We start from the raw sequence: 223717 nt of genomic DNA on the forward strand, positions 1-223717 counted from the left end.
GCAGGGACGTGCTGCCCTATCCCGCCCTTCACGCCAGCCATGCCGGGGTCTGGATCGCGAGTGCCGACGGCGAAACGCGGGCGATCGGGCGGGGGGAGGCGATCCGGCTGGCCGCCGATACGCCGGTGCTGATGCTGAACGCGCCCCTGGTCGGGCAAAGGCTGGGGCATCCCGAACTGAACGGGCTCGACCTGCTGGAGCTGTTCGCGTTTCTGCGGCCTGCGAAATTTCTGGTGCCGACGCCCAAGGGACTGGCGCGCGAAACCGGGCTGGCCGAACCAACTGGAGATGCCGAGGTGGCCGCGTTCCTACGCGAAGTGGGCGCGCGGTTGCTGGCGGTGCCGTCGGGCGACTGGGCCGAGCGCGAGGGGGCGTGGCATGGCCTGCAATCGCTCGCGAGGCTGCGCTGGCCGTGGGCGCCGGTGCTGGGCCGGGTTGTCGACAAGCCCGAGCGGGCCGAGCGCTGGCTGTTTTCCAAACTGCCCGAATGGGACGAGGCAGCGCCACGCGCCGCGCCGCGTCAGGTAACATTGGCGGACGATGTGGTGGCTGAACGTCTTGCAATGCTGACCGGATCGGGGGCCGAGCGGCGGCAGGGCCAGCGCGATTTCGCGCGCGTGGCGGCGGGCGCCTTCGCACCGCGCGCGACCCCCGATGCGCCGCATATGGTGCTGGCGGAGGCCGGAACGGGCATCGGCAAGACGCTCGGTTACCTGACGCCCGCCTCGCTCTGGGCCGAGCGATCGGGCGGGGCGGTGTGGATTTCGACCTATACCAAGGCGCTGCAACGCCAGTTGGCGCGCGAGACCGAGCGGCTGTTTCCCGACGCGCAAGTGCGCCGCCAGCGGGTCGTGACGCGCAAGGGCCGTGAGAATTACGTGTGCCTGCTCAATCTGGAGGATGCACTGCAAGGCGGGTTTGCGGGGCGGGCGGCGGTGCTCGCGCAACTGGTCGCGCGCTGGGCGGCGTTCACGGCGGATGGCGACATGGTCGGCGGCGATTTGCCCGGATGGCTTCCGGTGCTGTTCCGCCGCAACGGCGCAACCGCGCTGACCGACCGACGCGGCGAATGCGTCTATGCCGGCTGCCCGCATTACCGCAAATGCTTCATCGAGCGGGCGGCGCGGGCGTCGGCGGAGGCCGACATCGTCATCGCCAACCATGCGCTGGTGATGGTCAATGCCGCGCGTGGGCGAGAGACGAACGCGCGCCCCAGCCGCTACATTTTCGACGAAGGCCATCATCTGTTCGAAGCGGCGGATTCGATGTTCGGCGTCGCGCTGTCGGGGCAGGAGACGATCGAACTGCGCCGCTGGGTGATCGGCCCGGAAAGCCGCGCGCGAGGGCGCAGGCGGGGGCTGGCGGCGCGATTGTCGGACGTTGCGAGTTACGACGAAGCGGGAGGTCGTGCGATCAACGACGCGGTGGCGGCGGCGATTGCGCTGCCGTCCGAAGGCTGGCTGGGGCGGATCGCGGAAGGCGAACCGTTCGGCGCGATTGAGGCGCTGCTCGCGGCCGTGCGCGGCTTCACTTATGCGCGCGACGAAAGCGGGGGGGCGGACGCGGGCTATGGGCTGGAGACCGAACTGGCCGAACCCGATGCGGCGTTGGTCGAGGCGGCAGGCCCGGCGGCGGTGGCGCTCGACGCGCTCGTCCGCCCGATGATCGCGCTCGGTCGGCGGCTGGAGGCGGTGCTGGCCGAGGGGCCGGACTGGATGGACGGCCCGGCGCGCGCGCGGATCGAGGGCGCGATCGCGTCGGTCGCGTGGCGCGCGGAGACCGTCGGGGCGTGGGCGGCGCTGCTCGCACGCATCGGCGGGCCTGCCGATCCCGATTTCGTCGATTGGCTGGCCGTCGACCGGATCGAGGGGCGCGAGGTCGATATCGGCATCCACCGCCGCTGGCTGGATCCGACGCGACCCTTAGCGGCGACGGTATTGAAGCAGGCGCATGGCGTGCTGGTGACCAGCGCTACCCTGCGCGCGGGCGACGACTGGGACGTAGCGGAAGCGCGATCCGGGAGCCGTCATCTGGAGCGCGCGCCGACCCATTTCGAAGCGCCAAGCCCGTTCGACTATGCTGCCCAAGCCGAGGTGCTGATCGTCACCGACGTAAAGCGCGGCGATCTGGCGGCGCTGGCCAATGCCTATGGTCGGTTGATCGTCGCGAGCGGGGGCGGAACGCTGGGGCTGTTCACCGCGATCCGGCGGTTGCGCGGCGTCCATGCGCGGATCGCCGACCGGCTGGCGCGCGAGGGACTGCCGCTGCTCGCCCAGCATGTCGACCCCGTCGATCCGGGGACGCTGGTCGATATTTTTCGCGACGACCCGCGCGCCTCGCTGATCGGCACCGATGCCCTGCGCGACGGCGTGGATGTTCCCGGCCATTCGCTGCGCCAGGTGGTGATGGAAGCGGTGCCGTGGCCCAAGCCGACCGTGCTCCACGCCGCGCGCCGCATCGCCGAAGGGGGCAAGACGTTCGACGACCGCGTGGTCCGCGCGCGGCTGGCGCAGGGATTCGGGCGGCTGATCCGCCGCGCCGACGATCGGGGGCAATTCGTGCTGCTGTCCGCCGCCATGCCCAGCCGGTTGCTCAGCGCGTTTCCCGCAGGCACGCCCATTCGCCGCGTGACGCTGGACGAAGCGGTCGCGGCTGCAACACGGCTTTCATCCAACGCTGCCATCGGGCATGAGGAGATCAAGGTCGACGGGTAGAGGGTTTGGATGAAGACGCTGACGATATTGCGCCACGCCAAATCCGGCTGGGACGATCCTCTCCTCCGCGACTTCGACCGACCGCTCAATGCCAAGGGCCAGCGTGCGGCGCGGTTGATGGGGCATCATCTCGCGTCGCTGGGTCTGCGCTTCGATCATGTCGTGGCGTCCTCAGCGGTGCGCGTGCGCGAGACGATCGACGATTTCGCGCGCGGTTACGGCGATCTGGCCGAGCCGGAGTGGGACAAGACGCTCTATCTTGCCTCCACCGACACGCTGCTCGACCATATCCACGCGTTGCCCGACAGCGCCAACCGGGTGCTGATGATCGGGCATAATCCGGGGCTGGAAGAACTCGTCCTGCTGCTCACCCCCGACGATGGCGGCCACGCTCGCGACGCGGTGGAAGTGAAATTCCCGACCGCCAGCGTTGCGGAGATCGACTTCGCGGTGAACCGCTGGGCCGATGCGAAGGCAGGCGGCGGCGTGTTGGTGCGGTTCATCCGGCCACGTGATCTGGACGCGACGCTGGGGCCGGACGGGGGATGAAATCCGTGCTCACGTCGCCTCGAAGATCGATGTTGGTAGGCGCATTCATAATGCTGGGAGCGACGCCCGCCGCTGCTAGAATTTGCGACTATCCCACGACAAACAAATGGCTGAAGCAGCCTGCGCGCCATAGTGCCGAAGTCCCGATCGAGGTCCCAGTCGCGCTGCCCGTAAGGGTTGGGCTTAAAGAAGCGATTGCGCGGCTCGAAACGAAGTCGGCGGTCAGAATATCCATTTCGGATGCCATCAGATTTGTCGGAGAGAACAAGGACAGTTTGCAGGCACTGGCACGTCAAAAGCCATATCTCGTGCGATCCGTATTTCCTACCTCTTGGCCCACTCTGTCGATAAGTTGGAGTGGCAATTCACTTCACGTTTTCGCGGGAGGATTGGGTTGTGCTCCTTACAAAAAACAACCCATTGTCGTTTTCCTCGATCGCGAGCCGCAAGACGTCTTTGTCACAGCGATGTCCGCCCTGTAGCTTTCGCCAAGAGCGCGCACTAATGCCGGAAGTGGCGCATTCCGGTGAACACCATTGCCAGCCCGGCTTCGTCCGCCGCGGCGATGACTTCGTCGTCGCGGATCGAGCCGCCGGGTTGGATAACGGCGGTGGCGCCTGCTTCGATCGCGGCGAGCAGGCCATCGGCGAAGGGGAAGAAGGCGTCGGAGGCTACGGCGGAGCCGATCGTGCGGGGTTCGGACCAATCCGCCTTGGTCGCGGCGTCCTTTGCCTTCCATGCGGCGATGCGGGCGGATTCCAGCCGGTTCATCTGGCCCGCGCCGATGCCTGCGGTCGCACCGTCCTTGGCATAGACGATCGCGTTCGATTTGACGTGCTTGGCGACGGTCCAGGCGAAGCGGCAGTCGGCAAGTTCCTGGGGGCTGGGCGCGCGCTTGGTGACGACGTTCAGCGCGTCTTCGGCGAGGACGCCATTGTCGCGGCTCTGGACCAGCAGCCCGCCTGCGATGGTCTTGACCATCAGTCCCGGACGCTTGGCATCGGGCAACTCACCGGTCAGCAGCAGGCGGAGATTCTTCTTTGCCGCGAACACCGCGCGCGCCTCGTCATCGGCATCGGGGGCCGCCACGACTTCAGTAAAGATTTCGGTGATCGCACGCGCGGTTTCGCCATCGAGCGTGCGATTGACCGCGACGATGCCGCCGAATGCCGACACGGTGTCGCAGGCGAACGCCGCTTTATACGCATCGATCAGCGTGTCGGCGCTGGCGACGCCGCAGGGGTTGGCGTGCTTGACGATGACGACCGTGGGTGGACCGCCCGCAAATTCGCTGACCAGTTCGAGGGCAGCGTCGGCGTCGTTGTAGTTGTTGTAGCTGAGCGCCTTGCCCTGCAATTGTTCGGCTTGCGCGATGCCGCGCGCGGCCGGACCGTTCGGCAGATAGAGCGCCGCCGACTGGTGCGGGTTTTCGCCGTAGCGCAGTTCCTCGGCACGCTTGAACGACAAGGGGAGGGTCTGCGGGAAACGCTCGCCCTGATCGGCGAAGGCAAACCACTGGGCGATCGCGGAATCATAGGCGGCGGTCGCCGCGAAGGCCTTGGCCGCGCAACGCTTGCGGAAATCGGGGCTGGTCGCCGCGCGGTTCGCATCCAGCGCTTCGATCAGTTCGGCATAATCCGCGGGATCGGTGACGATCGTGACATGCGCGTGGTTCTTGGCTGCCGATCGCACCATGCTGGGGCCGCCGATGTCGATATTCTCGATCACCTCGTCGCGGCCCGCGCCGCGCGCGACGGTCTGGGCAAAGGGGTAGAGATTGACCACCACCAGATCGATTGCGCCGATCGCGTGGGTCTCCATCGCCGCTGCGTGTTCGGGATTGTCGCGCACCGCGAGCAGCCCCCCGTGGACCATCGGGTGAAGCGTCTTGACCCGACCGTCCATCATCTCCGGAAAGCCGGTCAGGTCGGACACGTCGCGGACCGCCAGCCCGGCGTCGCGGAGCGCGGTCGCGGTGCCGCCGGTCGAGACGAGTTCGATCCCGTGGCGGGCAAGCGCATGGCCGAGGTCGACGATGCCGCTCTTGTCGGAGACGGAGAGAAGCGCGCGGGCGATTGGCTGATCGGTCATGCGCGCCCCTTTCGCGCTACCGGGTGCGGAGTGCAAGCCCATCCGCCCGTTCGTTTCGAGCGAAGTCGAGAAACGTGCGGCTAGCGGGAGGCCGCGTTTCTCGACTTCGCTCGAAACGAATGGGTGGGAAGGGTGTGGGTCATAAGCAGCGTTGGCGTCTGCTGACCGGTGCCCCCCCGGCACGTTGGCCGGGGTGACGGGTGGCTTAGCGGCCCACCCAGTCCGCCACTTCGCTGGCGACCGTATTCGCGGCCTGATTGAGCGCGGGGCCGACCGTGGTCGCGTCGATTGCCGTCACCGGCACGCGCGATTCGAAACGGCGGCGTTCCAGCGCACCGTTTTCGCCCCGTTGCAGGGCCGCATCATAGGTCACGACCGCTTCCAGTCCGGCCTCGTCCATGCCGAAATTGCGCAGGTCGCCTTCCAGTCGCGCGGTCGGCGGGACCGGGGCACCGGCGGGGGCGACGACGACGCGGCCGGTGCGCGCGGTGATCGTGTCGCCCAGCAGGCGCGCGAACAGGCGCGACGGCACCTCGACCCACACCGCGTCCTTGACGTAGGCGATTTGCGTGTCGCTCGACCGCACCGGCACGCGAGTCACGCCGATTTCCTGCGGCGTTGCGGGGGCGGCAATGGCGATGGTCGATGCCGAGGCACTCGACTGACTGGCCCCTGCCTGCACCGCCGAAGCGGCGGTCAGCGTGAGCAGCGAAGGCGGCGGCTTGGCGCCGAAGCTGATGCAACCGGCGAGGAGCAAGGCGGGGGTGAGCGCGAGGAGCTTTTTCATGTGCGGTCTCACTTGGGTTCGTAATCGGGCAGGCGCGGCTGCGAGATGATCGACGATGCGCCCTGCTGATCGACCTTTTCGGCGACATTGGCGAGTGCGGACGACATCTGGCGCAGATCGGCGACCAGTCGGTTGACCTCTGGCACCGTCTGTTTCGAGAAGGTCTGGAGCCCCGGCCGCGCATCGCCGATCGCCGAATCGAGCGTCTCCATCGAATTCTGCGCCGATGCGATCGTTTTGTTCAGATTGGCCATTGCCGGGCGGATGTCCTGAGCGATCATCTGGTTACTGGTGTTCGCCAGATTGCCGATTTCCTCCGCCGCAAGCCCCGCGCGCTGGATCGCGATGCGGGTTTCGGCAAGCGTCGCGGCGATTTCCGGCCCGCGGTCGGCCAGCGCATCGGTCAGGCGATTGGTGTTTTCGAGAATGCCCGCGATCGATACCTGATTGCGGTCGGACAGCAGCTCGGTCAGTCGCTCGGTCAGCGACGTAAGGCGTTCGAGCAATTGCGGCGCGGAGGACAGCAGCGCGCCGAGCCCACCCTGACGCGTCGGGATGACGGGCACGCCTTCGGGACAGGCGGCCTTGGTATTCACCTCGGGGCAAGTCAGCGGGCGGGCGCCCTTGACCGCGCCGTCGAGCTGAATCTGGCTGACGCCGGTGAAGCCGATGCCCTGGATCGAGGCGACCGTGCCCTCAAGGATCGGCACATCCTCATTCACCGAAATGCGGACGCGCACGAATTGCGGGTCGGGCTGGTACAGCGCGATTTCACGGACCTGTCCCGACGGCACGCCCGAAAAGGCGACCGGCGAACCGCGATTGATGCCGTCCACCGCCTGTTTGAAGAAGATGTCGTATTCGCGCTCCTGATTGCTGCCAAGGCGCGCCAGCCATACGGTAAAGAGCGCGAGGACGAGCAGCAGAATCAGCACGACCGCCCCCACCAGCACATGGTTCGAACGAGTTTCCATCAGCTTTTCGCCTTTTCAGCGCGATCTGCGCTGTCGACTGCCGCGCGCCCGCGCGGTCCGTTGAAATATTCCTGGATCCACGGATGGTCCGTCGCCAGCAATTCGTCGATCGTCCCGATCGCGATGACCTTCCTGTCGGCCAGCACCGCCACCCGGTCGCAGATCGCATAGAGCGTGTCGAGATCGTGGGTAATGAGAAAAACGGTCAGCCCGAGCGTCTGCTGGAGCGATTTGGTCAGTTCGTCGAACGCCGCGGCGCCGATCGGATCGAGCCCGGCGGTGGGTTCGTCTAAAAACAGCAGTTCGGGGTCCATCGCCAGCGCACGCGCGAGCCCGGCACGTTTTTTCATGCCGCCCGACAGTTCGGAAGGATATTTGGGTCCGGCTTCGGGGCCGAGACCGGTCATCACCACCTTGTACGCGGCGATCTCGTCGAGCAGCGCTGGGTTCACATGGGGGTAGAATTCGCGCAGGGGAACCTGGATATTCTCCGCCACCGTCAGCGTCGAGAACAGCGCGCCACCCTGGAACAACACGCCCCAGCGCTTGCGCACGTCGATTGATTCGGTCTCGTCCTCATCGACCTCGCTGCCGAACACCGAGATTTCGCCCTCGTCGGGGGTTTGCAGTCCGATGATCGAGCGCATCAGCACCGATTTGCCGGTGCCCGACCCGCCGACCACGCCCAGAATCTCGCCGCGGCGCACGTCGAGGTCGAGTCCTTCGTGGATTACCTGCTCGCCGAAGCTGTTCTTCAGGCCGCGGACGCGGATGATGGTTTCGTCGCGGCTCATATCCAGCCGATCCGTTCGAAGAACACCGCGAAGAACGCGTCGAGGACGATGACGAGGAAGATCGCCTGAACCACCGCCGAAGTGGTGCGCAGGCCCACCTGTTCGGCGTCCGATTCGACCTGCATCCCCTGATAACAGCCCGACATGGCGATGATTGCGCCAAACACGGGCGCCTTGATCAACCCGACATAAAGGTCGGTGATGGGCACGACTTCCTGAATGCGCTGGATGAAGGTGATGGGGGGAATGCCGAGCGCCGCCCAGCAATAGAGCCCGCCGCCGATGATCGAGATCATCGATGCATAGAAACCGAGCAGCGGCAGCAGCAACACCGCGGCAAAGAAGCGCGGCAAGACCAGCGCCTCCATCGGCGACACGCCGATGGTGCGCATCGCGTCGATTTCTTCCGTAAGCTTCATCGTGCCGAGCTGTGCCGCGAACGCGCTGCCCGAACGCCCGGCGACCATGATCGCGGTCATCAACAGGCCGAGTTCGCGCAGCGTCAGCCGCCCGATCAGGTTGATCGTGAACACTTCCGCACCGAACTGGCGGAGCTGCACCGCGCCCTGTTGCGCGATGACGATGCCGATCAGGAAGCTCATCAGCCCGATGATGCCGAGCGCGGAGACGCCGACGACCTCGAACCGGTGCACGGTCGCGTTGAAGCGGAACCGGCTGGGATGGCGGATGACGTTGCCGAGCGCGATGGTGGTCGCGCCCATGAAGCCGATCAGGCCGAGCGTGGAGCGCCCTGCGATCGACACCGCCTCGCCGATCTCACCCAGCACACGGGTAAAGGCCGATCCGTGCTTGACCGGCTTGGCGATCGGCTGGTCCGCACCCTGAACCTTGGCCAACAGACGCTGGCCGTCGTCGCTCAACCCGTCAATCGGGGTATCGTTGCGGCTGGCCAGACGGTGCACGACCCACGCGCCGACGGTATCGACACGGCTGACCCCGGACATGTCGATGCGGTCGATGCGGTCGACGTCGCGATCGATCCGGTCGGGCAGGTCGCCCATCCGAGCGAGCGACAGGTCGCCGCTCAGGCGCAACGTTCTGGCGCCGTCCTGTTCGTCGATCTGATAGTCGGCTGCGGCGCTCATCGGGCGCATCCTTGGTCGATTTTGGCTGAAACGGCAAGGGTTTCAGCGCATAGTCCAATCCCATGCACGCGCCCAAACACCGCATCGCCATTTACGACATGGACAAGACGATCACCCGCGCGCCGACCTGGACGCCGTTTCTGGTCCATGCCGCCCGAAAACGTGCGCCGTGGCGACTGGCGCTGATGCCGATCGCCGGGCTGTATGGCCTCGGCTATGCCGCCAAGCTGATCGACCGGTCGCGGTTGAAGCAATTGACCCAGCGGCTGATGGTCGGACGCTATACCTCGCGCGCCGACATGCGCGCGCTGGCTGACGGTTTCGCCGAACGCACCTGTGCCACCGGCTTGTTCGAGGATGCCCGCGCGCGGATCGCGCAGGACCATGCGCAGGGCTATCGGCTGGTGCTCGCGACGGCGTCGTTCGGCTATTATGTCGAATCGATCGCCGAACGGCTGGGGTTCGACGGGGTGATCGCCACGCGATCGCGGTTGAATGACGACGACCGGATCACGACGCTGATCGACGGCGAGAATTGCTACGGTCCCGGCAAGTTGCGGATGGTGCAGGCGTGGTTCGCCGACCAGGGGATCGACCGCCGCGACGCCGAGGTGCGCTTCTATTCCGATCATGTGTCCGACGCGCCGGCAATGGAATGGGCGGACGAGGCGTTTGCGGCGAACCCGCACGCGCCGCTCAGGCGGCTGGCAAAGGTCAAGGGCTGGACGGTGCTCGACTGGGGCAGGTGAGGGGGAGGGGTTCTCCCATTGCCGTTCGTTTCGAGCGTAGTCGAGAAACGTGTGCCAAGCGGCGACCAGCGTTTCTCAACTTCGCTCGAAACGAACGGAGTTGAGGAATACATCACCCTCAAAGCAGCACGTCGACCGTGTGGATGAACAGGCCGACCAGCCCGCCCACCAATGTCCCGTTGATGCGGATATATTGCAGGTCGCGGCCGACGGCGTTTTCCAGCCGCCCGGTGATGGTGCGCGCATCCCAGCCGCGGATCGTGTCCGAGACGAGTTTCACGATCGAATCGCCATAGTCGGCTGCTGCGCCCACGGCGGCACGACGCGCGAAGCGGTTGATGGTTGCAGCAAGCGCCGAATCCTGTTCCAGCGTGGTGCCGAGCTGGCGCAGCGCCTCGCCGAACTTGCCCGCCATCGCGGCTTCGGGATCGCGCGCCATGCGGAGCATCGACGCACGGCCCTGTTCCCACAGCCCGCCGATCCAGCGCTGGAACGCGGGGTTGTCGAGCAGTTCCGCCTTGATGCGATCGGCCTTGGCCTGGGTCTCGACGTCGAATTGCAGGTCGAAGGCGAGCTTCTGGAGCGCGTCCTCCGCCTTCAGCCGCAGCGGGTGGCCGGGATCGGCAGCCATGTCGGCGACCAGCTTCGACAGCCCGTCGATGATGCCGTTCGCCAGCCGTTCGTCGAGCCCGGTCCAGCGCATCAGCGTGTTCGCGCGCTTTTCCACCATGTCGCGGATCAGATGTTCGTTGGCGTCCAATGTCCGCGCCATCCAGCGGATCGCGGCGTCGAGCAGCGGAAGGTGGCGGTTCTCCGCCAGCGCGGCGGCGATCGACTGCCCCAGGATCGGCCCGATATTGGTGGCGCGCAACCGGCTGGCGATGGCGCCCTTCACCATCCCGCCCAGCCGTTCCTGATCGAGCGATTCGAGCAGGTCGGCGGCCATGCGCGACGCGCCGTGGCGAAGCCGTCCGCCGCCTTCGGGCGGTTGCGACAGCCAGCGTCCGGCGGCGCTTGCCACGTCGAGGCGACGCATCCGCCGCGCGACGACCGCGGGGACCAGGAAATAATCGCGCAGGAAGCGCGCGAGCGAATCGGCGATGCGATCCTTGTTGCGGGGGACGATCGCGGTGTGCGGGATGGGCAGGCCCAGCGGGTGACGGAACAGCGCCGTCACCGCGAACCAGTCGGCGATGCCGCCGATCATCGCGGCCTCCGCAAAGGACTGCACGAACCCCCAGACCGGATCGCGGTCGAGCAGCGCGCGCGAGACGAAGAAGACGACCGCCATCGCGACGAGCAGCAGCGTCGCGATGGCGCGCATCCGGCGCAGTTCGGGCGGTGGCACCTCTCCGGGCGGAGCGATGCGGGCAAACAGGTTCATCGCCGTAACAATCCCCGAAGCCGGGGAAGGTTCACTCGGCCGGTTTCGGATGCGCAGGGCCGTCGTGATCGCCCTGTCCGTACGGCAGCGCGCCGCCCGGTTTGTGGTCGATGGCAGGGCCGATCACTTCGGAGCCGTCGTCGCCGGGCTTGTAGGTCAGCAGACGACGTGCAAGCCGCGGTCCGACCCAGCGTTCGACGCCCACCGCCAGACTGAACGTCGCGGGAACGATCAGCAGCGTCAGCAGGGTCGACAGCAACAGCCCGCCGATCACCACGATCCCCATCGGCGCGCGCCAGGACGAATCGCCGGTCAGCGAAATCGCGGTCGGCACCATGCCGGCGGTCATCGCGATCGTCGTCATCACGATCGGCTGGGCGCGCTTGTGCCCGGCGTCCATGATCGCGGTGAACTTGTCGACGCCCTTGTCCATTTCCTCGAGCGCGAAATCGATCAGCAGGATCGAGTTCTTGGCGACGATGCCGAGCAGCATCAGCAGCCCGATATAGACCGGCATCGACACTTCCTTGCCGGTCACGAGCAGCGCCAGCAGCCCGCCGAGCGGCGCGAGCAGCAGCGACCCCATGTTCACGAAGGGCGGCATGACGCGCTTGTAGAGCAGCACCAGCACCGCGAAGACGAGCATGATGCCGGAAATGACGGCGACGATGAAATTGTTGATCATCTCCGCCTGCCACTTGGCCTGGCCTACCTGAAGCTCGGTCACGCCGATCGGCAGGTTCGACATGGTCGGCAGCGCCTTGATCTGCTTCATCGCCTCGCCCGAGACATAGGGCTTGCCGGTCTTGGGATCGAGGCCGAGATCGGCGCCGATCACCAGACGACGCATCTGGTTGATGCGGTCGATGCGCGTCGGACCCGCCCCGAAATCGATGTCGGCGACGACCGACAGCGGAACCGACCCGCCCGACTGGGTGGGAACGGGCAGGTTCTGGATCGTCGACAGGCGGGTGCGCGAATCTTCCGACAAGGCGACGCGGATCGGAATCTGGCGATCCGACAGCGAGAAGCGCGCGCTGTTCTGGTCGATATCGCCCAGCGTCGCGATGCGGATCGCGCTCGACAGCGCGGCGGTCGTCACCCCCAGATTGGCGGCGAGGTCGAGCCGCGGGCGGATGACGATTTCGGGCCGCTGGAGATCGCCCGAGATGCGCGGCGCGACCACGGTCGACAGCGTCTGCATCTCCTCCATGATCTTTTGCGCGGTTTCGTTGAGCAGCGCGGGGTCTTCGCCGCCCAGCGTGATCGTGATGTCGCGGCCCGACGACCCCCACCCGAACTGCGACCGGAACGACACGCGTGCATCTGGAATCGACGCGAGTTGTTGCGCCAGCCCGCGCTCGAACTCAACGCTGCTGAACGTACGAAAATCTGCCAGAGCCGAATCGTCCACCAGTCCCAGCGAATGGCGCAGGCTCAACCAGGTTCCGGGCTTGTCCGCAAACATCGCCGTGACACGGCCATTGCCGACGAAGCTGCGGGCATAGGTGTCGGTCACGCCCGGTTGCTGGGCGAGGATGCCGTTGACCTGCTGGACCACCCGATCGGTCTGGGCGAGCGTCGTGCCCGGCACCATCTCGATCGTCGCGGTGACGTTGTCGCGGTCCTGCGCGGGCTGGAACGACTGGGGCAGCATCATGAAGACGATGACGGTCAGCAACAGCGATGCCCCGCCCGCCACGATCGCCGACCAGCGATGGCGCAGCGTCCAGCGCAGGATCGCCATATAGAGGTCCATGATCCGGCCTTCGCCGTGGCTGGCATGGCCCTTTGCCTTCAGGAAATAGGCCGCCATCATCGGCGTTATCAATCGCGCGACGGCCAGCGACATCAACACCGCGGCCACCACGGTCAGCCCGAAATTCTTGAAGAACTGGCCCGAAATGCCGGGCATCAGGCCGACGGGCAGGAACACCGCAACGATCGCCATCGTCGTCGCCAGCACGGCGAGCCCGATTTCGTCGGCGGCGTCGATCGACGCCTGATAGGCCGATTTGCCCATGCGCATGTGGCGCACGATGTTCTCGATCTCGACGATCGCGTCGTCGACCAGCACGCCCGCGACGAGGCTCAAGGCGAGCAGCGTCATCTGGTTGAGCGTGAAGCCCATCATGTCCATGAACCAGAAGGCGGGGATCGCCGACAGCGGGATGGCGAGCGCCGAAATCACCGTCGCGCGCCAGTCGCGCAGAAACAGGAAAACCACCAGGATCGCCAGCGCCGCACCTTCGATCAGCGCGGCGATCGCGCTGTTATATTGCTGTTCGGCATATTCGACATTGTTGAACAGCAGTTCGAACTGAACGTCGGGATTGCGTTCGGCCAGCGCGTTCAGTTTTTCCTGCGCGCCATAGAAAACCTCGACGTCGGACGCGCCCTTGGCGCGCTTGATGTCGAAGGCGAGCACCTGACGACCGTTATATTCGGCCGACGAACGCTGTTCGGCATAGAGGTCGCGGACCTGGCCGAGATCGGCCAGCCGCACCGTGCGTCCGCCGCCAATCGAGATCTGCGACTGGCTGAGCGCATAGGCGTCCTCGGCATTGCCCAGCACGCGGACGGATTGTTCGGACCCCGCGATTTCGGCGCGACCGCCCGCCGCATTGACGTTGGTCTGGCGCAACTGCTGGTTCACCTGGCTGGCGGTAATGCCGTAGCTTTGCAGGCGCGCGGGATCGAGGATGACGCGGATTTCGCGGCTGACCCCGCCGATGCGCTCCACCGTCGACATGCCCGATACCGCCAGCAATTCCTTGGCCACGGTATTGTCGACATACCAGCTCAGCTCTTCCATCGTCATGTCGGTGGCGATGGCGGTGAAGCTGGCGAGATCGTTGTCGGTGGTGTTGGCGCGGTAGACCTGCGGCTCCAATATGCCCTCGGGCAGCTGGCTGCGGATCTGGTTGACGGCTTCGCGAACATCGGTGACGGCGCGGTCGATCGGCGTGCCGATGTCGAGCTGGACGACGGTAGTCGACTGGCCTTCGGTGACGTTCGATTCGAGCTGGTCGATGCCTTGCAGCGCGCGCAGGCTGGCCTCGACGCGCTGGGTGACCTGGGTTTCAAGCTCGGTCGGCGCCGCGCCCGGCTGGCTGATGACGACGATCGCGATCGGAAATTCGATATCGGGTTCGTTGTTCACGTCCATCCGCATGAAGCTGACGATCCCGGCGATCGTCAGCGCCAAGAACAGCACGAGCGGCGGCACCGGGTTTCGGATCGACCAGGCCGAGATGTTGCGGAAGTTCATGTTGACGCTTCCTTACTGCTTGGGCTGTGCGGCGGGGGCGGGTTGCGCCGCCCCGGGCTGGGCCTGTCCGCCCTCGCGCCGGGGGATCACCTTCTGCCCCGGATTGAGGAAGGCGCCGGCCGAACGCACCACGCGCTCGCTGCCATCCAGTCCGTCGGCGATCTGCACGCCCGCATCCGACACCTCGCCGATCCGGACCGCGCGGCGCACGGTCTCGTTCTCGGCGTTCAGGATATAGACAAAACTGCCTTCATTGTCGCCGAGAACCGCCGAATCGGGGAGCACCGGCGCGGCGCTCGCACCCGACATGATCCGCGCGCTGGCAAAGCCGCCGGGGCGCAGCGCCGGGTCGTAGGACAAAGCGATGCGGGCGATGCCCTGACGGGTCGAAGGGTCGATGACCGGCGATACCTGCCACACCTGACCGGCGAAGGCCTGGGTGCTGCCGACGGGCGTTACCTCTGCCTGGACGCCAGCCGAGACGCGGGCGAGATCGCCTTCGGACAATTGCGCCCGCATTTCCAGCTGGCCGCCCTGGGCGATACGGAACAGTACGCCCGATCCCGCCGACACGATCTGACCGGGTTCGACCGTGCGGGTCAGCACCAGTCCGGCGGCAGGCGCGCGGATGTCGAGGCGATTGTTGCGCGCGCGGGTTTCGGCAAGCTGCGCCTCCGCCGCGCGAACGCGGGCGACCGCGCCGTCGCGAGTTGCGGTGCGCCGTTCGATGTCGGCGGTCGAGACGAAGCCGCGCGAGACGAGCTGCTTGGCACGGTCGAGTTCGGACTGGGCGAGATCGGCATCGGCGCGCGCGACGCGGACCTGTGCCGCCAGCGTTTCCGCCGTTTGCGTCTGGACCGAGCGATCGACGACCGCGAGCACCTGGCCGGCGCCGACCCAGCTGCCGGGTTCGACCAGCACGCGCGTCACCAGCCCGCCTTCGCCGGCGACGCCGACCGGCATTTCGCGTCGCGCGGCGATCGATCCGGTGCCGGAAATGACGGAGCCGGTGACCTGGCGACCGGGCACGACGACGGTGACGGTCGGCATCGCGCCCGACTTGCCCGCAGGGGCGGCGCCTGCTGCGGGTGCGGCATCGTCGCCGCCGCGCATGAAGAAGAAGGCGGCAAGGACGATCGCGACGACGGCGACGATCCCGCCGACGATCCACGCCTTGCGGTTCGAGCGACGCTCGGTTCCGTCTTCCAGCAACACCGTCGTTCGGCCGTCGGCCATGCTCCGCCCCTCGATATCCATCTGTCTCAAACCTTCGGTTCGGCACCCCTCGCGCCGACCGTATCTGTGACCGTGTGTTATAGGAATAAGGCACCGCCGACAAGCGATCCTTTCATCGGGCGCGCAAATGCCCGTTTTCAGGGAGTTAGGCAAGCGTTTCGGACGCGTTCCGACAAGCGGCTTGCCTCCGGGGCGGCAACGCGCGAGGGTTGCCGCGCGCGGTCATGGGTGTAGCCGCGCAGACGGGGAGATCGATGAATGCCTGAGGGAATTTTGGGCTGGCTTGTGATCGGACTGGTTGCGGGCGTGCTGGGTAAGTTGATCATGCCGGGCAAGGATCCCGGCGGATGCATCGTCACCATCTTGATCGGGATCGCCGGCGCGCTGCTCGCCGGGTTCGTGGCGCAGTCGTCGGGTGTCTCGCTCGACGGATTCTGGCGCAGCTATGGCGCGGCGACCCTGGGGGCGATCGTGCTGCTGGGGCTGTACCGGCTGATCGTCGCGCGGCGCACGCGTTAGCCTTTGATCGCCTCTCGGCGATGAGGCTGCACCGGCCCTCTCCCCCACCGCACCACCCAAGACATTATGCTGATTGGGTGGTGGGGTGGGGGAGAGGGCCGGTGCCGCCCGCGCGCGGGAGCGCGCAAAAAAAAGAATTCGAAGCGCGCCTGGTGTGGTTGGACCGTCAATTACGTTCAGCGGGCGTTGTTTGCGTCTGGCTAATCGCAACCCTGCGGCGCGCCGATGCGTCCGCGGAAACGAAAGAACAGGAGTTTCCATGCGTTCGATAGTTTTGGCGGCGACGGCCGCGATGTTGGTCCCGCTTTCCGCATCCGCCCAGCAACAGGGGGCGCCCGCCGCACCGGTGCTGCTCGATGCGACGTTGCTGGACGTGGTGGCCGAGGGGCGGTCGACTCGCGTTCCCGATCTGGCGACGATCCGGTCGGGCGTGGTCACGCAAGCCGCGACTGCTCAGGCGGCCTTGTCGGAAAATGCCCAGCGCATGGACCGGGTGATCGCTGCGCTTAAGCGCGCGGGCGTCGCCGATCGCGACATCCAGACCGCGACGATCCAGCTCAACCCGCAATATCGCTATGGCGAGAATGTGCCGCCGACGATCACCGGCTATCAGGCGACCAACAGCGTTTCGGTGCGGTTCCGCGATGTCGCCAAGTCGGGCGCGATCCTCGACGCGCTGGTGCGCGAGGGCGCGAACCAGATCGACGGGCCGAACCTGGCGGTTGAGGCGATGGACGCCGCGCTGGACGAGGCACGCACCGACGCCATCCGCCGCGCCCGTGCGCGCGCCGACCTCTATGCCAAGGCTGCAGGCCTGCGGGTCGAGCGCATCCTGGTGATCGCCGAAGGCTCCGCGCCGATGCCGCCGCAGCCGATGCCGGTGATGGCGATGCGCGCCGAAATGGCCCCCAAGGACAGCCAGGTGCTGCCGGGCGAACAGGAAATCAACGCGACGGTGACGGTGCGTTTCCTGCTGCGGTAGGTGCGATAAACTTGAGGTCGTCATTGCGAGCGTTAGCGAAGCAATCGATACGGACGGCGCGCCTCTGGATTGCTTCGCTGCGCTCGCCATGACGACAATGGCCCAATTTCCCGCGATCGGCTGTCGCCGGACGCAAAAAGGGCCGCTCCCTTCGCAGGGGCGGCCCTCTTTTCAGATCGTCTTTATCCGGGCGCTTAGCGCACCGAACCGCGACGGATCAAGTTGACGATTGCCAGCAGGACGATCGCGCCGACCAGCGAGGTCAGGAACGTCGTCACGGTGATCGCATCGTTGATGCCGCCGCCGAAGATCAGGCCCGCGATGAACGCGCCGACGATACCGACGACGATGTTCAGCAGGATGCCCTGTTGCGCATCGGTCCGCATCACCAGGCTGGCGAGCCAACCGACAATACCACCGACGACGAGCCAAACGATAATTCCGATCATGTTTCAGTCCCTCCGTTATCCCCCGGTCACGTCGGGGTACTGGGGGAAAGACTCGCGAGGCGAATTAAGGTTCCGCAGCCGTTTCGATCCTGAACGCGCGTTAACCGCTTAATATTTCTGCTGGCGTTCGTAGAGCGACTTGTAGTGCTGGATGCGGGTGACGCGCAGGCCGGGCATACCCGACCGATCGATAGCGCGCTGCCAGCCGGCGAATTCCTCGACCGTCAGGCCGTATCGTTCGCAGACTTCGTCGACGCTCAGCAACCCGCCATTGACCGCCGCCACCACTTCCGCCTTGCGCCGCACGACCCAGCGGGTGGTGTCGGCGGGAGGCAGCGTGTCCAGCGTCAGGGGCTCGCCGAGCGGGCCAATGACCTTGGCGGGACGGATTTTCTGGTTCTCGATCATTCACAACCTCGGATCGGGCGGGGATGCCCGTTCAAACACGCGAACGGGAAGTAGCGGGATGGTTTGAACATCGGCTGAAACGGCGGGGTAAACGCGGCGTTCATGCGTCTTTCCTGCCGGTTACCAGGTCGGATGCAGCGGCGTTGAACGCGCCGTCGATCGGCGCGAGCAACGCGCGGGCGATCGCGGTGTGCGCCAGCCGGGACTGCGCCCGCGCCGTCGGCGACGCCGCCTGGCGCGCCGCGATGCCGACCATCAGCACCGCCAGATCGGGTTCGATCGCGGTGACGCAGGCATTGCGGTCAAAGGTGAAGCTCAGGTCCACGCAGGGCTACTCTCGACTCTTCGTTTGGTCTCGGACGACCCTTTCTAGGGACGAGTGCTAAAGGGCTGGTAAATGCCGTCGCATTTCGTCGCATCGGCCCCCTGCTGCGCCGCGACTTTGCGTCTTTTCGTCGCACGCACTATCTGGAGCGACATGATTCCCGCCGATTTCCAGCTTTCCGCCCCGCTTCAGGGGAAACGTATCGTCGTCGCCATGTCGGGCGGAGTCGATTCGTCGGTCGTCGCCGCACTTGCCGCCAAATCGGGCGCGGAGACGATCGGGGTGACGCTGCAACTCTACGATCATGGCGAAGCGGTCGGGCGCGCGGGAAGCTGCTGTGCTGGCCGCGACATTCGCGATGCGCGCGCGGTGTGCGACCGGCTGGGCATCGCGCATTACGTCTTCGATCACGAATCGAGCTTTCGCGAACAGGTGATCGACGATTTCGCCGACGAGTATCTCGCCGGACGCACGCCGATTCCGTGCGTGAAGTGCAATATGGGTCCGAAATTCACCGACCTGTTCAAACTCGCGCGGGATCTGGGCGCGGACTGTCTGGCGACCGGCCATTATGTTCAGCGGGTCGAGGGGGCGGAAGGTGCCGAGCTTCACCGCGCGATCGATCCGGCGCGCGACCAGAGCTATTTCCTGTTCGCGACGACGCAGGATCAGCTCGATTATCTGCGCTTTCCGTTGGGTGGCATGGAAAAGCGGTTGGTGCGCGAATTGGCCGCCGAATTGGGGCTGGGGGTCGCGGGCAAACCCGACAGCCAGGACATCTGTTTCGTCCCCGATGGCGATTATGCGCGGCTGGTGACCAAGCTGCGCCCCGATGCGGTGATGGTCGGCGACATCGTGGATACCGAAGGCCGCAAGCTGGGCGAACATGGCGGGATCATCCATTTCACCGTCGGCCAGCGCCGCGGGCTGGAGATCGGCGGCAGCCCCGAGCCGCTCTACGTCGTGCGGCTGGATGCGGAACGGCAGCAGGTGGTGGTGGGGCCGCGCCGTGCTTTGGCAGTGGCGGCCGCACGGCTGACCGACATCAACTGGCTGGGCGGCGATTTCGATGGGCCATTGACGGCCAAGGTGCGGTCGATGGCCAAGCCGGTGCCTGCGCGGCTCGACGGCGATCGGCTGGTGTTCGACGCCCCCGAATATGGCGTCGCGCCGGGACAGGCAGCGGTGCTCTATGCAGGCGAGCGCGTGCTCGGTGGCGGCTGGATCGCGCAGACGGAAAGCGCGGTGCTGGAGGCTGCGGCCTAAGCCCTGAACCGACCTTCGATCACGGTCACGCACTTACCGCGCAGCACCACATGGTCGCCCGCCCATTCGCAGTCGATATGGCCGCCGCGCTTGCTCGCCTGAAACGCGGTGAAGCGGGGTCGGCCAAGGCGTTCGGCCCAGAATGGCGTCAGCACGCTATGCGCCGAACCCGTGACCGGATCTTCGTCGATGCCCGCAGCGGGCGCGAACACGCGGCTGATAATGTCGGTATCTTCGCCCCGCGCCGTGACGATATTGAGCGTGTTGCCGAATGCTGCCAGCGCACCGAAATCGGGCGTAAGCGCGCGAACGGCGTCGGCATTGTCGAGCAGGGTCAGGTCGTATCCGCCCGAATGTGCATAGGTTTCGCCGTTCGTAATCCCCAATGCTTCGCGCAGTCCGGGCACATCGGCGGCCTGGGGCGGATAGGCGGGGAGCGCCATCGCGTAACCATTGTCGTCGCGGCTAACGGACAGCAATCCGGCCTTGCGCGTGGCGAAGGTGACGCGCTCGCGCCCCGGTTCGCGGGACAATATATAATGTCCGCTGGCGAGCGTCGCATGGCCGCACAGCGCAACCTCGGTCGCGGGGGTGAACCAGCGCAGCTCGTAATCCGCCGCGCCGCTATCGTCCGCGACGATGAACGCGGTTTCGCTGAGGTTGTTTTCCTGGGCGATGGCCTGAAGCATGGCGTCGTCGAGCCAGGCGTCGAGCGGCATGACCGCCGCCGGATTGCCGGTAAAGGGGCCAGTGGCGAAGGCATCGATCTGGGCGAAGGGGATTTGGGTCATGGGGGGAAGCCTAGCGCTGCTTATCGGCAAGGCAATGCACCCTTCCCCTTCAGGGGAGGGGCTGGGGGTGGGGCCTCTCCACAAGCAACAGAATCTGGGGCACAGCCTCACCCCAACCCCTCCCCTGAAGGGGAGAGGCTAATGTGACACACGCCCCCGTAACTTCGCGAGTTCATCCGCCTCGACCATCGGATTGTCGGGTTCGTCCACCCGGCCTTCGGGGTCGATATGGATGAAGACCTCGCAATCGGGGAATTCGCGGGCGAAGCTCGCCTCGATCCGTTCGACCACCTCGTGCGCCTGGGCGACGGTCAGGTCGGGGTCCATCCACATGTGGAACTGAACGAAATCGCGGTCGCCGCTGGTGCGGGTGCGCAGGTCGTGGAGGTGGCGGATTTCGGGATGACGGGCGGCGACTTCGACGAAGCGCAGGCGCTTTTCCTCGGGCCATTCCTTGTCCATCAACTGATTGATCGCTTCTTCGGCGGCCCGCCATGCTCCGAACAACAGCCACAGGCCGATGGCGATGCCGAACAGCGGGTCGGCGCCCGCCAGCCCCAGATACTGGTCGAGCACCAGCGCCGCGATGACCGCCGAATTGAGCAGCAGGTCGCTTTGATAATGCACCCGGTCGGCGCCGATCGCGACCGAGCGGGTCTTGGCGATGATGTGCTTTTGATAGGTGGTGAGTGCCAGCGTCACGGCAATTGCGAACACCGACACGCCGATGCCGATCGCGCCTTTGCTCGGCTGCGCGCCGTCGGAAAAGCGCGACACCGCCTGGCCGAAGATGAAGAATGCCGACACCGCGATCAGCGCGACCTGAAACAGCGCGGCCAGCGCCTCCGCCTTGCCATGACCGAACCGGTGGTCGTGGTCGGCGGGCTGGGCGGCGAGGTGCACCGCGAACAGCGTGACGAGCGAGGCGACCAGATCGAGCAGGCTGTCCGCCAGGCTGGCGAGCACCGCGACCGATCCGGTCATCCAGACGGCCCAGGTCTTGGCGAGGCCGAGCGAGATCGCGGCGGTGACGCTGGCGATCGCGGCGCGTTTGGCGAGGGGGATCATGGGTAGAGCAGCGTCTCGCGCCAGTCGTCGCCGTTGCGGACGAACAGGCGGCGTTCGTGGAGGCGGTGGGCGCGATCCTGCCAGAATTCGATTTTCGTCGGAATCACGCGGTAGCCGCCCCAATGCGGCGGGCGGGGGACGTCGCCGCCGTCGAACCGCGCCTTCATCGCCTCGAACCGCGCTTCGAACGTCTCGCGGCGGTCGAGTGGACGCGACTGGTCCGATGCCCATGCGCCAAGCTGCGAATCGCGGCTGCGGCTGGCGAAATAGGCGTCCGATTCGGCGTCGCTGACGGGCTCGACCGCCCCCTCGATGCGGATCTGACGGCGGATCGATTTCCAATGGAACAGCAGCGCCGCGACCGGATTGGCCGCCAGCGCATCCGCCTTTCGGCTTTCGCGGTTGGTGTAGAAAACGAACCCACGCTCGTCATGCCCTTTGAGCAGCACCATGCGCACCGCAGGCTGCCCATCGGCATCGACGGTTGCCAGCGCCACCGCATTAGGATCGTTGGGTTCGCCCGCTTGAGCCTGGGCATACCAATCGTCGAACAGGGGCAGGATCGTTTCGCGCATGGGAAGGGCGATACGCCGCGCACCTTTTGCTGTCGAGCCGATCAAGCGTGTTGCGCCGCCGCATCCTTTGTGGTTGCGTCGGCGCGATGTCCGGCTCCGTGCTCCCCGCCCCGTCCGCCGACCTGTTCGACGCGTGCGTGATCGCCGATCGCTGGATCGACGAATATTGCAGCCAGGCGATCGCGTCCGACATGCTGTGCGGTGCGACCGGCAATGCGCGCGAGGCTTGGCGCGTGGCGTTCGAGGAAGCGGCCAGCGTCGGGGGCGAGGCGATCGGTCAGGTGACCGAACGCGCGCAACGCCAGGCCGAGGATATCGGCACCGGCTTTCGTATCCCCGGCGAAAGCGACGAGCGCCCCTGGCCGCTGTCGCCGATCCCGTTGCTGATCGACGGGCACGAATGGGCAGGGATCGAACGCGGCATCGCCCAGCGTGCCGAGCTGATGGAATGCGTGATCGCCGACATCTACGGCCCCGGCCGACTGGTCGCGGGGGGTCAGCTTCCGGCGGCGTTGGTCGCGGGCAGCCCGTTCTTCATGCGCCCGATGGTGGGGATGGAGCCGCCGGGCGGCAAGCATCTGCATTTCTTCGCCGCCGATCTGTGTCGCGGTCCGGAAGGCGGCTGGCGCGTGCTGGCCGATCATCTGCGCGCGCCGACGGGGGCGGGCTATGCGCTCGAAAACCGGCTGGCGATGGCGCGGACATTGGGCGGATTGCAGGCGCGGCTGAACATCGAACGCCACGCACCGTTCTTCGCGCGGATGCGCGACGGGCTGGCGGCGGCGTGCAGGCGCGCCGAACCGCGCATCGGGCTGCTGACGCCGGGCCGGTTCAACCCCAGCTATGCCGAACAGGCGCATCTCGCGCGCTATCTGGGGTTTCTACTGGTCGAAGGCGCCGACCTCGCCGTGCGCGACGATCAGGTTTATGTGCGGACGATCGCGGGGATGAAGCGGATCGATGCGCTGTGGCGGCGGCTCGACCCTCGCTTGCTTGATCCGCTGGCGTTCGATTCGCATTCCCAGATCGGGGTCGCCGGGCTGGTCGATGCGATGGCCGCCGGCAATGTCGTGGTGTCGAATGCGCCCGGCGTCGGCGTGATGGAATCGCCCGCCTTCGGCGCGTTCCTGCCGTCTCTGGCGCTCAGGCTGACGGGCGAGGCCTTACGCAACCCCAACATCGCGACCTGGTGGTGCGGCCAGCCGCGCGAATGCGATGAAGTCCGCAGCGACCTGACCAACATGTTGATCGCGCCCGCCTTCGGGCAATCGGTGCTGGGGCTGGCGGGTGGTTCGACGCTGGGATCGGAACTGGATGCGAACGCGCGCGCGCGTCTGCTCGCCGATCTCGACCGCCGACCACAGGATTATGTCGGGCAGGAAGTGGTGCGGCTATCGACCATGCCGGTGGCAACCGGAAACGGCATCGAGGCGCGGCCCTTTACGCTCCGCGTGTTCGCAGCGCGCGATGCGGACGGCAAATGGGTCGTGCTGCCCGGCGGTTTCGCGCGCATCGGCGAGCATCCCGATGCGCGCGCGGCGGTGATGGGGGAAGGCACGTTTTCCGCCGATGTCTGCATCCACGGGCCGGAGCCGGTCGATGCCGTGTCGCTGCTGCCGCCAGTCGATTCGGTTCAGTTGCGGCGCAATCCGGGGACGCTGCCAAGTCGGGCGGCGGACAATCTATTCTGGCTGGGGCGTTATCTGGAACGCGGGCAGGCGCTGCTGGGGGCAATCCGCGTGCTGCTCGGCCATTCGATCAGCGCGGATACCGGCGCGGCGCTGCCGCAGGCGACGCTCAAAGGACTGGTCGACTTGATCGCCGCCAAGGGGGCCGCCCCTGCGCCCGCAACGATGCGACGTGCGGAGTTGACCGGCTTTGCCCGCAACGCGCTGGAGTCCGAGGGCTGGCAAAGCGTTCGGTCGATCAACCGCAGCGCGCAGGAAATCGGCAGCGGTTCGCGCGATCGCTTGTCGGCGGACGTCATCCGTTTGCTCGATGCACCGTTTCCGGCAAAGGGCAGCCTGCTGGAACGCGCAGGCACGCTCCAGCGGCGTTATGCGGCGCTCGCCGGGCTGTCGGCGGAACATATGGCGCGCACCGATGCGTGGCGGTTTCAGGACATGGGTCGGCGGATTGAACGCGGGCTGTCGATCGCCCGCGCGGTCAGCGCCTTTGCGGGCACCGATGCCACCGCTGACGACCTGTCCACTTTGCTTGATCTGGGCGACAGCCAGATCAGCTATCGCCAGCGTTACCTGACCGGCATCGCGCGCGTGCCGGTCATCGATCTGGTGCTGCTCGATCCCGGCAATCCGCGCAGCCTGGCCTATCAGGTGGAGCGGATCGTCACGCATCTGACGGCGCTTCCGGTCCTGTCCGATGATGGCCTGGCCGAGCCGCAACAGGCGCAGGCGACGCAACTCGCGGCGCTGGTGACGACGGCGACTGCGGCGAGCGTCGATCCCATGCTGCTGATCGATTTCGAACGGCGACTGGGGCAATTGTCCGAAAGCATCGCGCGACGGTATTTTCTTCAAGGGGCCGAACCCTTACGCGCAGGCGGGCTGACACTGGCATGATGCATTATCAGGTCCGGCATGTGACGCGCTTCGATTATGCCAACCGGGTGGCGTTCGCGCGGTGCAATCTGCGGCTCAAACCCATCGACTGGCCGGGGCAGACACTGCTCGACTATGACCTGATCGTCGAACCCGACAGCCACACCGCGCCCGCGCGGGCAGAGGCGGGGCTGGCGCATGTCGTGCGGCTGGTGGTGGACAAGCCGGTGCGGCAACTGACCATCGAAAGCGTCGCGCGGGTCGATGTCGATCGGCCGGTGCCGATGCCGTCGGCGGCCGATCCGACGCTGGCCGACATTGCGGCGTGGGCGCGCGCGAGCCGCGACATCTCGCCGTCCGGCCCGGCCAGCTATCTGTTTCCGTCGCCGCGCATTCCGCTCGATCCGGAAATCGCAGACTATTGCGCCGCCGATCTGGACCCGGCACGCGGATGTCTGGAAGCGGGAATCGCGCTGGCGCGGCGCATACAGTCGGAGTTCGACTTCGATACGACCGCGACGTTGGTCGACACCCCGCCGATCGAGGCGTTTTCGAAACGTGGCGGGGTGTGCCAGGACTTTGCGCAGATCATGATTTCGGGGCTACGCGCGGCGGGCCTGCCCGCGGCCTATGCCTCGGGCTATATCCGCACGTTGCCGCCCGAAGGCCAGCCGCGGCTGGTGGGGGCGGACGCGACCCATGCGTGGGTATTGCTGTGGTGCGGACCGTATCTGGGGTGGGTCGGGCTCGATCCCACCAACGGCATCTGGATGGCGGGCGACCATATCGTCATGGCGGTCGGCCGCGATTACGGCGACATCGCGCCGATCGACGGCGTGGTGCTGGGATCGGGCGTGCAGGCGATGCATGTTTCGGTCGATGTCGAGCCTCTGGCGACATCTGCGATTTCCAACGCCCCCCTCCCGTTCGTTTCGAGCGAAGTCGAGAAACGTGAACCGCGCGCTCGTGAGCGTTTCTCGACTTCGCTCGAAACGAACGGCGATGGGTAATCGAGGTCACCCCTTGCGTCCCGCGGCTGTTACGCCGATCTAACACACTAGCAAATCGCCAAATCGAACAGGGAATTCATGGCCGATCCGTATTCAACCTTGGGTGTCGCGCGCGGGGCGAGCGAAGCCGAAATCAAGAAAGCGTATCGCAACCTCGCGAAACAGCTTCACCCGGATCGCAACAAGGACAATCCCAAGGCCTCGGAGAAATTCAGCCAGGTCACCAATGCCTATGACCTGCTAACCGACAAGGACAAGCGCGCGCGCTTCGACCGGGGCGAGATCGACGCCGACGGCAATCCCACCAATCCGTTCGCGGGCATGGGCGGCGGCGGGCATGGCGGCCAGTACCGGTCGGGCGGGTCGCAATTCGATTTTTCAAGCGACGGCGCCGATGTCGGCAGCATGTTCGAAGAATTGTTTGGCGGTGCCCAGCGGCGCGGCGGGGGCGGCTTTTCGGGTGGCTTCGGGGGTTTCGGACGGCGTCCCAGCCCCAAGGGCGCAAACGTCGCCTATAAGCTGCAAGTGCCGTTCACGGATGCGGCGGCGCTTGCCCCCCAGCGGATCACGCTAGCCGATGGCAAGACGATCGATCTGAAACTCCCTGCCGGGGTCGAAACCGGCACGCAAATGCGTCTGTCGGGCAAGGGGCAGGAGGGGCCGGGCGGCAATGGCGATGCGATCGTGACGATCGAGGTCCAGCCGCACCGTTTCTTCGTCCGCGATGGCGACGACGTGCGGGTCGATCTGCCGATCACGCTGAAGGAAGCGGTGCTTGGCGCGCAGGTGCGCGTGCCCACGGCCGAAAAGCCGGTGATGCTGACGGTTCCCAGGGGATCGACATCGGGCAAGACGTTCCGGCTGAAGGGCAAGGGGTTTCACAAGAAGGGCGGAGGGCGCGGCGACCAGCTGGTGACATTGGTGGTCGATCTGCCCGCGGGCGATGCGGCGCTTGAGGCGTTCGTTGAAGGCTGGACCCCGAGCGGCGAGGGGAACCCGCGCGCCAAGCTGGGCGTCTGAAGGCTGACGATTACGCTCACAGGGAGCAATTTTATCGCAACCGTCCCCGCCCGTTTGCTTCGAGCGAAGTCGAGAAACGTCCGCCAGCGCGCGGAACACGTTTCTCGACTTCGCTCGAAACGAACGGTTTGAGGGGGGCGCGGCGTATGACCGACGACACCTCCCCCCAATCGCCCGAGGCGCGCGCGAAGAAGCCGTTTCGCAGGCGCCTGGAGCAGATGGGCGTCAGCGAACGCGTGCTGGAGGTGACCAAACGCGTGCTGGTCGGCACCTACACCGATGGATTCACCCATGCGGGCAACCTCGCCTATCTCTCGCTGCTCACCTTGTTTCCGTTCTTCATCGTCGCCGCGGCCTTGGCGCGTTTGTTCGGGCGAACCGGCGACAGTCTCCAGGCGCTCAACGCTTTTCTCCAGACCGTGCCTCCGGAAGTCGCGACCCTCTTGCAGAAGCCGGTGGTCGATGTGCTGGCTGCGCGATCGGGCAATCTGCTGTGGATCGGCGCGCTGGTCGGGCTGTGGACCACCGCCAGCTTCATCGAGACGGTGCGCGACATTTTGCGTCGGGCTTACGGGGTGCCGTTCAGCCGGCCCTTCTGGGAGTATCGGCTGACCTCGGTCGGAATCATCATCGGTTCGGTCATCATGGTGCTGATCGCGTTCAGCTTTCAGATCGTACTGACCGGGGTTGAGCAGTTCATCGTGCGGCTGCTGCCATTTGCCACCGATGCCGCGCAGATCGTTCAGGTGTTGCGGATCGCGCCGGCGCTGGCACTGTTCGGGGCGCTGTATCTGCTGTTCTACACGCTGACGCCGGGACGCTACCGCAAGACCAACTGTCCGAAATGGCCGGGTGCAGCCTTTACGGCGGGGTGGTGGATGCTGACGACGGCGCTGCTGCCCCTCGTGCTCTCGTCGCTTGGCAGCTACGATTTGACCTATGGCAGCCTTGCGGGCGTGATGATCGCCTTGATTTTCTTCTATATCGTGGGATTGGGCGTGGTGATGGGTGCCGAGTTGAATGCGGCGCTGGCGGAAAAGCCGAATGGCGCGGTAGAAGCGCGTTCGAGCAAGCAGGGGAATGAAGCGGCGTGACGGGATTGATGGCAGGAAAGCGCGGGCTGATCATGGGCCTCGCCAATGATCGTTCGCTGGCATGGGGCATTGCCAAGAAGCTGGCCGAGCACGGCGCGGAAATGGCGTTCAGCTATCAGGGCGAGGCGCTGGAGCGGCGGGTGCGGCCGCTGGCGGAGCAGCTTGGCTGCGATTTCCTGATCGAATGCGACGTGTCGGACATGGCCGATCTCGATCGCGCGTTCGATGAATTGAAGGCGCGGTGGGAGACGATCGATTTCGTCGTCCATGCGATCGGCTTTTCGGACAAGAACGAACTGCGCGGGCGTTACTACGACACCAGCCTCGACAATTTCCTGATGACCATGAACATCTCGGTCTATTCGTTCACCGCCGTCTGCAAGCGCGCGCAGGCGATGATGCCGAACGGCGGAAGCCTGCTGACGCTCACCTATTACGGGTCGGAAAAGGTCGTGCCGCATTACAACGTCATGGGCGTGGCGAAATCGGCGCTGGATACCAGCGTCCAGTATCTCGCCGTCGATCTCGGTCGCGACAATATCCGCGTCAACGCGATCTCGGCAGGACCGATCAAGACGCTGGCGGCATCGGGCATCGGCGATTTCCGCTACATCCTCAAATGGAACGAGCTGAACGCGCCGCTGAAGCGCAACGTGACGATCGAGGATGTCGGCGGCTCCGGCCTCTATTTCCTGTCCGACCTGTCGAGCGGCGTGACCGGCGAAATCCACCATGTCGATGCCGGCTATCACGTCGTCGGCATGAAGGCCGAGGACGCGCCCGACATCGCGCTGAGCTGATCGGGAGGCGCGCGTGACGATCGAGGTGAGAGTCGCGCGGCCCGAGGACGTTCCCGCAATCGACGCGCTGCTGCGCACAAGCTTTCCCGCGCCCGACGAAGCCTTGCTGGTGCAACGACTGTGCATGGACGGCGACATGGTGCTGGCGATGGTGGCCGAGGAGGCCGACGCACTGGCGGGCGTTGCGGTGTTCAGCCGGATGGATGTTGAGGTTGGTGGGAAGCCGATCGCCGCGGTAGCGATGGCGCCGGTTGCGACCGCGCCCGGCCACCGGCGGCAGGGCGTAGCGGAGGCGTTGGTCGCAGCGGGCCATGACCGGCTTCGCGATGCCCAAGTCGTGCTGTCTTTCGTGCTTGGCGATCCGGCCTATTACGGACGCTTCGGCTATGCCGCCGATTGGGCCACGGGCTTCGACAGCCCCTATGCCGGGGAGTATTTCATGGCCGTGCCCTTGCAGGACGGCGCGATGCCCTGCGGCGTGCGGGGGCGGTGCGATCATGCCGTGGCGTTCGCCGTGCTGGGGGAAGACGCATGAGCTGGAACAGTTTCGGGCGGGTGTTCCGCTTCACCACCTGGGGGGAAAGTCACGGACCGGCGCTGGGCGTCGTTATCGACGGGTGCCCGCCGGGGATTGCTTTGTCGGAGGCCGACATCCAGCCGTTCCTCGACAAGCGTCGTCCGGGCACGTCGCGGTTCACGACGCAGCGGCGCGAACCCGATCAGGTGCGCATCCTGTCGGGCGTGTTCGACGGGCGCACCACCGGCACGCCGATTTCGCTGATGATCGAGAATGTCGATCAGCGGTCGAAGGATTATTCGGATGTCGCCAAGGCCTATCGCCCCGGCCATGCCGATTACGCCTATGACGCCAAATACGGGTTTCGCGATCATCGCGGCGGCGGGCGGTCTTCGGCACGCGAGACGGCGGCGCGGGTTGCAGCAGGCGCCGTGGCGCGGCTGGTGATTCCCGAAGTGACGATCACCGGCTGGGTCGAGGCGATCGGCGGCGATGCGATCGATCCGGCGCGGTTCGATGCGAACGAGATCGCCAACAACCCGTTTTTCGGTCCCGACCCCCAGGCAGCGATCCGGTGGGAAGCGCTGGTCGATGGTGCGCGCAAGGCAGGGTCTTCGCTGGGGGCAGTCGTGGCGTGCGAGGCGGGCGGCGTTCCCGCGGGCTGGGGTGCGCCGCTCTATGCCAAGCTCGACAGCGAACTGGCGGCGGCGGCGATGTCGATCAATGCGGTCAAGGGCGTCGAGATCGGCGACGGCTTCGGCGCGGCGCTGCTGTCGGGCGAGCAGAATGCCGATGCCATGCGGCCCGGTGCCGCTGGGCCGGAATTCCTCGCCAATCACGCAGGCGGCATCGCGGGCGGCATTTCCACTGGCCAGCCGGTGCGGCTGCGCGTGGCGTTCAAGCCGACCAGTTCGATCCTGACGCCGGTGGAGACGATCACGCCCGAAGGCGACGCGACCGAGATCGCCACCAAGGGTCGTCACGATCCTTGCGTCGGCATCCGGGGGGTTCCGGTGGTCGAGGCGATGATGGCGCTGGTGCTGGCGGATCAGAAATTGTTGCACCGGGCACAATGTGGCTGAAATAAGGCTCGCTTTGCCGGTTGGCGAGTGATTCAAGGGATGAGCCGAGCTTTAAAAACGGCTCAAAAACGCCATTTCCGATGTTGTAAGGGGCGAAACAACATGGAGACTATCCAATGCGTACCAAAGCACTTGCTTCTGCCTTGATCCTGTTCGGTTCGACCGCCGCTCTCGCGCAGGTTGCCGATACGCAGGACACCCCCGTCGAGAATAATGTGCAGGCTGAAGAGGCATGGGATGGCAGCACGACGCCGGAAACCACCGAGCCGGTGCCGACGGACGAAACCACCCCGCCTGCGCCGACCGAAGAACCGATGGGCGAGCCAAGCGAAGACGATCTCACGACTCCGCCGACCGATCCGGTGCCGCCACAGGGCTGAGCGGACGCGCGAATGAAGAGGGCCGGGGAGCGATCCCCGGCCCTTTTTGTGTGCTTACTCATTACACCCGTTCGTTTCGAGCAAAGTCGAGAAACATATTGCTAGCGGTTACCAGCGTTTCTCGACTTCGCTCGAAACGAACGGATGTGGTGACGACGGTTAGTCCGCGAACAGCAGGACCGGGGTTTCCACCAGTTTCTTGAGCGCCTGGACATAGCTGGCCGCGTCCCAGCCATCGACCACGCGGTGGTCGCAGCTGATGGAGAAGTTCATCAGCTTGGCGCGGACGATGTCGTCGCCCTGAAATACCGGGCGCTCGACGATCTTGTTGGGGCCGAGGATCGCGACTTCGGGGCGGTTGATGACCGGGGTGGTCGCGATGCCGCCGAGCGGGCCGAGTGAGGTGATGGTGATCGTCGATCCCGACAGCTCGTCGGACTTGGCCTTGCCGGTGCGCGCCGCGTCGGCGAGGCGGGTGATCTCGCTTGCCAATTGCCACACATTCATGTCCTGCGCGTCGCGGATGACCGGGACCATCAGGCCGGCATCGGTCTGGGTCGCCATGCCGAGATGCACGCGGCCCGAACGCGTCACCACGCCCGCTTCGTCGTCATAGCGCGCATTGAGCATCGGGAATTGCGGCAGGGTGCGGCAGATCGCGACGATCAGGAACGGCAGCATCGTCAGTTTCGGACGATTGCCGCGATTGGCGTTCAGGTCCGCGCGCATCGCCTCCAGCGCGGTGACGTCGAGTTCGTCGACATAGGTGAAGTGCGGAATGTTGCGCTTCGACGCCGCCATGTTCTCGGCAATGCGGCGACGCATGCCGATGACCTTGACGGTCTCGTCCGCGCGCGCGCGGCTGACGTGCGGCGCGTGATAGCCCTCGCCGCTGCCATAGCGGAGAAACGCGTCGAGATCGGCGTGGCGGATGCGGTCGCCATCGGTTTTGACCGACGCGAGATCGATGCCGAGTTCACGCGCGCGCTGGCGCACCGCGGGGGAGGCAAGCGCTTTGTGGTCCGCCTTGCGCGCCGCGCCTTCTCCGTTCGTGTCGAGCGCAGTCGAGACACGTTCCTCTTCGCGCGCGGCAGGTTTCTCGACTTCGCTCGAAACCCACGTAGTGGGGGCGGGTGCCGATGCCGGAGCCGCAGCGGGAGCCGCATCCTCGTCCACACCCGGCGTTTCGGCCTCGATCTGCTCCACGGCCTCGTCCGAAGCGGGCGCGGCGTCGGCCGCGTCGCTTTCGGTTTCGATCACCACCAAAGTCGATCCGATCGCAACCTGATCGCCGACTTCGCCTGCCAACTCCACGACGGTGCCTGCGACCGGCGATTCCATCTCGACCGTGGCCTTGTCGGTCATCATGTCGGCGATCTGCTGGTCTTCCTCGACCCGGTCGCCGACCTTGATGTGCCATGCCACGATTTCGGCTTCGGAAATGCCTTCGCCAATGTCCGGCAGGCGGAATTTGAACTGCGCCATGCTTAGTCCTTCATGATCTTTTTGAGCGCCATGCCGATCCGCACGGGTCCGGGGAAATAAGCCCATTCCAGGCTGTGCGGGTAGGGTGTGTCGAAACCGGTGACGCGTTCGACCGGCGCCTCCAGGTGATAGAAGCAGCGTTCCTGCACCAATGCCGACAGTTCCGCGCCGAACCCTTGGGTGCGCGTCGCTTCGTGGACGATCAGGCAGCGGCCGGTTTTCTTCACCGATTCCTCGATCGTCTCGATGTCGAGCGGGACGAGCGTGCGCAGATCAATGATCTCCGCGTCGATCCCCGCCTCGCGCACGGCTTCCGCCGCGACATGGACCATCGTTCCGTAAGCGAGCACGGTCAGCGCCTCGCCGGGCCGCACGATCGCCGCCTTGCCCAGCGGGATGCGGTAATAGCCGGTCGGCACTTCGCCTGCCGGGTGCTTCGACCAGTTGCTGGCGGGCTTGTCCCAATGGCCGTTGAACGGGCCGTTATAGATGCGCTTGGGCTCGAAGAAGATGACCGGGTCATTGTCCTCGATCGCGGCGATCAAGAGGCCCTTGGCGTCATAGGGATTCGACGGGATCACGGTTTTGAGGCCCGAGACGTGCGCGAAGATCGCCTCGGGCGACTGGCTGTGCGTCTGACCGCCGAAAATACCGCCGCCAAAGGGCGAGCGCACCGTGATCGGCGCGGTGAATTCGCCTGCCGAACGATAGCGAAGCCGCGCGGCCTCCGACACGAGCTGGTCGAGCGCGGGATAGATGTAATCGGCGAACTGGATTTCGGGGACGGGACGCAGGCCATAGCTGCCCATGCCGACCGCGACGCCGATGATGCCGCATTCGGTGATCGGCGTGTCGAACACGCGGGTCTTGCCGTATTTCTTCTGCAGGCCCGCGGTCGCGCGGAACACGCCGCCGAAATAGCCGACATCCTCGCCCATGACGATGACGTTGGGGTCACGGTCCATCAGCACGTCCATCGCCGAATTGATCGCCTGGATCATGTTCATGCGGACGGTGTCGCCTTCGCGGTCGGGCGTGGGCGCGATGCGGGCTTCGGGGGTTTCGAGATCGCTCATATCGCTCATTTCCGGTCCCACGGGCGACCGCTGGTTTCTTCCTCGTCCAGCATCTGCTGGCGCTGTTCCTTGAGATGCCAGGGCATTTCCTCGTACACGCCGTCGAACAGCGTATCGAGCGGCTGGTGCAGGCCGTGGCCCAGAATGCCGTTCTTCTCGGCTTCCTTCTGCGCGGCCTTCACCTGTTCGGCGAGTTCGATGTCCTGCGCGGCATGGCGTTCCTCGTCCCATTCGCCCAGCTTGATCAAATGGTCCTTCAACCGCTTGATCGGATCGCCCAGCGGCCATTCGGTCGCCTCCTCGGCGCTGCGATACTGGGTGGGATCGTCGGAGGTCGAATGGCCTTCGGTGCGATAGGTGAAATGCTCGATCAGCGTCGGCCCCTGATTGGTGCGCGCGCGTTCCGCCGCCCATTCGGTCGCGGCATAGACCGCCAGCGGATCGTTGCCGTCGATGCGCAGGCCCGCGATGCCGTACCCGACCGCGCGCGCGGCAAAGGTCGTGGCCTCTGCCCCGGCGAACCCTGAAAAGCTCGAGATCGCCCACTGATTGTTGACGACGTTCAGGATGACCGGCGCGCGATAGACGGTGGCAAAGGTCAGCGCGGAATGGAAATCGCCCTCCGCGGTCGACCCTTCGCCGCACCAGGTCGCGGCGATGCGGGTATCGCCCTTGGCCGCCGACGCCATCGCCCAGCCTACGGCCTGCGGATATTGCGTGGCGAGATTGCCCGAGATCGAGAAGAACGCGCCTTCCTTCGTCGAATACATGATCGGCAACTGCTTGCCCTGCAGGCGGTCGGCGCTGTTCGAATAGATCTGGTTCATCATGTCGACGAGGCTCCAGTCGCGCGCGATCAGGATGCCCTGCTGACGATAGCTGGGAAAGGTCATGTCATCGCGTTGCAGCGCCATGGTGGCCGCGACTGCGACCGCCTCTTCGCCCGTCGCCTTCATGTAGAAGCTGGTCTTGCCCTGGCGCTGGGCGCGGAACATGCGTTCGTCGAACGCGCGCAGCAACGCCATGTAACGCAGCATCTGCCGCAGTTTTTCGGGCGACAGGCGCGGGTTCCAGGGACCGACCGAATTGCCTTCGTCATCCAGCACGCGGACCAGCGTGAACGCCAGGTCGTGGAATTTGTCGGCGGCCTCGGCCGTGTCGGGCCGACGCTGCTCGCCTGCGGGCGGCACGTCGAAATCGCTGAAATCGACTGCGTCGCCGGGCCGGAATTTGGGCTCGGGCACATGCAGCGAAAGCGGCGGCAAATTGGCGCGCGATGGCTCGCCGGTCATGGTCTCTCCCGAGTATTAGGGGTCGTGTCGTGTTCGTAGGAACGCGCGGAACCCGGTTCTGCTTCCCTGTTATATAATTTCAACGCCGATGGCGAGAGGGGGAAGCGCGAAGCCGCAAAAGTGCCAAAATGCTTGGGTTCCGCAAACAATCTGCGTGAGCCGCTGATGCTGGAGAACCGTCATATCGCCTGGACGGATCGCCTGAGCACGATCGGCACGCGAACGGAAGTTGCACGCACGGCCCACCCAGCGAACGAAAGTCTCTCAATTTGTCGGCGTAAGCGCGATTCGCGACTCAAACCGATTGCAGCTTTTCGAGCATCGCGGTGGCCGCTGCGGTTTCGGCTTCCTGCTTGGACGCCCCCTCGGCTTCGACCTCTGCCAGCTTACCGACGGTGACGCGGATCTTGAATCGCGGCGCATGATGGGGTCCGAAGCGCTCGACGATGGCGTATTCGGGCGGGCGGCGATTGTGCGCGGCGGCCCATTCCTGAAGCGCGGATTTGGGGTGCTTGGGTGCTCGCGTCTGGGTCTCGATGCGGTCGGCCCAGGCGCGGCGGACGAAATCGTGCGCCGCGTCGATGCCGTGATCGAGATAGAGGGCGCCGATCAGTGCCTCCATCACGTCGCCCAGCACATTGTCGCTGTTGCCCGCCCCGTCGTCGCGCGCCTGTTTGCCCAGCTTCATGCGCGCGGCCACGCCGATTTCGCGCGCGACGTCGGCACACGCCGCCCCCGTCACCAGCGCGTTGATCCGGCGCGACAATTTTCCTTCGGGCTCGTCGGGGAAGCGTTCGAACAGCCAATCGGCCATGACGAGGCCAAGCACGCGGTCGCCCAGAAACTCCAGCCGCTCATAATTCTCGACCGCCTGGCTGCCATGCGTCAGCGCGCGAACATAGGGGGCAAGGGTGCCCGGCCTGCGCCCGAGCGTTTCGGTCAGCCAGTCGATCAGGTCGGCGTCGCTCAAAAGCCTTCCCCGATGCGCTCCCACCGCGCGGCGGTGAACCAGGTCCAGGGCATCAGCCACTGGGCATTGCCGTCGGTCGACCAGAAATTCACGACCGCCTTGCCCTGGATGTTTTCCAGCGGCACAAATTCGATGCCGCCGGCCAGATGCTGGAAGCGGCTGTCCTTCGAATCGTCGCGGTTGTCGCCCATCATGAAGGCATGGCCTTCGGGGACGGTGAAGACCTCGGTGTCGTCGGGCAGGAAGCTGCCCTGGTCGAGCACCATATAGCTTTTGCCGTTCGGCAGCGTCTCCCGGAATTGCGGCACGCGGCAGATTGGCGTGCCGTCGGCGTCGGTCGATACGAATTCGCCTCGGCAGCCATTGGTTTCGTTGAAATTCGGGGTCAGCGGCACGACGAAATCGGCGACCCGCTGCTTGGGCACGGGCTGGCCGTTCAGGATGACCTGGCCATTGCTCATCTGGATCGTGTCGCCGGGCACGCCGATCACGCGCTTGATCCAGTCGTCGGCATCCTGCGGCGGCGCCTTGAACACCGCGACATCGCCGCGCTCGGGCGTGGAGGCGAACACGCGGCCGGGAATGAGCGGCAGGCTGAACGGCAACGAATGTCTGGAATAGCCGTAATTCCATTTGGTGATGAAAAGATAGTCGCCGACGAGCAGGCGCGGCAGCATCGATCCCGACGGAATGACGAAGGGCGAGATCAGGAAACTGCGGATGATGAAGACGAAAATCGCGAGCTTCAAAAGGAAGATCGCGGTATCGCGCAGTTCCGATTTGGGCTTTGCGGCAGGCGCGCCGCCCTTGCCGATCGGCTGCGGGGTATCGTCTGCGGGAATGCCCGCGCTGTCGGTATGGTCGGCCATGTGTGTTGCTGTGCTGGGACGGAAGGGTTGCGTCAAGCGCAGATGATCCTCCCTTCGGAGGGGAGGTGGCAGTCGCGTAGCGACTGACGGAGGGGTATTGCGCTATCGAGAGGGGGCTACCCCTCCACCATCCTGCCGATGGTCCCCCTCCCCTTGCAGGGGAGGATTTGGGTGGTGGCGAATGCCGGGTTGGCGCGTTAGGGACGGCTGCAATCCCTCCAAGGAGTCCCCTCCCATGACCCATCCTGACTGGAATGCGCTCGAAGCGCTCGATCGTCCGACGCTGAAGGCGCTGTTCGACGCCGAGGCCGACCGCGTGGCGCGGCTGTCGGTGGATGTCGCGGGTATCCATTTCGACTGGTCGAAGACGCATTTGTCGCCGCAGGTGCTTGCGTGGTTCGAGTCCGCTGCCAAGAGCGCAGGGCTTGCCGAAAAGCGCGACGCACTGTTCGCGGGCGAGGCGGTCAACGTCACCGAGGGCCGCGCCGCCGAACACACCGCCGAACGTGGTGAGGGCGCGCCCGATAGCGTCGAGCGTGCGCGCGGGCTTCATGCGCGGATGCGCGCGCTGATCGACGCGATCGAGATCGAGGCGCTGGGGCCGGTGCGACACGTCCTGCATGTCGGGATCGGTGGATCGGCGCTGGGTCCGGATCTGCTGATGGATGCGCTGGGCCGCGATGCCGGGCGCTATGACGTGGCGATCGTGTCGAACGTCGACGGACTGGCACTGGAAGAGGCGACGCGCGGCTTCGATCCGGCGGCGACCTTGCTGGTCATCGCCTCGAAGACCTTCACCACCAGCGAGACGATGCTGAACGCCGCCAGCGCCATCCAGTGGATGAGCGAAGCCGGGGTCGACGACCCCTATGGCCGGGTCATCGCCCTGACCGCGTCGCCCGATAAGGCGATCGAATGGGGCGTCGACGAAACCCGCGTGCTGCCGTTCAACGAGGCGGTGGGCGGGCGATATTCGCTCTGGTCGTCGATCGGCTTTCCCGCCGCGCTCGGCCTCGGCTGGGCGGCCTTTGAGGAAATGCTGGAAGGCGCGGCGGAGATGGATCGCCATTTCCGGCTGAGCGACTGGGCGAAGAACGCGCCGGTGATGGCGGCATTCGCGGACCTGTATTACACGCAGGCTCGCGGGTGCGAGACGCGCGCGACCTTCGCCTATGACGAACGGCTGCGGCTGCTGCCCAGCTATCTCCAGCAGCTCGAGATGGAATCGAACGGCAAGGGCGTGACGACCGACGGGCAGAAGGTCACGCGCCCGACCGCACCGATCACCTGGGGCGGGGTCGGCACCGACGGTCAGCACGCGGTGTTCCAGTTGCTGCATCAGGGCACCCGGCTGGTGCCGGTCGAATTCGTCGCGGTGATCGAGCAGGAGGATGTGTTCTCCGACGATCACCACCGGCAATTGCTGCTCAACTGTTTTGCGCAGGGTGCGGCGCTGATGGCGGGCAAGGGGCATGACGATGCGGCGCGCGCCTATCCGGGCGACCGGCCTTCGTCGACCTTGCTGCTCGATACGCTCGACCCGCGCACGCTGGGCGCGTTGCTGGCGTTCTACGAACACCGGACCTTCGTCAGCGCGGCGATGCTGGGGATCAACCCGTTCGACCAGTTCGGTGTGGAACTGGGCAAGGAAATGGCGAAGGCGGCGGAAAAGGGCGGGCTTGCGTTCGATGCATCGACCACCGACCTGCTGAAGCGTGCGGGGCTTTCGAACTAAGGGAACCCGTCATCCCCGCGCAGGCGGGGATCCATTGTGTCGGGCCTGAACGTTTCGTCCGCAACGGCATGGAATATGGATCCCCGCCTGCGCGGGTATGACGCTGAAAGGAATGAGGCGACCGATGGCAAAATACGATTATGAGCTGTTCGTCATCGGTGGCGGATCGGGCGGCGTGCGCGCGGCGCGCGTTTCCGCCGCACATGGCGCGAAGGTCGCGCTGGCCGAGGAATACCGGGTCGGCGGCACCTGCGTCATTCGCGGCTGCGTGCCCAAGAAACTGCTCGTCTATGGTGCGCATTTCGCCGAGGATCTGCGCGATGCCAAGGCGTTCGGCTGGGACGTGCCCGACGAATGCGCGTTCAGCTGGGAACGGCTGCGCGACAATGTGCTGGGCGAGGTCGACCGGCTGAACACCGCCTATACCAACACGCTCGACAGCCACGGGGTCGAGGTGATCCTTGACCGCGCGACCGTCACCGGCCCGCATGAGGTGAAGCTGGCGGGTGGGCGCAAGATCACCGCAGAGCGCATCCTGATCGCGGTCGGCGCGCGCCCGCATGTGCCCGATTGTCCCGGCTCGGAACTGGGGATCACATCGAACGAGGTGTTCCACCTCGACAAGCTGCCCGAACGCGTGCTGATCGCAGGCGCAGGCTATATCGCCAACGAATTCGCGGGCATCTTCAACGAGTTCAAATCCAAGGTCACGCTGATGAACCGCAGCGACGTGATCCTGCGGGGTTACGACGAAAGCGTGCGCGACCGGCTGCTCCAGATTTCGACGATGAAGGGGATCGATTTCCGCTTCAATGCCGCGTTTCAGGGTATCGAGAAGGTCAAGGGCGGAGCGCTGAAGGTGTCGATGTCGAACCACGAGCCGATCGAAGTCGACCTCGTCCTGTTCGCGACCGGACGCGTGCCCAATACCGAGAAGCTGGGGCTGGAGAAGGCGGGAATCGAACTCGACGATCACGGCGCGATTCCGGTCGATGAGGACAATCAGTCGGCGTGCAAGTCGATCTATGCGGTCGGGGACGTCACCAACCGCGTGCAGTTGACCCCGGTCGCGATCCGCGAGGGTCAGGCATTCGCCGACACCATCTATGGCGGCAAGCCGACGCGAGTCGATTATGGCTGCATTCCGGCGGCGGTGTTCAGCCATCCGCCGATTGCGGGGGTGGGTCTGACCGAAGGCCAGGCAAAGGAACAGTTCGGATCGGTAAAGGTCTACCTCTCCGATTTCCGCGCGATGAAGAACGTGCTGGCGGGCCGCAACGAACGCGCGCTCTACAAGATGATCTGCGACAGCGAGACGGGCAAGATCCTGGGGCTGCACATGATCGGGCCGGACGCGCCGGAAATCCTGCAGGCGGCGGCGATCGCGGTGAAGGCCGGGCTGACCAAGGCCGATTTCGACGCGACCGTGGCGCTGCATCCGAGCATGGCGGAAGAGCTTGTTTTGATGCGGTGACCCGTCGCGGGATAATGAACCCCGTCACCCCGGCCGAAGTGCCGGGGTCCACCACGCGGCTTTCGCAACGTCCGAACTTCTTGCGATTGGCCTTGAGGCACAGTGGACCCCGGCACTTCGGCCGGGGTGACGATGAATAAGGCGGGTTACCCCCCTCAATCCAGCAGCGCGTCGGCCTCCGTCTCTGCCGTCACGCCTGCCCGGTTCGACACCGTCGTCGTCACTGCCAGGTTCATCGTCACATTGCCGACCGTCCGCATGATGTCGGGCAGCGTTTCCACCGCGACCAGCAGTGCGAGGGGCTCGATCGGCACGCCCATTGCAATGGCGATCGGGGCGATCGAACTGATGAAGCTGATCGAGCCGGGCAGGCTGACCGATCCCATCGTCGTGATCGCAGCAGCCGCGACGCCCGCCGTGATCTGGGCCGGCGTCAGTTCCATGCCGAAGACGTGCGCGACGTAGAGCGCGACGGCGATGTTCATCGCCGGGCCGGTTGCACGAAAGATCGCGACCGCGAGCGGCAGGACCACGCCCGCGCTCGCGACCGGCACATTCAGCATATGCGCGCCCTTCAATGTGGCGGGCAGCGAGGCGAGGCTCGATTGGGTAGAGATCGCGACGGCCTGCGCGGGGAGTGCGGCGCGGGCGAAATTACGCGGAGACACGCGGCCTCCGATGACACCGAGCGGATAGGCGAGCAGCCAGATCACGCTGCCGACGGCCGATACGATCAGCACATAATGCACCAGTGCGCCGAACGCTGCCGTCCCCGCCTGCGCGCCGACCATGAACGCCAGCGCGCCGACACCGACGGGCGCCAGCCACAGCACCCAGCCGATCAGCACCAGCATTGCATCGCCGATCGCCTGGAAGAAGCTGACCAGCAATTTGCGCGGTTCGACCGGCAGGCGCGTGATCGCAAAGGCGAAGGCGGTGGTGAACACGATCAGCGGCAGGAAGGCGTCTTCGGCCGCCGCCGCGATCGGATTGGTCGGGATCATCGCCGACAGGAATTCGCTGAACGGCGGCACCTCGCCTGCGGGGTCTGCGGTCGCGAATGCGCTGCGCAACGCGGCAGCGGGGTCCGCTGCAAGCGGGAACAGGTCGAGGAAGCCGAGCGTCAGGAACGCGCCCAAAGCCGCCGACGTCCACAAGATCGTGATGAAGGTGATGAAGGCGCGCGCCGCCAGCTTGTTCGCGCGTGCGGCCTCCGCCGCGGCGGCGATGCCGGTGACGAGCAACGCGACCACCAGCGGCACGATCGTCATTCTGAGCGCGTTCAGCCAGGCGGTGCCGATCGGTTGCGCGACGGCGGCGGCGTCCTGTGCGCTTTCCGGCGATTGCGACGACCAGAAGATGCCGATGGCGAGACCGCCGATGAGGCTGAGAAAGATACGGAGTGGTTGCGACATGCTCGCCCTTTTTGGTTTCGCGCGCTATCAGCCACGGCAATGGACACCGCAAGGTGAGGACAACGCACGCAATGGCAAGAAAATATTTCGGCACCGACGGAATCAGAGCCGCGACGAACAGTCCGCTGATGACCGCGGCGATGGCGATGAAAGTGGGGATGGCGGCGGGCGCCCATTTCCAGCGCGGCGACCACCGGCACCGCGTCGTCATCGGCAAGGATACCCGATTGTCGGGCTATATGCTCGAGAACGCGCTGGTCGCGGGGTTCACCAGCGTCGGCATGGACGTGGTGCTGGTCGGGCCGATGCCGACGCCCGCGGTCGCGATGCTGACCCATTCGATGCGTGCGGACATGGGCGTGATGATTTCGGCCAGCCATAACCCCTATGCCGACAATGGCATCAAGCTGTTCGGGCCGGACGGGTATAAATTGTCCGACGCCGACGAGGAAGCGATCGAGGCGCTGATCGACGGCGACGTGCCGCTGGCACCGTCCGAGCATATCGGCCGGGCCAAACGGATCGAGGATGCCAGGGGCCGCTACATCCATTTCGCCAAATCGACCTTCCCGGAAAACATGCGGCTCGACGGGATGAAGATCGTCGTCGATTGCGCCAACGGTGCCGCCTATCAGGTTGCACCATCGGCATTATGGGAACTGGGCGCGGACGTCGTCGCAATCGGCGTTTCGCCCAACGGCAAGAATATCAACGACCGAGTCGGATCGACGGCGCCGCAGACCTTGTGCGAAACCGTGGTGGCGAGCGGGGCGGCGATCGGCATCGCGCTCGACGGCGATGCCGACCGACTGATCGTCGTCGATGAAAACGGCAAGGTCGTGGACGGCGATCAGTTGATGGCGACCATTGCCAGCGGTTGGGCGCGCGACGGACGGCTGGCGGGCGGCGGGCTGGTCGCGACCGTCATGTCGAACCTGGGGCTGGAACGCCATCTGTCGGCGCAGGGATTGGGGCTGATCCGCACCAAGGTCGGCGACCGCCATGTCCTCGAAAAGATGCGCACGTCCGGTTACAATGTCGGCGGCGAGCAATCGGGGCACATCATCCTGTCGGACTATGCGACGACCGGCGACGGACTGGTCGCGGGGTTGCAGGTGCTGGCGGAATTGCAGCGTGCGGGCGCACCCGCCAGCGAAGTGCTGCACCGCTTCGATCCCTTGCCGCAATTGCTGAAGAATGTGCGCTTTGCGGGCGGCAAGCCGCTTGAGGCGGAAAGCGTCAAGGCGGTGATCGCCGAGGCCGAAGCCGAACTCGACGGCAAGGGACGGCTGGTGATCCGCCCGTCGGGCACCGAACCCGTCATCCGCGTGATGGCCGAGGGCGACGACGAGGGTCAGGTCGAGCGCGTGGTGGACCGCATCTGCGACGCGGTACGCGCGGCGGCCGCCTGATGCTGGACATGCGCCCCGATTGCGAACGCTGCGGCACCGATCTGCCTGCCGATGCGCCGGGGGCGTTCATCTGTTCGTTCGAATGCACCTTCTGCGCGGAATGTGCCGACGCGGTGGATGAAGTTTGCCCCAATTGCGGCGGCGAGCTGCTCGACCGTCCGATCCGCAGCCGCGAGTTGCTGGCGAAGCATCCGGCAAGCGAAGCGCGGCGCTTCGGACAGTGACCATCCCCCGCATCCTGATCATTGCCGGCTCTGATTCGGGCGGGGGCGCGGGAATTCAGGCCGATATCAAGACGGTCACCATGCTTGGCGGCCATGCGATGACCGCGATCACCGCCATCACTGCCCAGAACACGCTGGGCGTGGACGCCGTGCATCCCGTCCCCACCGACGTGGTGATTGCCCAGATCGACAGCGTGGTGCGCGATATCGGCGTCGATGCGGTCAAGATCGGGATGATCGGATCGGCGGAAACCGCACATGCCGTCGCCGACCGGTTGGCGACCTTCGGCGTGCCGATCGTGTTCGATCCCGTCATGGTTGCGACCAGCGGGTCGGTGCTGGCGGACACGGACACGATCGCCGCGTTCGAGCGGCTGATGGCGCTGGCGTCGGTGGTGACGCCCAACCTGCCCGAACTCGAAGCGCTGGGCGGACGCGAGGCGGTGCTGGCGCATGGCTGCCACCTGGTCGAAAAGGGCGGACATCTGGTCGGCGAGCAGGTTCATGACCAGCTATTCTCGCCGCGCGGCGATCTGGTCGATGAACTGGTCGGCAAGCGTATCAATACGGTCAGCACGCATGGGACGGGTTGCACCTTTGCCAGCGCGCTGGCGTGCGGATTGGGCGACGCGATGCCGATCCATGAGGCGTTTCGTCGCGCGGTGCGGTTCGTGCGGATTGCGCTGATCTCCGCGCCGGGACTGGGTGGCGGTCATGGGCCGATGGGGCACGCGCTGGGCCTGTCACCGTTCGACGAACTCGAAGGCTGAGCTGGCAATGCCGGATTTCAGTTTCGAAAGCGCGCATGCGGGGCCGGTCGCGGGTGTCGACGAAGCGGGGCGCGGGCCGCTGGCCGGGCCGGTGGTCGCCGCCGCGGTGATCCTCGACCCCGACTGCATCCCCGACGGCATCGATGATTCGAAGGCGCTGACCGCGATACGGCGCGCTCGGTTGCACGACGAACTGCTGGGCTGCGCGCGGGTCGGGATCGGCGTGGCGAGCGTTGAGGAGATCGACCGGCTGAACATATTATGGGCGTCAATGCTGGCGATGCAGCGGGCGGTCGACGCCTTGCCGTGCGCGCCCGTCATGGTGCTGGTCGACGGCAATCGCTGCCCGGACTGGGCGCACCGGTCGCAGGCAGTAGTGGGCGGGGACGCGAAATGCCTGTCGATCGCGGCGGCGTCGATCGTCGCCAAGCATATCCGCGACGGCATGATGATCGAGGCGGACGGGCTTCATCCCGGCTATGGCTGGGCGTCGAACAAGGGCTATGGCAGCCGTGCGCATCAAGAGGCGCTCAGGACATTGGGACCGACGCCGATGCACCGGCGCAGCTTCGCGCCGGTCGCGCAGGCGTGGCTGGGGTTTTGAAGGGCATTGGATGACGCCCGGTCGAAGCGGTCAACGGCTTATCACTGCCCTTTTCATTGAGCAGGGCGGGGTGGCGATCATCAATGCGGGCGGTTTCCGACCTTAGCAGTTCAGAAATCGCAGACCAACCATGTGTGAGGTCGACCCTCGCCGAGCGCTTGGCAATCAGATCGACGGGTGGCCACCCCAACTTTCCCCCTGTCCTCCGCCTCCGCCATCTGCCATCGTCGCGCGATGCTGCGCTGCGCCGCGACTCCTGTCCATTTCGCCTCCGCCCACCCGGCGGCAGTCGCCCGCGCGATTCGCTTTATCGTGTCACATTGGTCACCTTTGCGCCCCGAAAGGACTGCATGAGCCGCAAGCCTGTCCCCGCCCGTCCCGGCGAGCGTTCCCGCGCCGAACTCAGCTTCGACAAGCCCCAATTGCTCCCGCGCCTGTTCGGTGAATTCGATTCGAACCTGCTGGCGCTCGAAGAACGGCTGGGCGTGTACATCACCGCACGCGGCGACCGCGTTCAGGTGGAGGGCACGGCGGAGGCCGTCGCCCATGCGCGCGAGGTGCTGAACGACCTTCATTCGCGCGTCATCCGCGGGGAGGAGATCGACACCGGGCTGATCGACGCGGTGATCGCGATGTCGAGCGAACCGACGCTCGACGGCATCGTCCGCCAGGAACGCGACGCCCCGCCGCCGATCATGATCCGCACCCGGCGCAAGACGATCGTCCCGCGCTCGCTCAATCAGGCGCATTATATGCGGCAACTGGTGTCGAACGACATGATCTTTGCGCTGGGACCTGCTGGCACCGGCAAGACCTATCTGGCGGTGGCGCAGGCCGTCGCCCAGCTCATCACCGGCAGCGTCCAGCGGCTGATCCTGTCGCGCCCGGCGGTGGAGGCGGGGGAAAAGCTCGGCTTCCTGCCCGGAGACATGAAGGAAAAGGTCGATCCCTATTTGCGGCCCTTGTACGACGCGCTCTACGACTGCATGCCGCCCGAACAGGTCGAGCGGCGGCTGGCGAGCGGAGAGATCGAGATCGCACCGATCGCCTTCATGCGCGGACGCACGCTCGCCGATGCCTTCGTGATCCTCGACGAAGCGCAGAACACCACGCCGATGCAGATGAAGATGTTCCTGACCCGCTTCGGCCAGAACAGCCGGATGGTGATCTGCGGCGATCCCAACCAGACCGACCTGCCCGGCGGCGTCACCGCATCGGGCCTGAACGACGCGGTTGCGAAACTGGAGGGGATCGAATCGCTGTCGGTCGTCCGGTTTACGACAGCAGACGTGGTCCGCCACCCGATCGTCGGCCGCATCGTCCAGGCCTATGAGGGCGACAATGCCTGACGCCCGATGATCGACGTCGCCGTTCAGACCGAGCCCGGCTGGCCCCAGGCCGATTGGGAAGGGCTCGCCGCCGCTTGCGCATCAGCCGCGATCACTCGCACGCCCTATGCGGCGCTCGTAACCACGGCCGCTTCGATCGAAATCGCGGTGCGGATGACAGATGATGACGAAGTGCGCGTGCTCAACCGCGACTACCGGCAAAAGGACAAGCCGACCAACGTGCTGTCCTTTCCGATGATCCAGAGCGACCTGATCGAAAGCGTCACCGCCAACAGCGACGATGGCGAGGTATTGCTCGGCGATATCGTGCTCGCGCGCGGCGTATGCGAGCGCGAAGCGGCCGAACGCGACATTTCGGTGGAACATCATGCCCAGCACCTGATTGTGCATGGCGTGCTGCACTTGCTAGGCTATGATCACCAGGGGGATGCGGAAGCGGAGGCCATGGAGGGGATCGAGCGCGATGCGCTCGCCAGCCTCGGCATTGCGGATCCCTATCCCGTAACAGAGGACTCAGACGACGATGGCCGACGGCCCGAGTAGCAACGGTAACAACGGCAGCAACGGGCAAGGCGACAGTAGCACGCCGCCGGACGGCGGCGGCATATGGCGGGGCCTTCGCACCCTGATCTTCGGTGACGAAAGCGCGGACACGCTTCGCAACCGGATCGAAGAGGCGATTTCCGAACACGAACATGACGCCCGCGAGGACGGGCACACCGCGATCAAGGGCGATCTGTCGCCGATCGAGCGCAAGATGCTCAAGAACCTGCTCCATTTCGGCGAGCGCGATGCGGGCGATGTCGGGGTGCCGCGCGCCGACATCATCGCGATCGAGGAATCGACGCCGTTCGCCGATCTGGTCGCGCTGCTCGCCGAAGCCGGGCACAGCCGCCTGCCGGTCTATCGCGAAAAGCTCGATACCATCACCGGCATGATCCACATCAAGGACGTGTTCAACATCCTCGCCAAGGGCGAGACGCCGCCCGCCAACCTGTCGGCGCTGGTGCGTCAGCCGATTTTCGTGCCGCAATCGATGGGAACGCTCGACCTGCTCGCGACGATGCAGGCCAAGCGCACGCACCTGGCCGTCGTGTTCGACGAATATTCGGGCACCGAGGGCCTCGTGACGATCGAGGATCTGATCGAGGAAATCGTCGGCGAGATCGACGACGAGCATGACGACGCGCCGACCGCGCTGTTCGTGCCGCTCGACGGCGGCGGCTGGGACGCCGATGCGCGCGCCGAGCTGGAGGATGTGGCCGAGGCGATCGACCCGCGTCTGGCGGAGGTCGAGGAGGATATCGACACGTTGGGTGGCCTCGCCTTCGTGCTGGCGGGCGAAGTTCCGGCTGCCGGCGACATTCTCGACCATCCGTCGGGCTGGCGGCTGGAGGTGCTGGCTGCCGATGCCAAGCGGGTGTCGCGGCTGCGGCTCCACCCGCCCCGCAAGCTGGGAATCGCCGAAGACTGACGTTCCATCGGCTCAGGCGATCACCAAGTGCGGGGTAATGCGTTTGTCGATCGCCGAAGCGCGTGACAGGGTAGATTTCTCGGTTCGACCAACTTGTGGCGTTGCCCACGACGCGAGCGGCGGTCTGGGTCGCCCCCATGCCGAATGCTTGCGCGAATAGACCGGACGCCAGCCCCCTTGCAGCCGGTCCCACGGTTGCCACGTCACTCGCGGCCGTCGACTTATCCCTTTCGTCGACGGCCATTTTTTTCGTCCGCTCCATCGCCCTTGCAACGTCATGACGTCATTACCGCCCGGATCGTCGCACGCGCGGCGTCCATACATCTGGCAGCAAGGTTCGGCGGCGCAGCGATCGGCGATGCGCTGTATCCGTAGTTCCGCCCACCGCACCCCTGCCAATCTGCCGTTCGAGCCGATGCGTCGACCGGGCGGGGGGCAGGCCAACCGGCGCGGACTGGGGATCGCCATTGCCGTTGGCGCCGTCGCGATCGCGGGAATCGCTTTGTTCCCCGACCGCGAGCCATCCGACACCGCGCCCGGCGTCCAGATCGCCCACGCCCAGCCGCCGCGCTGATCGTTCCTTTTCCGGCTTGGCGGGTCGGGATCGGCCCCCTATCGTCGGCGACATGCGCAAACATATCCTGATCTTCGGCGGGATCCTGATCCTCGTCGCCGCCGCCATCCTGTTCTACATGACCCGTCCCGACCGCGCGCGGTACGAGGTCGAAGCGGTGATGGGCGCCGAACCCAAGATCGCCGATCCGCGCATTCAGACCATCCCGACGATCAAGATCGCCAAGGCGATCGGCTGGCCGCAGGGGCGCACGCCGACCGCTGCCCAGGGACTGACGGTGCAGGCGTTCGCATCGGGCCTCGACCATCCGCGCTGGATGTACCGCCTGCCCAATGGCGACGTGCTGGTGGCGGAGAGCAACAGCCCGCCGCGCGAGGGAGGCGGCATCCAGAACTGGGTGATGAAAAGGCTGATGGGCCGCGCGGGCGCAGGCGTCCCGTCGGCCAACCGCATCACATTGTTGCGCGACGCCGATGGCGACGGCGTGGCGGAGGCGCGATCGGCGCTGCTCGAAGGGCTGAACTCGCCGCTCGGCATGGCGCTGGTCGGCGACTATCTCTATGTCGGCAACACCGATGCGCTGGTGCGCTTCCCGTTCCAGGTCGGCCAGACGCGGATCACCGCGCCTGCCGAAAAGATCGTCGACCTGCCGGCGGCGGGCAATCACTGGACCCGCAATATCATCGCCAGCGAAGACGGACGTTTCATCTACGTGGCGGTCGGATCGGATTCAAATATCGGCGAAAAGGGGATGGACCGAGAGACGAATCGCGCGGCGATCCTGGAAGTCGATATCGCCAACCGGACCTTGCGGCCTTACGTCACCGGCATCCGCAATCCCGTCGGCATGGCGATCGAGCCGCAGACCGGCGCGATCTGGACGGTGGTCAACGAACGCGACATGCTGGGGTCGGACGGCCCGCCCGATTATCTGACGCGGGTTCAGTTCGGCAATTACTATGGCTGGCCGCACAGCTATTGGGGCGGTTATGTCGATACGCGGGTGGAGCCGAAGCGGCCCGACCTGCGCGAATATGCCGCGCGTCCCGATTATGCGCTGGGCGCCCATACCGCATCGCTGGGCCTGGCCTTTGCCGGCGACGCGCGACTGGGCGCGACCTTTGCACGGGGCGCGTTCGTCGGTCAGCACGGGTCGTGGAACCGGGTGCCGCCCTCCGGTTACAAGGTCGTGTTCGTGCCGTTCGGCGAGAACGGATTTCCGGTGCGCGGACAATTGCCGGTCGACGTGCTGACCGGCTTTCTGAACGACGAGGGGCAGGCGATGGGCCGCCCGGTCGGCGTCATCACCGATCAGCGCGGCGCGTTGCTGGTCGCGGACGATGTGGGCAATGTCATCTGGCGGGTAAGTGGCCCGGCACAGGCAGGCGCACCCACCGCAGCCGATTGATCCGCAAAAACCGCCGGGTGAATGGGAGATTCCGCGCCAGTCATCTGGTGTAAATTGCCAAGTGCCCCGATGAAAGTCGCCCGAAAGCCCGGAAATCGGCGTTTCCGCAAACTGGCACGCTCCCTGCAGTTCCCTGAGCAACGGCGGACGGATGGTCCGATACCGCCGATACTCAGGGAGTTACCACCATGTTCGCTCAAATCGGAACCGTCTCGCGCAATGCCGTCGCTCTGGTCGGCTCGGTCTTCTTCACCGCGATCCTCGTCGCTGCATCGGCTCCCGGCCTGCCGCTGGCGTAACCCGCATGATGCAGCGCACCCCCGGAGCGAATGCTGCGCTCCGACCCGTCCTGATCGGCATCGGATCCTTTTCCACCACGGTCCTGCTGATCCTCGGCTCACACGCGCAAGGGCTGGGCATCCTCGCCTGAGCCTTGCGCCACCGGCCCGTATGCTAGCGACCGAGCGTGTCGAGATCGCCCGGCCGGTTGATATTCGGAATATCGCCGACTCCGTGCAGCGACCGTGCGCCCACCAAGCGCGCCCATGCCACGATCGACCGATCTTCAGACTGTTCCAAGAGCTTCGCCAACCCGTCCGCCAGTTCCGAGGGCCAGAACCCCAGCACCGGCGCCTGGTCCAGATAGGTCGCGCCGTTCGACGCCGCGAGTTCGGCGACCACCTCCCCCGGCACAACTGGCATGTCGCAGGCGATGCTCAGCACCCCGCGATACCCTGCTGCACCTGCCAGACGCAGCGCACCGCACAGCCCGCCAAGCGGCCCGAGGCCGCCACGCGGCCAATCGGCCACCCCGTCCATCCCACACGCATCGGCATCGCGGCCCGCCACGACGATGCGGGCGACATATGGTCGCAGCGCATCGGCGCTATGGTCGATCAGCGCTCGGCCCCGCCACTGCGCCAACGCCTTGTCGCTGCCGAACCGGCGCGCGGCGCCGCCCGCCAGCACCACGCCGAGCAGGGTCATGCGACGCCGGCCAGCATGGCATCGCCGCGCGCCAGGACGATCAGGTCGATCCCCGCTTCACGCGCGCGGGCCAGCGCCAGATCGGTCGGGGCGGAGATCGTCACCAACCGCGAGCAACCGCCGAGCGCCGCCTTTTCGACCAGCTCATAGGAGCAGCGCGAACTGAGCAGCGCGAACCCGCCGTCCCAGCCCAGCCCGCTGCGCGCCATTGCCCCGATCAGCTTGTCGAACGCATTGTGCCGCCCGACATCCTCGCGCACCAGCCGGATGCCGCCATCGGCGTCGCAAAACGCCGCGGCGTGAACCGCGCCGGTCGCGTGGTTGAGCGGCTGGTGATCGCGCAGCGCAGCCAGCGCGCGAAAGATTGCGTGCGGTGGGAGCGCGTTGGCGCTGGGCACCTGCGGCAAGGGGCGCAGCGCCTGTTCCAGATTTTCGATGCCGCATAATCCGCACGAGGATTCGGACGCCCGGTGCCGGACGCGCTCGTGCAGGGCGGGCACGCAACGCCCATCGAGCGTGATCCGCAGCAGGTCGCCCTTCGGCGCCGCATGAATCTCGAAATCGCGCACCTCGCCCGCGTCGGCGATCAGCCGTTCGCTCAGCGCAAAGCCCGTCGCGAAATCTTGCAGATCGGCGGGCGTCGCCATCATGACCGCATAGCCGATGCCGTTGAACTCGATCGCCACCGGCCGCTCCACCGCGACCTGACGCTCCACGGGGCGGGCATTGCCGTCGGGCGTGATCGACCGGAACGCGGCGTTGCGCGATGCGGCGGCGTCGCGGGGCGGGGCGGGGGACTCCATCGCCCCGTGGCATAGCGCGGCGGCGGGCACCGGGGCAAACGCGGCCAGCGGCTGAACCATTCGGGGATCGACCCGTTGGCCTGTCGGGCGCATGATGCACCGGCGCGGGTTCGGTGAGAGAGGCGAGACGATGGCGAAGCAGCACGACGATCGACCCGAGATAAAGCCCTATCCCGGCCCGGCGGGCGGCTGGGGGTCGGTCCGGTCGCTGGCCGACATCATCCCGCGCGAGAAGATAGGGCCGGAGGGGCTGCGCGAACTCACTCGCCAGAACAAGCCCGACGGTTTCGCTTGTGTCAGTTGCGCCTGGCCCAAGCCTGCCGATCACCATCCGGTCGAGTTCTGCGAGGAAGGCGCAAAGGCCACCGCATGGGAATTGACCGCGCATCGCACGACGCCGGAATTTTTCGCGCGGCACACGCTGACCGAATTGCGCGGCTGGACCGATTACCGGCTGGAGGAACATGGGCGGCTGACCCATCCGATGCGCTACGATCCCGCGACGGACAAATATCAGGCGGTCGAATGGGACGCCGCGTTCGACGAAATCGGCGCGGCGCTGAACGCGATCGAACCACGGGCTGCGGTCTTCTACGCGTCGGGCCGCGCGAGTCTCGAATCCTCGTATATGTGGGCGCTGATGGCGCGGATGTACGGCAACCAGAATCTGCCCGACAGTTCGAACATGTGCCATGAATCGACTTCGGTCGGGCTGAAGGCGGCGATCGGCGTGCCGGTCGGCACCACGCGGCTGTCGGATTTCGACCACACCGACGCGATTTTCTTTTTCGGCCAGAATCCGGGATCGAACGCGCCGCGAATGCTCCACGATTTGCGCAAATGTCGCCAGCGCGGGGTGGAGATCGTCGTGTTCAACCCGCTCAGGGAACGCGGCCTCGAACGCTTCACCAGTCCGCAGGATCCGGTGCAGATGGCGACCGGCGGCGAAACGCGGATCGCCACCCAATATCATCAGGTAAAGGCCGGCGGCGACATCGCGGCGATGATGGGCATCGCCAAATGGCTGGTCGATTGGGACGATGCGGCGCTGGCCGAGGGGGCGTCCGCGGTCCTCGATCACGATTTCCTGGCGCAGCATTGCCACGATGCCGAGGCGTTTCTGGCCGCGGTGCGCGCCGCCGACTGGAACGCGATCGAGCGCGAATCCGGCCTGACGCGCCGCGATCTGGAGGCAGCCGCGCGGGTCTATGCCAAGGCCAATGCCGTCATGGCGATTTACGGCATGGGGCTGACCCAGCATGTGAAGGGCGTCGACAATGTCCGCATGGTCGTCAATCTGCTGCTGCTGCGTGGCAACATCGGCAAGCCCGGCGCAGGGCCGTGCCCGGTGCGCGGGCATTCGAACGTTCAGGGCCAGCGCACGGTCGGCATTACCGAAAAGACCGAACTCGCGCCGGTCGACAAGCTGCGCGAGCTTTACGGCTTCGAGCCGCCGACCGAAAAGGGGCTGGATACGGTGGAGACCTGTCGCGGCGTGATCGACGGGCGGGTGAAGGCGGTCGTCGCATTGGGCGGCAATTTCCTGCGTGCCGTGCCCGAAACGGAAGCGATGGAGGACGCCTGGCCGCGGCTCGACCTGTCGGTGCAGATCGCGACCAAGCTCAACCGCAATCACCTGTTCGCGGGCAAGGTCACTTATCTGCTGCCGTGCCTCGGACGGATCGAGCGCGATGTGCAGGCGACCGGACCGCAGGCCGTGTCGGTCGAGGATTCATCGAGTTGCATTCACGGATCGCGCGGCAAGGCGACGCCCGCGAGCCCGTTGCTCAAATCCGAACCGGCGATCATCGCTGAAATCGCCAAACGCATCACGCCGCCCAATTCGCGCGTGCCGTGGGACGACTGGGTTGCCGATTACGGGCGCGTCCGCAATGCGATCGAAGCGACCTACCCGCATTTCTTCGCGGATTTCAACAAACGGCTGTTTACCCCCGGCGGTTTCTGGAAAGGCAACAAGGCCGCCGAACGCATTTGGCAGACGCCGAGCGGAAAGGCGGAGTTTCTGGTGCCCGATACGCTGTCGGCGACCGGGTTCGACGATTCCGAAGGCCGCTACCGGTTGATGACGCTGCGTTCGAACGACCAGTTCAACACCACCATTTATGGCTATCACGACCGGTTTCGCGGGGTGAAGGGCACGCGCGACGTGCTGTTCATCAACCGCGCGGACATGGCGGCCGAAGGATTGCGCGAAGGCCAGCGCGTCGCGCTCGAAAGCGACGCGGGCGATAACCGCAGACGGCGGCGCGAGGGGTTGATCGTCACCCCCTACAACATCCCGCGCGGCTGCCTGGGCGCCTATTATCCCGAAGCCAACGTGCTGATGCCGGTCGAACATCACGCCGAGGAAAGCCATGTTCCCGCGGGCAAATCGGTGCCGGTCAGGATTGTGGTTTAGGCGCGATCGAAATCCCTCCCCGTTCGCATTGAGCTTGCGCCGCCCTTCGGGGCGACAGGCTCGGCACGAACGGAGTAGGGAATGGGCGTTACCGCAACCGCTGCGCCACTGCCCTCAGGCTTTCCTGAAGCGCCGTCCGCCTTTTGGTCGCGGTTGCGTCCGCCCGCGCGTTGCCCAGCCGCCCCGACAGTGCCTGCAACCGCCCGGCGAGCGCCGCATCCTTGGCATTGGCCTCGATCGGTCCCGCCGCCTGGGTCAGCGCCTGGGTCAGTTCGGTCGCAACCGCGGGGGTCAGCGTGTTCGAGCGCCGCAACTGATCGACATAGGCGCGCGCGACCATCGGATGCGCGGGCCAGGTGACCGGGAATTGCTGCTGCGGATTGAATCGCTGACCCTGATCGGCGAGCCGGGCGGCAGCGAGTTCGGCTTCGCTCAGATGCGTGCTCGGGATCAGCTCGAAAATGTCGAGCCCGCGTGCGATCTCGGTCCCGTAAACCCGACCGCCATAATAATAGACCGACCAGTAACCGCCCATCACCATCGTCCGCCCATCGACCGGCCCGCGATCGAAATAGGCGATTTCGGTGGGATTGGCGCTGTCGGTGAAATCGATCACCGAAATGCCGCCCTGGTACCAGGCCTGGACGAAGATATCGCGGCCCGGCACCGGCACGATCGAACCATTGTGCGCGACGCAGTTCTCCAGCTCGCTTTGCGCCGCGGGCAGCTTGTAATGGCTGCGGAAATTGAGCTTGCCGTCCTCGATGTCATAGATCGCGTTGGCGCCCCAATTGCGCGGATCCTGCGTCCGGCAGCGCGGGCGTCCGCCGCCGCCCCATTCGTCGGTGAAGATCACTTTGGTGCCATCATTGTTGAACGTCGCCGAATGCCAATAGGCAAAGGTCGGATCGACCACCGCGTCGATGCGCGTGGGCTTCCTTGGGTCGGCGATGTCGAAGATCACGCCGTTGCCCGAACAGGCGCCTGCCGCCAGCTTCAGGCTGGGGAAGACGGTGATGTCGTGGCAATGGTCGGTGCGGTTGGTATCCTGCGTCCCGCGACCGTGATTCCCGCCCTGCCACAGCCCGGCGATGTTGCCGGTGCGTTCGTCCGCGAACACCGCCGGGCTGTCGATGATCCGCGATTTCGAAGGGTCGGCAACCGGGATTTCGATCACGTCGATGCGGAACAGCGCCGTGCGATTATCGCCCGCGACCGCACCGACGCAGCCCGCCAGCTCGCGCCCGTCGCGGATGCCGGCGGTGCCCGAATTATAGACGATGACATTGCCCGACCGTCCATCGCCCGACACGATCGAATGGGTGTGCGATCCACGGCAGGTCTGAACCTGGCCGACCTGACGTGGCGTTGCAGGGTCGGCGATGTTGAAGATGCGCAGTCCCCGGAAGCGGTCGGCGCTGACATCCTCGGCAATGCCTTCGCGACCGCAATCGACGCGGGCGCGGGTCTGTTCGACCGACATGATGAGGAGGTCGCCGATGATCGAGACGTCGCCCTGCCCCCCCGGACACACGACCGAGCTGATCAGTTGCGGGCGATCGCCACCCAGGCGGTAGAGGTTGAATCCATGATAATTGCCGACCGCCATAAGGTCGCCCGCGAACGCCATATCGGTCTGCGCGAAGTTCAGCAGCGGCGACCGTTCGGCAAAGCGCGTCGTGCTTTCGTCGTCCTGCGGTCTGGCTGCGGCCCCTTCGTTGGCGGGAAGTTCGAGCGGCAGGCTTGCCGGATTGGCGGGGTCGAAAAAGCCGGTCGGCTTGGGCATCGCCGCGATCAGCCGCATGTTGCTGATCGCCTGGCCCGCATCGCGGAAGCCTGCCTTCAATCCCGATCGCGGATCGCCCTGAAGCGTCGCGAGCAAGCTGCTCATCCGCTTGATTTCGCCCTGCTGCTCGTTCGTCACCTCGCTGGTGAATTCGTAGAGCACGGGGTCATAGGCCGAACCCGGCTGGGCGAGCAGTTCATCGACCATCGTGATCGCACCTTCGTGGTGCGCGATCATCAATTGCAGGAACAGGCGATCGAATGCTTCGCCCTTTGCCGCGGCCAGCGCCTTCATCTGTTCGGGCGTCGCCATTCCGGCCATGCCCATATGGCCGCCATGCCCTGCCGCGCCCGCTCCGTGATCCATGCCTGCATGTCCGGCATGCGGATTAGCGACGGGCTGGCCGCGCTCGGTCAGCCAGCCGCGCATGAACTTGATCTCGTCGGCCTGCGATGCGGTGATCCGCCCGCCGATGTCGCGGATTGCCTTGGTATTGGTGCGCCCGTCGATCAGCGCGACCATTTCCACCGCCTGTTGGTGGTGCACGATCATGTCCTGCATGAAGCGGACATCGGCCTGGGCGAACCGCGTGTCGGCGATCTGACTGGCCTGTTCGGCGGTCAGCGCGCGCGGTGCCTGGCCGGGTGCGCCGGGCTGGACGATCGTCACGTCCTGTGCGGTGGCGGTGCCCGCCATCGCCAGCATGCCGATGACGGCGGAGCAGCAAGTCATGAAACGGGCAGGGGATCGACGGTGAATGCGCAACGGCCACGTCCTTTATCTGATGGGTCGTGTATCAACGTAACATCCTGCGCCGTCGCGTAAAGGCGCTGCGTGCCATCCCGGATCGTCGATGTTCGATGAGGGGATGATCGGACGAATAATTTTCGGGCGATCGCTACGGCAAGCTGGTCGATCCGTTCGGCCATGTCGGTTGAGCGGGAATGACGATGGGAAGGGCATGAAAAAAGGACCGGTGGGGTGTCCCACCGGCCCTGATTTTCTTGGGTAGCTTGATCGGCGCGGAAGCGGCGACGGCAAAGCCGCCGCCGTCGGTCGGATCGGTCGGGGTTCCCGACCGTCCGCCGTCCGAGCCGCTCGCGGTCGCGAGCCCGTCGTAGCGGGCTCGCGCGAGCGGCTTAGAAATCCATACCGCCCATGCCGCCCATGCCGCCGCCGCCCATCGGCATCGCGGGCTTGTCTTCGGGAAGCTCGCTCACCGCCGCTTCGGTGGTGATGAGCAGACCCGCGACCGAGGCTGCATTCTGCAGCGCGGTGCGAACGACCTTGGTCGGATCGATCACGCCGGCCGACACCAGGTTTTCATAGGTGTCGGTCGATGCGTTGAAGCCGAACGACGTGTCGGTCTGGTCGAGCAGCTTGCCCGATACGACCGCGCCGTCATGGCCCGCATTGGTGGCGATCTGGCGAACCAGTGCGGTCAGCGCGCGACGGACGATGTCCACACCGCGGGTCTGGTCTTCGTTCTCGCCGTTGATGCCGTCGAGCGCCTTGGTCGCATAGAGGAGCGCGGTACCGCCACCGGGGACGATGCCTTCTTCGACGGCTGCGCGGGTTGCGTGCAGCGCATCGTCGACGCGGTCCTTGCGTTCCTTGACTTCGACTTCCGAAGCGCCGCCGACCTTGATGACGGCGACGCCGCCTGCGAGCTTCGCCAGGCGTTCCTGGAGCTTCTCGCGGTCGTAATCGCTGGTGGTGACTTCGATCTGCTGACGGATCGCATCGGTGCGGCCCTTGATCGCGTCGGCTTCACCCGCACCATCGACGATGGTGGTGTTGTCCTTGTCGATCGACACGCGCTTGGCGGTGCCCAGCATGCCGAGCGTCACGGTTTCCAGCTTGATGCCTAGATCTTCCGAGATCACTTCGCCCTTGGTCAGGACGGCGATGTCTTCGAGCATCGCCTTGCGACGATCGCCGAAGCCCGGTGCCTTGACTGCTGCGACCTTCAGGCCGCCACGCAGCTTGTTGACCACGAGCGTTGCGAGCGCTTCGCCTTCGATGTCTTCCGCGATGATCAGCAGCGGTCGACCCGACTGAACGACGGCTTCCAGGATCGGGAGCATCGCCTGGAGGTTCGACAGCTTCTTTTCGTGGATCAGGATGTACGGATCGTTGAGTTCGACCGCCATCTTCTCAGGATTGGTGATGAAGTAGGGCGACAGGTAACCACGGTCGAACTGCATGCCTTCGACGACGTCGAGTTCGAACTCGAGTCCCTTGGCTTCCTCGACGGTGATGACGCCTTCCTTGCCGACCTTTTCCATCGCTTCGGCAATTTTTTCGCCGACTTCCTTGTCGCCGTTTGCCGAGATGATGCCGACCTGAGCGATTTCGCTCGAGCCCGAGACGGGCTTCGAACGCGACTGGAGATCAGCGACCACCTTGGTCACCGCCAGATCGACGCCGCGCTTCAGGTCCATCGGGTTCATGCCGGCTGCAACCGACTTCATGCCTTCGCGAACGATGGCCTGGGCCAGCACGGTCGCGGTGGTGGTGCCGTCGCCGGCGATATCGTTGGTCTTCGAAGCGACTTCGCGGACCATCTGCGCGCCCATATTCTCGAACTTGTCCTTCAGTTCGATTTCCTTGGCGACGGTGACGCCGTCCTTGGTGATACGCGGTGCGCCGAACGACTTGTCGATGACGACATTGCGACCCTTGGGGCCAAGCGTGACCTTGACCGCGTCGGCCAAGATGTCGACGCCCTTGAGGATGCGCTCACGCGCGTCGCGGCCGAATTTTACGTCCTTGGATGCCATGTTGAGGCTACCCTTTCGTATGGAAGTTTAGGGGAAAGTTAGTCGAATGAAGGCGGATCTGCCCTCGACCCGATCAGCCCTCGACGATGCCGAGGATGTCCGATTCCTTCATGATCAACAGGTCTTCGCCGTTGACCTTGACCTCAGTGCCCGACCATTTGCCGAACAGGATCTTGTCGCCCGCCTTGACGTCCAGGGGCGACACTTCGCCCTTGTCGTTCTTGGCGCCCGCGCCGGCGGCGACGACTTCGCCTTCCTGCGGCTTTTCCTTGGCGGTGTCGGGGATGATGATCCCGCCAGCCGTCTTTTCTTCGGCTTCCACGCGGCGGACCAGCACGCGGTCGTGCAAGGGACGAAAGTTCATGTTGTTCTCCCAGATGTCGATTGCTCTTGGCACTCACTCGGGGCGAGTGCCAGCAGGGCGCATATGTGCAGGGCTGGAACCACCGTCAAGCGGTGCGCGCGACTCTTTTTCGATGATCGGTTCGCGATGTGCGTCGCATCCCTGTATTGCCCCCATAATACAGATGGGCTAACCCGTTCAGGAAGCGGGTCGAGGGCCAACGACGCGCGGCACGAAGGAGCATGGACGTGAAGCTGGTCAAGGGTGCCTGGAAACTATTGGTCGGGATCAAGGACGGGCTGGTCCTGATCTTCATGCTGCTGTTCTTCGGGCTGATCTTCGCGGCGCTGTCGGCGCGTCCGAACACCACGATCAAGGACGGCGCACTGGTCATCGCGCTGAACGGCACGCTGTCCGAACAACCGGCAGAGGCCGATCCGTTCGCGGCACTGGCAGGCGGGAGCGCGCCGCAGCAATACCGCGTCCGCGATGTCGTCCGCGCGCTGGACAAGGCCGCGACCGATACGCGGGTGAAGGCCGTCGTGCTCGACCTCGACCGGTTCATGGGCGGATATCCGGCCGATGTCGCGGTCGTGGGCGAAGCGATCAAGCGCGTACGCGATGCCGACAAGCCCGTGCTCGCCTATGCCACCGCCTATGCCGACAGCGCCTATACGCTGGCGGCCAATGCCAGCGAAATCTGGACCAATCCGTTCGGCGGCGTGCTGATCGCGGGGCCGGGCGGCAGCCAGCTATACTATAAGGGCCTGATCGACCGGCTGGGCGTCAACGCCCATGTCTACCGGGTCGGCACCTACAAGGCGGCGGTCGAACCCTTTACGCGCGAAGACCAGTCGCCCGAAGCGCGCGAGGCGAACCAGGCGCTCTATGGGTCGATCTTCGAAACCTGGCGCACCAATATCGCCGCCGCGCGGCCCAAGGCGCAGGTCGGCCCCTATCTGACCCAGCCCGCATCGGTGGTCGCATCCACCAACGGCAACATCGCGCAAGCGAATCTCAACGCCGGACTGATCGACCGGATCGGCGACCGCGTCGAATTCGGCAAGCGCGTCGCCGAAATCGCCGGGGTCGAGCGGCGCAAGCCGGTGGGCAGCTTCAGGGAAATCGCGCTGACGCGCTATATCGCCGCCAACCCGCTGCCCAAGACCGGCGACCAGATCGGCGTGCTGACGGTGGCGGGCGAGATCGTCGATGGCAATGCCGGGCCGGGCGTTGCGGCAGGCGACACGATCGCCAACGCGCTGCTGGAAGGGATGACGAAGCATCAGTTGAAGGCGCTGGTCGTCCGGGTCGATTCGCCCGGCGGATCGGTGCTGGCGTCCGAGCGCATCCGTCAGGCGATCTTGGAGGCCAAGCGTCGCGGGCTGCCGGTGGTCGTGTCGATGGGCGGGCTTGCCGCATCGGGCGGTTACTGGGTGTCGGCGCCGGGCGACGTGATCTTTGCCGAGCCCAACACCATCACCGGATCGATCGGAATCTTCGGCCTGATCCCGACCTTTGAGGGCACGCTGGCCAAGATCGGCGTCACCACCGACGGCATTCAGACGACGCCGCTGTCGGGCCAGCCCGACGTGCTTGGCGGCACCAATACGGAGGTGGATGCGATCCTTCAGGCCAATATCGAAAACGGCTATCGCCGCTTCGTCGGGCTGGTCGCGAACAGCCGCGGCATGTCGCGCGAGCGCGTCGATCAGATCGGCCAGGGCCGCGTCTGGGACGGCGGCACCGCGCGTCAATTGGGACTGGTCGATCGGTTGGGCGGCATCGACGACGCGATCGCAGAGGCTGCGCGCCGCGCCAATCTGGACCCGGAAAAAGTGCGTCCGGTCTATCTGGAAAAGGAGCCGAGCGCGTTCGCCAAATTCATCGCGTCGATGGCGTCGAGCGGCGAGGACGATGCGTCCGAACCGGCCGCCGACCTGTTCGCGAAGATGGGGGCCAACCGCCGCGCGACCTTTGCGCAGGCGGTGGGCGACATGCGGCGGCTGACCCAGGGCACGTCGGTTCAGGTTCGCTGCCTGGAGTGCGGCGGCTTCGGCCCGCCGCGGGCGAGCGCGGAGGATTATCGCATCCTGGATGCGCTGATCGCCCGGTTCGCCCTGTGAGGCAGATAGCGTGAGCCAGATAGCGTGAGGCGGGCGTCGTGATCGGCATCCGCGCGGCGACGCTCGACGACGCCGCCCGCATCGCTGCCATCTATGCGCCGTTCGTCATCGGCGGGACGGTCTCGTTCGAGATCGACCCGCCCGATGCGCGGGCAATGCGCGCACGGATGGCGGCGAGCGATGGGCTGTATCCGTGGATGGTCGTCACCAATGGTGGCGAAGAGGGCGGGGTGGTCGGCTATGCCTATGCCACCAAGTTCCGCGACCGTCCGGCGTACAAATATGTCGTCGAAACGTCGATCTATGTCGCGGGCGACCAGCAACGCGGCGGGGTGGGGCGGCTGCTCTACGAAGCGCTGATCGACACGCTGCGCGCGCAGGGCTTCACCCAGGCGATCGGGGCAATCACGCTACCCAACGACGCATCGATTTCCCTGCATGAATCGGTCGGGTTTCGGCGGGCGGGCGTGTACCGCGAGATCGGGTACAAGCAGGGCCGCTGGATCGATGTCGGCTTCTGGCAGTGCGAGTTGAACGAGAGCAAGGTGCCGCCGGTCGAGCCCAAGCCGTTCAGCGCGGTGGGCGTGGTGCGGGGCTGAGCCTTACGCCCGCTCGACCTTCCCCGTTCGTTTCGGACGGAGTCAGGGCGTTGGCTCCTCCTCGTCCCGCCGTCCGCGATAGGCGGGGAGCGCCAGTTTGTAATGGATCGCCACGCCCCTGAGCGCAAAGCCCGCCACCGCCGCGATCGGCGCGGCGTACAGCGCCACCATGCCCAATTCGCGCAGGCCGATATAGCCGAACGCCGCCAGCGCCGCCGCGGTCACATAGAGTTCGGGCCGCATCAGGATCGACGGCTCGCCCGCCATCATGTCGCGGATGATGCCGCCCGCGCAGGCGGTGATGATCCCCATCATCGCGGCGGGGACCGGCGGAATGCCGAAGCTGTACGATTTCGCCGCGCCGAACACCGCATAGGCCGCCAGCCCGAACGCATCGAGCCAGTCGAACACCTTGTCCGACCACCAGCGCTCGGGCGTCACCCAGACGAGCAACGCCGCGCCCAGACAGATGGCGGCGAAATTGCGGTCCTGAACCCAGAACACGGGTGCATCGATCAGGAGATCGCGGATCGTGCCTCCCCCGACCCCGGTGACGAGCGCGAAGAAGGCGGCGGTGACCATCGTCTGCTGCCGCCGAACCGCGACTAGCGCACCGGTGATGGCGAACACAGCGATCCCGAACCAGTCGAGCCAGGGGAGGAAGGGGCCGAATTGCCAGGACGGTTGCATGGCCATTCAGATAGAGCCGCACGCAAGCCCGGTCGAGCGCTGTCGATCGATCGTTGACAGGTGCCCGGTCGGGGCCGACACCCGGGCGATGTCGCAGCGAAGGTTCCGGTTGCCCCGCACGCCGTTCGAGATCGCGATCACCGTGGTCGCCGTCCTGCTGCTGGGCGCGATGCTGTATCTGATCCTGCGAACGCTGTTCGTCGATTTCGGCGACTATCGCCCCGTCGAGGCGACCGGCACGATTGTCACCCAGACTCCCCGCGGGCGCCGCTTGTTGCGCATCACCGATGCGCAGGGCGCGACGACGCTGATCGTATGCGACGCGCGAGGGCGATCGGGGATGTGCCTGATGCCCGGGGTGCACGCCGGGCTGGTCGAGGGCGGCGTTGCAACGGTGACCTATCTGGCCCCTCCCAAAGGGGCGCTGTTTGCTGAGCCGGTGGTGGTGCAGATCGAACAAGTCGGTCGGGCGTTGCTCGATTGCGCACAGCGGCTGCGCGCGCTGGAGGTAGACCGCTCGACGACCTGCTGACCGTTGGAGAGGGGCGGCTTGATTCGATATCGCCGTCGTCATTGCGAGCGTAGCGAAGCAATCCAGCCTTTCCGCTCAAATTGCGGCTGAATTGCTTCGCTACGCTCGCAATGACCGTTTATGTGTTCGTCGTCGCCGGTATAATGAGCAGAGGGCCGACTTTGGCACGGCACGGGCAAAGCCCGTAGCGCCGCCGGCCGGTCTGATCCGGGGTTCGGTCGAATTAGCTTCGCCAATCCCGTCGCCGGATCAGACGTGGATCGGCTTGCCCCGGACCGCCATCGCCGCTTCCTTGATCGCCTCGCTGTGCGTCGGATGCGCGTGGCAGGTATAGGCGATGTCTTCGCTCGTCGCGCCGAATTCCATCGCCTGCGTCGCCTGCGCGATCATCGTGCCTGCGACCGACGCGATCGCCCAGACGCCCAGCACGCGATCGGTCTTCGCGTCGGAGATGATCTTCACGAAGCCGCCATCCTCGTGATTGGTCTTGGCGCGGCTGTTGCCTGCCATCGGGAATTTGCCGACGTTGATTTCGCCGCGCTCCTTCGCCGCTTCCTCGGTCAGTCCGACGCCCGCGATTTCGGGCAGGGTATAGACGACCGACGGGATCAGGTCGTGGTTCACGATGCCGGTTTGCCCGGCGATATTCTCGGCGACCGCGATGCCTTCGTCCTCGGCCTTGTGCGCGAGCATCGGGCCGGGAACGACGTCGCCGATCGCCCAGATGCCGTCGACCGAGGTGGCGAAATCATGGTCGGTTTCGATCTGGCCACGGTCGTTGGTCTTCAGCCCCGCCTTGTCGAGCGACAGGCCGTCTGTGTTCGGACGACGACCGATCGAGACGAGGACATTGTCCGCCTCGATCGTCTGCGCTTCGCCGCCCTTGGCGGGTTCCAGCGTGATCGTCGCCTTGTCACCGCTGACCGCGACGCCGGTGACCTTCATGCCGGTCTTGAATTCGATGCCCTGCTTTTTGAAGATCCTGGCGGCTTCCTTGCGCACGTCGCCGTCGAAGCCGGGGAGGATCTGGTCGAGATATTCGACCACGGTGACCTTCGCGCCCAGCCGACGCCAGATGCTGCCCATTTCCAGCCCGATCACGCCGCCGCCGATGACGACGAGATGACCGGGCACCTTCGCCAGTTCGAGCGCACCGGTCGAATCGACAACAACCTTCTGGTCGATCTCGACGCCCGGCAACGGCGTGACCGACGAGCCGGTGGCGATGACGATATCCTTCGCCGTGACCGTGCGGTCGCCGACCTGAACCGTGGTCGCATCGACGAACGCGGCGCGGCCCTTCAGCCATTCGACCTTGTTCTTCTTGAACAGGAATTCGATGCCGCCGGTCAGGCCCTTCACCGCGTCGAGCCGCTGCGCGTGCATCGCATCCAGATCGAGTTCGGGCGTGACCTTGATCCCCATCTTGGCCATCGCGCCGTTCGCGGCGGCATCGAAATATTCCGAAGCGTGGAGCATGGCCTTCGACGGAATGCACCCAACGTTGAGGCAGGTGCCGCCCAGCGTTTCGCGGCTTTCGGCGCACGCGACGTTCAGACCCAGCTGAGCCGCGCGAATTGCCGCGACATAGCCGCCGGGGCCTGCACCGATTACCAGAACGTCGAAGTCGTAGTCAGCCATTTTACTCTCTCCCAGGCGGGATATTTTACCCGATCCGTTCGTGCTGAGTAGGGGCTGAGCCTGTCGAAGACCCGTATCGAAGCATCCTTCGATACGCCATTTCGGCTTCGCTCAATGGCTACTCAGGACGAACGGTTACTGTCAGCTCAAAGGTCGATCAAAATCCGCGTCGGATCCTCAATCGCATTCTTCAGCGCGACCAGGAAGGTCACCGCCTCGCGACCGTCGATCAGGCGGTGGTCGTAGCTGAGCGCCAGATACATCATCGGACGGATCACGATCTGCCCGTCGCGCACGACCGCGCGGTCCTCGATGCGATGAAGGCCCAGCACCGCCGACTGCGGCGGGTTAATGATCGGGGTCGACATCAGCGATCCGAACACGCCGCCGTTGGAAATGGTGAAGGTGCCGCCCTTCATCTCGTCCATCTTGAGCGTGCCGTCCTTGGCGCGCTTGCCGAAATCACCGATCGTCTTTTCGACTTCGGCCACCGACAATTTGTCGGCATTGCGGATGACGGGGACGACCAGGCCCTGAGGCGCGGACACCGCGACCGAGATGTCGGCATAGTCGTGATAGACGATTTCATCGCCGTCGATCTGCGCGTTGACGGACGGAATGTCCTTCAGCGCCATCGTCGCGGCCTTCACGAAAAAGCCCATGAAGCCGAGGCGCACGCCGTGCTTCTTCTCGAACAAATCCTTGTACTTGGTCCGCGCCTCGATGACGGCGGTCATGTCGACATCGTTGAAGGTGGTGAGCAGGGCGGCGGTGTCCTGCGCTTCCTTCAGGCGCCGCGCGATGGTCTGACGCAGGCGCGTCATGCGGACGCGTTCCTCGCCGCGACCCTCACCGGTCGCAGCGGCGGCGGGTGCGGCGCTTGGGGCCGGAGCGGGCGCAGGCGCGCTCGATTTGGTCGAGGCGGCGGCAACCACGTCGTCGCGCGTGATCCGACCGTCCTTGCCCGAACCCTTGATCGTCGCGGGATCGACGCCGTGTTCGAGGATCGCGCGGCGGACCGAGGGCGAGAGGGCGGCGGGCTCGTTGCTGCTCGCGGGCGCCTGTTGCCCGGCTTCGGCGGGTGCGGGGGCAGGTGACGGTGCAGGCGCAGGAGCTGCCTCAGCCGGAACCGCTTCCGCTTCCTTGGGCGCGTCCGCCTTGGGGGCAGCGGCGCCATCCCCTTCCTCGATCGTCGCGATCATCGCGCCGACCGAGACGGTGTCGCCCGGCTGGACCGCGTGCGCGCCCATCACGCCCGCGACCGGCGCGGGAACCTCGACCGCGACCTTGTCGGTCTCAAGGCTCGCAATCGGCTCGTCGGCGGCGACCGCGTCGCCCGGCTGCTTGAGCCATTCGCCCAGCGTCGCTTCGGTGATCGATTCGCCCAGTACGGGGACTTTGACTTCGGTTGCCATCAATTCTGCTCCTGTCAGGCGCCAGCTTTACCTGAAACGCTTTTGCCTGCGGTCTTCTGGTCTTCGGTCTGGCGCGCGCGGCGGATTTCCTCGCGCACATTATGCCCCAGCGCGTCGGCGATCAGCGCGCCTTGCTCGGCCTGGTGGCGCTTCATCAGGCCGGTGGCGGGCGAAGCGGATGCCGCACGGCCCGCATAGCGCGCGCGCTGGACACGCGTTCCGGCCGCGGCCAGCGCTTCCTCGATCAGCGGCTCGACGAAGAACCACGAACCGTTGTTCTTCGGCTCTTCCTGCGCCCACACGACTTCTTCCAGATTGGTCATGCGCTTGATGCGGACGGCCAGCGGGTCGCCGGGGAAGGGATAGAGCTGTTCGATGCGAACGATCTGGGTGTGTTGGTCGCCCGCCGCGTTGCGCGCCTCGATCAGGTCGTAGGCGACCTTGCCCGAACACAGCACCAGCCGCTTGGTCTCCGCATCCGCCGCGCCGTTGGTGTCGGACAGGATGCGCTTGAAATGGCTGTCGCCGGTGAAGTCCGCTGCCTTCGAAACCGCCAGCTTGTGCCGCAGCAGCGATTTGGGCGTCATCACTACCAGGGGCTTGCGGAAATTGCGGTGCATCTGGCGGCGCAACAGGTGGAAGAAATTGGCAGGCGTGGTGCAGTTGGCGACCTGCATATTGTCCTGCGCGCACAGTTGCAGCATCCGTTCGGGCCGTGCCGAGCTGTGCTCCGGCCCTTGTCCTTCGTAACCGTGCGGCAGCAGCATGACGAGGCCGTTGGCGCGCAGCCACTTGGCTTCGCCGCTCGCGATGAACTGGTCGATCATGATCTGCGCGCCGTTGACGAAATCGCCGAACTGCGCCTCCCACAGCACCAGCGCCTTGGGGTCGGCGAGCGCATAGCCATATTCGAAGCCGAGCACGCCATATTCGCTCAAGGGCGAATCGAGCACCTCGAACCGGCCATGCGGGATCTCGTTCAGCGGCACATATTTGCGCTCGGTTTCCTGATCGACCCAGACGGCGTGGCGCTGGCTGAACGTGCCGCGGCCCGAATCCTGGCCCGACAGGCGGACGCCATAGCCTTCGGACAGTAGCGATCCGAAGGCAAGCGCCTCGCCGGTCGCCCAGTCGATTCCTTCGCCGCTTTCGAACATCGTGCGCTTGGCGTCGATGACGCGGCCCAGCGTCTTGTGGATGCTCAGCTCGTCGGGAACCGTCGTCAGCGTGCGGCCGAGCGAATCGAACAGTTTGCGTTCGATCCCCGTTTCCATGTTGCGGCGCGCGGTTTCGTCCTCGACCGGGATCGACAGCCCCGACCAGCGACCGGCGAACCAGTCGGCCTTGTTCGCCTTGTAGCTTTCGGCCGCCTTGAAATCGGCCTCGAGCGTGTCGTTGATCGCCTTTTCCTGGGTGCCGACGAAACCGTCGTCGATCACGCCCTTTTCGATCAGGGTCTTCGCATAGACCGCGCTGACCGGCGGATGCTTGCGGATCGCCTTGTACATCAGCGGCTGGGTGAAGCTCGGCTCGTCGCCTTCGTTATGGCCGAAGCGGCGGTAGCACCACATGTCGATAACGACATCGCGGTGGAATTTCTGGCGGAATTCGATCGCCATCTTGCAGGCGAACGTCACCGCTTCGGGATCGTCGCCGTTGACGTGGAGAATCGGCGCCTGAACCCCCTTGGCCACGTCCGACGGATAGGGCGAGGAGCGCGCGAACTGGGGCGAGGTCGTGAAACCGACCTGGTTGTTGATGACGAAATGAATGCAGCCGCCGGTATTGTAGCCACGGATGCCCGAGAAGCCGAGGCATTCCCACACGATTCCCTGACCCGCGAACGCCGCGTCGCCGTGGATCAGCACCGGTAGCGCCTGATCGTGATCTTTCAGATCGTCGCGGAACGTCTGAATCGCGCGGACCTTGCCCAGCACCACCGGATTGACCGCTTCGAGGTGCGAGGGGTTGGCGACCAGCGACATATGCACCGAATGCCCGTCGAATTCGCGGTCGGTGGAGGTGCCGAGGTGATATTTGACGTCGCCCGATCCACCGATGTCATCCGGATTGGCGGAGCCGCCCGCGAATTCGTGGAAGATCACCTTGAACGGCTTGGCCATCACATTGGCGAGCATGTTCAGCCGTCCGCGATGCGCCATGCCGTACACGATCTCGCGCACGCCCATCGCGCCGCCATATTTGATGATCGCTTCCATCGCCGGGATCATCGCTTCGCCGCCGTCGAGACCGAAGCGCTTGGTCCCGACATATTTCTTGCTGAGAAATTTCTCCCACTGCTCGGCTTGGATGACCTTGTTCAGGATCGCCTTTTTGCCCTCGGGCGTGAAGTCGATGGCCTTGTCCTGCCCCTCGATCCGGTCCTGCAGGAACCGCCGCTCATCGACATCGGCGATGTGCATATATTCCAGGCCGACATTGCCGCAGTAATTCTTGCGCAAAATGTTGACCAGATCGCGGATCGTCGCGGTTTGGAGGCCCATCGCGCCGCCCAGATAGACCGGGCGGTCGATGTCGCTGTCGGGAAAGCCGTGATATTCGGTCTTCAGATCCTCGGGCATCTCGCGCTTGGAAAGCCCCAGCGGATCGAGATTGGCGGCCAAATGCCCACGCACGCGATAGGTGCGGATCAGCATCATCGCGCGGATCGAATCGCCGGCTGCCTTGGCGATGTCATCGGTGGAGGGGGCAGGGGCGGTCGCCTTGGCAAGAGCGCCGCCCTTTGCGGGCTTGGGCGCGGGCTCCATCTGCGTCGGATCGAGCGCGGCGGTCAGCGCGTCGGTATCGGTCAGCGGCCAGTGCTTGTTCGCCCAGCTAGGACCCGTCACCGCGCCCTCCAGCCCGTCAAACCATTCACGCCAGCCCGCTTCGACCGAAGCCGGATCGGATTTGTAGCGCGCGTACAGCGTCTCGACGAAGGCAGGGCTCACCCCGCCTGCGATCTCGGCAAAATCCTGGCTTTCGTAACCCATCACACACTCACTCCGCAGTGCTCCCGCGAAAGCGGGAGCCCAGAGTCACGGGCGTACCGCCCCGTGCCCTGGGTCCCCGCCTTCGCGGGGACACGGGTTTACGCTCAACCCTTCAACACGCTCACCAGCGTTTCGCCCAGCAGGCTGGGCGATTCCGACACCTTGATGCCGGCTTCTTCCATCGCAGCGATCTTGCTTTCCGCGTCGCCTTTGCCGCCCGACACGATCGCGCCGGCATGGCCCATGCGCCTGCCCGGAGGTGCCGTGCGGCCCGCGATGAACCCGGCCATCGGCTTCTTGCGGCCGCGCTTGGCTTCGTCGATCAGGAACTGTGCGGCCTGCTCCTCGGCGTCACCGCCGATTTCGCCGATCATGATGATCGACTCGGTCGCGTCGTCGGCCAGGAACAGTTCGAGCACGTCGATGAAGTTGGTGCCGTTGACCGGATCGCCGCCGATGCCGACAGCCGTGGTCTGGCCCAGCCCTGCATTGGTCGTCTGGAACACCGCTTCATAGGTCAGCGTGCCCGAGCGCGACACGACGCCGACCGAGCCCTTGGAGAAGATCGAGCCGGGCATGATGCCGATCTTGCACTCGCCCGGCGTCAGCACGCCGGGACAGTTCGGGCCGATCAGCCGCGACTTGGAACCCGATAGCGCGCGCTTCACCTTGACCATGTCGAGCACCGGAATGCCCTCGGTGATCGCGACGATCAGCGGGATTTCCGCGTCGATCGCCTCGAGGATCGAGTCCGCGGCGAAGGGCGGCGGCACATAGATCACCGACGCATCCGCACCGGTCTTCGACTTGGCTTCGGCCACGGTGTTGAACACCGGCAGGCCGAGATGCGTCGTTCCTCCCTTGCCCGGCGTCACGCCGCCAACCATCTGCGTGCCGTAATCGAGCGCCGCCTGGGTGTGGAAGCTGCCGGTTTCCCCGGTCATCCCTTGGGTGATGACCTTGGTGTTCTTGTTGACGAGAATGCTCATTTCTTCTCCTTCGTCGCAACGACTCCAACGCGGACCGCAGGCTTTTCACGCGTTCCGGTAGTCGCTAAATGAATGACTAGTGGCCTTTTCAGCCAGAAACTCTGATCAGTCTCGCGTGATGCCGGCTGCGAACCAGTCGTCGCGCTAATGCCATCTGCCACGGCCTCAACCTCAGCCGCGCGCCGAACTCGAGCCATTGCCGTGCATGCCGGGAAGGGGGATTCCGGTGTGCTGACGATGACGACATTGCTATCTGCTCTGCCGTAAAATGCCAGTTCGGTTTGCACCGGTTTCCCGTCGGCGGTGACCGAGCCCATTGCCCAACCCTGACCTTCCAGCACCGTGCCATCCACACCCGCTACGGAGGTGGCGGCCATGCACGCGTCAACCGCCGACACGATCTGGTCAATCGGCGCGGGCTTTAACTGCTGGGTCTGAGCAAATGCCGGATGGGCGATGACCAAAACGGGCAGGGCAAAGGCGGCGGGGTTAAGCAAGGCTGCCGTCGATGTCCTTGCACGCCTTGACCAGTTCCTTGACCGCATCGACCGAGACGTCGAAATTCGCCTTGGCGCTTTCGTTCAACTCGATCTCGACGATTCGCTCCACCCCTTCGGCACCAATGACGATCGGCACGCCGACATACATGTCGTCCACACCGTATTGGCCGGTCAGATGCGCGGCGCAGGGCAGCAGCCGCTTCTTGTCCTTGAGATAGCTTTCGGCCATCGCGATCGCAGAGGTGGCGGGCGCATAATAGGCGCTGCCGGTCTTGAGCAGCCCGACAATCTCGCCGCCGCCCGAACGGGTGCGCTGAACGATCGCGTCGATGCGCTCCTGCGTCGACCAGCCCATCTTGATGAGGTCGGGGACAGGGATGCCCGCGACGGTCGAATATTCGATCACCGGGACCATCGTGTCGCCGTGCCCGCCAAGCACGAAGGCGGTAACATCCTCCACCGACACCTTGAATTCGTCCGCCAGGAAATGCCGGAAGCGCGCCGAATCGAGCACACCCGCCATGCCGACCACCTTCTGGTGGGGCAGGCCGGAAAATTCGCGCAGCGCCCATACCATCGCGTCGAGCGGGTTGGTGATGCAGATGACGAACGCATCGGGCGCATGTTGGGCGATGCCTTCGCCGACCGCCTTCATCACCTTCAGGTTGATGCCCAGCAGGTCGTCGCGGCTCATGCCGGGCTTGCGTGGCACCCCGGCTGTGACGATGCACACGTCCGCGCCCGCAATGTCTTCGTAGGAGTTCGCGCCCTTCAACTCGACGTCGAAGCCTTCGACCGGGCCCGATTGCGCCAGGTCGAGCGCCTTGCCCTGCGGAATGCCCTCGGCGATGTCGAACAGGACGATGTCGCCCATTTCGCGGATGGCGGCGAGATGGGCGAGCGTGCCGCCGATCATGCCGGAGCCGATAAGGGCAATCTTCTTGCGGGCCATCATGTCTCCTCAACTGCGCAAATCGTGCGCGCACAAGAGCGGCATTGCCGGGCGCGGCCACCGCGTTCGGGCCGCGACTTAAGCGTTTTCGCGTCCGGAGACAACCATAGAAGGGGAGGGGTTAAACTTTATTTTTGCAACTAATTCGCAGGTGCATTTAGGGGTTGATTAGATCGCCCCGTGGCCCTTCGCCAGATAGTCCTCGGAGCGCATTTCGTTCAACCGGCTTACAGTTCGCTGGAATTCGAAGCGCCCGTCGCCTGCTTCGTACAGCGTCTCGGGCGGGGCGTCGGCGGCGGCGAGGAGTTTGACCTTATGCTCGTAGAGCGCGTCGATCAGCGTTACGAACCGCGCGGCTTCGTTGCGGTTTTCGGGGCCTAGTTTGGGGATGCCGACCAGGATGACGGTATGGAACCGCCGCGCGATGGCGAGGTAATCCGGTGCGCCCCTCGCCTCTCCGCACAATTTCTTGAAGCTGAACACCGCCACGCCTTTCAGCGCCTTGGGCACGGTCAGCGCTCGTGCCTTGCCCACTTGCAGTTCCAGTGACGGAACATGTGCGCCATCCTCGGGCGGATAGTCGGTGAGGCGGAAGAAGGCAGCGGACAGCGCGGCGGTCGCCTCCGGCCCGTTGGGTACCAGCCAGGTGTCCATCCGCCCGAGCCGGTCGAGCCGGTAATCGACCGGGCCGTTGAGCGCCAGCACGTCCATCCGCTCGCCCAACAGGTCGATGAACGGCAGAAAGAGTTCGCGGTTGAGGCCGTCCTTGTAGAGATCGACCGGCGGGCGGTTGGAGGTAGCGACGATCGTCACGCCGCGGTCGAACAATTCGGCAAACAGCCGCGACAGGATTGCGGCGTCGGCCATGTTGTTGACGACCAGTTCGTCGAAGGCGAGCAGTCGCGCATCCGCGACCATCGCCTCGGCGACCGGCGGGATGGGGTTGCCGGTCTGCGTTTCGCGCTCGGCGGCGATGCGACTGTGCACTTCGAGCATGAAGGCGTGGAAATGGACGCGGCGCTTTCGGCGGACCTGAAGCTGGTCGTAGAACAGGTCCATCAGCATCGATTTGCCGCGCCCGACATCGCCCCACAGATAGATGCCGCGCGGCGGTTCGGGTGCCTTGCCGAGCATGCGCCACAGGACGGAGCCGCGTTTGGGCGTGGCTTCCAGTTCAGCGGCGAGCTGGTCGAGGCGGGCGGCGGCGGCCTGTTGCTCGGGGTCGGGACGCAGTTCGCCCGCAGCGACCAGCGCGGCGTAGGTGGTGGCGATACGGCTCATCGTATCCGCGCGAGCGGTATCGAAATCATGGTCTCGAAGGTTTCCGCACGGTCGCGGTGAAGCTCGCGATCGCCGTCTCGTCCTGCTTCACCAGTCCGCGCATGAAGAGGAACCGGCCGGTCTCGCGAAGCAACTCGACATGCGCCTCGATCGGCTGGTCATACCGCGCACCGGCGATGAACTGCGTCGACAGATCCAGCGTCTGCGCACCGCCTGCGACCAGCACGCCCAGCCCCCGCGCGGCACCGAACAGCGCGACGTCGATGAACCCCAAAATCGCGCCGCCATGGATGTTATCGGCCAGATTCGAATGGATGCGTTGCGGGACCATCCGCACGCGCGCGATGCCGCCTTCGACCCGGACGTGCAGCGGCCCCAGAAACTCGTTGAACCGCGTCTCGTCCGCCAATTGCCAGCGGTTCCAGCCGGGGAGGTCGGGATCCTCGGCGAAGCGGAACCGCTTGGTGGTGCTGTCGTCGCTCAAAGCATGATCATTCAACGACAGATCGCTCAACCCTGGCGCTCGACCATCATCTTCTTGGTCTCGGCGATCGCCTTGGCCGGGTTCAGGCCCTTGGGGCATGCGTTCGCACAGTTCATGATGGTGTGGCAGCGATACAGGCGGAACGGATCCTCCAGTTCGTCAAGCCGCTCGCCGGTATGTTCGTCGCGGCTGTCGGCCAACCAGCGATACGCCTGAAGCAGGATCGCCGGCCCCAGGAACTTGTCGCTGTTCCACCAATAGCTGGGGCACGAGGTCGAGCAGCAGGCGCACAGGATGCATTCGTAAAGCCCGTCGAGCTTGGCACGATCCTCGGGCGATTGCAGCCGTTCCTTGCCCGAGGGCGTCGGCGTCTCGGTCTTCAGCCAGGGCTGGATCGAGGAATATTGCGCGTAGAAATGGGTGAAGTCGGGGACCAGATCCTTGACCACCGCCATGTGCGGCAGCGGCGTGACCTGAACCTCGCCCTTGATGTCCTCGATCGCGGTGGTGCAGGCCAGGCCGTTCTTGCCGCCCATGTTCATCGAGCATGATCCGCAAATGCCTTCGCGGCATGAGCGGCGGAAGGTGAGCGAGGGATCGACGTCGGATTTGATCTTGATGAGCGCGTCGAGCACCATCGGTCCGCAATCGTCGAGATCGACCTCGAAATTATCGTAGCGCGGGTTTTCACCCGTGTCGGGATCGTAGCGATAAATCTTGAACTTCTTCACCCGTTTGGCGTCGGCGGGGGCGGCATGCGCCTTGCCCTTTTTGATGACGCTGTTCTTCGGCAGGGTGAATTCGGCCATTTCTTGGGTTCCGTCCTTCGTCGCAAAGCCGATTTGGCGCGATTCCGGCGCCAGTCAAGCCTTGCAGAGGCCAGTCGCATGGTTGGGCGAGTGTCGCAAGGCTCGGCTGATGGTCAGATCACGTCGAGCACCAGCCCAAGGTCACGCGCTTCCTCTGCATCGATGTACCAGTTTTCGGGAGCGCGGCGCCGCACTTCGTCCAAATCCATGCGGGTGCCTTCGACGAGCTTTGCAAAACCCTCTTCCTCGATTTTGATCGAATGCTCGATTTCGTGGAGCGTCGCTTTGAGCGTGGCCGTCAACGTTTTGAGCGGCCCGGAAAGATTGATCGTCTTGGTCATCTGGCGTTCGTGGATCATCAGCCGCGTGCCACGGGTCAGGAAACGTTTGTCGGCGGGGAAATTGGCCATGAAGGTCGCCGCCGCCGAATAGACGACGGCTTTTCCCAGGAACAGGATTTCGCGACCGTCATATTCGGTCAGCAGCCGCACTTCGTCGCCCATCAGCCGCGCAACTTCCGGGTCGCCGCCCAGCGAGGAGAGGGTGAGCACCAACGTACCCTCTGGTGGCACGCTGCAGATTTGATCGCGGAAGCTTTTATACATCGCGTAATCCACCGTGCCGGACAGGACGACATGCGGATTGGCGAGCAGCGGATAGGCACGCGGGTCGGTGCTGTCGCTGCCGTTCGGCCCGTCATCGCGGCGCATCGGTTTGGCCGGACCTTCCCGGGACGAGCCACGGGTGGGGTCTGGGATGGGGCGGTTCGGCGGGGCGATCGGCAGGCTGTCGGTCATGAATGGCTAACCCTTGTTAAGCGCGCGGGGTTCCGGTCCAGACTGGCGATTTTGCCGCGCTGCGAACAGGCCCGATCTTTCTTTTTTCGGGCATGGACCCGGCGGCATCCGGCTTCGTTCGGGGGCGATGAAACTCAGCATCCATACCCGGCTCGATTACAAGTTCGAGCAGCCGACCGACGTCCTGCTTCAGGTCGAAGCCGCGATGATCCCCGAACAGCGGGTCGAATCGGCGCATATCAACTTGTCCCTCAACCAGTCGTTCGCGCGGGTCGCGGGCCATGACCAGATCGGTGACCGGATCTGGTTGCGCGTGGAAGACCGTCTGACGGTGGATTACCAGGCAACGGTCGAGGTATGCCGCGTGCTGGCCGACCTGACCGATCTGGCGCGGGTCGAGCCGCATCTGCTGCCCGGCGAGACGATCGAATATCTGATGCCGTCACGCTATTGCCCCAGCGACTTTTTCGAAAGCTTCGTCGAAACCGAGTTTGCGGGGCTTGAAGGCGGACACCGGGTGGAGGCGATCCGGCAATTCGTCGCGGACAATATCGCCTATGTCTCGGGCTCGAGCACGGGTTCCACCACAGCGCTTGAGACCTTTGTCCAGCGCAAGGGCGTGTGCCGCGATTTCGCGCATGTCGTGGTGACGCTGACCCGCGCGTGCGGCATCCCCGCGCGCATCGCCAGCGTCTATGCGCCCGACGTCACGCCGCAGGATTTCCATGCGGTCGCGGAAGTGTTCCTGGGCGGACAGTGGAACCTCGTCGATGCAACCGGCATGGCCAGCCCCGATACGATCGCCAAGATCGGGGTCGGGCGCGACGCGGCGGATGTCGCGTTCATGACCGCATACGGGACGTCCGAATTCGTCAACCAGCAGGTATGGGTTGAGCGGGTCTAAAATTCCGCGCCCATTCCCGTTCGTTTCGAGCGAAGTCGAGAAACGTTACCCAAGCGTTCGCGGAGGTTTCTCGACTTCGCTCGAACGAACGGAGAGAGAGTGCGGATCAACAGGGTTTCGATCCGCAACCGACTTCCTATCTTTAGATCATGACAGCCTATTCCCTGCTCGACCTAGTCCCCGTCCTCGAAGGATCTGACGTCCCCGACGCGATGGCGCGTGCCGCCGATCTGGCGGCTCACGCCGAGACACTGGGCTACACCCGCTACTGGATGGCCGAGCATCACGGGATGGAGGGGATCGCCAGCGCCGCGACCGCGGTCGTGATCGGTCATGTCGCGGGCAAGACTTCGACCATTCGCGTCGGGGCTGGCGGGATCATGCTGCCCAATCATGCACCGCTGACGATCGCCGAACAGTTCGGGACCCTGGATGCGCTTTATCCGGGACGGATCGATTTGGGGCTGGGTCGCGCCCCCGGATCGGATCAACGCGTGGCGCAGGCGATGCGCCGTAATCTCGACACCGATCCCAACGCCTTCCCGCGCGACGTGATGGAGTTGCAGAGCTATTTCGCGGATGACGGCCAGACCGGAATTCGCGCCACACCGGGGGCAGGGGCCAATGTGCCGCTCTACATTCTGGGTTCCAGCACGTTCGGCGCGCAACTGGCGGCGGCGCTCGGCCTGCCTTATGCGTTCGCGTCACATTTTGCGCCGCAGATGCTTGACGATGCGCTGGCCATTTACCGTCGCGATTTCCGTCCCAGCGCGGCGCTCGACAAGCCCTATGCGATGGCCGGGTTCAACGTCTTCGCCGCCGACACCGACGAGGAGGGCGAGTTGCTCGCCACTTCGATGCAGCAAAGTTTCGTCGCGCTGCGCACCGGCCAGCCCGGCAAGATGAAGCCACCCATCCGCGGTTATCTCGATACGCTACCTCCACAGGCGCGGATGATGCTCGACGGTGTGCTGTCCTGTTCCGCGATCGGTGGCCCTGCCAAGGTGAGGGAACGCCTTTCGCGCTTCATCGATCGAACCCAAGCGGACGAACTGATCTTGGTCAGCTCAATCTACGACCACGAAGCGCGCAAGCGCAGCCTGGCGATCGCGGCACAGGTTCTAAATGAAACGGCGCAAGCAGCCTGAGCTACTCGCGCCGTTTCAATCACTGGGTAAAGAGTCGCGGTTAGTACACCCGCTTCTTCGGCTTGATGTAATCCACGTCGTCGGTGAGCGTATATTCGTGGACCGGGCGGTATTCGATCTTGGTTTCGCCACCCTTGCCGCCCCAGCCGTCGAAGGTCGAAATGGTGTGCTTCATCCATTCGTCGTCGTGACGATCGGGGAAGTCCTCGTGCATATGTGCGCCGCGGGATTCCTTGCGGTTGGCGGCCGAGCGGATGGTCACCAGCGCCTGGCCCATCAGATTGTCGAGCTCCAGCGTCTCGACCAGATCGGTGTTCCAGATCAGCGATTTGTCGGTGACGTGAACGTCCTGAAGCCCCGCATAGGTCGCGTCCATCTGCTTGATGCCTTCCTGCATCAGCTCGTCGGTGCGGAACACGGCGGCGTGCTTCTGCATCGTCTTCTGCATCCGGTCGCGAAGCTGCGCGGTGGGCGTGCCGCCGCTCGCGTTGCGGAAATGGTCGAGGCGACCGATCGCCAGTTCTTCCGAGCCCTTGGGCAGCGGGTTGTGGCTGGTGCCGGGTTTCAGCGTCTCCTTGATCCGAAGGCCCGTCGCACGGCCGAACACGACGAGATCGATCAGGCTGTTCGAACCCAGGCGGTTGGCGCCGTGCACCGACACGCAGGCCGCTTCGCCGACAGCGTAGAGGCCGGGGACGACGGTGTCGGGGTTGCCATCCTTCAGATGGACGACCTCGCCGTGATAATTGGTCGGGATGCCGCCCATATTGTAATGGACGGTGGGGACGACGGGGAGCGGCTGGCGCGTCAGGTCGACGCCCGCAAACACCTTGCCGGTCTCGGTGATGCCCGGCAGCCGTTCGTGCAGCACGGCTGGGTCGATATGGTCGAGGTGAAGGTAGATATGATCCTTCTCCTTGCCGACGCCGCGGCCTTCGCGGATTTCCATCGCCATCGACCGTGACACGACGTCGCGGCTGGCGAGATCCTTGGCCGAGGGAGCATAGCGTTCCATGAACCGCTCGCCTTCGGAATTGGTCAGGTAGCCGCCTTCGCCGCGCGCACCTTCGGTGATCAGCACGCCGGCACCGTAGATGCCGGTCGGGTGAAACTGAACGAATTCCATATCCTGCAGCGGCAGGCCTGCGCGCAGCACCATCGCATTGCCGTCACCGGTGCAAGTGTGCGCCGACGTCGCCGATTGATAGACGCGGCCATAGCCGCCCGTCGCCAGCACCACGCTATGCGAACGGAAGCGGTGGATCGAACCGTCTTCCATGCAGAGCGCGATGACGCCGCGGCACTGACCATTTTCCATGATCAGGTCGAGCGCGAAATATTCGATGAAGAAATCGGCGTCGTATTTCAGGCTCTGTTGATAGAGCGCGTGGAGCATCGCATGGCCGGTGCGGTCAGCAGCGGCGCAGGTGCGCTGCGCGGGCGGACCTTCGCCCATATTCTGCATCATGCCGCCGAACGGGCGCTGGTAGATCTTGCCTTCGGCGGTGCGGCTGAACGGCACGCCGGCATGTTCCAGCTCGTACACCGCCTGCGGCGCTTCGCGGCACAGATACTCGATCGCGTCCTGATCGCCCAGCCAGTCCGAACCCTTGACGGTATCGTACATGTGCCAGGTCCAGTGGTCCGGCCCCATATTGCCGAGCGACGCGGCGATGCCGCCCTGTGCCGCGACGGTGTGGCTGCGCGTCGGAAATACCTTGGTGATGCAGGCGGTCTTCAGGCCCGCCTCGGCGATGCCCATCGTGGCGCGCAGGCCCGATCCGCCCGCGCCGACGACGACGGCGTCATACGTATGGTCGATGATCTTGTAGGCGTCGCTCATGCGGCGGCTCCGGTAAAGGCGATGCGCAGGACCGAGAAGATACCGGTCGCAGCGGCGATGAAGACGAAGGCGTTGAGGAGCAGCATCAGCACGATGCGCGTCTCGCCATGCTGGTAATCCTCGATCACCACCTGAAGCCCCAGGCGGATGTGATAGAAGAGATTGGCGATCAGCAGGGCGAGCGGAATGGCGACCCAGGCCGAACCCATCCATGCCGCCATCGTCGCGTGATCATAGGCGGGCAGCATCACCAGCGAGGCGATGAACCAGGGCAGCAGGATCAGGTTGGCGGCGGCGGTCAGCCGCTGGGTCCACCAGTGATGCGCGCCATGCTTTGCCGAGCCGAGCCCGCGGACGCGGCCGAGTTCTGTCGATGCCATGTCAGTTCTTCCCGACCAAAAGATAGGCCCACAGCGCGACGGTTGCAGCGATCGAGAAGACCATCGTCAGCACCGCACCGGTGCGATTGGCCTTCAGTTCATACCCCGCGCCCGCGTCGAGCACGAAATGGCGCACGCCCGACGCCAGATGCTGGAAGAAGGACAATGTCAGGCCGATCAGCAGCACGTAACCGGGGATGTTGAGCCCGCCGCCCTCGACCGTGAAGCATCCGACAAACGACGCATAGGCGGCCGGCCCGCTTGCGAGTGCCGCCAGCCACCAGATCATCAGCACGGTGCCGACCGTCGCCATACCGCTGCCGGTGATCCGGTGCAGGATCGAGACCGTCATGGCCGGTCCCCATTTGTAGATGCCGAGATGCGGCGAAAGCGGGCGTGCGTGTTTGGGTGCGGTCGATGCCAAGGCGGGTTCCTTCCGCTCGCGCTAATGGAACGCGCGGGCGCCCGATGCAAGACCATGAACTCATTCCCGCCTTCGCGGGCATGGCGGACCGGGTGGAACACCGTCCTTGGCTAACGACCCCTTAACCCATGTCGCGATAGACCGGTTCACAGGTCGGCGTGCAGCGTTGCGCGCAGAGGATATTTTGGGGGCGCAACCAGCGTGAACAACAACAAGGCTGCAAAGGATCTTCCCGAAATCGGCCGGATCGCGCGCGATGTCGATCTGTCCAACCGGTTGAAGATTTTCGATTTCGACGGGCGGCTGATCGCGGATTCGCGGGCGGTCTGGACGCTGCTCGAACCAGAGGCGCGGGCGATTTCCGCTGCCTATTGGCAGCAATGGCTGCGCTGTTTCGCCAGTGATCGGAGCGACGCCAAGGACTGGGCCCCGCACGAAACCGAAAAGATGATCGATCTGGGCATCGATTTCCTGCGGTTGCGCTTCACCGACACGTCGGGGCGCGGCTGGGTCGAATCGATCGAGCGCTCGGTCGCCGCCGCCTATGCCGATGACGTGCCGCCGATGGCGCTTCTGTCGATGATCAACGCATCCGATCGCGCCGCGCTCGACGTGCTGATGCGCGCGGTGGACCGCGACGATCCGACGCTGGCGGCAAAAATCGACACGTTGATGCGACTGTCGGCGCTCGAAAGCGACATCACGGTCGCGATCTACAACAGCTATCGCGAGCATAGCGCGCGGGTCGAACGCGACCGGCTGGCGGGCGATTTCCGCGAGAATATCGGCGCCAGCGTCGAACATGCCTCGCAGGAAGGCGAGACACTGCGCGTTCATGCCAGCCAGACCTCGCATTCCGCCCGCGGCATGCTCGGCAAGGCGAGCGAAGTCGCCGCCGCCGCCGAACAGTCGGCAGTCGCGATGCGCGAAGCCGCACAGACCGCCGCCGGTCTGATTCGCGCGATCGAGGATGCGCGCAGCGAAGTCGAAGCCGCCGCCGAAATCGCCACCCGTGCATCGGGGCAGGCGGGCGATGCGGTCGGCATGTCCGAAATGCTGAGCGACCATGCCAAGTCGATCGAATCGATCCTGGGGCTGATCCGCGACATTGCGGGCCAGACCAACCTGCTCGCGCTCAACGCCACGATCGAAGCGGCAAGCGCGGGCGATGCCGGACGCGGATTTGCCGTCGTGGCGCAGGAGGTAAAGAGCCTCGCCAACCAGACCGCGCGCGCCACCGACGACATTGCTGCCAAGATCGCCGCGATCCAGTCGGCCACGCGCGCGACGGTAGAGACCAATGCGTCGATCCGCGATACCGTCGCCGAGGTCCAGGAATCGGCCAACCGCATCCGCCACGCGATGGAGGTTCAGGCACAGACGGTGACCGCGATCACCGCCAGCGTCGATGAAACCGCACTCGCCGCCGATTCGATGTCGGCGACGATCGCGGCGATCCGCGAGGACACTGAAAGCGTCGCGGCGGAAATGGACCGGGTCGGATCGGGCTTTGCCGCGCTCGACGGCGAACTGGTGGCGCTGAAGGCGAGTGCAGGGGATTTTGCGGCCAAGGTTGCCGCCTGAACGACATTCTGGAGGAGGGGCACATGGCACAGAAGCGCAACGCAGCGCTCGGCCAGTGGGGCAGCGACGACCGTTCGATGGCCGAACGGCTTCGCGACTATGACTGGGACGGCACGATCGCGGCGAATTGCGTCGAAATCGTCGAACTGATCGACGGGCGATGCGAAATCATCGCCCGGCGGTTCTGGGATCATTATCTGGCGCTGCCTGCCGTCGCGAAACAGCGCGAATGGTTCACCGGCGAGCGGCTGGAAGCGCAGATCGCGAAAAGCACCGACTATATCCGCACCAAATACCGCGATCCGGGCGGCGATGGCTGGATGGACATGGCCGTGCAGCATGCGCACGACAGCTATCGCGCATCGGTGCCGTTGCGCGTGCTGCTGTCGTCGCTGGCCTATGCCCATAGCGAAACGCTCAAGATGATCGGAGAGCGGCTTGGCGACGATTGCCTTCGAACCCGGCGGCTGGGCGATACCGTCCAGCGACTGGCATTGATCGAGGCGGACGTCATGGCGGCGGCGATGGGCGCGCGCGATGCGGCAAAGGCTGTCGCCTCGCGGCAGGACAATGCCGCACGGTTCCGCGAAGAAATTGCTGCAACCATCGACGGCACGTCGCAACTGGGCAATTCGATCCGGGCTCAAGCCGGGCGCACCTCGCACGCCGCACGCGGGATGCTGGGCAAGGCGAGCGAAGTCGCCGCTGCCGCCGAACAGTCGGCGGTCGCGATGCGCGAAGCCGCGCAGACCGCCGCCGGGCTGATCCGCGCGATCGAGGATGCCCGCGAGGAAGTCGAGGTCGCCGCCGAAATCGCGACCCGCGCATCGGGGCAGGCGGGCGAGGCGGTCGGCATGTCGGAGACGCTTTCCGATCACGCGAAATCGATCGAATCGATCCTGGGGCTGATCCGCGACATTGCGGGCCAGACCAACTTGCTCGCCTTGAACGCGACGATCGAGGCGGCGCGCGCGGGCGATGCCGGACGCGGGTTCGCGGTGGTCGCGCAGGAGGTAAAGAGCCTCGCCAACCAGACTGCCCGCGCCACCGACGACATCGCCGCGCAGATCGCGTCGATACAGGCGGCGACTCGCGCGACCGTCGCCACCAACGCATCGATCCGCGACACGGTGGGCGACGTCCAGACCTCTGCCGAACGCATTCGCCGGACGATGGAAATCCAGGCGCAGACCGTGACCGCGATTACCGCCAGCGTCGACGAAACCGCACTCGCGGCCGATTCGTCGGCGGCGACGGTCGCGTCGATCTGCGAGGATACGCAAGGGATGGTCGGGCAGCTCGACCTGCTCGAGCACGGATCGACCGAGATCGACGAGCAGCTTGCGCGGTTGAAAAGCGCGGCGGACGGGTTTTCGGACAGCGTGGCGGCTTAGGGTACCACGCCCACCACCCGTTCGTTTCGAGCGAAGTCGAGAAACGTGGATCAAGTGCCGGTCAAGCGTTTCTCGACTTCGCTCGAAACGAGCGGTGGGGTTAGGCCGTAAACCATCCTCGACCACACCCACCACCCCGCGCTAAAGGCGGGCGCATGACCAATATCCTCATCACTGGATCGTCGCGCGGGATCGGTGCCGCCATCGCCACCGCGCTCGATACGCCCGACAATCGCATCGTCGGACACGGCACTGCCAGCGGCATTGCCTGCGATTTTTCCAAACCCGGCAGCGCGCGTGATTTGTGGGCGCAGGCGCTCGATGCGCTTGGTGGCAAGATCGACGTGCTGGTCAACAATGCCGGCGTGTTCGACGCCGCGCCGATCGACCTCGACGACGACGCGTGGCTCGCCGCATGGGAGCGGACGATGCGGATCAACCTGACCGCCAGTGCCGAACTCTGTCGGCTCGCAGTGAAGCACTGGCAGGATCGCGCGGTCGGCGGCCGGATCGTCAACATCGCCAGCCGCGCCGCCTATCGCGGCGACAGCCCTGCGCATTGGCATTATGCCGCGTCGAAGGCGGGCATGGTCGCTATGACCAAGACGATCGCGCGGGCTTATGCCAAGGATGGCATATTGGCCTTTGCCATCTGCCCAGGCTTTACGATGACCGGCATGGCCGAGGATTATCTGGAGAGCCGCGGCGGCGACAAATTGCTCGCCGATATTCCCCTGGGCCGCGTCGCGATGCCTGAGGAAATCGCGACGATGTCGAAATTCTGCGCGCTGGAGGCGCCCGCGTCGATGACGGGAGCCGTGCTCGACGCCAACGGCGCGAGCTATGTCCGGTGAGCGACAGCTGGAAACTGACCTTGCCGTGCACGCGCGCGGAGGCCGAGGCGCTTGATTTCGATGACGTTCGGCTGGCGGCGATCGAGCCGACACCGGTGCTGATGACGCGCGAGGAAACCGAGGACGATCCTGACGACTGGCGGCTCGACGCCTATTTCGAGACGAAGCCGGGCAAGGGGACAATCGAGGCGGTGCGCGCGCTGGTCCCCTCCGCGCGCGACGCGAAGCCCATGGTCGAGCGGATCGCCGAGCAGGACTGGGTGACGCTGAGCCAGGCGGGGATCGAGCCGGTCCATGCCGGGCGTTTCTATGTCCATACCGACACCAATCGCGGCGATGTTCCCGCAGGCGCGAAATCGTTTCGCATTGATGCGGGTCGCGCCTTCGGCACCGGCACGCACGAGACGACGGCGGGGTGTCTCCAGACGCTCGACGCCATGCGTCGGCGGGGAGAACGGTTCGGCGATGTGCTGGATGTCGGGACCGGCACCGGGCTGCTTGCCTTCGCCGCGCTTCATCTGTGGCCGCAGGCGCGCGCCGTGGCGAGCGATATCGACCCCGTCGCGGTCGATGTGTCGCGCGAAAATGCCGCGATCAATGGCGTGAAGCTGGGGCGCGGCCCCGGACGGCTGACGCTGGTGGCGGCGTCGGGGGTCGACCATCCGGCGATCGCGTCGGGTGCGCCCTATGATCTGGTGATCGCGAATATCCTGGCCGGGCCGTTGATCGAACTGGCGCCCGGTATCGGCGCGGCAGTGGTCGAGGGCGGGTCGCTGGTGGCCGCAGGGTTGCTCGACAGCCAGGCGGGCGATGTGGCGCGAGCCTATCGCGCACACGGGTTCCGGCTGGCGGGGCGCGTGGACAACGGCCACTGGCCGTCCTTACGCTTCATCAAGCGCTCGCGTTACGCGCCCGATCGAGTGCGGCGGCGCGGTGGCAAGGGCGAGGCGCCGGGCTTCGGAAGCTGGTAAGACGCACCCCTCATCGTCATTCCCGCGAAGGCGGGAATCCATATGTCGGATGGCTGGGAAAGAAGCGCGCTGTTAGCGTCTATGGATTCCCACCTTCGCGGGAATGACGGCACTAGGCGGGCCGCCACCCCTTGGCCCGCGCATAATCCTGGGTGCCGCGGGTGATGAGCACATCCCCCTCGACGATTTCCGCCACCAGAATGTCCGGCTGCCCCAGTATCTCCCCGTAAAGCGGCGCGAAATCCGTCTCCACCGTCACGCGCAGCAATTCGTCGAAGCTGGGGATGACGAAATAATTCTGCTGGAAATCGTCGATCCGGTAATCGGTGCGCATCACCCGCTTCAGGTCGAAGGCAATGCGATTGGGGCTCGGGTCTTCGAGCGAGAATACGCTTTCCGCCGAACTCGACACGATCCCCGAGCCATAGATGCGCAGCCCCTCCGGCTCCGCAATCAGCCCGAATTCGACCGTGTACCAATACAGCCGTGCGAGTTGTTTGAGCGCGCCGAATTCCATCGCGCGCAACCCGCCGCGCCCATAAGCCTCGAGATAATCGGCGAAGCGCGGGTCGGCGAGCATCGGCACATGGCCGAACACATCGTGGAACACGTCTGGTTCCTGCAAATAATCGAGCTGGTCGCGGCGGCGGATGAAATTGCCCGCGACGAAGCGGCGATTGGCCATATGGTCGAAGAACACGTCGTCGGGGACCAGGCCCGGCACCGCCACGACCTGCCACCCGGTCAGCTTCATCAGCCGCTCGGACAATTCCTCGAAATCGGGAATGCCGGGTTTGGAGAGTTTGAGCACGTCCAACCCGCGCAGAAACGCCTCCGACGCGCGGCCGGGCAGCAGCTTTGCCTGACGTTCGAACAGCAGATCCCACACCGCATGTTCGTCTTGCGTATAATGTTCCCAGCCTTGCGGGATCGTCCAGTCGGCGTTCGCGCCCTCCGGCGGGCGGTCCAATACGTGCGTTTCACTTGCCATGCGATTGACCTAGCATGAACTTCGCATGACGAGAAATGAGCGCGCCCGATTGCAGAGATCGATTGCCCCGAAATGGCGCACGGCGTTGGCGCGTGCGGTCGGCATCGTCGGTGCGGTCTGGGTCGCCTATATGGTCGCGGGCCTGATCGGCGGCGCCATTCCCGCCAATCGCGACTGGGTTGAGGCGGAAAGCGGCATTCCGGTCTGGGTCGAGGATAACGGCATCCACACCGGTATCGTCCTGCCACTGGTCGGACCGAGCGATGTGGCGGGTGCGGACTGGCGCGACCTGATCTCCCCCTATGACGCGCGCGATCCGGCTTATGGTCGCCACAGCCATGTAGCGTTCGGCTGGGGCGACCGCGATTTCTATGTGAATACGCCGCGTTGGCGCGATTTGCGGCCGATGACGGTGGTGAACGCCGCGATCGGCAGCGACGATACGGTGATGTATGTCGAACGCATAGCCGAGCCGCGCCCGGCACATCACGTCCGCCGCGTGCTTTTACGGCCCCAGGAATATGCCCGGCTCGTCACTTTCATCCGGGCAAGTTTCGATGTCGGTTCATCGGGCGTCGCGAACGCGCAACCAGGATACGCCAGCCATGACAGCTTCTATACAGCCAAGGGCCGCTACACCGCGTTCAACACCTGCAACACATGGACCGGTCGCGCGTTACGCACAGCCGGGGTCCGGTTGGGAGTTTGGACACCCTTTTCGGTTACGGTGATGACATGGCTATGACAGCGTTTGTTCCCATTCCGCGCGATACCGCGCCGCCGCGCGCCCGCATGTGGGGCGAGTGGCCGCGTGCCGCCTGGGGTGTGGGACGGCTGGCGCTGTCGGGCCGGAAGCTGGCCGATGCGCCCAAGGGCGACGGGCGTGGGGTGCTGGTGCTTCCGGGCATGTTCAACGGTGACCTGTCGAACGTCGCGCTCAGACGCTATCTCGATACGCTGGGCTATCGCTCCTATCGCTGGGAGTTGGGCCGCAATTGCGGCACCCGCGCGATCGGTATGGAGGGCGAGCGGCTGGTCGAGCGGATCGAACAGGTCGCGGCGGAAACCGGCGGACCGATCACCCTGATCGGCATCAGCCTGGGCGGCATCATGGCGCGGTTGATGGCGCATCGTCGCCCCGATCTGGTGCGCTCGGTGGTGACGATCGTGTCACCCTATGCCGGGCCAGCCACCGCGACCAATGTCTGGCGCAGCTTCGAATGGTATACCGGGCAAAAGATCAGCGACCCCGCAGTCATCGCGATGGCGGAAGAGGTCGCGCGTCCGCTGCCTTGCCCCGCGACCGCAATCTGGTCGCCCACCGACGGCTTGGTCAATGGCTGGAATTGCCATTGCGAAGGCGAGGCTGGCTGCCGCGCGATCCCGATCGACACCAGCCATGTCGGCGCGCAACTCAACCCCGACGTGCTGCGCATCGTGGCGGAAGCACTCGCGACCGAGGGGCAGGACTGAGCTTTAGGGTTACTCTTCGCGCGGAGCCTGTCGAGGCGCTGTCCGTATCTTCGAGGGGACAGCGCTTCGACAGGCTGAGCACAGATTGCCTTACAGCTGTAAGCGCAGCGTCGCGCGGATGTCGCGACCGGCGAGCGGCGCGAAGTCCTTGATCTGGCTGGCGTGGCGGCGCGCCTCGACATCGAAGATGTTGTTGGCGCTGACGATCAGTCGCGTCGCATTGTCGCGGCCGAACGGGCTGAACGCCACCGATGCGTTGACCATCGTATAGCTGTCGGTCGGCAGTTCGACGCCGGTCACGCGGTTCTGTTCGAACACATGCTCGGCCTCGACCCGCGCGTTGAACCTGTCGGCCTGCGCCTCAATCCCGCCCAGCAGGCGCAGCGGCGGGATGCGCGGTGCGGGGCCAAAATCGTCGACATCGACGCGGACATAATCGACCAGTCCATCGATGTTGATCGCGGTATTGCCCAGCCGCGCGAGCGTCGCCGACGCCTCGACCTCGAACCCGCGAACGCGCGCGTCCGACTGCGCATATTGGAAGATCGGCAATTCGTCTTCCTCTTCGCCGGTCTGGAACTGATAGATGTAATTGTCGAACCAGTTGTAATAGGCCGATGCGGCGATGCGAAAGCCGGGGCGCACGACGCGGAACGTGCCCTCGATGCCCCAGCTGGCCTCCTTGGACAGCGTCGGATCGCCGATTTCGAACGCCTGGGTCGCGGCATGCGGCCCGCCCGAGAAGAGTTCCTCCGCCGACGGCGCCCGCTCGGTGCGCGACAGGTTCAGGCCCGCGCGCGCGCCGTCGCCCAGCCCGATGCTGCCGCCGACCGAGCCGGAAAAGGCATTGAAGGTGCGGTCGAACGCCGGATTGCCGATATCGTCGTCTGCATTGGCCGAAAGGCGGCTATGTTCGTAGCGCGCGCCCGCTTCGGCGCGGAACGCGCCCAGATCGACCGACTGGAGCGTAAACAGCCCCATCTGTTCAGTGGTCGATTTCGGCATGTATTTTTCTTCGCCGATGATCTCGAAATCGCGGATCATGAACTGGCCGCCGATCGCGCCGCGCCAGCCGTCGCGGTCGGCCTGAACCAGTTCCAGGCGACCTTCATAGCCCTGGTTGAAGAAGCTGGTGCCGACCTCGCCATCATCCTCGAGTTCGTCGTGGCGGTAATCCGCCGCGCCCAGCCGCAAGCGGATGCGGTCGAGGAAGCCGCCATTGGTTTCCACCTCGCCGCGGATATCGAAGCGCGTCTGCTTCACCGCCAGGCGGACGTCCTCGTGGCTGTGCCCCTCGTGGCCATGATCGTCGTCATGGTCATGATCGTGGTCGTCGTGATCGTCATGATCGCCGTGGCCATGCCCGTGGCCGTGCGGGTCGAACCGGTTGGGGACGCCGTAATTGCTCTCATAGCGGCTCACCGAGAAGCCCAGATGCCCGCGATCGGTGACCAGCGACAGGCCGCCCGCGACTTCCCAGGTTTCCAGCGACGTGTTGTCGATGCGACCGCGCGCATTGGCTTCCTCGGCCAATTCCAGGTCGCCATCCTCTTCGGCGTGGTGCAGCGCGTGTTCGCGGATCGAGCGGGAATTGATGAAGCCGCCGGTGCGCAGATCGTCGGCGCGCGTATAGCTGCCATCGACATGCGCGACGAACATGCTGCCGAGCGGCACATCGAGCACGCCTGCGAACGACCGCTCCTTCGCCGCCGTGCCGTAAGTGCCCATCACGTCGAGATGGATCGGCTCGTCGGGAATGGTGCGCGGGATACGATCGTCGAGCACGTTGACGACGCCGCCGATCGCCGACGAACCATAGAGAAGCGCCGAGGGGCCGCGCAGCACCTCGATGCGGTTGGCCGTCAGCGGATTGATGACGACCGCGTGATCGACCGAGCTGGACGAGGCGTCGATCGAACCGATCCCGTCGCTCAGGACGCGGATCCGGTCGCCCTGAAACCCGCGCAGCACCGGGCGCGATGCGCCGGGGCCGAAGCTGGTCGCCGAAACGCCGGGCTGCGAGGCGAGCGTATCGCCGATGGAGGGGCGCATCTGGCGGTCGAGTTCGATGCCCTGCACCACCGACGTCCCGCCCAGCACGTCGAGTTCGTTGCGCTGGAATGGCGCCGCGGTGACGATGATGTCTTCAGGCAGGTCGTGATAATGATCCGCCTGATGGGTCGGCGCGGGTGCGGGGGTCGGTGTCGCCGTCTGGGCTAGCGCAGGCTGCGCGGCTGCAATGGTGACGGCACCGGACAAGAGAAGCGCGCGGCGGGCAACAAAACGTGACGAAGACGTAAAACGCATGAACCAATCCCTGGAAAATGTCGGCCTGAGCCGTTCACGGGACGTTATATAGTTACACGCCGGATATGCAAGGGTGGGGGTGTCGGATTTTGGCAACCTCTCGGTAGGCTTTAGTCCTCGACCCGGTTCGCGACCAGATCGTCCACCACCGCCGGATCGGCCAGCGTCGAGGTGTCGCCCAGCGACGACACATCGCCTTCGGCGATCTTGCGCAGGATTCGCCGCATGATCTTGCCGCTGCGCGTCTTGGGCAGGCCGGGGGCGAATTGCAGCGCGTCGGGTGTTGCGATCGGGCCGATGTCCTTCCGGACCCATTGCCGCAATTCATCCCGCAGCGCCTCGCTCGGCTCGACCCGCGCGTTGAGCGTGACATAGGCATAAATGCCCTGCCCCTTTACATCGTGGGGCATGCCGACGACCGCGGCCTCGGCCACCTTGGGATGCGAAACCAAGGCCGATTCGACCTCCGCCGTGCCCATTCGATGCCCCGACACGTTGATGACATCGTCCACCCGCCCGGTGATCCAGTAATAGCCGTCCTCGTCGCGGCGGCATCCGTCACCGGTGAAATATTTGCCCTTATAGGTGGTGAAATAGGTCTGGAAGAACCGGTCATGGTCGGCCCACACGGTTCGCATCTGCCCCGGCCAGCTGCGCGCGATCACCAGATTGCCGTCGGTGGCACCATGCAGCACCTGTCCGTCGGCATCGACCAGTTGCGGATCGACGCCGGGCATCGGCAGCGTCGCGCTGCCGGGCTTAAGCGGGGTCGCGCCCGGCATCGGCGCGATCATCGCGCCGCCGGTTTCGGTCTGCCACCAGGTGTCGATGATCGGGCAGCGCCCCTCGCCGACGACCTCGTGATACCAGCGCCACGCCTCCGGGTTGATCGGTTCGCCGACCGTGCCCAGCAGTTTGAGCGAGGCGCGATTGGTCGCCTGAACCGGCGCATCGCCGTCCTTCATCAGCGCGCGGAGCGCCGTGGGCGCGGTGAAGACCGTGTGGATCCGGTGCCGGTCCACCACTTGCCAGATGCGGCTGGCGTCGGGCCAGTTGGGCAGCCCTTCGTACATCAACGTCGTGCCGCCATTCGCCAGCGGGCCGTAGAGAATGTAGGTGTGGCCGGTCACCCAGCCGATGTCCGCTGCGCACCACCACACGTCGGCGGAACTTGGACCGGGCCGATAGTCGAAGCACCATTCGTGCGTGCAGGCCGCCCAGAGCAGGTATCCACCCGATGTGTGCAACACGCCTTTGGGCTTGCCGGTCGACCCCGAGGTATAGAGGATGAACAGCGGGTCTTCCGCGCCCATCGCTTCTGCCGGGCAATCGGCGGGCGCATCGGCGGCGGCCTCGTGATACCATAGGTCGCGGCCTTCGGTCATATCGACCGCACCGCCGGTCGCGCGCACGACGATGACTTTTTCGAGCGCGGGCGCGCGCTTCGCGGCTTCATCGACATTGGCTTTGAGTGCGATGCGCTTGCCGCCGCGTCGTCCTTCGTCGGCGGTGACCAGCAACTGGCTGTCGCAATCGGTGATCCTTCCCGCCAATGCTTCGGGCGAGAATCCGCCGAACACCACCGAATGGATCGCGCCGATCCGCGCACAGGCGAGCACCGCGAATGCCGCCTCCGGGATCATCGGCATGTAGATCGTCACGCGGTCGCCCTTATCGACGCCCTGGCTCTTGAGCACATTGGCGAAGCGGCAGACCTCTGCGTGCAATTCGCGATAGGTGAAGCGGCGCGGTTCTTCCGATGGCTCGTCGGGTTCCCAGATGATCGCGATCTGGTCGCCGCGCGTCTTCAGATGCCGGTCGATGCAGTTCGCCGCGACATTGAGCTTGCCGTCGGCGAACCACGAAATGTGGAAATCATCCTCGTCGAACGACCAGTCGCCCGCGATTTCCGGCCGCTTGATCCAGTCGAGCCGCCTGGCCTGTTCGAGCCAGAAGCTGCCCGGATCGGCGAGACTGCGGCCATAGAGTTGTTCGTATTTCCCCGCATCAATCCGCGCCTTTGACTGCCATTCTTCGGGCACGGGGTAGGTTGCGGGATCGCTCATACCGGGTCACTCCTGATTTCCGCGCCCGTGATGGCGGTCGAATCTACGCCGCGCAACCTTCGAAGCCGCGAAATCAGGCCGTTTCAAATAACAGGGTTACAAATTGCGACAAGAAAAACGTGGACGCGTAACGAACGACCCGCCATCCAAAGCGCTATGAATCGCGTCCTCTCCTTTGCGCTGCTTGGCGCCGCGACTGCGCTGTCGGCGTGCACCGTCGGTCCCGATTACCGGCCCGCGACCAGCGAGGCGCTGGGCGTGCCCGCCGCTTGGTCGGTCGGCGACGTGGCGGCGCGAGAGGACCTGACCCAGTGGTGGACGCGGTTCGACGACCCGCTGCTCCAGCAACTGGTGGGCGAGGCGCGCACCACCAATCTCGACGTCGCACAGGCAATCGCCCGGCTGCGCCAGGCGCGCGAGGGGCTGGTCCAGAGCCGCGCCAACCTGCTCCCCAGCGTATCGGGATCGGGCGGCTATTCGCGGCGCGAACCGATCGCCGGCGGCACCAGCACCACGACCCTGCCCGACGGGACGATCATTTCGACCGGCGCCGGATCGAGCGACAGCTTCTCGCTGGGCGCCGATGCCAGCTGGCAAGCCGATCTGTTTGGCGGCAACCGTCGCGGGGTGGAGGCGTCGCGTGCCGCGCTCGAGGCCGCAGGCTACGACTATGCCGCGATCCTGGTCGCGATCCAGGGCGAAATTGCGCGCAACTACATCTTGGCGCGCGCCAACCAGGCGCAGCTCGACAATGCCCGCGCGACGCTCGCCATTCAGGACGACAATCTGGAAATCGCGGGTTTCCGCGTTCAGGCGGGCCTCGTCTCGTCGATCGATGTCGAACAGGCGCGCGTCCAGCGCGCGCAGACCGCGGCTTCCATCCCCAGTATCGAATCGGCCTATGCCAGCGCGGTCGCGCGGCTTGGCGTGCTGACCGGTCGCGCGCCCGGTGCGCTGCGCACTCAGCTTGCGACGGTCCGTCCGATCCCGACCGGCCCGGCGAATGTCGGCGTCGGCATCCCCGCCGACACGCTTCGTCAGCGTCCCGACGTGCGGTCCGCCGAACGCAATCTGGCGGCATCGGTGGCGCAGATCGGCGTGGCGGAGGCGCAACTCTATCCGCAACTGTCGCTCGGCGGATCGATCGATACCAGCGCCAACGCCCTGTCCGCGATCGGCGACATCATTACGGGACGGATCTTTTCGAATATTGGCCAGTTGATCTTCGACGCCGGACGCACGCGCAGCCAGGTGCGATCGCAACAGGCCGCCGCCGATGCATCGCTCGCCAATTACCGCCAGACCGCGCTAACCGCACTCGAGGATGTCGAGAATGCCGTCGTTGCGCTCGATGCCGCCCAGCGCCGCGAGCGAGAGTTCGCCATCGCGCTTGATGCGGCAACCAATTCGGCGCTCCTCTCCCGCCTGCAATATCAGTCGGGGCTGACCGATTTCACCACGTTGTTGCAGGTCGAATCGTCGCTCTTGTCCGCGCGCAACGGCGTGACCCAGGCGCGCGCCGATCAGGCGACCGCGCTGATCCAGCTCTACACCGCCCTGGGCGGCGGCTGGGACGAAACACAGATCACCGATCCGGCGCCCGTCGCCGTGCTCGCAGAAGGTTCGAACTAATGGCCGACGCAACCCAGCCCAATATCGACGAATTTCTGGGCGCGAACGAACGCCCGCGCTGGCAGCGGACGATCCGGAAACCCTGGGTCAAATGGCCGCTGATCGCGGTGGGCGTGGTGCTGCTCATCCTGCTGGCGATGCGGCTGTTCGGCGCGGAGCCGCAGACCGGTTACGCGACCGAGGATGTGACCAACGGCAATCTGACCGTGACCGTGTCGGCGACGGGCAAGCTCGCCCCCACCGAACAGGTGCAGGTCGGCTCCGAACTGTCGGGCCTCGTCACGCAGGTGCTGGTCGATGTAAACGACCGGGTGACGGCGGGGCAGGCGCTGGCGCTGATCGACCCGTCGCAGCTCGACGACCAGATTCGCCAGGGACAGGCGCAGGTCAACGCCAATCAGGCACAGGTCGCCCAGGCCCAGGCGACGCTCGGCGAAGCGCGCGCGCAGCTTGCCCGGTTCGAGGAAGTCAGCCGCCTTTCGGGCGGTCGCGTTCCCGCCGAAACCGAGCTGGAGGCCGCCCGCGCCGCCGTCGCCCGCGCGCAGGCCGCGCTGCGCGTATCGCAAGCCAATGTCGTCGCCGCACAGGCGTCGCTCAATTCGAACCAGACCCAGCGGTCGCGCGCCGTGATCCGCTCGCCGGTCAACGGCGTGGTGCTGGCGCGTCAGATCGACGCCGGCCAGACGGTCGCCGCGTCGTTCAACACGCCGACCCTGTTCGTGATCGCGCAGGACCTGTCACAGATGCAGCTGGAGGTCGCGATCGACGAGGCCGATGTCGGCCAGGTCGCCGATGGCCAGCGCGCGACCTTTACCGTCGACGCGTTTCCGGGCCAGACCTTCCCGGCGCAGATCACCCGCGTCGATGTGGGGTCGAACCTGTCGGCACAGGCGGCGAGTTCGTCGTCCACCGGCACTGCCACGACCGGCACCGCCGGGCAGGTCGTCTCTTATGCCGCGCAATTGTCGGTCGCCAATGCCGACCAGCAATTGCGCCCTGGCATGACCGCGACGGCGGAAATCGTGACGATCGAAAAGCGCGGCGTGCTGCTCATTCCCAATGCCGCGCTGCGTTTCACGCCTCAATCGGCGAGCGAACAGGCTGCAACGGGCGGCGGTGGCATGGCAGGAGCGCTGATTCCGCGCGGAAAGCGTGGCGGTCGCAACCGCCCCGAACGCACCGCTACGGTCGGTCGCGGCGCGCAGCAGACCGTCTACATCCTCGGCGCCGAGGGTCAGCCCGAGCCGGTGCAGATCACGACCGGAGAGACCAACGGCCTTGTCACCGAGGTGACCGGCGGAAACCTGCGCCCCGGTGCCAAGATCATTACCGGTCAATTCACCGGCGACGGCGGCAACACCAAGGCGGGCAGCGGCGGCCGTCAGGGTGGCGGGGGCGGCAAGCGTGGCGGCTGACCCGATCATCCGTCTGCGCGGCGTCACCAAGACGTACGGCGAAGGCGCGACCGCGTTTCAGGCGCTGAAAGGCGTCGATCTCGACATTGCCGAGGGCGATTTCGTCGCGGTGATGGGTCCGTCGGGGTCGGGCAAGTCGACGACGATGAACATGCTCGGTTGCCTCGACGTGCCGACGAACGGCAGCTTCCTGTTCAAAGGCGTCGAGGTCGGGCATCTCGACCGCGATCAGCGGGCCTTGCTCCGCCGCAAATATCTCGGCTTCGTGTTTCAGGGGTTCAACCTGCTCAGCCGCACCACCGCGCTAGAAAATGTCGAACTGCCGCTGGTGTACCGTGGCGAGGACAAGAAAACGCGCCACGAACTCGGCATGGCCGCGCTCGACAAGGTCGGGCTGGCCGACTGGTGGGATCATACGCCGGCCGAATTGTCGGGCGGCCAGCAACAGCGCGTCGCCATCGCCCGCGCGATCGTCACCAGCCCCGCCGTCCTGCTCGCCGACGAACCCACGGGCAATCTCGACAGCGAACGATCGGTCGAGATCATGGAGCTGTTGTCGGGCCTCAACCGCGACAGCAACATCACCGTGCTGATGGTCACCCACGAACCCGACATGGCCGCCTTCGCTCACACGCTCGTCCATTTCAAGGACGGGCTGGTCGAGCGGATCGAGACCAAACAGAACGTGCCGGAACCCGCCTGATGCTCGGCACCACCTTTCTTCTCGCCATCCGGTCGATCCGGAGGCACATGCTGCGGTCGTTCCTGACGATCCTGGGGATCGTCATCGGCGTTGCCGCGGTCGTCTCGATGGTGACGCTCGGCAAGGCGACGACGCAGGCCGCCACCGATCAGGTCGCGTCGCTCGGCACCAACATCCTGCAAGTCCGCCCCGGCCAGGGCTTCGGGCGTGGCGGTGGCGGGCCACGTCCGCCCGATTTCGACGTGAACGACGTACAGGCGATCCGCGATCAAGTCGCGGGCGTGACCGCCGTGGCCCCTCAGGCACAATCGACCGCCACAGCCATCTATAACGGCGCGAACTGGTCGACCACGATCAACGGCACCACCAACGCCTTTTTCGAGGTTCAGCCCTGGGAGCTGACCTCGGGCCGCACTTTCACGCCCGCCGAGGAAGCGGCCGGGCGCGCCGTGTGCATCATCGGCAATACCGTCCAGCAGAACCTGTTTCGAGGCGGCGACGCGGTGGGGCAACGCATCCGGCTGAACGACATATCGTGCGACGTGATCGGCACGCTGGCGACGCGCGGACAGGCGGGGTTCGGCGGCGATCAGGACGATACCGTCATCATGCCGATCAACACCGTCCAGCGCCGCCTGACGGGCAATCGCGACATTCGCCTGATGCTGGTCGGGTTCGATTCGGCTTATGACCCGGCGGTCGTCCAGTCCTCGCTGACCGATCTGCTGCGCGAACGCCGCCGCATCCAGGCGGGGGCAGAGGATAATTTCAACATCTTCGACACCGCTCAGATCACCCAGACGCTGACCGGGGTCACGACTCTGCTCACCAGCATCGTCACCGCCGTCGCGGGGATCAGTCTGGTCGTCGGCGGGATCGGCATCATGAACATCATGCTGGTGTCGGTGACCGAGCGAACGCGCGAAATCGGTATCCGCCTGGCGATCGGCGCGGTCGCGCGCGAAGTGCTGATGCAGTTCCTGGTCGAGGCGATCGTACTGTCGATGCTCGGCGGGCTGGTCGGGCTGCTGCTGGCACAGATCGTCATCGCGGTACTGACGCCGCTGATGCAGGTGCCGTTTATTTTCGACCTTCAGATCAACATCATCGCGTTCCTGATCTCGGCAGTGATCGGGGTGGTGTTCGGATTCTTCCCGGCACGACGGGCGGCGTCATTGAATCCCATCGACGCGCTGCGGCACGAATAAGCTTCCGGTTTGCGGGAAGGGCTGGCCTCACCCCGCGAACTGAAGCAACCCCAACCCCGCCACCAGCGTCGCCGCCGCTGCGATCCGCCGCGCGCCCAGTCCTTCCTTCAGCACATGCGCGCCCATCAGCGCCGCCCACAGCACGGCCGTCTCGCGCAGCGCCGACACCTTCGCCGCCTCGACGAAGCTCATCGCATAGAGGGCCGATCCGAACGACAGGATCGACAGCGCCCCCGCCGCGACCCCGTAACGCCATTTGTCCCGCACCGCCGCCGCCAATGCGCGACGCCGCGTTGCGACCGCGAGCATCGTCACGCAGATCCAGTCGACCAGAAACAGCCACACGATGAAGGTGAACGGATCGGGCGCGATCCGCACCCCGCGTGCATCCGCGACATTGTAGAGCGCGACGCCGACTGCTGTGCCGCCTGCCCAGAACAACGCCCGTCCGCTCGGATGCGCTGCATAGCGCGCACCATCGGGCGGTAGGGTGAAGACGATCACCGACGCGGTCGCGATCAACAGCCCCAGCCAGCCCCACGGGCTCAGCCCCTCACTCAACAACATGAGTGCGCCGATCGCCGTCAGCAGCGGGGCGAGCCCGCGCATCACCGGAAACACCAGCGACAGATCGCCCGCCTGCATCGCCCGGATCAAACAGAATTGGTAAAAGAAATGTGCCGGAACCGCGATGACGAGCGCCGCCCAGGTCGCGGCATCGGGCGGTGCCACGACGAACGCCGCGGGCAGGATCATCACCGCCGCGCTACCCGACAGAATGACGCGCCCGACCAGAATGTCGGACCCCATCTTCACCGCCAGATTGGCGAACGCCAGCGTCACTGCCGAAAACAGGCCCAGCGCAATGGCAAGCGTCATGGACAGTGCTGTGCCCCGCCGACGCGCAAGGAGCAACCTGCTTCGGCAAGTTTCCGTTGTCCCCGAGAAGTCATTTTCGCAACCTAAGGCGGGCGGCACAGGCTGACATTGGACGGGAGGATGGATTTTGGCCATATCGCTGACTCGCGCCGCGATCGGCGGGCTGATCGTGCTGGCCGTCGCATCCTGCGCGGCTTCGGCGCCAGAGGGGACGACGATGGAGCCATCCGCCCGCGACGTGATTGTCATCGCCCATCGCGGGGCAAGCGGGGAGCGGCCCGAACATACGATCGCCGCCTATGATCTGGCGATCGAGCAGGGCGCCGATTTCATCGAGCCCGATCTGGTGCCGACCCGTGACGGCGTGCTGGTCGCGCGGCACGAAAACAACATCACCGATACCACCGACGTCGCCGATCGCCGCGAATTTGCGGATCGCAAGACGACGAAGGTCATCGACGGATCGAAGCAGACCGGTTGGTTTACCGAGGATTTCACGCTGGCCGAGCTGAAGACGCTCCGCGCCAGGGAACGGCTGCCGATGCTGCGCGGCGACAACCGAGCCTATGACGGCCAGTTCGAGGTGCCGACACTGGCTGAGGTCATCGCGCTCGCCAAAAAGCGATCGGCCGAAACGGGCCGAACGATCGGCATCTACCCGGAAACCAAGCATCCGACCTATTTCGCGTCGATCGACTTGCCGCTGGAGCCCGCGTTGCTGAGCGACCTGCGCAAGGCGGGGTGGGACAGCGCCGAGGCGCCGGTGTTCATCCAGTCTTTCGAGGTCGCAAATTTGAAAGCGCTTGCCAAACAGACCCGCGTGCGCCTGATCCAGCTGATGGCAGAGGAAGGCACACCTGCCGATGGTGCGGCGCCGAGCTATGCGGCAATGGCGACGCCCGAGGGCCTGCGCGCGATCGCCACCTATGCGTTCGGCATCGGCCCGAACAAGGCGATGGTGACCGAGGGTAGCGGCAAGCCCACGTCCCTGGTCGCGGATGCGCACGCCGTGGGGCTGAAGGTCCACCCCTGGACGCTGCGCGCCGAGAATTATTTCCTGCCGCTGCGTCACAAATCGGGCATCGATCCCCGTGCGCACGGGCGTCTGTCCGACGAGATCGCCGAACAGATCGCCGCAGGGGTGGATGGATTCTTCACCGATTTCCCTTATGCCGGGGTTCAGGCTCGGGATGCGATGACGCGTCGATTAACCGCCGAGTAGGGGCCTGGTGCCATGCGTAAAGCCGCTATGACCTTCGCGCTGTGCCTGCCGCTGCTGGCCGGCGGATGCATCGCCAGGACCGCGTTCGACGTGGTCACCTTGCCGGTCAAGGCGACCGGCCAGGTGATCGACTGGACCACGACCAGCCAGGAAGAAGCCGACCGCAATTACGGCCGCAAGATGCGCAAGCAGGAAGCCGCCGAAGGTCGCGAAATGCGCCGCCGCGACAAGGCGGCACGCGACGAAGCCAAGCGCGCCGCGCGCGACGCCGAACGCGACGACGATTACTGATCGGGTCTCGCGCGCACCGGCCAACGGCCGGTAACGAGGATCTATCCCCGCTCGGCCAGTTTGCGTTCCCAGGCAAGCGCATCGCGGACGATACCGTCGAGGTCGTCATGCTTCGGACGCCACGGCAGGCTACTGAGGATCGCGGCGTTATCGGCGACCAGCGCGTCGGGATCGCCCGCGCGGCGGCCCTCCATCCGGCGGTCGATGGTCATGTTGGTGACGCGATCGACCGCGTCGAGCACTTCGAGCACCGAAAAACCCTTGCCATAGCCGCAGTTGAGCGTGTGGCTGTCCGCCGGGCGCTCGACCAGCAGCGTCAGCGCATCGACATGCGCCGCCGCCAGGTCGGTAACGTGGATATAGTCGCGCACGCCCGTCCCGTCGGCGGTCGCGAAATCGGTGCCGAACACCGACACGCTGGCGCGTTTGCCGGTTGCGGCCTCCACCGCAACCTTGATGAGGTGGGTGGCACCCGCCGTCGATTGGCCCGACCGGCCCTGCGGGTCCGCACCCGCGACGTTGAAATAGCGCAGCGCGCAGTAATTGATCGGATGCGCGGCGGCGACGTCGGCCAGCATCGCCTCGGTCATCAGCTTCGACATGCCATAGGGATTGATCGGGTGCTTGGGCGAGTCCTCGCGCACCGGAACCGCCTCGGGTATGCCGTAAGTGGCTGCGGTCGACGAGAAGATGAAATGCTTCACGCCTTGGGCGACCGCGCTTTCGATCAGGCTGCGCGAGGCTGCGGTGTTGTTGCGGTAGTATTTGAGCGGGTTCTCGACCGATTCGGGCACCACCACCGATCCGGCGAAGTGCATCACAGCGAACACCGCGTAATCGCGCATCGCCGCGCGCACGGCGGCGTCATCCTCGATATTCGCGACCACCAGCGTGGCGCGTTCGTCCACGGCCCAGTCGAACCCGGTGACCAGATTGTCGATCACCACCACCCGGTATCCTGCGTCGAGCAGCGCCAGTACCGCATGGCTGCCGATATAGCCCGCGCCGCCCGTGACCATCACGCTGCCGTCCATGTCGCACTCCTACCATCCGATTGCTCTTGGCCATGCCGATCCTATTTAGGGCGTCAACCGATTTGAGGAGAATGACCGATGGCAAGCGATGTCGTGACGCTGGCGGGGGGCTGTTTCTGGTGCACGGAAGCAGTGTTCAAGGACGTGATCGGCGTGACCGAGGTGGAGAGCGTCTATATCGGCGGCCATGTCGAAAATCCGACCTACAAGGCGGTGTGCGGCGGCGACACCGGCCATGCCGAGGCGATCCGGGTGACGTTCGATCCCGAACAAATCGCGCTCGCCGACCTGTTCGACATCTTCTTCGCAACCCACGATCCGACGACGCTCAACCGCCAGGGCGGCGATGTCGGAACGCAATATCGTTCGGCGATCTTCCCGGCGTCGAGCGAACAGGAAGCCGAAGCGCGCGCTGCGATCGAGCGCAATGCAGGCGCGTGGCCGGATCCGATCGTCACCACCATCGAACATGCCGACACCTGGTATCCGGCCGAGGACTATCACCAGGATTATTGGGACGGTGAAGGCCAGCGCAATCCCTATTGCCTGTCGGTGATCCCGCCCAAGCTCCAGAAACTGCGCAAGAGTTTCGCCGCGCGGGCGAAGAGCGCGGGGGGAACCGCCTGAACGGAACGGAACCCATCGGGTCGGTGCCGGTTGAGACGCGACCGACCCGCCGATCGTGTGCGGGGCGTCACGAACAGGGAGTTCCCAATGCGCAAATTCATCGCACCCGCTTTGTTGATCCTGGCCGCGGCACCGCTGGCCGCCTGTGGCGGCGATGGCGACGACGCGCTCGCCGAACGCGCCGAAGAACAGGCCGAGGATCAGGCCGACGCGATGCGGGCAAACGGCATGAGCGAAGCCGCGGCCGATGCGGTCGAGGAAGCCGGTGAGGATCGTGCCGACGCCATCGACGACGCGGACGTCGATGCCGACGAACTGACCCAGGGTCAGCGCGATGCGCTGGTCAACGGAACGGCAACGCCGGTTCAATAATCCGTAACACCCGGGGGCGTGACGTGGACCGCCACGCCCCCGGTTTTGCTGACAATTTCAACAGCCCGTTATCGCAACGCGGCGCGTGCCAACCGATCGTTGATGGCGGCCCCGATATCGTCACCCGGGATGGGCGCGATCGCGATTGAGCCGAATTCGCTCGCGTCGGCACGGTGGAGCGCATCGAACAGCCGCGCCGCCGCTTCGATCAAATCGCCCGCCTCGGACAAGCTGTCGTTGCCGACGATCGTTCCAAATCCGATCATCCATTCGCCCGGTTCGCTGTGCGTGGCATTCAGCCGCAGCGGTTTTTTCGGCGCGTAGTGACTGGCCAGTTGGCCCGGTGCGGTGATGCCGTCGCCCGCATCCTCCAGCGCCGACCCCAGGACGGCTTCGATCGCCCGGCTCGGTATCGGCCCGGGCCGCAGCAGCCGAGCAGGGCCGACCAAGCCGATGATCGTCGACTCGATCCCCGCCGTGCTGGGACCGTCATCGAGAATCGCAGCGATCCGGCCATTGAGGGTAGACAGGACATGCGCGGCACAGGTCGGGCTGATCGCGCCGCTCGCATTGGCGGAGGGCGCAGCAAGTGGCTTGCCCGTCGCTGACAGCATTGCCTGCATCGCTCGGTGGGTGGGCACCCTGATGGCGATTGTGTCGAGCCCGGCGCTGACCAGGCTGGCGATACCCGAGTCGCTGCGATGCGGCAGCACCAGCGTCAGCGGTCCCGGCCAGTAGCGCCCGGCCAGCGCACGGGCGCGGTCGTCGAACACCGCCAATGCCTCGGCGGCGGCAAGGTCGGCAACGTGGACGATGAGCGGGTTGAAGCTGGGGCGGCCCTTGGCGGCATAGATGCCCGCGACCGCCTGGGGATTGCGCGCGTCGGCGGCGAGTCCGTACACCGTTTCGGTCGGGACCGCGACGCAGCCCCCGTGGGCGATGACGCGCGCGGCGTCCGCCACCCCGGCCTCGCCGTAGGGTAAGGTGCGCGTGGGGCGTGCGGGGTTTGAAACGGCCACGGAAATGGCGCTAGAGCGCAGCGAACCGAACGACAAGAGAGGACCGAGCGATGCCCTTCACTCCCGTCACCGCCGAGCAGCGTTTCGTGCTGGACAGCATCGTTGGGCTGCCCGAACTGGCGGCGACCGACCGCTTCGCGATGGCGAGCGACGATGTGGTCGATGCCGTGCTTGAGGGTGTCGGGCAATTCGCAGGCGGCGAATGGGCGCCGCTCGACCGCGCGGGCGACACGGTGGGTGCGCGCTGGACCGAAGACGGGGTGGTGATGCCCGACGGTTACGTCGCGGCGTACAAGGCCTATGTCGAGGGCGGATGGGGCACGATCGGTTCGCCCGAAGCGTTCGGCGGCCAAGGGATGCCGTTCGCGCTGTCGACCGCCGTGCTCGATACGCTGGGGACCGCCAATCTGGGCTTTGCGCTCGCGCCGACGCTGACCGTCGGCGCGATCGAGTCGCTGGTCCATCACGGCAGCGAGGAACAACAGCGGCTGTACCTGCCCAAACTCGCGACCGGCGAATGGACGGGGACGATGAACCTGACCGAACCCCAGGCGGGCAGCGATGTCGGCGCGCTCAAGACCAGAGCGGAGCCGGTGGGGGAGGGCAACTGGTCGATCAAAGGCACCAAGATCTTCATCTCGTTCGGCGATCACGACATGGCCGACAACATCGTCCATCTGGTGCTGGCGCGCACGCCGGGCGCGCCTGCGGGCACCAAAGGGTTGAGCCTGTTTCTCGTCCCCAAATACCGGCTGGATGCGGAAGGCAATCCCGGCGCGTTCAACGATGTTCGCGTCGTGTCGATCGAACACAAGATGGGGCTGCACGCCTCGCCCACCTGCGTGCTGTCGTTCGGCGATCATGACGACTGCATCGGCGAGTTGATCGGCGCGGAAGGCGGCGGGATCGCGGCGATGTTCACGATGATGAACAATGCGCGGCTGAACGTGGGCCTACAGGGCGTGCAGGTGGCCGAGGCCGCGACCCAGCGCGCGGTCGCCTACGCCCGCGAACGCGTGCAGTCGGCGCGTGCAGGTTCGTCGAACCGCGAGTCCGTCGCGATCATCGAGCATCCCGATGTGCGCCGGATGCTGTTGCGGATGAAGGCGCAGACGCAGGCGGCCCGCGCGCTGGTCTATTATGCCGCGGGGCAGGTCGATCGCGCGACGCTGGGCGATCAGGAGGCGCGCTGGCGGGTCGATCTGGTGACGCCGCTCGCCAAGGCGCACGGCACCGACATCGGCTGCGAAGTGTCGTCGCTGGGCATCCAGGTGCATGGCGGGATGGGCTATATCGAGGAGACGGGCGCGGCTCAGCATTTCCGCGATGCGCGGATCACGCCGATCTATGAAGGCACCAACGGCATCCAGGCCGCCGATCTGGTCGGGCGCAAGCTTGGGCTGGACAATGGCGGGGTGTTCGAACGCTTCTTTGCGCAGGTCGCGGCGGAGGCGCGGCATCCGGCGTTGGCCGATGTCGTTGGCCGCGTGTTGCGGATCGGGCGCGAGATGATGGGCAAGGACGCCGACGACCGGCTGGCGGCGAGCTATCCGTTTCTGACGATGGCGGCGATCTCGACCTGTGGCTGGCTGATGGAGAAGGAGCTGGCGGCACTCGACGGGTTCGAGGGCGATCCGCAATTCGCCGCGGCGAAGCGGGCGACGGCGCGCTTCTATCTCGACCAGATCGTGCCCGAAGCGCTGGGGCTGGAGGCCGCGGCGACGGCGTCGGCGGCAGTACTTTACGACATTCCGGCGGAGGCGTTCGCGGCTTAAGGCACGCCACGGGGTTGAGGAAACTTGCTTGAAATGGTGGTTGGTGGTGTGGTGTCACCCCTCCGAGGGGCAATCCCCGCTGCGGTCGGTCACGCGTCCGTCGACCAGCCATACGGTCGCGGGCGTCGCATCCTCGTCGTGGTAGCAGAGTTCGGGGTTCGATCCGTCGGCGGCGACCAGCAGCGTCCAGTTATGCGGGCCGCAATTATGCTGCTCGCATCCCCAGGACAGGACGCGCCCGTCGTCGGCGGTGGCGATCGGGGTCGAAGGGCCGGGGCCGGTCAGGATTTGATCCACCGGCGCATTGTCGCCGCCGGCCTGGACCAAAGCGGCACGCACCAGCGGATGATCCCGGAACGCCACGCCGGCCACCGCGTCGAAAGGATATTGGCCGACATAGGCGGAGAGGTCGCCCGCCACGCTGTCATTGGTCATCAGGTCGTTCTGGACGACGGCATCGTTGCCGACCGTCCCGGCATTGTCTTCGGGCGCGCTGGGTCCGCAGGCGGCAAGCGCCGCCGCCCCGCCAAGCACGAGCATCACCGTCGTCGGAAAGCGCATGCGACCCACCGGAATGCGCGTCAGGCGGCGAGCGGTGCGGGCTGTTTGCCCGTCTTGCCGCGAAACAGGCCGCCCCCAAACATCCCGCCTTCGTTCAGCGGCAATGCCGTCGCGCAATAGGCGCATTCGGCGGTCATGCGGCCCAGCAGCCAGTGCGATTTCCCGCAACCGGGGCAGTGATTCACTTCATGCGCGTGATAGGCGATCCGATATCCCGATCGCCCGATTGCAAATGGTGGTCTGATCGACGCCATCTCGTTTCTCCCTTTCGACGCACCTTCAATACCACGACGAGTCGTTCGGTTCCATCGACGAAGCGAAAAATGCGACGAAACGAATCGGAAACGAAGTTAATATCGCGGATCGGGAATGCTGCCGGGACTGCGGGCGCCCGGCATTGCTGAAACGCAAAGCATCGCTTCGCGCGCGTTGCAGGCTGCCCGAACGAAGCTCCTACTGCTCAGGCGGTTTCGCGGTCGAGCAGCGATTGCGCATCGAGGTCGAGCAGGTCGATCTGCGCACGGATGCGCGGCCATTGCTGGCTCAGAAAGCGGTCGCGCTCGGCAACGCGCAGCCGTTCAACGGCGCCTTCCAGCACGAACATGCCGACGCCGCGGCGCACCTCGACATAGCCGTCGTCCTGGAAACTCTGATAGGCCTTGGCCACCGTCAGCGGGTTGGCGCCATGTTCGGCGGCAAGCGCGCGGACCGACGGCAACTGGTCGCCCGCGCGAAATTCGCCGCGCAGGATCGCGGCGGCGATCGTGCCGCGCAGCTTGAGATAGACGGGGCTATCGCCGTGATCCAGACCTGTCATGCTGCTTTAATACACCAACGGGCGTTCGGGTCCATAGCGGATTCGAAACGGGCGCGCGTCCAGCGTCCTGACGCTAGCCGTTCCATTCGCTGAAGATCGCGTCCAGATCGGGGCGCGGACGTTCTTCCAGGTCGCGCGATGGCGTGCCGATGAATACGAAGCCTGCGATCCGGTCGCCCTCGCGACCGCCCAGAGCAGCGCGGATTTGATCGTTATAGGCCGCCCACCCGGTCAGCCATCCGGCGACGAACCCGCAAGCGTGCGCCGCATGTTCGAGATTCATGCAGGCCGCCCCTGCTGACAATTCCTGTTCCCACAGCGGAATGTGGCTGTCGCGCTTGGGCGTCGAGAGCACCGCGACCAGCGTCGGCGCCTGGCGCGCGAACTGTTCCATCGCCTCGATCTCCAGCCGTCCGGCGGCGGGCTTTTCGGCGCGATAGGCATCGACCAGCAACGCGGCGAACGCGTCGCGCGCGTCGAGGGGGATCGACACGAAGCGCCACGGCGCCAGCTTGCCATGATCCGGCGTGCGCGCAGCGATCGCGACGATGTCGCGCAGGGCGGCGGCATCCGGTCCGGGTGCGGCCATGTCGCGCGGTCGGCCCGAACGGCGGGTCTGGAGATAGGCGAGCGGGGTAGAGCGGTCGTTGAAGGACATGGCTCCGCGACTAACCCTGCAACGCGCTTGAAACAATCCGCTTCACAGCGCGCGATTCGCCGCTAGGGTGCCGCGCAATAAACGAGCATGGGCGGGGTCCATATGTCATTCGAGTTGATCATTTTCTGGGGAGCGGTGGTCGTGCTCGCCGGCTTCCTGCTGGGCGGCAGCTATGTCGTCACGCGTCCGCAGCCGGAGTTTGCGGGCCATCCCAAGGGGCTGTTCCTGCTGTTCCTGGCCGAAATGTGGGAGCGATTCTCCTATTACGGCATGCGGGCGCTGCTGATCTTCTACCTCGTCCAGCACTGGATGTTCTCCGACAGCGAGGCATCGGTGATCTACGGCGCCTATACCGCGCTCGTCTATATCACGCCGGTCGTCGGCGGCTATCTGGCCGACCGCTATCTGGGCCAGCGCAAGGCGGTGCTGTTCGGCGCCGTGCTGCTGACCTTCGGCCATTTCTTCATGGCGTTCGAAGGCGACGGCGCGGCGGGCCAGGCCAATCCGATGATCAACGTCTTCTGGCTGGCGCTGGCGCTCATCATCGTCGGATCGGGCTTTCTGAAGGCGAACATCTCGGTCATCGTCGGCCAGCTTTATGCGCGGACCGACGTGCGTCGCGACGGCGCCTATACGATCTTCTACATGGGCATCAACGTGGGCGCGGCGACCGCGTCGCTGATCTGCGGCTATCTCGGCCAGACCTATGGCTGGGCCTACGGCTTCGGCCTGGCGGGCCTCGGCATGCTCATCGGCCTGATATTCTTCGTCCTCGGCAAGCCATTGCTGATGGGCAAGGGCGAGCCGAAAAATCCCGAATATCTTCGCCAGCGCATGGGCGGGATCAAACGCGAATGGCTGTTCTACGGTATCGGTCTCGCGATGGTCGCCTTGTGCTGGTTCATGGTTCAGAACCAGGCGCTGGTTGGCATTCTGCTTGGCGCGTTCGGTGCGGTGCTGCTGACCTATGTCATCTTCACCGCCGTGGTGAAGCTGGATCGCGAGGAGCGTGACCGCATCTTTGCGGCGATGTTCCTGATCCTGACGTCGATCATCTTCTGGGCATTGTTCGAACAGGCGGGCTCGTCGCTCAACCTGTTTACCGATCGCCATGTCGATCGCGCGGGCGTGCCGGCATCGATGTTCCAGTCGGTCAACGCGATCTACATCATCCTGCTCGCGCCGCTGTTCGCCAGCATCTGGACCGGGCTCGGTCGGCGCGGGGCGGAGCCATCGGCACCGTTCAAATTCGGTCTGGGCATCGTTCAGGTCGGTTTGGGCTTCCTGGTGCTCGTCTGGGGTGCGCAGTCGGTCGGCGTGAATGTTGCGACGCCGGTGCTGTTCATCTTCCTGATCTATCTGCTCCACACCACCGGTGAGCTGTGCCTGTCGCCCGTAGGCCTCTCCGCCATGAACCGGCTCGCTCCGTCGCACATGGCCAGCCTGATCATGGGGATGTGGTTCTTCGCCTCTGCCACCGGCAATTTCGCGGCGGGCCTGATCGCGTCGGCGACGGGTGCCGAAGGCGTCGGCGAGGAAGCGGGCAAGGAAGTGGTGCTGGGCGTCTATTCGACGGTCGGCTGGGTCGCGGTAGCGGTCGGGATCGGCGTGCTGGTCATCTCGCCACTCATCAAGCGGATGATGCACCTCGATACGCTGAAGGACGATGTCGATCATGCGATGGCCGGTCAGGAGTCGATCGGCGAGCCGCAGGCCGCGGGCGTGAACACCAGCGGGGAGACTCGCTGAGGTTCGTAGCCACCCGATAAAGGAGAGGGGGAAATGACCGAGTTGATCGTCGCCTGTGCTGCGTTCGTCGGAAGCCATTTTCTCCTTTCCCACCCCTTGCGCTCGCCGGTCGTGTCCCGACTGGGCGAGCGTGGTTTTCTGGGGGTCTATTCGCTCGTCGCCTTTGCCACCCTGGGATGGGTGATCGCGGCCTATCTGGGGCTGCCCGAACAGCCGCCGCTATGGCCGGTCGGCGACACGCTATGGGCGGTCGGCACCGTCATCATGTGGGCGGGGTCGGTGCTGTTCGTCGGATCGCTGTTCGGCAATCCGGCGATGCCAAATCCCGCGACGCCAGCGGCAACTCCTACCGCTGTGCCCAGCCCAGGCGGGGTGTTCGCGATCACCCGGCACCCGATGATGTGGGGGTTCGCACTGTGGGCGCTGACCCATATCCTGGTCTATCCCGAGCCAGCCCAGATCGTGCTCGCCACTGCGATCGGCTTCCTTGCGCTGGTCGGCGCGGCATTGCAGGACCGCAAAAAGGCAACGCTCCAGCCCGATTTCTGGCCCGAATGGGAAGCGCGGACCAGCTATCTGCCGCTCGCGCGCGGGTTCGCCAATCCCGGCACGGTTGCGCTGGTCGGCGGCACGGCGTTGTGGTTGATCGCGAGCTGGGCGCATCTGCCGCTGGCCGGATGGGATGCGGGCGTGTGGCGCTGGATCGGGTAGGATAGGCATGTCGAACCGCATTCTCGTCCTCTACGGCAGCTACCGGTCGGACCGGATGGGCATTCGCCTGGCCGAGTATATTGTCGCGGGGCTGAAGGCGCGCGGCGACGATGCCGAACTGATCGACGCCAAAGCGGTCGGGCTGCCGATGCTCGACCGGATGTACAAGGAATATCCCGCCGGCACCGCGCCGGACGCGATGGAAACGCTGGCGGGGACGCTTCGCGCGGCTGACGGCTTCGTGTTCGTGACCGGCGAGTATAATTGGGGGATGCAGCCGGGCCTGAAGAACCTGACGGACCATTTCTTGGAGGAATGGTTCTGGCGCCCCGCGGCGATCGCCAGTTATTCGGCAGGGCGATTGTCGGGCGCGCGATCCAATTCGATGTGGCATCCGACGCTGAGCGAAATGGGGATGATCGTCATATCGAGCACGTTGACGGTGGGCCCGATCGCCCAGACGCTGGATGCGGAGGCGCATCCGACCGGCGATGCGGGCAAGTCGCTCGACAGGGCCTTTGGCCGTTTCGCCGACGATCTGGCCTGGTGGGCCGATGCGGCAAAGGCACAGCGCGCACAGCGCGATCCGCCCTATTGAAGGCGCTGCCTTGACTCCGCGCACGGCCCCGCCTAACGCGCGCCCTTCGCAATCAGGCTCCGCACTCCCGGTGAAGCGGCAGCCACGGTCCCAATCGGGCCGGGCGATGACCGGGACATGCGATCAGGTCCGCTTCGGCAGGCCGGGTCAACGTCACACGCTATTGCCAAGGAATATCACATGTCGAAGCGTTCCAGCGCCAAGTACAAGCTCGACCGCCGCATGGGCGAAAACATCTGGGGTCGCCCCAAATCGCCCGTCAACAAGCGCGAATATGGTCCCGGCCAGCACGGGCAGCGCCGCAAGGGCAAGATGTCGGATTTCGGCATTCAGCTGCGCGCGAAGCAGAAGCTGAAGGGCTATTACGGCGACATTACCGAAAAGCAGTTCAAGCGCACCTATGAAGAAGCGTCGCGCATGAAGGGCGACACCGGCATGAACCTGGTCGGCCTGCTCGAACAGCGCCTCGACATGATCGTGTACCGCGCGAAGTTCGCACCGACGATCTTCGCCGCCCGCCAGCTCGTGTCGCACGGCCATGTCCGCGTCAACGGCGTGAAGTGCAACATCGCGTCGCGCCGCTGCTATGTCGGCGACGAAATCTCGCTGGGTTCGAAGGCACAGGAAATGGTGCTGGTGATCGAGGCGCAGAGCCTGGCCGAGCGCGACATCCCCGAATATGTCGTCACCGACGGCGCATCAAAGGTGACCTTCAACCGCGTCCCCACGCTGGATGAAATCCCCTATCCGGTGAAGATGGAACCGAATCTGGTGGTCGAATTCTACTCGCGCTGATGCGCCGGGTCTAGCGAAGTCAATCGCAGCACTCCTCAGCGGCTCAGGCGGCGGCGCCGTAGCGCCGACCGACGACGCGGGCTTCGCCCGCAGCGCCCCGAGACAGAAAAAGGGCGGTTTCCGAAAGGAAGCCGCCCTTTTTTCGTGGGTGGCGCGGGGGGAGTGTTTGGGCGATCGGATCGGCGTGCCCTGAGCGCCCTTCGGATGGCTGACGCGGACTTCAACGCGCGATGCTTTGCGTACATATCCCCCGTATCGTCATTGCGAGCGAAGCGAGGCAATCCAGCCTTTCGCTAGGTCGCAGCGCTGGATTGCTTCGCTGGCGATCGCGATGACGGATTGGGGGAGCGCGCGTCACCCCTTTCCCAAATCCCACCGACCCCCTAAATCCTGCCGCCATGAATACCCCACCGCCTCCGCCTGAATGGGCGCCGCACGATGCCGTCTGGATCGGCTTTCCCAGCCACGGCGAATTGTGGCTCGACGATCTCGACCCCGCGCGCGCCGAAGTGGTGGCATTCGCGCGCGCGGTCCATGCCGCGGGGCGCGGCGAGCGGGTGATCCTGGTCGCCGCCGATGACGAGGCTGCGGACGCGGCGCGCGACATGGCGGGCGATTTCGCCGACATTGTGACCGAACCGTTCGGCGACATCTGGCTGCGCGATACCGCGCCGATCGTCGGCGGCGACGGGCGCGCGCATGATTTCGCCTTCAACGGCTGGGGCGGGAAATACGACCTGCCCGGCGACGACAGCATCGGCGCGCGGCTGGCGGCGTCGCGGCGGATGACGCTCGCGTCGCACGACTGGGTGCTGGAGGGCGGCGCGATCGATGGCGACGGCACCGGGCTGGTCGTGACGACCGAGCAATGCCTGCTCAACCGCAATCGCAATCCCGACCTGACACAGGATCAGGTCGAGGCGCGGCTGGCGAGCGATCTGGGCTATACCCGCGTGCTGTGGCTGGGCGACGGGCTCTACAACGACCACACCGACGGCCATGTCGATAACCTCGCGCGGTTCGTCGGGCCGAACCGGCTGGCGATGCCAGAGGCGGCGGAAAACGACCCCAATTGGCGCGTCTATCAGGACGCCGCGCTGCGCGCCGAGGCATTCGGGGTGGAGGTCGTCCGCGTGCCCTCGCCGGGCCGTATCCTCAACGACGAGGAAGAGGTGATCCCGGCGAGCTACATGAATTTCTACATCGGCAATGCCGCCGTCGTCGTGCCGCTCTATGGTGCGGAGAATGACGATGCGGCGGTCGCGGCGATCCAGGCGATCTTTCCCGACCGCCAGGTGGTGGGCCAGCGCGCCGACCATATCCTGACCGGAGGCGGCAGCTTCCACTGCATCAGCCAGCAGATTCCAAGCCTCTAATTGCCTTCCCGCAAGCGGGAGGGGAGAAGAAGGATGACATGACCCAAATTACCGTCGCCGCGCTTCAACTCGGCTTCTCGAACGACATCGATGCGAACATCGCGCATGTCTCGCGGCTGGTGCGTGAAGCCGCCGCGCGCGGCGCGCAGGTGATCCTGCCGCCCGAACTGTTCGAGGGCGAATATTTCTGCCGGGTCGAGGACGAAGGACTGTTCGCCAACGCCATGCCGACGGCCGAGCATAAGGCGGTGCTGGCGATGCAGTCGCTCGCCGCCGAACTGCGCGTTCACATCCCGACCAGCTTTTTCGAAGCCGACGGGCCGCATCACTACAACAGCCTGGCGATGATCGGCCCCGACGGGCGCGTCGCGGGCGTGTATCGCAAGAGCCATATCCCCGACGGGCCGGGTTATGAGGAGAAATTCTATTTCCGCCCCGGCAATACCGGGTTCAAGGTGTGGGATGGGCCCGACCGGGCGACGCTGGGGGTCGGCATCTGCTGGGACCAATGGTATCCCGAAACCGCGCGCGCGATGATGCTGATGGGCGCAGAGTTGCTCTTCTATCCAACGGCGATCGGCAGCGAGCCCCATGACGACAGCCTGGATACCGCGCGGCTGTGGCGCCGCGCGATGGTCGGGCATGCGGTGTCGAACGTGGTGCCGGTGATCGCCGCCAATCGGGTGGGCGTGGAGCATGGCCAGACCTTTTACGGCACGTCGTTCATCACTGACGAGCGCGGCGACATTCTCGCCGAACTCGACCGCGAGGAAGAAGGCGTCATCACCGCGACGCTCGACCTCGACCGGGTAAAGCGCCACCGCGCGGCCTTCGGCTTCTTCCGCGACCGGCGGCCCGAACTCTACGGGCGGCTGGTGCAGGACATCTGACCAAGTCATCCCTCTCCGTTCGTTTCGAGCGAAGTCGAGAAACGTGAACTTGGCGCTTGGTCTGGGTTTCTCGACTTCGCTCGAAACGAACGGTCGGTGAGGCGCGACACGCAACCAACCGCCGCGCGCCCCGTTACACCCACGAAACTAGGGGGTTAGCCGATGGGTCAGGGAAACATCGCCGATTTCACGCGCCGCGTGCTGGTGCTGCTCGCGGTGGTCGCGCTGGCGGCGCTGGTGCTGAAGCTCGGTTATCTGTTGCTGCTGCTGTTCGCATCCGCCGTGGTGGCGGTGGTCATCCGGCTGATTGCGCGTCAGTTCAAGCGGACAGGGCTTAGCGACGGGTTGTCGACGACCTTCGCAGTGCTGGTCATGCTGTTGTCGATGGTCGGTTTCGGCTGGGTCTTTGGCGGTTTGATATCCAGCCAGTTTACGACACTGGCCGAACAATTCCCAGACGCCGTCGCCCGCGTTCAGGACCAACTCGACGGATGGGGGATCGATTACAATCTGCAGTCGGCGGCGAGTTCGATCTCTGACCAGGCGGAGACGATCTTCCAGCGCGGCGCGGGCTTCATGATCTCAGCAGGCAGTATAATCGCCGATACGGTGCTGGTGCTGGCGGGCGCGGTGTTCCTGGCGGCGCAGCCCGGCTTCTATCGCCGCGGGCTGATCCGCCTGCTGCCCAAGACGTCGGAAAAGCTGGCCGATACGACGATCGACGATTGCGGACGAGGACTGAAACTATGGCTGGGCGGGCAGCTGGTCGCCAGCCTGTTCGTCGGCGTCATCGCGTTCATTGGCCTGACCATCATCGGGGTGCCGTCGGCATTCGCGCTTGCGCTGATCGCGGCGATCTTCGAACTGATCCCGTTCGTCGGGCCGATCCTCGCGGCGATCCCGGCGATCGTGCTTGGCCTGTCGGTCAGCCCGACCATGGGGCTGTGGACGCTGCTTCTCTACATCGTGCTCCAACAGATCGAAGGCAATGTGCTGAGCCCGATTATCCAGAAACGTGCGGTTGAACTGCCGCCGCTGGTCCTGCTGTTCGCGATCTTCGCCGCCGGGGTCATCTTTGGCGCGCCCGGGGTCATCCTTGCCGCGCCACTGACCGTTGTGATTTATGTTCTGGTTCAGCATCTTTACATTGGCCATGTGTTGGGTCGTCCGGTCAAGCGGCCCGGACGTCACGATGAGAATGCCGAGATATGAGCGCCGCTTCGCGATCCGTTCAGAGGTCGCGCACCATGTAGCGCGCATCGTCGCCATAGGTGGCGAGTTTCGCGCGCAGATCAGGGCTGTCGACCGCCGCGAACCCCTGCCGCGCCCAGAACGGCGCCGCGTCGTTGACCGCGACCAGCGCGATGCGCGGCCAGCCCGCATCCCGCGCATGATCGACCAGCCATGCGACGAAGCCGCCTGCCGCACCCGATCCCCGGGCGTCCGGCGACAGAGCGAGATCGTGGAGATAGATCAACGCCGGCGCATCCGGCAGCGTCCCGATCCGCGCATTGAGCGGCGGCATCGACCCCGCTACCCAGGGATAGGCGATGCCATAGCCGACCGCGCGATCCCGATCGTCCGCCAGCACCCGGCATCCGGCGGGATAGAGCGCCAGCCGTTCGGCAAAGCAGGCGCGATCCTCGTAATGGTCGGGAAAGGCGATCCGCGCGACCGCGACGACGCGGTCGAGGTCGTGTTCGGTCATCGCGCGCCAATCGTGCGTCATGCCGATGCCGTCAGCGCTGCCGAGTGCCGACATCCTCGCGGACGATGATCGGTTTCAGGCAATCGCCTTCGCGATACATCACCGTCTTTTCCTGATTGCCGAGCGGCTGGCGACCGAGCGGTTCGACGGGCCGCGCGGGTCTGGGGTTCTCCGCACCGCGCACCTCCAGCGAGCGGCATGGCTCCGACATTTGGGGCGGACTGGCCGATGGCAGCCAGCATCGGCAGCATGAGTACCGTCATCAGTATCGACATCGGATATTCTCCTGTTCCGATCGGATGGGCGGACAGGCTAACAGCAACGCGCCCGATTGCCACCCCTCACGCCGGGGGATGTCAGGCGATCAATTCGCGCCGCACTTCCAGCGCGCGTTCGAACACCGCCTCGAACATCGCCGCGGTCAGTCGCCCGGTGTTGGTGTTGTAGCGCGAGCAGTGATAGCTATCGATCAGCGCCTGACCACCCGGCATCCGGTGTTCGGCGAGGTGCCCGAACTTGGCCCTGGGCAGCCGTCCGCCCAGAATCTTTACCGCCGACTGATGCGCGATCTGGCCAAGGGCCACGAACACGCGCGCGTTGAGCAGGTCGTTTGCCTGTGCGTCGAGGAACGGGCGACAGGTGCGGATTTCCTCGGGCGTCGGCTTGTTCTGCGGGGGCAGGCATTTGACGGCGTTGATGATGATCGCGCCCTTCAACTGCAATCCGTCGTCGGGCCGCGCGTCGTAAGTCCCTTCGGTAAAGCCATATTTCCCCAGAGTCGCGAACAGCAGGTCGCCGGCATAGTCGCCGGTAAAGGGGCGTCCGGTACGGTTGGCGCCGTGCTTGCCGGGCGCCAGGCCGACGATCGCCAGCCAGGCGTGCGGATCGCCGAACGCGTTGACCGGCGCGTTCCACCAGTCGGGATGCTCGGCGCGCAGTTCCTCGCGGAACGCGACCAGGCGCGGGCAGCGCGGGCAATCGCGCGGGGGCTCGGTGGCGGGCAGGGGGCTGGGCACGAACATGGTTCGGCGATAGGCGGCTTTGGGTGGAAAGCTCAACCTATCTGATCGCGCTGGGATCGAACCGCAGCGGGCGGCATGGCGACCCGCGCGACGAGGTTCAGGCCGCGATCGCCGCGCTGGGGAAGGTGCAGGCGGCGTCACCGATCGTCGAGACGCCGCCGGTCGGCCCGTCGATCCGCCGCTTCGTCAATGCCGCGTGCGTGATCGAAACCGACGAGACGCCCCCCGAACTGCTCGCGCGCCTGAAGCGGATCGAGCGCGATTTCGGCAGGCGGCGCGGCCGGCGCTGGGGTGTGCGCGTCGTCGATCTCGACATCATCCTGTGGTCGGACGGGTGCTGGGCGTCGCCGGGGCTGATCGTGCCGCACACCGCGTTCCGAACCCGCGATTTCGTTCTCGGCCCCGCCGCGTCGATCGTCCCCGACTGGCGCGACCCCATCACGAATTTGACGCTGCGCCAGCTTCGCAACCGGTTGACCCGACGGGTCCCCACGCCTAGGTGACCGCTCGGTGTGGGCTCGTAGCTCAGTTGGTAGAGCAACGGACTTTTAATCTGTAGGTCTCGGGTTCGAGCCCCGACGAGCCCACCACTGCGGATTGCTGCTACCAGCCGCGTCATAGTCTGCCCCTGGCTGGAACCACCCTAAATTCTCCATCTGCGATATGCAGAACCTCAACCAGCGCAGAGGTTTGGACAGCCAGCCGCGATGGTTGCAATCACCGTGCTGGAACATTTGAAGATGCCGTTGCAGTGGCGAACGTCGCGCGCGTTCCGTTTTTTACGTCGGCCTGACTGCTGGCAGGTCAACGCGTGTTGACATGCGCCAAAACGACGCTAAGTCAACGGCTGTTGACGACGAGTCGCGCAGCACGCTTTTTGCCGGAAGTCATTGCGGAGCAAAAAGCGATTTCGATCAGGACTTACAAATGAGCACTTTAAAGACCCTGTTCGCACATCCACTTTTACTCGGACTGGTCGGATTCGTCGTTGGGGCGGCAATGCTGATCGTCCAGAATGTGTCGTTTTCTTAAAGCGCTGCAGTGGGTGCGAAGCTAATCCGGTAGAAGCGGGGGCGGGCAAGACCCACCCCCGTTGCCGTTACGTCAGAGGCCGTCGAGGCCCTTGCTGACCAGCACGTTTACCGCAACGCGGCGATTCTGCGACTTGCCTTCGTCGGTGTCGTTGCTGGCGATCGGATCGGCCATCGACATGCCGGTCGGGGTCAGCATGCGATAGGGTTTCCAGCCGCAGCTCTGTTGCAGGTAATTGACGACCCGGCCCGCGCGCTTTTCGCTCAGTTCCTGATTGATCTCGTCGCTGCCGGTGGAATCGGTGTGACCGACGACCAGGAGCAGGGCATTGTCCATCCCCTCTGCCTGCGAGGTGGCGGCGCACAGCTCTGCCTTGGCCTGTTCGGACAACACGGCCTTGCCGGTGTCGAAATTCACGTTGGTCGTGCTTTTGACGTTATACTGATCGATGTCGGCCATGCGACCGCGCAGCGCTTCGGTGGCCGCGGTCTGTTCGGCAAAGCCCTGCGCGGTGCCGTTCTGGATCATCGACGCGGTTTTCAGATCGCGGCTTTTGAGATTGATGCGGCTCGCGACCAGTCCTTCGCCCGCTTGCAGCGTCCTGACGTTGACGGGGACTCCGTTGAGCAGCGACGTCGCGGCAAGGCTGTTGCGGTTCAGGCCCAGAAAGCCGCCGCTCGCGCGGATTTCGGTCGCGTCGGTGATGGTGATGATCGAATCGGTGCCGTCGGCCGACGTCACCTTCATCCGGTCGCCGCTGCGCGCGGAAATGATGCCTTCGATCTCCGGTCCTTCGGTCATCTGCGCGGCGTCGGGGGCGGGGGGGCTATCCACGCTGACCGACAGGTCGGCGGCGGGCGGCTCCTGCGATTGCTGGGCAAGGCTGCCCGATGCGGGCACTGCGATCATCGCGAGCGCCAGAAGCAGTTTGGGACTTCGGATAATGGCGGTCATAGCATACTCCTCCAAATTCGATCGTCGGGCCCGCGCGGTCGCGGCGTGTTGTTCGACAGTCGCCCAAGGGGGCCTATCCGGCGGTCGAAACCCTCCTTACGGATCGATGGCTGCACCTTTGGAGCAGAATTCGACGCCGTGGGATTTCCCGGTGTTCGGACCCACCTTTCACGCAGATGAACGAGAGCGGAGACGTGGCCGATCTGCGGCCAATTCGAGCGCATCCTGCGGCAGGCCGACGGCGGCCCATGCCGCGACTCGGGGGGCTCTTGAAGGGATGGGTGGCCAGGGATTGCGGCATGGCGACCGCCTGGATGGGGTGGGAAATCGCTTACCGACGGAGCAATCTTCCCTTTGCATCGGCAGGCCAGCCGCTAAAGAAGCGGGCATGACCCGTGACCGCGTAGCACCCGCCGACTGCACCACCATGACCGAGGTTCGCGCAGGCGTGGATGCCGTGGACCGTGCGCTGGTGGCGCTGCTGGTGACGCGCTTCGGCTATATGGATGCCGCCGCGCGCATCAAGCCGGACCGCGGCGCGGTGCGCGACGAGGCGCGCAAGGCTCAGGTGATCGCCAATGCGCGTGCGGCGGCGGTGGCGGGCGGTATTCCGGCGGACGAGATCGCGGCGATCTGGGACCGGCTGGTCGAGGCGTCGATCGCCTATGAGTTCGACGCCTATGACGCGCGGGTGGCCGCCGAATAACGCTCAGCGGTTGCGCGGGCGCTCCAGCGCCGACAGTACGCCGCGCATCGTGCGGACTTCCTGCGCGTTCCAGGCCGGTTTGGTCAGCACCCCGCGCAGCGTCCGCCGGGTCGCCGGGATGCGGTCGGGCGGAAAGAAATAGCCCGCCTTGTCGAGCATCCCCTCCAGATGGCCGATCAGCCCGTCCAGTTCGTCCTGCGACGCGGGCGGGAGCAGGTCGGTCGCGGGCGGCTGTGCCAGCGCCTGGCCTTTGGACCATTCATAGGCGACCAGGATCACCGCCTGCGCCAGATTGAGGCTGCCGAATTCGGGATTGATCGGCACGGTCACGATCGTGCGTGCGACCGCGACGTCGTCGGTTTCCAGCCCCGAGCGTTCGGGGCCGAACAGGATCGCCGAGCGGGTGGGCGCGCCGTGGATTTCCGACGCGGCTTCCTCCGGCGTGACGACTGGCTTGGTGACGCCGCGCTTGCGAACGGTGGTCGCATAGACGTGCCCGCAATCGGCGACGGCCTCGGCAAGCGTGTCGAAGACCTGCGCGCGTTCGAGCACGAGGTCCGCGCCAGATGCGGCGGGACCGGCGGACGGATTGGGCCAGCCGTCGCGCGGCGCGACGAGCCGCATTTCGGTCAGCCCGAAATTGAGCATCGCGCGCGCGGCCTTGCCGATGTTTTCGCCGAGTTGCGGGCGGACGAGGATGATGACGGGCGGAGGAGCGGAGGCGGAATTTCGGCCAATATCCATCTCCACTTCGTCCAATCCCGTTGGTCCCGAGTGGCCTTCGAGCTTGTCGAGAAGGCGTATCGAGGGAGCGCTGTCACCGTTCACCGTAATCCGAACCGGCTTTCGCGCCGCCTTGGATATTCCATCGCAATCGTTGCGAAACAGCGCCTCTTTTTTCGAGCGCGACCAGTTCTTGACCTTGCGTTCGGCGCTCAACGCCTCGTCACGCGAGGTGAAGGACTCCGACCACATCAGTTCGATGGGACGACGGATGCTGGTGAAGCCGGGCACTTCGCCAGATTGGTGCTGGGCGATCCGGCGTTCGAGGTCGTCGGTGTGTCCCGTGTAGTAAAGGCTGTCCGAGCAGCGGATAATATAGGCCCAGAATGTCATCGTGGTGCCATATCCTGCGATGTCGGTTTTCGACAAGCTACGTTGGCGTTTCGTGGCGGGGTGCTCCCTCGATACGCCTTCTCGACAAGCTCGAAGGCTACTCGGGACGAACGGGTTGGGGGGAGAAAGGGCGCTCGGGACGAATGGGACGTGCGCTAATCCGGAGGGTACAGGACTATCCCCGCCCGACCTCGGTCACCGTCCCTGCAAACTCTTCAAAATCGCGGGCTTCGGTGAAGTCCTTATACACGCTGGCGAAGCGGATATAGGCGACCGAGTCCAATCCCTTCAGCGCTTCCATAACCATTTCGCCGATGCGGTTGGTGGTGACTTCGCCGTCGCCCTGCGTTTCCAGCTGGCGCTGGATGCCGGAGACGAGCTTGTCGATGCGCGCTTGATCGATCGGTCGTTTGCGGCACGCAATGGAGACCGAGCGGAGCAGTTTGTCGCGTTCGAACGGTTCGCGGCGGTCTTCGGATTTCAGGACGGTCAGTTCGCGCAGTTGGATGCGTTCGAACGTAGTGAAGCGCGCGCCGCACGCCTCGCACTGGCGGCGGCGGCGGATGGCCGCCCCGTCTTCGGCGGGGCGGCTGTCCTTTACCTGGCTGTCTTCATGGGTGCAGAACGGACAGCGCATTCAGACGATCGGCTTGTTCTTCTTGCCCTTCCAATAGGCATAGGTAGCGCCCGCAATCGCCCCCAATGGGATGGTGAAGGGCAGGGGAACGGCGACCACGGCACCAAGTGCCGCCCATTTCGCCATCGATTTGCCCAGGCCGGGGGTGTTCTTGATCGTACCGGGGACTTCGTTGATCTTGTCTTCGAGGCTCATCGCTTCATCCTTGATAGATGGGGAAACGCGCGCACAGGGCGCGCACGCGCTGACGAACGCTCGCCTCGACCGCTTGATCCCCCGCTTCGCCTTTTTCGCGCAAACCGTCGAGGACATCGGCGACCATGTTGCCGATCTCGCGGAATTCCGCCGTCCCGAAACCGCGCGTGGTGCCAGCAGGCGAGCCGACGCGGATGCCGCTGGTCTTCATCGGCGGCAGCGGATCGTTGGGGATGCCGTTCTTGTTGCAGGTGATGCCCGCGCGCTCCAGCGCCTCGTCCGCATCCTTGCCGGTGACGCCGAGCGGGGTGAGGTCGACCAGCGCGAGATGCGTGTCGGTCCCGCCCGAAACCAGGTTCGCGCCGCGCTCCTTCAGCGTGGTCGCCAGAACCTTGGCGTTCTCGACCACGGCGGCGATGTAGGTCTTGTATTCCGGCTGGAGCGCCTCGCCGAACGCTACTGCCTTGGCGGCGATGACGTGCATCAGCGGGCCGCCCTGCAAGCCGGGAAACACCGCCGAGTTGATCTTCTTGGCGATGGCCTCGTCATTGGTCATGACCATGCCGCCGCGCGGACCGCGCAAAGTCTTGTGCGTGGTGGTGGTGACGACATGCGCGTGCTCGAACGGCGAGGGGTGCAAGCCCCCTGCGACGATGCCGGCGAAATGCGCCATATCGACCATGAACAGCGCGCCGACCTCGTCCGCGATCGCGCGGAACTTCGCGAAGTCGATGATGCGCGGATAGGCGGAGCCGCCCGCAATGATGAGTTTGGGCTGATGCTCGCGCGCCTTGGCCGCTACCTCGTCGAAATCGATCAGGTGCGTCTCAGCGTCCACGCCATACTGGATCGCATTGAACCATTTGCCCGACTGCGCCGCCTTTGCGCCGTGGGTGAGGTGACCGCCCGCATCCAGGCTCAACCCCATGATCGTGTCGCCGGGCTTGGTCAGCGCGAGCATGACCGCGCCGTTGGCCTGCGCGCCCGAGTGCGGCTGGACGTTGACGAAGCCGCAGCCGAACAATTGCTTGGCGCGGTCGATCGCCAGCGTCTCCACCTCGTCCGACGGGTGGCAGCCCTGATAGTAACGCTTGCCGGGATAGCCTTCGGCATATTTGTTCGTGAAAACCGACCCCTGCGCTTCGAGCACGGCTTTCGACACGATGTTTTCGGACGCGATCAGTTCGATCTGGGTCTGCTCGCGCTCCAGCTCGTGGGCGACGCCCGCGAACACCGCCGGGTCGGCATCGGCAAGCGTGCGCGTGAAAAAGCCATCCGGCTGGACGGAGGACAGGGTCTGCGGATTGGTGCTCATCGCGAAGGGAACCTCTTTGGCCTGAGAGTCGCTGGGGGCGCATCCGCCCACGGTTCGCGGCTTCTCTAGGCTCGGTCGCGGCGGAACGCCACCCGGCTTTTCAGGCGGGCGGAGTCGATAATTTGTCGACCCGGCGCTGATGCCGGTCGCCGCCGAAGCCGGTCGCCAGAAATGCCTCGACGCACGCCTTCGCCATATCGAGCCCGGTCAGCCGCGCACCAAGTGCCAGCACATTCGCGTCATTGTGCTCGCGTGCCAGCTTCGCCGACAGCGGTTCTGATACCAGCGCGCAGCGACAGGCCGGGTTGCGGTTGACCGCGATCGAAATGCCGATGCCCGATCCGCACAGCGCGATGCCGCGCGTCGCGTCCCCGCTCACGATGCTCTGCGCGAGCTTGTAGCCGAAATCGGGATAATCGACCCGCGCGTCGCTGTTCGGTCCCAGATCGATCACTTCGTGCCCGGCGCCCTGCAACCAAGCGACAAGCTGCGCTTTCATGTCGATGGCGGCATGGTCGGACGCGATAGCGATGCGGTGTTGGGGGGTGGTATCCATAGCGCCAAGTCTTTAGGCCAAGGGCAGATTGGACGCCAGCGAGTTGAGAGAGGGCGAAACGCGATGATGGCAAGAGTGATGACGGCAGTGGCGCTGATCGCGGCGCTCGGGGCCTGCGGCAAGGTCGAGCCGACCGAATCGATCCCCGATGCCACGGTCGATACCAGCGCTATCGACGCGATGGCGAACGATACGCCCGCGCCCGCCAATGCGAGCGATGCGATGATCACGCCGGTCACCCCGGTCGATCCGGCGCAGTGGGTCGGACGCTGGACGGGTGTCGAGGGCATGTATCTGGACATCCAGCCCGACCCCGCACGCGGCAATGGCGCCTTCACGTTGGAAATGCAGTATTCGCTCGATGATATGGGCACTTTCCCCGGTGACGCGGTGGGGAGTGGCATTCGCTTCACCCGCCCCGATGGCACGTTCCTGCTGACCGCCACTGACGGCGAGGCGACGGGTCTGCGCTACCTGCTGGACAAGCAGGATTGTCTGACGGTGACCACCGGCGAGGGTTATTGCCGGGATTAAGGGCGATCGATCTTCGGTCCGGGCTGGCCTGCAAAACACGCTTGCTTGCGCTTCCGGTGCTCACGTGCCGGAAGCACGTTGCGCGCCGGTTCTCGGCAAGCCTGTTTTTCGACTCAGCCCGAACCGAATCTCGACCACCCTTGGCGTCACAGGAAGCGGCTGGCGGCCGACTTCCGTTCGTTTCGAGCGAAGTCGAGAAACGTGATCCACGCGCCACGCCCATGTTTCTCGACTTCGCTCGAAACGAACGGAGATGGGTGGCTATCGCCCTTCCAGCGCGTCCAGCCGGGCCTTTAGCGCCTCGATCTCCTCGCCCTGTTTCTGGCGGAGGAATGCGGCTTCCAGCGCGGCGGTGATGGCGGGGACCAAGGCCTTGGCGGCGTCCCGGGAGCGGGCGGAATAAGAGCCGCGCCCGACGCGGATCATGCCCGCCGGGCCGAAGGTCAAAAGGAACGCGATCGGCGATGACGGGTCGCCGACGCCTGCCCAGGGATTGACCTCCGGCATCGGGAAATCCTGGCCGACCCCGCGCGCGGTCATTTTGACCATGCCGCCGGTTTCCCACAGCCAGGCGTCGGTGGGCGGATTGCCGAGCGCCTCGGTCACCGCGTCGAGCGTTTCGGTGAGGATCGCGGCAGGGCTCGCGGTCAGCACCTGATGCGACAGGCGCTGGCGGAATCGGTCGAAGGGATCGATCGCCTTGCGCTGGATCGTCCACAGGACGCCGCCGACGAGCAGCGCCGCACCGAGCAGGACGAGGCCGACTGCCGGGTTCAAGCGGCGGCGCGCAGTTCCAGCCGGTCCCAGATTTCGACCAGCGCGCGCGTCAGCTCCGCCATCATCACCGCGTCATGCGCGGGGCCGGGGGTGAAGCGCAGCCGCTCGGTGCCGCGCGGGACCGTCGGATAATTGATCGGCTGGACGTACACGCCATATTCGGCGAGCAGGATGTCGCTGATCTTCTTGGCCTTTACCGGGTCGCCGACCATCAGGGGCACGATGTGCGTGGTCGATGCCATGACCGGCAGTCCCGCATCGGCGAACATCGTCTTCAGCCGAGCGGACGCTGCCTGCTGGCCGTCGCGCTCGACGCTCGACGCTTTCAGATGGCGGACGCTCGCCAATGCGCCTGCGACCAGCACCGGCGACAGCGAGGTGGTGAAGATGAAGCCCGGCGCGTAAGAGCGGATCACGTCGATGATCGTGCGATCGGCGGCGATGTAACCGCCCATCACGCCGAACGCCTTGCCCAGCGTGCCCTCGATGATCGTCAGGCGCTTGGCCGCGTCGTCGCGCTCCGAAATCCCGCCTCCGCGCGCGCCATACATACCGACGGCATGGACCTCGTCGAGATAGGTGAGCGCGTTATACTTGTCCGCCAGGTCGCAGATCGCGTGAATGGGCGCGACGTCGCCGTCCATCGAATAGACGCTTTCGAACGCGATCAGCTTGGGCGCGGACGGGTCTTCGGCGGCAAGCAATTCTTCGAGATGCGCCAGGTCGTTGTGGCGGAACACCCGCTTTTCGCAGCCCGAATGGCGGATCCCAGCGATCATCGATGCGTGGTTCAGCTCGTCCGAAAAGACGATGCAGCCCGGCAGCAGCTTGGCGAGCGTCGACAGCGTCGCTTCGTTCGAGACATAGCCCGAGGTGAACAGCAACGCCGCTTCCTTGCCGTGCAAATCGGCGAGTTCGCTTTCGAGGTCGATGTGATAATGCGTGTTGCCGCCGATGTTGCGGGTGCCGCCCGACCCGGCGCCGACATTGTGCAGCGCCTCTTCCATCGCGCCGATAACGGCGGCGTGCTGGCCCATCGCCAGATAGTCGTTGGAACACCAGACGGTGATCGGCTTTGGCCCGTTATGTCCGGCAAAGCAGCGCGCGTTGGGGAACGCGCCCTTGTTGCGCAGGATATCGATGAAGACGCGGTAGCGCCCCTCGGCATGCAGGCGGTCGATCGCCTGTGAAAAGACGCGCCCATAGTCGAGCACGGGCGCGGGGGTCGCTTCGCTGGTCATGACGATGGAGGCCTTAGCGGGAGTTTCGCAGCATTTCCAGATCAAAGCCCCGATCGCCTTGTGCAACAAATCCGATGAACCGTGGGGTGTCCTTGCCCTCGATCAAGCGATCGTCCGTCGGGCTGTGGTATAAAGGCGACATCGCCGGACGCGACTCGTGGACCTTCCGTTCAAGCGCGTCGGGCGAGCCCTCGGGAGGGCGAAAATGGAAACCACACAGCTCGATTATTACCGTAGGCGGGAAGCACAGGCGCGCGCCCAGGCGGCAGCGGCAACCGACGAATGCGCGCGTCGCGCGCATCTTGACCTGGCCGCCCGTTATTCGGCCATCACTCACCGTGACGAAGCACGCAAGGCCGGTTGATCCGCGGATCGCAATTGTTGCGCTTCGGCAATCAAATCAATAATATCGGCCCCGACATGCGGGGAGCCTCGATTGCCGACTGAAATCCTCTGGTTCGCGCCAGCGATGGCGCTGGTGATCGGCTATCTGCTCGGGTCGATTCCATTCGGCGTGCTGCTGACGCGGATCGGGGGCGCGGGCGATCTGCGTACGATCGGTTCAGGCAATATCGGCGCGACCAACGTGCTGCGCACCGGGCGCAAGGGGCTGGCGGCGGCGACGTTGCTGCTCGATCTGTTGAAGGGCGCGATCGCGGTCTGGATCACCGCCGCGCTATGGCCGGGTAACGAAGCGGTTGCCGCCGCCGGCGCGTTCATCGGCCATTGCTATCCGGTCTGGCTGAAATTCAGGGGCGGCAAGGGCGTCGCGACGCTGATGGGCATCGTGCTGGCGCTGCACTGGCCGGTCGGGCTGGTCTATGCGCTGGTCTGGCTGGGTCTGCTCGCGACCTTGCGGATTTCGTCGGTCGCGGGGATGCTCGCCGCCGTCAGCGCGCCGGTCGCGGCGGCCTTTTTCGGGCGGTTCGACATCGTCATCCTGCTGATCGGCCTCGCGCTCATCTGCCTGTGGAAGCACCGCGAGAATATCGACCGCCTGTTTGCTGGAAACGAACCGAGGATCGGTCGCGCGCGTGGCTGATGCGGATCGGCGGCCGGACGGGCGGATTGCCAGGCTCCGCCTGTTGCGTTCGCCCCGGATCGGCCCGGTCACCTATGCCCAGCTTGTTGCCCGGTTCGGCAACGCCCCAGCGGCGCTCGAAGCCCTGCCGATGCTGGCCGCGCGCGGCGGGGGCAAGCCGCCCGAAATCGCCGCGCTGGCGCTGGTCGAACGCGAAATCGCGTCGGTCGAGCGGCTGGGTGCGCGCTACCTGTTCATCGACGATGCCGATTATCCACGGCTGTTGGCCGAGACCGACTCGGCGCCCCCAGCGCTGATCGTGCGCGGCAATACGGCGCTGCTCGCCCGGCCCTGCGTCGCGATGGTCGGCGCGCGCAATGCGTCGGCAGCGGCGCGGCGCTTCGCGCGCGACCTGGCTCATGCCTTGTCGAGCGAGGGGGTTACGATCGTCTCCGGGCTGGCGCGCGGGATCGATACGGCGGCGCATGTCGGGTCGATCGACGGCGGCACGGTCGGGGTGATTGCGAGCGGGATCGACATCGCCTTTCCACCCGAGAATGCCGAATTGCAGGAAGCGGTGGCGACGCGCGGCCTGCTGATTGCCGAACAGCCGCCGGGCGCGGAACCGCGTGCCCGTCATTTCCCGTGGCGCAACCGGATCATCGCAGGCGCGTCGCTGGCGACCGTGGTGGTCGAGGCCGCGCCGAAATCGGGTTCGCTCATCACCGCGCGGCTGGCGGGAGAGATGGGGCGAGACGTGCTGGCCGTGCCCGGCAGCCCGCTCGACCCACGAGCGCAGGGATGCAATCTGCTGATCCGCGAAGGCGCAACGCTGGTTCAGAGCGCCGCCGACATATTGGAAGCGGTGCGCCCCATCGACGATCGCGCGCTTCGTTCGCCGGGGAACGACTACACCCCGCCTCCGCCGGTTACCGATGCGAGCGATCGGGAGCGGAATGCGGTGCTCGACCTGTTGTCACCGGTTGCGGTCGCGGTCGACGAACTCATCCGCCAGTCGGCCCTGCCGCCTGCCATCGTCCAGACGGTGCTGCTCGAACTAGAACTGGCAGGGCGACTGGAACGCCACGCAGGCGGGCGCGTGAGTTTGGTTTGAGTTCGGAATTTCGTCATTCCCGCGAAGGCGTATGGTTCAGGCCGCGACCGCGTTCTCGCGCAGCGTGATCTGCGCCGCGCGCAGCGCCATCGGATAGAGCAGGTCGTTCTCGACCTTCACCCGTGCCGCCAGCCGCACGAGGATTTCGACGCTGTCCTCGGCAAAGCCCCGGGCGTCGGCGTCGATCGCGTCACGCGACCAGCGGGCGACATAGGTTGTCCAGTCGGCGGCAAGGGTTTCGAATTTCGCGACTGCGTCGCGCGCGGCGCTGGCGGCGCCTTCGTCGGCGCTCATCATCAGCCGGGGATAGATGTCGGCATCCTCGCGCGCCAGGTGATCGGTCAGGTCGTTCGACAAGGCGATCAGCGCGGCATGCTTCGTATCGGCATCCTCGCCCGCTTCGATCGCGCGAGTCAGCGTGTGGGCAAGGGCGGTGATTTCGGCATGTTCGCCGATCAGGCGTTCGAACGAATACATCGATTGGCTCCCCGTGCGCCTTCATGCCGGATCAGGGGTTAAGGAAAAGCGACTGGCGGATGCTTGACGGTGCGCCTACCTCCCCGCCACGCTCGCGCGTACACGTAAGGGACCATTTTCGCTCATGCAGCTCGTCATCGTCGAATCGCCGGCCAAGGCCAAAACCATCGAGAAATATCTGGGTGGCGACTTCAAGGTACTCGCCTCCTACGGCCATGTCCGCGACCTGCCCGCCAAGGACGGGTCGGTGCAGCCCGACGACGGGTTCGCGATGGAATGGGAAACCTATGGCGACAAGGCCAAGCAGCTGAAGGCGATCACCGACGCCGCCAAGGGTGCCGACCGACTGATCCTCGCGACCGATCCGGATCGCGAGGGCGAGGCGATTTCGTGGCACGTTCAGGAAGTGCTGGCGAAGAAGAAGGCGCTGCCAGCCAAGGTCGACCGGGTGACGTTCAACGCGATCACCAAGGCAGCGGTGACCGAGGCGATGCAGAAACCCCGCGCGCTCGATACCGATCTGATCGATGCATACCGCGCGCGCCGCGCACTCGATTATCTTGTGGGCTTCACCCTGTCGCCGGTGTTGTGGCGCAAGCTGCCGGGGGCCAAGTCGGCAGGCCGCGTCCAGTCGGTCGCGCTGCGCCTGATCGTCGAGCGCGAACGCGAGATTGAGGGGTTCACCCCTCAGGAATATTGGTCGGTCACCGCGCATCTGGAGGCCGACGGCACCGCGTTCGACGCGCGGCTGGTGCGGTTCGACGGCGAGAAGATCGAGCGGCTGACAATCGGCGAGGAAGGCACCGCGATGCGCGCCAAGGCCGCGGTCGAGGCGGGTAATTTCTCGGTCGCCAGTGTCGAAACCAAGCCTGCGACGCGCAACCCGCCGCCGCCGTTCACCACCTCGACGCTGCAACAGGAAGCCGCGCGCAAGCTGGGCTTTTCCGCCAGCCATACGATGCGGATCGCGCAGGGCCTCTACGAGGACGGCGCGATCACGTACATGCGAACCGATGGCGTCCAGATGGACGGGTCGGCGATCGACGATGCCAGGCGCGCGATCACCAATCGCTATGACGGCGGCTACGTCCCCGACAAGCCGAGGGCGTATCAGACCAAGGCGAAGAACGCGCAGGAAGCGCACGAAGCCATCCGTCCCACCGATTTCGGCAAGGACCGGCTGGGGTCGGGCGATCATGCGCGGCTGTACGACCTGATCTGGAAGCGCGCGATGGCCAGCCAGATGGCATCGGCGCGGATGGAGCGCACCTCGATCGAGCTGGAGGACGGCACCGGGCGGCACGCCCTGCGCGCGACGGGTCAGGTCGTGCTCTTTCCCGGCTATCTTGCGCTCTACGAAGAGGGTCAGGACGACAGCGCGGACGAGGATTCAAAGCGCTTGCCGTTGCTGCGTTCGGGCGATTCGCCTGCGAAGCAGGGCGTCGATGCCGAACAGCATTTCACACAACCGCCGCCGCGCTTTTCCGAAGCGTCGCTGGTCAAGCGTCTGGAAGAACTCGGCATCGGGCGCCCGTCGACCTATGCGTCGATCATTCAGGTGCTCAAGGACCGCGGCTATACCCGCGTCGAGAAGAACCGTTTCTTCGCCGAAGAATCGGGGCGGCTGCTGACCGCCTTTCTCGAACGCTTCTTCGAGAAATACGTGTCCTACGACTTCACCGCGGGACTCGAGGACGAGCTGGACGACGTATCGGGCGGGCGCGCCGAATGGCAGGAGGTGCTCGATGCGTTCTGGGCGGATTTCAAACCGCGCACGACTGAGGTGATGGAGTTCAAGCCGTCGGAAGTAACGGCGGAACTCGACACCTTCCTCGAACCCTATCTGTTTCCCGCAAAGGCCGATGGCAGCGATCCGCGGCTATGTCCCAATTGCGGCGAGGGTCGGCTGGCGCTGCGCGGTGGGCGGTTCGGGGCGTTCGTCGCCTGCTCCAACTATCCCGATTGCAAGTTCACCCGGCGCTTCGCGCAGCCGGGCGGCGAGGGCGACAATGGCGATGCGACGCCCGAGACGCTGGGCAATGATCCCGAAACCGGGCTGCCGGTGGAGCGCAAGTCGGGGCGGTTCGGCCCCTATATCCAGCTGGGCGAAGGCAAGGACGCGAAGCGCGCTTCGATCCCGAAGGATCTGCCGGGCGAACTCGATCTCGAATGGGCGCTCAAACTGCTGTCGCTCCCGCGCACCATCGGCACGCACCCGGAGAGCGGCGAGCCGATCGAGGCGGCGATCGGGCGTTATGGGCCGTATCTGAAGCACGCGGGCAAATATGCGCGGCTGACCTCCACCGCTGAGGTGTTCGAGACGGGCATGAATGCCGCCGTCGTCAAGCTGGCGGAGGCCGCCGCAAACGGTGGCCGCCCGGCGCGGGGCGCCGCGCGCGAGCCGTTGAAGGTGCTGGGCAAGCATCCGAGGACCGAGCTTGAGATCAAGTTGATGGAGGGGCGTTACGGCCCCTACGTCACCGATGGCGAGACCAATGCGACGATCCCCAAATCGGTCGAAAAGGACGCGCTGACGCTGGAGGAAGCTGCGCAACTGATCGACGCGCGAGCCGCGGCGGCTCCGGCGAAGAAGGGCGCGAAGAAGAAAGCGGCGCCGAAGAAAGCGGCGGCGAAGAAGCCAGCGGCGAAGAAGAAAGCGCCCGCGAAGAAGGACACTTAGATCCTCCCCTCGGAGGGGAGGTGGCAGTCGCGTAGCGACTGACGGAGGGGTATTGCGCGATCGAGAGGGGGGCTAACCCTCCACCAGCTTCGCTGGTCCCCCTCCCCTTGCAAGGGGAGGAATTGGGTTACGCCGCCCGCGCCGTCGTCATCTGCAACCACGCCCGAGCTTTCTTCTGCGCCTCGGCAATCTCACGCGCGGTCATGTCTTCGGAAATCTCGGCGCGGCATTCCTGCGCGCGTTCGTTGCCGCGCATCGCCGCGATGTTGAACCATTTATGCGCTTCGATCAGGTCGATGTCGGTGCCCTCGGCCCCGCTCGAATAGAAGATGCCCAGATCGTGGCAGGCTTCGGAACAACCGTTCGCAGCCTCCATCATCCGGCTGTCGATCAGATATTGTGCGCTTTTGAGGCTGTTGCCCATCTCACGTCCCCCAATTTGACCCATCGAGCAAAATGGCGGGGCAATCTCTACAAATGGTTAACGGCGTTAACCCTGTTCGGAAAGCATGACGGGCACGTTATCGATCAGCCGCGTCCCCCCCAGTTTGGCTGCCGCCAGCAACCGCATCGCGCGCGCCGGATCGGGCGCGCCGAGCGTCTCTGCATCGACCAGCTCGACATAATCGATCGCAAAGCCTGCGGCTTTCAGTGTAGCGCGAGCCTGATCGAGCGCGGACGCGGCATCGTCGCCCTGTTCGATCCGCCGCGCGGCGACGCCCAGCGCGCGCGGCAGCGCGACTGCGGCAGCACGGTCCTTGTCCGAAAGATAGATGTTGCGCGACGACAGCGCCAATCCGTCATCCTCGCGCTGGGTCGGCACGCCGCGAATGTCGATGGGCCAATTGAGATCGGCGACCATCCGGCGGATGACCGCGAGCTGCTGGAAATCCTTTTCGCCGAACAGCGCGATATCGGCCTGCGTTTGCGCGAACAGCTTGGCGACCACGGTTGCCACCCCGTCGAAATGGCCGGGGCGGTGCGCGCCGTCGAGCACTTCGCTGATGCCCGACACGCTGATGCTGGTCGCGAACCCGTTGGGGTACATCACCTCGACCGGGGGCGCCCACAGCACATCGACGCCCGCCTCGGCCAGCATGCGCGCGTCGGTCTGTTCGCGGCGGGGGTAGCGGGCGAGATCCTCGTTCGGTGCAAATTGCAGCGGGTTGACGAAGATCGACGCAATCACCCTCGGCGCGGCCCGCTTCGCTTCCTCGACCAGCGCCATGTGCCCGGCATGGAGTGCGCCCATCGTCGGGACCAGCGCGATCGCCTCGCCCGCCTCGCGGAACGCGGCGGTCGTGGTTCGCAGGGCTTCAAGGTCACGGATGGTTTGCACAGGCTCGCGCCCTTCGAGTAGGAGAGGTGGAGCCGCGCTTACTATGAGTGGGGGCCGCGGCGATCAACAAAGGAAGTCTTCTCGTGACAAGTGGTGGTTCGGGGCGGCTGCACGTCATCGTATTCGCGAACGAAAAGGGCGGGACCGGCAAATCGACCACCGCGGTCCACACCGCGATCGCGCTGGCGGCGAAGGGCGCGCGTGTCTCAGCGCTCGATCTCGACCATCGCCAGCGGACGCTGGGGCGTTATCTCGACAATCGGCTGGCGACGATCAAGCGCACCGGCCGCGATCTGCCGATGCCGCGCTATGCGACGCATGACGGCGAGAATATGGACGTGTTCAACGGCCATCTCGAGGAACTGGCGAAGGGCGCGGATTATCTGGTGATCGATACGCCGGGGCGCGACGACCAATTCGCGCGGATCGCCGTCACCAATGCCGACACGCTGATTACGCCGATGAACGACAGTTTCGTCGATTTCGACCTGATCGGCCAGGTCGACCCGGATACGTTCAAGGTGACGCGCCCCAGCTTCTATTCCGAACTGATCTGGGAATCGCGCAAGCGGCGGGCCAAAGCGGACGGGGCAACGATCGACTGGATCGTGCTGCGCAACCGGCTCCAGCATATTGAGGCGCGCAACATGCGCCGCGTGCAGGAAGCGATCGAATCGCTGTCCAAGCGCGTCGGTTTCCGCGTGATCCCGGGCCTGTCCGAACGCGTCATCTATCGCGAACTGTTCCCGCAGGGGCTGACGATGCTCGATTCGAAGGAATTCGGCCAGATGGGGCTGAGCCATGTCGCCGCGCGACAGGAACTGCGCGAAATGATGTCGGGGATGGCGTTGCCCGAATCGGCGCCGCTCCAGCCCCAACTGGTCGCCTGATGGGCAAGATACTTCTGATCGTCGTGCTGGCGGCGGCGGTGATCTGGTGGCTGAAGCGCGGGCAGCGGCCAGGCATGAGCGAAGGCGAGGCGCGCGCAGTGCTGGGGGTGTCGGCGGACGCGGATGCCGACGCGATCCGTGCCGCGCACCGGCGGCTGGTGACGGCGGTGCATCCCGACCGGGGTGGCTCGGCGGATCTGACCCAGCGGTTGAATGCGGCGCGCGATGTGCTGTTGAAGCGGTTGGGGTAACGCCATCCAATCCGCTCGACACGAACGGGATAGGTTGGGCCGAAACCGCTACGAATCCGGTTGAACTTTTCGTGGCCGTCACGAATTGAACCTGCGACTGGCCGTCCGGCCTTCAGGGAGGTTTCCATTGACGCACCGTTTCGATCCAACATCGCTTCGCGAATACGACATTCGCGGCATCGTCGGCCGCACGCTGGGCGCGGAGGATGCGCGCGCGATCGGGCGCGGTTTCGCGACATTGCTGCGCCGCGCGGGCGGCACACGGGTCGCAGTCGGCCGCGACGGGCGCAAATCCTCGCCCGAACTGGAAATGGCGCTGGTCGACGGCTTGACCGCGAGCGGCGTCGATGTCGTCCGGGTCGGGCTCGGCCCCACGCCGATGCTCTATTACGCCGAAGCGACCCTAGAGGTGGACGGCGGCATCCAGATAACCGGCAGTCATAATCCCAGCGATTACAACGGCTTCAAGATGGTGTTTCAGCACCGTCCGTTTTTCGGCGCCGACATTCAGGAAATCGGCCGCCTGGCGGAAAATGGTGACTGGGAAGATGCGGAGACGCGCGGGTCGGTCAGCGACGTCGATATCGTCGACGATTATGTCGGGCGGCTGATGGCGGGCTATGCCGGCGGCACCTATCGCATCGGCTGGGACGCCGGGAACGGCGCGTCGGGTCCGGTCATCGAAAAGCTGACCAAGCTGTTGCCGGGTGAGCATCATCTGCTGTTCACCGATGTCGACAGCGATTTTCCCAACCATCATCCCGATCCCACCGAAGAGAAGAATCTGGCCGATCTGAAGCGGCTGGTCGCCGAAAAGCAGCTCGATTTCGGACTGGCGTTCGATGGCGATGGCGACCGGATCGGCGCGATCGACGGCGAAGGCCGCGTGATCTGGGGCGATCAGCTTCTGTCCATTCTGGCCGAACCTGTGCTGCGGCAGGAACCGGGCGCGACGATCATCGCCGACGTGAAGGCGTCGCAGATGCTGTACGACCGCATCGCCGAATTGGGCGGCAAGCCGGTGATGTGGAAGACCGGGCATAGTTTGGTAAAGACCAAGATGAAGGAAACCGGCGCGCCGCTCGCGGGCGAGATGTCCGGCCACATTTTCTTCGCGCAGGACTATTACGGGTTCGACGACGCGCAATATGCCGCGGTCCAGTTGATCCGCGCGCTGCATGTGATCGGCAAATCGATGACTCAGTTGCGCAGCGAAATGCCTGCGCTGGTCAATACGCCGGAAATGCGCTTCACGGTCGATGAAAGCCGGAAGTTCGATATCGTGACCGAGGTGCTCGACCGGTTGGAAAAAGAGGGCGCGAACGTCGATCGCACCGATGGCGCGCGGGTGAATACCGATGACGGCTGGTGGCTGTTGCGCGCGTCGAACACCCAGGACGTGCTGGTCGCGCGCGCGGAGTCGAACGATCAGGCGGGGCTAGATCGACTGGTTGCGCAGATCGACGCGCAACTGGCGGCGAGCGGTGTGGAGCGCGGGCCGCAAGCGGGGCATTGATCGCCGCGCGCTGACGCCGCCAATCCGTCAGCCCGGACTTGTTCCGGGGTGACGGATTGGTTGAGGGGACGCCTCAAGAAACCACAAACACTGGCATCGCGCGGCTCTTTGCCCCACATGGGGTTGATGCGTCCTCCCCAGCAACGCCAGATCATCCGTGTCATCGACCTCGAGACCACCGGCCAGGCGCCGCCCACCCATGCGGTGTGCGAGATCGGCTGGCAGGACGTGGCGCTGGGCGCGGACGGGCGGTGGGAAATCGACGGCGAGGGCGGCGCGACGCTCGTCAATCCGGGGCGCAGCATTCCGCCGCTGACGATGGCGGTGCACCATATCCGCGACGAGGATGTCGCCGACGCGCCGTGGTTCATCGATGTCGCTCGCCCGGTGCTTGATCCCTGGCCGCGCCGGGTTGCACTGGCGGCGCATCGCGCCGATTTCGAGCAGCAATATTGCACCGCGTCGCTCACCAAGGGCGCGGAATGGATTTGCACCTGGAAATGCGCGATGCGCGCGTGGCCCGAAATTCCGGGATTTTCCAACCAGATGCTCCGTTACTGGCGCAAGCCCGAGGGGATGGTCCACGAACGCGGCCTGCCGGTGCACCGCGCCTTTCCCGACGCCTATGTGACGGCGTTCCTGCTGCGCGACCTGCTCAACGAGTTCGGCGTGACGCAACTGATCGAATGGTCGCGGCTCCCCGGCCTGTTGCCGCGTGTGCGTTACGGTCCCGATCGCGGCAAGGAATGGCACGAGATCGGCGAGGATTCGCTGAACGGCTTTCTCGGCGATCGCGATGCCGATGTGCGTTACACCGCCGAACAGGAACTGGCGCGCAGGCGAGGCAATATGCCGCCACCGCGCGAGCCGCGGGAGCGGTTGCTGCTCTGAACCCGCACAGTAGGATAGAACAGCTACTTTAATTCGCTGTTGGAAGCCCCACCGCAATCGCCCCCAGCGGCCCGGCCATGTCGCCCAGCCCCGGCGGCCCGACGCGTCGCTCGATCGCCTCCGCCCAACCGCCGAAAGCGCCATAACCGTTCAGACCCGCGGCCAACCGCATCCGCACCCGGTCGAAGAGCCGGTCCTTGCCGTCCATCACGCCGCCGCCGATCGCGATCCGTTCGGGGCCTAGCGCGATGACCAAATTGTGGAGCAGCAGCGACAGATCGTGCGCGACATGATCCCATATCGGGTGGTCGTGCGCGACCGTCGCCGGATCGCAACCGAATCGCTTCCAGAGGGCAGGCCCGGAAATCAGCCCCTCGACGCAATCGCCGTGATAGGTGCATCCACCAGGAAAATCGTCGCCTGCCGCGCGGGGGATTTTGAGATGCCCCGCCTCGCCGTGCAGCCGCCCGTGAATCGGTCGCCCGTCCGCGACGATCCCCACGCCGACGCCAGTGCCGATGGTGACATAGACGGAAAGTCCGTCGCCCGCGCCTCCCCAGCGTGCCTCGGCCAGCGCCGCGCCGTTCACATCGGTTTCAATTCCGGCGGGGCGCATAAACCCTTCGGACAGGGCGGCAAGCACCGGCGCGAAATCCCAGCCGGGCTTGGTCGTGCCGACGATGCAGCCATGATGCGCGCTCGCGGGATCGAGATCGACCGGCCCGAACGAGGCGATGCCGATGGCGTCGAATCCCGGTCCTGCCGCCCATGCGTCGAGCTTCGCGCGCAACGCGCAGAGCGTTTCGTCGGGCGTGGTGGTCGGCACGCGCAGCATGTCGACCACATCGGCGGGGCCGGAGCCGAGCAGGGCGACGCATTTGGTGCCGCCCAGTTCGACCCCGGCAACCCGGCGCATCAATAATCGACGCGTGTTGCGGTCAGCTTGCGCTGGGCAAGCATCGCCTGGACGCTGTCGTTGCCCGCCAGATGCCCGGCGCCGACGGCGATGAATACCGTGCCGGGTTTGGCCATCCGCGCCTCAATCCATTCGGCCCAGCGGGCGTTGCGATCGGCGAGCAGAACCTTCGACAATTCGGGCGTTTCGCGCAGGCTTTCGTTCATCAACTCGCCCAGCCCCTGCGGATCGCCTGCCGCCCATTTGGCGACCATGTCGTCGGTCAATTTGGTGGCGTTGGGCAATTCGTCGATGGTGCTGGCCAGCAGCGCGATCTGCGATTCGCTCGACAGGCCGGAGAAGAAGCCGAGCTGTTCGTCGACCGTCTCCAGCCCGGAAACCGGCTTGCCCGCTTCGGTCGCGGCCTGGGTGATGACCTTTTCCGCGCCGCTGTTGGCGTCATAGCCAGAGGTGGTGAGCGTCAACACCGACATCTGGGTCGCCGCAAACCACGGCTGATAGGTGTCGAGCGCGGTCGCGGGCATGCCGAATTTGGCGAGCGCCTGGGTATAGGCTTCGCGCTTGTCGGCGGGGACAAGCTGCGACAGCGGCGTGCCGCTGGCATTGACGGCGTGCTTCATCACCGCCGCCTGCATCGCCGATGCTTCGGGCATCACCAGTTCGAGCACGACTTCGTCGCTGTCGTCGAACGCCTTGCGCACCGCATCGTCGAACCACGACAGGCCGGGGCGAAGCACATGAACCGTGCCGAACAGATAGATGGTGGTGTCGTCGTCCTTCACCACCCACAAAGCCGGGCTGGCTTCGGTGGTTGCCGGGGCGGGCGCGGGGGCGGGCGGCTGCTGCGCGACCTGCACGCCCAGCAATCCCGCCAGCCCCAGCGACACGGCACCGACCGCGCCCAAAGCCCATTTGTTCAGAAACATGGATTTCCTTCCGATTGTCACGTCAGATGGCGGCGAGCGCCGCGTCGAAATCGGCGATCAGATCGTCGGCATCCTCGACCCCGATCGAGATGCGGACGAGATTGTCGGTGATGCCCAGTGCCTTCTTGCGGTCGTCGGGCACCGACAGGTGCGTCATCGCCGCGGGCGCCGAGGCCAGCGTCTCGGTCCCGCCCAGGCTGACCGCAAGCTTGGCGATCTTCAATGAATCGAGAAAGGCGAATGCCTCTCGCTCGCCGCCCTTGAGGTAGAGCGAGAAAGTCGAGCCCGCGCCCGAACAATGGCGGCGGTAGATATCGGCCTGGCGATCGTCGCGCAGGAAGCCGAGATAGCCGACCTTCTCGACCTTGGCGTGATCCTTCAGAAATTCGCAGACCTTGACCGCGTTTTCGCCCGCGCGGGTCATGCGGAGTTCGAGCGTTTCGAGACTGCGCAGCAGCATCCACGCGGTGTTCGGATCGCAGATCGTGCCCAGCGTGTTCCGGATCGAGCGCACCATGTCCATATGCTTCTTGGTGCCGACGACGCCGCCCGCGACCAGATCGGAATGGCCGCCCGCATATTTGGTCAGGCTGTAGACCACCATGTCGGCGCCGTGCTTCAGCGGTTGCTGCCACAGCGGGCCGAGAAAGGTGTTGTCGATCGCGATCGGCGGTTTTTCCTCCAGATCGGCGAACACCGCGTCGCGCGCGGCGGCGACGGCCTCGACATCGACCAGCGCGTTGGTCGGGTTGGCCGGGCTTTCGAGGTAGATGAGCGGGACGCGGCCGGTCGATTTGGCCTCTTCCAGCACTTTTTCGATTTCATCCTGCGTCGCGCCTGCCGGGAAATCGAGCCACTTGACGCCGAACTTGCCGAGCAATTTGGCGATCATCGTCTCGGTCGCGGCATAAAGCGGCCCCGAATGGACGATGGTGTCGCCGGGCTGGACGAAGGTCAGGAACAACGTGCCGATCGCCGACATCCCGGACGAAAAGCTGAGCGCGTCCTCGGCCTCTTCCCAGACGCCGAGGCGATCTTCCAGGATTTCCTGATTGGGGCCGTTGAACCGTGAATAGACCAGGCCGTCGGCGCCGCCCGGACGCTTGCCGGTGACGCCTTCGAAATGGCGCTTGCCCGCCGCCGCGTTCGGAAACACGAAGGTCGAGGTGAGGAAGATCGGCGGTTTCAGCGCGCCTTCCGAAAGGACGGGGTCGAAGCCGTGGCCCATCATCAGCGTCGACGGCTTCAGCTTGCGCCCGCCGATTTCCTCGATCGGCGGTTTGGGATTGCGGCGCGGGGTGGTGCCGGTGAGGTCGGCTTCGGTCTGATCGGTCAAGCAAGGCTCCTGAGGATAGTTTGGTGCCCGTCGTGAAGGCGCGGGCGGATGCGCGCGAGCCTAGCGGATGGCGGGGGGAAAGGGGAGGGTGCGCGGGAAATTCCCGATCCCGTCATTGCGAGCGAAGCGAAGCAATCCAGTTGGCCGTGAACACGATCGCTGGATTGCTTCGCTTCGCTCGCAATGACGACATATGCAGGGTCACGCCGATCAGGCGTCAAAGCGCAATCAGGCTGATCTGGCGGCCGTAATCCGGCTCGCCGCGATGGGTGGCCCGGCGATAGCTGTAGAAGCGGTCGGGCTGGCTGTAGCTGTCCTCGCCCAATGTTTCGACGCGACCGATCCCGGCGGTGGCCAGCCGGTGTGCGACATAGGCTTCGACGTCGAACCATGCATGCCCCGCCTTGCCGTCGGCGAAGAAGCGATCGGTTTCGCGGTCCTCGGCGGCGAAGCGCGCGCGGAACGCCTCGTCCACCTCATAGCTGGCGCGCGCGATGCAGGGGCCGACCGCGGCGACGATACGCGCACGGTCTGCGCCCAGCGCCTCCATCGCGGCGATGCTGTTGTCGGTGACGCCGCTCAGTGCGCCTTTCCAGCCCGCATGGGTCGCGCCGATCACGCCCGCTTGGAGGTCGGCAAGCAGCACCGGCGCACAATCGGCGGTGACGATGCCGAGCGCGATGCCGGGGCGATCGGTGACCAGCGCATCGGCGCGCGGGCGCTCGGCGTCGGGATAAGGCGCCGTGACGGTCACCACGTCGGCGGAGTGGATCTGGTAAAGCCCGACCAGCGTCGCGTCGGGCGCGACTGCCTGACCCGCGCGACGCCGGTTCTCCGCGACCGCCGCCGCATCGTCGTGCGATCCGAGCCCGGCATTAAGGCCCCAGCATATGCCATCGGACACGCCGCCGCGCCGACCGAGAAACCCGTGAGGGATGTCCGCCAGCACGCCCGCGCGAACGACCTCAACCCCGCTCACAGCGCCAACCGCATCAGCCGGTCCTCATCCTCATGGCTGCCGACCATGAACGCATAGCGGCCCACATCCTCGAAGCCATAGCGCGTATAGAATCGCTGGGCGCGGACATTGTCGACGAACACCGACAGAAACAGCTCCGCAGCCCCGCGGGCGCGTGCCGTCGCGATCACCCAATCCATCATCGCCTGGGCATGGCCGCCGCCGTGCCAGGGTTTGAGCAGATAGAATTGGCGGAGCTCGAGCGCAGGTCCGACCGGCGTAATCGGCAACGTCGGCGGGCCGATCCGGGCATAACCGACCAGCGCGCGGTCCGCCTCTGCCACCCGCACCGATACGTCCGGATCGACGAGCACGCGCGCCCAATCCTCGGCCGTATGGCTGGTCAGGAACGCCGCGAGATTGTGGGGGGTGTAGAGATGCCCGAACGTCTCGGTGAACGAGGCGCGCGCCAGCTTGGCGATCGCCGCCGCATCGGACGGGGTCGCGTCGCGATAGATCATTGAAACCCCTCGGGCGCGGGCCAGCCGGGGGCGGTGACGGCGATCACCTTGAACAGCGTCCCCATCGCCTCGTCGCTGACCAGCCGGTTGCGGTCGGAAAGCATCGCGTCGGCGCGCTCCGGCGCGGCCCTGGCAAGCGAAGCGGTGCGCGCGTCGATGCCCAATTGCCCCAGGAAATCGCGCTGGGTGACGGGGCCGAACACCTGCGCATCCTCGGCGCGCGCGGCCTCTGCCAGCGTCGCGAAATCGACATGCGCGGTCAGGTCCTGTTCGCCCGGTGCGTCGAACGGATTGGCATATTCGTGACCGCGCACGGCTTGCAGCGTGTCGCCGATCGCCGGGCCTTCATAGCCGTAATCGATGACCAGCGCGCAGCCGCCCTGCGCGACGATCCGCTTGGCGAGCGCGCGCATGGTCGCGACCGCGGCGGGGGCGGTCTCCAGGATGGACCCCGGCGCGGCGTCGCGAAGGTGAGGCGGGACGATCGGGTCGAACCCGGTCTTCCCCGTGATCGGCAGGAACAGGGTGTCCTGACACCCGACCAGCCGCTCGACCCAGCCCTCATCGGTCTTGATCAGTTGGCGGATGGGGAGCGCGTCGAAAAACTCGTTGGCGACGACCATCAGCGCACCGTCTTCGGGCAGGCCGACCAGATCGACATGCCATTCCGCGTCCGCCACGCGCTTCGCCTGTTCGGCGCGCAGCGTCGGGCTGGTTTCGATGAAATGCACCGGCGGGGTGAGGCCCGCGGCGCGCATCGCCCTGAGCGCATCGGCGGCAAGCGTGCCGCGACCGGGACCCAGTTCGACATAGCGGGCGGGCGGCTGGTCGGCGCGGTGCCATTGATCGGCCAGCGCGAGGCCGATCAGCTCGCCGAACATCTGGCTGACCTCGGGCGCGGTGGTGAAATCGCCGCGTGCGCCCAGCGGATCGCGGGTCGCGTAATAATGCGCATTGGCCGCACCCATGAACTGCGCGATCGAGATCGGCCCGGCGAGCGTGATCGCGCGGGCGATGCGTTCGGCCAGCGCGGGTTCTGTGGGGTCGGGGCGTTCGGGTTCGTCGGCCATGCCCGCGCTCCTAACGCGGTCCCCCCGGCCAAGTCGAGCCTCAGTCCTCGCCGCGTGCCTCTTCGGCCTGATCCTCGCGATATTCGTTCATGACTTCGCTCGCATCCTCGCGGTCCTCGGCGGTCACGGCATCGGGGCGGGCATTGCGCGCCTCGCCGTCCTGCGGCGCCAGGCACAGCTCCGAATAGATCGCGCGATGGTCCGACCCGACATCGTCCATGACGCGCATCGTCCGCACGGTGAATTGCGGCGTAACGAACAGATGGTCGAGCGGCCAGGCAAGCCACGGAAGATTTGCCGGGAAAGTCGCAAAGGTGCCGCGCCCGATTCGCGGGTCCAGATACCCGCCGATCCGTTTGAACAGTTGCGACGTGTCCGACCACGCCACGTCGTTGAAATCACCGATGGCGAGCACCGGCAGCGCATCGCGCGCGGCGCGGGCGGCGGCGATGGCGATCTCCGCGTCGCGTTCCTCGGTATCCTGTCCGGGATGCGGCGGGCGGGGGTGCAGGCCGATCAGGCGGAACGGCGCGCCAGCGGTCAGCCGTGCGGTTACCGAAGGGGTGTCAGCCTCGGCAATATCCTCGATCCGCGCGTCGGTCATCGGCAGCCGCGTCGCGAAGATCAGGCCATAGGTATTGTCGAGCGGACGATCGAGCCGGGACGGGTATCGCGACAGCATCGGCTCCAGCGCCGCCTGCCAGCCCGCATCGGTCTCCAGCAGCAACAGGATGTCGGGATCGGTGCGGCCGAGCATCGCCAGGGTGCGGTCATAATCCCGGTTGCTCTGCAGCACATTGAACGAGACGATTGAGAAACACTGATCCTCGGGCAGCGATACCGCGTCGCTGAACGCGACCTCGGTCGAGGCAAGCGGGGTGTAGGGATAGATGCGGTTGAGTTGCCATGCAGCGGCGATGGCCAGCGGTACGAGCAGCCAGATGCGCGCGTGTCGCTCCAGAACGGCCAGCGCGACCATCACCAGCAGAATCGCGACCAGGATCTGCAGCCGGGGAAAGTCCCAGATGCGGATCCACCATTCATTCCCCTCGATCACGCTGAGCAACGTCACCGCGAGCAGCGCCGCCGCGATGATCCGCAGTGCCCAGCGCGTGATGGTAAGCGCCATCCCCTTTGCGTCAGGCGACACTTTCGGTGCCCGCAAAGGGCTCCACTCGCTCGCGGCGGCGTCTAGCGGTCAGGATCAGGTAGAGCCCGCCGAAGATCATCGGCAGCGTCAGCACCTGGCCCATGTGCAGGACGTTCTCGAAAAACGTGCCCGCGAACTGCGAATCGGGCTCGCGAAAGAACTCCACGACGAAGCGCGACAGGCCGTAGCCGAGCAGAAACGTACCGACGAGCTTGCCCGGCTCGTAGCGCGCCTTGGTCCGCCAGAACATATAGGCGAGCACCGCGAGCAGGACGACGCCTTCCAGCGCCGCTTCGTATAGCTGGCTGGGGTGGCGCGCCGGATCGAGTCCGCCTGCCACCGTGCGCGGAAACACGATCGCCCAGGGAACGTCGGTGGGTTTGCCCCACAGCTCGCCGTTGATGAAATTCGCCAGCCGTCCGAACAGCAAGCCGAACGGCACGCAGCAAGCGACATAATCATGGACGCGCAGCCATTTCAGACCGTTCTTCTTCGCCATCCACAAGATGCCCAGCGACACGCCGATGACGCCGCCGTGGAACGACATGCCGCCGTCCCACAGCCGGAAAATCTGGATGGGATCGAGCAGGATGCTCGGCTGGTAGAAAAGAATGTACCCGATCCGCCCGCCCAGAATGATGCCGAGCGTTGCATAGAAGACAAGGTCGTCGGCATGACGCCGTGCCATCGGTGCGCCCGGCTGATCCAGCAGTTTCAGCAGATACCACCAGCCGACGAAGATGCCCGCGATATAGGCCAGGCTGTACCAGCGGAGCTGAAAGAAGCCGAGGTCGAGCGCCACCGGATCAAGGCCGAGATCGGCGAACTGCAGATAGCTGCCGGAGGCGGCGGCCAGGGTGGTCAGGATCACAGGTATGGGGCTCCCCCGCGTCAAAGTCGCGTCTTCAATAGGCAAAGCGCTGCGCAAACCCAAGCCCGTTCGACGGAAGCGCTGGCATGGGCCGCAGCGGCGCGATAGAGCGTCGGTAATGGCGGGCACGGACGCGACTAAAGGGATCAGATTCAATCGCCGGTCGCTGCTCGTTGCGGGCGGGGCGGGGGCGGGTCTGCTGGTCGCCTGGGCGGTGTGGCCCCGTTCGTACGGCGTCAACCTGACAGCGGCGCCCGGCGAGACGATCTTCGGCGCGTGGCTGAAGATCGGCGAGAATGGTCAGGTGACGATCGCCGTGCCCCAGGCGGAGGCCGGGCAGGGGGTCTATACCGCGCTGCCCCAGATCGTCGCCGAGGAACTGGGCGCGGACTGGCGGACGGTCGCGGTGGAAGCCGCGCCGATCAACCCGCTCTATGCCAATATGCTGGCCGCCGATGTACTGTTCGAGGATGCACTGGGCGGCATTCCCGATACGATCCGCCGCAGCCATGCCGAACGCGCCGCGTGGATGCTGACCGCAGGCTCGACCTCGATCCGCATGTTCGAGCCCAAATTGCGCGAAGCCGGTGCCGCGGCGAGGACGCTGTTGTGCAAGGCGGCGGCGGCGCGCTGGGGCGTCGACTGGCAGGCGTGCGCGACGGCCGAAGGCTTCGTCGTCCATGACGACAAACGCTTGCGCTTCGCCGAGCTGGCGGCGGAGGCGGCGCAGGAAAGCCTGCCCAACCTGCTCCCCTTGCGCGATACCGGGGCCGCCGCACCCGAAGGCGCGCCGCTTACCCGGCTCGACGCACCGGCCAAGGTCGATGGCAGCGCCAATTTCGCGGGCGACATACGCCTGCCGAACATGGTCTTCGCCGCAATTCGTCAAGCGCCTCCCGGCGACGCGCGGCTGGTCGGCGTCGACCGCGGTGCTGCCGACCGCGTGCGCGGCGTCATGCACATCGTCGAAAACCCGCGCTGGGTCGCGGCGGTCGCCGACAATTGGTGGGCCGCCGAACAGGCGCTCGATGCGCTGCGCCCTCGCTTTGAAGTGCGCGGCGGGCCGACCAGCGCGACGATCGACGCGGCGCTGACGGCGGCGCTCGACGGCGAAGGTCACCGGATGGCAAGTGCCGGCGAACTGGCCGAACATTTCTCTGGCGCGAAAGTAGTGACCGCGGAATATCGCTCTGGCCTCGCGCTTCACGCCCCGCTGGAGCCGACCACGGCGACGGCGGAATGGCGTGCCGGGCGGCTGTCGATCTGGGCACCGACGCAGGCACCGGGCCTTGCCCGCAGCGCCGCAGCGCGGGCACTGGGCATCGACGAGACGGCGGTGGTCATTCATCCGATGCAGATCGGCGGGTCGTTCGGCGCGCGGCTGGAGACGCGCGTTATCGAACAGGTCGCGGTGCTCGCAAGGAAGCTCGAGCGCCCGGTCCAGTTGACCTGGTCGCGCGCCGAAGATTGTCTGCACGACCGCTATCGCCCGGCGGCGGCGGCACGCATGTCGGCGCGGCTGGCATCGAACGGCACGGTCAGCGGCTGGTTTGCGCGGATCGCGGCGCCGCAAACGGGCCGCGAATTGTCGAGGCGGTTGCTGTCGGGCGATGCGGCGGTGGCGCTTGCCCAGAAGCTGCCGGGTGGGGGCGGCGACCGGACTGCGGTGGCAGGGGCCGAGCCGATCTATGGCATCCCGCATTATGCCGTCGATCACCATCCGGCGGCGCTGGGCGTTCCCACCGGATACTGGCGATCGGGCGCGCACGCCTACACCGTGTTCTTCACCGAATCCTTCCTCGACGAACTGGCGCGCGAAGCCAATGTCGAGCCGCTGTCGTTTCGCATCGCCATGCTCGGCGGCCAGCCGCGACTGGCGCGCTGCCTGTCTGCGGTGGCGTCACTCGGCGGCTGGCAGGGCGGATTGCCGGGCACCGCGCAGGGGATTGCCGCGCACAGTTTTCGCGGGTCGCACATCGCGCTGATGGCGGAAGCGCGCAGAGAAGGGGCGCGCGTCGTCGTCGATCGGCTGGTGGCGGCGGTCGATTGCGGCAGGCTCATCAACCCCGATCTGGTGCAGCAGCAGATCGAGGGAGGCCTGCTGTACGGCATGGCGGCGGCGCTGGGGGCATCGACCGGGTTCACCGACGGGCTGGCGGACGTGCGCAATTTTCGCAGCATGAATCTGGCGCGGTTGGGAAATATGCCGGAAATCAGCGTCGAGCTGATCCGCAGCGATGCCGACCCCGGCGGTGCGAGCGAAGTCGCGGTGCCCGTGGTCGGCCCGGCCATCGCCAACGCACTTTTCGCCGCCACCGGACGCCGATCCCGCCGCTTGCCGCTTCAGGAACCGACATTGTGACCCCAGCCGATCATCCAGCCATTCCGCCGCGCAAGGTGGGTGTCCTACTCGTCAATCTGGGCACGCCCGATGCACCGGACGCGAAATCGGTGAAGCGTTATCTCGCCGAGTTTTTGTCCGACCGCCGCGTGGTGGAGATTCCGCCGATCGCGTGGCAGCCGATCCTTCGCGGGATCATCCTGAATACGCGACCCAAGAAATCGGCGCATGCCTATAGCCAAGTCTGGACCAAGGACGGCTCGCCGCTCGCCGCGATCACACGCGCGCAATCGGACGCGTTGCAGGGCGCGTTCGGCGATGGCGTCATGGTCGACTGGGCGATGCGCTATGGCAATCCGTCGATCGCGTCGCGGCTTCAGGCGATGAAGGATGCCGGGTGCGAGCGGATTCTGATCGCAGCGCTTTACCCGCAATATTGCGCCGCAACGACCGCGACCGCCAACGACAAGGCGTTCGCACATCTGGCGACGATGCGTTGGCAACCGGCGATCCGCACGCTGCCGCCCTATCATGACGACCCGGCCTATATTGCTGCACTGAAGACATCGGTGGAGACGCAGCTTGCGGCGCTCGATTTCGAGCCCGATGCGCTGGTCGCGACCTTTCACGGGATGCCCGAACGCACGCTGCATCTGGGCGATCCCTATCACTGCCATTGCCAGAAAACCGCGCGGCTGCTGGGCGAGGCATTGGGTCGCCCATTGCGGGTCGCGTTCCAGTCGCGCTTCGGCCCTGCCAAATGGCTTGGCCCGGCGACCGACACGACGCTGGAAGGCTTGCCGGGCGAAGGCGTCAAGAAAGTCGCATTGGTCGCGCCCGGCTTTTCCGCCGATTGTCTGGAGACGCTGGAGGAGATTGCGATCCGCGGGCGCGAGAGCTTCATGGCGGCGGGGGGCACGCATTTCGCCTATCTCAATTGCCTGAATGCCGACCCGCCGGGTGTCGCGATGCTGCAATCTTTGCTGCGCAGGGAGCTTGCGGGCTGGCTGTAGGTTACCTAGCCTGAATACGGACCAATAACAGGGAGAGGCATATGGCACGCGTCGCAATCGTTACCGGAGGAACGCGCGGGATCGGCGAGGCGATCAGCCTGGCGCTCCGCGACATGGGCATGACCGTCGCTGCCAATTACGCCGGCAACGAACAGCGCGCCGCCGAATTTACCGATCGCACGGGGATCAAGGCTTACAAGTTCGACGTCGCCGATTACGACGCCTGCCAGGCGGGCGTCGGACAGATCGCGGAGGATCTGGGGCCAGTCGATGTGCTGGTCAACAATGCCGGCATCACCCGCGACGGCACGATCCTGAAAATGACCTATCAGATGTGGAAAGAGGTCATGGACACCAATCTGGGCGGTTGCTTCAACATGGCAAAGGCGGTGTTCCCCGGCATGCGCGAGCGCAAATGGGGCCGCATCGTCAATATCGGGTCGATCAACGGTCAGGCCGGGCAATATGGCCAGGTCAATTACGCCGCAGCGAAGAGTGGCATCCATGGCTTTACCAAGGCGCTGGCGCAGGAAGGCGCGCGGGCAGGCGTGACGGTCAACGCGATCGCGCCGGGCTATATCGACACCGACATGGTCGCGGCGGTTCCTGCGGATGTTCTGGAAAAGATCGTCGCGAAGATTCCGGTCGGGCGACTGGGTCAGGCAAACGAAATCGCGCGCGGGGTTGCGTTTCTGTGCTCGGACGAGGGCGGGTTCGTTACCGGATCGACGCTGAGCATCAATGGCGGGCAGCATATGTACTGACGGGCCGAGGTCGCGCTACGATGCAACCGGTGCGCGAAGCGCACGGCCCGGCACGGCCAGCGGGTTGGCGCAAGCCAATCCCGTTTGACGTCATGGACGGCGGCTTTGCCGTCGGCCTTTGATGGGCTTGCGGCCCGCCGATTCGCGCTCACGCTGAGCCTGTCGAAGCGTGGTGTGTCTCACCCGGCTTCGACAAGCTCAGCCTGAGCGCGGTAGGTATCACATATTTCTCCGTTCGTTTCGAGCGAAGTCGAGAAACGCTATCGGCCTGCGTTGTCAGGCGTTTCTCGACTTCGCTCGAAACGAACGGATTTGAAGTGCAGGTTAGCGCCCCCCAAGGCCGACGGCAAAGCCGCCGTCCATGACGTCAGACGGGACCGGCTTTGCCGACCCGCTGGCCGGTTGGGGCGATGCTTCGCTTTGCTTGCATCGGCGCGGTCTTGCGCCGCGCCTTCGCCCCAACGAAAAAGACCGGCCTCCTTTCGGAGACCGGCCTTCCCGCCTTCGGATACGCTACACGAAGGAAGCTGTGTGCGCCTTAGCGGCTGCGGCGGCAGCCCTGCGGCGGATCGCTGCGGTCGATGGCGCGACCGGCAAGAGCGCCGACGCCTGCCCCGAGGACGGTGCCGACCAGGCGGTCGCCGCGGCCTGCGACCTGATTGCCCAGAAGGCCGCCTGCAACTGCACCGATCACGGTGCCACCGTCGCCGTCCTTGCAGCGCTGGTTGTTGTTGTAATAGCGACGGTCGTTACGGTAATTGCGGTTGTTGTAACGACGATCGCTGCGATAGCGCTGGTCATAGCCATAATAGCTTGCCGCGCTGGAAACTGCGGTAAAGCTCGCGGCCTGAGCCGGAGCAGCCGGAACGGCGAGCGCAGTGGCACCCATCGCGAACGCGGCACCAACGAGCGTGAGCTTGTTCAACATTATATATCTCCTCGTTTTTCACGTTTCGATTTCGTGCCGGCGCCGGGCCCACCCGGTGTCGACAAGAGCGGTTATGGGTGATTCGCATTGAGCCGATGCTGAATGCGTCGGTTATTTGCCGTTCACATTCATTGGGTGCTGGCGGGCGGGGGCAGGGTCGCTAAGGGGGGGGCGATGCGGCGTGCATGGCTTTCCCCCTTTCTGGTGCTGGCGCTGGTTCCCGGCTGGTCGGGGGACGCGCGGCTGCCATTGCTGGGGAAAGAAGCGCGGATCGACGCGCGCTATCTGTCGCAGCTGTCCGCCGATCGCGCGCAAAGCCGAATCGGTGCGCTCGAATATCTGGGCGGGTTGGAACTGAAGAGCCCCGACCCGGCCTTCGGCGGGTTTTCGGCATTGCATGTCCAAGGCGACCGGTTCCTGCTGTTGAGCGATGGCGGCGGCGTCGTTCGTTTCGCGATGGACGACGACTGGCGAATCCGCGATGCGTCGTTCGCCGAATTATCCCAAGGACCGCGCACCGGATGGGAAAAGCGCGACCGCGACAGCGAGGCGCTGGCGGTCGACCCCGAGACGGGGACGCATTGGGTGGCGTTCGAAAATGCCAACGCGATCTGGCGCTATGACGCGACGCTGCACCGCGCGACCGGAGCGGTTCGACCGGCGGCGATGCACCGCTGGCCGCGCAATGGCGGGCCGGAGGCAATGGCACGGCTGCGCGACGGGCGCTTCCTGATCCTGTCGGAAAGCGCACGCCGGGATGCGCCGGAGGGCAGCTATCATGCGCTGATGTTCGATCGCGATCCGGTCGAGCCGGGTGCGGTCGCCTCGCGCTTTTATTATCGCCCGCCCGCCGAGTTCAACGCGACGGCAGCCGATGAACTGCCCGATGGCCGGGTAATCGTCGTCAACCGGCGCGTCGTCTGGCCGAGCGGGTTCGAGGCCGCGGTGACGATCGTCGATCCCGCCGACATCCGTTCGGGTGCCGTGGTGACCGGACGCGAGATCGCACGGCTGGGTGGCGGACTATGGTCGGGTTTCGGGCGCGACAATTTCGAGGCGGTATCGGTGTTGCGCGAGGGCGTGGACACGATCGTCTGGCTCGCGACCGACCATAACATGCAGTGGCCGCAGCGGAGTTTGCTGCTCAAGTTTCGGTTGGCGGAAGAGTGATGGCGACGATTTCGAACCCCTGATCGTCATTCCCACGAAGGCGGGAATCCATAACCCATGTCGGCGCGTATGGATTCCCGCCTTCGCGGGAATGACGGACCTGGACGCTTCGGGGCACTCGCCAAGCCCGTGTTTCTCGACTTCGCTCGAAACGAAGGGAGCTACCCCCAAACGGCAACAACCCCGCCATGCGCGGGGCATGGCAGGGTCGTCAGAACCGAAATTCGGGAAAGGCCGTCGCGTCGCGCGCCAGCCCTATGCCGAATCAGGCAGCCTGTTCGGCGAGCTTCTTGCGGACGTCGCGCTTCAGGCGGCGTGCGCGCAGCGACAGGTCGTCGTCACTGGTCTTGATCAGCCAGTTGTCAAGGCCGCCATTATGTTCGACCGAACGCAGGCCGTGGGTCGACACGCGCAGGCGCACGCTCTTTTCGAGCGATTCCGACATCAGCGTCACATTCTGCAGATTGGGCAGAAAGGTGCGCTTGGTCTTGTTGTTGGCGTGGGAAACATTGTTCCCCACCAGCCGGCCCTTGCCGGTCAGCTCGCAAATGCGCGACATGCGTTTTATCCTGGCTTTTCGCGTGTGCGGGATCGCGAACGACCCCTGGAAAGTGCGGGCGGATAACCGCTGGGGGCCGTGCCGTCAACCGATTCTGCGATGGCGGCCATGCAACCCGGCGCGCCGCACCACGTTATTACGGCAGCGATTCGAGTGGATCAACGCGCGAATCGAGAAAGGGAGTTTTGGTCCATGCGTGGAATCCTCATCTTGCTGGGCATCGTCGCCCTGATCGTCATCGTCCTGCTGTCGCTGGGCATGATCAGTTTCGACCAGGAACGGTCGGCGCAGTTGCCGACGGTCAAGATCGAAGGGGGACAGGCACCCAAATTCGACGTCGATGTCGGCCGGGTCGATGTGACCACCACCAACAAGACCGTCGAAGTGCCGACGCTTCAGGTCGAAAAGGCCGCACCGGCGACACCGCCGGCCCAGTAAACCGAAATCATCAAAGGCGCGGCGGCACGGCTGTTCCCAGCCGTGCCGCGCGTTCCTTCCACAGATCGCGGGCATAGGCTTGCAGGTCGGGGATGCGATCGACCTCGTCGATGATCTCGAACCCGAATACGGTTTCCAGCACGTCCTCAAGCGTGACGATGCCGGTGGGGCTGCCATATTCGTCGACCACCAGCATGATGTGGTGATGTTCGGCGATCATGCGCTGGAATAGTTTGTCGAGCGCGACATGCGCCAGCGTGCTGCCCATCGGGCGCAGCAGATCCTCCACCGGGCCGTCATGCCCGCGGATGCAGCGCGTCAGCACCTCGCTTTTCAGAACGAACCCCTCGATCGCGTCGGGATTGTCGCGATAGAGCGGAATGCGACTGAACGGCGTGTCGTCGATCGCGTCGATGAATTGCGACAGGCTCTGTCCCATCGGCTGCGAAAAGATGACGATGCGCGGCGTCATTACATCGGCGATCGTCACCCGATCGAGTTGCAGCATGTTGTGGAGGAACTGCGTCTCCCGCCCGTGCAACTGCCCCGAATCGCGGCCCATCTGGGCGACCGCCAGCAATTCCTCGCGATGCTGGGGCGCGTCGGCGGGCTTGCCCAGGGTGATGATCCGCGTGATCGCCTGGGAAAACCAGACCAGCGGTTTGAGCGCGACGATCATCACCGGCAGCAGCCGCGAGGTGAAAGGCGCAAGCGCGGTCGCATAGCGTGCGCCCATCGTCTTGGGGATGATTTCGGTGAGGATCAGGACGGCGACGGTCAGGATCGCGGCGAAGATCGCCTCGGTTCCGTTGCCGTAGATGCGAGCATATTGCGCGCCTGCGCCCGCCGCGCCCATCGTATGCGCCACGGTATTTAGGGTCAGAATCGCCGCCAGCGGGCGCTCGACATCCTGTTTCAGCCGATCGAGTTTGGGTGCCCAGGCCTTGCCCTGTGTTTTGGCGGTCTGGATCGCCGACGGGGTGATCGTCAGCAGCGATGCTTCCAGCAGCGAACACAGGAACGACACGGCCAGCGCGACGGCGACATAGGTAATCAGCAGGGTCATGGGGGAAAGGCGGTCTCGATAGCGGATCGTCGGCGCTGTCAATGCACGAAGCGCGTCGATGTTGCACTAAATCATCGGCTGGGCGACAGCATGGACGTGGACGACGCCCCCGCCTCGATACAACCCTTGCCCGCCTGGATGCGAATCGCGCTTGACGATGCACGCGCGGCGGCGGCGCGAGGCGAGGTGCCGGTGGGGGCAGTCGTGGTGAAGGACGGGGTGGTGATCGGGCGCGGCGCCAATGCGCCGCGCGCGACGTATGATCCGACCGCGCATGCAGAGATCGTCGCGATCCGTGCGGCAGCTGCGGCGATCGGCAGCGACCGGCTGGAGGGATGCGACCTGTTCGTCACGCTGGAGCCGTGCGCGATGTGCGCGGGCGCGATCGCCCATGCCCGGATCGCGCGGCTTTATTACGGCGCGAGCGATCCCAAGGGCGGCGCGGTGGAGCATGGCCCGCGGTTTTTCGGGCAACCCACCTGCCACCACCGGCCCGAGGTCTATGGCGGCATCTTGGAGGGCGAAGCGGGGGAATTGTTGCGGGGTTTTTTCGCGGGAAAGCGGTAAGCGATCTCCGGGAGAGAGTTGGGGGTAGGCGCCGCCAGCTCAGGGCGATGCCTTCTTTCGCCCGAATACCCTGCCCAGCGCGCGGCGGATCAGCACCAGCGACAATATCGTCGCCGCCAGGATCAGCACCGCGATCACCACTGCCGCGATCGGGTTGGCGAGCGCCAGCAGCAGCAGCCCGCCGGTCGCGACATCTTCTCCGGTCGAGACAACGACATTGCTGAACGGCTCGGGACTGGTGTTGACCACCGCGCGCGTCCCCGCCTTGGCGCCGTGGGTCATCAGCGACGCGCCGCCGCCCAGCAGTAAGGCAATTACCTGCCATGCGGGATCGCCCGGATCGACGATCGCCAGTGCCAGCAGCGCGCCGCCGATCGGGCGGATGACGGTGTGAACCCCGTCCCAAAGGCTGTCGAGCCAGGCGATCTTGTCGGCGAAGAATTCGGCGAGCGCGCCCAGCGCGGCAATTCCGATCACCCAGGGATTGGCAAGCGCGTCGAGCGCGGCGAGATGGTTCGGCAGATCGACCCAATCGGTGCGCATCGCCAGCCCGACGACGGCGACGGTGAAATAGAGCCGCCACCCCGCAAGCAGGCTGACGCTCGCGGCGAGCCCGATGATCTCGACCGCGCCCACCGCGTTCGCCCGATCAGGACGCCGGTTTGGGTTTCGACGCGGATGCCGTTGCCGCGGACTTCTTCGCGGCGGGTTTGGCTGCCGGTTTCTTCGCGACCGGTTTGGCTGCGGCCTTTTTCGCAGCGGGTTTCTTTGCCGCCGGTTTGCGGGCCACCGGCTTGCGGGCAGGGGTAGGCGTGGGTGCAGGTTCGGGAGCCGCCGGGGCGGGCGCGGCGGCGGCACTTGTCGCGGCGGTCTTGGCGCGAATCTGGCTGGCAAGCGATTCGAGCGCCATCGCGGCAAGCCCGGCGACCAGCGGATGCTTGGTCAGATTGTCGACGGTGACGCCGCTGCCCTTGAGTGCCGCAGGAATGTCGATCCCGGCAAAGGTGAAGCCCGGTTTCTCGTCCTTGCCTTTCGACTTGCCGCCTTTTTTCGCCATGCGCCGTCTCCCTTCAAAGCTCAAATGTGGGTTGGTGTGTTATTCTTGTCAATCACGTGGAGGCTTGGGGGCGGAGTTTGCGCGCCAGCGCCGCCGCGCCCGCGCGGACGTCGCGCCAAGCCCGGTCGAAATCGCGGTCGTCGCCCTGATACGGATCGGCGACGCTTTCGCCCGCACGGCCTGGCACATGATCGAGCAACAGCGAGACGCGCGCTGTCGCGTCGTCGGGCGCCATCGCCATCAGGTCGCGCAGATTGTGGCGGTCGAGCGCGACGATATGGTCATATTGGGTGAAATGAACGGGCTTTACCTGCTGTGCTCGGTGGCCGTTCAGATCGACGGCGTTGCGCGCGGCGCAAGCGATTGCGCGCGGATCGGCACCGTATCCGACATGCCAGTCACCGGTCCCGGCGGATGCGACCGAAACCGACAGGCCCAGCGCCTCCGCCTCGCGCCGGAACGCGGCCTCGGCGAGCGGCGAGCGGCAAATATTGCCAAGGCAGACGAACAGGATCGAACGGTCGGCCATCATCCTCCCATCGGCGCGCGTTTGCATTCGCGAAACCGCTACGCTCTTACCACGCGCGCCGACCGGAGGCGATGCCGACGCTTATCCGGCGGCGAACACGCCGCAGGCGATGCGGCCGCCGCTGTCGCCCGACGGATCGGTGCGCATGTCGTCCGGCCCTTCGTGCACGACGATCGCCGATCCGTCGCCGTCCATCAGCCCGGCAAAGCTGCCCGCCGGAAGCGTGAAGGTCGCGGTCGCGGTGCCGTCCGCGCCGACGTTCAGATTGGGCATGTCGCCCGCGTGCGGGCCGTTCGGATTGTCGGTGCCGTGCTGAGCATTGGTCGGATTCCAGTGGCCGCCCGCGGTCTGGAAATCAGGGCCGTCGCACGCGCCGACCTGATGGATGTGGAAGCCGCGCTCGCCCGGCGGCATGCCGGTGCCGTTGACCGTCACCTGAATCGCGCCATCGGTTTCCGTTGCGGTCGCGGTGCCGACATTGGTGCCGTCGGCGGTAAGAATCTGAGCGGTCAGCGTCGTCGCCATGCCCTCTTCGGGCATTTCGGCCAGCATATTGTCGAGCCTGTTGTCGGCGGTGATCGTGTCGTTCGCCGGCTCTGAGGAACAGGCGGCGAGCAGCGCCATGCTGGCGGCGAGGGCAGTGGCGGAAGCGAATGCGCGCATTTTTCTTCTCCGTGCGGTTGATCGGTTTGAAGGTGCCAATGAACGAGGCGCGCGCGAAGTTCCTTCGGCGGCCAACACAGCCCGGTTGTCAAGCCCGTTGTCAGCGCAATTCGCTTTGCCATTCGGCCATCTGGCGAGTGGTGCCGTCCAGCTGCGTTTCGCGCGCGATCATCCGGCGATAGGCGCCCGGACGCTGACCGAACCGCTTTCGAAACGCGTCGCTGGCGCGGCCTTCGTGATCGAGACCCACGGCTTCGGCGACCGCTGCGATCGGGCGCGGGTCCCCTGCCGACAGCCGCTCGCGCAATCGTTCCAGTCGCTGGTCGCGGATGTAGCGGGCGAGACCGCCCCATGACGCGAAATCGCGATAGAGCGTTGCGCGCGACAGGCCGAACCGCGCGACCAGCATGTCTGGGCCGAGCGCGGGGTCGGACAGCCGCTCTGCGATGAAGGCCCGCACCCGGTCGCGCCGCTCGGCATGCAGGCGATCATGGTCGAGCGTTTCACGCCACGGCGACGGGGTGAGCGCGACGCCCAGCAGATCGACGGTAACCCGACCGATCGCCATCAGCGACGCGGGCGACAGCAATCCGCCATGCCGCGCGAGCGATGCGATATGATCGGCCAGCAGGAATCCGCATATGCTCGGGACGATGTGGCCGTGCCACCCCTGCGCGCTGCCCGTCGCCGCGATCAGGCCGGTCCGCGCGAGGCTGAGGGTCAGCACATGCGCGTCGGGCGCGTGGTTGCGCATCGGGCGCAGCATGTCGATCATCAGGATATCGCCGGGGGCGACCCGGCGATATCCGTCGCCGACATCGCTGTGAAACTCGCCCCGAAGCACCAGGGTCAGCGTGAAATGATCGAACCCGTCGCGATTGGCGCGGCTGCCATCGCGGACATGCGCGACATCGGTGAGCCGTCGGTCGTACAGCAGCGCGCGGTCGAGCCGCCAGCCGCGCATCGCAACGGTGAAATCGGGTCCGGTCGCCATCGCATCGGCACCGCGGGCATAAAGCGCGTGATAGGCGTCGAACCGCTCCGCAACCGGCAAGGCCGCGCTGTCGAATCCCAGAAATGCGCGCGATTCCCGATCCACGGTCACTGCCTATTCGTGGCCGCCCGCGCAAACAAGTGCGCGGCGATCGCCAGCACGAACATCGCCGCGGCGACAATCGTCAGCGCGCGCGGCAATGCGGTTGCCGCATCGGCCCCTGCGTCGCTCAGCACGCCGGTCAGCGCCGGGCCGATGCCGAGTCCGACCAGGGTGATGGTGGCGAAGAAATAACCGTTGATGCGCGGCCGATCGGCGACCGGCGTTTCGCGCTGCAATCCGGCGAGCGCGGATACCGACGCGATGCCCAACGCCAGATTGGCGCTGCCGAGCAAGATCAGCGCCGCCATCGGGCGTGGCATCGCCGTCAGCAGAAGCAACGCCAAACCGGCAGCCGCAATCCCCAGGATCACGATTGCGGTCGGCGCAAGGCCACGCGGCGCAAGCCTGTCCGACAATCGCCCGCCGACCAGTTGCCCGGCTGGCGCGCTGACGAGCGTGACAATCCCGACCAGGATCGCGGCGCGCGCGGGTTCGATCCCGTGAAGCCGCGCGAGCAGTGTCGGAAACCAGATCGCCGTCGACTGGATCACCACTATGGCGGCGCAGGCCGCGACCACCAGCGATCCCTGGGCACGGGTCATGATGTGCAAGCGCGCGATGGGTTGGATGACGGCGCGCCGCTGTTGCCGGACGATCATGACGAGCAACGCCACCAGCAGCAGGGAATTGGGCAGCGCGGTCAGCAGGAACGTCGCCCGCCACGCCTGCGGCAGGCCGACCGGGGCCGCCATCGCGAACGCTCCGATCGCGGCGATGATCGCGCCGGCCGTCAGCGCCGCGCTGCTGCGTCCCATCGATGACGCCATGCTGAACCGGCTGGTCAGCCGACCGATGCGGACGGGATTTCCCGCCGATGAAATTGCCGAAACCGCTGCGGGGATGAATGCCGCCTGGCCGAATCCGACGACGATCTGCGCCGCCGCGAAATGCTCCGCACGGGTGGCATAGCCGATACCGATGATGCCGCCGGTCCACATCGCGACACCAGCGATCAGGAACGACGCCAGCGCCCGCCCCCTTGCCAGATGGCCGAAAAGGACCGCCCCTGCGGCATAGGCGATCGCGAACAGGCTGCCCGCAAACAGCCCGAAACCGGCATCCGAAAGCCCGAGTTCGCGCTTCAGGAAGGTCGCCCCGGCGGACGGCACGAACCGGTCGAAATAGGCGAGATAGACGCCGATCACGAGCAGCCAGGTCGCGCCGGGCGGTGGACGATCCGCGCTTATGGAGGGAGCGGCGCAGGGTGGCGCGGGTCGGTCGGTGGAAAGCGGGCGATCGGTCAGCACGCTTGCCCCCAAGCATCGTGCGTAATCCGACCGATCAAGCGACCGCCTTCCCCCCGACAAAGACACCTGAAACCAGAGATTATCCGTCCCCCGGCGCCAACGGGTTGGGTCGCGTACCCGTTGGCGACCGGAGGACGGATTCGAACGACACGCTGATGCATGACGGCCGATAAGCACGGTAAGCGGAATTGCCGATTATCGAGGCTTTCGGGGCCGCGACGATCCGCCATTCGAATCACCTGAGCCTTTATTACCCGATCGACCGTCCGAAAATTGTGATGGCGGAGTACGCCAATCGCGATTTTTCGAACTCCCAACCCCCCGGTTAAGTGTCGAGCCGATGAATATGCGGTCGAACCCGATCCGAAAATGCCCTTGCGTCTCAAAGTTGAGACAAGTCCTGCGGCCGCTGACTTACTCATTCGAAAAGCCGCTTGATTGAGACGATGGGGAAATTTCACCATCGAGGATTGCCCGATGGCGCGCCGCAAGGGACGACAGCCAGTCGGCAAAGGCCCGGACTTGGGCGAATCCCTGGGTCTCGCGGTGGGTCGTCAGCCAGAAGCTCCGCTGAATCGACAAATCGGGCAGGATCGCCGTCAGACCGGGTTCGGCGTCGCCGATAAAGCAGGGCAGGATGCCGATCCCCGCCCCGGCCGCAATCATCTTGGCCTGAGCATTGATGCTCGACGATCGCAGCGGCGGCGCGCGATCGACGGGCAGTTCGTCCACGTAACGCAGTTCGGGCGCGTACAGAATATCGGGGATATATCCGACCATCCGTCGCCCGTGCAGGTCGCGGGATGAAGATACCGGATGCGCCGCGATCTGCGCGGTCGCGCCGTATAGCCGCAATCGATAATCGGCGAGCTTGCGCACGATCAGCGGCCCGCGCCGTGGTCGCGCCAGCAGCACCGCCAGATCGGTTTCGCGCCTGCCCGGATTGAGGAAGCCCGAACTGGCGACCAGATCGACCTCGACGCCGGGATGCGCGTCGGCGAACTCGCCCAGATGGCGGCTGATGAACCAGGTGCCGAAGCCCTCCGCCACGCTGACCCGCACCGTGCCGCGCAAGGGCTGGCGGCCGCGCGTCGCTTCGCCGATTTCGCCCGCGATCCGCGCCATCGCTTCTGCCTTGTTGAGCAGGGCCTGGCCGGTCGGGGTGAGCAGCTGGCCTTCGGCGGTCTGTTCGAACAGTCGCTCGCCGATGCTGCGTTCCAGGCGGCGGATGCGGCGCCCGACCGTGGTCGCGTCGCTGCCGGTGGCGCTGGCGGCGCGCGCGATCTGGCCGGTGCGCGCGACGGCTAGGAAGAAGGGCAGGTCACTCCAGTCCATCCACCTGCATTATTGCAGGGCGCATCTGCACGTCCAGCGGTTGATTTGCAGTCGGGTTGCGCCGACACTCGACCCAAAGAATTTACAGGAGAGCGATGCGATGCGTGTGATCGACCATGTGATCGTCGGCCATTCCGGTGGCGGCAGCGCCCGGACCAGCGATGTGTTCGACCCCAATTCGGGTGCCGTCCAGGCCAAGGTGTCGTTGGGCGGCCAGGCCGAACTCGAAAAGGCAGTCGCCGCAGCGGAGGCCGCACAGCCCGCATGGGCCGCGACCAATCCGCAGCGGCGTGCGCGCGTGATGTTCAATTTCAAGGCGCTGGTCGAGAAGAACATGGACGAGCTGGCGCGGATGCTCAGCTCGGAACATGGCAAGGTCATCGCCGATGCCAAGGGCGATATCCAGCGCGGGCTGGAAGTCATCGAATTCTGCTGCGGCATCCCGCATGTGCTGAAGGGCGAATATACCCAGGGCGCAGGGCCGGGGATCGACGTATATTCGATGCGTCAGCCGATCGGCATCGGCGCGGGGATCACGCCGTTCAATTTTCCGGCGATGATCCCGTTGTGGATGTCGGGCGTCGCGATCGCCACCGGCAACGCGTTCATCCTGAAGCCCAGCGAGCGCGACCCTTCGGTTCCTGTCCGCCTCGCCGAACTGTTCCGCGAAGCCGGTCTGCCCGAAGGCATTCTTCAGGTCGTCCACGGCGACAAGGAAATGGTCGACGCGATCCTCGACCATCCGGCGATCGGTGCGATCAGCTTCGTCGGATCGTCCGATATCGCGCATTATGTCTATAATCGCGGGGTCGCTGCCGGAAAGCGGGTGCAGGCGATGGGTGGCGCAAAGAACCACGGCATCGTCATGCCTGACGCCGACCTCGACCAGGTGGTGAACGACCTGTCGGGCGCGGCCTTCGGATCGGCAGGCGAGCGCTGCATGGCGCTGCCGGTTGTGGTGCCGGTGGGCGAGGATACCGCCAATCGCTTGCGCGAGAAGCTGATCCCGGCGATCGAAAAGCTGCGCGTCGGTGTCTCCACCGATGACGAGGCACATTATGGCCCCGTCGTAAATGCCGCGCACAAGCAGCGCGTCGAGAACTGGATCCAGACTGGGGTGGACGAAGGCGCCGAGCTGGTCGTCGATGGGCGTGGGTTCAAATTGCAGGGGCATGAAGAGGGCTTCTTCATCGGGCCGTCGCTGTTCGATCACGTCACGCCGGAGATGAGCGCGTACAAGGAGGAAATCTTCGGCCCCGTCCTCCAGATCGTCCGCGCCAGGGATTTCGAGGAAGCCGTCCGCCTGCCCAGCCAGCATCAATATGGCAACGGCGTCGCGATCTTTACGCGAAACGGCCACGCCGCGCGCGAATTTGCCGCGCGCGTCAATGTCGGCATGGTCGGCATCAACGTGCCGATTCCGGTGCCGGTCGCCTATCACACGTTCGGCGGGTGGAAGCGGTCGGCGTTTGGCGACACCAACCAGCACGGCATGGAAGGCGTGAAGTTCTGGACCAAGGTCAAAACGATCACCCAACGCTGGCCCGACGGATCGCCCGATGGCAGCAACGCGTTCGTCATCCCGACGATGGGGTGACCAATTCCTCCCCCATCGGGGGAGCGGGACCATGCGAAGCATGGTGGAGGGGGCTTGCCGCAAGCGCCACGCTTGGGTCGCCCCCTCCGTCAGCCGCTGACGCGACTGCCACCTCCCCCGATGGGGGAGGATCTTGTAAAGGCTCCTTATGACCAACCAGTTCGACCTCACCGACGAGCAGCGCGAGATCCACGAACTTGCGCGCCGCTTCACCGCTGACCGCATCACCCCGCACGCCGCGGAGTGGGACGAAAAGCACATCTTCCCGCGTGACACGATCAAGGCCGCGGCCGAGCTTGGATTCGCCTCGATCTATGTCTCGGAAGAATCGGGCGGCATCAATCTCGGGCGGCTGGAGGCGGCGCTGATCATGGAGGCGATGGCCTATGGCTGTCCGTCGACCAGCGCCTTCATCTCGATCCACAACATGGCGTCGTGGATGATCGACCGCTTTGGCGGGCAGGCGGTGAAGGACAAGTACCTTCCGTCGCTCGTCACGATGGACCGCATCGCCAGCTATTGCCTGACCGAGCCGTCCTCGGGCTCCGACGCCGCCGCGCTCAAGACCCGCGCGGTTCGCGACGGCGACCATTATGTCGTCAACGGCACCAAGCAGTTCATCTCGGGCGGCGGCGAGAACGAAGTCTATGTGACGATGGTCCGCACCGGAGAGGATGGGCCGAAGGGCATTTCGTGCCTGGTGATCGAGAAGGACATGCCCGGCGTCAGTTTCGGCGCGCAGGAAAAGAAGCTCGGCTGGCATTCGCAACCGACTGCAGCGCTGGTGCTGGAGGATGTCCGTGTTCCAGCGGAGAACCTGGTCGGCGGCGAAGGCGAAGGGTTCCGCATCGCGATGATGGGCCTGGACGGCGGTCGGCTGAATATCGGCGCCTGTTCGCTGGGCGGCGCGCAACGCTGTCTGGACGAAGCGGTTGCCTATACCAAGGACCGCCAGCAATTCGGGAAGCCGATCGCGGACTTTCAGAACACCCAGTTCATGCTGGCCGACATGGCGACCGATCTGGAGGCGGCGCGGGCGCTGCTCTATGTTGCGGCGGCGAAAGTGACGGCGAACGCGCCCGACAAGACACGCTTTGCGGCGATGGCCAAAAGGCTGGCGACCGACAGCGGCTCGAAGATCGTCAACGACGCGCTGCAATTGCACGGCGGCTATGGCTATTTGCAGGACTATCCGATCGAACGCTTCTGGCGCGACCTGCGGGTGCATTCGATCCTTGAGGGCACCAACCAGGTGATGCGCATGATCGTGGGGCGTGACCTGACGCGGCAATAGTCCCAACCCCGCTCGTTTCGAGCGAAGTCGAGAAACGTGGGGGTGGGATCAGGTTTCTCGACTTCGCTCGAAACCAACGGAGTTTGGTATTTGACCCAGGACTTACTGATCGAAACCCAAGGCCCGATCGGCCGCATCCGCCTGAACCGCCCCAAGGCGATCCATGCGCTGACGACGGAGATGTGCGCTGCGGTCATCGACGCGCTCGATGGCTGGGCCGAAGACCCCGCGATCGAAGCCATCCTGATCGACCATGCCGACGGACGCGGTTTCTGCGCGGGCGGCGATATCCGCATGCTCGCCGACAGCGGTGCAGGCGACGGCGCGGCGGCGCGCGACTTCTTCCGCACCGAATACCGGATGAACCACCGGCTGTTTACCCACGCCAAGCCGATCGTCGCGTTCATGGACGGCATCACCATGGGGGGCGGCGTCGGCATTTCCCAGCCCGCGCGGTTTCGCGTCGCGACCGAGAACACCAAATTCGCCATGCCGGAGACGGGCATCGGCCTGTTTCCCGATGTCGGCGGCGGCTGGTTTCTGTCGCGACTGCCCGGCCGTGTCGGTCAGTATCTGGCGCTGACCGGCGCACGGATCGACGGGGCGGAGGCGTTGGCGCTCGGCCTTGCCACCCATTATCTGCCGAGCGACGCGCTGGATGAGGCCAAGCGCCGCATCGCCGACGATCCGCAGGCGATCGACGCGATCCTCAGCGCGCTTTCCATCACGCCGCCCGACGCGTGCATCCTCGCGAATCGCGACGCGATCGACCGGCTGTTCGTCTCCGACAAGCTGGAGGAAGTGTTTGCCGCGCTGGAAGCCGACGACAGTGAGTGGGCGCAGGCACAACTCGCGACGCTGAAGACCAAGTCGCCGCAAACGATGAAGGTCAGCTTGAAACTCCTGCTCGACGGCAAGTCGATGCCGACTTTCGAAGACGAGATGCGCCAGGAGTTCGCCGTTGCCTCGAAGGTCGTCCAGCGCCATGACTTCATCGAAGGCGTCCGCGCGGTAATCGTCGACAAGGACAATGCCCCGCGTTGGAACCCCGCCACGCCGGAGGACATCAGCGATCATCTGATCGACCAAATCTTCGCGCCGTTGTCGGCCGACCAGGAATGGTCGCCGAATTGAGGAAATGAACGCCATGACCGACTACGAAACCATTCTCGTCGAGCAGCGCGATCGCGTGACGCTGATCACGCTCAACCGACCGAAGGCGTTGAACGCGCTGAACGCGCAAGTCCTCGCCGACCTGCTCGACGCGCTGGCGGCGTTCGATGCCGATGCGTCGCAGGGGTGCGCTGTCATCACCGGCAGCGAGAAGGCGTTCGCGGCGGGGGCGGACATCAAGGAGATGCAGGAGATGGGCTTTGCCGACATGTTCGGCACCAACCATTTCGCGGGCTGGGAGCAGTTCGGGCGGACTCGGAAGCCGGTGATCGCCGCGGTGGCGGGATACGCGCTGGGCGGCGGGTGTGAGCTGGCGATGATGTGCGACTTCATCCTGGCCGCCGACACCGCCAAATTCGGCCAGCCGGAGATCAAGCTGGCGGTATCGCCCGGCATGGGCGGGTCGCAGCGCCTGGCGCTGGCGGTGGGCAAGGCCAAGGCGATGGAAATGTGCCTGACCGGGCGGATGATCGATGCCGAGGAAGCCGAGCGGGCGGGGCTGGTCGCGCGCATCGTTCCCGCCGCCGAGCTGGTCGAGGAGGCGGTGAAGACCGCCCAGACCATCGCGTCGATGGCGCCGCTGGCGGTGCTGGCGAACAAGGAAATGGTCAATGCGGCGTTCGAATTGCCCCTGGCCCAGGGCGTGCAGTTCGAGCGGCGGCTGTTCAACGGTCTGTTCGGGACCGAGGATCAGAAGGAAGGCATGGCGGCGTTCGTCGAGAAGCGCGCCGGCGACTGGAAGGGGAAATAACATGGCACGCGTCGGATTTATCGGGCTTGGCAATATGGGCGGCGGGATGGCCGCGAACCTGGCCAAGGCGGGGCATGACGTTCGCGCGTTCGACCTGTCGGCAGAGGCGCTGGAGCGGGCCGAGAAGGCCGGGTGCCTGCCGGTCGCCAGTGCGGCGGAGGCGGCGGAAGGGGCCGAGGCGGTGATCACCATGTTGCCCGCCGGGACCCATGTCGAGGCGGTCTATGCCGAGAGCGTGTTCGGGGTGGCCGATACCGCGGCGGTGCTGATCGACTGTTCGACCATCGACGTTGAGACCGCCAAGCGCGTGGCAGAAGCGGCGGCGGCGAAGGGGCTGACGGCGGTCGATGCGCCCGTATCCGGCGGGATCGCGGCGGCCAATGCGGGATCGCTGACCTTCATGGTGGGCGGCTCCAACGCCGGGTTCGAGCGGGCCAAGGCGTTTCTGGACGATATGGGCAAGGCGGTGATCCATGCCGGGGGCAATGGCGCGGGTCAGGCAGCCAAGATCTGCAACAACATGCTGCTGGGCGCGACCATGATCGCGACGTGCGAGGCGTTCGCGCTGGCCGAGAAACTGGGCCTCGACCCGCAGACCTTTTACAATATCTCCTCGGTGTCGTCGGGGCAGAGCTGGTCGATGACGTCGTACTGCCCGGTCGCGGGCGTGGGGCCGGAAAGCCCGGCGGACCGCGACTTCGCGGGCGGATTTGCGGCGGCGCTGATGCTCAAGGATTTGAAGCTAGCGATGGAAGCGGCGCAAGGATCGGGCGTGGACACGCCGATGGGCAAGCGCGCGGCGGAATTGTACGGCGCGTTCGTCGACGGCGGACAGGGCGGCGTGGATTTTTCGGGGATCATTCGGACGCTTTGATCGGGGGCGGCGTGCGCGCCTCGCCAGCCCCCTCAATTGCTCGCGCCGCTTTACAGCGCCCGGAATAGCCCGCTCATCGCTGCCCAGGCGCGTTCGGCCTGCGCCTGGTCGTAAGCCGGGCTGTCGAGCACCGTCCAGCCGTGGTCGGCGGGATAGACTTCCACCGTCGCCGTCCGTCCGGCCGCATCGGCAGCCGTTTTGAACGCCGTCTTGTCGTTCGGCGCCTTTGCGTCGTCGTCCTGCGCCACCGCGATGTGATAGCTGGCGCGCGTGCGGGCCAGCAGCTTGTGGGGGCTCGTCGGCTCTTCGCCGCGCACCAGCCCGCCGCCGTGCAGCGACACCGCCGCGCGCACCCGCGCCGGGACTGCGGCGGCGCTGAACACCGTGAACGGCCCGCCCATGCAATAACCATGCGTGCCGACCCCGCGCCGAACATCGACCGACGCCTGGCGGTCGAGCCACCCGATCGCCGCGGCCGCATCGCGCATCACGGCTTCCGGGGTCAGTTGCTTGCGCCACGGCCCGACCTTCTGGAACCCGCCGTCTGCGGCGAACCCCGCGAAATCCTTGAACTGATCCGATGGCACCGCCCGGTAATAGGGATTGACCACCAGCACCGCATGGCCCTGCCGCGCCAGCCGTCGCGCCATCTCGCGAAACGCCTCGCGTACCCCGGCAATATCGGGCCAGGTCAGGATCGCGGCATAACGACCGCTTGCCGGGCGTACGAAGAACGCATCCATCGTCCCGTCCGGCGTCGCAAAGCTGACCATTTCCTCGGTCAGTCCCTCCGCATCGCCGCCGGTGCCGCCCGCCATCGGCGTGCACGCCGCCACCGCGCCAGCCGCGCCAAGCAACGCGAACTGGCGCCGGTTCATCGTCCAGTCGAAGCCTTGTTCGCCCAGCGCCTTCATCTGCCGATCGTCACACATCGCACCGTCTCCCGTTCGCCCGGCCAGCAGCCGCGACCGGCTCGCAGCTTAGCCGCAAGCCGCGCTGCCGCAAGCATGATGCGGAAAAGGGGCCGTCAACTGCGCTGGCCGCTCGCGAGCCTCGCGCGCCTCACGCGGCGGGTCAGGGCATGCGATTGACCAATGGAGTGTCGGTCAGACTGCCTTGGATCCTGTCCGTCAAAACCGCCGTGTTTCATGCGCGCGCGCCCGGCGCACCGCATGGTCACCGCCTAGCAACGATCGATCGCGAATGACCGCCACGACCATCGCGATCAGTGCCGGAATTGCCCAGAAGCCGGACAGGGTTTCGTAAATCTGGGGAATATCATTCGGAAACAACAAGCGCGCTTTTGACGTTGCGACGCCGACCACATGAAATCCGGCGAACCAGATCGGCCAGAATGATTGCGAACGTGCAACGAAACAGAGAGCGACGGCCAACAGCATGCCGTCGATCAAAAGGACCGCCAGAGCATAATCGTCGATCGCAAGGGTCATGAAAGCCAACAAGGTGGCAAGCGCGGCGAGGAGCACGAAATGAATGAAAATCCGTGCCTCTCGCCCGCCATAAAGCATTACCAGACTATAACTGGCGATCATGAATGACCAGAAAACGAGCGCTACCAACATAGTCCGGCTTTGAACGCGCTAGTCGATCATTTCAAGCGACGCGGAGTTCATCGGGCGCAGTCCGCCGGGGCAACCGAATGATGTGGTTTCAAGATTACTGCTTGCCTGGATACGGGTCAGTTCTCGTACGGCAACCACCATATTACCGCGACTGGCTGCCAGACCATTGATTCCATGCGCCAGATTTTCCAGCAGGCTCTGCGTAGCGGCGATCGGCAACCGCGAGTCCGCAGCGGCTTCAATGATGCTGGCGCACATCCGCGATTGCGCGGCCAGAGCGTTGTCCAAAGCCGCCACCGATGTCTGTGTATCGTTCGCCACAACGTCACCCACCGCATGTTTGATTTCGTACATGTCGTTCCTCTGAACTTGGCTGGATTGCCTGTGTTCAAAATTACGAGGGGCGGTTTATGTGAAAAGATGAACTATACCCGCAATGGTCATAACGATCGCTGCCATGACCATCGTTCCCAGCAACGCAACGAGCATGACTTGCGAATACCGCCTGGCGATCGACCCTCGGTTTAGTTGCCCGCCAATCGGCGGCAACCATCGACGAGAAGCGTCGCTGCGGCCCGCGATATCTCCGCTCAGCAATCGCACGGCGTCCGCGCGCGAACGAACCCCCAGCCGCTCCATCGCAGCCTGGATGTGATTATCGACGGTGGAAGGACTAAGGTTCAGCGCGCGTGCAATTTCTTTGGACGTGTGTTGCCGGGCTACCAGCTCCATGCACTGGCGCTGGCGCTCACTGAGCAGACCAAGGAGGCGCTCTGTCTTGTCCATTCCGGACTGGTATCAAATGATACCGCGCGCGTCATGGTCAAATGACCGATGCTAGGCATTACCCAGGCAACTACCTGATTCGCCATCTCCAGTAGCAAAACGAGCGCTGGCGGTGAGAGATTCGATCTCGCGAACAGGCGGATTAGCCATTGCTCCGGGGGGTTCACGACGGCGGGGGCGTCGTGTGAACTGCTATCCGTCAGGGTAACCTGACCCGCCGAAACCCAATCGCACGTCGCGGGGCGGTCGCCGCCGCCCCGCGACGACCTATCGTCGACGCGCTCCCCTCGAAACTCTCGCTGCGCACCCCTATCTCCCCTCTGGCCCCTCCGTCAGAACAAAGCTAGAACCCCCGCATGAGCCTTACCCACATCTCCGTCCGCGGCGCGCGCGAGCATAATCTCAAAGGCGTGGACATCGACATCCCGCGCGATACGCTGACGGTCATCACCGGCCTGTCGGGCAGCGGCAAATCGAGCCTCGCCTTCGACACCATCTATGCCGAGGGGCAGCGCCGCTACGTCGAATCGCTCTCGGCCTATGCACGCCAGTTCCTGGAGATGATGCAGAAGCCCGATGTCGAGCATATCGAGGGGCTGAGCCCCGCGATCTCGATCGAGCAAAAGACCACCAGCCGCAATCCGCGCTCGACCGTCGCCACCGTCACCGAAATCTACGATTACATGCGGCTGTTATGGGCGCGGATCGGCATCCCCTATTCGCCCGCGACCGGAGAGCCGATCAGCGCCCAGACCGTCAGCCAGATGGTCGACCGCGTCCTCGCGCTCCCCGAAGGCACCCGCCTCTACCTCCTCGCCCCCGTCGTTCGCGGCCGCAAGGGCGAGTATAAGAAGGAACTGGCCGAGTGGCAGAAAGCGGGCTTCACCCGCGTCCGCATTGATGGCGAACTCTATGAAATCGACGAAGCCCCTTCGATCGACAAGAAATACAAGCACGACATCGAGGTCGTCGTCGACCGCCTGGTCGTCCATGCCGACATCGCCACGCGCTTGGCCGAAAGCTTCGAAGCCGCGCTGAAACTCGCCGACGGCCTGGCCTATGCCGACCTCGTCGACGCGGTCGTCCCCGGCCGCGAGGACGAAGCGTCCGATGCAGGTGCGATGAAGGGCGCGGGCATCCCCCCCAACCGCATCGTCTTCTCCGAACGCTTCGCCTGCCCGGTCTCGGGCTTCACCATCGCCGAGATCGAGCCCCGCCTCTTCTCCTTCAACGCCCCCCAGGGCGCCTGCCCCGCGTGCGACGGTCTGGGCGAGCGGATGGAATTCGACGCCGACCTCGTCGTCCCCAACCACGACCTCACCATCAAAAAGGGCGCGGTCGTCCCCTGGGCCAAATCGAACCCGCCCAGCCCCTATTACATGCAGGTATTGGGCTCGCTCGCGCGCGCCTATGACTTCAGCCTCGACACCGCGTGGAAGGATCTCGCCCCCGAACACCAGCAGGTCATCCTCCACGGCACCCGCGGCAAGCCCGTCACCCTCACCTTCGTCGACGGCCGCAAGTCGTATGACGTCAAGAAACCCTTCGAAGGCGTCATCGGCAACCTCAACCGCCGCCTGCTCCAGACCGAGAGCGCCTGGATGCGCGAGGAACTCTCCAAATATCAGGCGTCCCACGCCTGTGAGACCTGCCACGGCGCCCGCCTCAAACCCGAAGCGCTCGCGGTAAAGGTCGCCATGCGCGATATTTCCAGCGTCACGCGCCTGTCGGTGGTCGACGCCCTCGCCTGGTTCGCCGAACTCCCCGCGCAGCTCACCGGCCAGCAGGCGGAGATTGCCCGCGCCATCCTGAAGGAGATCGACGAGCGCCTCGGCTTTCTCAACAATGTCGGGCTCGACTATCTCAACCTCAACCGCACCTCCGGCACCCTGTCGGGCGGCGAGTCCCAGCGCATCCGCCTCGCGTCGCAGATCGGCTCCGGCCTGTCGGGCGTCCTCTATGTCCTAGACGAACCCTCGATCGGCCTGCACCAGCGCGACAACGACATGCTGCTCGCAACGCTGCGCCGACTGCGCGATCTCGGCAACACCGTGCTGGTGGTCGAACATGACGAGGATGCGATCCGCACGGCAGACTACGTCATCGACATGGGTCCGGGCGCGGGCGTCCATGGCGGCGAAATCGTCGCCCACGGCACGCTCAAGACCATCCTAAAATCGAAGAAATCGGTCACCGCCGATTACCTCAACGGCACCCGCGCCGTCCCCATCCCCGCGAAGCGCCGCAAGGGCAATGGCAAGAAGGTCACCGTCCACAACGCCACCGCCAACAACCTGACCGGCGTCACCGCGTCGATCCCGCTCGGCACCTTCACCTGCATCACCGGCGTATCGGGATCGGGCAAGTCGAGCTTCACCATCGACACGCTCTACGCCGCCGCCGCCCGCGCGCTGAACGGCGCGCGCATCCTCGCGGGCAAGCACGACAAGGTCGACGGGCTCCAGCATCTCGACAAGGTCATCGACATCGACCAGTCGCCGATCGGCCGTACCCCCCGATCCAACCCCGCGACCTATACCGGCGCCTTCACCAACATCCGCGACTGGTTCGCGGGGCTCCCCGAAGCACAGGCGCGCGGCTACAAACCCGGCCGTTTCAGCTTCAACGTAAAGGGCGGCCGCTGCGAAGCCTGCACCGGCGACGGCTTGCTAAAGATCGAGATGCACTTCCTCCCCGACGTCTATGTGACGTGCGACGTCTGCCACGGCGCGCGCTACAACCGCGAAACGCTGGAGGTGAAGTTCAAGGGGATGAGCATCGCCGACATACTCGACATGACGGTCGAGGACGCGGTCGAATTCTTCAAGGCCGTCCCCCCCATCCGCGACAAGATGGCGATGCTGGCCGAAGTGGGCCTCGGCTATATCAAGGTCGGGCAACAGGCGACGACGCTCTCCGGCGGCGAAGCCCAGCGCGTCAAACTCGCCAAGGAACTCGCCCGCCGCGCCACCGGCAACACGCTGTATATTTTGGACGAACCCACCACGGGGCTGCATTTCGAGGATGTGAGGAAGCTGCTCGAAGTGCTCCACGCGCTGGTCGAACAGGGCAACTCGGTCGTCGTGATCGAGCACAACCTCGACGTCATCAAGACCGCCGACTGGATTCTCGACCTCGGGCCGGAAGGCGGCGTGAAGGGTGGGGAGATTGTTGCGGAGGGCGTCCCCGAAAAGGTAGCCGCCGAACCAAAGAGCTTCACGGGCCGCTATCTCGCACCGCTGTTGCAGCGCGCGACCGGGGACGAGCCTGTCCTGAGCGAAGCCGACGCGTAAGCGTCGGTGGTGGCGAAGGGCCGGAGGAGGAGGTGAAAAAGCCGCAGAGCTTTACCGGGCGGTATTTGGCGCCGTTGTTGGGGGTGAAGGAGGCTGTGGCGGCGGAGTAGAATTATGGCTTCAAGACTTGAAGCTCTGGGAAGTAGCCTGTCATCCGATTGACGTCTGAGGTTATTAGCGGCGCGCCTTCAACGTCGGCATGAGCACCGATCACAAAATCGGGTAACACATTGTTCTTAGGGCCGGCATTTTGTTCTCTGTAGGTTTTGTATGCCTTGCCAGCACGAAAAAGTCCTGCGGTAGGGCATCGAACCAATGACAAGTCTAGTGATCTGACCACTTGCTCCGCGTCATCAACGGTATCCATGGCGACCGAAAGTTCGGCGAATACCATATCCGTTATCAACACGCGCCCTCGCGCTTTAGCTTCGTTGATGAGATTAGTACAAATTCCTCCGCGATTTGGGTCAGCGTTGAGAATATCTACAATAACATTGGTATCGACGAATGTTGCCATTAGCCCCTCGTGATTTTCATAAGGTCTTCCGCTGACATTTTCGGATTGATGTTCAAAGCCTTAAGGTGCGCCAATGCATCTTGCGTACGATTTCTTACGTAGCTTTCAACATCGAAATCTGAAGGTGGGCCTAACTCTTCAAAACCAGCTACGTATCGGGCGAGCATGGCGCAGGCTTGAGGGACAGCTTTAGAGAGCGTTGCGTCAAGCGGGTCCACCATAACCCACGGCTCATTAGATCCGAGATACTGGTTGATGTGAGGAATTAGGATCTGTTGGCGTTGATGAACGTATTCGACCGACCACCGATTGATGCCGCCGCATGCAGCGTATAATTTGCACAGGGGCTCGATCGCCAAAGTTCGGTCGAGGCTTGCTATTCCACTAAGACGGTCAAACCGAGAGCGATTCAGTCCGTCGATAAGGTCGTCCACTGACAATTCTGCGTTAAGTGCATGGCGTTCTGCAGACACCCTATCCAGCACAAGAAAAGTAGCATCCGCCCAAAGGCGAGTAACTTTTCCGTCTGAGAGACGGCTCAAACCACCGACCTTGAACATATAAGATAAGTTTGTTGCAAGTTTTCGAGATGTTTCACCCGTGTACCGAGGTGAGGATTTTATAAATCTCTCAATGTCATCAGCGTTTACCGAAGCTGTATCCCATTTTAGTTCGGTGGCCACGCGCTCGGTAATATAAAAGAATGCCCACGTCGCAGGGTACTTCTGCCATGCCTCCGCGCCCTTCCAACTACCAACATAGCTGGTGTTAAAAGCCAGCAACGCTAGAGCATCGAAGTCTTTATCGTGATCTCGAGTGAGAGCACTATAAGCCAACTCATCAATTAAGACGACACTTTCGCCATCGACTATGTCGTTGAGTAGGAAAAAATTCAAAGGAATAAAGTCTGGCCGTCCGAGGCTCGAAATACGTCGCCGGAACTCGGTTCGAGACACCGGCTCAATTCGTCCGTCAAACCCAACCCGGATAGCCTCATGAAGGTTGCGCAGGCCCTCATGAGAACGGCCCCACGAGAAATTCTTTGTAAAACTCCCGGGTCGCCATTGTGCATCAAGTTGAAGCATGACTTGTCCTTAGATCACTCTGCGGCTTCTGCTAGATCCAAATCCCCCGCCCGAGAATTATAAGAATATGTGTCCCATTCAATCTCATAGTCATCAGCTTGGTTCCCCCAACTCTCCCAACCAGGCCGCGAACCCCGTGCGAACAATTCGATGCGCTCCGCAGGACTGCACCGCTCAATAATATCATAAAGCTCGTCCGGTTTACGACTATGTTCCCGCTTCCGGGTCGCCAACAAGTTCACCTGACTTCGCGCCGGGGCGAGAGTTCGGGCCTTTTTCCCTCGTACGCCGAAAAGACATAGTTCCGTGACATTTCGAAAGTAAAATCCAACACCCCTCCCGTCAGATCCACCATCTTTACGGGTCTTGTGCCAAACAATATTCGACTTGTAGTTAAATCCCCACGCTTCCATCACCGCCAGCCCGTCTGGAAGGAGTGCATTCGGCACCCAAAGATATAGATGAGAAGGATCTGCTGCCACATCTGCCACGGGCATCTCCTTGATCTCTGACAGAGACATTGTTCCATACCGTGAAAGCCGCCGATGTTCGGGCGCGATTTTCCCAGTCCGATTTTGGAAGCGCCAAGGGGGGTCGGCCAGGATAGTTGAAAATTTGCGACCGGCCAAACCGGATGCAAATTCGTCGGCAACTGACTGAGACACTCAATTCGCTCCAATCCGGCAAGGAATGTGCGTTCTTCGCACACGGCGCTTGCAACGTGGCCTACCGCTAAAGCCATTATGTGCCAAACGCTAGCATCGAACCGTGGCGGGCCGACGCGGGAGTGGATCCCGCGTCGTCAGTCGGGGCTTTGCCCCCGCTGGCCGGCCGAAACCGCGCCTTCGCGCGGCCTCTTGCTTAGCTTCGCTAACCAAATCGGTAGTTTCGGCTTTCCCGGCATATCTACCCGGTCCTTCTTTCGCGAAAAGGACGCATCCCATGCCGAACGCGCTTGCCAGGCAACAGGTCGCACGCGCCGCCGCGCCCATCCGCGGCGTCGCCGATCATGCCGCCACCCACCCCGCCCCGACCATCGCTGACGAGTGGCAGGCGCATGTCGATGCCGGGCGGATCGGCAACCGTCCGCCGATGCCGCCCGCGATTCGCGCCAATCTCGCCCGCACCGAAGCCCTGTTCGCCTCCCTCGCAGCGGAGCGTTGTCGGTGACACGCCGATCTTGAAATGGGTGCGCGGCGATCGTTTCATTGAACGAACCGTTCGACGAACGTTTCGCGATGGATGGCGATGGCGAGCGGACAGTGCGACGCGCGCTCGATTGCACTCGCACAGCCGCGTGCCGGTGGCCCGGACCCGTGATGTCAGCCTTGGAAACCGGCTGACCGCGCGCGTCGGCCTTGCTACACGCGCGGCCAGATGCTCGATGAAGAAGGGGGCAGGGATGAAACCGACAGTTGCAGTTGCGATCGGTGCGGCGACCCTGCTCCTATCCGCTTGCGCCTCCCGCCCCGATTACCACCCCGTCTCCGATACGCCCGTCCGCATCGGCAAGCCCTATACGATCCGCGGCGTGACCCATGTGCCGCGGGCCGAGCCGGGGTATGACGTGCTGGGCTATGCCAGCTGGTACGGAAACGAGAGCGGGAATCAGACCGCCAACGGCGAGCGGTTTCGGCCCGGCTGGGTGACGGCGGCGCACAAGACACTGCCGCTGCCGACCTATGTCGAGGTGACGGCGCTAGATACCGGGCGGACGATCCTGGTGCGGGTCAACGATCGCGGGCCGTTTTCGCGCGGGCGGATCATCGACCTGTCGCGCGGGGCGGCGGAACAGCTGGGCATTCGGGCGGCCGGCCATGCGGCGGTGCGGGTGCGCGCGGTTGAGCCGAGCGAACGCGACCGCAAGCGGCTGCGCGAAGGCAAGGCGGCGGCGGAGCGACCCCGGATCGACGGACGCGTGCTCGACCATCTGCGCGGTCAGTTCGAAAGCGGCTTGCACTCCGGGCAGATCGAGCGGCAATGAGGGGCGCGGAATAACGGTTAATTGGGGTATTTACCGTGCCGATGATATATCTGCATTAACCTGGGGGCGTTATCTTGACCGACATGATCGATCCCGCGACGATTCCCGATACGCGCACCGGCACGCCGGTCGCGGTCGGATTGGGCGAGACCCAGCGGCAGCGGGCGATGATCGACGCGCTGTTCGCCGCCGGTCTCGACGGCGATCCGCTGGCGAGCCTGCATCCCGCGATCGACCGGTCGCTGGCCATGACCGGCATCGGGCTGTGGCAATGCTGCCTGGCCACCGAAAGGCTGCGCTGGAGCCAGGGGGTGTGGGATTTGTTCGCGATGGAGCGCGGCGAGGAACCGTCGCGCGGGCTGACGGTCGCGCACTACCTGCCCGAATCGCGGATCGAACTGGAAAGACTGCGGTCGCAGGCGATCGCGTCGGGGGGCAGTTTTCGCATGGACGCACGCATCATCGACGCGCGCGGCGAACTGCGCTGGATGAGGATATCGGCGCTGGTCGACACGTCCGGGCCGACCGCGCGGCTGCACGGGGTCAAGCAGGACATCACGGCCCAGCGCAGCGCAACCTGAACACCGCCACCCGCGTTGTCCCGGCTGGTACAGCGGGAGAGCGATGTGACGCAGGGCAGTCGGGTTTGGGATGTGGAGCGGTTGAGGCCGCTGCTCGAAGAGATCGTCGCCGATGTGCGGCGATGCGCGCCCGGCCTGTATGACAAAGCCGTCGCAGCGGCCGAGAACAAGGACAAAAAGCCCCCGAACAAGGGCGATTTCGACCAGTTCGGGATTGCGGTGTTAACCCGCGATGGCGAGATGGCGGCGGCGGGCAATGCCGGGGTCGCCTTTCCGATCCAGTCGATCTCCAAATTGTTCGCGCTCGAAGTGGCGCTGGCGGGACTGGGTGAGGCATTGTGGGACCGCGTCGGGCGCGAGCCGTCGGGCGATCCGTTCAATTCGATCATCGACCTGGAGCGGATGAAGGGAATCCCTCGCAATCCGTTCATCAATGCGGGTGCGCTGGTGGTGTGCGACGCGCTGGTGTCGCTGGCGACGCGCCGCCCATCGTTGCAGGTCGTGGATTTCGTGCGCGAAATGCTGGACGGCGACAACATCGAGCTGGACGAGGGCGTCGCGGGCAGCGGCAGGACCGGCGGGCATCTGAACCGATCGCTGATGAGCATGGCCAAGCACCACGGCAATCTCGACAACGACCTGGACGCGGTGATGGACGCCTATGCCACGCAATGCGCGATCCGTCTGGACGCGCGGGGGCTGGCGCGCGCCGGGCGCTTTTTGATGCACGACGATGCGGGCGAGGGGCCGGACGATGATCGCGGCGTCGCGGCGGCGAAACGCGCGCGGCGGATCATGGCGCTGATGATGCTGTGCGGCCAATATGACGGGTCGGGGGACTTTGCCTACCGCGTCGGCTTGCCAGCCAAATCGGGGGTAGGGGGCGGGATTCTCGCCATCGCCCCGCACCGCGCGTCGGTCGCGGTATTCTCCCCCGCGCTCGACCCGATGGGGAATAGCTGGCTGGGGACGTTGGGTCTCGAAATGCTTACCGACCGCACCGACTGGTCGGTGTTCGGAAGCGTGCGGACGCTGGGCTAAGCCGCCGTTAAGCCCGGATGCGATAAGGCGGGCTTTATCGCGCGCGCGTCCGGCGTTAGGCTGGGCGGATCGTCGCCCCTGTGGAGCCTGCCCTGTGATGTCGCCGCGTTTTTGCCTGTTGTTGCTCCCCCTGGCGCTCGCGGCGTGCGGTGGGCTGACCGAGGAGGAGCGGCGCGCCGCGATGGGCGGCGCGGCGGTGCCCGACGCGGGCGCGGCGGAGCGCGCGGCGGCGGCGTCGGAGGATGCCGATGCGCGGCGTCGCGAAGCGGCCGAGCGCGCCGAACTCGCACGCGCCGAAAAGGCCAAGGCCGAGGCGGATCGCCGCGCGGAACTGGTGGCGCTCGCCGCCCAGCAGCGCGCGCGGGCCGAATTTCCCGAAGGCGTCGACGAACTGGTGACGAGGGGTGAGGACGGCCCGGTGCTGGTGCGCGGCAACCCGCGCGACGACGAATGGGAAGAGCGGCGCTGGGCCGAAGCCGAGGATCGCCGTGCGCGCGCGATGCGCGACCGCGCCGATCGCTACGAGCGTCGCTACGAACGCGAAGCGCGCGCACGCGAGCGTCGCGAGGACCGGCTGCGCGAGCGCGGCTATTACGAGGAACGTTATGCCGACGAACGCTCGATGTCCCGGCGCGGGGCCGATGCGCGGCTGCGCGAAATGCAGCGCCGGAACCGCGAAATCCTGCGTGTCGAAAATGTGCCGCATGTCGATGATGCCAATGGATATCGCTGGTAGTTTACCCGGTTAGTTGACGGTATTTTTGCGAGCAGCGTGCCTGCCGCTAAACGCTTTCGAAACCGCGATCGTCATAATCGGCGATGATGGATGCGCTTTTTACTCCGGGTCTAGCGTTCTTATGCGGCGTCAATTGCTGGACGATCCTGCGCTTCTGGCAGGACAAGCGAAGCGCGACCGCAGGGCATCGCCGCATTCCGGAAGCCGACCTGCTGTGGCTGGCGCTGATCGGCGGATCGCCAGGCGCATTCGCAGCTCGCAGCCTGTTCCGACATAAAACGCGCAAAGAGCCGTTTTCGACGCGGCTTCAGATGATCGCGTCGCTTCAAATAGGGGCGCTGATCGGATTGGCCGTCACCTTTTGGTGAGCCGCCGCTGCCGTTACCGAAACGGCAGGATGCTTTCATACTGCTGGCGGTCGGGGGCACCGGGGACGGTCACCCCGTTTCTGAGCAGGAAGGCGTGGCGGACGATTTCGGCCTGTTGCTCCAGACCGTAGCGGCGGAGCGGCCAGCCCGGTTTGACGGTATAGTGATAGCGGCAAAAGGGATGGCGGGCGAGGGGCAGGCAGACGCCCGCCTGATGCTGCCACACATGCGTCATCTCATGAATGAAATGGCCCTGAAGCGACAGGCTGGCACAGCCGAAATCGTCGCAATAGGCGGGGCTTTGCGGGTGGAAATGGATGGTGCCGGTGGGGGCCATCGTCACTCGTTTCGGCTGGAAGAACGCCCATTTGTGGTTGGCGATGCGGGCTGCGGAATAGTCGATCGCGGTGCCGAACACGCTGCGCGCGAGGTCGATTTCGGCTGGGGTCAGAATGCGTTTTGCCATTGGGGTAGATGTGCGGCGGCGCGGGCGGGTGTGCAAGGTGTTGGTGCTGCTGTCCGGTCGTCATTGCAAGCGGAGCGAAGCAATCCAGCGTTGTGCGTGGGACACTGGATTGCTTCGCTGCGCTCGCAATGACGCTTTTGGGCGTAAGGTTTGGGGCGTAATCTAGAGCGCGAACCCGACAACGAAACGGCCGCCCGGCTGGAGAAGCCGGACGGCCGCAGATGCCTCACCCCCTACAGAGGGGCAGTCGGGCGCGTCGTTACGACGCGCTGGGGGCGAGGAAACCGCTCAATTCTTCTTTCGAGACACCCGAGCTGTTGTCGGCATCGGCCTGTGCGAATGCCTGACCGATCCAGCTCTGCGTTTCTGGCGCATCGGGCTGGATATTGGGTTCGCTTGCCGAACGCAGCGCCACCATCCACTCGCCGAACTGTTCTTCGTTCAGCTCGCCGGTCGAATCCTTGTCGTAGGTCGCAAACTGGGTTTCGACGAGCTGTTCGATCTGCTCGGGCGTTGCCGCCTGGCTGGTCGATGCATCGGCGCTGAGCGTCGATTCCGCCTCTGCCTGAACATCGCTTTCGGGCGCAGGGGTCATGGTCTGGTCAGGTGCGGGCACAGTGTCCTGCGTCATCGGTACGTCCTGTCCACCAGTCGCGTCCTGAACCGGCATGTCCTGGGCAAGTGCAGGCGAAGCAATGGCCATTGCACCGGCAAGAAAAGCATATTTCAACATCGGATTTCTCCTGTTATGGGCGGAACACACTGGGAGGAGTGCTCCTTGGAAACTGTGGCGTGATTGTCACGCCGCAAGTAGATTATGGGGTATTAAATGCTCCAAACCATGATTTGTCCCATCCACTAGCCCCTGCTAAGGCGCAGCTCGTCGCGGACTCGATCGATTCCTGCGATGAATCGATATTCAGCTTGTCAGAAAACGAGGTTGCTCGATGGTCCCCCGCTATGCCCGCCCCGACATGGTCGCCATCTGGGAACCGGCCACGCGCTTCCGCATCTGGTTCGAGATCGAAGCCTATGCCGCGCAGGCGATGGGGCAGGTGGGGATGATCCCGCAGACAAGCGCCGACGCGATCATGGCGGTTCTGGAGAATGACACGCTGGGCGAGATCGATGTCGAGCGGATCGACGCGATCGAGGCGGTGACCAAGCATGATGTGATCGCGTTCCTGACCTGGGTATCGGAAAAGGTCGGACCCGATGCGCGCTTCCTGCATCAGGGGATGACCAGTTCGGACGTGCTGGACACCGCGCTGGCGGTGCAATTGGGACGCGCGGCGGACCTCTTGATCGCCGATCTCGACAAATTGCTCGAAGTGCTGAAGCGCCGCGCGATCGAGCACAAGCTAACCCCCACCATCGGCCGCAGCCACGGCATCCATGCCGAGCCGGTGACGTTCGGGCTGAAGATGGCGCAGGCCTATGCCGAGTTCGCGCGCAACCGCGAGCGGCTGGTGGCGGCGCGCAAGGATGTCGCCACCTGTGCGATTTCGGGCGCGGTAGGGACGTTCGCCAATATCGATCCGCGGGTGGAAGCGCATGTCGCGGCCAAGCTGGGGCTGTCGGTCGAGCCGGTATCGACCCAGGTGATTCCGCGCGACCGCCATGCGATGTTCTTCGCGACGCTGGGCGTTATCGCATCGTCGATCGAGCGGCTGGCAACCGAAGTGCGCCATTTGCAACGGACCGAAGTGCTGGAGGCGGAGGAATATTTTTCGCCCGGTCAAAAGGGCTCATCGGCGATGCCGCACAAGCGCAACCCGGTCCTGACCGAGAATCTGACGGGTCTGGCGCGGATGGTGCGTGGCTATGTCACGCCCGCGCTGGAGAATGTCGCGCTATGGCACGAACGCGACATCAGCCATTCGTCGGTCGAACGCTATATCGGGCCGGACGCGACGATCACGCTCGATTTCGCCTTGGCGCGGCTGACGGGGGTGATGGACAAGCTGGTCATCTATCCCGAGCGGATGCAGAAGAATCTCGACCGCATGGGTGGCCTCGTCCATTCGCAGCGCCTGCTGCTGGCGCTGACGCAGGCCGGGGTCAGCCGCGAGGACGCCTATACGCTGGTTCAGCGCAACGCCATGAAGGTATGGGAATCGGACGGCGCGTTGTCGCTGCTCGATCTGCTCAAGGCCGATCCGCAAGTGACCGCCGCGCTGTCCGAGGCGGAGATCGAGGACAAGTTCGATCTCGGCTATCATTTCCGTCAGGTCGATACGATCTTCGCCCGCGTGTTCGGCGAATGAAACAGGCGCATCGACGGCTGCGCGAGGCCACAGCCCGCGCGCACGAGGCGGTCGATGCGGTGTTCGGCGGATATGACCTGACCGATCGCGACGGCTATGTGCGGTTCCTATCGGCCCATGCCGCGGCGATGGTGCCGCTGGAGGCGGCGCTGGATGCCGCGGGGGCGGAGCGCGTGACGGCGGATTGGGAGATGCGCAAGCGCGGGGATCTGATCCTTGCGGACTTGGCGGCATTGGGGAGCAACCGCGCTCAGGCTGGGCCTGACGAAGCCGGGTGGATTTCAACACCCATCGACACGCTCAGGGTGAGCGCGGAGCGCGGGGCGGGGGCGGCGGATCTGCTCCCCACCCTCGCGGGCGTCCTCTACGTCGTCGAAGGCTCCCGCCTGGGCGGCAAATTTCTCGCCAGACGCGTGCCGGCGGAATTTCCCAAATCTTATCTTGATGCACATCAACCATCTGGGAACTGGGCCAATTTACTGGCATCGATCGACGCGATCCTTTACGACCAAGACCGGACTGAAATTGCCGTCGGTGCTGCGCTTTCCACATTTTCGATGTTCGAACGCGCCGGTAAGGATTGGCTTGTGAAAGAGTAAGTGTGTCGACAACCGGTTTCGATGTGGACCTGACCAACTGCGACCGGGAACCGATCCACGAACTTGGCGCGATCCAGCCGTTCGGGTTTCTGATCGCGCTGTCCCCCGACTGGTTGATCAAACGAGCATCGGCCAATGTTGGCGATGTGTTCGGCAAATCGGCCGACGATCTGCTCGGCACCCATGCCTCCGACCATCTGGGCGAAGAGGCGGTCCACACCATCCGCAATCGGCTGACCCTGTTGCGCGGGGCCGATGCGATCGAGCGCGTGTTCGGCGTCAAGATTCCCACGATCGACGGCACCCGCCGCTATGATTTCGCGCTGCACATGGTCGACGATACGATCGTGCTGGAGGGCGAGGCATCGTCAGCGTCGCCGCTGGGCGATACCGCCAGCACGATCCGCGCGATGATGGCGCGGCTGGACCAGGCGGGTAGCCTGCCCGACCTGTTTCGCGAAGGCGCGCGTCAGGTGCGGGCACTCACCGGGTTCGACCGGGTCATGGTCTATCGCTTCGATCACGACGGTTCCGGCACTGTCGTGGCGGAAGCCGCACGATCGGGGATCGGCAGCTTCCTCAACCTGCGCTATCCGGCGACCGATATTCCGGCCCAAGCCCGAAAACTCTATATCCGCAACCCGTTCCGGATCATCTCTGATGTCGCAGCCCAACCGGTTGCGATCCTCCCCAAGCTGGACGAGCGCGGGGCACCGATTGACTTGTCGCTGTCGATCCTGCGCGCGGTGTCGCCCATCCATATCGAATATCTGACCAATATGGGCGTGGGTGCTTCGCTGTCGATTTCGATCATCGTCGACGACAAATTATGGGGGCTGTTCGCGTGCCACCATTACAGCCCGCGCCGCCCCGATTTCGAACGGCGATCGGTCGCCGAACTGTTCGGCCAGATGTTCGCCCTGAAACTGGAAAGCCGTGAGCGAGCGACGCTGTCGGACTATGAAACTACGGCGCGCACGACCGGCGACCGGTTGATCGCCGCGGTCGCAGGCGATGCCGGGCTGCTCGAAGACCCCGAATGGCTGGGCGACCAGATGCGCAGCGTCGTGCCGTGCGACGGAATCGCGATTTCGGTCGATGGCCAGGTCGCCCTGTCGGGCAACGTCCCGCCGGCCGCTGCCATCCCGGCAATCGTCCGCCGCCTGAACGCGATGGCGTCGGGCCGGGTGTTCGCCACCGACCATCTGGCCGAAGTGCTTCCCGCCGCCGAGGACTATCAGGGCGTTGCCGCCGGACTGCTGGCGATTCCGGTGTCGCGATCCCCGCGCGATTACGTGCTGCTGTTCCGTCAGGAAAAGGTGCGGACGGTCCATTGGGCGGGCGATCCGCACAAGCCCGCCGAATGGGGACCGAACGGCCCGCGCCTGTCGCCGCGCAAGAGCTTCGAGGCGTGGAGCCAAGAAGTGCGGGGGCGCAGCGAAAGCTGGACCGACCCGGAACGCCGCGTCGCGGAGATGCTGCGCGCCGCGCTGATCGAGGTGGTGCTGCGCCTGTCCGACGACGTGCGCGAGGAACGGCGCAAGGCGAACGAGCGCCAGGAACTGCTGATCGCCGAACTCAACCACCGCGTCCGCAACATCCTGTCGCTGATCCGCGGGCTGGTCCGCCAGTCGCGCGATCCGGGTCAGGACACCAAGGCCTATATCGCGATGCTCGAAGGCCGGATCGAGGCGCTTGCCCGCGCGCACGACCAGATCACCAAGGACAACTGGTCGCCTGCGCCGCTGCGTCGCCTGATCGAGACCGAGGCCGCCGCCTATCTGGGCGGTCGCGCGGGTCGGGTGACGCTGGACGGCGGGGCGGCGCTGCTCAAGCCCCAGGCGTTTTCGACGCTGGCGCTGGTCGTCCACGAACTGATGACCAATTCGGCCAAATATGGCGCGCTTTCGGACAGCGGCACCGTGGCGGTCAGATGGTGGCTGGACGACGAGGGCGACCTGCATATCGAATGGCGCGAGCGCGGCGGCCCTGCGGTCACCCCGCCGACCCGGCAGGGGTTCGGATCGACGATCATTCAGCGGTCGATCCCCTATGACCTGGGCGGCGCTGCCGATATCCGCTACGTGACGACCGGCATGGAGGCGGAATTCTGCGTCCCCGCCCGCCACATCGTGATGGGCGAGCAGACGCCCGAACAGGCGAATGCCGATGTCGAGGCGTATCGCGCTCAACTCGACACGCCGCCGCTATCCAGCGGCGGATCGGTTCAGCGTCCGCTTTCGGGCAATGTGCTTCTGGTCGAGGACAGCCTGATCATCGCGATGGATGCCGAGGATATTCTGAACGCGCTCGGCGCGACCCGCGTGGTCACCGTCGCCACCATCATGCACGCGCTCGACGAACTGGCGGCGGGCGATTTCCAGATCGCGGTGCTCGACGTCAATCTGGGCAGCGAGACCAGCCTGCCGATCGCCGATGCAGCGCGTGCCAGGGGCCTGCCGGTGATCTTTGCGACGGGGTATGGCGACCAGCTGAACCTGCCCGACGATCTGTCGGGGACGCCGGTGGTGCAGAAACCCTATACCAGCGGCAACCTCGCCGATGCGCTGGCGACGGCGCTGGGCGGCTAGGGCGGGAAGCGGGTCGGGGTGGGCGCTGCGAAATTGCATCAACGCTAAAATCGTCATTGCGAGCGCAGCGAAGCAATCCAGTGCCCCACGAACCTTCGCTGGCTTGCTTCGCTGCGCTCGCAATGACGAGGGGGGCAGGAATGTCGTTCAGTTCGGCGTAAGCGATGGCCATCGTAACCATCGTCATCCCGGCCTTGTGCCGGGGGCCACTGCGCCGCTTGCGGTGGTTGGCGATGAACAAGATCGGCGCCTGCCGCCCGGCGGACCCCGGCCCAAAGGCCGGGGTGACGGAGATGATCAGCCCAGCGCCGCCTTGATCTTGGCGAAAAAGCCGTTGGCGTTGGGGCATTCCTCGCCGGTTTCGGTTTCGCGGAACGCCTCCAGCAGCTCGCGCTGCTTGGTGGTCAGCTTGCGCGGCATTTCGACATCGATATGGACGACCAGATCGCCGCGTCCGCGCCCTTGCAGTACCGGCATCCCGAAACCGCGCTGGCGCAGCTCGCGGCCCGACTGGATGCCCGCAGGGATGTGGATGGTGTGGATTTCGCCGTCGAGGCCGGGGATGTCGATATCGCCGCCCAGCGCCGCCGTCGTGAAACTGACCGGCATCCGTGCATGCAGCGTGGTGCCCGACCGTTCGAACAGCGCGTGCCGCTGGACGTGCAAGAAAATGTAGAGATCACCCGGAGGCGCGCCGCGTGCGCCCGCTTCGCCCTCGCCGCTCAACCGGATGCGCGTGCCTTCGTCGACGCCTGCGGGGATGTTGACGGTCAGCGTCTTGGTCTTGTCGACGCGGCCTTCCCCCAGACACGTTTCGCACGGGTCGGAAATCACCTGGCCCGCGCCGTGACAGGTAGGGCAGGCGCGTTCGACGACGAAGAAACCCTGCTGCGCGCGCACCTTGCCGTGGCCGTTGCAGGTGTTGCAGATGCGCGCCGAGGTGCCGGGCTTGGCGCCGGTTCCGTCGCAGCCATCGCACTGGCCGGAGACATCGACGGTGATCTCGGTCGATTTGCCGTGGAAGGCATCCGACAGGCTGATTTCCATGTCGTAGCGCAGGTCGGCGCCGCGACGCGGGCCGGCGCGGCCACCGCCGGCGCGACCGCCGCCCATGAATTCGCCGAACACGCTTTCGAAAATGTCGCTGAAACCGCCGAAATCCTGCGCGCCCGCATGGCCGTTCGCGCCGTTCACCCCGGCATGGCCGTAACGGTCATACAGCGCGCGCTTCTGCGGATCGCGCAGGCAGTCATAGGCTTCGCTGACCGCCTTGAACTTGGCTTCGTGATCCTTGCACCCGCCATTCTTGTCGGGGTGATATTTCATCGCGAGCTTGCGGTACGCGGATTTGAGCGTCGCCCCGTCCGCATCGCGCGAACAGCCGAGCAGTTCGTAATAGTCGATCTGGGTGGTCATTTACGCGGCCCCCGCCTTGCCCTCCCGTCACTCCTGCGAAAGCAGGAGTCTCGTGCGGCAAGAGCGAGCCCTTGCGGCATGAGATGCCAGCTTTTGCTGGCATGACGGGAAACAGGCATCACTTACGCTTTCTGGTTGTCGTCCACTTCCGAGAATTCGGCATCGACGACATCCTCGCTGGCACCGTCGCCACCAGCGTCGGCACCGTCGGAAGGCGAAGCCTCCGATTGCGCCTGCTTCTCATAGATCGCCTGGCCGAGCTTCATCGCGACCTGCGCCAGCGCCTGGCTTTTTTCGGTCATCTGCTCGGGATCGTTCGATTCGACGGCGGTCTTGGCTTCCGCGATCGCCGCTTCGATCTCGGACTTGAGCGATGCGTCGACCTTGTCGCCATTGTCGGCAAGCTGGCGCTCGGTCGTGTGGATCAGGCTTTCGGCGTTGTTCTTCGCCTCGGCCGCCGCACGGCGCTTCTTGTCTTCCTCGGCGAACTGTTCGGCGTCGCGGACCATACCCTCGATATCGGCGTCCGACAGACCGCCCGATGCCTGGATGCGGATCTGCTGTTCCTTGCCGGTGCCCTTGTCCTTGGCGCTGACGTTGACGATGCCGTTGGCGTCGATGTCGAACGTGACCTCGATCTGCGGCACGCCGCGCGGTGCAGGGGGAATGCCGACCAGATCGAACTGGCCCAGCATCTTGTTGTCCTGCGCCATTTCGCGTTCGCCCTGGAACACGCGGATGGTCACCGCCTGCTGATTGTCGTCAGCAGTCGAATAGACCTGGCTCTTCTTGGTCGGAATCGTCGTGTTGCGGTCGATCATCTTGGTCATGATCCCGCCCAGCGTCTCGATGCCCAGCGACAAGGGCGTCACGTCGAGCAGCAGCACGTCCTTGACGTCGCCCTGCAAGACACCCGCCTGGATCGCCGCGCCGATGGCGACGACTTCATCCGGGTTGACGCCGACATGCGGTTCCTTGCCGAAGAAATCCTTCACGACCTGCCGGACCTTGGGCATGCGGGTCATGCCGCCGACCATCACGACTTCGTCGATGCCGTCATTCTTGACGCCCGCATCGGCCATCGCTTTCTTCAACGGCGTCAGCGTGCGCTGGATCAAATCCTCGACCAGACGCTCGAGATCGGTGCGGCTGATCGACTTGACCAGATGCTTCGGACCGTTCGCATCGGCGGTGATGAAGGGCAGGTTGACCTCGGTCGTGGCGGCCGAGGACAGTTCGATCTTCGCCTTTTCGGCGGCTTCCTTCAGACGCTGGAGCGCCAGCTTGTCCTTGGTGAGGTCGATGCCCTCATCCTTCTTGAACCCGTCGGCCAGATACTGGACCAGCTTGGCGTCGAAATCCTCGCCGCCCAGGAAGGTGTCGCCGTTGGTCGCCTTCACCTCGAACACGCCGTCGCCGACTTCGAGGATCGAGATGTCGAACGTGCCGCCGCCAAGGTCATAGACCGCGATCGTCTTGTTCTCGTTCTTGTCGAGACCATAGGCGAGCGCGGCCGCCGTCGGCTCGTTGATGATGCGCAGCACTTCGAGGCCGGCGATCTGGCCGGCGTCCTTGGTCGCCTGACGCTGGGCGTCGTTGAAATAGGCGGGGACGGTGATGACCGCCTGCGTCACGGTTTCGCCGAGATAGCTTTCGGCGGTTTCCTTCATTTTCTGAAGGATGAACGCGCTGATCTGCGACGGCGAATAATCCTCGCCGCCCGCCTTGACCCAGGCGTCGCCATTCTTGCCCTTGACGATGTCATAGGGGACGAGTTCGGTGTCCTTCTTGGTCACCGGATCGTCGAAGCGGCGGCCGATCAGGCGCTTGACCGCAAACACGGTGTTGTCGGGATTGGTCACCGCCTGACGCTTGGCAGGCTGGCCGATCAGCCGCTCGCCATCTTTGGCGAACGCGACGATCGACGGCGTGGTGCGCGCGCCTTCCGCATTTTCGATGACCTTGGGCTTGCCGCCTTCCATGACGGCAACGCAGCTGTTGGTGGTGCCCAGATCGATACCGATTACTTTAGCCATAGTCCCTCATTGGCCCCCGGTTACAAAAGGTTAAGGTGCCCGCACCCCCGAATGGGCGACGCGAGCGTGTCTGGAGGGCGATATAGGTGGGGTAATCCTTGCCGCAAGACGGCCGCGCGATTAGGGGAATCGCATTGGTTTCCCCGCACCCAAAAAAGGACGCTTTCATGCGCTTTCTGGTCGCCCTCACCCCGCTTGCCCTGATCGCCTGCGGCACGCCCGCCACCGACAATGCGGCCGCGCCTGAGGAAAATGCGGCGGCAACCGTTACAAGCGCGACGCCCACCGTGTCGAACGCCTGGGTCCGTCTGCCCGCGGTGCCCGGTCGCCCGGCGGCGGCCTATTTCACGCTGAACGGCGGCACGGCGGACGATGCGGTGGTGTCGGTGGCGACGCCCGCTGCCCAGCGCACCGAACTGCACGAAAGCATGGAACAGGGCGGCGTGATGTCGATGGCCGCGATTGAGAACGTCCCGCTGGGCGCAGGCGCGGCGATGGATTTCGCGCCGGGTGGCAAGCATGTCATGCTGTTCGACGTCTCGGGCGATCTCGCGGCGGGCGGCACCACCGAGTTGACGGTCACGTTCCGCGATGCGCCCGCGGTGACGGTTCAGGCGGCCTTGGTCGCACCGGGTGGGGACGCGCCTGCGCGGTAACGGTTCGCCGTTGCGAGCATCGCAACGCGATCCAGCTCGGCGCGGTGCACGCTGGATTGCTTCGCTGTGCTTGCAATGGCCGCGGGGTTGGCGAGAGGTCCGTTACAGCAACCCCATCGCCCGCATACTGCTGTGCCCGCTCGCGCCGATGATGACATGGTCGTGGACCGCGATGCCCAAATGCTTGCCCGCCTGGACGATCGCCTTTGTCAAATCGATATCGGCGCGGCTGGGCTTGGGATCGCCCGAGGGGTGGTTGTGAACCAGGATCATCGACGCGGTGCCCAGATCGATCGCGCGGCGGATGACTTCGCGGACATGGAGGGCGGCCTGGTCGATCGACCCTTCGGCCACCAGCTCGTCGCGGATCAGGCGGTTGGCGGTATTCAGGTGGAGGATGCGAATGCGCTCGGTCACCTGATACGCCATGTCGGCATGGAGATAGTCGATCAGCGTCTGCCAGTTGGACAGGATCGGCTGCTCCGCTACCCGCGCCGCCAGCATCCGCATGGCGGTGGCGTGGGCGATGCGGATTGCCGCGACCGAGGTTTCGCCCATGCCTGGGACGCGCATCAGCGCCTCCGCATCCGCTGCCATCACCCCGCCGATGCCACCGAACTGGTGGAGCAGCGCCTTTGCCAGCGGCTTGGTGTCCTTGCGCGGAATCGCGAGCGCGAGGAGATATTCGATCAGTTCGTGGTCGAGCAGGCCCGACCCTTCGCGTTCGAACAGACGCGCGCGCAATCGCTGGCGATGGCCTGAATTACCGGTTTCGGGAACGTTCATGCAGGAATGAGGATTAAGCGAGCCGACGGCGTCGTGCAATCGCAAGTGCTTGACCTGAAGCCTTGAGGTCGTGACGAAGGCTGTTTGTGTCGAGAGGGAAGTAGCCGCGGTTGAGCGATGAGCCGGAAGATCTGGGGGAGGCGATCCGTGAAGGACGGATTGCCTGGCCTCCCATGTCGCGTCGTCGCAAGATCGCGTTCGCCTTTGCGGGCGTGTCGCTGGCAGCGATGATCGGCGTGTGGACCCAGCGCCACGGCATTGCCGAGAATTTCGTCGAGTCCGAACTTGCCAAGCGCGATGTCGAGGCCACCTATGTCATCGATCAGATCGGGTTCGGCACCCAGCGGCTGACCGATCTGGTGATCGGCGATCCCGCCCGCCCCGATCTGGTCGCCGATTGGGTCGAGGTGCAGACCAGCATCGATCTGGGTGGGATCGAGGTGACCGGGGTACGCGCGGGCCAAGTGCGGATTCGCGGGCGGCTGGTCGACGGCAAGCTGGCGTTGGGTGAGATCGACAAATTGCTGCCGCCGCCATCGGGCAAGCCGTTTTCGCTGCCCGACATCAATGCCGATGTCGCGGATGCGCGGATGCGGCTGGAGACGCCTTACGGACTGGTAGGCGTCAAGCTGGCGGGGGCAGGGCGGCTGAACGATGGCTTTGCAGGCCGCGCGGCGGCGGTGTCCGAGCGGCTGGAGATTGGCAATTGCATCGGCGAGCGCGTCGCGACGACGGCGGAAATCACCATCGAGGATGCGCGGCCGACGCTGAACGGCCCGCTGCGTGCGGCATCGTTCGGATGCGGAGAGGCGCAGGCCCGGTTCGTCGAGATCGCACTGAACGCGACGCTGGGCGAGGCGCTTGATCGCTGGCAGGGCACTGCGCGGATGCAGGTGCAACGCGCGTCGATGGGTAGGCAACGAGTCGACGGAATTACCGGCACGGTCAGCTTTTCGGGCAGCGCGCAGGCGACGACGGGTGCGGTGGACCTCGCGTCGCGCGGCTTTGCGGTTGAGGGCGTGAGCGGGGCGGCGCTGTCGGTCGATGGACGCTATCGGGCGGGAACGCGCGGGCTGACCTGGCAGGGCGGGGTGGGCGCGCGGGGCGCGAGCTTGGCCCCCGCCAGCGTCCGGCGCATCGCATCCTCGCTGTCGGCGGCGCAAGGCACGCCGGTCGCGCCGCTGGCGATCGAGCTGGGCCGCGCGCTGGTCGCGGCAGGACGACGGTTTGATTTCACCAGCGAGATCCAGGCGCGGCTGGTGGGCGGTGAGGGCGAGTTCCGGCTGGCGCGGCTCGATGCCAATGCCGCCAGCGGTGCGCGCGCGACCGTGTCCGACGGACAGGGTGTGCGCTATCGCTGGGGCGGTGAGCGCCGCGCGGGCATGACGCTCGACGGCATGTTGACGCTGGCGGGCGGTGGCTTGCCGCAGGGTGTGGTGCGAATGGCGCAGGCTGCACCTTTCGCGCCGGTCACCGGGACCGCAATTCTGTCCCCCTATGCCGCCAACGGCGCAGCGCTGGCGATGACGCCCGTCGATTTCTCCGCGACGGCCGATGGGCGGACGCGGATTACCACGCGCGCGACCCTGTCGGGACCATTTTCAGGCGGCCGCGTGGATGGGCTGGTGATGCCGATCGACGCGCGCTGGGGCGGTGGAACGGCGCTGACCGTCAATCCGGGATGTGTGCCGGTGGCGTTTCAGCGGTTGCAGGTGTCCGGGCTGACGCTCGATCCGTCGCGGATGACGGTTTGCCCCGAAGGATCGGCGATGGTGCGGCTGGATGGTCGCGCGATGAGCGGCGGAATGCGGCTGGCGAACACGCGATTGGGCGGGCGGCTGGGCGGAACGCCGGTGACGATCGCGACACAGGCGGCGCGCTATTTCCTGGCCGACAACCGGTTTGCGCTGTCGGGCGTCGAGACGCGGCTGGGCGCGAGCGAGCGGGTCTCACGGCTCGATATCGCCGACCTCGACGGGCGCGTGGTCGGCGGGCGGATTGACGGTCGCTATGCGGGCGGAGCGGGCCAGATCGGCAATGTGCCGCTGCTGCTGTCGGAGGCGGCGGGCGACTGGTCGCTGGCGGACGGGTTGCTGAGCGTCGGCGGCACGCTGATGGTCGCCGATGCCGCGCCCGACCCGCGCTTCGTGCCGCTGCGCGGCGAGAATGTCGCGCTGAGCTTACGCGGCAACGACATCCGTGCGACCGGGGTGCTCATCAATCCCGACAAGCGCGTGAAGGTCGCCGATATCGATATCGTCCACGATCTGGGCGCAGGGGCGGGCGAGGCCAATCTGGACGTCACCGGCATCACCTTCAGCGACGACTTCCAGCCGGAGGAGCTGACTCGCCTGACCTTCGGCGTGATCGCCGATGTGCAGGGCGCCATCGCGGGCGATGCGCGGATCGCCTGGTCGCCGCAAGCCGTGACCTCGACCGGAGTGTTCGCCACCGAGAACATGGATTTGGCCGCCGCGTTCGGGCCGGTCGAAGGGATTTCGGGAAAGATCGAGTTCACCGATCTCCTGAACCTTGTCTCCGCCCCCGGACAGTCGGCGGCGATCGCGGTGGTCAATCCGGGAATCGCGGTCGAAAACGGGATCGTCCGCTATCAACTGATCGGCGACCAGAAGGTCCAGGTGCTTGGCGGCGAATGGCCGCTCGCCGGGGGCAGGATGATCCTCGAACCGACGCTGCTCGACTTTTCGCAGACGACCGAGCGGCGCATGACCTTCCGCGTCGAGGGAGTCGATGCCGCGCAGTTCGTCCAGCAATTCGAATTCGACAATCTGCTCGTCACCGGCATTTTCGACGGCGAACTGCCGATGATCTTCGACGAGCGCGGCGGGCGGATCGAGGGCGGCAAGCTGGTGGCGCGGGAAGGGGGCGGCAACGTCGCCTATGTCGGTGAGATCAGTCAGGAAAATCTCGGCACCTGGGGCAATCTCGCGTTCGATGCGCTGAAATCGCTCGATTATCAGAATCTGGCGATCAGCATCGACGGCCCGATCGCCGGCGAAATGGTGACCGCGATCCGCTTTGCCGGGGTCAGCCAGGGTGAGGGCGCGAGTTCGAATTTCATCACCCGGCGGCTGGCGCGGCTGCCGATCGTGTTCAATCTGCGGATCAAGGCGCCGTTCCGGCAATTGCTCGATTCGGTGCGCAGCTATTACGATCCCCGGCGGTTGATCGAACGCAATCTGCCCGCATTGCTTGATGCGCAGGAACGCCGCGAAAACGAAGACGACGTGCCGGATGCGGTTCGTCGCGAAATGGAAACGGGCGATCCCGTTCAGCCCCCCGAAAGCGAGGAAATGCCATGAGCGGTTCAGGAAATGGGAAAGGATTGATGATGGCGGCGACTTTGGTCGCGGTCGGATCGACTGGTCTTGGCGGATGCGTGACGGTGAATGCGCCCGACAAGCCGATCGAAATCAACCTGAACATCAACATCACTCAGGAAGTGGTGTATAGACTGGATGGTGAGGCAAAGGCCCTCATCGAACAGAATCGAGGAATTTTCTGATGCGTAAGGTGACCAAGATGCTGATGACGCTGGGGGCCGCGGCGATGGCCGCGACCGGCGCAGTCGGCGTGGCGCACGCACAGCGCGACCCGGCATACGAGGCGGCGCGCGAAGCGGGGCAGGTCGGCGAACAGATTGACGGCTATCTGGGCATCGTCGGCACGGCGACCCCGGCGCTGCGCGCGATGGTCAACGACATCAACATCAAGCGCAAGGCGGCCTATACAAGGCGCGCGGCCAATTCGGCTTCGGTCGAGCAATTCGCCTTCGTATCGGGCTGCAACCTGATCGCGCGGACGGCGCCGGGGGAGAAATATCAGGCGCCCGACGGATCGTGGCAGACGCGCGGGAGTGGGCCGCCGCAGCGTGACCCGCGTTGTGTGTGAGTTGCTTAGGGTTGAAGGACGCGAGAGGCCGGGGTGGAAGCTCCGGCCTTTTTTCGTGTGGCCGATTCTCATCCCGTCACCCCGGACTTGTTCCGGGGTCCACCGGGCGGCAATCCGGATCGCTCGAAATATACGCCCGAGTAAGCGGCATAGTGGACCCCGGAACAAGTCCGGGGTGACGGATGGGGTTACTCCCCCGCTGCGAAATCCGCACGGTATTCGGTGCGGATCAGCGGGAGCAGTTCCGCCGAAACCGGCACCGTGATGCGGTAACCCGGCCCGGTTTCGCCGAGACCCTCCGCCGGGAAATGCGTCGACAGTCGCGTAATCAGCGCGCCGCCACCCGCTTCCCACGCAAAATGCCCGGCCTTCACCCCGGGGCAGGGGCTGCGGGCGCGGTCGAAGCCGTGTTCTCTTGCGCGGGCCGCCTCCAGCGTTTCACAGAACCCCGTCTCGATCAGCGCCAGCGCCGCGACCGGATCGGTGAACAGGCGTTCGGCGGTCAGCGGGCGTTCGCCGCGTGTATCCCACAACACGGCGTCGGTGCGGAGCAGCGCATCCGTTTGCGTGGGCGCGACGCGTTCGGCGGCCACCGCGATCAGGCGATTGGTCCTGGCAGTCACGCGCCAGTCCTTGCGCCAGCCGCGCGACGCCTGCGATCCCTTGGCGGCCGCTTCCATCACCGCGCGCCCGCGTGCGGCGTCGGCATCGAGCAGCGCGACCAGCCCGGCATGGTCGCGGGCGGCAGGCGCAATGGTGTGGACCACCCGGCCCGGCTCCGACGAAGGCGCAGCTGACGTTACGGCATCCGCAACGTTCGCGGCGGACCCGGCGGTGTTGTCCGCATCGCTTGCATCCCCGCAGGCGGCGAGCAGCGCGAGGGCGGGCAGGGCGGCGAAGCGCAGGCTGTTGCAAAGGGGCGACATCCCCGTGTCAATGCGACGACAGGTGGTGCGCTGGCAAGGTTGACTCGAAGGGGGACCGTTTCTAAACGGGCCGCGCCTTGGCGGGCTCGTTCCTTCGTACCTGATCCCTGCCCGCGCCGCTTTGCCGCGGCCTTGCGGAGACGATCATGGCGAATGAAGAGCCCGGACTAGACCCCCTCCCGGAGGACGCCCGAATCACGTCGCTCAACCAGCGGCTCGACAAGGCGAAGACCGAAGAGGCGATCCGGTCGGGACGGGCGCGCGACAAGGGTCAGGACGACGAACGTCTGGGCCAGCGCGTGCTTGCCGAACTGATCGGCGGGATGGTCGGCGGTGCGCTGGTCGGGTGGGTGCTCGACCGGTTTCTGGGCACCTCCCCGTGGCTCCTGCTGGCGCTGCTCGGTCTGGGGATCGCGGGCGCCTTCAGGAACATCATCCGGCTTTCCAACAAGCGCTCGAAGTGATTTCGGGCGCTTTGGTCAAATGGCTTAAGGACTAGAACTGAGCGTGGCGGAGCAAGGCAAGATCGACCCGATGCACCAGTTCGAGGTGCAGACCGTCTGGGAAGGTTTCTCGATCGCAGGGCAGCAGATCGCCGTCACCAATTCGGCGGTGTGGATGGTCGCGACCGTGATCGCGCTGTGGGCATTCATGCTCGGCGGCATGAAGCAGCAGGTCGTCCCCGGTCGCTGGCAGATGATGGTCGAGGGGTTCACCGGCTTCATCGACAATCTGCTGAAGGCGAATATCGGCGCGGAAGGGCGGAAATATCTGCCCTATGTCTTCTCGCTGTTCATGTTCATCCTGTTCGCCAACCTTATCGGCTTGCTTCCGCTGGGCCTTGTAGGTCTGCACCCCTTCACCGTGACCAGCCATTTCACGGTCACCGGCGTGCTCGCGATCCTCAGCTTCGGCATCGTCCTGATCGTCGGCTTCTGGAAGCACGGCTTTCACTTCTTCTCGCTGTTCGTGCCGCACGGCACGCCGATGCTGCTCTTGCCGCTCATCTTCGTGATCGAGCTGGTGTCGTTCATGGTCCGTCCGTTCAGCCTGGCGCTGCGACTGTTCGTCGCGATGACCGCGGGACACATCCTGCTCAAGGTGCTGGCGAGTTTCGTCGTCGCCGGTGGCCAGGCCGGGATCGGCACGGGCCTGCTGGTGGGTATCCCCAGCTTTGCGCTGATGATCGGCGTGTCCGCGCTCGAACTGCTGGTCGCGGGCATCCAGGCCTATGTCTTCGCGCTGCTGACGTCGCTGTACATCAACGACGCCGAGCATCTGCACTGAGTTTCGTTTTCAAGTCGTAACAACAACCAAACAGATTATCCCAAAGGAGTATTATCATGGACGCAGAAGCAGCGAAGTTGCTGGGTGCCGGTCTGGCAGCGATCGGTGCGGGCCTCGCCGCCCTCGGTGTGGGCAACGTGTTCGCCAAGTTCCTCGAAGGCGCGCTGCGCAATCCGGGCGCGGCTGACGGCCAGCAGGGCCGCCTGTTCATCGGCTTCGCGGCAGCAGAACTTCTCGGCCTGCTCGCCTTCGTCGTCGCCGTGCTGCTGATCTTCGTCGCGTAACCCACACGACATCCGAATTTCCCGGTCCGCATCCATCGGGGTGCGGGCCGGGCGGACGATCAGGAAGTAACCATGCCTCAAATCGCTCAAGTCGCCGAAACCTTCGCCTCGCAGATCTTCTGGCTGCTGGTGACGTTCGGGCTCGTCTATTTCGTCATCGGCCGGGGCATCGCGTCCAGGGTTCAGGGGACGGCGGACAAGCGCGACAAGATGGTCAGCGACGACCTCGCCGCTGCCGAAGCTGCACGCGCAGCCGCGGACGCGACCGAGGAAAAGTGGCGCGCGGAAGAAAACGCCGCGCGTGAAGAGGCGCAGAAGCTGATCGGCGCCGCCCGTCAAAAGGCGTCGGCGAACAGCGAGGTGACCGTCGCCAGGGCCAACGAGGCGACCGCCGCGCGGATCGCCGAGGCCGAGGCGCGGATCGCCGGGGCATCGCAGGCGGCGATGGCCGAAATCGAAACCGTCGCGGCCGATGCGGCGCGCGACATCGTAGCCCGTCTGTCGGGTGCGGAAGTCACCGACGCCGATGCGCGTTCGGCAGTGAAGGCAGCGATGGCGCATGGCTAATCCGGGCAATCTCTCCGCCGGTTCGCTGGAGGTTCAGGCGAACCTCTCCGAAGCCGCCAAGGGCCAAGGCATGGGCCTGCCCGACACCGGCGCGCAGGCGCTGACCGCCGCGGGCACCGATACGCCGGTGGGCTATGCCGATCCCGCGATCTTCGGCGTGGTCAATGCGACCGTCGTCGTGTCGCTAGCGATGGCAGTGTTTCTGGCGATCCTGATCTGGAAAAAGGTGCCGTCGCTGATCGCGCGCGGGCTGGACAACCAGATCGCGGCGATCAAGGCGCGGCTGGACGAAGCCAAGGCGCTGCGCGCCGAAGCCGAAGCGCTGCGCGACGAATATGCGCAAAAGATCGCATCGATCGAAGCGCAGGCCGCCGAAATGGTTCAACACGCCGAAGCCGAAGCGCAGGGTATCATCGCCAAGGCCGAAGTCGATGCGGCGGAACTGACCGCGCGACGTGCCAGGATGGCCGAGGACAAGATCGCGTCTGCCGAACGCACCGCGATCGCCGAAATCCGCGCCAAGGCAGCGGACGCAGCGGCGCGCGCGGCAACCGCGATCATCGCCGACAAGCACGGCGCGGCGGCCGACAAGACGCTGGTGGATCGGACGATCGCGGGGCTGTCGCGGCTCAATTGATCGGGATTCGTTCCGAATGTGAATGATGAAGAGGCCGGGCGGACGTCCGGCCTTTTTCATTTCCGCATTGCTTTCAGCCGTCATTGCGAGCGCAGCGAAGCAATCCAGTGTCGCGCGGAACGCTCTGGATTGCTTCGCTGCGCTCGCAATGACGGCTGGGTATTGATCCGGGAACCTTTGCATCCCCGCACTTGACGCATGCGCCTGCCCAAGCGAAGGGCAAGCGCTTCCAACCGCGTAATCGGGGATAGCGGGCTTCGTGACCACACTGCGTTTCGATCGCGGGCTGATCGCCCTGGTTGCGGGGTTCGCGCTGCTGCTGCTTGCGGTCGCCGGGACGATCGCGCTGTTCGTCGATCTCCAGCGCGCGCAGGGCGATTTCGCGCGGACGCTGACCGCACAGGAGCGGCTCGACCGCGTGCTTTTGAAATTGCAGGACGCCGAAACCGGCCAGCGCGGCTATCTGCTTACGGGCGATGCCGATTTCCTCGCGCCCTATTTTCAGGCGCAGAAGCTGATCCCCGAGCATCTTCAACTGCTCGACGACGTGGTGAGCAACCAGCAACAGCAGGACGATGTCGACCGGCTGCGCGTGCTGGCCGAAGCGCGCATGGCGGCGGCGGAGGAAACGCTGGGGTTGGGCGTCGGCGGCAATCGCGAACTGGTGATCGCGCGGCTGAATGCCGGCAAGTCGATCATGGACGACGCACGCGCCCTCGTCACCGAAATGCGCGACCGCCAGATCGCGTTGGTCGCCGCACGCGCCGATGATGCGACGTGGAAGGCGTGGATGCTGGGCACGTTGCTGGTGCTGTGTGCGCTTGCCGCAACCGCATTGGCCTGGTTCGCGGTGCGCGACGTACGACGGCGGCTGATCGCGGCATCCGCCGCGCGCGATGCGCTGGAGCAGACGAACGCACGCTTGAGCGAGGAAGCCGCCAATCGCGAAACGGTCGAGGGCCAGCTGCGCCAGTTGCAGAAGATGGAATCGATCGGCCAGCTGACCGGCGGCATCGCGCATGATTTCAACAATATGCTGGCGATCGTTATCGGCTCGCTCGACCTCGCCAAGCGGCGGATCGAACAGGGACCGGACAAGGCGCTGCCGTGTATCGACAATGCGATGGAGGGGGCCGAGCGCGCCGCGCAGCTGACTTCGCGCCTGCTTGCTTTCTCGCGCCAGCAGCCGCTCGCGCCCAAGGCGATCGACGTCAACAAGCTGATCGGGGGCATGTCCGAAATGCTGCGCCGGACGCTGGGCGAGAATGTTCGCATCGAAACTGTGATCGCGGGCGGTATCTGGCCGGCATTCGCCGATACCGGGCAGCTCGAGAATGCGGTGCTCAACCTGTGCGTCAACGGGCGCGACGCGATGCCGGATGGCGGCAAGCTGACGATCGAGGCGGCGAATTCGCACCTCGACGATCGCTATGCCGCCGACCATAACGAAGTCGAACCCGGACAATATGTCATGGTGTCGGTCACCGACAGCGGCACCGGCATGCCGCCCGAGGTGATCGAGCGCGCGTTCGATCCGTTCTACACGACCAAGGGCGTCGGCAAGGGCACCGGGCTGGGGTTGAGCCAGGTGTTCGGCTTCGTCAAACAGTCGGGCGGCCATGTGAAGATCTATTCCGAGATCGGCGTGGGCACGACGGTCAAGCTCTATCTGCCGCGCCATTTTGGGGAAGCAGCCAATGTCGAGGACGGCAAGGCCTACGCCGAACTGCCGCGCGCAAAGCCCGACGAGATCGTGCTGGTGGTCGAGGACGAAGACCGCGTTCGCCACATGTCGGTCGATGCGCTGCGTGAACTCGGCTATCTGGTGGTGCAGGCGTCGGACGCCAATCAGGCGCTGACCGTGCTCGAACTGCAACCGCGGATCGACCTGCTGTTCACCGACGTCATCATGCCCGACATGAACGGGCGGCTGCTGGCGGAGGCGGCTCGCGCGAAGCGGCCGGGGCTCAAGGTGCTCTACACCACCGGCTACACCAAGAACGCGATCGTCCATAACGGGATGCTCGACCATGACGTGGCGTTCCTGCCCAAACCATTCACGATTGCCGAACTCGCGGTGAAAGTCCGCGCGGTGATCGACGCCGAGGTGGCGACGATGGGCGAACCGAGCGCGAAATAATTTCCATCCGTTCGTTTCGGGCGAAGTCGAGAAACGTGTCCCGAGCGCCAAGCGCGCGTTTCTCGACTTCGCTCGATATGAACGGGTTTTCTGGTCCTTCCTTCTTCCTAAATGAGTAACCGCCACATGGCCTGGGTCATCCTGTTCATCGCCGTCTTCACCGAAATCTGCTGGGCGCTCAGCCTGAAATGGGCGGGGGACAAGGGGACTTGGCTGGCCGCGATCGTGCCGATCACGCTCAGCTTCGTGAACATGGGCCTGCTGGCGCTGGCCATGCGCGGCATTCCGGCAGGCACCGCTTATGCCGTGTGGACCGGGCTGGGCGCGGTGGGGGTCATCATCGCCAGCACGGTGCTGTTCGGGGACAGGATATCGCCGGTGCAGGGCATGTTCATGGCGCTGATCGTCATCGGCGTGATCGGGACCAAGCTGACCGCCGCGGCGTGATGCGACTGGCCTAATTCGCGAGCCCTCCCTAAATCGGGGCCGATGTCGTCGCCCAACACCCCCGACCGGTTCAACGAGGAAAAAGCCACCTATACCGTGCGCGGATCGGACAAGCCCGATCTGGCCGCCGGGGTGGCGGCGATCCGCAACGTGCTGAAGACGCTGCCCGCGCGACCCGGTGTATATCGGATGCAGGATGCGCGTGGCGACGTGCTCTATGTCGGCAAGGCGCGCGCGCTTAAGAACCGCGTCGCCAATTACGTTCAGGTCGAGCGGATGCCCAGGCGGCTCCAGCGGATGGTCTCGCAGACCCGCGCCATGACGATCGTCACCACCAACAACGAGGCGGAGGCGCTGCTGCTCGAGGCGCAGCTGATCAAGCGTTACCGCCCCGCCTACAACGTGCTTTTGCGCGACGACAAAAGCTTTCCCTTCATCCTGCTGCGCGCCGACCACGACTTTCCGCGCGTGCAGAAACATCGCGGGGCGCGGCGGGCAAAGGGCAATTACTACGGCCCGTTCGCCAGCGCCGGGTCGGTCAACCAGACGCTCAACGCGCTGCAGAAACTGTTCCTGCTGCGAAGCTGCACCGACAGTTTTTTCAACACGCGCGACCGGCCCTGCCTGCTGCATCAGATCAAACGGTGTTCCGCGCCGTGCGTTGATCGCATCTCGAAGGAGGATTACGCCGAACTGGTCGCCGATGCGAAGGCGTTTCTGGGCGGCAAATCGACCCAGGTGCAGACCAAGCTGGGCGCGCAGATGCAGGCCGCCGCCGAGAATATGGATTTCGAGCTGGCCGCGGTGCTGCGCGACCGGTTGAAGGCGCTGACCTTTATTCAGGGGACTCAGGCGATCAATGCCGAAGGGGTGGGCGACGCCGACATCTTCGCGCTCGCCAACAAGTACGGCCATATGGGCATCCAGGCATTCTTCATCCGCGGCGGCCAGAATTGGGGGCATCGCAGCTTCTTTCCCGCGCACACCGCCGACGTGCCGGAAGAGGAAGTGCTGCAAAGCTTCCTGATGCAATTTTACGAGGAAGTGCCGCCCGCGCGGAACGTGTTCGTCGATCGCGACCTGCCCGAGGCCGAGGTGGTGCAGCAGGCGCTGGCCGAGCGCGCGACCTACAAGGTGACGATCTCGGTGCCGCAGCGCGGTGACCGCAAGCGGCTGCTTGACCAGGCGAAGCGCAATGCCGAGGAAGCGCTCGACCGCCACAATGCCGAGAGCACGACCCAGGCGAAACTGCTGCGCGAGGTCGCCGAGCTGTTCGGTCTGGCCGAGCCGCCCGACCGGATCGAGATTTACGACAACAGCCATATTCAGGGGACGAACGCGCTGGGCGCGATGGTCGTCGCCGGGCCGGAGGGGTTTCGCAAGGGCCAGTATCGCAAGTTCAACATCAAGCGATCGGAGACGAAGCCCGGCGACGATTACGCGATGATGCGCGAGGTTTTTTCGCGCCGCTTCGCCCGCGCGCAGGCCGAAGACCCCGACCGCGACGCCAAGGATTCTTGGGGCGACTGGCCCGATCTGGTGCTGGTCGATGGCGGACGCGGGCAGTTGAACGCGGTGACCGAGGTGCTCGAGGAACTGGGGATCGAGGATGTCTGCGTCGTCGGCATCGCCAAAGGCCCCCATCACGGGCGCGACGGGCGCGAGGTCTTTCACCTGATGGACGGGCGCGAGTTCCAGTTGCCGGTCAACGCGCCGGTGCTCTTCTACCTCCAGCGGCTCCGCGACGAGGTCCACCGCTTCGCGATCGGCGCGCATCGCCAGAAGCGTGCCAAGGCGATCGGCGCGAGTCCGCTCGACGAGGTTCCCGGCATCGGACCTGCGCGCAAGAAAGCGCTGCTGATGCATTTCGGCACCGGTCGCGCGGTCCGCAACGCCAGCCTGAAGGATTTGCAGCAGGCCCCCGGCGTGTCGGCGGCAGTCGCGCAGCTGGTGTACGACTTCTATCACAGCCGTTGACGTTCGGCGGATCGATTTGAGCGAGGCCGCGGCGCTCCCGCGCGTTGCCGACGCTCCCCGGATCGACCTCCCCTAGTTTCCTGCCGATCATGACCGTCATCGGTTGACCCCTGCCATCCGTCCGATAGGTTGAGGGACAAGAGGGGAAATTCGGGGGCAATCGGAATGCGTTGGGGGATTGGGGTAACGGCCGCGTTGGTGGCGAGTGTCGGTGCATCGGCGGCCATTGCCAACGAAACGCCGGTCTATCGTGCAGCGCCCGAATGGGTGAAACCGGCGCCCGCGATCGATCTTGCCAAGCTGGACGCCGAATCGCCGGTGCTTCTGATTCTCGACCAGCAGCACCGGTTCGAGGATGGGCGCGTGACCATCTACGCCGATCAGGCGCTCCGCATGGCCTCGGCCCAGGTCGTGAATCAGGCCGGGACGATCCAGCTCCCCTGGCAACCGCACCACGGCGAACTGGTGATCCATCGCGCGGAAATTCTGCGCGCGGGAGAGACGATCGACCTGCTGGCCAAGGGCGAGCGCTTTGCGGTCCTCCAGCGCGAGGAACAGCTCGAACAGCTTCAGATGACCGGCATGCTGACCGCAACCATGACGGTTCAGGGTCTGCGTGTCGGCGATGTGCTTCGCATCACCTCTTCGGTCACCAACAAGGACGAGGCGCTGAAGGGTCAGGCGCAGACCGTCGCGCCGTTGATCGGTCATCCGGCGCGCACCGATTTCGCGCGGGTTCGCGTGCTCTGGCCGGAAGGCGTGCCGCTGAAATGGCGCGCGCTGGCCGAAGGGGTCACGCCACGCCAAAGCAGGACAGCCGGCTTCGAGGAGATCGAATTTGTCGGCACGCTCGACAAGTCGCCCGACCTGCCGACCGACGCGCCCATGCGGTATCGCCCGCTGCCGATCGTGGAGGCGACGACCTTTGCCGACTGGAATGCGGTGTCGCGGACGATGGCGCCGCATTATGCGACCGCAGGGTTGATCGCAGCGGGCAGCCCGCTGGCTGCCGAGGTCGCGAAGATCACGGGCAAGAGCAGCGATCCGCGCACCCGTGCCGCGCTGGCGCTGCAATTCGTTCAGGACGAAATCCGGTATCTCTTCAACGGCATGGCAGGGGGCAATTACATACCCCAATCGCCGACCCAGACCTGGTCGCTGCGCTATGGCGACTGCAAGGCCAAGACGTTGCTGCTGCTCGCGATGCTGCGCGAGATGGACATCGAAGCCGAAGCCGTGCTGGCCCATACCGAGATGGGCGATTTCGTGACGAAGCGGCTGCCGAGCGCGGCGGCGTTCGACCATGTCATCGTCCGCGCCGATATCGGCGGGGAATCGCTGTGGCTCGACGGGACGCGTTCCGGGGACCGGTTGGCGGATATCGGTGACGCGCTGCCGTTCCGGCATGTGTTGCCGCTGCGCACGGATGGTGCCGATCTGATGCCGGTCGAACTGCGCGCGCCGCACCGCGCCGACATCGATACGTTGCTGGAACTCGATCAGCGTGCGGGCGTGGATTTTCCTGCACCGTTCACGATCCGGATGACGTTTCGCGGCCAGCCTGCGCAACAGTTGCAGCAACTGGGCAGTCAGGGATCGCGCGAGCAGCTGGCGGAGGCGACGAGCGCCCTGATCCGCCCCTATGTCGGGACCGGCACGGTGTTCGGCGAGAAGGTTCACTATGATGGCGAGGCCGCGACGGCGACATTGACCGCGTCGGGCGTGACCTATCCGGGCTGGACGCGGAAAGGGGCCGAAAAACGGATCGCGATCGAATATCTGCTCGGCAATCTGAAATTCGCGCCCGATCGCACGCGCGGCAGTTGGCGCAACATCCCGGTCGCTACGGGAGAGCCGTCACGGATGGTCGTCACCACGCGAACCCGGATGCCGGACGATGTGCGGATCGAGGGGACGCCGGACTGGTCCGCGACCATCGTTGGTCTGCAAATGGGCCGTGCGGTATCGCTCGACAGCGGCGTGTTGACGATCCGTGAGCATCAGGCGGCGACCGGGGCGGAAGTCGCGACCGCCGAGCTGGCGGCGACGCGCCAGGCCGTTGCCCGCGCCAAATCCGATCTCGTTTATGCGGTGTCCAGCGAACAGACGCCGACCTGGCAACAGGTCGAGCGAGGACGCGGCGACGGACGTTTCGCGCCGATCCTGGCGGCCTATGCGGCCGATATCGCGCAATCGCCTGACGACAGTGCGCTTTTGTCCAACCGCGCCTGGTTTCGCGCGCGCATCCGCGACACGAAGGGGGCGATCGATGACCTGACCGCGGCAATCGCGATCGATGACAAGCCGCAATATCGGCTGAACCGCGGGGGCCACTATCGGACGCTGGGCGACGACGCAAAAGCGATGGCCGATTTCGATGCGGCCCACCAACTCGACGGCAGCGCCGCCGACGCGATCCACGCGCTCGCGACGTTGCGCGCCGAAACCGGCGATGGCGACGGCGCATTGGCGCTGGTCGATTCCCGCACATCGCCCGATGACGAGGAAGGGCGCAACTTCCTGGCCCTGAAGGCGACGGTGCTGGCACGGGGCGGCGCGGTCGACGACGCAGTCGATGCGCTCGATTCGGCGATCGCTGCCTCGCCGCGCGACGCGACCATGCTCAACAATCGCTGCTGGCTGAAGGGGACGCAGAATGTCTCGCTCGACGCCGCGCTCGACGACTGCACCCGCGCGATCACGCTTGCCGAGAATCCGGCCGCCGCGCTCGACAGCCGGGCGATGGTCTATTTCCGTCTGGGCCGGATGGACGATGCGCTCGCCGATCTGAACGCCGCACTCGATATCGTTCCCGACATGCCCGCCGCGGTCTATCTGCGCGGGATCGTGTTGTCTCATCGCGGCGACGCCAGCGGGGCGAAACGCGATCTGGACGTCGCCCGGATCCTGTCGCCCCGGATCGCGGAGGATTACGATCGCTGGGGCGTGAAACCGAAAGGCTGAGCCACGGATAGGCTTTCTGCCTTGTTCGCATGCGCAGCAAGGCGTAGCGCCACGCCATGCAAGCGCCCGCGACCTCCACCACCAGCCTCGACCGTCGCGGGCTTGGGTTCGGGCTGGGCGCCTATCTGATCTGGGGGTTCCTGCCGCTTTACTTCCTGCTGTTGGCGGGCGTGACGGCGGGGGAGATCGTCGCCGATCGGGTCGTGTGGTCGCTGGCGCTGCTGATCGGCATCCTGGCGGTCGCCGGGCGGTTCGGGAAGCTGGTGGCGGTGCTGCGCAACCCCCGCACACTGGGCCTGCTCGCGATCAGCGCCGCGCTGATTTCGGTCAACTGGCTGATCTACATCTGGGCGGTGCAGAACGGGCATGTGCTTGGCGCGAGCTTGGGCTATTTCCTCAATCCGCTGGTCAATGTGCTGCTGGGCGTCGTCGTGCTGGGCGAGCGGTTGAAGCGGATGCAGATGGCGGCGGTCGCGCTCGCCGCCGTGGGGGTCGCGGTGCTGGCGAGCGGCGCGGGGACGGGGCTGTGGATCAGCCTTTCGCTGGCCTTTTCGTTCGGGCTCTACGGGCTGATGCGCAAGATCGCGCCGGTCGAATCGCTCGAAGGGCTGACGGTGGAGACCGCGCTGCTTACCCCGTTCGCGCTTGCCTATATGGCGTGGCTGGCGAGCAACGACGCGCTGGTGTTCGGCGATGCGCCGGGGCTGACGGCGCTGCTGGTGCTGGCGGGCGCGGTGACGGCGGTGCCGTTGCTGCTGTTCGCGGGCGCGGCGCGGTTGTTGCCCTATTCCACGCTTGGGTTGCTGCAATATCTGGCGCCGACGCTGCAATTCGTGCTGGCGATCACGGTGTTCGGGGAGGCGATGACGACCGCGCATATCGTCTGTTTCGCGCTGATCTGGGCGGGGCTTGCGCTCTACGTACTGTCGTCGGTCAGGAAGCCGCGACCGGTGCCTGCCGCATAGGGCTTTTGCGCACCCGCCCGGCTTGGTCTATGCGCCGGCCATGACGCTCTACACCCGCTTTGCCGCGCATATCGATGCTGCGCTCGACACGCTTGTCTCCACCGGCGATCTGCCCGCCGACCTCAACCGCCGCGCCGTCACGGTCGAGCCGCCGCGCGATGCCAGCCACGGCGATCTGGCGACCAACGCGGCGATGGTGCTGGCCAAGCCCGCGGGCACGAACCCGCGCGCGCTCGCGGAGAAGATCGCGACCGAACTGGGCAAGATCGACGCGGTTGCCAGCGTGTCGGTGGCGGGCCCAGGCTTCATCAATCTGAGCCTGCGCGACGATGTGTGGCGCGACGAACTCCGCGCGATCGACGCGGCGGGCGACGCGTATGGCAAGTCCGACATGGGCGCGGGACGCACGGTCAACATCGAATATGTCTCCGCCAACCCCACCGGCCCGATGCATATGGGCCATTGCCGCGGCGCGGTGGTCGGCGATGCGCTGGCGTCCCTGCTCGAATGGGCGGGGCACAAGGTGATCCGCGAATATTATGTCAACGATGCGGGCGGTCAGGTCGATGTCCTCGCGCGGTCGGCGCACCTGCGCTACCGCGAGGCGCTGGGCGAGACGATCGAGATTCCCGAAGGCCTGTATCCCGGCGAATATCTGAAGCCTGTCGGCGAAAAGCTCGCCGCCGAGCATGGCGACCGGTTCGTGAGCGCGCCGGAGGGTGAATGGCTCGACCGGTTCCGCAAGGAAGCGGTTGCCGCGATGCTGGTGATGATCCGCGACGACCTGGCGCTGCTGGGCATCCATCACGACCTGTTCTCGTCGGAGGCCGAATTGCAGGCCGCGGGCAAGCCCGAAGCCGCCGAAGCGTGGCTCCGCGAACGCAACCTCGTCTATGACGGCGTGCTGGAGGCGCCCAAGGGCGAGACGCCCGAGGATTGGGAACCGGTCGAACTGCCGCTGTTCCGTTCGACCCAATTCGGCGACGATCAGGATCGCCCAATCAGGAAGTCGAACGGCAGCTGGACCTATTTCGGCGCCGACCTCGCCTATCATTTCCAGAAGGCGCAGAGTGCCGACGAACTGATCGACATCTGGGGCGCGGACCATGCGGGCACGGTCAAGCGCATCGTCGCCGCGGTCGCGGCGCTGACCGAAGGCAAGACGCGGTTCGACGTGAAGCTGGTCCAGATGGTCCGGCTGCTGCGCGGCGGCGAGCCGGTCAAGATGTCCAAACGCTCGGGCAATTTCGTCACGCTGGCCGATGTCGTGCGCGAAGTCGGCAAGGATGTGGTCCGCTTCACCATGCTGACGCGCAAGGCCGATGCCCAGATGGACTTCGATTTTGCCAAGGTGGTCGAGGCGTCGAAGGACAATCCGGTCTTCTACGTCCAGTACGCGCACGCGCGAATCGCCTCGCTCAACCGCCGTGCCGCAGAGGCACAGGTCGTGGCCAATGCTCAGCACCTGTCCCTGCTTGATACAGAGGAGTTGGCGCTGGTGAAGCGCGCCGCGCAGTTCCCGCGCATCGTCGAGAGTGCGGCACTGGCGCGAGAGCCGCACAGAATCGCCTTTTATCTCTATGACTTGGCGGCGGACTTCCATGCGGCCTGGAATGTCGGCAACGACCGCCCCGATCGCCGGACGCTGATTGCGGACAATCCGGGCCTGAGCAGCGCACGGCTTTTCATGGCGAACGCGATCGGGCAAATTATCCGAAATGGTCTCAGCGTCATGGGCGTGGAGGCTGCGACGGAGATGAATTGATGAGCGACGGCAGGGGCGGGGTAAGCGATGGGTGGCGCGAGACCACCCGGCGTGATGACGGCCTTCCGTGGCTTGAATCCGCGGGCGAGGATTATGGCGAGGGCGGCGGACAGCGGCGCGGGCTGTTGCTGTTCGTCGTTGCGGTCGCGATCATCGGTGCGGCGGCGTTCGCCTGGTGGTGGGCCAACCAGCCCGGCGGCGGTCCCGGCGGCACCGGCGAACTGATCGCCGCGCCCGAGGGCGACTACAAGACCAAGCCCGACCAGCCCGGCGGCATGGCCGTTGCGGGCAAGGGCGACCAGGTGTTCGTCACCAGCGAAGGCGGCGCGAGCAACGGCTCCGTTGATCTGGCCGCGGTTCCCGAAGCGCCGGTGCAGGGCACGGTCCAGCAAAAGGCCCCGCCGCCCGAGGTCGCCGGATCGAAGCGGGTCGTCGCCAATGTGCCGCAGGCGCAGGGTAGGCTCGAAGCGCGCGCACCGGTGCAGGCCGCGCCCCCGACCGCGCGCGGGACGGCGGGAGGATCGGTCGTCCAGCTCGGCTCGTTCCCCAGCGAAGGCGGGGCGAACGGTGCGTGGAAACAATTGTCGAGCCGGTTTTCGTATCTCGCACCGCTGGGCAAGGCGGTGGAAAAGGCCGAGGTCGATGGCCGCACCGTGTTCCGGTTGCGGGTCAATGCAGGCAGCGCCGCGCAGGCGCGTGAGCTGTGCGGCAAGCTGAAGGTCGCGGGCGAGCCCTGTTTCGTGGCGGGTAGCTGATTTCGTCATTGCGAGCGTAGCGACGCAATCCAGTATAGCCTGTGTGGTTCTGGATTGCTTCGCTGCGCTCGCAATGACGGGTGGGAGGTAGGGGGCCAATGATCTTCCTTCCCCCCGTCCGTTTCGAGCGAAATCGAGAAACGTGATCTTGGCGCTTGCTAAGCGTTTCTCGACTTCGCTCGAAACGAACGGGCACAGGACACGTGCCCCCCTCGCCACACCTCCACCACCGCGCTAAACCGTGCGCATGAAACCCGTGATCTTCGGCCTGTCCGGCCCGGTGCTTACCCCCGACGAGCGCGCCTTCTTCGCCGATAGCGAGCCCGCGGGCTTCATCCTGTTCAAACGCAATTGCGAAACCCGCGCCCAGATGCGCGCGCTGACCGACAGTTTGCGCGATCTTACCGAACGCAATGATGTGCCGATCCTGATCGATCAAGAGGGCGGTCGCGTCGCGCGGATGCAGCCGCCCGAATGGCCCGAATTTCCGGCAGGCCCGGCGTTCGATCGGCTCTATGACCTGGCACCGTCCTCCGCGATTGAGGCGGCGCGGGCGAACGGCCATGCGCTGGGGCTGATGCTCAGCGAAGTCGGGGTCAATGTCGATTGCCTGCCGCTGCTCGACCTCGCGCTGCCGGATACGACGCCCGCCGTCGCGTCCCGCGCGCTCGGCAGCGATCCGATGCGGGTGGCTGCCCTTGGCCGCGCAACGCTCGACGGGCTGAAATCGGGCGGCTTGGTCGGCGTGGTCAAACACATGCCCGGCCATGGGCGCGCGCGTGTCGACAGCCATTACGAACTGCCCGTCGTCGATGCGAGCGACGCCGAACTGGAAGCCGATATCGCGCCGTTCCGCACGCTCAACTGGGCACCGATGGGCATGACCTGCCACCTGATGTTCACCGCCTGGGACGCGGAAAACCCCGCGTCGCTGTCGAAGACGATCATCGAGCAAGTGATCCGTGGTCGCATCGGTTTCGACGGGCTGTTGATGACCGACGATATCGACATGAAGGCGCTGTCGGGCACCGCGGGGGAGAAGGCGGCGCGCGCGGTGGCAGCAGGCTGCGACCTCGTGCTCGATTGCTGGGCGCGGATGGACGAGATGGTGGAGATCGCGTCGCGGCTGGGCGAGATGGGGGCCAAGTCGCGCGAACGGCTGGATGCGGCGATGGCGACGGTTGCGGGGGGCGTGGACGGGGGCGAGATGTCGGAACTGGTCGCCAAGCGGGACGAGTTGCTGGCGTTACTCTAGCCCACCATCGGTTGGCTGTGTTGATATTTGGTGTTGGGCCGTGCTCGCTTAACCTCTACAATAAAATGAGACTATCGTCGTTAGGAACAGACGGCATGGACATTATTTCTGGAATTGCGGCTGTGACGTCTGCGCTTGGGATCGCCAAGACGCTTCGCGAGGTCGAAAAAAGCTATGACGAGGCAACTTATAAAATTCAAATATCAGACCTAATTGGCGCGCTTACCGACGCCAAACTTGCTATGGCTGATGCCAAAGAAAAGATGGCTGAGCAGGACCGGGAAATTATCCGACTAAAGGATAGCTTCGAGCAGCAGCGCGATCTCTACGTCGGTCCCGGCGATTACAAGTTCTTCAAAAACGATAGCGGTGTGCCTTCAGGGTTTCCGATTTGCCCAAGATGCGAAGCTAAAGAGGGGCGGCTGGTCCAACTGAGGCAGGACAACGTCATCATCCAGGCGAAGTGCCCAGTTTGCTCCAATATTTACAGGCCCGTCGAATGTTTCGTCCCGAGAACAGAGGGCGGCCCGACTACGCTGTTACAACTTGATGAGCAGCAACGCGAGATCGACCGCGCAAGAACTAACGCGGCGCTACGAAATCATGGACGCAGACTAGCTTGAACGTCTCTAGCGCACCCTTCCGCTAGGCTCGCGCCCGTGAACAACGAAACGCTCACGATCGATATCGACGGGTGGGATGGGCCGCTCGATCTGTTGCTTGCGCTGGCGCGGACGCAGAAGGTCGATTTGCGTGCACTTTCGATCCTCGAACTGGTCGAGCAATATCTGGCGTTTATCGATGGCGCGCGGGCGGTGAAGCTGGAGGTCGCGGCCGATTATCTGGTGATGGCGGCGTGGCTCGCCTACCTGAAATCGGGGCTGTTGCTGCCGCGCGATCCCGCCGTCGAGCCGAGCCCTGAGGAACTCGCGCTGCGGTTGCAACTGCGGCTCGAACGGCTGAATGCAATGCGCGAGGCGGGGGCACGGCTGATCGCGCGCGACCGGATCGGCCGTGATGTGTTCACCCGCGCCGCGCCCGAGGGACTGCGGGTGGTGCGCAAGAGCCTGTGGCAGGCCGAAATCTATGACCTGATCGCCGCTTATGGCCGGATTTCGGCGCGCACGCGCCCCGTGCTGCACGTCGTCGCCACTCGTCCGGTGATGACGCTGGAGACCGCACTCGAGCGGGTGTCTGCAATGCTGGGAACCGCGATCGAATGGACCGCGATCGAACGCTTCCTGCCCGGCGAGGCGGCGGGGGCGTATCGCAAGTCGGCACTGGCCTCGTCCTTCGTCGCGGCGCTCGAACTCGCGCGGCAGGGGAAGCTGGAGATGCAGCAGCAATCGGCCTTCGCGCCGCTCTATCTGAAGGCCGCCCCATGACCGATGAGACCAGGCGCGCGGTGGAGGCGGTGTTGTTCGCCGCCGATGCGCCGATGACGGTGGCCGAAATCCGCGCCTATGTCGGTGACGCGGTCGATGTCCGCGCGGCACTCGATGCGCTGGTCGAGGATTATTCGGCGCGCGGCATCCATCTGGTCAAGCGCGGCGACCGCTGGCATTTCGAAACTGCGCCCGACCTTGCCAATTTCCTGCGTCGCGACCGCGAGGAGCCGCGCAAGTTGAGCCGCGCGGGAATCGAGACGCTGGCGATCATCGCCTATCACGAGCCGGTGACGCGCGCCGAGATCGAGGCGATCCGGGGGGTGCAGATTTCGAAAGGCACGCTGGATGTGCTGATGGAGGCGGGCTGGGCGCGACCCGCGGGCCGCCGCGACGTGCCGGGCCGTCCGCTGACCTATGCCACCACGCCCGAATTCCTCAGCCATTTCGGGTTGCAATCGCGGCGCGACTTGCCGGGTATCGACGATCTGCGTGCGGCGGGGCTGCTCGATCCGGTCGATCTCGCATTCGAAGGACTGGGCGAAGGCTTAGAGGTGGAAACCGACGCCGACTCCGCCTAGATAGGGGCCAAGTCTAGGAGAATTCTCATGGGTAGTTTCAGCCTGATGCATTGGCTGATCGTCGGGATCATCGTGATCCTGCTGTTCGGCGGCAGCCGCTTTTCGAACATGATGGGCGACGTCGCCAAGGGCATCAAGAATTTCAAGAAGGGCATGGCCGAGGAAGACGAGAAGCCCGTCGAGCCGAGCCGGATCGAAGCACCGCGCGCCGCCGACCCGCGACCCGTCGAGCCCTATGCCGAGCCGCGGCCCGTCGATCCGGTTGCGACGCCCGCCCGCGACGATCCGCGCGACGTCGGTCAGCGCTGAGGTAGGTCGACATTGGATTGGGCGAACCAAAAGTAATTTAAGCCGTCATTCCCGCGAAGGCGGGAATCCATAAGCACCGGCATGGGTTATGGATTCCCGCCTTCGCGGGAATGACCAATAATGCTTAAACCGGATGTCACCACAGCCTAAAGGCCGTTCATGCTCGACGTCGCCCCGACCGAATTGCTGCTGATCGCGATTATCGCGTTGCTGGTGATCGGTCCCAAGGATTTGCCGAAAGCGATGCGCTTCGTCGGCAACTGGGTCGGCAAGGCCAAGCGGACCGCGGCGCATTTCCGCAGCGGCATCGATACGATGATGCGCGAGGCCGAACTGGAGGAGATGGAGAAGAAGTGGAAGGCGGAGAATGAGCGGATCATGCGCGAACATCCGCCCACCGCACACCATCCCGACCCCGAACCCGCCGCGCTGCCGGCGCCCGACCCTGCGGCACCTGCAACGGATAGCGACGACGACCAACCCGCCCAGGTCGCACGGCCCGTGATCCGCGACGATCCCGAATTGCCGCTCGATCCGCCGGCGCGGGTGGCTCCTGACACGGACAAGCTGCCGTGAAGGACATCGATTCGACCGAAGCGCCGTTGCTCGACCATCTGATCGAGTTGCGGCGTCGCCTGCTCTATTGTGTTGCGGCGTTGCTGCTGACCTTTTTCGGCGCCTTTTATTTCGCCGAGGAAATCTTTGCGTTTCTCGTCCAGCCGCTGGTCGCCGCCGGACAGGAGCGGGTGATCTATACCCAGTTGTTCGAGGCGTTTCTGGTGCAGGTGAAGGTCGCGTTCTTCGCGGCGATCATGCTGTCTTTCCCCGTGCTCGCCAACCAGTTGTGGCAGTTCGTGGCACCAGGCCTCTACAAACGTGAAAAGCGCGCGCTGCTGCCGTTCCTGCTCGCGACGCCGGTGCTGTTCATCGGCGGCGCGTCCTTCGCCTATTTCGTTGCGATCCCGACCGCGCTCACCTTCCTGCTGCAATATCAGGGCGACATGGGCGGGATTCAGCAGGACGCACTGCCGTCTGTGGGCAATTATCTGTCGTTCATCATGCAGTTCCTGTTCGCGTTCGGGATCAGCTTTCTGCTCCCGGTGCTGCTGATGCTGCTCGAACGCTCAGGGATCGTGACGCTGGCTCAGCTCAAATCGGCGCGGCGCTATGCGATCGTCGTCGCCTTCGTGCTGGCGGCGGTGCTGACACCGCCCGATGTCGTGTCGCAGTTCCTGCTCGCGGTGCCGCTGATCCTGCTGTACGAAATCGCGCTGATCGGCATCCGCATCACCCGCAAGCGCGAAGCGGCGCGCGCGCAGGCCGAAGAAGCCGACGCATAGAAAAGGGCCGCCGCGAAAGCTCGCGACGGCCCTTTTTTGCACAACCGCTTAGTTGGCGACGTCTTCGACGGCTTCGCCTGCCGACTGAACGTCGCGACCGACACCCTGAACGGTGTTGCATGCGCTCACAAGGAACGCGCTGGCGGCAATGGCAATCCCGATCATCTTACGCATGGTCTATCTCCGAAAACCTCTGTTGCGGTGGATCAATGCTCGCCACGCGGAGTCGTTCCGCGCGCTTAACGGTTCACCGCAAATACAAGAGCTTGGCTGTCGGAAACGATTAAGGCCCGAAAGCGTCACCGGGGGGGGGAGGGGTGGACGCTTCCGGGCCTATGTCTTGGATAGCGAGAGCGGGGGGGCAAAGAGTCGCTATCCGAAGAGCAGAACGACGAACGACAAGACGGGTTCCCGCCGCGATGCAAAAAAGTTCGAAAAATTTGAAACGGGTCAGCCGATGACCGAAATCGCGATTTCGTAGCTGCCGACCAGCGGATCATAATGGAGTGGCGCGCGCAATTGTCGGGCAAGGCCGCCGATGACGCGACCATAGCGGGTGGTGTTCAGATGATCGAACGCTTCGCCCGATACCAGCGAAGGCGACGACGCGCGCAGCACCGCGAATGCTGCGTCGTCGGATCGCGGTTTGAGCGAGATCGAGATCGCAGTCGGCTTGCGCGCGGCCATCGCCAGTTCGATGATTTCGGTCATCAGAAAGGCGGCGGCGACCGCGACGTCCTGGCTGACCATGATCGGATCGAGGTCGAGCGTGATGGCGGGCGCACCGTCAATATCGGCGGCGGTGGCGCGGATGTTCGACGCCAGTTCGCCCAGCACCGACCGCAATTCGACCCCGCGATTTTCCTCCATCTCCGCATAGTGATAGCGGTGGACGACCGCGAGCGCGTCGACGCGGCGCTGGATCGAAGCATAGGCCTGTGCCGCCTCACGGGTTTCCGCGCCGCGCGAATGGAAGTTGATGAGGCTGGCGATCACCTGGAGGTTGTTCTTGACCCGGTGATGGACTTCGCGCGTCAGCCGCGTCTGGCGGACAAGGCCTTGCGCCAGATTTTCCTCATGCTCCGCGACCGTCTCGGTCAACCGCCCGAAGGTTGCGCCCAGTTCGCGGATTTCCTGTGCAGGGGCGCGCATCGCCGCCAGTTCGGGCATGGTGGTGCCGGGCACATAGCTGCCGACCGTCGTCCGCAGGCGACGAAGCGGGCGGATCAGAAGGCGATCGACCACGAACCACGAAAGCGCGGCGGCGGCGAACCACATGATGAGCGGGAGCAGCATCGTCACCAGTGTCGGCGGGGTGATCGGCGCGGCGCGCACCGACACGTCGAGCGCCAACCCTTCGAAATCGAGATCGACGGTCAGCCGCTCACGCCGGTCGAGCGCGGTGCGTTCCGCGAGTTCGCGCAGCACCAGCGATTCCCCGCCGCGCGTCAGCTCGGCCGAATAGGGCGGGGCGAATTCGGTGGGGCGGGCGATTTCGGCAAGAAAGGCGGCGGGGAAAAAGGCGGTGGCGGTGGTCGATCCGTCGCTGCTCGCCAGGCGGATGGCCAGTCCCTGTCCGTCGATCAATGTCGCGGCGACGTCACCGGGAGAGCCGGGGGTTTCCAGATCGGGCAGCGGGATCCTCGCTCCGCAGATCAGCCGGTCGGCGGCGTCGGTCACGGCAAAGCGCGTGCCAGCGGAAAATTGCTGGGCGAACACGCCCTGTAACCGGGCGCATCCCGGCGCGTTGTTCGGATCGCCGCCCAGCGTGTCGAGCGCGACACGCAGCGCGCTGACATCGCCGAGCAATTCGATCGACAGCGCGCGGGCGCTTTCGGTTGCGGCGACGCGCAGCCGCGAGCGGGTTTCCTGATCGGCGATGCGGGTGGTCTGGACCGAGGCGAAAAAGGCGATGATCGCAAACGGCAGCAAGGCGATCGACAGGATCGCGAAGAGTTTGGCGCCAGTCGGCAGGTTCACGAACAACGCCGCCGGGCGGCGGTCGATCCCGCTGCCGGGTTTGGGCTGATCGGTCATGCGGAAATTGTCAGCCGAGCTTGCTCAACAGGTCGAGCATGGAATCGGGAACCTTTTCATCGACGGCATCGTGATAGACGGCCCGCAAAGCATCGCCCACGGATTTGTCCTGGGCGTTGCGCGAACCGGTCTTCGAAGATTTGGGGCTGGAAACTGCTGATTCTGTATCGTTCATGTTATCCGTTTGACCGGGTCCACCATCTGTACCGTTTCCCGACTGCACAACGTCCCCCTTAGAACCCGCATAATCCGGGACACTAAATTTCAATTCGCTCCCTGACGGGGCGATTTTGGCTGCGGTTACACCGCTCGCAGAAATCATGAAACCAAAGATCGCTTCGTTGGTTCCATGCTCGGTACAAAATTCGGGGGGCAAACTTCGATGCGTGCCGAAACAGGATTGCAAATGGTTGAATCGCTTCTCAAATGGCGGCGGTTCGCTTCGAAGGAGTAATATTCGCCCATGTCGCTTGGACAGCAGCTCGCGCCGCATCTTCCCTTTTTGCGGCGCTATGGCCGCGCGCTTACCGGCAGCCAGACCGAAGGCGATCGTTACGTTCGCGCCACGCTGGAGGCGATCGTCGCCGCACCGGAGGAGTTTCCGCGCGACGTCGATCCCCGGCTGGGGCTTTACCGCACCTTTCAGGTGATCTGGTCGTCGACCCATGTCGATGACGGCGATGTCGATATGGGCGGCGACGACGACAACGAAGCCATCGCGCGCGCACGTCTTGCCCGCATCGCGCCGGTGTCGCGCCAGGCGCTGCTGCTGACCGCGATGGAAGGCTTCACCACCGAAGACACGGCCTATCTGATCGGCGCATCGACCGGCGAGGTCGACGAACTGGTGTCGGACGCGCTGTCAGAAATCGATCGCCAGACGCGCGCGCGCGTACTCATCATCGAGGACGAGCCGATCATCGCGATGGACATCGAACAGATCGTCCGCGACCTGGGCCATGACGTGACCGGTGTTGCCGTCACCCGCGACGAAGCGGTCGCGCTGGCGATGGAGGACCGGCCCGGCCTGGTGCTGGCCGACATCCAGCTGGCCGACGATTCGTCGGGAATCGACGCGGTGAAGGATATTCTGGCCGAATTCAACGTGCCCGTCATTTTCATCACCGCCTTCCCCGAGCGGCTGTTGACCGGCGAGCGGCCCGAGCCGACCTTCCTGATCACCAAGCCGTTCCAGCGCTCGACGGTGAAGGCTGCGATCAGCCAGGCGCTGTTCTTCGATCAGGCGACGGTCCCCGCCAATTAAATCGCGGATCGGGACGGACCCAAAACGATATTGGGGGGTTGAGTGAATATGGCTGACGACAAAGAAACCCATATCGATGGCGAACGGGCACGCGCGGGGGCAACGCCGCACATGACGCGCGTCATCCTCCCCGTATCGCTGGTGCTGGTGATTATCGTCTTCGTGGCGCTCACTTATCTTCGCTAAGGCGGCACTAGTATCCCTGCACTTCCGACGCTAGGTTCGGCGGATGGTTCGCCCATCCGCCCCGCGTCCGATCGGAATTCGATGACCGACCCCGACTATGACGACGACGGCGAAACCGCGGCAGCGGTCGAACATGTCGCGCTGTCCGACGATGAGTTCAAAACCCAGCTGGCGCAGGTGATCCCGCATCTGCGCGCGTTCGGGCGCTCGCTGTCGGGCAACCGCGATCTCGCCGACGATCTGGTTCAGGAAACCTTGCTCAAGGCATGGGCCGCGCGTCAGCGGTTTCAGGCGGGCACCAACATGCGCGCCTGGACCTTCATCATCCTGCGCAACCTGTTCCTGTCGCAAATGCGCCGGTCACGGTTTCGCGGCGAATGGGACGACTTGGTCGCCGACCGCATTCTCGCGGCTCCGGCTAGCCAGGACCGCCATGTCGAACTGTCGGATATGCAGCGCGCGTTGATGCATTTGCCCCAACCGCAGCGCGAGGCGCTGATTCTGGTCGGCGCAGGCGGCTTTGCCTATGAGGAAGCGGCGGAAATCTGCGGCGTCGCGGTCGGCACGATCAAGAGCCGCGTGGCACGCGGGCGCGTTGCGCTCGAAGGATTGTTGAGCGACGGGCAACTCGAATCGCGGCGCCTGCACAAGCAGGATCCCGATCGTTCGACGCTCGATACGATCATGGACGAAGTGGACGACCTCAGCCGCGGCCGGTGAGGTTCAGGGTGGTCTGCGCCCCCGATCTCAGCGCGTTCGATCCCGGATTTAGCCAACATTTTGCTCGAAACGAACGGGTGGGGCAGGTTGGGTTTTCAGAAGCCGACGGTTTGCGCTCGCAAATCTCGCAAGCGCTCAGCGTTTGTCCGTCCCGGTCAGCGCATCGAGCTTGTCGAGGCAGGCCACCATGTCGCTGGGCAGCGTGTTGCGCTCGAAAGCAGACCTGAGCGCCGGGCCGAGGCGCGCGATTTCGACCGGGTTCTGCACCACATAGGGGCGACCCGCGCGTCCGTTACGGTCCTGTTGGCTCAGAAAGCTCATGTCCGGTAGAACGACCGAAAGCACCAATCGTTGCCTGATTTCGCGGGCAGGCCAAAAAGGATGCGACTGCGGCATGATGGACACGATGGGAACGGTGGGAATCGACGACGCGGTGCGGCGGATCGAATCAAATTCGCCGTTTCTCCGCATGATCGCGGCGCGCGAAGGCGAACTGGTCGCCAGCATGGCGTCGGCGATGGCCGATCCGATCGCCGCCGCCGAAGCCGATACGCTCGACCTGCCGGTCGCACAGGCGCTTCGCGTCGCACGGCGGCGGCTGGCGCTGATCGTCGCGGTGGGCGACCTGGCGGGCGAATATCCGCTGGAGCGGGTCACCGGGGTGCTGAGCGCTTTCGCCGACCGCGCGCTCGACCGCGCGATCCGGGCGGCGATCGAGGAGCGGACGCCGGGTGCGGCGCCGCGCGGCTTCGTCGCCATCGCGCTCGGCAAGCAGGGGAGCCACGAACTCAACTATTCGTCGGATATCGATCCGATCCTGTTGTTCGACCCCCGGACGCTGCCGACCAAGGCGAACGAAGCGCCCGAAGAGGCTGCGGTGCGGATCGCCAAGCGGGTCGTTGAACTGCTCCAGGCACGCGACGGCGACGGCTATGTATTGCGCGTCGATCTGCGGTTGCGCCCGTCGCCGGAGGCAACGCCGATCGCGATCCCCGTCAACGCGGCGATCTCCTATTATGAATCGCAGGCGCTGCCGTGGGAGCGGGCGGCATTCATCCGCGCGCGCGGCTGTGCGGGCGATGCGGCGCTAGGCGATTATTTCCTGTCGGCGATCCGACCCTTTGTCTGGCGGCGCGCGCTCGATTACGGGGCGATCGGCGAGATACGGTCGATCACCCGGCGCATCCGCGATCACTATGCGCAAGGTCAGGCGTTCGGCCCCGGATATGATCTGAAGCGCGGGCGCGGCGGCATTCGCGAAGTCGAATTCTTCGCACAGGTGCATCAGCTGATCCACGGCGGGCGCGACCCCGCCCTGCGCGCGCCCGCGACGCTGGACGCGCTGGCGAAGCTGTCGGCGGCGGGATGGATCGCCGGGGATGCGGCGCGCGATCTGGGGAGCGCATATCGCTTGCTTCGGACGATCGAGCACCGGGTGCAGATGATCGACGATCGCCAGACTCACGCGCTGCCCGATGTCCCCGACGCGCTCGATCGGGTCGCGCGGCTGCACGGCCTGGCGGATGGCGACGCCCTGGTCGCGCTCATTCGCCCACATATCGAGGCGGTGGGGGCGCTTTACGACGCGCTCGATCCGGACGGCGACAGCGCGCTTGCCAGCGAAGGCGAATCGCTGACCGCACAGTTGAAGGGGGCGGGCTTTGCCGATCCCGAACAGGCGACGCGGCTGGTGCAGGGATGGCGCGCCGCCCGCTATCCCGCGCTCAGGAGCCCGGCGGCGCAGACCGCGCTGGAGGCAGCGCTGCCCCGGCTGGTCGAGGCGATGCGCGAGGCGGCGGACCCCGGCGCGGCACTGCTCCGGCTCGATGCGATCCTGTCGCGCCTGCCGAGCGCGATCAATTTCTTCCGCCTGATGGAGGCGCGCCCGGCGCTCGCGCGGCTGCTGGGCACGATATTGAGCCATGCGCCGACCTTGGCCGATGTGCTTGGTCGCCGCGTCGAACTGCTCGACCGGCTGATCGACGCGACCGCGCTGGGCGAGGTGCCCGATGCGGCGGCGCTGGCGGACGAAATGCGGGCGGTCGATGCGGGCGGCGATTATCAGGCGCTGCTCGACCATGTTCGAAAGATCGTCAACGAAACCCGCTTTGCGCTGGGGGTTCAGATCGTCGCGGGGGCGTCCGATCCGCTGGAGGTGTCGCACGGCTATGCCCGGCTGGCGGACGCGGCGATCCAGGTGCTGGCGGATGCCACCATTGCCGAATTTGCGAGCGCGCACGGGCGGGTGCCGGACAGCGAACTCGTGATCCTGGCGCTGGGGCGCTATGGCGGAGAGGCGCTGACCCATGCCTCGGACCTCGACCTCATCTACCTGTTCACCGGCGATTATTCGGCCGAATCGGATGGCAAGAAGCCGCTGGGCGCGGTGCTCTATTACAACCGGCTGGCGCAGCGATTGTCGGGGGCGCTGTCGGTGCAGACCGCATCGGGTCCGTTGTATGAGATCGACACGCGGCTGCGGCCTTCAGGGGCGCAGGGTCCGCTGGTCGTCTCGCTCGACGGCTTCGCCAAATATCAGCGCGAACAGGCCTGGACCTGGGAGCATATGGCGCTGACACGTGCGCGTGCCGTCTATGGCTCGGCGCAGGCGCGTGGCGCGGTTCAGGCGGCGATCTACGCGGTGCTGGCCGGGGATCGCCCGGCGCGCGACGTGGTGGCGGAAGCGGCGACGATGCGCGACGAGATGGCCGCGCACAAACCGCCCGCCGGACCGTTCGACGTCAAATTGCTGGATGGCGGCCTCGTCGATCTGGAATTCGCGGTGCACGTCCGACAGCTGATCCATCGCAGCGGTTTCGACCCGCATCTGGGCCGCGCCATCGCGCTGTTGGCGAACGAGGGGCTGCTGCCCGCCGGGCTGGAGGCGGCGCACGACCTGATGACGCGGTTGCTGGTGGCGCTGCGGCTGGTCGCGCCCGATGGCAATGCGCCGCCGCCCGCAACCCAGGCGATCGTCGCGCAGGCGACCGGGCATGAAAGCTGGGACGACGTGGTTGCCGCGCTCGACGCCGCGCGGCAGACGGTGCGCGATTGCTGGGCGCAGGTGCGCGACGATAATCGCCAGGAACAGGGAGTGACGCCATGACGATCGCAGTCGGAGACCGCTTGCCGGATGTTGCGCTGACGATGATGGACGGCAGCACGCAATCGCTGGCGAGCCGAAAGGGCAGGGCGCTGCTCCTCTATTTCTATCCCAGGGACGACACGCCGGGCTGCACCAAGGAGGCGCAAGGGTTCAGCGACCGCGCCGACGACTTTGCCGCGCTTGGCGTCGATATCCTCGGCGTGTCGAAGGACAGCCCCGCCAAGCACGCCAAATTCACGGAAAAATACGCGCTGAACATCGATCTCGCGACCGATGACGGGTCGGCGCTGGAGGCGTTCGGGTCGTGGATCGAAAAATCGCTCTACGGCAAGAACTATATGGGCATCGACCGATCGACCTTCCTGTTCGATGCCGACGGGAAACTGGTGCGCGAATGGCGCAAGGTGCGCGTACCGGGTCATGTCGATGCGGTGTTCGAGGCCGCACGAACATTGTCGCGCGATTGACGGCAAATGGCCTCGCTCGGTCGCCGTCACGCACCCGAATCGGCGAGGCAAGAGGCCGGTTTCGGCTGCGAAACGGATTCGAAAAATCGGCGTCAATCAGCAGATTTACGGACCGATTTCGCTGCGGTTCAACGACTCGGCGCACGGCACAGGCGGTTTACCTCGCCTAATCGAGCAAACTATTGTGTTGGTTGACGGGCTTCCGCACTAACATCCCTGTTCCGGAGCGGAGGGGCTGCTGACGGGACATCGCAATTTTCTGCCACCGCCTTGGCAAAGGGGCGGGGCTCCAAATTCGGGTCGCCGGGGATCAATGATCGCAACCGTAAACAGCCTAACGACGACGGGGCTCCAAAAGTTCCGTTCGCTTTTCACCACCAGGGATTTCATCTTCAACGACGGTCGCGACGTGCGCGAATTTAGCGTTGCCGGTCGGACTCAGGCACTGATGGCCGGGATCGCCGCCGTCACCCTGTGCTTTTCCGCCTATGGCGTGACGCAGGCCGCATCGGGCGCCGCTGCCGTGACGGGTGTGACCTCGGGCGCGAAGCTCGCCGAGATGGAGCGTGAAGTCGCCGAAATGCAGGCGAACGTCGCCAAGGTTCGCACCGCCGCTGCCGAACACGCCAAATTGCTCGAACAGCGTCAGGCGCTGATCGTCGCGGCTATGGCGGGCGAGGGCAATCCGGGCGATTTCGATCTCGCTGCGCTGACCGCATCGGGCGCGATCGACGCCGAGACCGCTGAAATTCTGGCGCCGCTGCGCCGTGCCGAAGCCGGTCAGATGGCAATGGTCGCAAAGGCCGACGCCGCGCTTCAGGCGCGCTACGCCGAAACCGCACGCGAGTTGCGCCGTCTGGGCCTGTCGCCCAATCGCATCGCGACGCGCGGCGCGATGGGCGGTCCGCTTGAGGAAGTGAACGAGAACAACGCTGCCGAGGCTTCCGCCGACGCGCAATTCCGTTCGCTGGTGCAAAGCTGGAAGCGGCTCGATTCGCTTGAGGAAGCGTCGATCGCGATCCCGTCGATGCAGCCAGTCGCCGAAATGCGCCTGACCAGCAGCTTCGGCGTGCGCAGCGATCCGTTCCGCGGTTCGCAGGCATTCCACGCCGGGCTCGATATTCCCGGGCCGGTCGGCACGCCGATCTACGCCACCGCCGACGGCATCGTGTCGCGGTCGGAGCGCGCTGGCGCTTATGGCCTGCTCGTCGAAATCAACCACGGCAAGGGTATCCAGACCCGCTACGCGCATTTGTCGAAGATGCTGGTCAATCCCAACACCCGCGTCCGTCGCGGCCAGCTGATCGGCCTGATGGGCTCGACCGGCCGATCGACCGGTCCGCATCTCCATTACGAAGTCCGCATCGACGGCCGCGCCGTCAACCCGACGCCTTATATCCAGGCGGGCGACCAGCTCGTCGCGATGCAGGATCGCGCGCTCAAGAGCCGCAATTCGGCTGGCATGGGTGGCCCGGCCAAGTAAGTTCGCATTGGCTCAGCAATCGAGAGGCCCGGCAAGCATATGCTTCGCCGGGCTTTTTCGTGGGTGCGGTCAGGACCAAGGGGTGGAATTCAAATTGGGTATGTACGCGGAATGGCTTGCCCCGCCATTGCTCGCGGGGTGTCGGTCGCCTATCTGGTGGGCATGACCAGCGATGCACCGCCTCTCGAACTCACGCCCACCGCCGCCGCGCGGGTTGCGGCGATTGCCGGACGACAGGCCAAGCCTGCAATCCTGCGCCTGTCGGTAGAGGGGGGTGGCTGTTCGGGCTTCCAGTATAAGTTCGGGCTGGCCGACGGCGTCGAGGTCGACGACATTCGCGCGGATACCGACGGCGTCATACTGGTGGTCGATCCGATCAGCCTGGATTTGGTGAGCGGCGCGCGCGTCGATTACGTCGAATCGCTGGGCGGTGCGGCGTTCCGCGTGGACAATCCCAATGCGGCCGCCGGTTGCGGCTGCGGCTCCAGCTTCGCGATCTGATCGTTGAAGATCGTCAGCTACAACGTCAACGGGATCAAGGCGCGGCTGCCGCGGCTGGTCGAATATCTGACCGAGCAGGCGCCCGATATCGTCTGCCTCCAGGAACTCAAATCCTCCGACGAAACCGTTCCCGAAGCCGATATCCGCGCGGCGGGCTACGGCGCGGTCTGGCATGGGCAAAAAGGGTTCAACGGCGTCGCGATTCTGGCCAAAGGGTGCGATCCGGTCGAACGCCAGCGCGGCCTTGCCGGCGAGGATGAGGACGAGCACAGCCGCTATATCGAGGCGGAAGTGGACGGGTTGGTCGTCGCTTCGATCTATCTGCCCAACGGCAATCCGCAGCCGGGGCCGAAATTCGATTACAAGCTGCGCTGGATCGATCGGCTCCGGGCACGGGCGCGCGAATTGCTGGCCATGGAGCGCCCGGTGGTGCTGGCGGGCGATTACAACGTCATCCCCAACGACGACGACACGTTTTCGGTGGGTGCGATGCAGGACGATGCGCTGATGCAGCCCGAATCGCGCGCCGGTTACCGCGCTTTGCTGGCACAGGGCTGGACCGACAGCCTTCGCACGCGGTTTCCGGTCGGCGGGGTGTGGACCTTCTGGGACTATCAGGCGGGTGCCTGGCAGCGCGACGCGGGGTTCCGCATCGATCACCTGTTGCTGTCACCCGAAGCCGCCGACCGCTTCGTCGATGCGGGCGTGGACAAGGAGTATCGCGGGCGCGAAAAGGCCAGCGACCATGCCCCGACCTGGGTTCGCATAAGGTAGCGACGCATCTTTGCGTATTATTGGTATAATACACGATGAGTTGGCGTCGTTTACAGGCGTAATCGAAATCGCCATGATCTAAGCTATTGAAGATAAAAGTTTTAGGTGTTTGGCACGACTAATGCACCTGTTGCCGCTGTGAGGCGGCGTCCCCTGTCCGCGCTCACGGATGGAGGGAAACATGCATCAGAAATTCACCCGCGCCGCGATCGTGGCGCTTGCCGGACTTGGTGTGGTCGCCACAAGTGCACCAGCCTTCGCGCGTGACGCAGATCCCAAGAACGATCGTGTATCGACGGCGAAATCGGCAAAGGCGAGCGGCGATCAGCGTTATTGTGTGGAACAGATGCTGACCGGATCCCATGTGCCGCGACGCGAGTGCAAAACCCAGGCCGAATGGTCGCGCGAAGGCATCGATATCGTCAAGGAAGCGCAGAAGGGATCGCGCCGGTGAGGTCGCTGCGCTAACGCTCGCCATTGGGGCGACCGGTGACGCAACGCAAACGGTCTAAGCGGCGATCCCGCGACACCGAAACGAAGCCGGGCGCATCACCATGCCGAAGCGCTATTGCGCCGAGATGTGGCGATGACCGATCACCGCGGCCCCAAGCGCATCTGCATGACGGCGGCGAAATGGCGCAAACCGATCGTGCCGAACGGTTGATGAGCAACTGCCGGTCGGGTCCGCCCGTTCCCGACCGGCGATTTTTTCGACGGGCTTATCTCAAATCCGTTCGCACTGAGCTTGTCGAAGTGCTGTTCTTCTTCGCGACCGGAAGGGCAGTGGTTGGCTACGCCCCCTGCGGGTCGACTAGGTCAGCACAAACGGCGCAGCGATTAGGCTTGGCTGATATCGCGCTGGTACACGTGATAAACGCGGTTGACCTTCGACTGGATGGTGTCGGCGATCGCCAGCATCCCTTGATTGTCGTCCAGGATCCAGCCGATCTCGCCGCGGCTGGCGCCATATTTGGCGATGGCGTCGCGGCGGATATATTCGATCATCATGAAGGCGAGCTGGCTGGCGACCCGCGACGATTGCAGCCTTTTGACGACGCCCATCAACGGCACCCGCATCGTCCGCGCCTTGGGTCGGCGGAGCCACATCAGCAATTTCAGCCAGCCAAACGGAAACAGGCTGCCCTTTAGCGGCTTCAACGGCTCGTTGAGATCGGGCAGCGTAATCATGAACGCCACCGGCTCGCCGTCGATTTCGGCGATGCGGATCAGGTCTTCATAGACGATGGGTTTCAGCTTCTTGCCGACATCGTCGATTTCGGGCTGGGTCAGCGGCACGAAGCCCCAGTTATCGCTCCACGCATCGTTGAGGATGCCGAGGATGATTGTCGCTTCATCGGCGAAGCGCGACTTGTCGACGCGGCGGATGACGATCTTGTCGTTGCGCTCCCCCGATTGAATGATGCGATTGACGATGGGCGGAAACCCGCCAGTGATGTCGAGGTCGTAGGTGCGCAGTTCCTTGGCGAGCGTATAGCCGCGTTCTTCGATCCAGCCCTGATATTCGGGCCGGTGATGGCCCATCATCACGGTTGGCGAATGGTCGTGGCCCTGTACCAGCAGGCCGGGTTCTTCCCAGATTGACAGGCTGATCGGGCCGATCGCGCGAGCCATGCCCTTGGCGCGCAGCCAATCCTCGGCCGCTGCGATCAGCGCGTCACCGGCCTCCCGGTCCTCCGCCTCGAACATGCCCCAGAAGCCGACACCGGGGCCGAAGCCCTGTTCTGCGGGCATGGTCAGCGCCAGCGTGTCGACATGCGCAGAGATGCGGCCCACCACGCGGCCCTGACGCTCGGCCAGCATCATCTGCGCCTCGGCATGGCTGAACCAGCCGTTTTTGGCCGGATCGATCTGGCCTGCAACCTCGCTTTTCAGCGGCGCGACCCAATGCGGGTCGTTCGCATAAAGGCGATAGGGAAGGTCGATGAACGCCTTCTTGTCGGCTGCCCCCGCAACCGGCCGAACCGTGATCGTCACCCCCGGTGCGCCCGTGTCAGGCTGCGTCGCGCTTGCGCGGGTGGGTGGTGGCAACGATCCCGCCCGACAATTCCTTCACGCGCGGATAACGCTCGGCAACTTCGGGGGTGTAGCCCAGATTAAACACCGTCTCGCTCTTGTGCGGACGGTCGCCCTTCGCACGATCGTAATAGCTGCCGAAAACGTGATCCCAGAAATAGCTGGTGATCCCGAAATTGCCGTTTTCGTCGTGGAAATGATGCGCCATGTGGTTCTTCTTCCACGCGGCGAGCATCTTGTTCTTGGGCTTGTACGCCAGATGCTGGATGCAGTGGCAGAATTCGTAGAAGGCGGTCGTCAGGAGACCCGTGGCGAACGCCGCCATCGCCCCGCCGACGCCGCCGATGGCATAGCCGAACGGAATGCTCGCCAGCGCGATCGTCGGCAACGTCGTGTGCAGCGCGCCGAACAGCACCTCCAGATGATTGGGATCCTGGTGATGGTCGTAATGGATGCGCTTCCAAGTGGAAGCCATCCCCGGCACCTTGAACATCCAGTTGGAGTGGAGGATGAACCGGTGGATCAGATACCAAGCGAGCGGATAGATCATCGCCGCGACGACGATAGACGCCAGCGTCTGGAGCAGGGTCGCGGGATAATAGGCGAACACCACCATCGCCACGACCGACAGCGCCAGATAGGCGATGATCGCGGGATATTGGAAATAGGCGACGACCAATTCCTTGAACGTCATCTTGTCCAGATGGTGCGACTTCTGCCAGAAACCCGGCTTGGCGCTTGCTGCCTTCATCACTGCAACCCTATTCCATGTTCGTCGTCGGACTTACCCAAAGCTACGTGAACCTCCGCTGTGCAGACGCATTGCGGCGGTTTTGGGACCGTTTCGTCAGAGCGTAGCGGGCTATTCCTCGGTCCTGACCAGCACCGCCTCGCCGATCATCGCGAACAGCAGAAACGGTGCCCAGGCCGCGAGGAACGGGGGATATGCCCCCAGATTGCCCATCGCCAGCGCGAAATTGTCGGCCACGAAATAGGCAAAGCCCAGCCCCATTCCAATAACCGCACGCCAGAAAAGCTTGCCCGAGCGCGCGACGCCGAAGGCGGCAACCGCGCCCAGCAGCGGCATCAGGATCGAGGAAAGCGGCCCCGACAGCTTGTGCCACAGCGCGCCTTTCAGCGCCTGGGTGGGGCGTCCGGCGGCTTCCAGATCGTCGATCGCGGCGTTGAGCGCGCCGAAGGACAGCCCATCGGCATTGACGCTGGCGAGCGTGAACTGGTCGGGGCGGACGCCGGGGGCGAACCGCACGCTGCCGAGTTCGGTGACTCCGCCCGAGGCCACGTCGAACCGCCGCGCGCCTTCCATCCGCCAGCCGTCGCCGTCGCGCCGCCCGGTCGATCCGCTGACCACCGATCGCAGCACGCCGCCATCGCGTTCATAGATGGTGATGCCGCCCAACTGTGCCGCGTCGCCGCGCCCGCGCAACTGCTTCACCTCGATCAGATTGTCGCGTTCGCGGACCCAGACATTCGCGCGGTCGCCGCGATCGATGGGGAGGGGGCCGAAATCCACCGCCTCCCATTGCTGGAGCGTCGCGGTCGCGCGCGACACGATGCGGTCGTTGAAGGCGAAGGAGATCGCGGCGACGGCGAAGCTCGCCAGGATCAGCGGGGCGAGAATCTGATGCGCGGACAGCCCGCCCGCCTTCATCGAGATGACTTCGCTGTTCTGGTTGAGCGTCGACAGGGTGATGATGGTGCCGAGCAAGACGGAAAAGGGCAGGAAACGCGCAATGATCTGCGGGGTGCGCAAGCTGACATAGCGCCAGATTTCGGCCTGTCCGTTGCCGTCGAACGCCAGAATCTTGCCGCTCTCCGATAACAGGTCGAGCGTCTGGAGCACCAGCACCAGCCCCGCCATGATGGCAAAGGTCCGAAGCAGGAACATCTTTGCCATGTACCAGGCGATGGTCCGCGACGGGAAGAACTGCATCTGGCTGGTCATGCCCGCACCTTTCTGCGGCCGGGGAGCAGCTTGCCGATCGCCTTGGCCAGCTTGGCCGCGACGCGGTCGATCGCGCCGATCGGCTGGCCGCCGGGGACATAGGCGATCTGGTAGAACATCCAGAAGACGAGGGCCGCGAACAGCGCGAACGGTCCCCATAGTGCGAGCACCGGATCGATCCGGCCGAGCGCGGCGACCGATTCGCTATATTCGTTCACCTTGTGGATCGTCACGATCATCACGATCGCCAGGAACACACCGAGCGCGGAAGTCGATCGCTTCGGCGGCACCCCGAGCGCGAGCGCGAGCAACGGCAGCAGGAACATCGTCGCCACTTCAACCACGCGGAAATGGAAATTTGCGGCGCTGGCGTCGCGATCCTCTTTCGGCACTTGAGGATTCTTGCTGACCTGCATCAGCTCGACCAACGTGCGTTCGAGGTCGCGGCCCCCGCGGGGGCGAAAATTCTCGAATCGCGGCAGGTCGATCGGCAGGTCATGCGCGGTAAAGGACAACACCCGCGGCTCGGTGAAGCTCGGCGAATTATGGACCAGATTGCCGTTGGTCAGGCGAAAGATGATGACGTCGGGATCGTCGGTCGCGAGGAACTGTCCGGCCTCTGCGGTGGCGGCGAGATAGCTGCCCTCGCCGGTGTTTACATGGACGAAAATGCCGGACAATCTTGCGCCGTCATCCTCGCTCTCCTCGATACGCAGCGTCATGCGGTCGCCGAAATTGGTGAATTCGCCGACCTTGATCGACGCACCCAGCGCGCCCGATCGCAGCTCGAACCGCAGTTCCTCGTAATTGTAGCGGGCGTTGGGCTGGATATAGCCGACGATCGCGAGATTGAGCGCGGCGAGCACGATCGCGTAGAAATAGGGGACCCGCAGCAGCCGCCCATAGCTCATGCCGACGCCGCGAAGCACGTCGAGTTCGGAGGTCGTTGCGAGCTTTCGAAACGCCAGCAGGATGCCGAGCAGCAGCCCGATCGGGATGCCGAGCCCCAGATATTCGGGCAGCAGGTTGGCGAGCATTCGCCACACCACGCCGACGGGACCGCCTTCGGTCGCGACGAAATCGAACAGCCGCAGCATCCGGTCGAGCACCAGCAGCATCGCTGCGATCAGCAACGTCGAGAACAGCGGCACCGCGATCAGGCGGGCCATGTATCGGTCGATCGACTGCATGAAGGCGGGCCGGGTCCGTTCGCGAGTGGGTGGGCGAATGGCCCTGAAAGGTGAGGATATAGGCGAGGGTGCGGCGGGCGTCACCCCTTGGCGGTCATTGCCCCAACCCAATTCGTCACTCCGGCCGAAGTGCAGGGGTCCACCGGGCGGCAGGCCGACACGCCGAATGGGCGGGCGAGACGCAAGCGGCTTAGTGGACCCCGGCACTTCGGCCGGGGTGACGGTGGTTGTTAGTTAAGCAACCCGACCGCTTCGCCCGCTGCCTTGAACATGCCCAGCACCGTCCGGATCTGCTCCGGCGTATGTTCCGCGCAAAGCGAGCAGCGCAGCAGATACGTGCCTGCAGGCGTCGCGGGGGGGCGGGCCATGTTGACGTAGAGCCCGCCGTCGAGCAGCGCCTGCCACATCGCCACGGCTTGCGTCTGATCCTCGAGAATCACCGCGATGATCGCCGACTCGCAGGTTTCGGTGCCGAGCCTGAAACCCATGTCGGTCAGCCCTGCGTGCAGCGTCCGCGCGCTTTCCCACAGACGTGCGCGCTTTTCGTGGGCGGTCATCAGCTTGCGGATCGAGGTCGCGGCGGTCGCGACGACCGAGGGCGGCAGCGACGCGGTGAAGATATAGGGGCGGCAAGCGAGCCGGATCGCCTCGAACTTCGGGTGGTTCGAGATGCAGAAGCCGCCGACGGTGCCGACCGATTTGGAGAAGGTGCCGACGACGAAATCGACATCGGCTTCCAGCCCCAGTTCCTCATACACACCGCGACCGTTGGGGCCATAGAAGCCCATCGAATGCGCTTCGTCGGAAAGCACCATCGCGCCGTGCTTCTTGGCGACCGCGACCATTTCCTTCAAAGGCGCGATGTCGCCGAGCATCGAATAGACGCCCTCCAGCACCACCAGCTTGCCGACGCCTTCGGGCAGGCGACCGAGCCTTTTATCGAGGTCGTTCACGTCATTGTGGCGGAAGCGGACGATTTCGGCATCCCCCTGCTTGCAGCCGTCATAGATCGACGCGTGGCTGTCGGCGTCGAGGATGACGTAATCGCCCTTTCCCGCCAGCGTCGAGATCATGCCGAGATTGGCCATGTAGCCGGTCGAAAACACGATCGCGCCCGACACGCCGTAGAACTCGCGCAGCGCCTGTTCGACTTCCACATGGTCGCGAAACGTGCCGTTGAGCATCCGGCTGCCGTTGGTGCCCGACCCGAAGCGGTCGAGCGCGTCCTTG

General features: G+C 65.1%; 223 protein-coding genes and 1 tRNA gene (1 of these 224 cut by a window edge). 120 read left to right on the forward strand and 104 right to left on the reverse strand.

Annotated elements, in window-relative coordinates; translation table 11 throughout:
• The first annotated feature begins 8 nt into the window (after positions 1 to 8).
• Both ACX0GZ_RS06440 and ACX0GZ_RS06445 read left to right on the forward strand, forming a co-directional pair.
• Complete coding sequence (locus ACX0GZ_RS06440; protein ID WP_458814557.1) at positions 9 to 2714, forward strand: ATP-dependent DNA helicase; 2706 nt, start codon at positions 9 to 11, stop codon at positions 2712 to 2714.
• A gap of 9 nt (positions 2715 to 2723) precedes the next feature.
• Positions 2724 to 3263: a SixA phosphatase family protein gene (locus ACX0GZ_RS06445; protein ID WP_458814559.1), complete on the forward strand. Its 540-nt coding sequence runs from the start codon at positions 2724 to 2726 to the stop codon at positions 3261 to 3263.
• Positions 3264 to 3764: 501 nt separating this feature from the next.
• Here the strand turns inward: ACX0GZ_RS06445 and purH are convergent.
• The 5 genes from purH to ACX0GZ_RS06470 form a co-directional block, all read right to left on the reverse strand.
• The gene (purH, locus tag ACX0GZ_RS06450; protein ID WP_458814561.1) at positions 3765 to 5354 is read right to left on the reverse strand and encodes a bifunctional phosphoribosylaminoimidazolecarboxamide formyltransferase/IMP cyclohydrolase; all 1590 of its coding nucleotides are present in this window, start codon (positions 5352 to 5354) and stop codon (positions 3765 to 3767) included.
• A gap of 205 nt (positions 5355 to 5559) precedes the next feature.
• The gene (locus tag ACX0GZ_RS06455; RefSeq protein WP_458814563.1) at positions 5560 to 6141 is read right to left on the reverse strand and encodes an ABC-type transport auxiliary lipoprotein family protein; all 582 of its coding nucleotides are present in this window, start codon (positions 6139 to 6141) and stop codon (positions 5560 to 5562) included.
• Positions 6142 to 6149: 8 nt separating this feature from the next.
• The gene (locus tag ACX0GZ_RS06460; RefSeq protein ID WP_458814565.1) at positions 6150 to 7115 is read right to left on the reverse strand and encodes an MlaD family protein; all 966 of its coding nucleotides are present in this window, start codon (positions 7113 to 7115) and stop codon (positions 6150 to 6152) included.
• Entirely contained in the window at positions 7115 to 7909 is a 795-nt protein-coding gene (locus ACX0GZ_RS06465) for an ABC transporter ATP-binding protein (RefSeq protein ID WP_458814567.1), read from the reverse strand. Before ACX0GZ_RS06465 ends, ACX0GZ_RS06460 begins: the two co-directional genes overlap by 1 nt.
• Positions 7906 to 9015: an ABC transporter permease gene (locus ACX0GZ_RS06470; protein ID WP_458814569.1), complete on the reverse strand. Its 1110-nt coding sequence runs from the start codon at positions 9013 to 9015 to the stop codon at positions 7906 to 7908. The genes ACX0GZ_RS06465 and ACX0GZ_RS06470 overlap by 4 nt, the downstream gene beginning before the upstream one ends.
• Positions 9016 to 9077: 62 nt before the next feature.
• Between ACX0GZ_RS06470 and ACX0GZ_RS06475 the strand changes: the two genes are divergently transcribed.
• Positions 9078 to 9764: an HAD family hydrolase gene (locus ACX0GZ_RS06475; RefSeq protein WP_458814571.1), complete on the forward strand. Its 687-nt coding sequence runs from the start codon at positions 9078 to 9080 to the stop codon at positions 9762 to 9764.
• Positions 9765 to 9882: 118 nt separating this feature from the next.
• Here ACX0GZ_RS06475 and ACX0GZ_RS06480 read toward each other — a convergent pair whose 3' ends face one another.
• From ACX0GZ_RS06480 to ACX0GZ_RS06490, 3 genes are read right to left on the reverse strand one after another with little or no spacing between them, the layout of a single operon-like run.
• A complete protein-coding gene (locus ACX0GZ_RS06480) occupies positions 9883 to 11148 on the reverse strand; it encodes a DUF445 domain-containing protein (RefSeq protein ID WP_458814573.1) in 1266 nt (421 codons plus the stop codon).
• Positions 11149 to 11179: 31 nt separating this feature from the next.
• Complete coding sequence (locus ACX0GZ_RS06485) at positions 11180 to 14419, reverse strand: efflux RND transporter permease subunit (RefSeq protein ID WP_458814575.1); 3240 nt, start codon at positions 14417 to 14419, stop codon at positions 11180 to 11182.
• A 12-nt stretch (positions 14420 to 14431) separates the two neighbouring features.
• Complete coding sequence (locus ACX0GZ_RS06490) at positions 14432 to 15655, reverse strand: efflux RND transporter periplasmic adaptor subunit (RefSeq protein WP_458814577.1); 1224 nt, start codon at positions 15653 to 15655, stop codon at positions 14432 to 14434.
• Positions 15656 to 15913: 258 nt separating this feature from the next.
• Between ACX0GZ_RS06490 and ACX0GZ_RS06495 the strand changes: the two genes are divergently transcribed.
• Both ACX0GZ_RS06495 and ACX0GZ_RS06500 read left to right on the forward strand, forming a co-directional pair.
• Positions 15914 to 16174, forward strand: coding sequence for a GlsB/YeaQ/YmgE family stress response membrane protein (locus ACX0GZ_RS06495; RefSeq protein ID WP_458814579.1), 261 nt, complete (start codon positions 15914 to 15916; stop codon positions 16172 to 16174).
• Positions 16175 to 16433: 259 nt separating this feature from the next.
• The gene (locus ACX0GZ_RS06500; protein ID WP_458814581.1) at positions 16434 to 17156 is read left to right on the forward strand and encodes an SIMPL domain-containing protein; all 723 of its coding nucleotides are present in this window, start codon (positions 16434 to 16436) and stop codon (positions 17154 to 17156) included.
• 194 nt (positions 17157 to 17350) lie between these two features.
• Here ACX0GZ_RS06500 and ACX0GZ_RS06505 read toward each other — a convergent pair whose 3' ends face one another.
• The 3 genes from ACX0GZ_RS06505 to ACX0GZ_RS06515 form a co-directional block, all read right to left on the reverse strand.
• On the reverse strand, positions 17351 to 17602 hold the full coding sequence (locus ACX0GZ_RS06505) for a GlsB/YeaQ/YmgE family stress response membrane protein (RefSeq protein ID WP_458815245.1): 252 nt from the start codon (positions 17600 to 17602) through the stop codon (positions 17351 to 17353).
• Between the two features lie 111 nt (positions 17603 to 17713).
• Positions 17714 to 18013 (reverse strand): CtrA inhibitor SciP, encoded by a 300-nt coding sequence (gene sciP / locus ACX0GZ_RS06510; protein ID WP_458814583.1) that lies wholly within the window; start codon positions 18011 to 18013, stop codon positions 17714 to 17716.
• A 100-nt stretch (positions 18014 to 18113) separates the two neighbouring features.
• Positions 18114 to 18338: a hypothetical protein gene (locus ACX0GZ_RS06515; protein WP_458814585.1), complete on the reverse strand. Its 225-nt coding sequence runs from the start codon at positions 18336 to 18338 to the stop codon at positions 18114 to 18116.
• Between the two features lie 153 nt (positions 18339 to 18491).
• Here ACX0GZ_RS06515 and mnmA point away from each other — a divergent pair, with 153 nt between their 5' ends.
• Positions 18492 to 19604 carry a tRNA 2-thiouridine(34) synthase MnmA gene (gene mnmA / locus ACX0GZ_RS06520; RefSeq protein ID WP_458814587.1) on the forward strand — a complete coding sequence of 371 codons (1113 nt, stop codon included), beginning with the start codon at positions 18492 to 18494 and terminating at the stop codon, positions 19602 to 19604.
• On the opposite strand, the gene ACX0GZ_RS06525 is transcribed toward mnmA, so the two are convergent.
• From ACX0GZ_RS06525 to pdxH, 3 genes are all read right to left on the reverse strand, one after another.
• Complete coding sequence (locus ACX0GZ_RS06525) at positions 19601 to 20395, reverse strand: PhzF family phenazine biosynthesis protein (protein ID WP_458814589.1); 795 nt, start codon at positions 20393 to 20395, stop codon at positions 19601 to 19603. The two genes, mnmA and ACX0GZ_RS06525, sit on opposite strands and share 4 nt — an antisense overlap.
• A 138-nt stretch (positions 20396 to 20533) precedes the next feature.
• Positions 20534 to 21463 carry a cation diffusion facilitator family transporter gene (locus ACX0GZ_RS06530; RefSeq protein ID WP_458814591.1) on the reverse strand — a complete coding sequence of 310 codons (930 nt, stop codon included), beginning with the start codon at positions 21461 to 21463 and terminating at the stop codon, positions 20534 to 20536.
• Entirely contained in the window at positions 21460 to 22038 is a 579-nt protein-coding gene (pdxH, locus tag ACX0GZ_RS06535) for a pyridoxamine 5'-phosphate oxidase (protein ID WP_458814593.1), read from the reverse strand. Before pdxH ends, ACX0GZ_RS06530 begins: the two co-directional genes overlap by 4 nt.
• An 86-nt stretch (positions 22039 to 22124) precedes the next feature.
• On the opposite strand from pdxH, the gene ACX0GZ_RS06540 reads away from it, so the two are divergent.
• The 8 genes from ACX0GZ_RS06540 (at position 22125) to ACX0GZ_RS06575 (ending at position 30502) form a co-directional block, all read left to right on the forward strand.
• Complete coding sequence (locus ACX0GZ_RS06540) at positions 22125 to 24620, forward strand: circularly permuted type 2 ATP-grasp protein (protein WP_458814595.1); 2496 nt, start codon at positions 22125 to 22127, stop codon at positions 24618 to 24620.
• Positions 24620 to 25609, forward strand: a complete 990-nt coding sequence (locus ACX0GZ_RS06545) for a transglutaminase family protein (protein WP_458815247.1) — start codon at positions 24620 to 24622, stop codon at positions 25607 to 25609. Before ACX0GZ_RS06540 ends, ACX0GZ_RS06545 begins: the two co-directional genes overlap by 1 nt.
• A gap of 78 nt (positions 25610 to 25687) precedes the next feature.
• Positions 25688 to 26629, forward strand: a complete 942-nt coding sequence (locus tag ACX0GZ_RS06550) for a DnaJ C-terminal domain-containing protein (RefSeq protein WP_458814597.1) — start codon at positions 25688 to 25690, stop codon at positions 26627 to 26629.
• Between the two features lie 146 nt (positions 26630 to 26775).
• Positions 26776 to 27723 carry a YihY/virulence factor BrkB family protein gene (locus ACX0GZ_RS06555; protein ID WP_458814599.1) on the forward strand — a complete coding sequence of 316 codons (948 nt, stop codon included), beginning with the start codon at positions 26776 to 26778 and terminating at the stop codon, positions 27721 to 27723.
• The gene (gene fabI / locus ACX0GZ_RS06560) at positions 27720 to 28523 is read left to right on the forward strand and encodes an enoyl-ACP reductase FabI (protein ID WP_458814601.1); all 804 of its coding nucleotides are present in this window, start codon (positions 27720 to 27722) and stop codon (positions 28521 to 28523) included. Before ACX0GZ_RS06555 ends, fabI begins: the two co-directional genes overlap by 4 nt.
• 13 nt (positions 28524 to 28536) lie before the next feature.
• A complete protein-coding gene (locus tag ACX0GZ_RS06565; RefSeq protein ID WP_458814603.1) occupies positions 28537 to 29058 on the forward strand; it encodes a GNAT family N-acetyltransferase in 522 nt (173 codons plus the stop codon).
• Positions 29055 to 30122 (forward strand): chorismate synthase, encoded by a 1068-nt coding sequence (aroC, locus tag ACX0GZ_RS06570; protein WP_458814605.1) that lies wholly within the window; start codon positions 29055 to 29057, stop codon positions 30120 to 30122. The genes ACX0GZ_RS06565 and aroC overlap by 4 nt, the downstream gene beginning before the upstream one ends.
• 116 nt (positions 30123 to 30238) lie before the next feature.
• Positions 30239 to 30502, forward strand: a complete 264-nt coding sequence (locus ACX0GZ_RS06575; RefSeq protein WP_458814607.1) for a hypothetical protein — start codon at positions 30239 to 30241, stop codon at positions 30500 to 30502.
• 159 nt (positions 30503 to 30661) lie between these two features.
• On the opposite strand, the gene ACX0GZ_RS06580 is transcribed toward ACX0GZ_RS06575, so the two are convergent.
• The 5 genes from ACX0GZ_RS06580 to lepB all read right to left on the reverse strand — a co-directional run bounded on the left by ACX0GZ_RS06580 (position 30662) and on the right by lepB (position 36194).
• Positions 30662 to 31987 (reverse strand): dihydrolipoamide acetyltransferase family protein, encoded by a 1326-nt coding sequence (locus tag ACX0GZ_RS06580; RefSeq protein WP_458814609.1) that lies wholly within the window; start codon positions 31985 to 31987, stop codon positions 30662 to 30664.
• Positions 31988 to 31989: 2 nt separating this feature from the next.
• On the reverse strand, positions 31990 to 32994 hold the full coding sequence (locus ACX0GZ_RS06585; protein ID WP_458815248.1) for an alpha-ketoacid dehydrogenase subunit beta: 1005 nt from the start codon (positions 32992 to 32994) through the stop codon (positions 31990 to 31992).
• 74 nt (positions 32995 to 33068) lie between these two features.
• A complete protein-coding gene (locus ACX0GZ_RS06590; protein WP_458814611.1) occupies positions 33069 to 34355 on the reverse strand; it encodes a thiamine pyrophosphate-dependent enzyme in 1287 nt (428 codons plus the stop codon).
• A gap of 295 nt (positions 34356 to 34650) precedes the next feature.
• Complete coding sequence (rnc, locus tag ACX0GZ_RS06595) at positions 34651 to 35325, reverse strand: ribonuclease III (RefSeq protein ID WP_458814613.1); 675 nt, start codon at positions 35323 to 35325, stop codon at positions 34651 to 34653.
• On the reverse strand, positions 35322 to 36194 hold the full coding sequence (gene lepB, locus ACX0GZ_RS06600; protein WP_458814615.1) for a signal peptidase I: 873 nt from the start codon (positions 36192 to 36194) through the stop codon (positions 35322 to 35324). Before lepB ends, rnc begins: the two co-directional genes overlap by 4 nt.
• Before the next feature lie 235 nt (positions 36195 to 36429).
• On the opposite strand from lepB, the gene pgi reads away from it, so the two are divergent.
• Positions 36430 to 37929 (forward strand): glucose-6-phosphate isomerase, encoded by a 1500-nt coding sequence (gene pgi / locus ACX0GZ_RS06605; protein ID WP_458814617.1) that lies wholly within the window; start codon positions 36430 to 36432, stop codon positions 37927 to 37929.
• Positions 37930 to 38053: 124 nt separating this feature from the next.
• Complete coding sequence (gene gorA / locus ACX0GZ_RS06610; protein WP_458814619.1) at positions 38054 to 39403, forward strand: glutathione-disulfide reductase; 1350 nt, start codon at positions 38054 to 38056, stop codon at positions 39401 to 39403.
• A 155-nt stretch (positions 39404 to 39558) separates the two neighbouring features.
• On the opposite strand, the gene ACX0GZ_RS06615 is transcribed toward gorA, so the two are convergent.
• Positions 39559 to 40818 carry a dicarboxylate/amino acid:cation symporter gene (locus ACX0GZ_RS06615; protein ID WP_458814621.1) on the reverse strand — a complete coding sequence of 420 codons (1260 nt, stop codon included), beginning with the start codon at positions 40816 to 40818 and terminating at the stop codon, positions 39559 to 39561.
• Between the two features lie 71 nt (positions 40819 to 40889).
• Between ACX0GZ_RS06615 and glmM the strand changes: the two genes are divergently transcribed.
• From glmM to ACX0GZ_RS06665, 10 genes are all read left to right on the forward strand, one after another.
• A complete protein-coding gene (glmM, locus tag ACX0GZ_RS06620) occupies positions 40890 to 42230 on the forward strand; it encodes a phosphoglucosamine mutase (protein ID WP_458814623.1) in 1341 nt (446 codons plus the stop codon).
• Positions 42230 to 42454, forward strand: a complete 225-nt coding sequence (locus tag ACX0GZ_RS06625) for a DUF1272 domain-containing protein (protein WP_458814625.1) — start codon at positions 42230 to 42232, stop codon at positions 42452 to 42454. The genes glmM and ACX0GZ_RS06625 overlap by 1 nt, the downstream gene beginning before the upstream one ends.
• Positions 42451 to 43224: a bifunctional hydroxymethylpyrimidine kinase/phosphomethylpyrimidine kinase gene (gene thiD, locus ACX0GZ_RS06630; RefSeq protein WP_458814627.1), complete on the forward strand. Its 774-nt coding sequence runs from the start codon at positions 42451 to 42453 to the stop codon at positions 43222 to 43224. Before ACX0GZ_RS06625 ends, thiD begins: the two co-directional genes overlap by 4 nt.
• 7 nt (positions 43225 to 43231) lie before the next feature.
• Positions 43232 to 43828 (forward strand): ribonuclease HII, encoded by a 597-nt coding sequence (locus ACX0GZ_RS06635; RefSeq protein WP_458814629.1) that lies wholly within the window; start codon positions 43232 to 43234, stop codon positions 43826 to 43828.
• Positions 43829 to 44178: 350 nt separating this feature from the next.
• Positions 44179 to 45177, forward strand: coding sequence for a PhoH family protein (locus ACX0GZ_RS06640; RefSeq protein ID WP_458814631.1), 999 nt, complete (start codon positions 44179 to 44181; stop codon positions 45175 to 45177).
• A 6-nt stretch (positions 45178 to 45183) separates the two neighbouring features.
• Entirely contained in the window at positions 45184 to 45720 is a 537-nt protein-coding gene (ybeY, locus tag ACX0GZ_RS06645) for an rRNA maturation RNase YbeY (protein WP_458814633.1), read from the forward strand.
• A complete protein-coding gene (locus tag ACX0GZ_RS06650) occupies positions 45701 to 46651 on the forward strand; it encodes a hemolysin family protein (RefSeq protein ID WP_458814635.1) in 951 nt (316 codons plus the stop codon). The genes ybeY and ACX0GZ_RS06650 overlap by 20 nt, the downstream gene beginning before the upstream one ends.
• 277 nt (positions 46652 to 46928) lie before the next feature.
• Positions 46929 to 47225: a hypothetical protein gene (locus ACX0GZ_RS06655; RefSeq protein ID WP_458814636.1), complete on the forward strand. Its 297-nt coding sequence runs from the start codon at positions 46929 to 46931 to the stop codon at positions 47223 to 47225.
• A 52-nt stretch (positions 47226 to 47277) separates the two neighbouring features.
• Positions 47278 to 48633: a PQQ-dependent sugar dehydrogenase gene (locus ACX0GZ_RS06660; protein ID WP_458814637.1), complete on the forward strand. Its 1356-nt coding sequence runs from the start codon at positions 47278 to 47280 to the stop codon at positions 48631 to 48633.
• Between the two features lie 304 nt (positions 48634 to 48937).
• The gene (locus ACX0GZ_RS06665) at positions 48938 to 49063 is read left to right on the forward strand and encodes a hypothetical protein (RefSeq protein WP_458814639.1); all 126 of its coding nucleotides are present in this window, start codon (positions 48938 to 48940) and stop codon (positions 49061 to 49063) included.
• A 23-nt stretch (positions 49064 to 49086) separates the two neighbouring features.
• Here ACX0GZ_RS06665 and mobA read toward each other — a convergent pair whose 3' ends face one another.
• Both mobA and fdhD read right to left on the reverse strand, forming a co-directional pair.
• Entirely contained in the window at positions 49087 to 49620 is a 534-nt protein-coding gene (gene mobA / locus ACX0GZ_RS06670) for a molybdenum cofactor guanylyltransferase (RefSeq protein WP_458814641.1), read from the reverse strand.
• Positions 49617 to 50423 carry a formate dehydrogenase accessory sulfurtransferase FdhD gene (fdhD, locus tag ACX0GZ_RS06675; protein WP_458815250.1) on the reverse strand — a complete coding sequence of 269 codons (807 nt, stop codon included), beginning with the start codon at positions 50421 to 50423 and terminating at the stop codon, positions 49617 to 49619. The genes mobA and fdhD overlap by 4 nt, the downstream gene beginning before the upstream one ends.
• 130 nt (positions 50424 to 50553) lie before the next feature.
• Between fdhD and ACX0GZ_RS06680 the strand changes: the two genes are divergently transcribed.
• Complete coding sequence (locus tag ACX0GZ_RS06680; RefSeq protein ID WP_458814643.1) at positions 50554 to 52842, forward strand: FdhF/YdeP family oxidoreductase; 2289 nt, start codon at positions 50554 to 50556, stop codon at positions 52840 to 52842.
• Between the two features lie 88 nt (positions 52843 to 52930).
• Here the strand turns inward: ACX0GZ_RS06680 and ACX0GZ_RS06685 are convergent, their stop codons facing one another.
• The 4 genes from ACX0GZ_RS06685 to groES all read right to left on the reverse strand — a co-directional run bounded on the left by ACX0GZ_RS06685 (position 52931) and on the right by groES (position 57775).
• Positions 52931 to 55360 (reverse strand): DUF305 domain-containing protein, encoded by a 2430-nt coding sequence (locus ACX0GZ_RS06685; RefSeq protein ID WP_458814645.1) that lies wholly within the window; start codon positions 55358 to 55360, stop codon positions 52931 to 52933.
• Positions 55357 to 55557, reverse strand: a complete 201-nt coding sequence (locus ACX0GZ_RS06690; RefSeq protein WP_458814647.1) for a hypothetical protein — start codon at positions 55555 to 55557, stop codon at positions 55357 to 55359. Before ACX0GZ_RS06690 ends, ACX0GZ_RS06685 begins: the two co-directional genes overlap by 4 nt.
• Positions 55558 to 55767: 210 nt before the next feature.
• Positions 55768 to 57411: a chaperonin GroEL gene (gene groL, locus ACX0GZ_RS06695; protein WP_458814649.1), complete on the reverse strand. Its 1644-nt coding sequence runs from the start codon at positions 57409 to 57411 to the stop codon at positions 55768 to 55770.
• 73 nt (positions 57412 to 57484) lie between these two features.
• Positions 57485 to 57775, reverse strand: a complete 291-nt coding sequence (gene groES, locus ACX0GZ_RS06700) for a co-chaperone GroES (RefSeq protein WP_458814651.1) — start codon at positions 57773 to 57775, stop codon at positions 57485 to 57487.
• A 227-nt stretch (positions 57776 to 58002) separates the two neighbouring features.
• Here groES and sppA point away from each other — a divergent pair, with 227 nt between their 5' ends.
• Together sppA and ACX0GZ_RS06710 are read left to right on the forward strand one after the other, a co-directional pair.
• Positions 58003 to 59880, forward strand: a complete 1878-nt coding sequence (gene sppA / locus ACX0GZ_RS06705) for a signal peptide peptidase SppA (RefSeq protein WP_458814653.1) — start codon at positions 58003 to 58005, stop codon at positions 59878 to 59880.
• 38 nt (positions 59881 to 59918) lie between these two features.
• Complete coding sequence (locus tag ACX0GZ_RS06710; protein WP_458814655.1) at positions 59919 to 60479, forward strand: N-acetyltransferase family protein; 561 nt, start codon at positions 59919 to 59921, stop codon at positions 60477 to 60479.
• A gap of 42 nt (positions 60480 to 60521) precedes the next feature.
• Here ACX0GZ_RS06710 and ACX0GZ_RS06715 read toward each other — a convergent pair whose 3' ends face one another.
• Entirely contained in the window at positions 60522 to 61175 is a 654-nt protein-coding gene (locus ACX0GZ_RS06715) for a trimeric intracellular cation channel family protein (RefSeq protein WP_458814657.1), read from the reverse strand.
• A gap of 82 nt (positions 61176 to 61257) precedes the next feature.
• Between ACX0GZ_RS06715 and ACX0GZ_RS06720 the strand changes: the two genes are divergently transcribed.
• Positions 61258 to 61701, forward strand: a complete 444-nt coding sequence (locus ACX0GZ_RS06720) for a hypothetical protein (protein ID WP_458814659.1) — start codon at positions 61258 to 61260, stop codon at positions 61699 to 61701.
• 249 nt (positions 61702 to 61950) lie between these two features.
• Here the strand turns inward: ACX0GZ_RS06720 and lpdA are convergent, their stop codons facing one another.
• The 10 genes from lpdA to ACX0GZ_RS06770 all read right to left on the reverse strand — a co-directional run bounded on the left by lpdA (position 61951) and on the right by ACX0GZ_RS06770 (position 73475).
• A complete protein-coding gene (gene lpdA, locus ACX0GZ_RS06725; protein WP_458814661.1) occupies positions 61951 to 63342 on the reverse strand; it encodes a dihydrolipoyl dehydrogenase in 1392 nt (463 codons plus the stop codon).
• A 146-nt stretch (positions 63343 to 63488) separates the two neighbouring features.
• Positions 63489 to 64757, reverse strand: a complete 1269-nt coding sequence (odhB, locus tag ACX0GZ_RS06730; RefSeq protein WP_458814663.1) for a 2-oxoglutarate dehydrogenase complex dihydrolipoyllysine-residue succinyltransferase — start codon at positions 64755 to 64757, stop codon at positions 63489 to 63491.
• Positions 64758 to 64771: 14 nt separating this feature from the next.
• Complete coding sequence (locus ACX0GZ_RS06735) at positions 64772 to 67750, reverse strand: 2-oxoglutarate dehydrogenase E1 component (protein ID WP_458814665.1); 2979 nt, start codon at positions 67748 to 67750, stop codon at positions 64772 to 64774.
• 104 nt (positions 67751 to 67854) lie between these two features.
• The gene (gene sucD, locus ACX0GZ_RS06740; protein WP_458814667.1) at positions 67855 to 68739 is read right to left on the reverse strand and encodes a succinate--CoA ligase subunit alpha; all 885 of its coding nucleotides are present in this window, start codon (positions 68737 to 68739) and stop codon (positions 67855 to 67857) included.
• Positions 68736 to 69236, reverse strand: coding sequence for a hypothetical protein (locus ACX0GZ_RS06745; RefSeq protein WP_458814669.1), 501 nt, complete (start codon positions 69234 to 69236; stop codon positions 68736 to 68738). The genes sucD and ACX0GZ_RS06745 overlap by 4 nt, the downstream gene beginning before the upstream one ends.
• Complete coding sequence (mdh, locus tag ACX0GZ_RS06750; protein WP_458814671.1) at positions 69229 to 70191, reverse strand: malate dehydrogenase; 963 nt, start codon at positions 70189 to 70191, stop codon at positions 69229 to 69231. The genes ACX0GZ_RS06745 and mdh overlap by 8 nt, the downstream gene beginning before the upstream one ends.
• A 168-nt stretch (positions 70192 to 70359) precedes the next feature.
• Positions 70360 to 71472: a cell division protein ZapE gene (gene zapE, locus ACX0GZ_RS06755; protein WP_458814673.1), complete on the reverse strand. Its 1113-nt coding sequence runs from the start codon at positions 71470 to 71472 to the stop codon at positions 70360 to 70362.
• Between the two features lie 25 nt (positions 71473 to 71497).
• Positions 71498 to 71956, reverse strand: a complete 459-nt coding sequence (locus ACX0GZ_RS06760; protein ID WP_458814675.1) for a PaaI family thioesterase — start codon at positions 71954 to 71956, stop codon at positions 71498 to 71500.
• Positions 71957 to 71982: 26 nt separating this feature from the next.
• Positions 71983 to 72765: a succinate dehydrogenase iron-sulfur subunit gene (locus tag ACX0GZ_RS06765; protein WP_458814677.1), complete on the reverse strand. Its 783-nt coding sequence runs from the start codon at positions 72763 to 72765 to the stop codon at positions 71983 to 71985.
• A gap of 113 nt (positions 72766 to 72878) precedes the next feature.
• Positions 72879 to 73475 (reverse strand): ATP-dependent Clp protease proteolytic subunit, encoded by a 597-nt coding sequence (locus tag ACX0GZ_RS06770; RefSeq protein WP_458815252.1) that lies wholly within the window; start codon positions 73473 to 73475, stop codon positions 72879 to 72881.
• Between the two features lie 214 nt (positions 73476 to 73689).
• Between ACX0GZ_RS06770 and ACX0GZ_RS06775 the strand changes: the two genes are divergently transcribed.
• Complete coding sequence (locus tag ACX0GZ_RS06775) at positions 73690 to 74466, forward strand: transglutaminase-like domain-containing protein (protein ID WP_458814679.1); 777 nt, start codon at positions 73690 to 73692, stop codon at positions 74464 to 74466.
• 149 nt (positions 74467 to 74615) lie between these two features.
• Positions 74616 to 75614, forward strand: a complete 999-nt coding sequence (locus ACX0GZ_RS06780; RefSeq protein WP_458814681.1) for an LLM class flavin-dependent oxidoreductase — start codon at positions 74616 to 74618, stop codon at positions 75612 to 75614.
• A gap of 40 nt (positions 75615 to 75654) precedes the next feature.
• Here ACX0GZ_RS06780 and sdhA read toward each other — a convergent pair whose 3' ends face one another.
• From sdhA to sdhC, 3 genes are read right to left on the reverse strand one after another with little or no spacing between them, the layout of a single operon-like run.
• Entirely contained in the window at positions 75655 to 77457 is a 1803-nt protein-coding gene (sdhA, locus tag ACX0GZ_RS06785) for a succinate dehydrogenase flavoprotein subunit (protein WP_458814683.1), read from the reverse strand.
• Complete coding sequence (sdhD, locus tag ACX0GZ_RS06790) at positions 77454 to 77837, reverse strand: succinate dehydrogenase, hydrophobic membrane anchor protein (RefSeq protein ID WP_458814685.1); 384 nt, start codon at positions 77835 to 77837, stop codon at positions 77454 to 77456. Before sdhD ends, sdhA begins: the two co-directional genes overlap by 4 nt.
• Before the next feature lies 1 nt (position 77838).
• The gene (sdhC, locus tag ACX0GZ_RS06795; protein WP_458814687.1) at positions 77839 to 78261 is read right to left on the reverse strand and encodes a succinate dehydrogenase, cytochrome b556 subunit; all 423 of its coding nucleotides are present in this window, start codon (positions 78259 to 78261) and stop codon (positions 77839 to 77841) included.
• Between the two features lie 237 nt (positions 78262 to 78498).
• Here sdhC and ACX0GZ_RS06800 point away from each other — a divergent pair, with 237 nt between their 5' ends.
• The 4 genes from ACX0GZ_RS06800 to ACX0GZ_RS06815 all read left to right on the forward strand — a co-directional run bounded on the left by ACX0GZ_RS06800 (position 78499) and on the right by ACX0GZ_RS06815 (position 83064).
• On the forward strand, positions 78499 to 79845 hold the full coding sequence (locus ACX0GZ_RS06800; protein ID WP_458815254.1) for a methyl-accepting chemotaxis protein: 1347 nt from the start codon (positions 78499 to 78501) through the stop codon (positions 79843 to 79845).
• A 23-nt stretch (positions 79846 to 79868) separates the two neighbouring features.
• Positions 79869 to 81239 carry a methyl-accepting chemotaxis protein gene (locus tag ACX0GZ_RS06805; protein ID WP_458814689.1) on the forward strand — a complete coding sequence of 457 codons (1371 nt, stop codon included), beginning with the start codon at positions 79869 to 79871 and terminating at the stop codon, positions 81237 to 81239.
• A gap of 155 nt (positions 81240 to 81394) precedes the next feature.
• Positions 81395 to 82093, forward strand: coding sequence for an SDR family NAD(P)-dependent oxidoreductase (locus ACX0GZ_RS06810; protein ID WP_458814691.1), 699 nt, complete (start codon positions 81395 to 81397; stop codon positions 82091 to 82093).
• Positions 82090 to 83064: a 50S ribosomal protein L11 methyltransferase gene (locus ACX0GZ_RS06815; protein WP_458814693.1), complete on the forward strand. Its 975-nt coding sequence runs from the start codon at positions 82090 to 82092 to the stop codon at positions 83062 to 83064. The genes ACX0GZ_RS06810 and ACX0GZ_RS06815 overlap by 4 nt, the downstream gene beginning before the upstream one ends.
• A 112-nt stretch (positions 83065 to 83176) precedes the next feature.
• Here ACX0GZ_RS06815 and phhA read toward each other — a convergent pair whose 3' ends face one another.
• Positions 83177 to 84055, reverse strand: coding sequence for a phenylalanine 4-monooxygenase (gene phhA / locus ACX0GZ_RS06820; protein WP_458814695.1), 879 nt, complete (start codon positions 84053 to 84055; stop codon positions 83177 to 83179).
• A gap of 85 nt (positions 84056 to 84140) precedes the next feature.
• Between phhA and ACX0GZ_RS06825 the strand changes: the two genes are divergently transcribed.
• Positions 84141 to 84800 (forward strand): TIGR02117 family protein, encoded by a 660-nt coding sequence (locus tag ACX0GZ_RS06825; protein WP_458814697.1) that lies wholly within the window; start codon positions 84141 to 84143, stop codon positions 84798 to 84800.
• Entirely contained in the window at positions 84797 to 85528 is a 732-nt protein-coding gene (locus tag ACX0GZ_RS06830) for an esterase/lipase family protein (RefSeq protein WP_458814699.1), read from the forward strand. Before ACX0GZ_RS06825 ends, ACX0GZ_RS06830 begins: the two co-directional genes overlap by 4 nt.
• A 90-nt stretch (positions 85529 to 85618) precedes the next feature.
• On the opposite strand, the gene ACX0GZ_RS06835 is transcribed toward ACX0GZ_RS06830, so the two are convergent.
• Positions 85619 to 87835: a TonB-dependent receptor gene (locus ACX0GZ_RS06835; RefSeq protein ID WP_458814701.1), complete on the reverse strand. Its 2217-nt coding sequence runs from the start codon at positions 87833 to 87835 to the stop codon at positions 85619 to 85621.
• Between the two features lie 110 nt (positions 87836 to 87945).
• On the reverse strand, positions 87946 to 89901 hold the full coding sequence (acs, locus tag ACX0GZ_RS06840; RefSeq protein WP_458814703.1) for an acetate--CoA ligase: 1956 nt from the start codon (positions 89899 to 89901) through the stop codon (positions 87946 to 87948).
• Between the two features lie 156 nt (positions 89902 to 90057).
• On the opposite strand from acs, the gene ACX0GZ_RS06845 reads away from it, so the two are divergent.
• Genes ACX0GZ_RS06845 through ACX0GZ_RS06860 form a run of 4 tightly spaced genes read left to right on the forward strand, consistent with a single transcriptional unit; the run spans position 90058 to position 94859 of the window.
• Positions 90058 to 91533: an efflux transporter outer membrane subunit gene (locus ACX0GZ_RS06845; protein WP_458814705.1), complete on the forward strand. Its 1476-nt coding sequence runs from the start codon at positions 90058 to 90060 to the stop codon at positions 91531 to 91533.
• Positions 91533 to 92948 carry an efflux RND transporter periplasmic adaptor subunit gene (locus ACX0GZ_RS06850; protein ID WP_458814707.1) on the forward strand — a complete coding sequence of 472 codons (1416 nt, stop codon included), beginning with the start codon at positions 91533 to 91535 and terminating at the stop codon, positions 92946 to 92948. Before ACX0GZ_RS06845 ends, ACX0GZ_RS06850 begins: the two co-directional genes overlap by 1 nt.
• Positions 92938 to 93651, forward strand: coding sequence for an ABC transporter ATP-binding protein (locus ACX0GZ_RS06855; protein ID WP_458814709.1), 714 nt, complete (start codon positions 92938 to 92940; stop codon positions 93649 to 93651). The genes ACX0GZ_RS06850 and ACX0GZ_RS06855 overlap by 11 nt, the downstream gene beginning before the upstream one ends.
• The gene (locus ACX0GZ_RS06860) at positions 93651 to 94859 is read left to right on the forward strand and encodes an ABC transporter permease (protein WP_458814711.1); all 1209 of its coding nucleotides are present in this window, start codon (positions 93651 to 93653) and stop codon (positions 94857 to 94859) included. The genes ACX0GZ_RS06855 and ACX0GZ_RS06860 overlap by 1 nt, the downstream gene beginning before the upstream one ends.
• A 27-nt stretch (positions 94860 to 94886) precedes the next feature.
• Here ACX0GZ_RS06860 and ACX0GZ_RS06865 read toward each other — a convergent pair whose 3' ends face one another.
• Complete coding sequence (locus ACX0GZ_RS06865) at positions 94887 to 95738, reverse strand: EamA family transporter (RefSeq protein ID WP_458814713.1); 852 nt, start codon at positions 95736 to 95738, stop codon at positions 94887 to 94889.
• Between the two features lie 217 nt (positions 95739 to 95955).
• On the opposite strand from ACX0GZ_RS06865, the gene ACX0GZ_RS06870 reads away from it, so the two are divergent.
• Positions 95956 to 96960, forward strand: coding sequence for a glycerophosphodiester phosphodiesterase (locus ACX0GZ_RS06870; RefSeq protein WP_458815256.1), 1005 nt, complete (start codon positions 95956 to 95958; stop codon positions 96958 to 96960).
• A 12-nt stretch (positions 96961 to 96972) separates the two neighbouring features.
• Positions 96973 to 97251, forward strand: a complete 279-nt coding sequence (locus tag ACX0GZ_RS06875) for a hypothetical protein (protein WP_458814715.1) — start codon at positions 96973 to 96975, stop codon at positions 97249 to 97251.
• Between the two features lie 41 nt (positions 97252 to 97292).
• On the opposite strand, the gene galE is transcribed toward ACX0GZ_RS06875, so the two are convergent.
• A complete protein-coding gene (gene galE, locus ACX0GZ_RS06880) occupies positions 97293 to 98285 on the reverse strand; it encodes a UDP-glucose 4-epimerase GalE (protein ID WP_458814717.1) in 993 nt (330 codons plus the stop codon).
• Positions 98286 to 98363: 78 nt separating this feature from the next.
• Between galE and msrA the strand changes: the two genes are divergently transcribed.
• Both msrA and ACX0GZ_RS06890 read left to right on the forward strand, forming a co-directional pair.
• Entirely contained in the window at positions 98364 to 98912 is a 549-nt protein-coding gene (msrA, locus tag ACX0GZ_RS06885) for a peptide-methionine (S)-S-oxide reductase MsrA (protein ID WP_458814719.1), read from the forward strand.
• Between the two features lie 87 nt (positions 98913 to 98999).
• Positions 99000 to 99284 (forward strand): hypothetical protein, encoded by a 285-nt coding sequence (locus tag ACX0GZ_RS06890; protein WP_458814721.1) that lies wholly within the window; start codon positions 99000 to 99002, stop codon positions 99282 to 99284.
• A gap of 68 nt (positions 99285 to 99352) precedes the next feature.
• Here ACX0GZ_RS06890 and ACX0GZ_RS06895 read toward each other — a convergent pair whose 3' ends face one another.
• The gene (locus tag ACX0GZ_RS06895; RefSeq protein ID WP_458814723.1) at positions 99353 to 100303 is read right to left on the reverse strand and encodes an L-threonylcarbamoyladenylate synthase; all 951 of its coding nucleotides are present in this window, start codon (positions 100301 to 100303) and stop codon (positions 99353 to 99355) included.
• A 50-nt stretch (positions 100304 to 100353) separates the two neighbouring features.
• On the opposite strand from ACX0GZ_RS06895, the gene ACX0GZ_RS06900 reads away from it, so the two are divergent.
• Positions 100354 to 102078: an acyl-CoA dehydrogenase gene (locus tag ACX0GZ_RS06900; protein ID WP_458814725.1), complete on the forward strand. Its 1725-nt coding sequence runs from the start codon at positions 100354 to 100356 to the stop codon at positions 102076 to 102078.
• 54 nt (positions 102079 to 102132) lie between these two features.
• On the opposite strand, the gene ACX0GZ_RS06905 is transcribed toward ACX0GZ_RS06900, so the two are convergent.
• From ACX0GZ_RS06905 to ACX0GZ_RS06920, 4 genes are all read right to left on the reverse strand, one after another.
• Positions 102133 to 102639: a hypothetical protein gene (locus tag ACX0GZ_RS06905; RefSeq protein WP_458814727.1), complete on the reverse strand. Its 507-nt coding sequence runs from the start codon at positions 102637 to 102639 to the stop codon at positions 102133 to 102135.
• Between the two features lie 20 nt (positions 102640 to 102659).
• On the reverse strand, positions 102660 to 102893 hold the full coding sequence (locus ACX0GZ_RS06910; RefSeq protein WP_458814729.1) for a hypothetical protein: 234 nt from the start codon (positions 102891 to 102893) through the stop codon (positions 102660 to 102662).
• Between the two features lie 206 nt (positions 102894 to 103099).
• Positions 103100 to 103456, reverse strand: coding sequence for a GntR family transcriptional regulator (locus tag ACX0GZ_RS06915; protein ID WP_458814731.1), 357 nt, complete (start codon positions 103454 to 103456; stop codon positions 103100 to 103102).
• A gap of 73 nt (positions 103457 to 103529) precedes the next feature.
• Complete coding sequence (locus ACX0GZ_RS06920; protein WP_458814733.1) at positions 103530 to 104114, reverse strand: nitroreductase family protein; 585 nt, start codon at positions 104112 to 104114, stop codon at positions 103530 to 103532.
• A gap of 102 nt (positions 104115 to 104216) precedes the next feature.
• Between ACX0GZ_RS06920 and ACX0GZ_RS06925 the strand changes: the two genes are divergently transcribed.
• From ACX0GZ_RS06925 to ACX0GZ_RS06955, 7 genes are all read left to right on the forward strand, one after another.
• Entirely contained in the window at positions 104217 to 105863 is a 1647-nt protein-coding gene (locus ACX0GZ_RS06925) for a peptide MFS transporter (protein ID WP_458814735.1), read from the forward strand.
• A 33-nt stretch (positions 105864 to 105896) separates the two neighbouring features.
• Positions 105897 to 106574 (forward strand): NnrU family protein, encoded by a 678-nt coding sequence (locus ACX0GZ_RS06930; protein WP_458814737.1) that lies wholly within the window; start codon positions 105897 to 105899, stop codon positions 106572 to 106574.
• A gap of 7 nt (positions 106575 to 106581) precedes the next feature.
• Positions 106582 to 107172 carry an NADPH-dependent FMN reductase gene (locus ACX0GZ_RS06935; protein WP_458814739.1) on the forward strand — a complete coding sequence of 197 codons (591 nt, stop codon included), beginning with the start codon at positions 106582 to 106584 and terminating at the stop codon, positions 107170 to 107172.
• A gap of 180 nt (positions 107173 to 107352) precedes the next feature.
• Positions 107353 to 107967, forward strand: a complete 615-nt coding sequence (gene rpsD, locus ACX0GZ_RS06940; protein ID WP_458814741.1) for a 30S ribosomal protein S4 — start codon at positions 107353 to 107355, stop codon at positions 107965 to 107967.
• Between the two features lie 398 nt (positions 107968 to 108365).
• Positions 108366 to 109343 carry an agmatine deiminase family protein gene (locus tag ACX0GZ_RS06945; protein WP_458814743.1) on the forward strand — a complete coding sequence of 326 codons (978 nt, stop codon included), beginning with the start codon at positions 108366 to 108368 and terminating at the stop codon, positions 109341 to 109343.
• Between the two features lie 38 nt (positions 109344 to 109381).
• Complete coding sequence (gene aguB / locus ACX0GZ_RS06950) at positions 109382 to 110233, forward strand: N-carbamoylputrescine amidase (RefSeq protein WP_458814745.1); 852 nt, start codon at positions 109382 to 109384, stop codon at positions 110231 to 110233.
• Between the two features lie 162 nt (positions 110234 to 110395).
• A complete protein-coding gene (locus ACX0GZ_RS06955) occupies positions 110396 to 111445 on the forward strand; it encodes an AI-2E family transporter (protein WP_458814747.1) in 1050 nt (349 codons plus the stop codon).
• A gap of 19 nt (positions 111446 to 111464) precedes the next feature.
• Here ACX0GZ_RS06955 and ACX0GZ_RS06960 read toward each other — a convergent pair whose 3' ends face one another.
• From ACX0GZ_RS06960 to ACX0GZ_RS06970, 3 genes are all read right to left on the reverse strand, one after another.
• Positions 111465 to 111995: a GNAT family N-acetyltransferase gene (locus ACX0GZ_RS06960; RefSeq protein WP_458814749.1), complete on the reverse strand. Its 531-nt coding sequence runs from the start codon at positions 111993 to 111995 to the stop codon at positions 111465 to 111467.
• Positions 111973 to 112152: a hypothetical protein gene (locus tag ACX0GZ_RS06965; RefSeq protein ID WP_458814751.1), complete on the reverse strand. Its 180-nt coding sequence runs from the start codon at positions 112150 to 112152 to the stop codon at positions 111973 to 111975. Before ACX0GZ_RS06965 ends, ACX0GZ_RS06960 begins: the two co-directional genes overlap by 23 nt.
• A 145-nt stretch (positions 112153 to 112297) precedes the next feature.
• Positions 112298 to 112963 (reverse strand): uracil-DNA glycosylase, encoded by a 666-nt coding sequence (locus tag ACX0GZ_RS06970; protein WP_458814753.1) that lies wholly within the window; start codon positions 112961 to 112963, stop codon positions 112298 to 112300.
• 23 nt (positions 112964 to 112986) lie between these two features.
• On the opposite strand from ACX0GZ_RS06970, the gene folK reads away from it, so the two are divergent.
• The 3 genes from folK (at position 112987) to ACX0GZ_RS06985 (ending at position 113995) form a co-directional block, all read left to right on the forward strand.
• Positions 112987 to 113466 (forward strand): 2-amino-4-hydroxy-6-hydroxymethyldihydropteridine diphosphokinase, encoded by a 480-nt coding sequence (gene folK, locus ACX0GZ_RS06975; protein ID WP_458814755.1) that lies wholly within the window; start codon positions 112987 to 112989, stop codon positions 113464 to 113466.
• 11 nt (positions 113467 to 113477) lie between these two features.
• Positions 113478 to 113553: transfer RNA gene (locus ACX0GZ_RS06980), tRNA-Lys, on the forward strand.
• Between the two features lie 229 nt (positions 113554 to 113782).
• Complete coding sequence (locus tag ACX0GZ_RS06985) at positions 113783 to 113995, forward strand: hypothetical protein (protein WP_458814757.1); 213 nt, start codon at positions 113783 to 113785, stop codon at positions 113993 to 113995.
• 72 nt (positions 113996 to 114067) lie between these two features.
• On the opposite strand, the gene ACX0GZ_RS06990 is transcribed toward ACX0GZ_RS06985, so the two are convergent.
• The gene (locus tag ACX0GZ_RS06990; RefSeq protein WP_458814759.1) at positions 114068 to 114949 is read right to left on the reverse strand and encodes an OmpA family protein; all 882 of its coding nucleotides are present in this window, start codon (positions 114947 to 114949) and stop codon (positions 114068 to 114070) included.
• A gap of 388 nt (positions 114950 to 115337) precedes the next feature.
• Here ACX0GZ_RS06990 and ACX0GZ_RS06995 point away from each other — a divergent pair, with 388 nt between their 5' ends.
• The gene (locus ACX0GZ_RS06995) at positions 115338 to 115655 is read left to right on the forward strand and encodes a chorismate mutase (protein ID WP_458814761.1); all 318 of its coding nucleotides are present in this window, start codon (positions 115338 to 115340) and stop codon (positions 115653 to 115655) included.
• Between the two features lie 3 nt (positions 115656 to 115658).
• On the opposite strand, the gene ACX0GZ_RS07000 is transcribed toward ACX0GZ_RS06995, so the two are convergent.
• From ACX0GZ_RS07000 to rpiB, 5 genes are all read right to left on the reverse strand, one after another.
• Positions 115659 to 116771: a TrmH family RNA methyltransferase gene (locus ACX0GZ_RS07000; RefSeq protein WP_458814763.1), complete on the reverse strand. Its 1113-nt coding sequence runs from the start codon at positions 116769 to 116771 to the stop codon at positions 115659 to 115661.
• Positions 116772 to 116946: 175 nt separating this feature from the next.
• Positions 116947 to 117408 (reverse strand): transcriptional regulator NrdR, encoded by a 462-nt coding sequence (gene nrdR, locus ACX0GZ_RS07005; protein ID WP_458814765.1) that lies wholly within the window; start codon positions 117406 to 117408, stop codon positions 116947 to 116949.
• A complete protein-coding gene (locus ACX0GZ_RS07010; RefSeq protein ID WP_458814767.1) occupies positions 117409 to 117603 on the reverse strand; it encodes a hypothetical protein in 195 nt (64 codons plus the stop codon).
• Between the two features lie 4 nt (positions 117604 to 117607).
• Positions 117608 to 118918: a serine hydroxymethyltransferase gene (gene glyA, locus ACX0GZ_RS07015; protein ID WP_458814769.1), complete on the reverse strand. Its 1311-nt coding sequence runs from the start codon at positions 118916 to 118918 to the stop codon at positions 117608 to 117610.
• A 100-nt stretch (positions 118919 to 119018) separates the two neighbouring features.
• The gene (rpiB, locus tag ACX0GZ_RS07020; protein ID WP_458814771.1) at positions 119019 to 119474 is read right to left on the reverse strand and encodes a ribose 5-phosphate isomerase B; all 456 of its coding nucleotides are present in this window, start codon (positions 119472 to 119474) and stop codon (positions 119019 to 119021) included.
• A 66-nt stretch (positions 119475 to 119540) separates the two neighbouring features.
• On the opposite strand from rpiB, the gene ACX0GZ_RS07025 reads away from it, so the two are divergent.
• Positions 119541 to 120008, forward strand: a complete 468-nt coding sequence (locus ACX0GZ_RS07025; protein ID WP_458814773.1) for a hypothetical protein — start codon at positions 119541 to 119543, stop codon at positions 120006 to 120008.
• Between the two features lie 261 nt (positions 120009 to 120269).
• On the opposite strand, the gene ACX0GZ_RS07030 is transcribed toward ACX0GZ_RS07025, so the two are convergent.
• Together ACX0GZ_RS07030 and hemA are read right to left on the reverse strand one after the other, a co-directional pair.
• Positions 120270 to 120785, reverse strand: a complete 516-nt coding sequence (locus tag ACX0GZ_RS07030) for a hypothetical protein (protein WP_458814775.1) — start codon at positions 120783 to 120785, stop codon at positions 120270 to 120272.
• Positions 120782 to 122026 carry a 5-aminolevulinate synthase gene (gene hemA, locus ACX0GZ_RS07035; protein WP_458814777.1) on the reverse strand — a complete coding sequence of 415 codons (1245 nt, stop codon included), beginning with the start codon at positions 122024 to 122026 and terminating at the stop codon, positions 120782 to 120784. Before hemA ends, ACX0GZ_RS07030 begins: the two co-directional genes overlap by 4 nt.
• Before the next feature lie 205 nt (positions 122027 to 122231).
• On the opposite strand from hemA, the gene ACX0GZ_RS07040 reads away from it, so the two are divergent.
• The 3 genes from ACX0GZ_RS07040 (at position 122232) to dprA (ending at position 124161) form a co-directional block, all read left to right on the forward strand.
• Positions 122232 to 122390, forward strand: a complete 159-nt coding sequence (locus ACX0GZ_RS07040) for a hypothetical protein (RefSeq protein WP_458814779.1) — start codon at positions 122232 to 122234, stop codon at positions 122388 to 122390.
• Positions 122391 to 122462: 72 nt separating this feature from the next.
• Positions 122463 to 123068, forward strand: coding sequence for a glycerol-3-phosphate 1-O-acyltransferase PlsY (gene plsY, locus ACX0GZ_RS07045; RefSeq protein ID WP_458814781.1), 606 nt, complete (start codon positions 122463 to 122465; stop codon positions 123066 to 123068).
• Positions 123061 to 124161, forward strand: a complete 1101-nt coding sequence (gene dprA, locus ACX0GZ_RS07050) for a DNA-processing protein DprA (protein WP_458814783.1) — start codon at positions 123061 to 123063, stop codon at positions 124159 to 124161. Before plsY ends, dprA begins: the two co-directional genes overlap by 8 nt.
• Before the next feature lie 36 nt (positions 124162 to 124197).
• On the opposite strand, the gene ACX0GZ_RS07055 is transcribed toward dprA, so the two are convergent.
• Positions 124198 to 124638 carry a hemerythrin domain-containing protein gene (locus ACX0GZ_RS07055; RefSeq protein WP_458814785.1) on the reverse strand — a complete coding sequence of 147 codons (441 nt, stop codon included), beginning with the start codon at positions 124636 to 124638 and terminating at the stop codon, positions 124198 to 124200.
• Positions 124639 to 124762: 124 nt separating this feature from the next.
• Between ACX0GZ_RS07055 and topA the strand changes: the two genes are divergently transcribed.
• Positions 124763 to 127318 (forward strand): type I DNA topoisomerase, encoded by a 2556-nt coding sequence (gene topA / locus ACX0GZ_RS07060; protein ID WP_458814787.1) that lies wholly within the window; start codon positions 124763 to 124765, stop codon positions 127316 to 127318.
• A 127-nt stretch (positions 127319 to 127445) separates the two neighbouring features.
• Here topA and ACX0GZ_RS07065 read toward each other — a convergent pair whose 3' ends face one another.
• Positions 127446 to 127742 (reverse strand): hypothetical protein, encoded by a 297-nt coding sequence (locus ACX0GZ_RS07065; protein WP_458815258.1) that lies wholly within the window; start codon positions 127740 to 127742, stop codon positions 127446 to 127448.
• A 66-nt stretch (positions 127743 to 127808) separates the two neighbouring features.
• Complete coding sequence (gene panC, locus ACX0GZ_RS07070; RefSeq protein ID WP_458814789.1) at positions 127809 to 128657, reverse strand: pantoate--beta-alanine ligase; 849 nt, start codon at positions 128655 to 128657, stop codon at positions 127809 to 127811.
• An 83-nt stretch (positions 128658 to 128740) separates the two neighbouring features.
• On the opposite strand from panC, the gene ACX0GZ_RS07075 reads away from it, so the two are divergent.
• The 4 genes from ACX0GZ_RS07075 to ACX0GZ_RS07090 all read left to right on the forward strand — a co-directional run bounded on the left by ACX0GZ_RS07075 (position 128741) and on the right by ACX0GZ_RS07090 (position 132205).
• On the forward strand, positions 128741 to 129547 hold the full coding sequence (locus tag ACX0GZ_RS07075; RefSeq protein WP_458814791.1) for a division plane positioning ATPase MipZ: 807 nt from the start codon (positions 128741 to 128743) through the stop codon (positions 129545 to 129547).
• A complete protein-coding gene (locus ACX0GZ_RS07080; protein WP_458814793.1) occupies positions 129547 to 129798 on the forward strand; it encodes a DnaJ domain-containing protein in 252 nt (83 codons plus the stop codon). Before ACX0GZ_RS07075 ends, ACX0GZ_RS07080 begins: the two co-directional genes overlap by 1 nt.
• A gap of 127 nt (positions 129799 to 129925) precedes the next feature.
• On the forward strand, positions 129926 to 131314 hold the full coding sequence (gene pgmG / locus ACX0GZ_RS07085; RefSeq protein ID WP_458814795.1) for a phosphoglucomutase/phosphomannomutase PgmG: 1389 nt from the start codon (positions 129926 to 129928) through the stop codon (positions 131312 to 131314).
• A 126-nt stretch (positions 131315 to 131440) separates the two neighbouring features.
• Positions 131441 to 132205, forward strand: coding sequence for an exonuclease domain-containing protein (locus tag ACX0GZ_RS07090; protein ID WP_458814797.1), 765 nt, complete (start codon positions 131441 to 131443; stop codon positions 132203 to 132205).
• 28 nt (positions 132206 to 132233) lie between these two features.
• On the opposite strand, the gene ACX0GZ_RS07095 is transcribed toward ACX0GZ_RS07090, so the two are convergent.
• The 8 genes from ACX0GZ_RS07095 to lgt all read right to left on the reverse strand — a co-directional run bounded on the left by ACX0GZ_RS07095 (position 132234) and on the right by lgt (position 139953).
• On the reverse strand, positions 132234 to 133121 hold the full coding sequence (locus tag ACX0GZ_RS07095; protein WP_458815260.1) for an ROK family protein: 888 nt from the start codon (positions 133119 to 133121) through the stop codon (positions 132234 to 132236).
• A complete protein-coding gene (locus tag ACX0GZ_RS07100) occupies positions 133121 to 134047 on the reverse strand; it encodes a TraB/GumN family protein (protein WP_458814799.1) in 927 nt (308 codons plus the stop codon). The genes ACX0GZ_RS07095 and ACX0GZ_RS07100 overlap by 1 nt, the downstream gene beginning before the upstream one ends.
• A 22-nt stretch (positions 134048 to 134069) precedes the next feature.
• Positions 134070 to 135383, reverse strand: a complete 1314-nt coding sequence (locus tag ACX0GZ_RS07105) for a cystathionine gamma-synthase family protein (RefSeq protein WP_458814801.1) — start codon at positions 135381 to 135383, stop codon at positions 134070 to 134072.
• 217 nt (positions 135384 to 135600) lie between these two features.
• Positions 135601 to 136362, reverse strand: a complete 762-nt coding sequence (gene pgeF / locus ACX0GZ_RS07110) for a peptidoglycan editing factor PgeF (protein WP_458814803.1) — start codon at positions 136360 to 136362, stop codon at positions 135601 to 135603.
• Positions 136359 to 136862 (reverse strand): N-acetyltransferase family protein, encoded by a 504-nt coding sequence (locus tag ACX0GZ_RS07115; protein WP_458814805.1) that lies wholly within the window; start codon positions 136860 to 136862, stop codon positions 136359 to 136361. The genes pgeF and ACX0GZ_RS07115 overlap by 4 nt, the downstream gene beginning before the upstream one ends.
• Positions 136859 to 137932, reverse strand: a complete 1074-nt coding sequence (locus tag ACX0GZ_RS07120; protein WP_458814807.1) for a class I SAM-dependent methyltransferase — start codon at positions 137930 to 137932, stop codon at positions 136859 to 136861. Before ACX0GZ_RS07120 ends, ACX0GZ_RS07115 begins: the two co-directional genes overlap by 4 nt.
• A gap of 40 nt (positions 137933 to 137972) precedes the next feature.
• The gene (locus ACX0GZ_RS07125) at positions 137973 to 139061 is read right to left on the reverse strand and encodes an endonuclease/exonuclease/phosphatase family protein (protein ID WP_458814809.1); all 1089 of its coding nucleotides are present in this window, start codon (positions 139059 to 139061) and stop codon (positions 137973 to 137975) included.
• A gap of 10 nt (positions 139062 to 139071) precedes the next feature.
• Positions 139072 to 139953 carry a prolipoprotein diacylglyceryl transferase gene (gene lgt, locus ACX0GZ_RS07130; RefSeq protein ID WP_458814811.1) on the reverse strand — a complete coding sequence of 294 codons (882 nt, stop codon included), beginning with the start codon at positions 139951 to 139953 and terminating at the stop codon, positions 139072 to 139074.
• A gap of 118 nt (positions 139954 to 140071) precedes the next feature.
• Between lgt and ACX0GZ_RS07135 the strand changes: the two genes are divergently transcribed.
• The 3 genes from ACX0GZ_RS07135 to phbB are packed head-to-tail and all read left to right on the forward strand — an operon-like array spanning position 140072 to position 144071.
• Positions 140072 to 142315 carry a xanthine dehydrogenase family protein molybdopterin-binding subunit gene (locus ACX0GZ_RS07135; RefSeq protein WP_458814813.1) on the forward strand — a complete coding sequence of 748 codons (2244 nt, stop codon included), beginning with the start codon at positions 140072 to 140074 and terminating at the stop codon, positions 142313 to 142315.
• Positions 142309 to 143307 carry a ferrochelatase gene (hemH, locus tag ACX0GZ_RS07140; RefSeq protein WP_458815262.1) on the forward strand — a complete coding sequence of 333 codons (999 nt, stop codon included), beginning with the start codon at positions 142309 to 142311 and terminating at the stop codon, positions 143305 to 143307. The genes ACX0GZ_RS07135 and hemH overlap by 7 nt, the downstream gene beginning before the upstream one ends.
• 41 nt (positions 143308 to 143348) lie before the next feature.
• Entirely contained in the window at positions 143349 to 144071 is a 723-nt protein-coding gene (gene phbB, locus ACX0GZ_RS07145) for an acetoacetyl-CoA reductase (RefSeq protein ID WP_458814815.1), read from the forward strand.
• Positions 144072 to 144609: 538 nt separating this feature from the next.
• On the opposite strand, the gene ACX0GZ_RS07150 is transcribed toward phbB, so the two are convergent.
• Positions 144610 to 144999: a glycine zipper 2TM domain-containing protein gene (locus tag ACX0GZ_RS07150; RefSeq protein ID WP_458814817.1), complete on the reverse strand. Its 390-nt coding sequence runs from the start codon at positions 144997 to 144999 to the stop codon at positions 144610 to 144612.
• 174 nt (positions 145000 to 145173) lie between these two features.
• Here ACX0GZ_RS07150 and ACX0GZ_RS07155 point away from each other — a divergent pair, with 174 nt between their 5' ends.
• Positions 145174 to 146169: an esterase-like activity of phytase family protein gene (locus tag ACX0GZ_RS07155; RefSeq protein WP_458814819.1), complete on the forward strand. Its 996-nt coding sequence runs from the start codon at positions 145174 to 145176 to the stop codon at positions 146167 to 146169.
• Positions 146170 to 146434: 265 nt separating this feature from the next.
• On the opposite strand, the gene rpmB is transcribed toward ACX0GZ_RS07155, so the two are convergent.
• A complete protein-coding gene (gene rpmB / locus ACX0GZ_RS07160) occupies positions 146435 to 146728 on the reverse strand; it encodes a 50S ribosomal protein L28 (protein ID WP_458814821.1) in 294 nt (97 codons plus the stop codon).
• A 192-nt stretch (positions 146729 to 146920) separates the two neighbouring features.
• Between rpmB and ACX0GZ_RS07165 the strand changes: the two genes are divergently transcribed.
• On the forward strand, positions 146921 to 147166 hold the full coding sequence (locus ACX0GZ_RS07165; protein WP_458814823.1) for a hypothetical protein: 246 nt from the start codon (positions 146921 to 146923) through the stop codon (positions 147164 to 147166).
• Positions 147167 to 147176: 10 nt separating this feature from the next.
• On the opposite strand, the gene ACX0GZ_RS07170 is transcribed toward ACX0GZ_RS07165, so the two are convergent.
• The gene (locus ACX0GZ_RS07170) at positions 147177 to 148232 is read right to left on the reverse strand and encodes a CNNM domain-containing protein (RefSeq protein ID WP_458814825.1); all 1056 of its coding nucleotides are present in this window, start codon (positions 148230 to 148232) and stop codon (positions 147177 to 147179) included.
• Between the two features lie 138 nt (positions 148233 to 148370).
• Between ACX0GZ_RS07170 and ACX0GZ_RS07175 the strand changes: the two genes are divergently transcribed.
• Positions 148371 to 148799, forward strand: coding sequence for a nucleoside deaminase (locus ACX0GZ_RS07175; protein ID WP_458814827.1), 429 nt, complete (start codon positions 148371 to 148373; stop codon positions 148797 to 148799).
• Positions 148800 to 148838: 39 nt separating this feature from the next.
• On the opposite strand, the gene ACX0GZ_RS07180 is transcribed toward ACX0GZ_RS07175, so the two are convergent.
• The 7 genes from ACX0GZ_RS07180 to ACX0GZ_RS07210 all read right to left on the reverse strand — a co-directional run bounded on the left by ACX0GZ_RS07180 (position 148839) and on the right by ACX0GZ_RS07210 (position 154786).
• The gene (locus ACX0GZ_RS07180) at positions 148839 to 149435 is read right to left on the reverse strand and encodes a DUF4126 domain-containing protein (RefSeq protein ID WP_458814829.1); all 597 of its coding nucleotides are present in this window, start codon (positions 149433 to 149435) and stop codon (positions 148839 to 148841) included.
• Positions 149436 to 149448: 13 nt separating this feature from the next.
• Complete coding sequence (locus ACX0GZ_RS07185) at positions 149449 to 149856, reverse strand: hypothetical protein (RefSeq protein ID WP_458814831.1); 408 nt, start codon at positions 149854 to 149856, stop codon at positions 149449 to 149451.
• A gap of 52 nt (positions 149857 to 149908) precedes the next feature.
• Complete coding sequence (locus tag ACX0GZ_RS07190) at positions 149909 to 150385, reverse strand: low molecular weight protein-tyrosine-phosphatase (protein WP_458814833.1); 477 nt, start codon at positions 150383 to 150385, stop codon at positions 149909 to 149911.
• An 81-nt stretch (positions 150386 to 150466) separates the two neighbouring features.
• On the reverse strand, positions 150467 to 151048 hold the full coding sequence (locus ACX0GZ_RS07195; protein ID WP_458814835.1) for a superoxide dismutase family protein: 582 nt from the start codon (positions 151046 to 151048) through the stop codon (positions 150467 to 150469).
• Between the two features lie 100 nt (positions 151049 to 151148).
• The gene (locus ACX0GZ_RS07200) at positions 151149 to 152153 is read right to left on the reverse strand and encodes a helix-turn-helix domain-containing protein (RefSeq protein ID WP_458814837.1); all 1005 of its coding nucleotides are present in this window, start codon (positions 152151 to 152153) and stop codon (positions 151149 to 151151) included.
• Entirely contained in the window at positions 152150 to 153451 is a 1302-nt protein-coding gene (locus tag ACX0GZ_RS07205; RefSeq protein ID WP_458814840.1) for an MFS transporter, read from the reverse strand. Before ACX0GZ_RS07205 ends, ACX0GZ_RS07200 begins: the two co-directional genes overlap by 4 nt.
• A gap of 414 nt (positions 153452 to 153865) precedes the next feature.
• Positions 153866 to 154786, reverse strand: coding sequence for a LysR family transcriptional regulator (locus ACX0GZ_RS07210; protein ID WP_458814842.1), 921 nt, complete (start codon positions 154784 to 154786; stop codon positions 153866 to 153868).
• A gap of 100 nt (positions 154787 to 154886) precedes the next feature.
• On the opposite strand from ACX0GZ_RS07210, the gene ACX0GZ_RS07215 reads away from it, so the two are divergent.
• The 5 genes from ACX0GZ_RS07215 (at position 154887) to mmsB (ending at position 160475) form a co-directional block, all read left to right on the forward strand.
• Positions 154887 to 156383: a CoA-acylating methylmalonate-semialdehyde dehydrogenase gene (locus tag ACX0GZ_RS07215; protein ID WP_458814844.1), complete on the forward strand. Its 1497-nt coding sequence runs from the start codon at positions 154887 to 154889 to the stop codon at positions 156381 to 156383.
• A 148-nt stretch (positions 156384 to 156531) separates the two neighbouring features.
• Positions 156532 to 157677, forward strand: coding sequence for an acyl-CoA dehydrogenase family protein (locus ACX0GZ_RS07220; protein ID WP_458814846.1), 1146 nt, complete (start codon positions 156532 to 156534; stop codon positions 157675 to 157677).
• Positions 157678 to 157767: 90 nt separating this feature from the next.
• Complete coding sequence (locus ACX0GZ_RS07225) at positions 157768 to 158811, forward strand: enoyl-CoA hydratase/isomerase family protein (RefSeq protein ID WP_458814848.1); 1044 nt, start codon at positions 157768 to 157770, stop codon at positions 158809 to 158811.
• A 13-nt stretch (positions 158812 to 158824) separates the two neighbouring features.
• Positions 158825 to 159601 carry an enoyl-CoA hydratase gene (locus ACX0GZ_RS07230; protein WP_458814850.1) on the forward strand — a complete coding sequence of 259 codons (777 nt, stop codon included), beginning with the start codon at positions 158825 to 158827 and terminating at the stop codon, positions 159599 to 159601.
• On the forward strand, positions 159540 to 160475 hold the full coding sequence (gene mmsB, locus ACX0GZ_RS07235) for a 3-hydroxyisobutyrate dehydrogenase (RefSeq protein ID WP_458815264.1): 936 nt from the start codon (positions 159540 to 159542) through the stop codon (positions 160473 to 160475). The genes ACX0GZ_RS07230 and mmsB overlap by 62 nt, the downstream gene beginning before the upstream one ends.
• A gap of 50 nt (positions 160476 to 160525) precedes the next feature.
• Here mmsB and ACX0GZ_RS07240 read toward each other — a convergent pair whose 3' ends face one another.
• From ACX0GZ_RS07240 to ACX0GZ_RS07255, 4 genes are all read right to left on the reverse strand, one after another.
• The gene (locus ACX0GZ_RS07240; protein ID WP_458814852.1) at positions 160526 to 161407 is read right to left on the reverse strand and encodes a dienelactone hydrolase family protein; all 882 of its coding nucleotides are present in this window, start codon (positions 161405 to 161407) and stop codon (positions 160526 to 160528) included.
• A gap of 198 nt (positions 161408 to 161605) precedes the next feature.
• The gene (locus tag ACX0GZ_RS07245; RefSeq protein WP_458814854.1) at positions 161606 to 162058 is read right to left on the reverse strand and encodes a hypothetical protein; all 453 of its coding nucleotides are present in this window, start codon (positions 162056 to 162058) and stop codon (positions 161606 to 161608) included.
• A gap of 18 nt (positions 162059 to 162076) precedes the next feature.
• A complete protein-coding gene (locus tag ACX0GZ_RS07250; RefSeq protein ID WP_458814856.1) occupies positions 162077 to 162412 on the reverse strand; it encodes a hypothetical protein in 336 nt (111 codons plus the stop codon).
• 54 nt (positions 162413 to 162466) lie between these two features.
• On the reverse strand, positions 162467 to 162844 hold the full coding sequence (locus ACX0GZ_RS07255) for a response regulator transcription factor (RefSeq protein WP_458814858.1): 378 nt from the start codon (positions 162842 to 162844) through the stop codon (positions 162467 to 162469).
• 356 nt (positions 162845 to 163200) lie between these two features.
• Between ACX0GZ_RS07255 and uvrA the strand changes: the two genes are divergently transcribed.
• Positions 163201 to 166137, forward strand: coding sequence for an excinuclease ABC subunit UvrA (uvrA, locus tag ACX0GZ_RS07260; protein ID WP_458814860.1), 2937 nt, complete (start codon positions 163201 to 163203; stop codon positions 166135 to 166137).
• A 112-nt stretch (positions 166138 to 166249) separates the two neighbouring features.
• On the opposite strand, the gene ACX0GZ_RS07265 is transcribed toward uvrA, so the two are convergent.
• The 3 genes from ACX0GZ_RS07265 to ACX0GZ_RS07275 are packed head-to-tail and all read right to left on the reverse strand — an operon-like array spanning position 166250 to position 168404.
• On the reverse strand, positions 166250 to 166654 hold the full coding sequence (locus tag ACX0GZ_RS07265; protein WP_458814862.1) for a type II toxin-antitoxin system VapC family toxin: 405 nt from the start codon (positions 166652 to 166654) through the stop codon (positions 166250 to 166252).
• Positions 166654 to 167739: a hypothetical protein gene (locus tag ACX0GZ_RS07270; RefSeq protein WP_458814864.1), complete on the reverse strand. Its 1086-nt coding sequence runs from the start codon at positions 167737 to 167739 to the stop codon at positions 166654 to 166656. The genes ACX0GZ_RS07265 and ACX0GZ_RS07270 overlap by 1 nt, the downstream gene beginning before the upstream one ends.
• Before the next feature lie 14 nt (positions 167740 to 167753).
• Complete coding sequence (locus tag ACX0GZ_RS07275) at positions 167754 to 168404, reverse strand: MT-A70 family methyltransferase (RefSeq protein ID WP_458814866.1); 651 nt, start codon at positions 168402 to 168404, stop codon at positions 167754 to 167756.
• Positions 168405 to 168681: 277 nt separating this feature from the next.
• On the opposite strand from ACX0GZ_RS07275, the gene ACX0GZ_RS07280 reads away from it, so the two are divergent.
• The 6 genes from ACX0GZ_RS07280 to ACX0GZ_RS07305 all read left to right on the forward strand — a co-directional run bounded on the left by ACX0GZ_RS07280 (position 168682) and on the right by ACX0GZ_RS07305 (position 172449).
• Positions 168682 to 168909, forward strand: a complete 228-nt coding sequence (locus tag ACX0GZ_RS07280; protein WP_458814868.1) for a hypothetical protein — start codon at positions 168682 to 168684, stop codon at positions 168907 to 168909.
• 214 nt (positions 168910 to 169123) lie between these two features.
• Positions 169124 to 169723 carry a septal ring lytic transglycosylase RlpA family protein gene (locus ACX0GZ_RS07285; protein ID WP_458815266.1) on the forward strand — a complete coding sequence of 200 codons (600 nt, stop codon included), beginning with the start codon at positions 169124 to 169126 and terminating at the stop codon, positions 169721 to 169723.
• A 74-nt stretch (positions 169724 to 169797) separates the two neighbouring features.
• Positions 169798 to 170304: a hypothetical protein gene (locus ACX0GZ_RS07290; protein WP_458814870.1), complete on the forward strand. Its 507-nt coding sequence runs from the start codon at positions 169798 to 169800 to the stop codon at positions 170302 to 170304.
• Positions 170305 to 170349: 45 nt separating this feature from the next.
• A complete protein-coding gene (glsA, locus tag ACX0GZ_RS07295; protein WP_458814872.1) occupies positions 170350 to 171345 on the forward strand; it encodes a glutaminase A in 996 nt (331 codons plus the stop codon).
• A gap of 97 nt (positions 171346 to 171442) precedes the next feature.
• Positions 171443 to 172081, forward strand: a complete 639-nt coding sequence (locus ACX0GZ_RS07300; protein WP_458814874.1) for a hypothetical protein — start codon at positions 171443 to 171445, stop codon at positions 172079 to 172081.
• Between the two features lie 83 nt (positions 172082 to 172164).
• Positions 172165 to 172449: a DUF1294 domain-containing protein gene (locus ACX0GZ_RS07305; RefSeq protein WP_458814876.1), complete on the forward strand. Its 285-nt coding sequence runs from the start codon at positions 172165 to 172167 to the stop codon at positions 172447 to 172449.
• 13 nt (positions 172450 to 172462) lie between these two features.
• Here ACX0GZ_RS07305 and ACX0GZ_RS07310 read toward each other — a convergent pair whose 3' ends face one another.
• Together ACX0GZ_RS07310 and ACX0GZ_RS07315 are read right to left on the reverse strand one after the other, a co-directional pair.
• Complete coding sequence (locus ACX0GZ_RS07310) at positions 172463 to 172915, reverse strand: vgr related protein (RefSeq protein ID WP_458814878.1); 453 nt, start codon at positions 172913 to 172915, stop codon at positions 172463 to 172465.
• Positions 172916 to 173174: 259 nt separating this feature from the next.
• Positions 173175 to 173648 carry an EF-hand domain-containing protein gene (locus ACX0GZ_RS07315; RefSeq protein WP_458814880.1) on the reverse strand — a complete coding sequence of 158 codons (474 nt, stop codon included), beginning with the start codon at positions 173646 to 173648 and terminating at the stop codon, positions 173175 to 173177.
• Positions 173649 to 173862: 214 nt separating this feature from the next.
• Here ACX0GZ_RS07315 and purB point away from each other — a divergent pair, with 214 nt between their 5' ends.
• The 3 genes from purB to ACX0GZ_RS07330 are packed head-to-tail and all read left to right on the forward strand — an operon-like array spanning position 173863 to position 178372.
• Entirely contained in the window at positions 173863 to 175182 is a 1320-nt protein-coding gene (purB, locus tag ACX0GZ_RS07320; protein ID WP_458814882.1) for an adenylosuccinate lyase, read from the forward strand.
• Positions 175179 to 175781, forward strand: coding sequence for a biliverdin-producing heme oxygenase (locus ACX0GZ_RS07325; protein ID WP_458814884.1), 603 nt, complete (start codon positions 175179 to 175181; stop codon positions 175779 to 175781). The genes purB and ACX0GZ_RS07325 overlap by 4 nt, the downstream gene beginning before the upstream one ends.
• Positions 175782 to 175804: 23 nt before the next feature.
• Complete coding sequence (locus tag ACX0GZ_RS07330; protein WP_458814886.1) at positions 175805 to 178372, forward strand: HWE histidine kinase domain-containing protein; 2568 nt, start codon at positions 175805 to 175807, stop codon at positions 178370 to 178372.
• A gap of 297 nt (positions 178373 to 178669) precedes the next feature.
• Here ACX0GZ_RS07330 and dnaJ read toward each other — a convergent pair whose 3' ends face one another.
• Both dnaJ and dnaK read right to left on the reverse strand, forming a co-directional pair.
• Entirely contained in the window at positions 178670 to 179788 is a 1119-nt protein-coding gene (dnaJ, locus tag ACX0GZ_RS07335) for a molecular chaperone DnaJ (protein ID WP_458814888.1), read from the reverse strand.
• 122 nt (positions 179789 to 179910) lie between these two features.
• Complete coding sequence (dnaK, locus tag ACX0GZ_RS07340) at positions 179911 to 181824, reverse strand: molecular chaperone DnaK (RefSeq protein WP_458814890.1); 1914 nt, start codon at positions 181822 to 181824, stop codon at positions 179911 to 179913.
• A gap of 167 nt (positions 181825 to 181991) precedes the next feature.
• Between dnaK and ACX0GZ_RS07345 the strand changes: the two genes are divergently transcribed.
• Entirely contained in the window at positions 181992 to 182480 is a 489-nt protein-coding gene (locus ACX0GZ_RS07345) for a copper chaperone PCu(A)C (RefSeq protein ID WP_458814892.1), read from the forward strand.
• Between the two features lie 102 nt (positions 182481 to 182582).
• On the opposite strand, the gene radC is transcribed toward ACX0GZ_RS07345, so the two are convergent.
• Complete coding sequence (gene radC / locus ACX0GZ_RS07350; protein WP_458814894.1) at positions 182583 to 183266, reverse strand: RadC family protein; 684 nt, start codon at positions 183264 to 183266, stop codon at positions 182583 to 182585.
• A 173-nt stretch (positions 183267 to 183439) separates the two neighbouring features.
• Between radC and ACX0GZ_RS07355 the strand changes: the two genes are divergently transcribed.
• From ACX0GZ_RS07355 to ACX0GZ_RS07365, 3 genes are read left to right on the forward strand one after another with little or no spacing between them, the layout of a single operon-like run.
• Entirely contained in the window at positions 183440 to 186589 is a 3150-nt protein-coding gene (locus ACX0GZ_RS07355) for a YdbH domain-containing protein (protein ID WP_458814896.1), read from the forward strand.
• Complete coding sequence (locus ACX0GZ_RS07360) at positions 186586 to 186792, forward strand: YnbE family lipoprotein (RefSeq protein WP_458814898.1); 207 nt, start codon at positions 186586 to 186588, stop codon at positions 186790 to 186792. The genes ACX0GZ_RS07355 and ACX0GZ_RS07360 overlap by 4 nt, the downstream gene beginning before the upstream one ends.
• Positions 186792 to 187178: a YdbL family probable chaperone protein gene (locus ACX0GZ_RS07365; protein WP_458814900.1), complete on the forward strand. Its 387-nt coding sequence runs from the start codon at positions 186792 to 186794 to the stop codon at positions 187176 to 187178. The genes ACX0GZ_RS07360 and ACX0GZ_RS07365 overlap by 1 nt, the downstream gene beginning before the upstream one ends.
• Positions 187179 to 187366: 188 nt before the next feature.
• On the opposite strand, the gene ACX0GZ_RS07370 is transcribed toward ACX0GZ_RS07365, so the two are convergent.
• Entirely contained in the window at positions 187367 to 188104 is a 738-nt protein-coding gene (locus ACX0GZ_RS07370) for a hypothetical protein (protein WP_458814902.1), read from the reverse strand.
• 146 nt (positions 188105 to 188250) lie between these two features.
• Here ACX0GZ_RS07370 and ACX0GZ_RS07375 point away from each other — a divergent pair, with 146 nt between their 5' ends.
• The 19 genes from ACX0GZ_RS07375 (at position 188251) to tatC (ending at position 206762) form a co-directional block, all read left to right on the forward strand.
• Complete coding sequence (locus ACX0GZ_RS07375; RefSeq protein WP_458814904.1) at positions 188251 to 188568, forward strand: AtpZ/AtpI family protein; 318 nt, start codon at positions 188251 to 188253, stop codon at positions 188566 to 188568.
• Between the two features lie 43 nt (positions 188569 to 188611).
• Positions 188612 to 189391, forward strand: a complete 780-nt coding sequence (locus tag ACX0GZ_RS07380) for a F0F1 ATP synthase subunit A (RefSeq protein WP_458814906.1) — start codon at positions 188612 to 188614, stop codon at positions 189389 to 189391.
• A gap of 56 nt (positions 189392 to 189447) precedes the next feature.
• A complete protein-coding gene (locus ACX0GZ_RS07385) occupies positions 189448 to 189675 on the forward strand; it encodes a F0F1 ATP synthase subunit C (protein WP_055927075.1) in 228 nt (75 codons plus the stop codon).
• Between the two features lie 72 nt (positions 189676 to 189747).
• Positions 189748 to 190242 (forward strand): F0F1 ATP synthase subunit B family protein, encoded by a 495-nt coding sequence (locus ACX0GZ_RS07390; protein WP_458814908.1) that lies wholly within the window; start codon positions 189748 to 189750, stop codon positions 190240 to 190242.
• Entirely contained in the window at positions 190235 to 190879 is a 645-nt protein-coding gene (locus ACX0GZ_RS07395; RefSeq protein WP_458814910.1) for a F0F1 ATP synthase subunit B family protein, read from the forward strand. The genes ACX0GZ_RS07390 and ACX0GZ_RS07395 overlap by 8 nt, the downstream gene beginning before the upstream one ends.
• Before the next feature lie 259 nt (positions 190880 to 191138).
• Positions 191139 to 193019 carry a CHASE3 domain-containing protein gene (locus tag ACX0GZ_RS07400; RefSeq protein ID WP_458814912.1) on the forward strand — a complete coding sequence of 627 codons (1881 nt, stop codon included), beginning with the start codon at positions 191139 to 191141 and terminating at the stop codon, positions 193017 to 193019.
• A 126-nt stretch (positions 193020 to 193145) separates the two neighbouring features.
• A complete protein-coding gene (locus ACX0GZ_RS07405; protein ID WP_458815268.1) occupies positions 193146 to 193466 on the forward strand; it encodes a DMT family transporter in 321 nt (106 codons plus the stop codon).
• Between the two features lie 42 nt (positions 193467 to 193508).
• Positions 193509 to 195443: an excinuclease ABC subunit UvrC gene (gene uvrC / locus ACX0GZ_RS07410; protein ID WP_458814914.1), complete on the forward strand. Its 1935-nt coding sequence runs from the start codon at positions 193509 to 193511 to the stop codon at positions 195441 to 195443.
• A gap of 165 nt (positions 195444 to 195608) precedes the next feature.
• Positions 195609 to 198407, forward strand: a complete 2799-nt coding sequence (locus ACX0GZ_RS07415) for a DUF3857 domain-containing protein (RefSeq protein WP_458814916.1) — start codon at positions 195609 to 195611, stop codon at positions 198405 to 198407.
• A gap of 56 nt (positions 198408 to 198463) precedes the next feature.
• A complete protein-coding gene (gene rarD, locus ACX0GZ_RS07420) occupies positions 198464 to 199372 on the forward strand; it encodes an EamA family transporter RarD (RefSeq protein WP_458814918.1) in 909 nt (302 codons plus the stop codon).
• Positions 199373 to 199412: 40 nt separating this feature from the next.
• Entirely contained in the window at positions 199413 to 201137 is a 1725-nt protein-coding gene (argS, locus tag ACX0GZ_RS07425) for an arginine--tRNA ligase (RefSeq protein WP_458814920.1), read from the forward strand.
• The gene (locus tag ACX0GZ_RS07430; RefSeq protein ID WP_458814922.1) at positions 201137 to 201892 is read left to right on the forward strand and encodes an SPOR domain-containing protein; all 756 of its coding nucleotides are present in this window, start codon (positions 201137 to 201139) and stop codon (positions 201890 to 201892) included. The genes argS and ACX0GZ_RS07430 overlap by 1 nt, the downstream gene beginning before the upstream one ends.
• A gap of 247 nt (positions 201893 to 202139) precedes the next feature.
• Positions 202140 to 203147, forward strand: coding sequence for a glycoside hydrolase family 3 N-terminal domain-containing protein (locus tag ACX0GZ_RS07435; protein ID WP_458814924.1), 1008 nt, complete (start codon positions 202140 to 202142; stop codon positions 203145 to 203147).
• A gap of 95 nt (positions 203148 to 203242) precedes the next feature.
• Positions 203243 to 203770 carry a hypothetical protein gene (locus ACX0GZ_RS07440; protein WP_458814926.1) on the forward strand — a complete coding sequence of 176 codons (528 nt, stop codon included), beginning with the start codon at positions 203243 to 203245 and terminating at the stop codon, positions 203768 to 203770.
• A 36-nt stretch (positions 203771 to 203806) separates the two neighbouring features.
• Positions 203807 to 204532, forward strand: a complete 726-nt coding sequence (locus tag ACX0GZ_RS07445; protein ID WP_458814928.1) for a segregation and condensation protein A — start codon at positions 203807 to 203809, stop codon at positions 204530 to 204532.
• On the forward strand, positions 204529 to 205113 hold the full coding sequence (scpB, locus tag ACX0GZ_RS07450) for an SMC-Scp complex subunit ScpB (protein WP_458814930.1): 585 nt from the start codon (positions 204529 to 204531) through the stop codon (positions 205111 to 205113). The genes ACX0GZ_RS07445 and scpB overlap by 4 nt, the downstream gene beginning before the upstream one ends.
• Positions 205114 to 205140: 27 nt before the next feature.
• Complete coding sequence (locus ACX0GZ_RS07455) at positions 205141 to 205422, forward strand: twin-arginine translocase TatA/TatE family subunit (protein ID WP_458814932.1); 282 nt, start codon at positions 205141 to 205143, stop codon at positions 205420 to 205422.
• Between the two features lie 159 nt (positions 205423 to 205581).
• A complete protein-coding gene (tatB, locus tag ACX0GZ_RS07460; protein ID WP_458814934.1) occupies positions 205582 to 205998 on the forward strand; it encodes a Sec-independent protein translocase protein TatB in 417 nt (138 codons plus the stop codon).
• Positions 205995 to 206762: a twin-arginine translocase subunit TatC gene (gene tatC / locus ACX0GZ_RS07465; RefSeq protein WP_458814936.1), complete on the forward strand. Its 768-nt coding sequence runs from the start codon at positions 205995 to 205997 to the stop codon at positions 206760 to 206762. The genes tatB and tatC overlap by 4 nt, the downstream gene beginning before the upstream one ends.
• A gap of 48 nt (positions 206763 to 206810) precedes the next feature.
• Here tatC and ACX0GZ_RS07470 read toward each other — a convergent pair whose 3' ends face one another.
• The 3 genes from ACX0GZ_RS07470 to ACX0GZ_RS07480 all read right to left on the reverse strand — a co-directional run bounded on the left by ACX0GZ_RS07470 (position 206811) and on the right by ACX0GZ_RS07480 (position 209205).
• Entirely contained in the window at positions 206811 to 206936 is a 126-nt protein-coding gene (locus ACX0GZ_RS07470; RefSeq protein ID WP_458814938.1) for an entericidin A/B family lipoprotein, read from the reverse strand.
• A gap of 276 nt (positions 206937 to 207212) precedes the next feature.
• On the reverse strand, positions 207213 to 208799 hold the full coding sequence (locus tag ACX0GZ_RS07475) for a sensor histidine kinase (protein WP_458814940.1): 1587 nt from the start codon (positions 208797 to 208799) through the stop codon (positions 207213 to 207215).
• Between the two features lie 10 nt (positions 208800 to 208809).
• Positions 208810 to 209205 carry a NepR family anti-sigma factor gene (locus ACX0GZ_RS07480; protein ID WP_458814941.1) on the reverse strand — a complete coding sequence of 132 codons (396 nt, stop codon included), beginning with the start codon at positions 209203 to 209205 and terminating at the stop codon, positions 208810 to 208812.
• A gap of 57 nt (positions 209206 to 209262) precedes the next feature.
• On the opposite strand from ACX0GZ_RS07480, the gene ACX0GZ_RS07485 reads away from it, so the two are divergent.
• From ACX0GZ_RS07485 to ACX0GZ_RS07495, 3 genes are all read left to right on the forward strand, one after another.
• A complete protein-coding gene (locus ACX0GZ_RS07485) occupies positions 209263 to 210063 on the forward strand; it encodes a response regulator (protein ID WP_458814942.1) in 801 nt (266 codons plus the stop codon).
• A 48-nt stretch (positions 210064 to 210111) separates the two neighbouring features.
• The gene (locus tag ACX0GZ_RS07490; protein ID WP_458814944.1) at positions 210112 to 210249 is read left to right on the forward strand and encodes a hypothetical protein; all 138 of its coding nucleotides are present in this window, start codon (positions 210112 to 210114) and stop codon (positions 210247 to 210249) included.
• A gap of 81 nt (positions 210250 to 210330) precedes the next feature.
• On the forward strand, positions 210331 to 210969 hold the full coding sequence (locus ACX0GZ_RS07495; RefSeq protein ID WP_458814946.1) for a sigma-70 family RNA polymerase sigma factor: 639 nt from the start codon (positions 210331 to 210333) through the stop codon (positions 210967 to 210969).
• A gap of 135 nt (positions 210970 to 211104) precedes the next feature.
• Here ACX0GZ_RS07495 and ACX0GZ_RS07500 read toward each other — a convergent pair whose 3' ends face one another.
• On the reverse strand, positions 211105 to 211290 hold the full coding sequence (locus ACX0GZ_RS07500) for a hypothetical protein (protein WP_458814948.1): 186 nt from the start codon (positions 211288 to 211290) through the stop codon (positions 211105 to 211107).
• 73 nt (positions 211291 to 211363) lie between these two features.
• Here ACX0GZ_RS07500 and ACX0GZ_RS07505 point away from each other — a divergent pair, with 73 nt between their 5' ends.
• The 6 genes from ACX0GZ_RS07505 (at position 211364) to ACX0GZ_RS07530 (ending at position 217754) form a co-directional block, all read left to right on the forward strand.
• The gene (locus tag ACX0GZ_RS07505) at positions 211364 to 214075 is read left to right on the forward strand and encodes a bifunctional [glutamine synthetase] adenylyltransferase/[glutamine synthetase]-adenylyl-L-tyrosine phosphorylase (RefSeq protein ID WP_458814951.1); all 2712 of its coding nucleotides are present in this window, start codon (positions 211364 to 211366) and stop codon (positions 214073 to 214075) included.
• Positions 214072 to 214542, forward strand: coding sequence for a peroxiredoxin (locus tag ACX0GZ_RS07510; protein WP_458814953.1), 471 nt, complete (start codon positions 214072 to 214074; stop codon positions 214540 to 214542). The genes ACX0GZ_RS07505 and ACX0GZ_RS07510 overlap by 4 nt, the downstream gene beginning before the upstream one ends.
• A 448-nt stretch (positions 214543 to 214990) precedes the next feature.
• Complete coding sequence (locus tag ACX0GZ_RS07515; RefSeq protein WP_458814955.1) at positions 214991 to 216025, forward strand: peptidoglycan DD-metalloendopeptidase family protein; 1035 nt, start codon at positions 214991 to 214993, stop codon at positions 216023 to 216025.
• Positions 216026 to 216187: 162 nt separating this feature from the next.
• Positions 216188 to 216526 carry an iron-sulfur cluster insertion protein ErpA gene (gene erpA / locus ACX0GZ_RS07520; RefSeq protein WP_458815270.1) on the forward strand — a complete coding sequence of 113 codons (339 nt, stop codon included), beginning with the start codon at positions 216188 to 216190 and terminating at the stop codon, positions 216524 to 216526.
• Between the two features lie 3 nt (positions 216527 to 216529).
• Positions 216530 to 217300 carry an exodeoxyribonuclease III gene (xth, locus tag ACX0GZ_RS07525; protein ID WP_458814956.1) on the forward strand — a complete coding sequence of 257 codons (771 nt, stop codon included), beginning with the start codon at positions 216530 to 216532 and terminating at the stop codon, positions 217298 to 217300.
• A gap of 181 nt (positions 217301 to 217481) precedes the next feature.
• Positions 217482 to 217754, forward strand: a complete 273-nt coding sequence (locus tag ACX0GZ_RS07530) for a hypothetical protein (protein WP_458814958.1) — start codon at positions 217482 to 217484, stop codon at positions 217752 to 217754.
• A gap of 383 nt (positions 217755 to 218137) precedes the next feature.
• Here the strand turns inward: ACX0GZ_RS07530 and ACX0GZ_RS07535 are convergent, their stop codons facing one another.
• The 5 genes from ACX0GZ_RS07535 to spt all read right to left on the reverse strand — a co-directional run.
• Positions 218138 to 219295, reverse strand: coding sequence for an N-acetyltransferase (locus ACX0GZ_RS07535; RefSeq protein ID WP_458814960.1), 1158 nt, complete (start codon positions 219293 to 219295; stop codon positions 218138 to 218140).
• Between the two features lie 16 nt (positions 219296 to 219311).
• Positions 219312 to 220085 carry a sterol desaturase family protein gene (locus ACX0GZ_RS07540; RefSeq protein WP_458814962.1) on the reverse strand — a complete coding sequence of 258 codons (774 nt, stop codon included), beginning with the start codon at positions 220083 to 220085 and terminating at the stop codon, positions 219312 to 219314.
• Positions 220086 to 220196: 111 nt separating this feature from the next.
• Positions 220197 to 221297, reverse strand: coding sequence for an LPS export ABC transporter permease LptG (gene lptG / locus ACX0GZ_RS07545; RefSeq protein WP_458814964.1), 1101 nt, complete (start codon positions 221295 to 221297; stop codon positions 220197 to 220199).
• Positions 221294 to 222466 (reverse strand): LptF/LptG family permease, encoded by a 1173-nt coding sequence (locus ACX0GZ_RS07550; RefSeq protein WP_458814966.1) that lies wholly within the window; start codon positions 222464 to 222466, stop codon positions 221294 to 221296. The genes lptG and ACX0GZ_RS07550 overlap by 4 nt, the downstream gene beginning before the upstream one ends.
• 251 nt (positions 222467 to 222717) lie before the next feature.
• Positions 222718 to 223717: the 3' portion of a serine palmitoyltransferase gene (spt, locus tag ACX0GZ_RS07555; protein ID WP_458814968.1), read on the reverse strand. The gene runs 263 nt beyond the window's last position; the window shows 1000 of its 1263 coding nt (coding positions 264-1263); its start codon lies beyond the right edge, outside the window; it ends in the stop codon at positions 222718 to 222720.

This window comes from Sphingomonas aestuarii, assembly GCF_054457155.1.

What these genes read in the sequence shown, in the direction of transcription:
- rarD (WP_458814918.1), top strand. Translation starts at nt 198,464, where the DNA reads ATGCAAGCGCCCGCGACCTCCACCACCAGCCTCGACCGTCGCGGGCTT.
- ACX0GZ_RS06480 (WP_458814573.1), bottom strand. Translation starts at nt 11,148, where the DNA reads ATGAACCTGTTTGCCCGCATCGCTCCGCCCGGAGAGGTGCCACCGCCC.
- ACX0GZ_RS07150 (WP_458814817.1), bottom strand. Translation starts at nt 144,999, where the DNA reads ATGTTGAACAAGCTCACGCTCGTTGGTGCCGCGTTCGCGATGGGTGCC.
- ACX0GZ_RS06900 (WP_458814725.1), top strand. Translation starts at nt 100,354, where the DNA reads ATGCCCTTCACTCCCGTCACCGCCGAGCAGCGTTTCGTGCTGGACAGC.
- ACX0GZ_RS06765 (WP_458814677.1), bottom strand. Translation starts at nt 72,765, where the DNA reads ATGGCCGAATTCACCCTGCCGAAGAACAGCGTCATCAAAAAGGGCAAG.
- ACX0GZ_RS07300 (WP_458814874.1), top strand. Translation starts at nt 171,443, where the DNA reads ATGTCGCCGCGTTTTTGCCTGTTGTTGCTCCCCCTGGCGCTCGCGGCG.
- ACX0GZ_RS07175 (WP_458814827.1), top strand. Translation starts at nt 148,371, where the DNA reads ATGCGAATCGCGCTTGACGATGCACGCGCGGCGGCGGCGCGAGGCGAG.
- topA (WP_458814787.1), top strand. Translation starts at nt 124,763, where the DNA reads ATGCAGCTCGTCATCGTCGAATCGCCGGCCAAGGCCAAAACCATCGAG.
- ACX0GZ_RS07265 (WP_458814862.1), bottom strand. Translation starts at nt 166,654, where the DNA reads ATGGCAACATTCGTCGATACCAATGTTATTGTAGATATTCTCAACGCT.
- ACX0GZ_RS06455 (WP_458814563.1), bottom strand. Translation starts at nt 6,141, where the DNA reads ATGAAAAAGCTCCTCGCGCTCACCCCCGCCTTGCTCCTCGCCGGTTGC.
- ACX0GZ_RS06465 (WP_458814567.1), bottom strand. Translation starts at nt 7,909, where the DNA reads ATGAGCCGCGACGAAACCATCATCCGCGTCCGCGGCCTGAAGAACAGC.
- ACX0GZ_RS06990 (WP_458814759.1), bottom strand. Translation starts at nt 114,949, where the DNA reads ATGACCGCCATTATCCGAAGTCCCAAACTGCTTCTGGCGCTCGCGATG.
- ACX0GZ_RS07120 (WP_458814807.1), bottom strand. Translation starts at nt 137,932, where the DNA reads ATGGCCGACGAACCCGAACGCCCCGACCCCACAGAACCCGCGCTGGCC.
- lepB (WP_458814615.1), bottom strand. Translation starts at nt 36,194, where the DNA reads ATGGCCGACCATACCGACAGCGCGGGCATTCCCGCAGACGATACCCCG.
- ACX0GZ_RS07550 (WP_458814966.1), bottom strand. Translation starts at nt 222,466, where the DNA reads ATGGCCCGCCTGATCGCGGTGCCGCTGTTCTCGACGTTGCTGATCGCA.
- ACX0GZ_RS06635 (WP_458814629.1), top strand. Translation starts at nt 43,232, where the DNA reads ATGCCGGATTTCAGTTTCGAAAGCGCGCATGCGGGGCCGGTCGCGGGT.
- ACX0GZ_RS06935 (WP_458814739.1), top strand. Translation starts at nt 106,582, where the DNA reads ATGTCGAACCGCATTCTCGTCCTCTACGGCAGCTACCGGTCGGACCGG.
- ACX0GZ_RS06530 (WP_458814591.1), bottom strand. Translation starts at nt 21,463, where the DNA reads ATGATCCCCCTCGCCAAACGCGCCGCGATCGCCAGCGTCACCGCCGCG.
- lpdA (WP_458814661.1), bottom strand. Translation starts at nt 63,342, where the DNA reads ATGGCTGACTACGACTTCGACGTTCTGGTAATCGGTGCAGGCCCCGGC.
- ACX0GZ_RS07490 (WP_458814944.1), top strand. Translation starts at nt 210,112, where the DNA reads ATGGCTGACGACAAAGAAACCCATATCGATGGCGAACGGGCACGCGCG.
- uvrA (WP_458814860.1), top strand. Translation starts at nt 163,201, where the DNA reads ATGAGCCTTACCCACATCTCCGTCCGCGGCGCGCGCGAGCATAATCTC.
- ACX0GZ_RS06580 (WP_458814609.1), bottom strand. Translation starts at nt 31,987, where the DNA reads ATGGCGCAGTTCAAATTCCGCCTGCCGGACATTGGCGAAGGCATTTCC.
- ACX0GZ_RS07470 (WP_458814938.1), bottom strand. Translation starts at nt 206,936, where the DNA reads ATGCGTAAGATGATCGGGATTGCCATTGCCGCCAGCGCGTTCCTTGTG.
- pgi (WP_458814617.1), top strand. Translation starts at nt 36,430, where the DNA reads ATGACCCATCCTGACTGGAATGCGCTCGAAGCGCTCGATCGTCCGACG.
- ACX0GZ_RS06585 (WP_458815248.1), bottom strand. Translation starts at nt 32,994, where the DNA reads ATGAACATGATCCAGGCGATCAATTCGGCGATGGACGTGCTGATGGAC.
- ACX0GZ_RS06590 (WP_458814611.1), bottom strand. Translation starts at nt 34,355, where the DNA reads ATGACCGGCGAGCCATCGCGCGCCAATTTGCCGCCGCTTTCGCTGCAT.
- ACX0GZ_RS06690 (WP_458814647.1), bottom strand. Translation starts at nt 55,557, where the DNA reads ATGGCCGAACGGATCGACCAGCTTGCCGTAGCGATCGCCCGAAAATTA.
- nrdR (WP_458814765.1), bottom strand. Translation starts at nt 117,408, where the DNA reads ATGCGCTGTCCGTTCTGCACCCATGAAGACAGCCAGGTAAAGGACAGC.
- ACX0GZ_RS07240 (WP_458814852.1), bottom strand. Translation starts at nt 161,407, where the DNA reads ATGTGTGACGATCGGCAGATGAAGGCGCTGGGCGAACAAGGCTTCGAC.
- purB (WP_458814882.1), top strand. Translation starts at nt 173,863, where the DNA reads ATGGTCCCCCGCTATGCCCGCCCCGACATGGTCGCCATCTGGGAACCG.
- ACX0GZ_RS07475 (WP_458814940.1), bottom strand. Translation starts at nt 208,799, where the DNA reads ATGACCGATCAGCCCAAACCCGGCAGCGGGATCGACCGCCGCCCGGCG.
- ACX0GZ_RS06485 (WP_458814575.1), bottom strand. Translation starts at nt 14,419, where the DNA reads ATGAACTTCCGCAACATCTCGGCCTGGTCGATCCGAAACCCGGTGCCG.
- ACX0GZ_RS06835 (WP_458814701.1), bottom strand. Translation starts at nt 87,835, where the DNA reads ATGCGTTTTACGTCTTCGTCACGTTTTGTTGCCCGCCGCGCGCTTCTC.
- ACX0GZ_RS07395 (WP_458814910.1), top strand. Translation starts at nt 190,235, where the DNA reads ATGGCTAATCCGGGCAATCTCTCCGCCGGTTCGCTGGAGGTTCAGGCG.
- ACX0GZ_RS06850 (WP_458814707.1), top strand. Translation starts at nt 91,533, where the DNA reads ATGGCCGACGCAACCCAGCCCAATATCGACGAATTTCTGGGCGCGAAC.
- ACX0GZ_RS07245 (WP_458814854.1), bottom strand. Translation starts at nt 162,058, where the DNA reads ATGTTGGTAGCGCTCGTTTTCTGGTCATTCATGATCGCCAGTTATAGT.
- mnmA (WP_458814587.1), top strand. Translation starts at nt 18,492, where the DNA reads ATGATTCCCGCCGATTTCCAGCTTTCCGCCCCGCTTCAGGGGAAACGT.
- ACX0GZ_RS06550 (WP_458814597.1), top strand. Translation starts at nt 25,688, where the DNA reads ATGGCCGATCCGTATTCAACCTTGGGTGTCGCGCGCGGGGCGAGCGAA.
- ACX0GZ_RS06555 (WP_458814599.1), top strand. Translation starts at nt 26,776, where the DNA reads ATGACCGACGACACCTCCCCCCAATCGCCCGAGGCGCGCGCGAAGAAG.
- zapE (WP_458814673.1), bottom strand. Translation starts at nt 71,472, where the DNA reads ATGAGCCGTATCGCCACCACCTACGCCGCGCTGGTCGCTGCGGGCGAA.
- hemA (WP_458814777.1), bottom strand. Translation starts at nt 122,026, where the DNA reads ATGACCAGCGAAGCGACCCCCGCGCCCGTGCTCGACTATGGGCGCGTC.
- tatB (WP_458814934.1), top strand. Translation starts at nt 205,582, where the DNA reads ATGCTCGACGTCGCCCCGACCGAATTGCTGCTGATCGCGATTATCGCG.
- mobA (WP_458814641.1), bottom strand. Translation starts at nt 49,620, where the DNA reads ATGACCCTGCTCGGCGTGGTGCTGGCGGGCGGCGCCGCGCGCCGGTTC.
- galE (WP_458814717.1), bottom strand. Translation starts at nt 98,285, where the DNA reads ATGGACGGCAGCGTGATGGTCACGGGCGGCGCGGGCTATATCGGCAGC.
- uvrC (WP_458814914.1), top strand. Translation starts at nt 193,509, where the DNA reads ATGTCGTCGCCCAACACCCCCGACCGGTTCAACGAGGAAAAAGCCACC.
- ACX0GZ_RS06575 (WP_458814607.1), top strand. Translation starts at nt 30,239, where the DNA reads ATGCGTACCAAAGCACTTGCTTCTGCCTTGATCCTGTTCGGTTCGACC.
- ACX0GZ_RS07090 (WP_458814797.1), top strand. Translation starts at nt 131,441, where the DNA reads ATGCGTCCTCCCCAGCAACGCCAGATCATCCGTGTCATCGACCTCGAG.
- ACX0GZ_RS07010 (WP_458814767.1), bottom strand. Translation starts at nt 117,603, where the DNA reads ATGAGCCTCGAAGACAAGATCAACGAAGTCCCCGGTACGATCAAGAAC.
- ACX0GZ_RS06660 (WP_458814637.1), top strand. Translation starts at nt 47,278, where the DNA reads ATGCGCAAACATATCCTGATCTTCGGCGGGATCCTGATCCTCGTCGCC.
- odhB (WP_458814663.1), bottom strand. Translation starts at nt 64,757, where the DNA reads ATGGCAACCGAAGTCAAAGTCCCCGTACTGGGCGAATCGATCACCGAA.
- ACX0GZ_RS07365 (WP_458814900.1), top strand. Translation starts at nt 186,792, where the DNA reads ATGCGTAAGGTGACCAAGATGCTGATGACGCTGGGGGCCGCGGCGATG.
- ACX0GZ_RS07220 (WP_458814846.1), top strand. Translation starts at nt 156,532, where the DNA reads ATGACCAACCAGTTCGACCTCACCGACGAGCAGCGCGAGATCCACGAA.
- ACX0GZ_RS07040 (WP_458814779.1), top strand. Translation starts at nt 122,232, where the DNA reads ATGGAAACCACACAGCTCGATTATTACCGTAGGCGGGAAGCACAGGCG.
- argS (WP_458814920.1), top strand. Translation starts at nt 199,413, where the DNA reads ATGACGCTCTACACCCGCTTTGCCGCGCATATCGATGCTGCGCTCGAC.
- ACX0GZ_RS07505 (WP_458814951.1), top strand. Translation starts at nt 211,364, where the DNA reads ATGATGGACACGATGGGAACGGTGGGAATCGACGACGCGGTGCGGCGG.
- gorA (WP_458814619.1), top strand. Translation starts at nt 38,054, where the DNA reads ATGGCAAAATACGATTATGAGCTGTTCGTCATCGGTGGCGGATCGGGC.
- groES (WP_458814651.1), bottom strand. Translation starts at nt 57,775, where the DNA reads ATGAACTTTCGTCCCTTGCACGACCGCGTGCTGGTCCGCCGCGTGGAA.
- ACX0GZ_RS06625 (WP_458814625.1), top strand. Translation starts at nt 42,230, where the DNA reads ATGCTGGACATGCGCCCCGATTGCGAACGCTGCGGCACCGATCTGCCT.
- ACX0GZ_RS07165 (WP_458814823.1), top strand. Translation starts at nt 146,921, where the DNA reads ATGCGTGGAATCCTCATCTTGCTGGGCATCGTCGCCCTGATCGTCATC.
- ACX0GZ_RS06955 (WP_458814747.1), top strand. Translation starts at nt 110,396, where the DNA reads ATGGGTCAGGGAAACATCGCCGATTTCACGCGCCGCGTGCTGGTGCTG.
- sdhD (WP_458814685.1), bottom strand. Translation starts at nt 77,837, where the DNA reads ATGGCATCGACAGAACTCGGCCGCGTCCGCGGGCTCGGCTCGGCAAAG.
- ACX0GZ_RS07170 (WP_458814825.1), bottom strand. Translation starts at nt 148,232, where the DNA reads ATGACCCTGCTGATTACCTATGTCGCCGTCGCGCTGGCCGTGTCGTTC.
- ACX0GZ_RS07325 (WP_458814884.1), top strand. Translation starts at nt 175,179, where the DNA reads ATGAAACAGGCGCATCGACGGCTGCGCGAGGCCACAGCCCGCGCGCAC.
- ACX0GZ_RS07135 (WP_458814813.1), top strand. Translation starts at nt 140,072, where the DNA reads ATGGCGGGCACGGACGCGACTAAAGGGATCAGATTCAATCGCCGGTCG.
- ACX0GZ_RS07495 (WP_458814946.1), top strand. Translation starts at nt 210,331, where the DNA reads ATGACCGACCCCGACTATGACGACGACGGCGAAACCGCGGCAGCGGTC.
- aguB (WP_458814745.1), top strand. Translation starts at nt 109,382, where the DNA reads ATGACCCAAATTACCGTCGCCGCGCTTCAACTCGGCTTCTCGAACGAC.
- ACX0GZ_RS06470 (WP_458814569.1), bottom strand. Translation starts at nt 9,015, where the DNA reads ATGAGCGCCGCAGCCGACTATCAGATCGACGAACAGGACGGCGCCAGA.
- ACX0GZ_RS06655 (WP_458814636.1), top strand. Translation starts at nt 46,929, where the DNA reads ATGACGTCATTACCGCCCGGATCGTCGCACGCGCGGCGTCCATACATC.
- ACX0GZ_RS07125 (WP_458814809.1), bottom strand. Translation starts at nt 139,061, where the DNA reads ATGGCGCTTACCATCACGCGCTGGGCACTGCGGATCATCGCGGCGGCG.
- ACX0GZ_RS07310 (WP_458814878.1), bottom strand. Translation starts at nt 172,915, where the DNA reads ATGGCAAAACGCATTCTGACCCCAGCCGAAATCGACCTCGCGCGCAGC.
- ACX0GZ_RS06985 (WP_458814757.1), top strand. Translation starts at nt 113,783, where the DNA reads ATGCGCCAAAACGACGCTAAGTCAACGGCTGTTGACGACGAGTCGCGC.
- ACX0GZ_RS07065 (WP_458815258.1), bottom strand. Translation starts at nt 127,742, where the DNA reads ATGGGCAACAGCCTCAAAAGCGCACAATATCTGATCGACAGCCGGATG.
- ACX0GZ_RS06875 (WP_458814715.1), top strand. Translation starts at nt 96,973, where the DNA reads ATGCGTAAAGCCGCTATGACCTTCGCGCTGTGCCTGCCGCTGCTGGCC.
- ACX0GZ_RS06945 (WP_458814743.1), top strand. Translation starts at nt 108,366, where the DNA reads ATGAATACCCCACCGCCTCCGCCTGAATGGGCGCCGCACGATGCCGTC.
- ACX0GZ_RS06770 (WP_458815252.1), bottom strand. Translation starts at nt 73,475, where the DNA reads ATGCGCCGCGATGACGGGCCGAACGGCAGCGACAGCACCGACCCGCGT.
- fdhD (WP_458815250.1), bottom strand. Translation starts at nt 50,423, where the DNA reads ATGGAGTCCCCCGCCCCGCCCCGCGACGCCGCCGCATCGCGCAACGCC.
- ACX0GZ_RS07500 (WP_458814948.1), bottom strand. Translation starts at nt 211,290, where the DNA reads ATGAGCTTTCTGAGCCAACAGGACCGTAACGGACGCGCGGGTCGCCCC.
- ACX0GZ_RS06475 (WP_458814571.1), top strand. Translation starts at nt 9,078, where the DNA reads ATGCACGCGCCCAAACACCGCATCGCCATTTACGACATGGACAAGACG.
- ACX0GZ_RS07055 (WP_458814785.1), bottom strand. Translation starts at nt 124,638, where the DNA reads ATGTATTCGTTCGAACGCCTGATCGGCGAACATGCCGAAATCACCGCC.
- ACX0GZ_RS06810 (WP_458814691.1), top strand. Translation starts at nt 81,395, where the DNA reads ATGACCAATATCCTCATCACTGGATCGTCGCGCGGGATCGGTGCCGCC.
- ACX0GZ_RS06490 (WP_458814577.1), bottom strand. Translation starts at nt 15,655, where the DNA reads ATGGCCGACGGCCGAACGACGGTGTTGCTGGAAGACGGAACCGAGCGT.
- ACX0GZ_RS06925 (WP_458814735.1), top strand. Translation starts at nt 104,217, where the DNA reads ATGTCATTCGAGTTGATCATTTTCTGGGGAGCGGTGGTCGTGCTCGCC.
- ACX0GZ_RS06775 (WP_458814679.1), top strand. Translation starts at nt 73,690, where the DNA reads ATGAAACTCAGCATCCATACCCGGCTCGATTACAAGTTCGAGCAGCCG.
- ACX0GZ_RS06920 (WP_458814733.1), bottom strand. Translation starts at nt 104,114, where the DNA reads ATGTCCTTCAACGACCGCTCTACCCCGCTCGCCTATCTCCAGACCCGC.
- ACX0GZ_RS06970 (WP_458814753.1), bottom strand. Translation starts at nt 112,963, where the DNA reads ATGTTCGTGCCCAGCCCCCTGCCCGCCACCGAGCCCCCGCGCGATTGC.
- aroC (WP_458814605.1), top strand. Translation starts at nt 29,055, where the DNA reads ATGAGCTGGAACAGTTTCGGGCGGGTGTTCCGCTTCACCACCTGGGGG.
- ACX0GZ_RS07100 (WP_458814799.1), bottom strand. Translation starts at nt 134,047, where the DNA reads ATGTTTCTGAACAAATGGGCTTTGGGCGCGGTCGGTGCCGTGTCGCTG.
- ACX0GZ_RS06780 (WP_458814681.1), top strand. Translation starts at nt 74,616, where the DNA reads ATGACAGCCTATTCCCTGCTCGACCTAGTCCCCGTCCTCGAAGGATCT.
- dnaJ (WP_458814888.1), bottom strand. Translation starts at nt 179,788, where the DNA reads ATGACCACCCAGATCGACTATTACGAACTGCTCGGCTGTTCGCGCGAT.
- ACX0GZ_RS07255 (WP_458814858.1), bottom strand. Translation starts at nt 162,844, where the DNA reads ATGGACAAGACAGAGCGCCTCCTTGGTCTGCTCAGTGAGCGCCAGCGC.
- lptG (WP_458814964.1), bottom strand. Translation starts at nt 221,297, where the DNA reads ATGACCAGCCAGATGCAGTTCTTCCCGTCGCGGACCATCGCCTGGTAC.
- ACX0GZ_RS06640 (WP_458814631.1), top strand. Translation starts at nt 44,179, where the DNA reads ATGAGCCGCAAGCCTGTCCCCGCCCGTCCCGGCGAGCGTTCCCGCGCC.
- rpiB (WP_458814771.1), bottom strand. Translation starts at nt 119,474, where the DNA reads ATGGATACCACCCCCCAACACCGCATCGCTATCGCGTCCGACCATGCC.
- ACX0GZ_RS07415 (WP_458814916.1), top strand. Translation starts at nt 195,609, where the DNA reads ATGCGTTGGGGGATTGGGGTAACGGCCGCGTTGGTGGCGAGTGTCGGT.
- dnaK (WP_458814890.1), bottom strand. Translation starts at nt 181,824, where the DNA reads ATGGCTAAAGTAATCGGTATCGATCTGGGCACCACCAACAGCTGCGTT.
- ACX0GZ_RS06805 (WP_458814689.1), top strand. Translation starts at nt 79,869, where the DNA reads ATGGCACAGAAGCGCAACGCAGCGCTCGGCCAGTGGGGCAGCGACGAC.
- ACX0GZ_RS07370 (WP_458814902.1), bottom strand. Translation starts at nt 188,104, where the DNA reads ATGTCGCCCCTTTGCAACAGCCTGCGCTTCGCCGCCCTGCCCGCCCTC.
- ACX0GZ_RS07345 (WP_458814892.1), top strand. Translation starts at nt 181,992, where the DNA reads ATGCGCTTTCTGGTCGCCCTCACCCCGCTTGCCCTGATCGCCTGCGGC.
- ACX0GZ_RS07025 (WP_458814773.1), top strand. Translation starts at nt 119,541, where the DNA reads ATGGCAAGAGTGATGACGGCAGTGGCGCTGATCGCGGCGCTCGGGGCC.
- ACX0GZ_RS06735 (WP_458814665.1), bottom strand. Translation starts at nt 67,750, where the DNA reads ATGGGTTACGAAAGCCAGGATTTTGCCGAGATCGCAGGCGGGGTGAGC.
- ACX0GZ_RS06540 (WP_458814595.1), top strand. Translation starts at nt 22,125, where the DNA reads ATGTCCGGCTCCGTGCTCCCCGCCCCGTCCGCCGACCTGTTCGACGCG.
- ACX0GZ_RS06870 (WP_458815256.1), top strand. Translation starts at nt 95,956, where the DNA reads ATGGAGCCATCCGCCCGCGACGTGATTGTCATCGCCCATCGCGGGGCA.
- ACX0GZ_RS06545 (WP_458815247.1), top strand. Translation starts at nt 24,620, where the DNA reads ATGCATTATCAGGTCCGGCATGTGACGCGCTTCGATTATGCCAACCGG.
- ACX0GZ_RS07280 (WP_458814868.1), top strand. Translation starts at nt 168,682, where the DNA reads ATGCCGAACGCGCTTGCCAGGCAACAGGTCGCACGCGCCGCCGCGCCC.
- ACX0GZ_RS07210 (WP_458814842.1), bottom strand. Translation starts at nt 154,786, where the DNA reads ATGGACTGGAGTGACCTGCCCTTCTTCCTAGCCGTCGCGCGCACCGGC.
- ACX0GZ_RS06890 (WP_458814721.1), top strand. Translation starts at nt 99,000, where the DNA reads ATGCGCAAATTCATCGCACCCGCTTTGTTGATCCTGGCCGCGGCACCG.
- ybeY (WP_458814633.1), top strand. Translation starts at nt 45,184, where the DNA reads ATGATCGACGTCGCCGTTCAGACCGAGCCCGGCTGGCCCCAGGCCGAT.
- ACX0GZ_RS06500 (WP_458814581.1), top strand. Translation starts at nt 16,434, where the DNA reads ATGCGTTCGATAGTTTTGGCGGCGACGGCCGCGATGTTGGTCCCGCTT.
- purH (WP_458814561.1), bottom strand. Translation starts at nt 5,354, where the DNA reads ATGACCGATCAGCCAATCGCCCGCGCGCTTCTCTCCGTCTCCGACAAG.
- ACX0GZ_RS07390 (WP_458814908.1), top strand. Translation starts at nt 189,748, where the DNA reads ATGCCTCAAATCGCTCAAGTCGCCGAAACCTTCGCCTCGCAGATCTTC.
- ACX0GZ_RS06930 (WP_458814737.1), top strand. Translation starts at nt 105,897, where the DNA reads ATGACCGAGTTGATCGTCGCCTGTGCTGCGTTCGTCGGAAGCCATTTT.
- sciP (WP_458814583.1), bottom strand. Translation starts at nt 18,013, where the DNA reads ATGATCGAGAACCAGAAAATCCGTCCCGCCAAGGTCATTGGCCCGCTC.
- pdxH (WP_458814593.1), bottom strand. Translation starts at nt 22,038, where the DNA reads ATGCGCGAAACGATCCTGCCCCTGTTCGACGATTGGTATGCCCAGGCT.
- ACX0GZ_RS07285 (WP_458815266.1), top strand. Translation starts at nt 169,124, where the DNA reads ATGAAGAAGGGGGCAGGGATGAAACCGACAGTTGCAGTTGCGATCGGT.
- glyA (WP_458814769.1), bottom strand. Translation starts at nt 118,918, where the DNA reads ATGAGCACCAATCCGCAGACCCTGTCCTCCGTCCAGCCGGATGGCTTT.
- ACX0GZ_RS07375 (WP_458814904.1), top strand. Translation starts at nt 188,251, where the DNA reads ATGGCGAATGAAGAGCCCGGACTAGACCCCCTCCCGGAGGACGCCCGA.
- ACX0GZ_RS07190 (WP_458814833.1), bottom strand. Translation starts at nt 150,385, where the DNA reads ATGGCCGACCGTTCGATCCTGTTCGTCTGCCTTGGCAATATTTGCCGC.
- ACX0GZ_RS07540 (WP_458814962.1), bottom strand. Translation starts at nt 220,085, where the DNA reads ATGAAGGCAGCAAGCGCCAAGCCGGGTTTCTGGCAGAAGTCGCACCAT.
- sucD (WP_458814667.1), bottom strand. Translation starts at nt 68,739, where the DNA reads ATGAGCATTCTCGTCAACAAGAACACCAAGGTCATCACCCAAGGGATG.
- ACX0GZ_RS07355 (WP_458814896.1), top strand. Translation starts at nt 183,440, where the DNA reads ATGTCGCGTCGTCGCAAGATCGCGTTCGCCTTTGCGGGCGTGTCGCTG.
- ACX0GZ_RS07405 (WP_458815268.1), top strand. Translation starts at nt 193,146, where the DNA reads ATGGCCTGGGTCATCCTGTTCATCGCCGTCTTCACCGAAATCTGCTGG.
- ACX0GZ_RS07095 (WP_458815260.1), bottom strand. Translation starts at nt 133,121, where the DNA reads ATGCGCCGGGTTGCCGGGGTCGAACTGGGCGGCACCAAATGCGTCGCC.
- ACX0GZ_RS06615 (WP_458814621.1), bottom strand. Translation starts at nt 40,818, where the DNA reads ATGTCGCAACCACTCCGTATCTTTCTCAGCCTCATCGGCGGTCTCGCC.
- ACX0GZ_RS06685 (WP_458814645.1), bottom strand. Translation starts at nt 55,360, where the DNA reads ATGACTTGCTGCTCCGCCGTCATCGGCATGCTGGCGATGGCGGGCACC.
- ACX0GZ_RS06960 (WP_458814749.1), bottom strand. Translation starts at nt 111,995, where the DNA reads ATGTCGGCACTCGGCAGCGCTGACGGCATCGGCATGACGCACGATTGG.
- phbB (WP_458814815.1), top strand. Translation starts at nt 143,349, where the DNA reads ATGGCACGCGTCGCAATCGTTACCGGAGGAACGCGCGGGATCGGCGAG.
- ACX0GZ_RS07305 (WP_458814876.1), top strand. Translation starts at nt 172,165, where the DNA reads ATGATGGATGCGCTTTTTACTCCGGGTCTAGCGTTCTTATGCGGCGTC.
- ACX0GZ_RS07250 (WP_458814856.1), bottom strand. Translation starts at nt 162,412, where the DNA reads ATGTACGAAATCAAACATGCGGTGGGTGACGTTGTGGCGAACGATACA.
- ACX0GZ_RS06910 (WP_458814729.1), bottom strand. Translation starts at nt 102,893, where the DNA reads ATGGCGTCGATCAGACCACCATTTGCAATCGGGCGATCGGGATATCGG.
- ACX0GZ_RS07485 (WP_458814942.1), top strand. Translation starts at nt 209,263, where the DNA reads ATGTCGCTTGGACAGCAGCTCGCGCCGCATCTTCCCTTTTTGCGGCGC.
- ACX0GZ_RS07000 (WP_458814763.1), bottom strand. Translation starts at nt 116,771, where the DNA reads ATGACATTCTGGGCCTATATTATCCGCTGCTCGGACAGCCTTTACTAC.
- ACX0GZ_RS06445 (WP_458814559.1), top strand. Translation starts at nt 2,724, where the DNA reads ATGAAGACGCTGACGATATTGCGCCACGCCAAATCCGGCTGGGACGAT.
- phhA (WP_458814695.1), bottom strand. Translation starts at nt 84,055, where the DNA reads ATGGCAAGTGAAACGCACGTATTGGACCGCCCGCCGGAGGGCGCGAAC.
- rpmB (WP_458814821.1), bottom strand. Translation starts at nt 146,728, where the DNA reads ATGTCGCGCATTTGCGAGCTGACCGGCAAGGGCCGGCTGGTGGGGAAC.
- ACX0GZ_RS06495 (WP_458814579.1), top strand. Translation starts at nt 15,914, where the DNA reads ATGCCTGAGGGAATTTTGGGCTGGCTTGTGATCGGACTGGTTGCGGGC.
- ACX0GZ_RS06525 (WP_458814589.1), bottom strand. Translation starts at nt 20,395, where the DNA reads ATGACCCAAATCCCCTTCGCCCAGATCGATGCCTTCGCCACTGGCCCC.
- groL (WP_458814649.1), bottom strand. Translation starts at nt 57,411, where the DNA reads ATGGCATCCAAGGACGTAAAATTCGGCCGCGACGCGCGTGAGCGCATC.
- ACX0GZ_RS07510 (WP_458814953.1), top strand. Translation starts at nt 214,072, where the DNA reads ATGACGATCGCAGTCGGAGACCGCTTGCCGGATGTTGCGCTGACGATG.
- ACX0GZ_RS07155 (WP_458814819.1), top strand. Translation starts at nt 145,174, where the DNA reads ATGCGGCGTGCATGGCTTTCCCCCTTTCTGGTGCTGGCGCTGGTTCCC.
- ACX0GZ_RS07385 (WP_055927075.1), top strand. Translation starts at nt 189,448, where the DNA reads ATGGACGCAGAAGCAGCGAAGTTGCTGGGTGCCGGTCTGGCAGCGATC.
- erpA (WP_458815270.1), top strand. Translation starts at nt 216,188, where the DNA reads ATGACCAGCGATGCACCGCCTCTCGAACTCACGCCCACCGCCGCCGCG.
- ACX0GZ_RS07530 (WP_458814958.1), top strand. Translation starts at nt 217,482, where the DNA reads ATGCATCAGAAATTCACCCGCGCCGCGATCGTGGCGCTTGCCGGACTT.
- ACX0GZ_RS07080 (WP_458814793.1), top strand. Translation starts at nt 129,547, where the DNA reads ATGGGCAAGATACTTCTGATCGTCGTGCTGGCGGCGGCGGTGATCTGG.
- ACX0GZ_RS07440 (WP_458814926.1), top strand. Translation starts at nt 203,243, where the DNA reads ATGGACATTATTTCTGGAATTGCGGCTGTGACGTCTGCGCTTGGGATC.
- ACX0GZ_RS07430 (WP_458814922.1), top strand. Translation starts at nt 201,137, where the DNA reads ATGAGCGACGGCAGGGGCGGGGTAAGCGATGGGTGGCGCGAGACCACC.
- ACX0GZ_RS07215 (WP_458814844.1), top strand. Translation starts at nt 154,887, where the DNA reads ATGCGTGTGATCGACCATGTGATCGTCGGCCATTCCGGTGGCGGCAGC.
- mdh (WP_458814671.1), bottom strand. Translation starts at nt 70,191, where the DNA reads ATGGCCCGCAAGAAGATTGCCCTTATCGGCTCCGGCATGATCGGCGGC.
- ACX0GZ_RS07360 (WP_458814898.1), top strand. Translation starts at nt 186,586, where the DNA reads ATGAGCGGTTCAGGAAATGGGAAAGGATTGATGATGGCGGCGACTTTG.
- msrA (WP_458814719.1), top strand. Translation starts at nt 98,364, where the DNA reads ATGGCAAGCGATGTCGTGACGCTGGCGGGGGGCTGTTTCTGGTGCACG.
- ACX0GZ_RS07515 (WP_458814955.1), top strand. Translation starts at nt 214,991, where the DNA reads ATGGCCGGGATCGCCGCCGTCACCCTGTGCTTTTCCGCCTATGGCGTG.
- sdhA (WP_458814683.1), bottom strand. Translation starts at nt 77,457, where the DNA reads ATGAGCGACGCCTACAAGATCATCGACCATACGTATGACGCCGTCGTC.
- ACX0GZ_RS06460 (WP_458814565.1), bottom strand. Translation starts at nt 7,115, where the DNA reads ATGGAAACTCGTTCGAACCATGTGCTGGTGGGGGCGGTCGTGCTGATT.
- ACX0GZ_RS06715 (WP_458814657.1), bottom strand. Translation starts at nt 61,175, where the DNA reads ATGGCCATGCAACCGTCCTGGCAATTCGGCCCCTTCCTCCCCTGGCTC.
- acs (WP_458814703.1), bottom strand. Translation starts at nt 89,901, where the DNA reads ATGAGCGATCCCGCAACCTACCCCGTGCCCGAAGAATGGCAGTCAAAG.
- ACX0GZ_RS07270 (WP_458814864.1), bottom strand. Translation starts at nt 167,739, where the DNA reads ATGCTTCAACTTGATGCACAATGGCGACCCGGGAGTTTTACAAAGAAT.
- ACX0GZ_RS06860 (WP_458814711.1), top strand. Translation starts at nt 93,651, where the DNA reads ATGCTCGGCACCACCTTTCTTCTCGCCATCCGGTCGATCCGGAGGCAC.
- ACX0GZ_RS06905 (WP_458814727.1), bottom strand. Translation starts at nt 102,639, where the DNA reads ATGCGCTTTCCGACGACGGTGATGCTCGTGCTTGGCGGGGCGGCGGCG.
- ACX0GZ_RS07115 (WP_458814805.1), bottom strand. Translation starts at nt 136,862, where the DNA reads ATGATCTATCGCGACGCGACCCCGTCCGATGCGGCGGCGATCGCCAAG.
- ACX0GZ_RS06665 (WP_458814639.1), top strand. Translation starts at nt 48,938, where the DNA reads ATGATGCAGCGCACCCCCGGAGCGAATGCTGCGCTCCGACCCGTCCTG.
- radC (WP_458814894.1), bottom strand. Translation starts at nt 183,266, where the DNA reads ATGAACGTTCCCGAAACCGGTAATTCAGGCCATCGCCAGCGATTGCGC.
- ACX0GZ_RS07455 (WP_458814932.1), top strand. Translation starts at nt 205,141, where the DNA reads ATGGGTAGTTTCAGCCTGATGCATTGGCTGATCGTCGGGATCATCGTG.
- scpB (WP_458814930.1), top strand. Translation starts at nt 204,529, where the DNA reads ATGACCGATGAGACCAGGCGCGCGGTGGAGGCGGTGTTGTTCGCCGCC.
- ACX0GZ_RS06865 (WP_458814713.1), bottom strand. Translation starts at nt 95,738, where the DNA reads ATGACGCTTGCCATTGCGCTGGGCCTGTTTTCGGCAGTGACGCTGGCG.
- ACX0GZ_RS07195 (WP_458814835.1), bottom strand. Translation starts at nt 151,048, where the DNA reads ATGCGCGCATTCGCTTCCGCCACTGCCCTCGCCGCCAGCATGGCGCTG.
- ACX0GZ_RS06680 (WP_458814643.1), top strand. Translation starts at nt 50,554, where the DNA reads ATGGCGAAGCAGCACGACGATCGACCCGAGATAAAGCCCTATCCCGGC.
- ACX0GZ_RS07435 (WP_458814924.1), top strand. Translation starts at nt 202,140, where the DNA reads ATGAAACCCGTGATCTTCGGCCTGTCCGGCCCGGTGCTTACCCCCGAC.
- glmM (WP_458814623.1), top strand. Translation starts at nt 40,890, where the DNA reads ATGGCAAGAAAATATTTCGGCACCGACGGAATCAGAGCCGCGACGAAC.
- ACX0GZ_RS06720 (WP_458814659.1), top strand. Translation starts at nt 61,258, where the DNA reads ATGTCGCAGCGAAGGTTCCGGTTGCCCCGCACGCCGTTCGAGATCGCG.
- ACX0GZ_RS06830 (WP_458814699.1), top strand. Translation starts at nt 84,797, where the DNA reads ATGACAGCGTTTGTTCCCATTCCGCGCGATACCGCGCCGCCGCGCGCC.
- ACX0GZ_RS07185 (WP_458814831.1), bottom strand. Translation starts at nt 149,856, where the DNA reads ATGGCGAAAAAAGGCGGCAAGTCGAAAGGCAAGGACGAGAAACCGGGC.
- ACX0GZ_RS06995 (WP_458814761.1), top strand. Translation starts at nt 115,338, where the DNA reads ATGACCCGTGACCGCGTAGCACCCGCCGACTGCACCACCATGACCGAG.
- ACX0GZ_RS06965 (WP_458814751.1), bottom strand. Translation starts at nt 112,152, where the DNA reads ATGTCGGAGCCATGCCGCTCGCTGGAGGTGCGCGGTGCGGAGAACCCC.
- ACX0GZ_RS06915 (WP_458814731.1), bottom strand. Translation starts at nt 103,456, where the DNA reads ATGACAGGTCTGGATCACGGCGATAGCCCCGTCTATCTCAAGCTGCGC.
- ACX0GZ_RS06845 (WP_458814705.1), top strand. Translation starts at nt 90,058, where the DNA reads ATGAATCGCGTCCTCTCCTTTGCGCTGCTTGGCGCCGCGACTGCGCTG.
- rpsD (WP_458814741.1), top strand. Translation starts at nt 107,353, where the DNA reads ATGTCGAAGCGTTCCAGCGCCAAGTACAAGCTCGACCGCCGCATGGGC.
- ACX0GZ_RS06650 (WP_458814635.1), top strand. Translation starts at nt 45,701, where the DNA reads ATGGCCGACGGCCCGAGTAGCAACGGTAACAACGGCAGCAACGGGCAA.
- ACX0GZ_RS07315 (WP_458814880.1), bottom strand. Translation starts at nt 173,648, where the DNA reads ATGTTGAAATATGCTTTTCTTGCCGGTGCAATGGCCATTGCTTCGCCT.
- ACX0GZ_RS07230 (WP_458814850.1), top strand. Translation starts at nt 158,825, where the DNA reads ATGACCGACTACGAAACCATTCTCGTCGAGCAGCGCGATCGCGTGACG.